Annotated in this window: 182 protein-coding genes, 2 tRNA genes and 3 rRNA genes; 105 read left to right on the top strand and 82 right to left on the bottom strand. The window is 45.8% G+C overall.

Features of this window, described 5'->3' with window-relative positions; translation table 11 throughout:
• The first annotated feature begins 40 nt into the window (after nucleotides 1–40).
• The 9 genes from murD (at nucleotide 41) to ABZR88_RS03930 (ending at nucleotide 11,615) form a co-directional block, all read left to right on the top strand.
• The gene (murD, locus tag ABZR88_RS03890) at nucleotides 41–1,432 is read left to right on the top strand and encodes a UDP-N-acetylmuramoyl-L-alanine--D-glutamate ligase (RefSeq protein ID WP_107829874.1); all 1,392 of its coding nucleotides are present in this window, start codon (nucleotides 41–43) and stop codon (nucleotides 1,430–1,432) included.
• 142 nt (nucleotides 1,433–1,574) lie between these two features.
• Nucleotides 1,575–2,768 carry an FtsW/RodA/SpoVE family cell cycle protein gene (locus ABZR88_RS03895; RefSeq protein WP_107829876.1) on the top strand — a complete coding sequence of 398 codons (1,194 nt, stop codon included), beginning with the start codon at nucleotides 1,575–1,577 and terminating at the stop codon, nucleotides 2,766–2,768.
• A gap of 133 nt (nucleotides 2,769–2,901) precedes the next feature.
• Entirely contained in the window at nucleotides 2,902–4,008 is a 1,107-nt protein-coding gene (murG, locus tag ABZR88_RS03900; protein WP_107829878.1) for an undecaprenyldiphospho-muramoylpentapeptide beta-N-acetylglucosaminyltransferase, read from the top strand.
• A 273-nt stretch (nucleotides 4,009–4,281) separates the two neighbouring features.
• Nucleotides 4,282–5,640 carry a UDP-N-acetylmuramate--L-alanine ligase gene (gene murC / locus ABZR88_RS03905; protein WP_107829880.1) on the top strand — a complete coding sequence of 453 codons (1,359 nt, stop codon included), beginning with the start codon at nucleotides 4,282–4,284 and terminating at the stop codon, nucleotides 5,638–5,640.
• On the top strand, nucleotides 5,633–6,496 hold the full coding sequence (locus ABZR88_RS03910) for a cell division protein FtsQ/DivIB (protein WP_107829882.1): 864 nt from the start codon (nucleotides 5,633–5,635) through the stop codon (nucleotides 6,494–6,496). Before murC ends, ABZR88_RS03910 begins: the two co-directional genes overlap by 8 nt.
• A 2-nt stretch (nucleotides 6,497–6,498) precedes the next feature.
• Nucleotides 6,499–7,848: a cell division protein FtsA gene (gene ftsA, locus ABZR88_RS03915; protein ID WP_107829883.1), complete on the top strand. Its 1,350-nt coding sequence runs from the start codon at nucleotides 6,499–6,501 to the stop codon at nucleotides 7,846–7,848.
• A gap of 233 nt (nucleotides 7,849–8,081) precedes the next feature.
• Nucleotides 8,082–9,719, top strand: coding sequence for a cell division protein FtsZ (ftsZ, locus tag ABZR88_RS03920; protein ID WP_107829885.1), 1,638 nt, complete (start codon nucleotides 8,082–8,084; stop codon nucleotides 9,717–9,719).
• Nucleotides 9,720–9,791: 72 nt separating this feature from the next.
• Entirely contained in the window at nucleotides 9,792–10,250 is a 459-nt protein-coding gene (locus ABZR88_RS03925) for a hypothetical protein (protein WP_107829887.1), read from the top strand.
• 114 nt (nucleotides 10,251–10,364) lie between these two features.
• Nucleotides 10,365–11,615, top strand: coding sequence for an aminotransferase class I/II-fold pyridoxal phosphate-dependent enzyme (locus ABZR88_RS03930; RefSeq protein WP_107829890.1), 1,251 nt, complete (start codon nucleotides 10,365–10,367; stop codon nucleotides 11,613–11,615).
• Nucleotides 11,616–11,777: 162 nt separating this feature from the next.
• Here the strand turns inward: ABZR88_RS03930 and ABZR88_RS03935 are convergent, their stop codons facing one another.
• Nucleotides 11,778–12,482 (bottom strand): 2-C-methyl-D-erythritol 4-phosphate cytidylyltransferase, encoded by a 705-nt coding sequence (locus ABZR88_RS03935; protein WP_107829892.1) that lies wholly within the window; start codon nucleotides 12,480–12,482, stop codon nucleotides 11,778–11,780.
• A 240-nt stretch (nucleotides 12,483–12,722) separates the two neighbouring features.
• Complete coding sequence (queA, locus tag ABZR88_RS03940) at nucleotides 12,723–13,772, bottom strand: tRNA preQ1(34) S-adenosylmethionine ribosyltransferase-isomerase QueA (RefSeq protein ID WP_107829894.1); 1,050 nt, start codon at nucleotides 13,770–13,772, stop codon at nucleotides 12,723–12,725.
• Between the two features lie 153 nt (nucleotides 13,773–13,925).
• Between queA and ABZR88_RS03945 the strand changes: the two genes are divergently transcribed.
• Nucleotides 13,926–15,176 carry an ABC transporter permease gene (locus tag ABZR88_RS03945; protein ID WP_107829896.1) on the top strand — a complete coding sequence of 417 codons (1,251 nt, stop codon included), beginning with the start codon at nucleotides 13,926–13,928 and terminating at the stop codon, nucleotides 15,174–15,176.
• Here the strand turns inward: ABZR88_RS03945 and ABZR88_RS03950 are convergent.
• A complete protein-coding gene (locus tag ABZR88_RS03950) occupies nucleotides 15,173–18,787 on the bottom strand; it encodes a PAS domain-containing hybrid sensor histidine kinase/response regulator (RefSeq protein WP_170113645.1) in 3,615 nt (1,204 codons plus the stop codon). The genes ABZR88_RS03945 and ABZR88_RS03950 overlap by 4 nt on opposite strands.
• A gap of 349 nt (nucleotides 18,788–19,136) precedes the next feature.
• Between ABZR88_RS03950 and ABZR88_RS03955 the strand changes: the two genes are divergently transcribed.
• Complete coding sequence (locus ABZR88_RS03955; protein WP_107829900.1) at nucleotides 19,137–20,426, top strand: citrate synthase; 1,290 nt, start codon at nucleotides 19,137–19,139, stop codon at nucleotides 20,424–20,426.
• 244 nt (nucleotides 20,427–20,670) lie between these two features.
• Here ABZR88_RS03955 and ABZR88_RS03960 read toward each other — a convergent pair whose 3' ends face one another.
• Both ABZR88_RS03960 and lat read right to left on the bottom strand, forming a co-directional pair.
• Nucleotides 20,671–21,111, bottom strand: coding sequence for a hypothetical protein (locus ABZR88_RS03960; protein ID WP_107829902.1), 441 nt, complete (start codon nucleotides 21,109–21,111; stop codon nucleotides 20,671–20,673).
• 209 nt (nucleotides 21,112–21,320) lie between these two features.
• A complete protein-coding gene (gene lat / locus ABZR88_RS03965; protein WP_107829904.1) occupies nucleotides 21,321–22,652 on the bottom strand; it encodes an L-lysine 6-transaminase in 1,332 nt (443 codons plus the stop codon).
• Nucleotides 22,653–22,951: 299 nt separating this feature from the next.
• Between lat and ABZR88_RS03970 the strand changes: the two genes are divergently transcribed.
• Nucleotides 22,952–24,007 carry a GAF domain-containing protein gene (locus tag ABZR88_RS03970; RefSeq protein WP_170113646.1) on the top strand — a complete coding sequence of 352 codons (1,056 nt, stop codon included), beginning with the start codon at nucleotides 22,952–22,954 and terminating at the stop codon, nucleotides 24,005–24,007.
• A gap of 79 nt (nucleotides 24,008–24,086) precedes the next feature.
• Here ABZR88_RS03970 and ABZR88_RS03975 read toward each other — a convergent pair whose 3' ends face one another.
• Nucleotides 24,087–24,923 (bottom strand): pyridoxal-phosphate dependent enzyme, encoded by an 837-nt coding sequence (locus tag ABZR88_RS03975; RefSeq protein ID WP_342748747.1) that lies wholly within the window; start codon nucleotides 24,921–24,923, stop codon nucleotides 24,087–24,089.
• A gap of 60 nt (nucleotides 24,924–24,983) precedes the next feature.
• Nucleotides 24,984–26,039, bottom strand: coding sequence for a DUF6588 family protein (locus tag ABZR88_RS03980; RefSeq protein ID WP_146166575.1), 1,056 nt, complete (start codon nucleotides 26,037–26,039; stop codon nucleotides 24,984–24,986).
• 72 nt (nucleotides 26,040–26,111) lie between these two features.
• Here ABZR88_RS03980 and ABZR88_RS03985 point away from each other — a divergent pair, with 72 nt between their 5' ends.
• The 3 genes from ABZR88_RS03985 to ABZR88_RS03995 all read left to right on the top strand — a co-directional run bounded on the left by ABZR88_RS03985 (nucleotide 26,112) and on the right by ABZR88_RS03995 (nucleotide 28,824).
• Complete coding sequence (locus tag ABZR88_RS03985; protein WP_107829912.1) at nucleotides 26,112–27,155, top strand: RluA family pseudouridine synthase; 1,044 nt, start codon at nucleotides 26,112–26,114, stop codon at nucleotides 27,153–27,155.
• A 23-nt stretch (nucleotides 27,156–27,178) separates the two neighbouring features.
• Nucleotides 27,179–28,015 (top strand): aminotransferase class IV, encoded by an 837-nt coding sequence (locus tag ABZR88_RS03990; RefSeq protein WP_107830193.1) that lies wholly within the window; start codon nucleotides 27,179–27,181, stop codon nucleotides 28,013–28,015.
• A gap of 125 nt (nucleotides 28,016–28,140) precedes the next feature.
• Entirely contained in the window at nucleotides 28,141–28,824 is a 684-nt protein-coding gene (locus tag ABZR88_RS03995; protein ID WP_107829914.1) for a hypothetical protein, read from the top strand.
• 211 nt (nucleotides 28,825–29,035) lie between these two features.
• Here ABZR88_RS03995 and fmt read toward each other — a convergent pair whose 3' ends face one another.
• The gene (gene fmt, locus ABZR88_RS04000) at nucleotides 29,036–29,950 is read right to left on the bottom strand and encodes a methionyl-tRNA formyltransferase (protein WP_107829916.1); all 915 of its coding nucleotides are present in this window, start codon (nucleotides 29,948–29,950) and stop codon (nucleotides 29,036–29,038) included.
• A 139-nt stretch (nucleotides 29,951–30,089) separates the two neighbouring features.
• Nucleotides 30,090–31,370, bottom strand: coding sequence for an exo-beta-N-acetylmuramidase NamZ domain-containing protein (locus ABZR88_RS04005; RefSeq protein ID WP_245917085.1), 1,281 nt, complete (start codon nucleotides 31,368–31,370; stop codon nucleotides 30,090–30,092).
• A gap of 38 nt (nucleotides 31,371–31,408) precedes the next feature.
• Between ABZR88_RS04005 and ABZR88_RS04010 the strand changes: the two genes are divergently transcribed.
• Nucleotides 31,409–32,662 carry an FtsX-like permease family protein gene (locus ABZR88_RS04010; protein WP_245917086.1) on the top strand — a complete coding sequence of 418 codons (1,254 nt, stop codon included), beginning with the start codon at nucleotides 31,409–31,411 and terminating at the stop codon, nucleotides 32,660–32,662.
• A gap of 265 nt (nucleotides 32,663–32,927) precedes the next feature.
• Here ABZR88_RS04010 and ABZR88_RS04015 read toward each other — a convergent pair whose 3' ends face one another.
• The 10 genes from ABZR88_RS04015 to lpdA all read right to left on the bottom strand — a co-directional run bounded on the left by ABZR88_RS04015 (nucleotide 32,928) and on the right by lpdA (nucleotide 44,623).
• Nucleotides 32,928–33,710 (bottom strand): cupin domain-containing protein, encoded by a 783-nt coding sequence (locus ABZR88_RS04015; protein ID WP_107829918.1) that lies wholly within the window; start codon nucleotides 33,708–33,710, stop codon nucleotides 32,928–32,930.
• Nucleotides 33,711–33,801: 91 nt separating this feature from the next.
• On the bottom strand, nucleotides 33,802–35,190 hold the full coding sequence (locus tag ABZR88_RS04020; RefSeq protein ID WP_107829920.1) for a hypothetical protein: 1,389 nt from the start codon (nucleotides 35,188–35,190) through the stop codon (nucleotides 33,802–33,804).
• Complete coding sequence (locus ABZR88_RS04025; RefSeq protein WP_107829922.1) at nucleotides 35,187–35,723, bottom strand: RNA polymerase sigma factor; 537 nt, start codon at nucleotides 35,721–35,723, stop codon at nucleotides 35,187–35,189. Before ABZR88_RS04025 ends, ABZR88_RS04020 begins: the two co-directional genes overlap by 4 nt.
• Nucleotides 35,724–35,859: 136 nt before the next feature.
• Nucleotides 35,860–36,303: a hypothetical protein gene (locus ABZR88_RS04030; RefSeq protein ID WP_146166576.1), complete on the bottom strand. Its 444-nt coding sequence runs from the start codon at nucleotides 36,301–36,303 to the stop codon at nucleotides 35,860–35,862.
• A 65-nt stretch (nucleotides 36,304–36,368) separates the two neighbouring features.
• The gene (gene mazG, locus ABZR88_RS04035; RefSeq protein ID WP_107829926.1) at nucleotides 36,369–37,172 is read right to left on the bottom strand and encodes a nucleoside triphosphate pyrophosphohydrolase; all 804 of its coding nucleotides are present in this window, start codon (nucleotides 37,170–37,172) and stop codon (nucleotides 36,369–36,371) included.
• Between the two features lie 119 nt (nucleotides 37,173–37,291).
• Complete coding sequence (gene mnmD / locus ABZR88_RS04040) at nucleotides 37,292–38,044, bottom strand: tRNA (5-methylaminomethyl-2-thiouridine)(34)-methyltransferase MnmD (protein WP_342748748.1); 753 nt, start codon at nucleotides 38,042–38,044, stop codon at nucleotides 37,292–37,294.
• 503 nt (nucleotides 38,045–38,547) lie between these two features.
• On the bottom strand, nucleotides 38,548–39,888 hold the full coding sequence (locus ABZR88_RS04045) for an MBL fold metallo-hydrolase (protein WP_107829928.1): 1,341 nt from the start codon (nucleotides 39,886–39,888) through the stop codon (nucleotides 38,548–38,550).
• 115 nt (nucleotides 39,889–40,003) lie between these two features.
• Nucleotides 40,004–40,660 carry an outer membrane beta-barrel protein gene (locus tag ABZR88_RS04050; RefSeq protein ID WP_107829930.1) on the bottom strand — a complete coding sequence of 219 codons (657 nt, stop codon included), beginning with the start codon at nucleotides 40,658–40,660 and terminating at the stop codon, nucleotides 40,004–40,006.
• Nucleotides 40,661–40,829: 169 nt separating this feature from the next.
• Nucleotides 40,830–42,893 carry a M13 family metallopeptidase gene (locus ABZR88_RS04055; protein WP_211309844.1) on the bottom strand — a complete coding sequence of 688 codons (2,064 nt, stop codon included), beginning with the start codon at nucleotides 42,891–42,893 and terminating at the stop codon, nucleotides 40,830–40,832.
• A gap of 344 nt (nucleotides 42,894–43,237) precedes the next feature.
• Nucleotides 43,238–44,623: a dihydrolipoyl dehydrogenase gene (gene lpdA / locus ABZR88_RS04060; RefSeq protein ID WP_107829932.1), complete on the bottom strand. Its 1,386-nt coding sequence runs from the start codon at nucleotides 44,621–44,623 to the stop codon at nucleotides 43,238–43,240.
• Between the two features lie 349 nt (nucleotides 44,624–44,972).
• Between lpdA and ABZR88_RS04065 the strand changes: the two genes are divergently transcribed.
• From ABZR88_RS04065 to ABZR88_RS04075, 3 genes are all read left to right on the top strand, one after another.
• A complete protein-coding gene (locus tag ABZR88_RS04065; protein ID WP_170113647.1) occupies nucleotides 44,973–47,513 on the top strand; it encodes a TonB-dependent receptor in 2,541 nt (846 codons plus the stop codon).
• A gap of 19 nt (nucleotides 47,514–47,532) precedes the next feature.
• Nucleotides 47,533–48,756 carry a hypothetical protein gene (locus ABZR88_RS04070; protein ID WP_107829936.1) on the top strand — a complete coding sequence of 408 codons (1,224 nt, stop codon included), beginning with the start codon at nucleotides 47,533–47,535 and terminating at the stop codon, nucleotides 48,754–48,756.
• Nucleotides 48,757–48,951: 195 nt separating this feature from the next.
• Complete coding sequence (locus tag ABZR88_RS04075) at nucleotides 48,952–49,386, top strand: hypothetical protein (protein WP_107829938.1); 435 nt, start codon at nucleotides 48,952–48,954, stop codon at nucleotides 49,384–49,386.
• On the opposite strand, the gene ABZR88_RS04080 is transcribed toward ABZR88_RS04075, so the two are convergent.
• Nucleotides 49,387–50,568, bottom strand: coding sequence for an AIR synthase related protein (locus ABZR88_RS04080; protein WP_107829940.1), 1,182 nt, complete (start codon nucleotides 50,566–50,568; stop codon nucleotides 49,387–49,389).
• Between the two features lie 106 nt (nucleotides 50,569–50,674).
• Here ABZR88_RS04080 and ABZR88_RS04085 point away from each other — a divergent pair, with 106 nt between their 5' ends.
• The 5 genes from ABZR88_RS04085 (at nucleotide 50,675) to ABZR88_RS04105 (ending at nucleotide 56,832) form a co-directional block, all read left to right on the top strand.
• Nucleotides 50,675–51,670 (top strand): Gfo/Idh/MocA family protein, encoded by a 996-nt coding sequence (locus tag ABZR88_RS04085; RefSeq protein ID WP_107829942.1) that lies wholly within the window; start codon nucleotides 50,675–50,677, stop codon nucleotides 51,668–51,670.
• Between the two features lie 260 nt (nucleotides 51,671–51,930).
• Complete coding sequence (locus tag ABZR88_RS04090; protein ID WP_107829944.1) at nucleotides 51,931–53,571, top strand: polysaccharide lyase; 1,641 nt, start codon at nucleotides 51,931–51,933, stop codon at nucleotides 53,569–53,571.
• A 154-nt stretch (nucleotides 53,572–53,725) separates the two neighbouring features.
• Nucleotides 53,726–54,571: a ThuA domain-containing protein gene (locus ABZR88_RS04095; RefSeq protein ID WP_107829946.1), complete on the top strand. Its 846-nt coding sequence runs from the start codon at nucleotides 53,726–53,728 to the stop codon at nucleotides 54,569–54,571.
• A gap of 81 nt (nucleotides 54,572–54,652) precedes the next feature.
• On the top strand, nucleotides 54,653–55,048 hold the full coding sequence (locus ABZR88_RS04100) for a hypothetical protein (protein ID WP_146166577.1): 396 nt from the start codon (nucleotides 54,653–54,655) through the stop codon (nucleotides 55,046–55,048).
• A gap of 203 nt (nucleotides 55,049–55,251) precedes the next feature.
• The gene (locus ABZR88_RS04105) at nucleotides 55,252–56,832 is read left to right on the top strand and encodes a PAS domain S-box protein (RefSeq protein ID WP_107829950.1); all 1,581 of its coding nucleotides are present in this window, start codon (nucleotides 55,252–55,254) and stop codon (nucleotides 56,830–56,832) included.
• A gap of 429 nt (nucleotides 56,833–57,261) precedes the next feature.
• Here ABZR88_RS04105 and ABZR88_RS04110 read toward each other — a convergent pair whose 3' ends face one another.
• Entirely contained in the window at nucleotides 57,262–59,403 is a 2,142-nt protein-coding gene (locus ABZR88_RS04110; RefSeq protein WP_107829952.1) for a molybdopterin cofactor-binding domain-containing protein, read from the bottom strand.
• Nucleotides 59,403–59,867 carry a (2Fe-2S)-binding protein gene (locus ABZR88_RS04115; RefSeq protein WP_107829954.1) on the bottom strand — a complete coding sequence of 155 codons (465 nt, stop codon included), beginning with the start codon at nucleotides 59,865–59,867 and terminating at the stop codon, nucleotides 59,403–59,405. The genes ABZR88_RS04110 and ABZR88_RS04115 overlap by 1 nt, the downstream gene beginning before the upstream one ends.
• A gap of 127 nt (nucleotides 59,868–59,994) precedes the next feature.
• Here ABZR88_RS04115 and ABZR88_RS04120 point away from each other — a divergent pair, with 127 nt between their 5' ends.
• The 6 genes from ABZR88_RS04120 to gldN all read left to right on the top strand — a co-directional run bounded on the left by ABZR88_RS04120 (nucleotide 59,995) and on the right by gldN (nucleotide 66,780).
• Nucleotides 59,995–60,993 (top strand): DUF4271 domain-containing protein, encoded by a 999-nt coding sequence (locus tag ABZR88_RS04120; RefSeq protein ID WP_107829956.1) that lies wholly within the window; start codon nucleotides 59,995–59,997, stop codon nucleotides 60,991–60,993.
• 40 nt (nucleotides 60,994–61,033) lie between these two features.
• Complete coding sequence (locus ABZR88_RS04125) at nucleotides 61,034–61,792, top strand: uroporphyrinogen-III synthase (protein ID WP_107829958.1); 759 nt, start codon at nucleotides 61,034–61,036, stop codon at nucleotides 61,790–61,792.
• Between the two features lie 227 nt (nucleotides 61,793–62,019).
• Nucleotides 62,020–63,348, top strand: coding sequence for an SUMF1/EgtB/PvdO family nonheme iron enzyme (locus ABZR88_RS04130; protein ID WP_211309850.1), 1,329 nt, complete (start codon nucleotides 62,020–62,022; stop codon nucleotides 63,346–63,348).
• Between the two features lie 76 nt (nucleotides 63,349–63,424).
• Nucleotides 63,425–64,231, top strand: a complete 807-nt coding sequence (gldL, locus tag ABZR88_RS04135) for a gliding motility protein GldL (protein ID WP_107829962.1) — start codon at nucleotides 63,425–63,427, stop codon at nucleotides 64,229–64,231.
• Nucleotides 64,232–64,281: 50 nt separating this feature from the next.
• Nucleotides 64,282–65,790 carry a gliding motility protein GldM gene (gene gldM, locus ABZR88_RS04140; RefSeq protein ID WP_107829964.1) on the top strand — a complete coding sequence of 503 codons (1,509 nt, stop codon included), beginning with the start codon at nucleotides 64,282–64,284 and terminating at the stop codon, nucleotides 65,788–65,790.
• A gap of 6 nt (nucleotides 65,791–65,796) precedes the next feature.
• On the top strand, nucleotides 65,797–66,780 hold the full coding sequence (gene gldN, locus ABZR88_RS04145) for a gliding motility protein GldN (protein WP_107829966.1): 984 nt from the start codon (nucleotides 65,797–65,799) through the stop codon (nucleotides 66,778–66,780).
• Between the two features lie 334 nt (nucleotides 66,781–67,114).
• Here the strand turns inward: gldN and uvrC are convergent, their stop codons facing one another.
• The 3 genes from uvrC to ABZR88_RS04160 form a co-directional block, all read right to left on the bottom strand.
• On the bottom strand, nucleotides 67,115–68,917 hold the full coding sequence (gene uvrC / locus ABZR88_RS04150; protein ID WP_107829968.1) for an excinuclease ABC subunit UvrC: 1,803 nt from the start codon (nucleotides 68,915–68,917) through the stop codon (nucleotides 67,115–67,117).
• Between the two features lie 80 nt (nucleotides 68,918–68,997).
• A complete protein-coding gene (locus tag ABZR88_RS04155; protein ID WP_107829970.1) occupies nucleotides 68,998–71,238 on the bottom strand; it encodes a penicillin-binding protein 1A in 2,241 nt (746 codons plus the stop codon).
• 2 nt (nucleotides 71,239–71,240) lie between these two features.
• Nucleotides 71,241–74,201 (bottom strand): tetratricopeptide repeat protein, encoded by a 2,961-nt coding sequence (locus tag ABZR88_RS04160; RefSeq protein WP_146166578.1) that lies wholly within the window; start codon nucleotides 74,199–74,201, stop codon nucleotides 71,241–71,243.
• A 72-nt stretch (nucleotides 74,202–74,273) separates the two neighbouring features.
• Here ABZR88_RS04160 and ABZR88_RS04165 point away from each other — a divergent pair, with 72 nt between their 5' ends.
• From ABZR88_RS04165 to ABZR88_RS04205, 9 genes are all read left to right on the top strand, one after another.
• Complete coding sequence (locus tag ABZR88_RS04165; RefSeq protein ID WP_107829974.1) at nucleotides 74,274–74,498, top strand: AtpZ/AtpI family protein; 225 nt, start codon at nucleotides 74,274–74,276, stop codon at nucleotides 74,496–74,498.
• Between the two features lie 463 nt (nucleotides 74,499–74,961).
• The gene (atpB, locus tag ABZR88_RS04170; RefSeq protein WP_369434705.1) at nucleotides 74,962–75,969 is read left to right on the top strand and encodes a F0F1 ATP synthase subunit A; all 1,008 of its coding nucleotides are present in this window, start codon (nucleotides 74,962–74,964) and stop codon (nucleotides 75,967–75,969) included.
• 47 nt (nucleotides 75,970–76,016) lie between these two features.
• A complete protein-coding gene (gene atpE, locus ABZR88_RS04175) occupies nucleotides 76,017–76,223 on the top strand; it encodes an ATP synthase F0 subunit C (protein WP_107829980.1) in 207 nt (68 codons plus the stop codon).
• 95 nt (nucleotides 76,224–76,318) lie between these two features.
• On the top strand, nucleotides 76,319–76,828 hold the full coding sequence (gene atpF, locus ABZR88_RS04180) for a F0F1 ATP synthase subunit B (protein ID WP_107829982.1): 510 nt from the start codon (nucleotides 76,319–76,321) through the stop codon (nucleotides 76,826–76,828).
• A 105-nt stretch (nucleotides 76,829–76,933) separates the two neighbouring features.
• A complete protein-coding gene (atpH, locus tag ABZR88_RS04185; protein WP_107829984.1) occupies nucleotides 76,934–77,482 on the top strand; it encodes an ATP synthase F1 subunit delta in 549 nt (182 codons plus the stop codon).
• A 37-nt stretch (nucleotides 77,483–77,519) separates the two neighbouring features.
• Nucleotides 77,520–79,094 (top strand): F0F1 ATP synthase subunit alpha, encoded by a 1,575-nt coding sequence (atpA, locus tag ABZR88_RS04190; protein WP_107829986.1) that lies wholly within the window; start codon nucleotides 77,520–77,522, stop codon nucleotides 79,092–79,094.
• Between the two features lie 109 nt (nucleotides 79,095–79,203).
• A complete protein-coding gene (gene atpG / locus ABZR88_RS04195; RefSeq protein ID WP_107829989.1) occupies nucleotides 79,204–80,097 on the top strand; it encodes an ATP synthase F1 subunit gamma in 894 nt (297 codons plus the stop codon).
• Nucleotides 80,098–80,412: 315 nt separating this feature from the next.
• A complete protein-coding gene (locus ABZR88_RS04200) occupies nucleotides 80,413–81,291 on the top strand; it encodes a DUF4349 domain-containing protein (RefSeq protein ID WP_107829991.1) in 879 nt (292 codons plus the stop codon).
• Nucleotides 81,292–81,359: 68 nt separating this feature from the next.
• A complete protein-coding gene (locus tag ABZR88_RS04205) occupies nucleotides 81,360–81,557 on the top strand; it encodes a hypothetical protein (RefSeq protein WP_107829993.1) in 198 nt (65 codons plus the stop codon).
• Nucleotides 81,558–81,755: 198 nt separating this feature from the next.
• On the opposite strand, the gene gldB is transcribed toward ABZR88_RS04205, so the two are convergent.
• Nucleotides 81,756–82,808: a gliding motility lipoprotein GldB gene (gldB, locus tag ABZR88_RS04210; protein ID WP_342748749.1), complete on the bottom strand. Its 1,053-nt coding sequence runs from the start codon at nucleotides 82,806–82,808 to the stop codon at nucleotides 81,756–81,758.
• 60 nt (nucleotides 82,809–82,868) lie between these two features.
• On the opposite strand from gldB, the gene ABZR88_RS04215 reads away from it, so the two are divergent.
• Both ABZR88_RS04215 and ABZR88_RS04220 read left to right on the top strand, forming a co-directional pair.
• Nucleotides 82,869–84,518, top strand: a complete 1,650-nt coding sequence (locus ABZR88_RS04215; protein ID WP_107829995.1) for an NAD+ synthase — start codon at nucleotides 82,869–82,871, stop codon at nucleotides 84,516–84,518.
• A 144-nt stretch (nucleotides 84,519–84,662) separates the two neighbouring features.
• The gene (locus ABZR88_RS04220) at nucleotides 84,663–85,262 is read left to right on the top strand and encodes a DUF4136 domain-containing protein (RefSeq protein ID WP_107829997.1); all 600 of its coding nucleotides are present in this window, start codon (nucleotides 84,663–84,665) and stop codon (nucleotides 85,260–85,262) included.
• Nucleotides 85,263–85,295: 33 nt separating this feature from the next.
• Here the strand turns inward: ABZR88_RS04220 and ABZR88_RS04225 are convergent, their stop codons facing one another.
• The 3 genes from ABZR88_RS04225 to ABZR88_RS04235 form a co-directional block, all read right to left on the bottom strand.
• Nucleotides 85,296–85,526, bottom strand: coding sequence for a hypothetical protein (locus tag ABZR88_RS04225; RefSeq protein WP_146166579.1), 231 nt, complete (start codon nucleotides 85,524–85,526; stop codon nucleotides 85,296–85,298).
• 10 nt (nucleotides 85,527–85,536) lie between these two features.
• Nucleotides 85,537–88,740 carry a T9SS type A sorting domain-containing protein gene (locus tag ABZR88_RS04230; protein ID WP_146166580.1) on the bottom strand — a complete coding sequence of 1,068 codons (3,204 nt, stop codon included), beginning with the start codon at nucleotides 88,738–88,740 and terminating at the stop codon, nucleotides 85,537–85,539.
• A 768-nt stretch (nucleotides 88,741–89,508) separates the two neighbouring features.
• Entirely contained in the window at nucleotides 89,509–90,504 is a 996-nt protein-coding gene (locus ABZR88_RS04235; protein WP_107830001.1) for a fumarylacetoacetate hydrolase family protein, read from the bottom strand.
• A 460-nt stretch (nucleotides 90,505–90,964) separates the two neighbouring features.
• Between ABZR88_RS04235 and ABZR88_RS04240 the strand changes: the two genes are divergently transcribed.
• The 5 genes from ABZR88_RS04240 (at nucleotide 90,965) to ABZR88_RS04260 (ending at nucleotide 95,373) form a co-directional block, all read left to right on the top strand.
• On the top strand, nucleotides 90,965–92,128 hold the full coding sequence (locus tag ABZR88_RS04240) for a homogentisate 1,2-dioxygenase (RefSeq protein ID WP_107830003.1): 1,164 nt from the start codon (nucleotides 90,965–90,967) through the stop codon (nucleotides 92,126–92,128).
• 118 nt (nucleotides 92,129–92,246) lie between these two features.
• A complete protein-coding gene (hppD, locus tag ABZR88_RS04245; protein WP_107830005.1) occupies nucleotides 92,247–93,386 on the top strand; it encodes a 4-hydroxyphenylpyruvate dioxygenase in 1,140 nt (379 codons plus the stop codon).
• A gap of 108 nt (nucleotides 93,387–93,494) precedes the next feature.
• Nucleotides 93,495–94,154 (top strand): DNA alkylation repair protein, encoded by a 660-nt coding sequence (locus ABZR88_RS04250; protein WP_107830007.1) that lies wholly within the window; start codon nucleotides 93,495–93,497, stop codon nucleotides 94,152–94,154.
• 141 nt (nucleotides 94,155–94,295) lie between these two features.
• Nucleotides 94,296–94,757: a YciI family protein gene (locus ABZR88_RS04255; protein WP_107830009.1), complete on the top strand. Its 462-nt coding sequence runs from the start codon at nucleotides 94,296–94,298 to the stop codon at nucleotides 94,755–94,757.
• A gap of 4 nt (nucleotides 94,758–94,761) precedes the next feature.
• Entirely contained in the window at nucleotides 94,762–95,373 is a 612-nt protein-coding gene (locus ABZR88_RS04260; RefSeq protein WP_107830011.1) for a YdeI family protein, read from the top strand.
• Nucleotides 95,374–96,007: 634 nt separating this feature from the next.
• Here ABZR88_RS04260 and ABZR88_RS04265 read toward each other — a convergent pair.
• The 4 genes from ABZR88_RS04265 to ABZR88_RS04280 all read right to left on the bottom strand — a co-directional run bounded on the left by ABZR88_RS04265 (nucleotide 96,008) and on the right by ABZR88_RS04280 (nucleotide 100,933).
• Nucleotides 96,008–96,982 (bottom strand): polyprenyl synthetase family protein, encoded by a 975-nt coding sequence (locus ABZR88_RS04265; RefSeq protein ID WP_107830205.1) that lies wholly within the window; start codon nucleotides 96,980–96,982, stop codon nucleotides 96,008–96,010.
• Nucleotides 96,983–97,001: 19 nt separating this feature from the next.
• A complete protein-coding gene (gene rnr, locus ABZR88_RS04270; protein ID WP_107830013.1) occupies nucleotides 97,002–99,137 on the bottom strand; it encodes a ribonuclease R in 2,136 nt (711 codons plus the stop codon).
• A 210-nt stretch (nucleotides 99,138–99,347) separates the two neighbouring features.
• Complete coding sequence (locus ABZR88_RS04275; protein ID WP_107830015.1) at nucleotides 99,348–99,860, bottom strand: hypothetical protein; 513 nt, start codon at nucleotides 99,858–99,860, stop codon at nucleotides 99,348–99,350.
• A gap of 8 nt (nucleotides 99,861–99,868) precedes the next feature.
• Nucleotides 99,869–100,933 (bottom strand): M20 family metallo-hydrolase, encoded by a 1,065-nt coding sequence (locus ABZR88_RS04280; RefSeq protein WP_107830017.1) that lies wholly within the window; start codon nucleotides 100,931–100,933, stop codon nucleotides 99,869–99,871.
• Between the two features lie 284 nt (nucleotides 100,934–101,217).
• On the opposite strand from ABZR88_RS04280, the gene tyrS reads away from it, so the two are divergent.
• Nucleotides 101,218–102,501 carry a tyrosine--tRNA ligase gene (tyrS, locus tag ABZR88_RS04285; RefSeq protein ID WP_107830019.1) on the top strand — a complete coding sequence of 428 codons (1,284 nt, stop codon included), beginning with the start codon at nucleotides 101,218–101,220 and terminating at the stop codon, nucleotides 102,499–102,501.
• A gap of 329 nt (nucleotides 102,502–102,830) precedes the next feature.
• On the opposite strand, the gene ABZR88_RS04290 is transcribed toward tyrS, so the two are convergent.
• The gene (locus tag ABZR88_RS04290) at nucleotides 102,831–103,496 is read right to left on the bottom strand and encodes a basic secretory protein-like protein (RefSeq protein ID WP_107830021.1); all 666 of its coding nucleotides are present in this window, start codon (nucleotides 103,494–103,496) and stop codon (nucleotides 102,831–102,833) included.
• Nucleotides 103,497–103,524: 28 nt separating this feature from the next.
• Complete coding sequence (locus tag ABZR88_RS04295; protein ID WP_107830023.1) at nucleotides 103,525–104,706, bottom strand: acyltransferase; 1,182 nt, start codon at nucleotides 104,704–104,706, stop codon at nucleotides 103,525–103,527.
• A 142-nt stretch (nucleotides 104,707–104,848) separates the two neighbouring features.
• Here ABZR88_RS04295 and mtaB point away from each other — a divergent pair, with 142 nt between their 5' ends.
• From mtaB to ABZR88_RS04315, 4 genes are read left to right on the top strand one after another with little or no spacing between them, the layout of a single operon-like run.
• Nucleotides 104,849–106,168 carry a tRNA (N(6)-L-threonylcarbamoyladenosine(37)-C(2))-methylthiotransferase MtaB gene (gene mtaB, locus ABZR88_RS04300; protein ID WP_107830025.1) on the top strand — a complete coding sequence of 440 codons (1,320 nt, stop codon included), beginning with the start codon at nucleotides 104,849–104,851 and terminating at the stop codon, nucleotides 106,166–106,168.
• A gap of 28 nt (nucleotides 106,169–106,196) precedes the next feature.
• The gene (locus tag ABZR88_RS04305; protein ID WP_107830027.1) at nucleotides 106,197–107,375 is read left to right on the top strand and encodes a prolipoprotein diacylglyceryl transferase; all 1,179 of its coding nucleotides are present in this window, start codon (nucleotides 106,197–106,199) and stop codon (nucleotides 107,373–107,375) included.
• Nucleotides 107,362–107,847, top strand: coding sequence for a GtrA family protein (locus ABZR88_RS04310; RefSeq protein ID WP_107830029.1), 486 nt, complete (start codon nucleotides 107,362–107,364; stop codon nucleotides 107,845–107,847). Before ABZR88_RS04305 ends, ABZR88_RS04310 begins: the two co-directional genes overlap by 14 nt.
• Nucleotides 107,816–108,604, top strand: coding sequence for an inositol monophosphatase family protein (locus ABZR88_RS04315; RefSeq protein WP_107830031.1), 789 nt, complete (start codon nucleotides 107,816–107,818; stop codon nucleotides 108,602–108,604). Before ABZR88_RS04310 ends, ABZR88_RS04315 begins: the two co-directional genes overlap by 32 nt.
• A 244-nt stretch (nucleotides 108,605–108,848) precedes the next feature.
• On the opposite strand, the gene ABZR88_RS04320 is transcribed toward ABZR88_RS04315, so the two are convergent.
• Both ABZR88_RS04320 and purB read right to left on the bottom strand, forming a co-directional pair.
• A complete protein-coding gene (locus ABZR88_RS04320; RefSeq protein WP_107830033.1) occupies nucleotides 108,849–109,397 on the bottom strand; it encodes a NifU family protein in 549 nt (182 codons plus the stop codon).
• 163 nt (nucleotides 109,398–109,560) lie between these two features.
• Nucleotides 109,561–110,907: an adenylosuccinate lyase gene (gene purB, locus ABZR88_RS04325; RefSeq protein ID WP_107830035.1), complete on the bottom strand. Its 1,347-nt coding sequence runs from the start codon at nucleotides 110,905–110,907 to the stop codon at nucleotides 109,561–109,563.
• Nucleotides 110,908–111,251: 344 nt separating this feature from the next.
• On the opposite strand from purB, the gene ABZR88_RS04330 reads away from it, so the two are divergent.
• From ABZR88_RS04330 to ABZR88_RS04360, 7 genes are all read left to right on the top strand, one after another.
• Nucleotides 111,252–111,866, top strand: coding sequence for a TetR/AcrR family transcriptional regulator (locus tag ABZR88_RS04330; protein ID WP_107830037.1), 615 nt, complete (start codon nucleotides 111,252–111,254; stop codon nucleotides 111,864–111,866).
• Nucleotides 111,867–111,941: 75 nt separating this feature from the next.
• Nucleotides 111,942–113,318 carry a TolC family protein gene (locus tag ABZR88_RS04335; RefSeq protein WP_107830040.1) on the top strand — a complete coding sequence of 459 codons (1,377 nt, stop codon included), beginning with the start codon at nucleotides 111,942–111,944 and terminating at the stop codon, nucleotides 113,316–113,318.
• A gap of 34 nt (nucleotides 113,319–113,352) precedes the next feature.
• Complete coding sequence (locus ABZR88_RS04340; RefSeq protein ID WP_107830207.1) at nucleotides 113,353–114,471, top strand: efflux RND transporter periplasmic adaptor subunit; 1,119 nt, start codon at nucleotides 113,353–113,355, stop codon at nucleotides 114,469–114,471.
• A gap of 23 nt (nucleotides 114,472–114,494) precedes the next feature.
• On the top strand, nucleotides 114,495–117,911 hold the full coding sequence (locus ABZR88_RS04345) for an efflux RND transporter permease subunit (protein WP_107830042.1): 3,417 nt from the start codon (nucleotides 114,495–114,497) through the stop codon (nucleotides 117,909–117,911).
• Between the two features lie 147 nt (nucleotides 117,912–118,058).
• Nucleotides 118,059–118,934, top strand: a complete 876-nt coding sequence (locus tag ABZR88_RS04350; protein WP_107830044.1) for an alpha/beta fold hydrolase — start codon at nucleotides 118,059–118,061, stop codon at nucleotides 118,932–118,934.
• Nucleotides 118,935–119,165: 231 nt separating this feature from the next.
• Entirely contained in the window at nucleotides 119,166–120,827 is a 1,662-nt protein-coding gene (locus tag ABZR88_RS04355; protein WP_146166581.1) for an ABC transporter ATP-binding protein, read from the top strand.
• Nucleotides 120,817–121,938 (top strand): glycosyltransferase, encoded by a 1,122-nt coding sequence (locus ABZR88_RS04360; RefSeq protein ID WP_170113648.1) that lies wholly within the window; start codon nucleotides 120,817–120,819, stop codon nucleotides 121,936–121,938. The genes ABZR88_RS04355 and ABZR88_RS04360 overlap by 11 nt, the downstream gene beginning before the upstream one ends.
• Here ABZR88_RS04360 and ABZR88_RS04365 read toward each other — a convergent pair.
• From ABZR88_RS04365 to ABZR88_RS04375, 3 genes are read right to left on the bottom strand one after another with little or no spacing between them, the layout of a single operon-like run.
• A complete protein-coding gene (locus ABZR88_RS04365; RefSeq protein ID WP_107830050.1) occupies nucleotides 121,872–122,969 on the bottom strand; it encodes a glycosyltransferase family 4 protein in 1,098 nt (365 codons plus the stop codon). The two genes, ABZR88_RS04360 and ABZR88_RS04365, sit on opposite strands and share 67 nt — an antisense overlap.
• A gap of 12 nt (nucleotides 122,970–122,981) precedes the next feature.
• Nucleotides 122,982–124,139 carry an amidohydrolase family protein gene (locus ABZR88_RS04370; protein ID WP_107830052.1) on the bottom strand — a complete coding sequence of 386 codons (1,158 nt, stop codon included), beginning with the start codon at nucleotides 124,137–124,139 and terminating at the stop codon, nucleotides 122,982–122,984.
• The gene (locus ABZR88_RS04375) at nucleotides 124,136–124,876 is read right to left on the bottom strand and encodes a class I SAM-dependent methyltransferase (protein WP_107830054.1); all 741 of its coding nucleotides are present in this window, start codon (nucleotides 124,874–124,876) and stop codon (nucleotides 124,136–124,138) included. The genes ABZR88_RS04370 and ABZR88_RS04375 overlap by 4 nt, the downstream gene beginning before the upstream one ends.
• A 454-nt stretch (nucleotides 124,877–125,330) precedes the next feature.
• Here ABZR88_RS04375 and ABZR88_RS04380 point away from each other — a divergent pair, with 454 nt between their 5' ends.
• The 3 genes from ABZR88_RS04380 to ABZR88_RS04390 are packed head-to-tail and all read left to right on the top strand — an operon-like array spanning nucleotide 125,331 to nucleotide 129,138.
• Nucleotides 125,331–126,830: a radical SAM protein gene (locus tag ABZR88_RS04380; RefSeq protein ID WP_107830058.1), complete on the top strand. Its 1,500-nt coding sequence runs from the start codon at nucleotides 125,331–125,333 to the stop codon at nucleotides 126,828–126,830.
• 23 nt (nucleotides 126,831–126,853) lie between these two features.
• Nucleotides 126,854–128,317 carry a radical SAM protein gene (locus tag ABZR88_RS04385; RefSeq protein WP_107830060.1) on the top strand — a complete coding sequence of 488 codons (1,464 nt, stop codon included), beginning with the start codon at nucleotides 126,854–126,856 and terminating at the stop codon, nucleotides 128,315–128,317.
• Complete coding sequence (locus ABZR88_RS04390) at nucleotides 128,311–129,138, top strand: bifunctional 2-polyprenyl-6-hydroxyphenol methylase/3-demethylubiquinol 3-O-methyltransferase UbiG (RefSeq protein WP_107830063.1); 828 nt, start codon at nucleotides 128,311–128,313, stop codon at nucleotides 129,136–129,138. Before ABZR88_RS04385 ends, ABZR88_RS04390 begins: the two co-directional genes overlap by 7 nt.
• A 44-nt stretch (nucleotides 129,139–129,182) precedes the next feature.
• Here the strand turns inward: ABZR88_RS04390 and ABZR88_RS04395 are convergent, their stop codons facing one another.
• The 8 genes from ABZR88_RS04395 to ABZR88_RS04430 form a co-directional block, all read right to left on the bottom strand.
• Nucleotides 129,183–130,103, bottom strand: a complete 921-nt coding sequence (locus tag ABZR88_RS04395) for a hypothetical protein (protein ID WP_107830065.1) — start codon at nucleotides 130,101–130,103, stop codon at nucleotides 129,183–129,185.
• 66 nt (nucleotides 130,104–130,169) lie between these two features.
• Complete coding sequence (locus ABZR88_RS04400) at nucleotides 130,170–131,525, bottom strand: O-antigen ligase (RefSeq protein WP_211309845.1); 1,356 nt, start codon at nucleotides 131,523–131,525, stop codon at nucleotides 130,170–130,172.
• Nucleotides 131,458–132,591 carry a DUF1972 domain-containing protein gene (locus tag ABZR88_RS04405; protein ID WP_107830069.1) on the bottom strand — a complete coding sequence of 378 codons (1,134 nt, stop codon included), beginning with the start codon at nucleotides 132,589–132,591 and terminating at the stop codon, nucleotides 131,458–131,460. The genes ABZR88_RS04400 and ABZR88_RS04405 overlap by 68 nt, the downstream gene beginning before the upstream one ends.
• The gene (locus ABZR88_RS04410; protein WP_170113650.1) at nucleotides 132,588–133,664 is read right to left on the bottom strand and encodes a glycosyltransferase family 4 protein; all 1,077 of its coding nucleotides are present in this window, start codon (nucleotides 133,662–133,664) and stop codon (nucleotides 132,588–132,590) included. Before ABZR88_RS04410 ends, ABZR88_RS04405 begins: the two co-directional genes overlap by 4 nt.
• Complete coding sequence (locus ABZR88_RS04415) at nucleotides 133,661–134,623, bottom strand: glycosyltransferase (RefSeq protein WP_107830073.1); 963 nt, start codon at nucleotides 134,621–134,623, stop codon at nucleotides 133,661–133,663. The genes ABZR88_RS04410 and ABZR88_RS04415 overlap by 4 nt, the downstream gene beginning before the upstream one ends.
• The gene (locus ABZR88_RS04420; RefSeq protein ID WP_107830075.1) at nucleotides 134,613–136,310 is read right to left on the bottom strand and encodes a hypothetical protein; all 1,698 of its coding nucleotides are present in this window, start codon (nucleotides 136,308–136,310) and stop codon (nucleotides 134,613–134,615) included. Before ABZR88_RS04420 ends, ABZR88_RS04415 begins: the two co-directional genes overlap by 11 nt.
• Before the next feature lie 297 nt (nucleotides 136,311–136,607).
• On the bottom strand, nucleotides 136,608–138,020 hold the full coding sequence (locus ABZR88_RS04425; RefSeq protein WP_107830077.1) for an oligosaccharide flippase family protein: 1,413 nt from the start codon (nucleotides 138,018–138,020) through the stop codon (nucleotides 136,608–136,610).
• A 67-nt stretch (nucleotides 138,021–138,087) separates the two neighbouring features.
• Nucleotides 138,088–138,894: a glycosyltransferase family 2 protein gene (locus tag ABZR88_RS04430; protein WP_107830079.1), complete on the bottom strand. Its 807-nt coding sequence runs from the start codon at nucleotides 138,892–138,894 to the stop codon at nucleotides 138,088–138,090.
• A gap of 386 nt (nucleotides 138,895–139,280) precedes the next feature.
• Between ABZR88_RS04430 and ABZR88_RS04435 the strand changes: the two genes are divergently transcribed.
• The 5 genes from ABZR88_RS04435 to ABZR88_RS04455 are packed head-to-tail and all read left to right on the top strand — an operon-like array spanning nucleotide 139,281 to nucleotide 143,365.
• Nucleotides 139,281–139,916: an RNA polymerase sigma factor gene (locus tag ABZR88_RS04435; protein ID WP_107830081.1), complete on the top strand. Its 636-nt coding sequence runs from the start codon at nucleotides 139,281–139,283 to the stop codon at nucleotides 139,914–139,916.
• Complete coding sequence (locus tag ABZR88_RS04440; protein WP_107830083.1) at nucleotides 139,913–141,346, top strand: hypothetical protein; 1,434 nt, start codon at nucleotides 139,913–139,915, stop codon at nucleotides 141,344–141,346. Before ABZR88_RS04435 ends, ABZR88_RS04440 begins: the two co-directional genes overlap by 4 nt.
• Nucleotides 141,347–141,348: 2 nt before the next feature.
• Nucleotides 141,349–141,891: a YceI family protein gene (locus tag ABZR88_RS04445; protein ID WP_107830085.1), complete on the top strand. Its 543-nt coding sequence runs from the start codon at nucleotides 141,349–141,351 to the stop codon at nucleotides 141,889–141,891.
• 46 nt (nucleotides 141,892–141,937) lie between these two features.
• Nucleotides 141,938–142,891: a DUF5777 family beta-barrel protein gene (locus ABZR88_RS04450; protein ID WP_107830087.1), complete on the top strand. Its 954-nt coding sequence runs from the start codon at nucleotides 141,938–141,940 to the stop codon at nucleotides 142,889–142,891.
• Between the two features lie 30 nt (nucleotides 142,892–142,921).
• Complete coding sequence (locus ABZR88_RS04455) at nucleotides 142,922–143,365, top strand: ubiquinol-cytochrome c reductase iron-sulfur subunit (RefSeq protein WP_107830089.1); 444 nt, start codon at nucleotides 142,922–142,924, stop codon at nucleotides 143,363–143,365.
• Between the two features lie 103 nt (nucleotides 143,366–143,468).
• On the opposite strand, the gene ABZR88_RS04460 is transcribed toward ABZR88_RS04455, so the two are convergent.
• Nucleotides 143,469–144,803: a sialate O-acetylesterase gene (locus ABZR88_RS04460; protein WP_170113652.1), complete on the bottom strand. Its 1,335-nt coding sequence runs from the start codon at nucleotides 144,801–144,803 to the stop codon at nucleotides 143,469–143,471.
• Between the two features lie 408 nt (nucleotides 144,804–145,211).
• Nucleotides 145,212–145,586: a hypothetical protein gene (locus ABZR88_RS04465; RefSeq protein ID WP_107830092.1), complete on the bottom strand. Its 375-nt coding sequence runs from the start codon at nucleotides 145,584–145,586 to the stop codon at nucleotides 145,212–145,214.
• A gap of 271 nt (nucleotides 145,587–145,857) precedes the next feature.
• Between ABZR88_RS04465 and ABZR88_RS04470 the strand changes: the two genes are divergently transcribed.
• A complete protein-coding gene (locus tag ABZR88_RS04470) occupies nucleotides 145,858–146,070 on the top strand; it encodes a hypothetical protein (RefSeq protein WP_107830094.1) in 213 nt (70 codons plus the stop codon).
• Nucleotides 146,071–146,079: 9 nt separating this feature from the next.
• Here ABZR88_RS04470 and ABZR88_RS04475 read toward each other — a convergent pair whose 3' ends face one another.
• The 5 genes from ABZR88_RS04475 to ABZR88_RS04495 all read right to left on the bottom strand — a co-directional run bounded on the left by ABZR88_RS04475 (nucleotide 146,080) and on the right by ABZR88_RS04495 (nucleotide 152,559).
• Nucleotides 146,080–148,497 carry a DUF5686 and carboxypeptidase regulatory-like domain-containing protein gene (locus ABZR88_RS04475; RefSeq protein WP_107830096.1) on the bottom strand — a complete coding sequence of 806 codons (2,418 nt, stop codon included), beginning with the start codon at nucleotides 148,495–148,497 and terminating at the stop codon, nucleotides 146,080–146,082.
• A gap of 372 nt (nucleotides 148,498–148,869) precedes the next feature.
• Complete coding sequence (locus ABZR88_RS04480) at nucleotides 148,870–149,382, bottom strand: DUF2911 domain-containing protein (RefSeq protein WP_107830098.1); 513 nt, start codon at nucleotides 149,380–149,382, stop codon at nucleotides 148,870–148,872.
• A 233-nt stretch (nucleotides 149,383–149,615) separates the two neighbouring features.
• Complete coding sequence (locus tag ABZR88_RS04485; RefSeq protein WP_107830100.1) at nucleotides 149,616–150,590, bottom strand: Gfo/Idh/MocA family protein; 975 nt, start codon at nucleotides 150,588–150,590, stop codon at nucleotides 149,616–149,618.
• A gap of 3 nt (nucleotides 150,591–150,593) precedes the next feature.
• The gene (gene mgrA / locus ABZR88_RS04490; RefSeq protein WP_107830102.1) at nucleotides 150,594–151,586 is read right to left on the bottom strand and encodes an L-glyceraldehyde 3-phosphate reductase; all 993 of its coding nucleotides are present in this window, start codon (nucleotides 151,584–151,586) and stop codon (nucleotides 150,594–150,596) included.
• Between the two features lie 109 nt (nucleotides 151,587–151,695).
• Complete coding sequence (locus ABZR88_RS04495) at nucleotides 151,696–152,559, bottom strand: hypothetical protein (RefSeq protein ID WP_107830104.1); 864 nt, start codon at nucleotides 152,557–152,559, stop codon at nucleotides 151,696–151,698.
• Between the two features lie 57 nt (nucleotides 152,560–152,616).
• On the opposite strand from ABZR88_RS04495, the gene ispG reads away from it, so the two are divergent.
• Complete coding sequence (gene ispG, locus ABZR88_RS04500) at nucleotides 152,617–154,659, top strand: (E)-4-hydroxy-3-methylbut-2-enyl-diphosphate synthase (RefSeq protein WP_107830106.1); 2,043 nt, start codon at nucleotides 152,617–152,619, stop codon at nucleotides 154,657–154,659.
• Nucleotides 154,660–154,682: 23 nt separating this feature from the next.
• Here the strand turns inward: ispG and ABZR88_RS04505 are convergent, their stop codons facing one another.
• Together ABZR88_RS04505 and ABZR88_RS04510 are read right to left on the bottom strand one after the other, a co-directional pair.
• Entirely contained in the window at nucleotides 154,683–155,351 is a 669-nt protein-coding gene (locus ABZR88_RS04505; RefSeq protein ID WP_107830108.1) for an energy transducer TonB, read from the bottom strand.
• An 81-nt stretch (nucleotides 155,352–155,432) separates the two neighbouring features.
• Entirely contained in the window at nucleotides 155,433–156,431 is a 999-nt protein-coding gene (locus ABZR88_RS04510) for an MBL fold metallo-hydrolase (RefSeq protein WP_107830110.1), read from the bottom strand.
• 248 nt (nucleotides 156,432–156,679) lie between these two features.
• On the opposite strand from ABZR88_RS04510, the gene hemA reads away from it, so the two are divergent.
• The 4 genes from hemA to ABZR88_RS04530 all read left to right on the top strand — a co-directional run bounded on the left by hemA (nucleotide 156,680) and on the right by ABZR88_RS04530 (nucleotide 159,466).
• A complete protein-coding gene (gene hemA / locus ABZR88_RS04515) occupies nucleotides 156,680–157,906 on the top strand; it encodes a glutamyl-tRNA reductase (RefSeq protein ID WP_107830112.1) in 1,227 nt (408 codons plus the stop codon).
• A 70-nt stretch (nucleotides 157,907–157,976) separates the two neighbouring features.
• The gene (locus ABZR88_RS04520; RefSeq protein ID WP_107830114.1) at nucleotides 157,977–158,432 is read left to right on the top strand and encodes a hypothetical protein; all 456 of its coding nucleotides are present in this window, start codon (nucleotides 157,977–157,979) and stop codon (nucleotides 158,430–158,432) included.
• Between the two features lie 15 nt (nucleotides 158,433–158,447).
• A complete protein-coding gene (locus tag ABZR88_RS04525; protein ID WP_107830116.1) occupies nucleotides 158,448–158,939 on the top strand; it encodes a hypothetical protein in 492 nt (163 codons plus the stop codon).
• Nucleotides 158,940–159,010: 71 nt separating this feature from the next.
• A complete protein-coding gene (locus tag ABZR88_RS04530; RefSeq protein ID WP_107830118.1) occupies nucleotides 159,011–159,466 on the top strand; it encodes a hypothetical protein in 456 nt (151 codons plus the stop codon).
• Here ABZR88_RS04530 and ABZR88_RS04535 read toward each other — a convergent pair.
• Complete coding sequence (locus ABZR88_RS04535) at nucleotides 159,451–160,077, bottom strand: hypothetical protein (protein ID WP_146166583.1); 627 nt, start codon at nucleotides 160,075–160,077, stop codon at nucleotides 159,451–159,453. The two genes, ABZR88_RS04530 and ABZR88_RS04535, sit on opposite strands and share 16 nt — an antisense overlap.
• Nucleotides 160,078–160,328: 251 nt before the next feature.
• On the opposite strand from ABZR88_RS04535, the gene hemC reads away from it, so the two are divergent.
• The 8 genes from hemC to ABZR88_RS04575 all read left to right on the top strand — a co-directional run bounded on the left by hemC (nucleotide 160,329) and on the right by ABZR88_RS04575 (nucleotide 168,793).
• Complete coding sequence (hemC, locus tag ABZR88_RS04540; protein WP_107830122.1) at nucleotides 160,329–161,903, top strand: hydroxymethylbilane synthase; 1,575 nt, start codon at nucleotides 160,329–160,331, stop codon at nucleotides 161,901–161,903.
• 129 nt (nucleotides 161,904–162,032) lie between these two features.
• On the top strand, nucleotides 162,033–163,004 hold the full coding sequence (gene hemB, locus ABZR88_RS04545) for a porphobilinogen synthase (RefSeq protein WP_107830124.1): 972 nt from the start codon (nucleotides 162,033–162,035) through the stop codon (nucleotides 163,002–163,004).
• Between the two features lie 51 nt (nucleotides 163,005–163,055).
• Nucleotides 163,056–164,417 carry a glutamate-1-semialdehyde 2,1-aminomutase gene (gene hemL, locus ABZR88_RS04550; RefSeq protein ID WP_107830126.1) on the top strand — a complete coding sequence of 454 codons (1,362 nt, stop codon included), beginning with the start codon at nucleotides 163,056–163,058 and terminating at the stop codon, nucleotides 164,415–164,417.
• 224 nt (nucleotides 164,418–164,641) lie between these two features.
• Nucleotides 164,642–165,508: a cell wall metabolism sensor histidine kinase WalK gene (locus ABZR88_RS04555; protein WP_107830128.1), complete on the top strand. Its 867-nt coding sequence runs from the start codon at nucleotides 164,642–164,644 to the stop codon at nucleotides 165,506–165,508.
• A 181-nt stretch (nucleotides 165,509–165,689) separates the two neighbouring features.
• Nucleotides 165,690–166,394, top strand: a complete 705-nt coding sequence (locus ABZR88_RS04560) for a response regulator transcription factor (RefSeq protein ID WP_107830130.1) — start codon at nucleotides 165,690–165,692, stop codon at nucleotides 166,392–166,394.
• A 62-nt stretch (nucleotides 166,395–166,456) separates the two neighbouring features.
• Nucleotides 166,457–166,936 carry a hypothetical protein gene (locus ABZR88_RS04565; RefSeq protein ID WP_107830132.1) on the top strand — a complete coding sequence of 160 codons (480 nt, stop codon included), beginning with the start codon at nucleotides 166,457–166,459 and terminating at the stop codon, nucleotides 166,934–166,936.
• Nucleotides 166,937–167,110: 174 nt separating this feature from the next.
• Nucleotides 167,111–168,133: a uroporphyrinogen decarboxylase gene (hemE, locus tag ABZR88_RS04570; RefSeq protein ID WP_107830209.1), complete on the top strand. Its 1,023-nt coding sequence runs from the start codon at nucleotides 167,111–167,113 to the stop codon at nucleotides 168,131–168,133.
• Between the two features lie 87 nt (nucleotides 168,134–168,220).
• Entirely contained in the window at nucleotides 168,221–168,793 is a 573-nt protein-coding gene (locus ABZR88_RS04575; RefSeq protein ID WP_107830134.1) for a CopD family protein, read from the top strand.
• Between the two features lie 204 nt (nucleotides 168,794–168,997).
• On the opposite strand, the gene ABZR88_RS04580 is transcribed toward ABZR88_RS04575, so the two are convergent.
• From ABZR88_RS04580 to ABZR88_RS04590, 3 genes are all read right to left on the bottom strand, one after another.
• Nucleotides 168,998–169,528: an ester cyclase gene (locus ABZR88_RS04580; protein ID WP_170113653.1), complete on the bottom strand. Its 531-nt coding sequence runs from the start codon at nucleotides 169,526–169,528 to the stop codon at nucleotides 168,998–169,000.
• Between the two features lie 141 nt (nucleotides 169,529–169,669).
• Nucleotides 169,670–170,542 carry a hypothetical protein gene (locus ABZR88_RS04585; RefSeq protein ID WP_211309846.1) on the bottom strand — a complete coding sequence of 291 codons (873 nt, stop codon included), beginning with the start codon at nucleotides 170,540–170,542 and terminating at the stop codon, nucleotides 169,670–169,672.
• Between the two features lie 166 nt (nucleotides 170,543–170,708).
• The gene (locus ABZR88_RS04590; protein ID WP_107830138.1) at nucleotides 170,709–171,221 is read right to left on the bottom strand and encodes a YdeI/OmpD-associated family protein; all 513 of its coding nucleotides are present in this window, start codon (nucleotides 171,219–171,221) and stop codon (nucleotides 170,709–170,711) included.
• 293 nt (nucleotides 171,222–171,514) lie between these two features.
• On the opposite strand from ABZR88_RS04590, the gene ABZR88_RS04595 reads away from it, so the two are divergent.
• A complete protein-coding gene (locus ABZR88_RS04595) occupies nucleotides 171,515–171,940 on the top strand; it encodes a nuclear transport factor 2 family protein (RefSeq protein WP_107830140.1) in 426 nt (141 codons plus the stop codon).
• Between the two features lie 187 nt (nucleotides 171,941–172,127).
• On the opposite strand, the gene ABZR88_RS04600 is transcribed toward ABZR88_RS04595, so the two are convergent.
• From ABZR88_RS04600 to ABZR88_RS04610, 3 genes are all read right to left on the bottom strand, one after another.
• Nucleotides 172,128–172,784 (bottom strand): GDSL-type esterase/lipase family protein, encoded by a 657-nt coding sequence (locus ABZR88_RS04600; protein ID WP_107830142.1) that lies wholly within the window; start codon nucleotides 172,782–172,784, stop codon nucleotides 172,128–172,130.
• 3 nt (nucleotides 172,785–172,787) lie between these two features.
• The gene (locus ABZR88_RS04605; RefSeq protein WP_107830144.1) at nucleotides 172,788–173,279 is read right to left on the bottom strand and encodes a cytidine deaminase; all 492 of its coding nucleotides are present in this window, start codon (nucleotides 173,277–173,279) and stop codon (nucleotides 172,788–172,790) included.
• A gap of 83 nt (nucleotides 173,280–173,362) precedes the next feature.
• Nucleotides 173,363–178,708, bottom strand: coding sequence for a gliding motility-associated C-terminal domain-containing protein (locus ABZR88_RS04610; RefSeq protein ID WP_107830146.1), 5,346 nt, complete (start codon nucleotides 178,706–178,708; stop codon nucleotides 173,363–173,365).
• A 443-nt stretch (nucleotides 178,709–179,151) separates the two neighbouring features.
• On the opposite strand from ABZR88_RS04610, the gene ABZR88_RS04615 reads away from it, so the two are divergent.
• Entirely contained in the window at nucleotides 179,152–179,322 is a 171-nt protein-coding gene (locus ABZR88_RS04615) for an LPXTG cell wall anchor domain-containing protein (protein WP_245917087.1), read from the top strand.
• 165 nt (nucleotides 179,323–179,487) lie between these two features.
• Nucleotides 179,488–182,223 (top strand): DNA gyrase/topoisomerase IV subunit A, encoded by a 2,736-nt coding sequence (locus ABZR88_RS04620; protein WP_107830150.1) that lies wholly within the window; start codon nucleotides 179,488–179,490, stop codon nucleotides 182,221–182,223.
• 164 nt (nucleotides 182,224–182,387) lie between these two features.
• Here the strand turns inward: ABZR88_RS04620 and ABZR88_RS04625 are convergent, their stop codons facing one another.
• The 10 genes from ABZR88_RS04625 to ABZR88_RS04670 all read right to left on the bottom strand — a co-directional run bounded on the left by ABZR88_RS04625 (nucleotide 182,388) and on the right by ABZR88_RS04670 (nucleotide 190,329).
• Nucleotides 182,388–183,146: a class I SAM-dependent methyltransferase gene (locus ABZR88_RS04625; protein ID WP_170113654.1), complete on the bottom strand. Its 759-nt coding sequence runs from the start codon at nucleotides 183,144–183,146 to the stop codon at nucleotides 182,388–182,390.
• Between the two features lie 92 nt (nucleotides 183,147–183,238).
• The gene (locus ABZR88_RS04630) at nucleotides 183,239–183,574 is read right to left on the bottom strand and encodes a hypothetical protein (RefSeq protein ID WP_107830154.1); all 336 of its coding nucleotides are present in this window, start codon (nucleotides 183,572–183,574) and stop codon (nucleotides 183,239–183,241) included.
• A 100-nt stretch (nucleotides 183,575–183,674) separates the two neighbouring features.
• Nucleotides 183,675–185,036 (bottom strand): hypothetical protein, encoded by a 1,362-nt coding sequence (locus ABZR88_RS04635; RefSeq protein ID WP_107830156.1) that lies wholly within the window; start codon nucleotides 185,034–185,036, stop codon nucleotides 183,675–183,677.
• 81 nt (nucleotides 185,037–185,117) lie between these two features.
• Entirely contained in the window at nucleotides 185,118–185,987 is an 870-nt protein-coding gene (locus ABZR88_RS04640; RefSeq protein WP_107830158.1) for an aldose 1-epimerase family protein, read from the bottom strand.
• Nucleotides 185,988–186,214: 227 nt separating this feature from the next.
• Entirely contained in the window at nucleotides 186,215–187,021 is an 807-nt protein-coding gene (locus ABZR88_RS04645; RefSeq protein ID WP_107830160.1) for a 5'-nucleotidase, lipoprotein e(P4) family, read from the bottom strand.
• A gap of 27 nt (nucleotides 187,022–187,048) precedes the next feature.
• Nucleotides 187,049–187,255, bottom strand: a complete 207-nt coding sequence (locus tag ABZR88_RS04650; RefSeq protein ID WP_107830162.1) for a UPF0175 family protein — start codon at nucleotides 187,253–187,255, stop codon at nucleotides 187,049–187,051.
• 26 nt (nucleotides 187,256–187,281) lie between these two features.
• On the bottom strand, nucleotides 187,282–187,854 hold the full coding sequence (gene msrA / locus ABZR88_RS04655) for a peptide-methionine (S)-S-oxide reductase MsrA (protein WP_107830164.1): 573 nt from the start codon (nucleotides 187,852–187,854) through the stop codon (nucleotides 187,282–187,284).
• Between the two features lie 281 nt (nucleotides 187,855–188,135).
• Nucleotides 188,136–188,474 (bottom strand): DNA-directed RNA polymerase subunit omega, encoded by a 339-nt coding sequence (locus ABZR88_RS04660; RefSeq protein WP_107830165.1) that lies wholly within the window; start codon nucleotides 188,472–188,474, stop codon nucleotides 188,136–188,138.
• Nucleotides 188,475–188,513: 39 nt separating this feature from the next.
• Entirely contained in the window at nucleotides 188,514–189,443 is a 930-nt protein-coding gene (locus ABZR88_RS04665; protein WP_107830167.1) for an outer membrane protein assembly factor BamD, read from the bottom strand.
• Between the two features lie 382 nt (nucleotides 189,444–189,825).
• Nucleotides 189,826–190,329 carry a DUF1572 family protein gene (locus ABZR88_RS04670; RefSeq protein WP_211309847.1) on the bottom strand — a complete coding sequence of 168 codons (504 nt, stop codon included), beginning with the start codon at nucleotides 190,327–190,329 and terminating at the stop codon, nucleotides 189,826–189,828.
• Between the two features lie 912 nt (nucleotides 190,330–191,241).
• Between ABZR88_RS04670 and ABZR88_RS04675 the strand changes: the two genes are divergently transcribed.
• From ABZR88_RS04675 to ABZR88_RS04705, 7 genes are all read left to right on the top strand, one after another.
• Nucleotides 191,242–192,763 (top strand): 16S ribosomal RNA (locus tag ABZR88_RS04675).
• A gap of 211 nt (nucleotides 192,764–192,974) precedes the next feature.
• Nucleotides 192,975–193,049: transfer RNA gene (locus ABZR88_RS04680), tRNA-Ile, on the top strand.
• Between the two features lie 19 nt (nucleotides 193,050–193,068).
• Nucleotides 193,069–193,142 (top strand) — tRNA-Ala (locus ABZR88_RS04685).
• Nucleotides 193,143–193,337: 195 nt separating this feature from the next.
• Nucleotides 193,338–196,215, top strand: a 23S ribosomal RNA gene (locus ABZR88_RS04690).
• 205 nt (nucleotides 196,216–196,420) lie between these two features.
• Nucleotides 196,421–196,532 (top strand): 5S ribosomal RNA (rrf, locus tag ABZR88_RS04695).
• Together the 16S, 23S and 5S rRNA genes with 2 tRNA genes alongside form the textbook arrangement of a ribosomal RNA operon.
• A gap of 315 nt (nucleotides 196,533–196,847) precedes the next feature.
• Complete coding sequence (locus ABZR88_RS04700; RefSeq protein ID WP_281260218.1) at nucleotides 196,848–196,976, top strand: hypothetical protein; 129 nt, start codon at nucleotides 196,848–196,850, stop codon at nucleotides 196,974–196,976.
• A gap of 191 nt (nucleotides 196,977–197,167) precedes the next feature.
• On the top strand, nucleotides 197,168–197,329 hold the full coding sequence (locus ABZR88_RS04705; protein ID WP_170113683.1) for a hypothetical protein: 162 nt from the start codon (nucleotides 197,168–197,170) through the stop codon (nucleotides 197,327–197,329).
• 41 nt (nucleotides 197,330–197,370) lie between these two features.
• Here the strand turns inward: ABZR88_RS04705 and ABZR88_RS04710 are convergent, their stop codons facing one another.
• Nucleotides 197,371–198,393 (bottom strand): aldo/keto reductase, encoded by a 1,023-nt coding sequence (locus ABZR88_RS04710; protein WP_107831145.1) that lies wholly within the window; start codon nucleotides 198,391–198,393, stop codon nucleotides 197,371–197,373.
• 231 nt (nucleotides 198,394–198,624) lie between these two features.
• On the opposite strand from ABZR88_RS04710, the gene ABZR88_RS04715 reads away from it, so the two are divergent.
• Both ABZR88_RS04715 and ABZR88_RS04720 read left to right on the top strand, forming a co-directional pair.
• Entirely contained in the window at nucleotides 198,625–199,317 is a 693-nt protein-coding gene (locus ABZR88_RS04715; RefSeq protein WP_146166604.1) for a class I SAM-dependent methyltransferase, read from the top strand.
• A 53-nt stretch (nucleotides 199,318–199,370) separates the two neighbouring features.
• Nucleotides 199,371–199,697: a hypothetical protein gene (locus tag ABZR88_RS04720; protein WP_107831149.1), complete on the top strand. Its 327-nt coding sequence runs from the start codon at nucleotides 199,371–199,373 to the stop codon at nucleotides 199,695–199,697.
• A 151-nt stretch (nucleotides 199,698–199,848) separates the two neighbouring features.
• Here ABZR88_RS04720 and ABZR88_RS04725 read toward each other — a convergent pair whose 3' ends face one another.
• Both ABZR88_RS04725 and ABZR88_RS04730 read right to left on the bottom strand, forming a co-directional pair.
• Entirely contained in the window at nucleotides 199,849–200,796 is a 948-nt protein-coding gene (locus ABZR88_RS04725; RefSeq protein ID WP_245917112.1) for an acyl-ACP desaturase, read from the bottom strand.
• A gap of 91 nt (nucleotides 200,797–200,887) precedes the next feature.
• The gene (locus tag ABZR88_RS04730; protein ID WP_107831154.1) at nucleotides 200,888–202,042 is read right to left on the bottom strand and encodes a glycoside hydrolase family 5 protein; all 1,155 of its coding nucleotides are present in this window, start codon (nucleotides 202,040–202,042) and stop codon (nucleotides 200,888–200,890) included.
• Nucleotides 202,043–202,084: 42 nt separating this feature from the next.
• On the opposite strand from ABZR88_RS04730, the gene ABZR88_RS04735 reads away from it, so the two are divergent.
• The 4 genes from ABZR88_RS04735 to ABZR88_RS04750 all read left to right on the top strand — a co-directional run bounded on the left by ABZR88_RS04735 (nucleotide 202,085) and on the right by ABZR88_RS04750 (nucleotide 209,064).
• Nucleotides 202,085–203,431, top strand: coding sequence for a sensor histidine kinase KdpD (locus ABZR88_RS04735; RefSeq protein ID WP_107831156.1), 1,347 nt, complete (start codon nucleotides 202,085–202,087; stop codon nucleotides 203,429–203,431).
• A 44-nt stretch (nucleotides 203,432–203,475) separates the two neighbouring features.
• Complete coding sequence (locus ABZR88_RS04740) at nucleotides 203,476–205,563, top strand: cellulose biosynthesis cyclic di-GMP-binding regulatory protein BcsB (RefSeq protein WP_107831158.1); 2,088 nt, start codon at nucleotides 203,476–203,478, stop codon at nucleotides 205,561–205,563.
• A gap of 99 nt (nucleotides 205,564–205,662) precedes the next feature.
• Entirely contained in the window at nucleotides 205,663–207,504 is a 1,842-nt protein-coding gene (locus ABZR88_RS04745; RefSeq protein WP_107831160.1) for a glycosyltransferase family 2 protein, read from the top strand.
• Nucleotides 207,505–209,064 carry a hypothetical protein gene (locus ABZR88_RS04750; RefSeq protein ID WP_107831162.1) on the top strand — a complete coding sequence of 520 codons (1,560 nt, stop codon included), beginning with the start codon at nucleotides 207,505–207,507 and terminating at the stop codon, nucleotides 209,062–209,064. It abuts the gene before it with no gap.
• Nucleotides 209,065–209,239: 175 nt separating this feature from the next.
• Here ABZR88_RS04750 and ABZR88_RS04755 read toward each other — a convergent pair whose 3' ends face one another.
• Nucleotides 209,240–212,806, bottom strand: coding sequence for a methylmalonyl-CoA mutase family protein (locus tag ABZR88_RS04755; RefSeq protein WP_107831164.1), 3,567 nt, complete (start codon nucleotides 212,804–212,806; stop codon nucleotides 209,240–209,242).
• Nucleotides 212,807–213,095: 289 nt separating this feature from the next.
• Here ABZR88_RS04755 and ABZR88_RS04760 point away from each other — a divergent pair, with 289 nt between their 5' ends.
• The 7 genes from ABZR88_RS04760 to ABZR88_RS04790 all read left to right on the top strand — a co-directional run bounded on the left by ABZR88_RS04760 (nucleotide 213,096) and on the right by ABZR88_RS04790 (nucleotide 220,999).
• Nucleotides 213,096–213,509 carry a hypothetical protein gene (locus ABZR88_RS04760; RefSeq protein ID WP_107831166.1) on the top strand — a complete coding sequence of 138 codons (414 nt, stop codon included), beginning with the start codon at nucleotides 213,096–213,098 and terminating at the stop codon, nucleotides 213,507–213,509.
• 96 nt (nucleotides 213,510–213,605) lie between these two features.
• A complete protein-coding gene (locus tag ABZR88_RS04765) occupies nucleotides 213,606–214,556 on the top strand; it encodes a TIGR01212 family radical SAM protein (RefSeq protein WP_245917113.1) in 951 nt (316 codons plus the stop codon).
• 337 nt (nucleotides 214,557–214,893) lie between these two features.
• On the top strand, nucleotides 214,894–216,105 hold the full coding sequence (locus ABZR88_RS04770) for an acyltransferase (RefSeq protein ID WP_107831168.1): 1,212 nt from the start codon (nucleotides 214,894–214,896) through the stop codon (nucleotides 216,103–216,105).
• Between the two features lie 38 nt (nucleotides 216,106–216,143).
• Nucleotides 216,144–218,273 (top strand): tetratricopeptide repeat protein, encoded by a 2,130-nt coding sequence (locus ABZR88_RS04775; protein WP_146166605.1) that lies wholly within the window; start codon nucleotides 216,144–216,146, stop codon nucleotides 218,271–218,273.
• A 37-nt stretch (nucleotides 218,274–218,310) separates the two neighbouring features.
• The gene (locus ABZR88_RS04780) at nucleotides 218,311–219,663 is read left to right on the top strand and encodes an acetylxylan esterase (protein ID WP_107831172.1); all 1,353 of its coding nucleotides are present in this window, start codon (nucleotides 218,311–218,313) and stop codon (nucleotides 219,661–219,663) included.
• A gap of 13 nt (nucleotides 219,664–219,676) precedes the next feature.
• Nucleotides 219,677–220,519: a transporter gene (locus tag ABZR88_RS04785; RefSeq protein ID WP_146166606.1), complete on the top strand. Its 843-nt coding sequence runs from the start codon at nucleotides 219,677–219,679 to the stop codon at nucleotides 220,517–220,519.
• Between the two features lie 84 nt (nucleotides 220,520–220,603).
• Nucleotides 220,604–220,999 (top strand): endonuclease domain-containing protein, encoded by a 396-nt coding sequence (locus ABZR88_RS04790; protein WP_107831176.1) that lies wholly within the window; start codon nucleotides 220,604–220,606, stop codon nucleotides 220,997–220,999.
• A gap of 284 nt (nucleotides 221,000–221,283) precedes the next feature.
• On the opposite strand, the gene ABZR88_RS04795 is transcribed toward ABZR88_RS04790, so the two are convergent.
• From ABZR88_RS04795 to ABZR88_RS04805, 3 genes are all read right to left on the bottom strand, one after another.
• On the bottom strand, nucleotides 221,284–221,754 hold the full coding sequence (locus ABZR88_RS04795) for an SRPBCC family protein (RefSeq protein ID WP_107831178.1): 471 nt from the start codon (nucleotides 221,752–221,754) through the stop codon (nucleotides 221,284–221,286).
• 72 nt (nucleotides 221,755–221,826) lie between these two features.
• Complete coding sequence (locus ABZR88_RS04800; protein WP_146166607.1) at nucleotides 221,827–222,543, bottom strand: hypothetical protein; 717 nt, start codon at nucleotides 222,541–222,543, stop codon at nucleotides 221,827–221,829.
• 299 nt (nucleotides 222,544–222,842) lie between these two features.
• Nucleotides 222,843–223,316, bottom strand: a complete 474-nt coding sequence (locus ABZR88_RS04805; RefSeq protein WP_107831182.1) for a ribonuclease H-like YkuK family protein — start codon at nucleotides 223,314–223,316, stop codon at nucleotides 222,843–222,845.
• A gap of 205 nt (nucleotides 223,317–223,521) precedes the next feature.
• Between ABZR88_RS04805 and ABZR88_RS04810 the strand changes: the two genes are divergently transcribed.
• Nucleotides 223,522–225,573, top strand: coding sequence for a M13 family metallopeptidase (locus ABZR88_RS04810; RefSeq protein ID WP_107831184.1), 2,052 nt, complete (start codon nucleotides 223,522–223,524; stop codon nucleotides 225,571–225,573).
• Between the two features lie 215 nt (nucleotides 225,574–225,788).
• Here ABZR88_RS04810 and ettA read toward each other — a convergent pair whose 3' ends face one another.
• On the bottom strand, nucleotides 225,789–227,471 hold the full coding sequence (gene ettA / locus ABZR88_RS04815; protein WP_107831186.1) for an energy-dependent translational throttle protein EttA: 1,683 nt from the start codon (nucleotides 227,469–227,471) through the stop codon (nucleotides 225,789–225,791).
• Between the two features lie 572 nt (nucleotides 227,472–228,043).
• Here ettA and ABZR88_RS04820 point away from each other — a divergent pair.
• Nucleotides 228,044–230,593, top strand: coding sequence for an ATP-dependent Clp protease ATP-binding subunit (locus ABZR88_RS04820; protein WP_107831188.1), 2,550 nt, complete (start codon nucleotides 228,044–228,046; stop codon nucleotides 230,591–230,593).
• Nucleotides 230,594–230,686: the final 93 nt, after the last annotated feature.

Below are 230,686 nucleotides of genomic sequence, written 5' to 3' on the forward strand. Positions count from 1 at the left end.
CCGGCCCCCTGAAGGGGGAGGAGGAACAAAGAATTAACAAATGACCGAGAGTAGCCAAAATACAGCCGCACAAAAACTCCCCCTTCAGGGGGCTGGGGGGCTTATTTGTATTCTCGGTGCCGGCGAAAGCGGGGTAGGCGCAGCTTACCTGGCCAAACAGCAGGGCTATGATGTGTTTGTGAGCGACTTTGGGCAGATAGCCGATAAGTATAAACAACAGTTGCAGGAATGGAGCATCCGCTTTGAAGAGGGTGGTCATACTGAAAGCGAGATACTAGGTGCGGTAGAAGTAATTAAGAGTCCGGGCATCCCCGAGAAAGCACCGATAGTAAAAAAGCTGCGTGCACAGGGTACGCCAATTATTGGGGAGATTGAGTTTGCCGGTAGATATACAGATGCCAAGATGGTGTGCATAACCGGCTCAAACGGTAAGACTACCACCACCAGCCTGACATATCATATCCTGAAAGAAGCAGGCTTGAACGTGGGCCTGGCCGGTAACATAGGCAAAAGCTTTGCTTACCAGGTGGCTACTGAAAAGTTTGATGTGTATGTACTGGAGGTCAGCAGCTTTATGCTGGATGACATGTACCAGTTCAAGGCAGATATAGCGGTGTTGCTAAATATCACGCCAGATCATCTGGACCGGTACGATTATAAAATGGAGAACTACGTGGCCTCCAAGTTTCGCATTGCGCAGAACCAAACCGCCGCCGATTATTTTATTTACTGCGCCGATGATCCGGAGACGGTGAAGGGCATGGAGCAAAGAGAGTTTAAATCGCAACTAATACCTTTTACTATAGAAAAACAAGTGGAGAGAGGAGCATATATGGACGATAACAACAACATCATTATAAACACTAACGGGGAAGAATTTTCAATGTCAATTTCAGAACTGGCACTGCAGGGCAGGCACAACGTTTACAACTCTATGGCATCAGGCATCACTGCACGAGTGCTGGAAATTCGCGATAAATCAATTCGCGAAAGCATGGGCAGCTTTAAAAACATAGAGCACCGCCTGGAGTTTGTGGCCAAAATATCGGGTATCAGTTTCATTAACGACTCGAAAGCTACCAACGTAAACTCAACCTGGTACGCGCTGGAAAGCATGACCCCGGATGTAGTGCTTATTTTGGGTGGTGTTGACAAAGGCAACGATTATGATATGCTGCGCGATCTGGTAAAGCAGAAGGTAAAAGCCATCGTTTGCCTGGGTAAAGACAATAAACGTATTCACGATGCTTTTGAGAACGACGTAGAGGTAATGGTAAACACCACCTCTGCCGCAGAAGCCGTGCAAATAGCCTATCACCTGGCTAAAAAAGGTGATACCGTGCTGCTATCACCAGCTTGTGCCAGCTTTGACCTGTTTACCAATTATGAAGACAGGGGCAGGCAGTTTAAAGCAGCAGTGCTGGAGCTGTAAGAAAGAGATTGGTCATCCCGAACTTGTTTCGGGAACCCGCAGGACAGGCCGCAAGCTTAGCATGTGGGGTGCCGAAACAAGTTCGGCATGACGAAAGGGGCGGGTGAAATCAAAATAGAAATCGGAGTAATTAACAAAGGATATGAACAAGATACTTAGCAATACCAAAGGAGACAGGTGGATCTGGTTGATCGTTATCCTGTTATCGGTGCTGTCTATGCTGGCGGTGTACAGCTCTACTGGTACGCTGGCCTATAAGCGCGGCGTGGGTGTGGAGTCTATCCTGATGAAGCACATGGCCATGATATTTGGTGGTATTGCTTTGATGTACATATCGCACAAGCTGGACTATCGCTACTATGCCGGTATCTCTAAGTTGCTGATGATTGTGACCATTCCTCTGTTGTTATACACGCTGGCGTTTGGTGCTACAATTAACAATGCATCCCGCTGGATCAATATCCCCGGTACTGGCCTCAGCTTCCAGACCTCGGATATGGCTAAGCTTGCGCTGATTACTTACCTGGCCAGGTTGTTATCGCGCAAGCAGGAGCATATTAAAAGTGTAAAAGAGTCATTTGTGCCAATCATGGGCTCGGTTTGTGTGGTGTTTGCGCTGATTGCCTGGGCCAACATGTCAACTGCGCTGATGTTGTTTGGGGTAAGTATTTTGTTGTTGATCATCGGCCGTATCAGTGTTAAACAGATTGGTATTGTATGTATCGGTGGTGCATTGATTGTGTCTGCAGTAATGTTCCTCGGTCCGCGCCGTCACCTGTATATGACGCGTATCCACACGTTTATGCACCCTGAGCTGGCAGATCCGGCTAAGAAATATCAAGGCGATCACGCTAAGATTGCTATTGCATCTGGCGGTATCCTGGGTAAAGGTCCGGGTAACAGTACAGAGCGTAACTATCTGCCCGAGGCATTTTCGGATGAGATCTACGCCATTATTGTGGAAGAATACGGACTGATTGGCGGCATCGCCTTAATAGGCATTTACCTGTTCCTGCTCTATCGCTGCATGAAGATCGTTACTAAAGCGCCAAAAGCGTTCGGTGCCTTGCTGGCAGCGGGATTGAGCTTTAGCCTCACCATTCAGGCGTTTGCCAACATGGCGGTGGCAGTAGGTTTGGGTCCGGTAACGGGTGTGCCGTTGCCGCTGGTAAGTATGGGTGGTACGTCCATCTTGTTCACCAGTGTGGCGTTTGGTATCATCCTCTCGGTGAGCAGACATATTGATGAGAACGAAGAATTAAAGAAATCGGGAGAAGAGGGTGGCGAAACCAAGGGAAATAATAAAGTGATTGTTGGCGATTTAACGCTGGCGTAATAAAATAAATAAAAGTCATCCTGAACTTGTTTCAGGAACCCACAGGACAGGCTACAAGCTTAGCATGTGGGGTGCCGAAACAAGTTCGGCATGACGTTGAGGATAATCGGTGTAATCAAAAAATACTAAATCGGTGAAATCTAAAAGAATAATCATTAGCGGCGGCGGTACAGGGGGGCACATCTTCCCGGCTATTGCTATTGCCAATGCCTTGAAGCAGATCGATCCGAACACCGAGATCTTATTTGTGGGCGCAGCCGGTAGGATGGAGATGGAGAAAGTGCCTGCAGCCGGTTACCAAATCATCGGTTTACAGATTCAGGGTATTCAGCGTGGTTCAATTATGAAGAACCTGATGTTCCCTGTTAAACTGGTGGGCAGTGTGCGCAAAGCCCTGCAAATTATAAAAGAATTTAAGCCTGATGCCGCGGTTGGTGTGGGTGGTTATGCTTCCGGTCCGCTGTTGTATGCGGCCTCGCTGAAGGGGATACCTACACTGATCCAGGAGCAAAATTCGTTTGCCGGCGTCACTAACAAGTGGCTGGGCAAAAAGGCAAAAAAAATATGCGTGGCCTTTGATGGCATGGAGAAGTTTTTCCCTGCCGATAGGATCATTAAAACCGGTAACCCTATTCGTAAGGAGTCGGTAGCCATAGCGGGCAAGCACATGCAGGCGCTGGAGTTGTTTAAACTCTCGCCTAATAAAAAGACCATCCTGTTAACAGGGGGTAGTCTGGGTGCCCGCACGCTGAACAACAGCATTAAAGAAGGCTTGCAAAAGCTGATTGATGCCGATGTGCAGCTGATCTGGCAGACTGGCAAGTTCTACTATAAAACGCTGATAGAGGAGTTGGGCGAAGATTATCACCCGAACATCCGCATCACCGAGTTTTTAAACCGGATGGATCTGGCCTACGCTGCCGCTGATGTCATCATCTCGCGTGCCGGTGCAGGTACCATTGCAGAGCTATGTGTGGTAAAGAAACCGGTAATACTGGTGCCGTCGCCAAATGTGGCCGAAGATCATCAGACCAAAAACGCGCTTGCGCTGATTGGCGAAAGTGCAGCTGTGCTGGTGGCCGACAGAGACGCGTCAGAGAAATTGGTAGACACAGCCCTGGCGCTGCTGAATGACAAAGATAAACAAAAAACGCTGAGCACCAACATAGGTAAACTGGCCATGCCAAATGCCGATGAGGTGATAGCAAAAGAAGTTATCCAAATAACAATCAACAATTAGATCACGGTTCCCCGCTCATGGGCGGGGAACCTGTTTAAGGGTTAGTTGATTAAGTGAATGGTTGATTTGGTGAGTAGTTGGATAATTGGTATAAAAAATATATGTCATCTCGACCAACGGGAGAGATCTTTTCGGAGCGACAAGCGTGTGCTAAGAAAAGATGAGTCGGAATGATTAAGAAAATAGGAACTGGGATAATAAACAGATTGTAAAACAGGATTGAAATAGCGAGAACCACTCACTTAATCAATCTATCAACTCAATCAACAAGATATGGAACTGCAAAACATACAACGCGTTTACCTTGTGGGCATAGGCGGCATAGGCATGAGCGGCCTGGCACGTTACTTCGCGCACCTGGGTTGTGTGGTGTGCGGTTATGATAAAACATCAACCCCGCTTACAACCGAGTTGCAGAATGAAGGCATGCAGATCATCTTTGATGACCGGCCAGATTGGCTGCCCATCAACTTTGATAAGCCTTGTGATAGTACACTGGTGATCTACACTCCGGCCATCCCGGCAGATTCACAGATCATCAAGTATTTCCGTGATCGCGGCTTTGAACTGTTCAAACGCTCGCAGGTATTAGGGTTGATCAGTAAAGGCATGTTTACTGTGGCGGTTGCCGGTACGCATGGCAAAACCACCACATCGTGCATGGTGGCGCACATCCTCAAAGCATCGGGTACAGATTGCTCGGCTTTTTTGGGAGGCATTGCTGCCAACTATCAGACCAATGTGCTGTATGGCAAAAATGACGTGGTAGTGGTAGAGGCTGATGAGTATGATCGCTCATTCCTGACCTTACATCCAAACATCGCCATTGTTACCTCCATGGATGCCGATCATTTGGATATCTATGGCGATCATAGTCACCTGCAGGAGTCGTTCCGCTTGTTTGCCGGGCAAATTAAACCGGGCGGACAGCTGATCTACCATGAGGGCCTGCCTATTGGTCATGACGGACAGACCTATGGCATTGATGACAATGCCCAGGTAGAAGCCAGCAACGTACGCGTAGAGAACGGCGATTTCTATTTCGATTTCAGTAATGGCGAGGTAGGGATCAAAAATATCAGACTGGGCATGCCCGGCATTCACAACGTAAGCAATGCAACTGCAGCTACACAAGCCGCGCTGTTGCTGGGCGTATCGCCGGAGGCCGTTAAAGCCGCGCTGGGCAATTTTGCCGGCGTTAAGCGTCGGTTTGAATACATCGTGAAGAATGACGCGCATATCTATATTGATGATTACGCTCATCATCCTGAAGAACTGCGTGCAGCTATCAGCTCAGTTAAAAAACTGTATCCGGGCAAAAAGCTGACCGTTATTTTTCAACCGCACCTGTTCACCCGCACCCGTGATTTTGCCGATGGCTTTGCCGAGGTGCTGGACATGAGCGATGAGTTATTGATGCTGGATATATACCCGGCCCGCGAGCTGCCTATTGAAGGCGTAAGCGCAGATATGGTGTTGGAGCGCATGAAAATGTTGAATAAGCGCAAATGTGGAAAACAAGAAGTGCTTGATATTGTGCGTGTTGAAAATCCTGAGCTACTTTTAACTGTGGGTGCGGGAGATATAGACCAATTAGTACAACCATTAAAAACCATACTAGGGAATGTTTAAAGATAAACGCCTCTGGAGGACAGTTTTGTTCAGTTGTATCTGGGTAGTTTTTCTGGCCGGTATGGGCCTTGTTATGAGTTTTGTGAGCGCTAAAAAAGCCGCTATTGTATGTACCAAAGTACAGGTGATCATTCCCGGTAATCAGTACTTTATTGACAAGGGCGGGGTAAGCAGTATCATCGGCATAGAAAGTAACTCGCTGGTGGGGCGCAAGCTACAGAATATTAATATCCAGGCGTTGGAGTCTAAACTGAGGGCTAATCCATTTGTGGAGGCAGCCAAGGTTTATACCGATATGGACGGGGTAATTACCGTTGAGATCAGTCAGCGCCGGCCGCTGATGCGCATTATCAACAACGTAAACCAGGATTACTATATAGACGAGCATGGACTGAAAGTGCCGTTGTCAGATAATTTCACCGCGAAGGTGTTGGTAGCAAACGGAGTGATTGACGAGCCTTTTTTCGGCAAGGTTGATACGCTAAAATATCAGCTGACGAAGGATCTGTTCAAGACGGCGCAATACATCAGCAAAGATTCGCTATGGTCAGCCCAGATAGGTGAGCTGTATGTAAACAGTCAGCGAGAGATAGAGCTGGTGCCACGTGTAGGCAATCAGCGCATCTTGCTGGGTACGGCAGACTCGCTGGAAACCAAACTGGCTAACCTGCGTGCATTTTATAAGCAGGCCATCCCGCTGGTAGGCTGGGATGCTTACAGAGTAATAAATATAAAGTATCCAAATCAGGTGATCGGGATTAGAAACGAGAACGCGAAGAAGGATACATCCGCGATAAAGAAAGATTCAACCAAAACGGTAGCAACGGCAACCGTTGACACAATTTTAAAGAACTAATTATGGACAAAAGCTCAACTCACGAAAAAAGTGCGCCAATTGTGGTAGGATTGGACATCGGTACCACTAAGATCTGCGCTATTGTTGGTCGCCGTAGCAAGAACGGGAAAGTGGAAGTGCTGGGTATCGGTAAAGCCGAATCGGCTGGTGTGACGCGTGGGATGGTGTCTAACATTGATAAAACGGTACAAGGCATTCTGGCAGCGGTAGATGTTGCCGGTACTCAGTCTAACGTAGAAATAAAGGTAGTAAACGTAGGTATTGCCGGCCAGCACATCAAAAGCTTGCAGCACCGTGGTTTAATTACCCGTAGAGATCTGAACTCAGAGATCAGTCGCCGGGATATCGAGAAACTGATCGAAGACATGTACAACCTGGTGATGCCTCCGGGCGAGGAGATCATCCACGTGCTGCCGCAGGAGTTTACGGTAGATAACGAGCCGGGTATTAAAGATCCGGTTGGTATGGCAGGCGTGCGTCTGGAAGCTAACTTCCACATCATCTCTGGCCAGGTTACTGCTATCAAAAACATTGTTAAATGCGTTAACAAAGCCCACCTGGATAGCCAGGAGCTGATTCTGGAGCCACTGGCATCGTCAGAATCGGTACTGAGCGACGAAGAAAAAGAAGCCGGTGTGGTGCTGGTAGATATTGGTGGTGGTACTACAGATGTGGCCATCTTCCACGAGGGCATCATCCGTCATACCGCGGTTATTCCATTTGGCGGTAACAGCGTAACTGAAGATATCCGCGAGGGTTGCTCTGTAATGCGCAACATTGCCGAGCAGCTGAAACTGCGTTTCGGTTCTGCCCTGGCAGACGAGAACAAAGAGAACGAGATTGTTTGCGTTCCTGGTCTGCGCGGTCGCGAGCCTAAAGAAATATCGGTGAAAAACCTGGCTTACGTTATCCAGGCCCGTATGGAAGAGATTGTAGAACACGTGTACTACGAGATCAAATCATCAGGCTATGAAAAGAAACTGATAGCCGGCATCGTTATAACTGGTGGCGGTGCGCAACTGAAGCACCTGCCGCAACTGGTAGAATACGTTACCGGACTGGATTGCCGTGTGGGTTACCCTAACGAGCACTTGTCTAAAAACGAAGTGCTGCCAAAGCAAACTTATGAAGAGCTGCAAAGCCCGATGTTTGCTACCGGTATTGGTCTGCTCATTAAAGGTATCCAGAAGATGGAGTACGAAATGGCCGGACAAACCCAGCAGGTGCAGCCAAAGGTTGAAAAGCAAACCAAGTATGAGGACGAGAAAAAATTCGGCTTGTTCAGCAAACTGCTGGAAACCGGAAAGAAATTTATAAAGGACGATATCAAGGATGAGGATTTCTTGAAGTAGGCGATTAGTTGATTAAGTTGAATGGTTGATTAAGTGATTTGTTTTTGTCTGAAACTACTCACTTAATCAACTACTCTCTCAACCAACCAATCACTGTTTTAAGGACTTTTCAACACCCGGATAACTTTTCCACATTGTTAACGATTGTGGAAAACTCTTGTTGAAAAACTATTAATATTACATTCACAACAGGTATCCACTCATTAGGGAACATATAGCTGAAAACGAGGATTATGCAGTTTGAAATGTTAAAAGATAAATCGTCAATCATCAAAGTAATTGGTGTTGGCGGCGGCGGCGGGAACGCAGTAAACCACATGTATAAGCAAGGTATTACCGGTGTAGACTTCATTATCTGCAACACGGATGCCCAGGCATTGGAGCTGAGCCCTATCCCCAACAAAGTACAGTTGGGCGCCAGTTTAACCGAGGGAATGGGTGCTGGCTCAATTCCGGAAGTAGGCAAAAACTCTGCTATAGAAAACATTGAAGATATTAAGCAAATGCTGGGCACTACCACCAAAATGCTGTTCATTACAGCAGGTATGGGCGGTGGTACCGGTACCGGTGCAAGCCCTATTATTGCCAAGGCTGCCCGCGAGCTGGATATCTTAACGGTAGGTATTATTACCACCCCTTTCTCTTTTGAGGGCAAGCGTCGTAAAATGCAGGCCGATGAAGGTTTGGAGGAACTGAAAAAGTACGTGGATTCATTCCTGGTCATCAGCAATGATCGTCTGCGTCAGATTTTTGGTAACCTTACCATGAGCTCTGCATTTGCACAGGCAGATAACATTTTGACCACGGCTGCCAAAGGTATTGCCGAAATCATTACGCTGCCGGGCTATATCAACGTTGACTTTAAAGATGTGCGCACCGTAATGAAAGACAGCGGTGTAGCCATTATGGGTAGCCACGCGGCAGACGGTGAAAACCGTGCGCTGAAAGCTGTTCAGGGTGCGCTTGCTTCTCCTCTGTTGAAAGACAATGAGATTGAAGGCGCACGCTATATTTTATTAAACATTAGCTCGGGCGTTAACGAGGTAACCATGGATGAGGTAAGCATTATTACCGACTATATCCAGGAGAATGCTGGTTTAGCTGCCGATTTAATTTGGGGTAACTGCCAGGATGAGTCGCTGGGCGATCAGCTATCGGTAACCATCATTGCTACCGGTTTCCAAACAAAAGACGAACGTGATAAAGAGCAAAGCAGCAAAAAAGTAATATCGATGCTGATGCCGCAGGATACGCCGCTGGTTAAACCAGTAAACGAGTTTATCGCCCCGGCACCTGCCCCTGTAGAAAACGTGTTCTCTGAGCCATACCTGAAAGCCAAGGAAGCAGAACTGAAACAAACTGGTCTGTTTGATCTGTTCGGCGCGCCAGAAGCGGCTGATGGCAGCAACATCATCAGCAATAACAACGATGTGATTAAACACAGCCTGATTGCTGAAGAACCAACTGCGGCAGAGCCTGCTCCTGATTTTGGTGAGTTTACTTTTAAAATAGCAGAACCAACCATCAGCTTTGAGCCTGTACAGGATGCGTTTATTCCGGAGCCGGAACCTGAACCAGAGCCGGAAGCGGTTGTTGGCGCAGACGATCATAAAACCGACGAAACGATGGAAGAGCAGTTGCGCAAATCGCGCGAGCGTATCATCAAGCTTAAAGAATTGAGCATGAAGATGCGTAACGGCAACATCCAGGAGCTGGAAAACGTACCGGCTTACAAACGTAAAGAAATTGCCCTGCAGCAAACCCCGCCATCGGCAGAGAGCCAGGTGTCACGTTTCTCCTTATTAACTGATGATGAAGGTAATACCGAGATCAGGAAGAATAACCCCTTCCTGCACGATAATGTTGATTAAATCAATCTAACATAGAAAATAAGAAGCCCCTTTGTAACAAACATAGGGGCTTCTTGACTTTATAAGCTCGGCATGGAATTGTACATCGATGAAATTCGAATAAATGTCACAAAAGAAAATACTGCTGTAAGGCTTGTAACGGAAGAGGGGAGTTTTTTATTTGCTAACCAAACCATTAAGGAGACTGCAGATACCATAGAAAAAAACTACCAGGTAGTAAAAGCATATTTTGAGCCACGTATTGGTAATGAAGTTGTTGTTGCAGATATTAAGGATGTTTCATTAAGGATAGTATTGCATTATTTTTATATGTATAATCTTTGGCGGAGATTGTATAAAAAAGAAGCTAGCAGAGATTTGTCTTTTCGCAAGGAAGATTTTGAAGGAACTACTACAGCACGGTGTATAAGGCAGTTTTTTAAAAATAAATACCCAGATCGGTATACTGGTATGTGCATGCAGGTCTTAAAAATGTCCCATCAAGAGTTTATTAATTATGAGGAAAATGAGAGAAGATATGCTGAAAGATAACATATCGAGTTTATAACGTCTAAAAATAACCTATAAAAAAAAGTTATAGTTGTCATTCTGACAAGCTGTTCTGATTATATTTGTACATTGTAAATTATCTTAAGTAAACTCGTTTTGGATCTTTTCGATAAAATCTCAAAAAATATGGGCGGACCGATAGGTCAGCATCAAAAATGGTCTCATGGTTATTTCTCGTTTCCTAAACTGGAAGGTGAAATTGCGCCGCATATGATGTTTCAGGGCAAAGAACACCTGGTTTGGAGCCTGAACAACTATCTTGGTTTAGCCAATCACCCGGAAGTACGCGAGGCTGATGCCCAGGCGGCTGCCAACTTTGGTATGGCTTACCCAATGGGTGCGCGCATGATGTCGGGCAATACCCGTCACCACGAAGAGTTGGAAGAAGGTCTGGCCGAGTTTGTTGGTAAAGAAGACGCGTTCCTGCTTAACTACGGTTATCAGGGCATGGTATCAATTATTGATACACTGGTTGACCGTAACGACGTAATTGTTTACGATGGTGAATCTCACGCTTGTATTATTGACGGTGTGCGTCTGCACATGGGCAAACGCTTTGTTTACCAACATAATGATATTGAGAGCTGTGCCAAGCAATTGGAGCGCGCTACCAAACTAACCGAGCAAACCGGTGGTGGCATCCTGGTGATTACAGAAGGCGTATTTGGTATGTCGGGCGCGCAGGGTAAACTGAAAGAAATTATCGCTCTTAAAGAGAAATATAAATTCAGGCTGCTAATAGACGATGCTCACGGCTTCGGTACACTGGGTAAAAACGGTGCCGGTGCTCATGAAGAGCAGGATTGTGTGGATGGGGTAGATGTATACTTCGGTACTTTCGCTAAATCAATGGCAGGTATCGGTGCGTTTGTAGCGGCAGATAAGATGATTGTTGATTTTCTGCGCTATAACATGCGTTCGCAAACCTTTGCCAAGGCATTACCTATGCCAATGGTACTGGGTCTGAAAAAACGCTTTGAACTGCTGAAAACTAAGCCAGAGCTGCGTGAAAAACTGTGGACCATTGCCACTGCCCTGCAAACCGGTTTGAAAGAACACGGTTTTGACATCGGTATCACTAATAGCGTAGTAACTCCGGTATTCCTTAAAGGCGACCTGCACGAGGCTACCAGCCTTACTATGGACTTGCGCGAGCGTTACCAGATCTTCTGTTCAATTGTAGTTTACCCGGTAATTCCTAAAGGACTGATCGAACTGCGATTGATCCCAACAGCGGTACACACCCTGGAAGACGTACAACGTACACTGGATGCCTTTAGCGATATTTCTGCCCGTTTGAAAGCTGGTGAATACAAAGAGAAAGAGAAAAGCATGATAGAAGCTTAATTGCTTCATCCTTTAATATAAGAGCCCTTCAATACAGGTTAGCTGTTTTGAAGGGCTTTTTTGTAGGCGCTCGGGGTCTCATCATATGTCATTGCGAGGAGGAATGACGCTCGGCCTTATACACAGCCATGCTCGCAATGGCATACTCTAAGATTGCCAATGCTATTGCCTCAATAATAACTCTGCAATGGCAATATCCTCCGGAAAAGTGATCTTCATATTCCGGTGATCTCCCTCAATTAAAAGTATATCCACGCCAGATTGTTCCACTACGCTGGCGTCATCAGTAAACCCTTGGTGAAAAGGTTGCTCATAAGCCTTTTTAAGCAGGCTGGATTGAAAAGTTTGGGGTGTTTGCACCAGCCATATCTCATCGCGTAAAAGGTTCTCAGAGCGCCCGTTTCGTAGCCTCCGGATCGAGTCGCGACTTTTAACGGCAACAATGGCATTGCCTTGCATGGCAGCCTGCTCATAAGCCTTGTCGATAATGGCTGGTGAAGTGAGTGGACGTACGGCATCTTGTACCGCAATCAGGCTATTATCCTCGGTTAATGCCAGACCATTCTTTACGGAGTGGAAGCGGGTCTCGCCGCCGCTAATAAGTTGATGAGGGATGGTAAATTGATGTTCGGTGCACAACTGTTGCCAGTACTCATGAAATTCTGGATGCATCACCACAATAATTTCCGGCTTGTTTGCTGTTGATGCAAATGCCCTGATGGTATGCATCAACACTGGTTCGCCATTTAATAAAAGAAACTGTTTGGGCACAGCAGACTGCATGCGCGTGCCGGTGCCGCCGGCAACTATAATGGCGTAGGTTTTGTGATTTCGAATTTCGGATTTCGAATTTCGGATTTGAGACATGGTGCAAGTTAGGAAATAAATGAACATCCTGTCATTTCAACCGGCGGGAGAAATCTTAGACGTTTGCTGAACGTAATGGAAAACATGGGGGCTAAGATTTCTCTCTTCGCGGCGCTTCGTTCGAAATGACATCGGTGAGGAGCTCATTGGAAAGGCTCTAAAAACAAAAAATGTGAGACCGGTTCCCCAATCTCACATCCTATATTATCAAATCTGAAATCTTAATTCCGAAGTTCGAAATTAGATAATCAGCATGGCATCGCCATAGCTGTAGAAACGGTATTTCTCTTTTACTGCAATTTCATAAGCGTTCATTACCTCATCATAACCGCCAAATGCACAGATCATCATCAACAGGGTTGATTCTGGTGTGTGGAAGTTGGTTACCATAGAGTTAGCAATGCTGAAATCATATGGAGGGAAAATGAACTTGCTGGTCCAGTCGTTAACCGCTTTCAGGGTTTTGTTGGCAGAAACTGCAGATTCAATAGCACGCATTGAAGTTGTACCAACGGCACAGATGCGTTTTTTACGCTCAATACCGCGGTTTACAATATCAGCCTGGCGCTGCTCAATAATGATCTGCTCTGAATCCATTTTGTGTTTGGTCAGATCCTCCACCTCAACCGGGCGGAAGGTACCTAAACCAACGTGCAGGGTTACTTCGGCAAATTCAACACCTTTTAGTTCAAGGCGTTTCATCAGCTCGCGGCTAAAGTGCAGGCCGGCAGTTGGAGCAGCAACAGCACCTTCGTGTTTAGCAAAAATGGTTTGGTAACGCTCTTTATCCTCGGCAGTAGCTTTACGTTTGATATATTTTGGCAGTGGAGTTTCACCCAGGATCTCGATGTTGCGACGGAACTCTTCATCGGTACCGTCAAACAGGAAACGGATGGTACGGCCGCGTGAGGTAGTGTTATCTACCACCTCGGCAATCAGCAGATCGTCGTCGCCAAAGTAAAGTTTGTTGCCTACGCGGATTTTACGGGCCGGATCAACCAGCACATCCCACAGGCGCAGTTCTTTATTCAATTCGCGCAACAGGAAAACCTCAATGGTAGCGCCGGTTTTCTCTTTGTTGCCATACATACGGGCAGGAAATACCTTTGTGTTGTTAAGGATCATTACATCCTTATCATCAAAATAGTCCAGTACATCTTTGAATATTTTATGCTCAATTTTACCGGTATCGCGGTGCAGTACCATCAGGCGGGCCTCGTCGCGCTGGTCGGCGGGGTTGTGTGCAATTAGCGATTCTGGTAAGTTAAACTTAAATTGAGATAATTTCATAGTAGCCTATATAAAATTTTAGGGGGCAAATGTATAAATTTTTCAGTAATATTAAACGGATAATCAGCGTGTTTGTGTGATTACTTCGTCAAAAAATAAAAATAACAGAAGTTGTAACCATTATAGGGGCGGGGTGTCTAACCCATATACAGCATGATATTTCTAAAATTACTCCGGGAAAGCTTTTTGTTTGCGTTTGATGCCCTGCGTCAGAATAAAACACGCACTGTACTGTCATTACTGGGAGTAACCATTGGTATTTTTACCATTATAGCCGTGCTGTCGGCAGTTGATACGTTGCACAATAACCTGCAAAGCAGTGTAGATAAACTGGGCAGCAACAGTATTTATATACAAAAAATGCCCTGGGCCTTTGGCGATAAAGATTACCCCTGGTGGAAATATGCCCAGCGCCCAACGCCCAATCTGCGCGACTATGAGAAGTTGAAAGACCGTACTCAAACTGCTGTAGGCGTTACCTACCAGATCTATTTGTCTAACCGGACGGTAAAGTATGGCAGTAACTTTGTAGAGAACGTAGATATCAATGCATCAACCTATGATTATTATTTGACCCGCAACTTTGATATGCAGGAGGGGCGGTATTTTACCGAAATGGAATCACGCGCGGGCGCAGCTGAGGTTTTGATAGGTGCCGATATAGCTTCCGGGCTTTTTCCGCATGAAGATGCCATCGGCAAACGCATTAAAGTAATGGGCCGGAACATGCAGGTGATTGGCGTTTTTGCCAAAGAGGGCGAGGATATGCTGGGCATAACTTCAGATAAGTTGGTGATGATGCCGATAAGCTTTGCGCGAAACCTAATTGATATTCAAAATAATAGATACGGATCTCAAATTGTAGTTAAAGGTAAGCCAGGTATTACCGAAGGCGAGGTTGCCAGCGAACTGGACGGCCTGATGCGCGCCATCCGCATGTTAAAGCCTGGACAGGAAGATAACTTTGCGCTCAATCAATCAACCATAATAACCGAGGGCTTTAATAAGCTTTTTGATTTTGTGGATATGGCCGGCTGGATCATCGGTGGTTTCTCTATCCTGGTGGGGGGCTTCGGCATTGCCAATATTATGTTCGTATCGGTTAAAGAGCGCACCAATATCATCGGTATACAAAAATCGTTGGGCGCTAAAAATTACTTTATCCTGCTGCAATTTTTGATTGAGGCTATTGTGCTTTGTCTGCTAGGCGGCTTGATTGGTCTGGGGCTGGTTTATGCCGGCACATTGATTGTAAAAAATGCCTTTGATGTAGCTGTAGTACTCTATCTCAGCAATATCATCAAAGGGCTCACTATTTCTGTAGTTATCGGTATTATCTCAGGCATCATACCTGCCTGGTTTGCTTCGCGATTAGATCCGGTGGAAGCGATAAGGAGTAATTAAACCGTAACTCCAGCCTTATAAAACTTCGATACTTTCTCAAACAGAATTTCGGGCATAAAGGGTTTGGTCAGAAAATCATTCATGCCCATGCTGCTGGCTTTTTGGTAAGTCTCTGGCATCGCATCAGCAGTGAGGGCGATAACCGGTATCTGCGGGTACTTTTGTTTGATCAGCTGTGTGGCCTCAAATCCGTCCATTACAGGCATCTGGAGGTCCATAATAATCAGATCAAACTGTTGCTGATCTGCCATTTCTACGGCAATGGCTCCGTTACTGGCCTCAAAGGTTTTGACATTCCATTTGTTTAAAAAACGATTAGCGATGAGGATGTTCATCTTATTGTCGTCAACCACCAGCACCTTCATGCCGTTTAAATCGGCATTCATCATCTTCTGTTCTGCGCTGGCGTAGCCCGGTGTTGTTGGCTGCACAGTAGCCGCTGGTTGAACAGAAGGCTCTGGCTTACTGGCCTGAATTGGCGCCGTCGCTTGCAGCGATTCTGATTTTGATGCAGGGTTTGTTGTTTCTTTAACTGGTAATTCTGCTTGTACAGTTACTGGTACATGCGCGGCCGGTTTAGCTGTTTGCGGTGTGGCAGCTTGCGCAACAGCCGGTCTTTTTGTTGTATTGGGCTCATAGGCATATTGAATGGCAAAGCTAATCTGGGTGCCTTTACCAACCACGCTTGATATACTGATGCGCCCGCCATGCAATTCAATTAAGCGTTTAACAATAGCCAGGCCCAGGCCGCTGCCACCGTTTTGGTCCACCTTCATTTCCTGAACAAACGGCTCAAATATTTTTTCAAGGTTTTCTTTGGCAATGCCGGTGCCGGTATCAGTCACTGTAAAGCGTAAAGTCACGCTGTTGTTAGTGCGTTGCTCTTGTTTTACGCCTACATCCACGCTGCCAGTATTGGTAAATTTAACCGCATTGCCGATCAGGTTGTTCATGATCTGCCCCAGGCGGACAGGATCTGCCATGATGGCGTCAGGAATGCTGCGGTCTACCGATAAGTTAAGTTTCAGATCCTTCTGGTCGGCCCTGACGCGGAATGATCGACTGATGTTCTCCAATAGCAGATGCAGATCAACCGGTACCATGTGCAGGTTGTACATGCCAGCCTCAATTTTGTTATAATCAAGAATATCGTTGATGATGCCCAGCAGGGTTTCGCCCGAGAATTTGAGGTTTTCCAGATAAGGTAATTGTTCCGGACGAGGGTTGTCTGCTATCAGCAAATTAGCCGTGCCAATCACCGTATTCATTGGCGTGCGGATCTCATGACTCATGGTAGACAGAAAATCTGATTTGAAGGACGATGCTTTTTCGGCTTCTTCCTTAGCGTCAATCAGTTGCTGGCGGTCTTTTTGCTTATCGGTAATATCTTCGCCAATGCTGGTGGTTTGCTTAATGCGCCCCAGGTCATCATAAATAACACTGTTTTGCCAGGCTATCAGGCGCTGCTCGCCGTTGCGACAAATAATAGGGTTAACGTAGGTTGATTCCAGGTTGTCGTTCTCATACCATCCTCTAATTACCTTCTTGGCGTCATCTGGTACAAAGTGGCGGATCCAGTTTTGGCCAATCAGGCTCTCCTGCGTATACCCCAGCAAATTAGCCAAATACTTATTGCAGAAAAGGATGTTGCCATTTTTATCAAGTGATATGGCGGCCAATTTAACAGCCTCCAAAACCAGTTTGTAGTTGTCTTCTGTTTTCTGTACAATAATTTCGGCCGCTTTACGGTCGGTAATATCCTGCAGGGTACCAATCACACTGCGGATGCTGCCATCCTCATTGCGTTTAATCCGGCCGATGATGATGCTCAGGTGCTTGACGGTATGGTTTGGCGTGATAATACGATATTCATAGCTTGCCCGCTTCAGGTTGGCGGGATCTTTCAGGAAGGCGCGCAAAATATCCTGATCCTCCGGATGCACGTAGGTAAGCAGCAATTTAAAATTGCCCATGCCATGGTCTTTCTGCTTACGGGGCGGCACTTCGTGAATGTGATAAACCTCGTCAGACCAGGTGAGGGTTTTCTGGTTAAAATACCATTTCCAGTTGCCTATTTTGGCAATAGTTTGTGCCTCCAGTAGTTCTGCACGGCTTTTCTTAATGGCACGTTCAGACTGGCGACTCTCGGTAACATCTTTAATAATGCCGGTAAGGCGCACAATTTTGCCATGGCGGTTGCGGATAGGTTCGCCCCGTACAATCTGGAAATACCGTTGCGCGCCTTTAGCGGTAACAATTCGGTGCTCGGTCTCGCGGTTGGCCATCTCGGTCAGATCGGCAAAAAACTGGTAAATAGTGCGCCGGTCTTCTGCATTTACCAGCCGGGCGTAGTATTCAAAATGACTTACGCCAACGGGTAGTGCGTTGATATCTAACAAAGCAAAAAGGTTGTCAGACCAGTACGTTTGTTTCAGCTCCAGGTCATACCACCAGTTGCCCATTTTGGCCATGCGTTGGGCCTCAATTAGCTGATTTTGATTTTCTTTTAACGCGGCTGAGTATTTTTTTTGTTCAGAAATGTCGGTTACAGATGCCGTCATGCGGCCGGTATAATCGCCATGAGCATTGAATACCGGACTCACCTTGGCCGAAAACCATCGGCCCGAACCAAACAGTGAACCAAACTCAACGGTAACACATTCGTGTGTTTGAATGGCCTGGTCTAATGCTTTTTCCAACTCGAAGGCTTTCTCTTCCCCAATGCTTTCTGAAATGGTTTTGCCTTTGAAAGTGCTCAGATCAACCAGTAGCGCACGGGTTTTATTGTACCAAACATTAAGACAGATTTTCTGCTCATCAAACTCAAAAATAATATCGGTAAGCGAGTTTAGGATGGCATCGATAGCCTCGCGGTCTGCCACCTCATTTTTTGGTGGAATAGTATTGAGCGGACGAGCCGTAAATGCGGTATCAGCAATAACTTTAGCTTGGGTTGGCATGGTAATGGCGGGCGCGGGCTGCACCTCCGGTACAATAGGCTGAACCGTTTGCCGGGCTGAATTACCGTTCTGATAAGAGCCATTGACGTTATGCGTGCCGTTGATAGCCGCTTTTATAGCCGGAACTTCGTTCGCTATTGATGTTTCAGATTCATTACCTATAGGCTGGGCTACTGTAGGTTCTTCATTTACAGTGTCTTGATCGCTGCTGTCGTTTTCAGGTACAAGGTCGTTAGCAATTACCCGCTCTGGCTCTTTTATTGCTGGTATAACAGGCGGCTTTGCTGCTGGTAATACCACGTTAGGCATTTGCAACGCCTGATGGCCGTTTTTATAGTGATGCCCATCTAAGGGTTTGGCTTCAATCAATGGGGAAACAGATGCAAGAGGAACCTCAACCTCTGTTTTATGGTTATCAACGTTTGGTTCAATAAGATGTGGCTGTTCTTTGGGTTTTATTTCAGCAGGGGTAATTAATGGCGTGGCGCTTTTAAATAGTGTGTGCTGACTGGCATCTTCCGGTTCTAGCGTATTTTCAAAAATAATGGTCGGGCGATGCTCTTCTGTAACCGGTTGAGGTTTTGCCTGAGGCTTATCTACCGGTGCATTTACCGGTGTCGATGCTTCTGGTTGTGGGTCTTTTTGAGCCAAAAAAAAAGGGTTTTTTTTGACTTCCGAGGCGAATTCTATTTCTTCGCGATTGTTTTTATACTCGTCACGCAGTGTTTTTAGCTTGTGAAGGAGCAAAAATACAAGCGCTATCAGCAATAAAGCAGAGAAAGTCAGTATCAACCCCTGGTACACGGGCGAGTCATTACTGATTAACAAAATTGCGTTTTTTGTTAAATACATCTGCTTTTGCTAAAAAAAATACCGGATCGGCGGGGTTTACTTTATTATTTTGTTGTTTGACAAAGAAAAATTACAATCCTTCTAACAAATAAAAGGTAATAATACGGAGATTTAATTACATTTGCTTAGCGAATACAAATATTTTTCTATGTCTGAAACTGCACATCTGCAAATTGGTGATAAAACTTACGACCTACCTGTTATTGAAGGCACCGAGAACGAAAAAGCGATTGATATTTCAAAATTGAGAGACCTTACCGGTTACATTACACTGGATATTGGCTACAAAAACACCGGCGCAACCAAAAGTGCCATTACGTTTTTGGATGGCGAACTGGGTATTCTGAAATACCGTGGTTATCCAATTGAGCAATTGGCCGAGAAATCAACCTTTATTGAAGTAGCTTATTTATTAATTTACGGTGAGCTGCCAACAGCAGATCAGCTAAATGATTTTCAGAAACTCATTAGCCGCCACACGCTGGTGCATGAGGACATGAAAAAGTTTTTCGACGGTTTCCCGCGCGGTTCACACCCAATGGGTCAGTTGTCATCACTTATTGGTGCGCTGGCTGCCTTCAACCCTGAATCATTAAAACAGGGCCAGAGCACCGAGGAAGTGAATCTGGAGATTGTGAAACTGATTGCTAAAATGAGCACGCTGGTTTCATGGATCTACAAAAAATCACTGGATCATCCGTTTATCTATCCGCAGAACAAATATGATTATGTAACCAACTTTATGTACATGACCTTTGCGGAGCGTACAGAAGAGTTTACCGGCATAGATCCTGTTGTGATTGACGCGATGAACAAATTGCTGATACTGCACGCAGATCATGAGCAAAACTGTTCTGCTTCTACCGTGCGTATTGTAGGTTCATCAGATGCTAACCTTTATGCATCAATTTCTGCAGGTATTTCTGCACTGTGGGGCCCGCTGCATGGTGGTGCTAACCAGGCAGTAATTGAAATGCTGGAAAAAATTAAAGAAGACGGCGGCGATACCGATAAATGGATTGCCAAAGCAAAAGATAAAAATGATCCGTTCCGTTTGATGGGTTTCGGTCACCGTGTGTACAAAAACTTTGACCCACGCGCCAAGATCATTAAAAAGGCATGTGACGATATCCTGGAAAAATTAGGCGTACAAGACGAAGTGCTGGAAATTGCCAAGCGTCTGGAAGAAGTTGCCCTGAAAGATCCATACTTTGTAGAGCGTAAACTGTACCCTAACGTAGATTTCTACTCAGGCATCATTTACCGTGCGTTGGGCTTCCCAACAGAAATGTTCACGGTGCTGTTTGCACTGGGCCGTTTGCCAGGATGGATTGCACAATGGAAAGAAATGAAAGCTAACAAAGAGCCAATCGGCCGTCCGCGCCAGGTGTATACCGGTAAGACTACGCGCGATTATGTAGCTACTGCTGACAGATAATAGAAAGCTTGTCAGACTTAGATATAGTGAAGCCCCGGCATTTGCCGGGGCTTTTTTTTCGATAGGGGCCTACACCCTTTATCGTCATTGCGAGGAACGAAGCAATCTTTGTACATGCCGAGCGGATATGCATGTCCAATTGTCCTCCGCAGAGATTGCTTCGTCCCTCGCAATGACGTGTTGTTGAGATTGTAATTCCGCTAACCTCAAAAAAGGAAGGCCCGATTTTGTCGGGCCTTCCTTTTTACGCTTTTACATATTCATACCGGTTGTTGGCGTGGCTGCGTTCGCGTTTTAACTTATGCTCATTAGCCAGTTTTAGCAGGATGCCCGATAGCTCTGACGTTTTAAAATCAGAATCATATTCGGTTTTGCAATGATCTGCAATGGCAGAAATAGAGCGGGTGGTGTTAAAAAAATCGGTTGTGTTAAGCAGTTGATTTAAAACCTTGGTAGCGCCGGGTTTTTTTCGGCTGGCGTGGTGCTCAATTTGCAGGCCTTCTGGTTTAAACCTTAATTGCTTTTTACCTTGTGAGTCGGTGTCTGCGTCGGTACGCTCTGATTCAATAATGGCATCCAAAAGTTTGTCAACAATCTTTACCTGTACCGCCTCAGATTTAAACAGGTTCACCACTTCAGAAATCTCAATTAATTGTTTTTTTAATTTTTCAGTTTGCTTGCTCATTTTACTCGTTGTGTAGCTCCATCTATCACAAAGCAAGTCGCCCGCCAGGGAGCACAACCTGCGGGAGCATAAGCTTTCCAATAAATAGCAATAGTGTTAGTGTGTTGCACTTGTTATTTAATAACGAGCACAGACAATATTAGTATGTTCTGACTTAAAAAAAAATATACTACAGGTTAAATGGCAAAACTGTAGCAGTATTATTACAATTAAATGTTATTTAATATTTTTTCCATAACATCTAACCCTTCATCAATGTGTTCTGGCTTCATAATCAAGGCCGGACGAAACCTGATGGTGCGATGACTGCAGCCTAAAAACATCACATGATGCTCAAGCCCTTTCTGAATAAAATGGTCGCGGGTGGCCTGATCGGGGAAATCAAAAGCAGTAAGTAAACCCTTGCCGCGTACATTATTTATGAGCGGGTATTTTTCGGCTAATTTTAATAATTGTTGTTGTAGGTAGTTACCGGTCTGGGCCGCGCTGGTACACAAATTATCCTCCTCAATAATCTCCATGATCTTGGCCGAGCGTACCATGTCAACTAGGTTGCCACCCCAGGTAGAGTTGATGCGCGATGACACGTGGAAAACATTATTCTCAACTTCGTCAATCCGCGGGCCGGCCAGTATGCCGCAAACCTGCATCTTTTTGCCAAAAGCAATTATATCCGGACGGGCCTTCTCGCCAAAATGCTCGTGGCACCAAAACTTGCCGCTCAGGCCAACGCCGGTTTGCACCTCGTCATAAATCAGCAAGGCCTCATATTCATCTGCCAGTTGGCGCAACTGCTCGGCAAACTCCTTGCGGATATGGTTATCGCCCCCTTCAGATTGTACCGGCTCAATAATAATAGCGCAGATCTCATCCGGATTATCGGCAAAAGCTTTTCTAATCTGGGCTACTGAGGCGGCTTCGCGTTGCAGCAGATCGGCCATGTTTTCATCTGTAAGCGGGTAATTAACGTAAGGCGTACTTACCCGCGGCCATTCAAACCGGGCAAACCAGCGGGTTTTTACCGGAAGGGTATTGGTAAGGCTAAGCGTGTATCCCGTACGTCCGTGAAACGCATGTTCAAAATGCAATACTTTATGGCCTTTTTCGGTTTGATGGCCTTTAGCAAAATTCTTCTGTACCTTCCAGTCCATGGCGGCTTTCAGGGCATTCTCTATAGCCAGGCCCCCGCCGGCAATAAAAAAGGCATGGGGCAGGTAGTCAGGGATACCTACGCGATCAAAAGTTTCCAGAAACTGGGCGTACTGTGTAGTATAAATATCAGAGTTTGATGGGTTAGTAAGCGCAGCCAGCATCAGGCTTTTTTTAAAGGCCTCATCGCCCAGCATTTTAGGGTGATTATAGCCCAGCGGTACCGAGGCAAAGCAGGTAAAAAAATCAAGCAGCGTGCGGTTATATTTCGAGTCATAAATATGCACACCGTTGCTTTTTTCCATGTCAAATATAAGGTCAAACCCATCGGCAAGGATGTGCTTGCTCAACGTCTCTGCAACACTGTCTGGATTTTTGGGAAGGCTATACATGGGCTTATGCGTTTACGTAAATTTACTAAAAAGCCCCAAAACAAGCAATTTTGTAGGTTTTTATACCAATTGGTGAATTAGTTGGGTTTAGGCGGTTTAAAGTTAGTTTTTGTACCGGGCAAGGAAACGGTATGGATGAAATGAACGTATTATAAATGTTGCAAACTTTCCGGAAGATGGAAAACCAGCTTCAAGATATAATCGTATAAAAAGGTTATTTTGGCTACGGATATTAAAAGTTATATTTACGCTTCAACCAAAACCTAATGGCTATTAAAGACCTTGAGAGGTTGCAAGCCTTGCACCGATTTTTAAACCTGGAAATAGACAAAGATGCCGAACTGCAGGAGATGATTGAGCTTACTGCAGAGCTGCTGAATTGCCCTATAGCACTTATTACCCTTATTGAGGGTGATACTCAATATTTTTTATACAAAGTAGGTACCGATGTTGAGCAGGTGAGCAACAGTGACAGCTTTTGCCGCTACCTGAATTTGGGTAACGATTTGATGGTGGTTACCGATACGCATAAGGATGAGCGTTTTGCCAGTAATCCCTTTGTAACCGGTAATCCTAATGTTGTGTTTTATGCCGGTGTACCCCTTACTACACATGACGGACATTTATTAGGCAGCATCTGCATCTTAGATGTGATTTCGCGCGAGTTTACGCCAGTGCAAAGCAGATTGTTAAGAGTGTTGGCCAAACGTGTTATCCAGATTATGGAGTTTGAGTTTAGTATTAATTTGCTGAAACAACAGTTCTTACAGGCCCGTGACGCCGAGACTAAACTGCGCTCTTTTTTTGAAAGTTCCAGTTCATGCCACTTGCTTATTGATAGGGATATGGGCGTTATGGCCTATAATAAAAATATGGCCTCGTTTCTGAAGCGTATGTATAACGTAATGCTTAAGCAGGGCACCCACGTAAACCAGATACTGCAAGGCCCCGCTTTAGAAAGTTTTACTACTGATTTTAAACAGGCATTGAGCGGCAAAACCATCACCTTTGAGCGTGAGGTGAACTACAAAAATGGCGAACGTATATGGTGGTATGTGGCCTTTGAACCAGGTTTCGATGCTGAAGGAAAGATTATTGGTATTTCTTATAACGCTACAGATATCACCGCGCGCAAGGTAAACGAAGAAAAAATACTGGCGCAAAACAGCTCCTTACGGCAGATAGCGCATATGCAATCGCATGAATTGCGAAAGCCGGTAGCTACTATTTTAGGATTAATGGAAGTGCTGAAGCTGGATCATTCCCCTGAAATGACGGAAGAGATGTACATGTTGGAGGAAACCACCCGGGAGCTGGACGATAAGATAAGGATGATTGTAAATATGATCAATTAGCAGAAATGTAAAAGCAGAAAGCATTTTTGAGTCGAGAGATCATTCTTAAGCTTTCTGCTTTTGTCTTTTAGCTTTCTGCTCAAAACAAGTCCTTCATTCCCAACAATCCCCACAGGCCGCCGGTGTGTATAGCCAGGATGTGGCTCCCCGGGGCAAAGTGGTCTTTACCAGCCAGGTCTGTCAGTGCATAGAGCATTTTTCCGGTGTAAACGGGTTCTATCATGATGCCGGTTGTGGCAATAAAATTCTTGATAAAAGCAATCAACTCCGGAGTTGTTTTGGCATAGCCGCCAAAATGATATTCGGTATGCAGCTCAAACGGTTGCGGGTAGGTTTGATACCGCCTGATCTCATCGGCCATAAAGTCACCATTCTTTAATACCGGCACCGCATGGAAAACAGTATCCATGTGATTGTTTTTAATGCCGTTCATTAGCCCGGCCGCGGTGGCCCCGGTACCGCACGCGCAAAACATGTGCTGATAGGTTTGCGGCAGTTCGTCAACCAGTTCGCTACAGCCACGGGCCGCTTCTGCGCTGGCGCCGCCTTCGTCAATAAAAAAGGCTTGACCATCGTTACCAAAGTGCTTATCAAATAAGGCTGGTTTGTTACGGTAGCTTTCGCGATCGGTGAAAATAAGCTGCATGCCATGCAGGCGGCACATCCATATCGAGTCATTCATCACCTCTTCGCCACGCACAAAACCGGTGGCTTTGAAGCCAAAACGGGAGGCTGCCGCTGCCAGTGCTATCAGGTGATTAGAATACGCGCCCCCGAAGCTCACCAGGTGAGTTTTTCCTTCCTGCTTTGCTCGTTTAAGCTGGTATTTAAGTTTACGCCATTTATTGCCCGATATGATGGGGTGAATCATATCATCGCGCTTTAAAAATACTTTCAGCCCTTTTTCATCAAACACAGGATTGTGTATTTGATGAACAGGGCTGAAAATATCTAGTTCTATAGTATGCATCAAAAATTAAAATCCAAAGCCAATACCAGCGTTGCCAGATACATATTGACCGGTGCCAACAGAGGCGTACACTTTAAATATAGCTAAATCTAATTTGAAACCAACATCAGCACGCATACCGGTAAAGGTATTTTGATCCACGTGGATAGGGTCTGTAATGGTAGTATAGGTGGTAGCCGTTGCAGTTACCGGGAAGTTACCCAATACCCCCAGATCTGTATGTGCTGTTTGGTAAGCTACAGAAACAAACGGCGTAAATATGGCCAGTTTTTTTGACAGGATGGCCTGGAAGTTGAAGCCGCTGAAGTGGGCGTCAATACGCTGGTTGCTAAAATCGGTATTGGTGCCAGTGGCCGGAGCTGTGCCTGCGTCTGGTTGAACATTCAGCGTTTTGCTGTAGTTAACGCGGTTGTAGTTTATGGCAACAGCCAGGTCAAACGGTTTGGGGACGCCTTTGGCAAAATCCTGGATAATGTTGTGTTTAATGCCAAAACCAATCATGCCTACAGAGCCGGCATCATCACTAATTTTAATGGTAGGGATGGTGCGGATGGTTAAATCTGTATTATGCACCAGGCCTACGGTTAACTGAATATCCGGCGCAGGCACATACCCAAAAACACCTTTAGGCATGGTAAAAGTTTTACCGGTAGGGAGTCCGTTAGCATCATTAATGCTCATAACCGGTCTGGCGGCATCTTTATCGCCACCAAAAGTAGGCGCAATTTTAGTTGGCGATGTTGCTGCCACTGTAACACGGTTTGATAAACCAATTTGGGTTACATCAAAGCTTTTGTCGCTGGTGGGCACCTGTGCGGCTGTGGCCGAGATGCGCAGCTCAAAATGCAGCAGCTTTTTGGTCTTAGCAGTGTTGCTCCAGCCGCTGTTTAAGCCCACACCAAAGCCCTTAAACATAGGCGTGCTGTAAGCGTTAAAAAGTTTGTTGGCATCGGCCGCGTTTGACTTGATCAGCGAGCTAAAATCGTCGCTGCTTTGGGCGTAGGTTTTAGAAACTGCCGTGCACATCACGGCTGCAATTGCAATAGTGTAAAGTTTTCTCATAAATCAGGGGTTGAAATTTGATAACAATAATGGGCTATTTTGATATAAAAAACAAGTATTTTTGCAAAACCCATGACGAATAATATTGACCTGCAAGAGACTGAGGAACAGGAATTTTACGAGCATTTACGTGTTGTAGTTGATAAAGGTCAGTCGTTATTACGTATAGATAAATTTTTGATGCACCGCGTTGAAAATGCATCGCGCAACCGCATACAGAACGCTATAGATCTGGGTAACGTGCTGGTAAATGATAAGGCTATTAAGGCTAGTTACAAGGTGAAACCACAAGACGTGATCTCGGTTGTTTTACCACATCCGCCGCGCGATACCGAAGTTTACCCCGAAAATATTCCGCTTAATATTGTTTATGAAGATGATGATGTGCTGGTAGTCAATAAATCTCCCGGCATGGTGGTGCACCCTGGCTATAACAATTACACCGGTACACTGGTGAATGCTTTGGTTTATCATTTTCAGCAACTGCCTACGTTGCCGGGTAATGACGGCCGCCCCGGATTAGTCCACCGTATTGATAAAGACACCAGCGGCCTGCTGCTCATCAGCAAAAATGAGCGCTCTATGAATTACCTGGCCCGCCAGTTTTTTGAGCATACCATCAACCGTCGTTACATTGCGCTGGTTTGGGGCGATTTGCCAGAGGATGGTACGGTAACCGGCTACATAGGCCGCAGTGTGGCCGACCGCAGGGTGATGGCCATTTACGACGATGAGGAAAAGGGGAAATGGTCTGTAACGCATTACAAAGTTTTAGAACGATTGAACTACGTTACGCTGATTGAGTGCAAGCTGGAAACCGGCCGGACGCACCAGATTCGCGCGCACATGAAACATATTGGGCACCCACTGTTTGCCGATGCCACTTACGGCGGCGACAAGATTGTGAAGGGCACCATGTTTAGCAAATACAAGCAGTTTGTAGAAAATTGCTTTGAGCTGATGCCGCGGCAGGCGCTGCACGCGCAATCATTAGGATTTAAACATCCTTCATTAAAAAAAGACGTTTATTTTGAAGCGCCTCTGCCACAGGACTTTGAGGCTGTTTTAAAGAAATGGCGAAATTATGTTGCGGCAGTATCAGACCAAAACGGATAATTTACTGTTAGTATAGAATGGTAATGAAACCTGCATTTATCCTATTTAACGACGAAATTTTACCAACCGATAGCAAGGTAGTCACCATTGCTAACCGGGCATTTAAATATGGCGACGGCCTTTTTGAAAGCATGAGGCTGATGAAAGGCGATCTGAAGTTTGCTGATCTGCACGCCGACCGCCTGCAACGCGGTATGCGGGGCTTAAAGATTGACGGCTACTCGCAGATAGACAGCTGGTTTATGCGCGAGAAGGTTGATGCGCTGGCTACCCGTAACAAATGCAAAAATGGCCGCGTGCGCCTGATGGTTTACCGCGATGCCGACGGTTTATACGCACCCACCCAAAATACCATGGGCTATTGCATGGAGGTGCAACCCATAGAAGAGCCCCGCTACTACCTGAATGAGCGCGGCCTGATTATGGATGTGTTTACCGAGCTGGGTAAGCCGCTTAATTACCTGTCTAACATCAAATCCTGTAACTCGCTGGTTTACGTGATGGCCGGTGTGTTTAAAAATCAGAACAGGCTGGATGATGTTTTCATCCTTAACCAAAATCGCTTTTTGTGCGAGGCGGGCAGCAGCAACGTGTTTGTTTACTACAAAAACCACCTCTACACCCCGGCACTGAGCGAGGGTTGTGTGGAAGGCGTAATGCGCCAGGTAGTGATCAATATGGCGCTGCAATTGAACATCCCCGTTACCGAAGCCCAGATCAATCCCGATATTTTATACGAGGCCGAAGAGGTTTTCATTACCAACGCCACCCGCGGCATCCAATGGGTAATGGGCTTTGGTGTAAAACGCTATTTTAACAGGCTGAGTAAAGAGCTGATGGATGAGTTGAATAAGTTGTAAATACTTACCTCATTATGTGCGCTCAAGCATCCTCGCTTGAGTTTTGAATATTTTTATTTAGTCAAGCGCAGACGCTTGACCAGGCAAAAATTACTGTTTAAATTGGTCTTAAACAGTAATTCCTTATGATGTTTCCCCTAACAGAAATACGTCCCCCAGATGGCGGACTGATCTACACCGAAACCAACCTGCATCATTTCTTTCCCGAGCCGTTAAATATGGTTACGTCGGCGCTGTTTTTGATACCGGGAGTTTACTGGCTTATTAAGGTTAGGGGATTTAGCCAACAATATGCTTTTCTTAGCGTTGCCACCTACTTGCTGCTTACCGGCAGTATCGGTGGCATTATTTACCACGGGTTACGTCGCTGGCACTTCTTTATTTTAATGGATTGGGTGCCCATTGCGTTGCTTTGCCTGGCTGCCAGCGTTTATTTCTGGATGTTGCTATTAGGCCGGTGGATTTATGGCATTACTGCACTGGCCGTGTTTGTGGTGCTGGAAACGCTCATGTTAAAGCTGATGCCCGAGACCAGCCATCAGCTGGCCATCAACATAAACTATGCGGTTATGGTGCTGATGGTGGTGTTACCGTTGGCCTTGCTGCTCATCAAAACCCGCGGTTATAACTGGGGGCTGGTTGTAATGGCCTTGTTAACATTTGCGGCCGCATTGTCATTCCGTATTTATGACCGGTTTGCGCCCTGGTCCATCGGTACGCATTTTTTGTGGCACACGTTTGGTGCACTGGCAGCCTCGTTTATTTTTTTGTATTTGTACAGGCTGAGGGAGCGAAAAGAGATTGTTTGATTTGCTTAATCAACCCTCAACGTCATTGCGGGGAACGAAGCAATCTCTGTGTTATGTCATACTGAGCGATAGCGAAGTATCTCTGAGGATAGGTTAAGTAGGACTGTCCTTAGAGATGCTTCGTTCCTCAGCATGACATGATGTTAAGATCAGCTGTACAGAGATTGCTTCGTTCCTCGCAATGACGTCGAAGAAATATAAAGGGATTTGGCTACAGCGTAACGCCTCTCAAAAACGCTTCAATATCCATACGCTTTTTACCTTCCAGCTGCACATCGGTTACGCGGATGAAGCCGCCGTGGCAGGCAAATTTCAGGTAAGTTTTATTGTCGGTTAAAAAGCCGCCAGGCTGTATGCCGGGTTCGGTTTCTTCTAATGTGGCGCTATATATTTTAAGCACTTTATCATTCAAAAGGGTGAACGCACCGGGGTACGGGCTCAATCCACGGATACGGTTGAAAACTTCGGGTGCGGTTTTCAGAAAATCCAGTTTGCAATCATCCTTAAAAATCTTTGGCGCATGTTTCAGTTCAGCAACACCGAAACTTTCTTGCGGATGCTCGGTATAGCGGCCGCTTTCTACGGCTTTTACGGTTTTAACCAACAGGCCGGCACCTTTGGCCATCAAGCGGTCGTGCAGATCGCCTGCGGTTTCCTGGCCGGTCAGGGTTACTTTTTCGGTAAACAGTACGTTGCCGGTATCAATATCATGTTTCAGGAAAAAGGTAGTCACGCCGCTTTCTTTCTCGCCGTTTAGGATGGCCCAGTTAATAGGCGCCGCACCGCGATACTGCGGCAGGAGCGAGGCATGTAGATTGATAGTCCCTTTTGGCGGCATATTCCAAACGGTCTCGGGCAGCATGCGGAAAGCTACTACCACCTGCAAATCAGCTTGCAAGGCAGCCAGCTCTACCAGAAACTCCGGACTTTTTAATTTTTCAGGTTGCAACACAGGCAGATCATGTGCGACGGCATACTCTTTCACAGCCGACTGGCTCACTTTCTGTCCGCGACCGGCAGGTTTATCCGGTGCAGTAACAACACCAACTATATTTGCGCCCGATTTCAGCAAAGCATCCAGCGATGCTACTGCAAATTCAGGCGTTCCCATAAATACTATTCTCATAATTTAAAGCTGATATTTAAACACGTTTTTCAAAGTAAATGTTTTACCTCTCCCAACCCTCTCCGAAGGAGAGGGCTTTGATATGCAATGTCGATAATCTCGTTAATCTCCTCCCCTTTGGGGAGGCCGGGAGGGGTGACTACTGATACAATAAATATTTCCTCCGCATAATTTTGTATTTGCTTAGCGCCGGTTCCCAGCTCATACGGATGTCTTCTTCACTCATTCCGGCCTCTATCTGTTTGCGCAGGGTTGGGCCGCCGCTCAGTTTGGTAATGTAGGCCGTAAAGAAATGCGCCTTATCCGGAAAAGCTTTGTACATTTCTATCAGCCAGGCCAGGTTAATGTGTCCGCTGGTACGTAATTGTTTGGTGTCAAACTTTTGCAGATCGATGCCATAGCAGGTCTGTCCCTTCAACGGAGGGTTATCGCTCACGCCGGGGATGCTTTGCGGCGTAAAGCTAAACTGATATTTTCCTTTTAACGATGGATGCCCCACCACCTGGAACGGGAACGAGGTGCCGCGGCCAAGACTGAGCGTGGTTCCTTCAAACAAGCAAATGCTTGGATACAGCAATACTGCCTGGTTGGTATTCAGGTTAGGCGACGGATCAATAGGTAGTTTATAAGGTGTGGCGTGGATATAGTTAGCCACAGGAATAATCTTTAGCTTGCATTTGATATGGTTTTTCAACCAGCCTTCGCCGTTAATCATCTGCGCGTACTCGGCAATGGTCATGCCGTGTACGATAGGAATGGGGTGCATGCCCACGGTAGATTTATAAGCGGTATCCAGCACTGGTCCGTCCACATAAAAGCCGTTGGGGTTGGGGCGATCCAGTATCATCAGCTCTACCTTGTTTTCTGCACATGCCTCCATGATATAGTGCAGCGAGGTGAGGTAGGTGTAAAAGCGCGCGCCAACATCCTGCATATCAAAAATCACAATGTCGATGCCTTTCAGATCCTCTGCACTTGGTTTATATTGACGTTTGCCATAGAGGGACAGTACCGGAATGCCGGTAGCCTTATCTGTAAAATCTTCTACATCGGCGCCGTCGGCATTATTGCCACGAAAGCCATGCTCTGGCCCAAAGATCTTTTTGATATTGACGCCCAGTTTGAGCAGGCTATCTACGCTCGGTGTAAGCTTTGGGCCGATAACCGATGTTTTATTAACCAGCATGGCCACATTTTTACCTTGCAGGTAGGGCAGGTAAAGTTGGGTTTGATCGGCCCCGGTTATGGGGTTGCCCGATATACGAGGGGCATGCTCATGTTGCCGTAATAATGCCCTGTTTATTGCGTCATCTAATGGTCGGCCCGTACTGAGGTATGGACTATTGTTCCACTGCGCTTCAACTTTTAACATGCACAGCATACCAAGTAGCAATGTCAATAACGCATAAGGTTTTTTCATAGGGTAACTAAATATTAATTAGGCCGGATGTGCCTTAAATGCGCATCTTTGCTAAAATACAAAAATCCGCATTGAGTTTCTCTACCTTCATAGCCGGCCGTGTTACGTTTCAATCAAAACGTACATTTTCAAAGCTCATTGTACGTATTGCCATTGTTGGCATTATGTTGGGCCTCAGTGCCATGATTCTCTCGCTGGCTATTCTGAAAGGTTTTAAAAAAGATATTAAAGAAAACGTGCGCGGTTTCTCTGGTGACATCACCGTGATTAGTTATGATCTCAATAACTCTTACGATAACTCGCCCATGAACGCCGATGCCGCCATGGAGCAGTTGGTGAAAACCATGCCGCAGTTTACCGGTATTTATCCGTTTGCTACCAAGCCGGGCATTATTAAAGCTAATCAGGAAATTGAAGGTGTGGTTTTGAAGGGAGTTGATAAAGGTTACAACTGGAACTACCTCAAGGCAAACCTGGTAAGCGGCAGGGTGATTGATTATCGCGATACGGCGCAGTCTGAAAAGGAGATCATCATCTCCAGTTACACGGCTGCCCGACTGAAACTGAAGCTTGGCGATAGCTTCCTGATGTATTTTGTGCAGGAGCCGCTGCGCAAACGCAAGCTGCAGATTGTGGGGATCTATGATGCCGGGGTAGAGGAGGTGAATAAGACCTTTGTGGTGGGCGCCCTCTCGCTGGTAAAAAAGCTGAATGGTTGGAAACCAACTCAGATTGGCGGTTACGAGGTGCGTGTACGAAATTTTGACGAGTTGACGCCGGCTAACAGTTCCCTGGGCGATATTATGCCAGAAAAAGTGCACTCTTACACGGTAGCCGAAAATTACCCTGTGATATTTGAATGGCTTAAACTATTGGACGGTAGCACTGGTGTGTTATTGGTATTATTATTGGCCGTTGCGCTCATCAACATGATATCGGCCTTGTTGATTATGATTCTGGAGCGTACCACCATGATAGGTATGCTCAAAGCTATGGGCAGCAGCAACTGGCGTATCCAGCAGATTTTTTTATTTAATGCATTTTACCTGATTGGTCTGGGCTTGTTGTTTGGCAACCTGCTGGGTATTGGTTTGGGTATATTTCAGCACCAAACCCACTTCTTTAAGCTGGATGAGGCATCCTATTATATGAAATTTGTGCCGATACAATTGGAAGTATCTGATATCATATTGCTCAATGTAGGCACCGCACTGGTTACCTTGCTGGTGCTCATCATTCCATCAACCCTGGTGAGCAGGATTAGTCCGGTGAAGGCGATTAAGTTTAAGTAGGTGTAACACGTTTCTATCCACAATATATCATTTCGGACACGGGAGAAAGCTTTTTTTCGGAGCGACCTGTTGGGGGGCAAGACCGAAAAGATTTCTCTTCCGCTTCTTCGCTTATCCCAACGCTCGTGCTCATCGAAATGACATTGGGGGAATGACAAATGCCGCGATTTTCGCGGCATTTGTCATTTTTAAAATATTTCTTAGTTACTTACTCGCGCGCTTCCCTCCCTTAATATTCGTTCGGAAATGACAGCAAGAGATAGTGTTATTGATTGTTTCTCCACCTTATAGCCAAATACTTACAAGGCGCATCCGCCGCGTTGCTGATGCCGTGCAGCTCATTGCTGTTCATCAGGTAAATATCGCCGGCGGTACCCTGGTATTTTTTATCGCCAATAATCATTTCTGTATTACCCTCCAGTACCAGCGTTAATTCGGTATCAACATGGGTATGTGGGGTATGGCTCGGGCCTTTGGCTTTCAGCTCGGTAATGTGCAATTCCAGGTAATCAAACATGGCTGACGGGCGTTGCATATATTTAATGCCGCCGCCAAGGGTCGATGGTTTGTAGACGAGCGAGTCTGCATTGAGTATTGCCGTACCACCTGCTTTGGCCGAGCGATCAAGGTTCATCGGTTGTTTAGAACGAAACTCCAGCGCGTAGTAGGTGAGGGGGCCATCGCCCACGTTAGCTATTGATTGCGATTGTAGTGGAGGTATCAGCACCAAACTGCCCTTGCCCAGCGTTTGGGTTTGGTTGCCCACGGTAATTTTGGCTTTACCTTCTTTTATGAAGATCAGTTCCTCAATATCGGTTTGAGTGTGCGCTGGTTTTGGTGCGGCACCTTTTTGTTGTGTGGTAGCGTGTATTTCAAAAAAAGCCAGCTCAGCGGTAGAGCCTTGCAGAAATTTGCGGCTCTCGCGGTCGGCACTTTTGGTTATTTTGGCATCGGCCCAATGATAGACGCCTGAGGGCACCGGCGATATTTGAGCCATGCCTTTTGCACAAAGCAGCACAAGGCCGCACAGTAAAATCATTCGTTTCATAATAGTTTGTAATTGGGCTTGATAGCTAAATATAAAATTATCAGCTTTTTTGAGAAAAGAAAGCCCATCACAAATTATTTACAGCGGCAGATTATTTTTTACCGGTAAAACTCAGCTTCAGGTTAACCCCACCCGCGCCAAATTTGAGTTGTTGCGAGCCAACACCATCTAACGGGTATTTAACAAATGGTTCCACAATCAGCCTGTTGGCCTTGCCCAATGGATAACCCATACCGAAGGATAGGTTCAGGGTTTTAGCCAGATCAAACCCACTAAAGGTTTTGGTTACGGTACTTTGCTGCTGAGTTTGTCCAAAATTGTAGTTTGTTGTATACGTCTCATTAATAAACGTGCCCGAACTTAAACCTGCAGCTATATAAGTATCATTCCTCTCCGGATTAAACTGGAATTTAAGATTGACGGGGATATCCAGGCCGATAAGGCTGGCCGCATAATTTCTGTTGATGCTTTCGGGCACCGCGGTGCCTTTTCCCTGGCTAACGCTCGCTACATTGGCAAAAGCACTAGCGGCAGCCATGGTAGCCACAATTTTGTCTTGCGGAGTGGCGCTGTTGTAATTTAACGTGTTTTGCCCAATGGCCACACCGGTTGAAAGACGCAGGTGTTTGCTCAGCTTAAAATCAGAACTTAAACCCGCACCCACGTTTACCGTATTATCGCTGCCTTTGGCATAATTGAAATAGGTTGCGGCATAAATACCAAACAAAGCTTTTTTAGCTGTTTTGTTGTTCTGTTTTGCGTTGTCTTTCTGATTATCGGCGGCCAGTAATTTATTCATCGCATCGGCTGACGACATTGGTTGCTGCGGCTGTTTCACAACGCTGTTGTTAGCCATTTGGGTTGATTTATTAACCTGCTGGCTATCAGTTTGTGTTTGGGCAGCAGGAGTAGGGTCAACGATTGATTTGCCTGGCGGCGATGCTGGTTTGTTATTGGCAATGGCCGTATTATTATTAGCCGGCGCAGTATCAGGCTTAGTAATCACCGATTGATTTGCGTTGGTTTGATTGCTTGTGGCCTGGCTCCGAGGCGTAACGGCCTGCACAGGGGCCGCTTGATGATATCCTCCTAAAGTATTTTTATTACCGGCCAATATAGGGGCGGTGCCCGAATGATTGATTGGGCTAACAACGGTATCTACGGCCTGAGTTGCAGGCGGTGTTGTAATTACATGGCCTTTGTTTTCTTTGGTTGGCTGCACTGGCTTTACATGTGCTACATTATTATTGTTGGCGGCGTTATTACCATCGGGCTTGCGCAAAAACCACAGGCCAGTAAATAGCAGTAGCACGGCTGCTGCGGCATACCAGAACAACCAGGCCAGGTTGCGGTCTTTCTTTGCCGGATATTTTTCACGCAGCAGTGCCCAGCCGGCGTCGGCGTCGGGCTCTTCGTGCTCATCGAACACGCTACGGATGTGATCCGTCAGTTCCTGATATCTTTTATCCTCATCTGTCATGATGTGATCATCTTTCTTAATTTCTCTTTAGCCCGGGTAAGATATACCCTTGATGAACTGGCCGGAATACCCAACTGACCGGCAATCTCATCGTGACTGTAGCCGTCTACTTCATACATATTAAATACCAGGCGATGCATGTTGGGTAGTTTATTAAGCAGCTGCATAATATCGCGGGCGTTCAGATCTGCAATTATGGTGCTGCCGGTGCTAATGCCTGCCGCGTTATCCAACTCGGTATTTAGCCATTGTTTCATTTCTTTGCGGCGGCTGTCAATAGCTGTATTTACCACAATAGTGCGCAGCCAGGCTTTAAAAGGTTTATCTGGCTGGTAGTTGTCTATCGATTTGAATACTTTAATAAAGCCATCGTTCACGGCCTCCATCGCATCATCACGGGTAAGGCAATAGCGTAGGGCAATACCCATGGCAAAGCCATAGAAATGCTTATAAAGCATTTCCTGGTATTTTATATTACCCTGTTTGCATTGGCTAATGAGATCGCTCTCGGCCGTGCCCGTTGATACGTGCATTAAGTAGATATTCGCTATTTGTTTTTAATAAGGCTTACGTAGTGGCTAACCGGAACGCTACACCTGTTGAGCGAAATTATATAAAATAAAAAAGCCCCGAAAACGGGGCCCTAACTGGTAATGTTTTTATCGGTGTTTATTGCTTTCTAAAATCGTAATAATACACCAGGGTATCGTTAGCAAACTCGTACGATATTTGTAAACGGTTTTGAGCCGCTGTGTACAGGTAATCATAATAGCCATCCAGGTGCACTTTGGTTTGCGGCAGGCTCACGTTATAGCTTTTATCGCCAAACAAAAAGGTAGAATAGTCATACTGGTAACCACCGAAGCTGCCGCCGTGTACGGTGGCGGTATCGCCGCTAATGGTGTAGCCGGTTGTTGAATTTAAAGAGAGGCTGAGTGCTACTTTATTTGCGGTGTCCATACCGGTTTTAGCCGCGTTGATGCGTAGTTTATAAAAGTAGCCGCTCCAGTTACCGGTAAGATTTGGTAGCGGAGTGGGATCTACATTGGCGCTTTTCATACAGCTTGATACCAACATAATTAAAAATGGAAGTAAAAATAAAATTCGTTTCATAGTTATGAGTTTACAATTGGTTATACGGAGGCGTTTATATAAACGCTACAAACATCATCATTATTTTATATTTTTTTTGCTTCGTTCCAGAAAACGTCCATCTCCGCCAGGGTCATGTCCTGCAGGTTCAGTCCATTTTCGCTGGCCTTTTGTTCCAGGTATTGAAACCGTTTGATGAATTTTCGATTGGTTTTTTCCAGCGCATCTTCTGGGTTGATATTGATGAAGCGTGCGTAGTTGATGAGCGAGAATAGCAAGTCGCCAAATTCGCCTTCGGCTCTTTCAAGGTCTATCTCGGCAGCATCTTCTACATTAAACTCATTACGAAACTCCTGCATCTCTTCTTCTACCTTTTCCCAAACCTGGTGCTTGTGTTCCCAGTCAAAACCAATGCCGCGGGCTTTCTCTTGTATGCGCGATGCTTTTACCAACGCCGGGAGTGAAGCGGGCACACCGCCCAGCACAGATTTGTTGCCTTCTTTAAGCTTGATCTTTTCCCAGTTGCGTTTTACCTCTTCCTCATTGTTGGCTTCGGTGTCACTGTAGATATGTGGGTGACGGTTAATCAGTTTATCGCAAATGCCGTTAAGCACCGCAGTGATGTCAAAATCATTGGTTTCAGAACCTATGCGGGCGTAAAATACCAGGTGCAGCATAATGTCACCCAGTTCTTTTTTTATCTCGGTCATATCGCCATCCAATATGGCGTCAGAAAGCTCGTAGGTTTCCTCGATGGTGAGGTGACGCAACGTTTGCATGGTCTGCTTCATGTCCCACGGACAGTTGGTGCGCAAATCATCCATAATGTGCAGCAAACGTTCAAAAGCAGTGGCGGCAGTGTTGGCAGATGGCGGAGGTAATAGCGGCATGGTAGCTGTTTTGTTGTTGTAAAGGTAGGATTTAGTTGGGAAGTCCGGAAGTCCGAAAATCCGGAAGACCGAAAGCCGGAAAATATGCAATTCATCTTACGGACTTCCCGACTTTCGAACTACAACACCGCTCTCAGCATCTCCCGCTTTCCGGGGGCGCCAGGCGCTTTCTCTACTTTTAGTCCGAGGCTTTTGAGCAGGCGTTTCAGGTGACCAGTAATGGCGTAAGTAACAAATACACCGCCAGGTTTCAGGAAATTGATCGTATGGGTGATGGCCGCGTCATCCCACATTTCAGGCTGATGAATAGCGGCAAAGGCATCAAAGTAAATAACGTCAAATTGTTGAGCGCTGCTAAAATCCATCAGTTTACCATATGCGGTTTGCAACTGGCAGTAATTGTTGATACTGATGGTTTGGTTGATACTTTGCGGATATTTATCCAGAAACGTATTCCATAAACCAGCCGATACATATTCATCATAACCCGTAGCCGCCATGGTTGCTCCATTGAGCGGGTGCGCCTCAATCCCCGTGTAATTCAGGCTGATTTCTTTTGCGGTGCAATAATCAGCACTTAGCAAAAAGTTGAGGGCGGTACCCAGGCCCACTTCCAGAACACTTACTTCATTAGTGTCATTACCGGCGAGGAAATAGCGTAACCCACTGTTCAGAAAAACGTGATTGCTCTCTTGCAGTGCGCCATGGCGCGAGTGATAGTTTTCGCCCACCTGCGGGTTATAAATGGTTTTTGAACCATCGCCGGTAACGGCAAAATGCCCGTTAACGCCCGGCTCGGGAAACATAAAGATAGATTGCTCCTGCTGTTGCATGGCGCAAATATCGGGATTTATGGTGGAATGGCCCATCATACGATGTAGAGGAATCGAATCCCCGCGGTGGGACTATGAAGGTGAAATGGCATTTTAGCCGTTAACCAACAGCGTCGGGCTTCGGGCGAAAGCGGGCAGCACAGGAAGGGTTTGTGTGGTGGAAGAGGGCATTCAATTGCCGCCTGAAGCGCAGGGCTTGCGCGGAGCGACAGCAGGGGCGGTAATTGCGGCCCTGTGGTGCTGACTGATTTGCAGGGTATGGCTCTGTGCGGCAAAGAAGCCATTACGCTGTTAAGCGCTTTGGTTACTTTGGCGCCTCAAACGGCGAAGCCTTCTTGAGTGCTTTTAAGAAGCAAATTATACTACGAAAAACTAACAGCCCTCCGGCGGCGACTGAGCCGGATTGCCGCTGAATTTTAGCACTAACTTTACCCACAAAGTACAACATGTCATGGGTAGGAACGAAGCACCTCTATGCCGATCCAAACCTCAAAATTGCTCGCTGCGATGCTTCGCTATCGCTCAGCATGACGGGTAAGGTATCAACGCAAAATCGGATAATTCGCAATCTCCTCACCCAAATCATAAACAGGTACTTGCGTAATCTTGCCGGCCACAATACTTGCTGCCGCGGCAGAACGATAGCCTCCGGCACAATGTACTACAATGGGCTTGTCGAGAGGGATCTCATCCAATCGCTCGCGCAGTTCGGGCAGAGGGATGGATAGCGCATGTTTGAACATCCGGCCTTCCTCAACTTCGGTATGATTACGGACATCAATAATAGTGTAATGTGATGGATGGCGATTAAAGTCGTTTAAATCGAGCGACGGTGTAATAGCACTCATGCTGTTTGGCGGTAATATTGCCGCCAGGATGTTTTGCTCATAGCCAATTTTGGCCGTTTTTCTGATCATGCTTTCCAACGTTGCGTCATCCGCGGCAATCAGGTAAAATGGCTCGTCGTTATTGATCACAGACCCTAGCCAGGTTTCAAACTTGCCGTTGTTTTGCAGGTTGATGGCGCCGGGTAGATGCCCGGCTTTAAATGCAGTGGCTTGGCGGGTGTCTATAATAGTGGCACCTGCTTTTAGTTTTTTAGGAGCGATGCGGGGCACGGCAGCAATAGTTGTTTCCATATTTGCTGCGCCCTGGCGGTTCATTTCTACATTGTAGCCAAAATAGCGCGGTACAAAAGGCTGGTGCTCGGTAAGCATTTGTACAAACTGCAGTTCGTCCATCAGTTGCAGCGCGTAGTTTTCGCGCAACTCTCTGCCGATGGTACTCTGCAAATCCGGACTCATGTTTTTACCACATAACGAGCCTGGGCCGTGGGCGGGGTAAACGGTGGTTTCACGCGGCAGACGCATCAGTTTTTGGCGGGTGGAGTGGTAGAGCTGGCGGGCCAGTTCTTCTTTTTGGGCGGTAATATTGCCGGCGTTCTCGCGCAGGTCGGGCCGGCCTACATCGCCCACAAAAAGAGTATCGCCGGTAAATACGGCGGTTTGGCGGCCGGTCTCATCTTCAACAACAATACAAATAGAATCGGGTGAGTGGCCGGGGGTGTTAATGGCTTTTAGTTTGATGTCGGTCAGCGCAATTTCGTCGCCATCGTCAAACGTTTGGTGCGGATAGGTAGCGCCTACCAGTTTACTTACGTAGATGGTAGCACCGGTTTGGCCATGAATCTCCAGATGCGAGCTCACAAAATCTGCATGCGGGTGGGTTTCAATTACCCCTACAATATCTGCCTGGTGCAGGGCAGCAAAATCATAATAAGGTTTCGGGTCTCGGCCAGGGTCAATTATGATCATCTTGCCGTTGCGCAGCACCGCATATGAGGCATGCGCCAACCCGGTATCATAAAACTGGTTGATCAACATAAACAAATATAGTCAGTGCGGGAAGGAAAAGTTCTGAAAATCTGAAGTTTTCAATCGAAATATTACACGAAAATCAATAATGCCAAACTATATATTGTATATGGGCGCTATGGTTTTACTGGAAGAAATAGCCCAAACTAACACTTAACGTTTGGTTATGCGTTTTTACCGTGGAGGTGTTAGACAGGTTACCCAATCCAAAACCAGCTCCCAAACCGGCTTCAATACCATTTTTGATGCGGAAGGTAGCCAGCAGGTTAATACCGTAGTCAAAATGTTTCAAATCATTGGGGCCGCCGCCCAGGGGAATGGCAGTTTTTTGTTTGTCGTTAACCATATTCCCGTTCTGATCAAACGTAGTAACGGTAGTGTGTGCTGTGGTGGCATAAGCTAGGTAAGGGCCGCCGCCCAGTAATATTTTATTGGGCTTTAGCGGAATTTTGTAGAGCACGTTGAGGGGCAATTCCAGGTAGTTGATGGTTAGATTTGCCTCTAAAGAGTTTGATCCCAAACTGGCCGACCGGTCCGGTTTGCTGGAGCCTCCTTTTTGTATAAAGGCCAAACCCGGCTGAAAGACAATAGTGCCATAGTCAAGTTCTGGGAAAATGCCAATATCTACCATGTTTAGCCAAGAGGTGTTACTGCTTGCACCGTTAAAACCCCCGGTAAGTTTAGCTGAGGTGAAACGGCCTCTGAAACCCAGGTTGACTAACTGCGCCGATGCCACATGGGCTACCAGGACTAGGATACAGATGGATAAGATCTTTTTCATGACAAGCGGATGGTGTACAATAAATCTCGGCACTTTTAGCTAAAAAGTAAAGTTTTGCTTTAAATGTTATAACAAACTTTACGGCTAATGGTTGCAAAAAACAAAACCCCCGCCACGTATGGCAGGGGTTTCTGTTTGATTGGATTCAAAACTTAAGACCGGTAGTTTGTTACCAGATCTTAATGCGGTCTTCCGGTTTTTTGTAAAGCTTATTACCGGGTTTTATATCGAAAGCCTCATACCAGGCGTCCATGTTAGTGATAGGTGCAATGGTGCGAAACTGCTCTGGCGAATGCGGATCCGTTAAGATGCGCTGCTGTGCAGACTCCGGCCTTTGCGAGCTGCGCCATACCTGCGCCCATGAAAGGAAGAAGCGCTGATCTGGCGTAAAGCCATCAATTTTGGTGTTAGACTGGCCTTCTTTGGTTTTTTTGAATGCCTCGTAAGCAATGTTCAAACCGCCAAGATCTGCCAGGTTTTCACCTAACGTCAGTTTGCCATTTACGTGTACGCTATCTAAGATAGTATAGGCGTTATATTGTTCAACCACTTTATCGGCGCGTTGTTTGAATTTTTCTGCATCTTCTTTGGTCCACCAGTCATGCAGTGAACCATCAAAATCAAACTGACGACCCTGATCATCAAAACCATGTGTCATCTCGTGGCCGATAACTGAGCCGATACCACCGTAATTAATGGCATCATCAGCCTCAAAATCAAAAAATGGGAATTGCAGGATACCTGCCGGGAACACAATCTCGTTATTGGTTGGGCTGTAGTAAGCATTTACCGTTGGCGGCGTCATTCCCCAGCGGGTTTTATCAACCGGCTTACCTAACTGGCTTACGTTGAAGTTGTAACGCCACTGGCCAATGCGACGCAGGTTGCCAGCATAATCATTGCGGTTAATAGTCAGGCCGTCATAATTTTCCCACTTATCTGGGTAGGCAATTTTCACGGTAAAGGCAGCTAGTTTTTTCAGAGCGTGAGTTTTGGTGGCATCGCTCATCCAATCCAGACGCTTAATACGGTCGCCCAGTACGCCTTTCAGATTTTCAATCAGCTTGGCCATATATTGCTTGGCGGCAGGCGAGAAATAACGTTGAACATAGATTTGCCCTAATAACTCACCTTCTGATGCATCAACCAGATTGGCCATACGCTCGTTACGCGGGGTTTGTACCTGCTGGCCGCTTAATACTTTACTAAAGTTAAAGCTGGCTTTCTCAAACGGGGCACTTAGAGCGCTGGCTGCTCCTTTCAGGATGTTCCATTTTAGGTAAACCTTCCAGTCGGTAACTGGCACAGCTGCCAGTAGGCTGTCGGCAGTGGTCATAAATTTAGGCTGAGATACAATTACACTATCCTGACCGCCGGCTTTCAGTTTGGTAAACATATCGGCCCAGTTAATATGCGGTGCTACTTTACCCAGATCGCTCACCGCATATTTGTTGTATGTTTTGTTCGGGTCGCGCAGTTCTACACGGCTCATCTGAACGGTAGCCAATTGTTTTTCGATACCGTAGATGGTTTCGGCATTTTTAGCGGCCTCGGCCTCTGTACTACCGGTTAGGGTAAACAATGTGGCAATGTAATTTCTATAAGCTTCCTGCACTTTGGTAGAGCGGGCATCGTTCTTCAAATAATAATCGCGATCTGGTAAACTGGTGCCGCCTGCGCCCAGGAAGATGATGTTTTTGGTAGGATGTTTAGAGTCAGACCCCACGCCGAAACCAAACAGCGGGCTTGATAGGCCATTCACACGGTCATACCATAGCTCGGTAATTACACCGTTTTGATCTTTAATCTGGCTGATGCGTTGCAGATCTGGCTTGATAGGGTCATAACCACGTTTCTGGATGGTTACCGAGTCCATGCCGCTTGCATACAGATCGCCTACGCGTTGCTTGATGCTGCCTTTGGGCTGACCGGGCTTGTTTACCTCAGCAAGGATGTTCAGAATTTTCTTGGTGTTCTGCTCGTGCAAAATGCCGAAGCTGCCCCAACGGGTTTCTTTAGCGGGGATGGGGTTGTTAAGTATCCAATTACCGTTGGCATACTCAAAAAAATTGTCGCCGGGAGCCACCTTGGTATCCATGTTGCTGGTGGTAATAAATCTGCCTGTTGGCGACTTGGGGGAGTCATGCTGGGCCTGTGCATTAAACACAGTGGTAATGCATACAAATGCGCAAGCCGTTCCTGCCAGCGCTGCATTCTTCAGTTTGAGTGTCATTTATATCCTTTGTTTGTTTAAGAAGGGGCGTAAGTTAAGTGTTTTTGTCGATAGTTCATAGGGAGGAGAAAGCTGGGCTGGCGGTCTATAGCTTGATAATTAATTGTTCAATTTGCAGTCGCTCGCGTCTTCGCGAGTGACGACTATCTTGCGGCCTCTGGCCGCCGTGAGTTGGTTTGATAATTACGGCGGCCAGAGGCCGCAGGATAGCGTGTCACTCGGCTGGAGCCGAGCGACTGCCTATAAATGAAAATAAAGGCATAAAAAAAGAGCCACATAATTGTGGCTCTACAGTTATTTTAATTAGAGACCGAATCTTTTAACCTTCAATCTCCAGGCTTCAATTACAAGTGGATACACTCGCCATACGCCTCGGCGGCGGCTTCCATAATAGCCTCGCTCATGGTTGGGTGCGGGTGTACGGTTTTGATCAGTTCATGACCGGTAATTTCCAGCTTGCGGGCGGTAACAATCTCGGCAATCATTTCGGTAACGTTAGCGCCAATCATGTGGGCACCCAGCAGTTCGCCATATTTGGCATCAAATACCAGTTTTACAAAACCGTCTTTAGCACCGGCTGCGCTGGCTTTACCAGAGGCAGAGAATGGGAATTTACCCACTTTAACCTCATAACCTGCTTCTTTAGCGGCTTTTTCGGTATAACCTACAGACGCAATCTCCGGGCTGCAGTAAGTACAGCCAGGGATGTTGTTGTAGTTTAATGGTTCTGGATGGTGACCGGCAATTTTCTCAACGCAGATGATACCTTCTGCAGATGCTACGTGTGCCAGTGCCTGACCTTTAACAATATCGCCGATAGCGTAAACACCCTCCACGCTGGTGCGGTAGTAATCGTCAACCAGTACTTTGCCTTTGTCGGTTTTAACGCCAACTTCTTCCAGGCCGATGCCTTCAATGTTGGTAGAAACACCAACTGCTGATAGTACAATCTCTGCTTCCAGTACTTCTGTACCGGTAGCGGTTTTAACATTTACCTTGCATACATCACCAGTGGTATCAACAGACTCGACAGTAGAGCTGGTCATGATGTTGATGCCTTGTTTTTTCAGCGTGCGGGCCAGTTGTTTTGATACTTCCTCATCCTCCAGCGGAACGATGTTATCTAAAAACTCAACAACGGTAACTTTAGTGCCGATAGAGTTATAGAAGTAAGCAAACTCAATACCAATAGCGCCTGAGCCTACAACCACCATTGATTTTGGTTGTTTTGGCAACACCATGGCCTGGCGGTAGCCAATAACTTTAACGCCATCCTGTTTCAGGTTTGGCAGCTCGCGAGAGCGACCGCCGGTAGCCAGGATAATGTGTTTGGCGGTATATACTTTTGATGCGCCTGCGTTGGTAACTTCAACAGAACCTTTAGCTTTCAGCTTACCGGTACCTACAATCACATCAATTTTGTTTTTCTTCATCAGAAACTGCACGCCTTTGCTCATGCCGTCGGCCACACCGCGGCTGCGTTTTACTACAGCTTCAAAGTCCACTTCGCCTGATGCGGTTTTGATACCGTAATCTGCAGCGTGGTTGATATATTCAAATACCTGAGCGCTCTTTAATAAAGCTTTGGTTGGGATACAGCCCCAGTTAAGGCAAATACCGCCTAACGACTCGCGCTCTACCACTGCTGTTTTTAAACCCAGCTGTGATGCGCGGATGGCAGCCACATAGCCGCCCGGGCCCGACCCGATAACAATTACATCGTAATCCATAATGTGATGAAATAATGCTTTTAAGTATTCGCGCCAAAACTAAGCAAAAACCCCGGAATGAAAAATAAACTGTAAACGATGTGCCGCAATTAATTACGTAGGGCTGGCAATGGGGACGTAGTTTTAACTGAGTGGCAAAAAAAACAGGATAACAGTTATCTTTTTGTCAAAAAATATAAATTGTTTATTAAATTTCCACAACAGTTAACAATGATTTAACATACAGGGAATTATCTTTGTTCGCTGAAATCTTTTTAGCTACAAACAAACAAGTATTCATTCACAAACAAAACAACTTAGTATGAGGAAGCATTTACTTCTTTTTATTGCGGCAGTTTTTACAACGTGTATGGCTTTTGCACAAAACACAAAAGTTGTCACAGGTAAACTGTTGGACGCACAATCCAAAGATCCCCTTATTGGGGCAACCGTTGCCGTTAAGGGCACAACCAAAGCTACATCTGTAGCGCTTGATGGTTCTTTTAAAATTGCTGTACCTACAGATGGTGCAACTTTAACCTTCTCTTTTATCGGTTACGTAAGTAAAGACGTACAGGTAACCGGTACTAAACTTGGCGTTATCACACTTGATCCAACTTCGGCCGCTATGAAAGAGGTTGTGGTAGTAGGTACGCAATCTATCGCGATTAGCAGACAAACGCCAATCGCTGTTTCTGCGGTAGGTGCTCAATATATTGAGGAAAAAGGTGCCGGTGCAGAATTTCCTGAATTATTACAATCTACTCCTGGTGTAACCGTAAGCCGTTTAGGTGGTGGTTACGGTGACTCTCGTATCAATATCCGCGGTTTTAGCAGCAATAACGTGGCTTTATTGATTAACGGTTTACCAGTAAATGACGTTGAGGCCGGTAAGATTTACTGGAACGACTGGGCTGGTTTGCAAGACGTTACTACCTCTATCCAGGTTCAGCGTGGTATTGGTGCCTCTACTGTGGCTGTGCCATCTTTAGGTGGTACTATCAACATCACTACTAAATCTACAGAGGCTAATGAAAGCGGTACTATTGCTCAATCTTTCGGTAGCTATAACGCTCAAAAAACTTTGGTGTCTTACGCTACAGGTTTGAGCGACAAAGGCTGGGCTAGCTCATTCTTGCTTTCAAGAAGCAAAGGTGATGGTAACGCCGAAGGTTTGTACTACACTGGTTACAGCTACTTCCTGAACGTTTCTAAAGTGATCAACAAGTCAAACAGCTTGTCTTTCAACATTATGGGTGCTGCTCAAAACCACGGTCAGCGTTATACCTTCAATACCATTAACACTTACAGAACTGCTCCGCAAGGCATTCGCTATAACTCAGACTATGGTTACCTTAATGGCCAGCTACTGAGCGCAGAGCAGAACTATTATAACAAGCCACTGGCTTCATTAAACCATAACTGGACAATTAACGATAAATCATCTTTGTCAACAGTATTGTACGGTTCATGGGGTGACGGTGCTGCCGTGTTTACTAACAACTCGCCAACCTCACTGCCAAGAACAGGTAATCAATTTTCTCCTATTGATTTCAATGCGGTTACCAAAAATAACATGGCAAATGCTGATGGTTCATCATCAACCTGGTTACAGAATGCGCAGAACAACCACTCACAATATGGTGTGTTGAGCACTTATAAAAGAAAAATTGGTCAGTACATCAGTTTCTTAGGTGGTCTGGATTTGAGATACTACCAGGGTGAGCACTACTATAAAGTGAACGACCTGTTAGGTGGTCAATACGTAAGTGATCCATACAAAGCGAGCAACACTACCGGCGATATCAACAACCCGAATAAGTTGGCCAGAACTGGTGATAAAATCAATAACGATTATACTTACTATGTACAGTCTGAAGGTGTTTACCTGCAAACTGAGTACGTAAAAGATAACCTGTCTGCTTTTGTTGCCCTTGCTGGTAACAACACCGGTAACAAAAGACTGGATTATTTCAACTACCTTACTACAGATCCAAACCGCGAAACCAAATGGGTTAACTTTTTAGGTTACCAGGCTAAAGGTGGTGTTAACTATAATATTGATAACCAAAGCAACGTATTTGCTAACGTGGGTTACATTCAAAGATCACCACTGGTTGCTACTATCTTCCTGAACAAGAAAAACGACCTGAACCCTGATGCTAAACCAGAAAAACTGTTTACTTATGAGTTAGGTTATCATTTTAGCAGCGCGGCTTTCACTGCTGAAGTAAACTTGTACCGTTCAAGCTATAAAGACCGTGCAAAAGCTGTTGCTGGTCCGGCTAATCAGGATGGTTCTATTACCACTGCCAACATCTCTGGTATTAATGAGATGCACGAAGGCGTAGAGGTGTTTACCCGTTATCGTCCGTTCAAAGGATTAACTTTAAACGGTCAGATTTCAATTGGTAACTATTACTACACCAGCAACACCGGTGCTACTCAGGTTACTAATGACCAAGGTAAATCACAAAATATCTCTGCCCTGTTGTTAAAAGGCTTAAAAGTAGGTGAGTTTGGTTCTAACTCTACAGGTGCACAAACTACCGCCTCTTTAGGTGCTGATGTTGATGTGATGCCGCACCTTAAAGTGGGTAGCAACTGGAACTATCGCGGCCACTACTACGGTGCGTTTGACCCAAGCAAGTTAACCTTTACCGGCTACCAACTGTATGATATTCCAGATTACTCAACACTGGATGTTAACGCAGTTTACCGCTTTAAACTGGCTGGTTTAGATGCGTCGTTAATTGGTAACGTATACAACATTCTGAATACTACCTATATTTCTGACTCGTTCGACTCATCTCCATCGCTTACTAACGTTGGTGCCGCACGACTCAATACTATGGGCGTATGGTACGGTACCCCGCGTACATATATGATGACTTTAAAAATTAAATTCTAATCTTATATAAAGATAGTTTATGAAAAAGATTTATAACCTTCTGGCTTTAGTAGCAGTAATTGGCTCATTGAGCGCCTGCCGCCCGTTGGATAAAACATACGATGAGCTGGGCGGTGTGCCGGCTCCTACTGCCAGCGCAGTAACTGCGTCGCTTACGCTTTCTGCTGCCGATTATGGTTTGTTGCCTGCAACCAACTATGCTAAAACTTCATTGAGCTTTAAAATTAAAGACGATGCAGCTGCCAGCATTCCTACCATTTTAGCTTCTAAGTACCCTACTTATGGCGAAAAGTCATCTATTGCGGTTACTTATGGAGTTACCAACCCGTCTATTAAGTTAGCCGACTCGGTAAATGCAAACGTTGCTATCACTTTACAAGTAGGTCCTCCGAGCGATTATAGATGGACGGCTTTTACTTACAAGGGTGCTAATATTTCGGCCAATAACTTTGATGACCTTAGCGCTTCTGCCGCTCTTAACTGGTTGAAATTCAAAAATCAAACGCCACCGGCCGATTATACTATCCGTGTATTGACTTACCTGTATTTTGAATCGAACGTAACGGCATCTACCGGTACACTTACAACTGATGCTTTTATATATACTGCAGCTAACGACTGGCAAAAAATTTACTGTGTTAAACCGGCCCAGTATGCTACGGTTAACCGTGGTGTAAACAATGCATTTGTTACCGCTGATGCAGCGAACATACCTAGTATTCTGGGGGCATTCCTTAAAGCAGATGCTGCAGTTATGGCTACTGCAAAAGCTGCCGACGTAATTTATGTTAACTACAAGTATCAGACTAGTGCAACCGTTAGCTATCAACGCGTATTGCCATTAACTTTTGATGGAAGTAACTGGGTAACTACACCAACGCCTGCTACTTTACAGTTCTTAAAAACCAATGGCACCTGGGTAGCTGATAACACGGTAACTTACAAACTTACTACTGCCGATTACGCACAGATCAAAACCATGCCAACCACCATCAATATCCAAACTGCATTGGATAACGTGGCTAGCTTTGGCGACTTTAACGTTAGCACTCCGCTTTCTTCAACAACCGGTTGGACTGATGCTCAGGTTAACGCTTGTATCAACCTGATTTTGCTACATGATTTCCCAACAGCGGTTGCTAACCAGAAATTTGTAATCACTTACGTTGCTTACAATGGTTCAACCTTTAACGTAACCAAAACGTTTGTGTACAACAGCGGTGCATTTACCGTTGCTCCGTAATTCAAACGGGTAAATAATTAAGATAAAGCCCTGCAGCGTTAACGCTGCAGGGCTTTTCTTTTGAACAATAAAAAGTACGGTTGCTCAGCTTATAAGTGCAGGTGTAAAAAAGATATCGTCGGGACATATCCAACCGGAATTTTTTGTGATATTAGTTCGATGACTAAACCTTTCGCGCTAATTCTATTTGCGGTAATGTTTGCTGCTTGCCAACATTCGGAGAAACAGCAGCAAAACTCCAATAATCATTTCAATAAAAGTATCCACGATACCACATCATTTCAGGCCGATTCTGATTTTTTTGATAAACCCATAGCCATAATTGTATCGCCAAGCGAGCGGTTGATGACAGAAAAACAGAAAGAGCTTGATACTGCTACCTATAATACCTCGGTTGATGATGATGTGTGGTATCAGTCAGAAGCCGGACGTTATCTTGATTCGATAAAGGCGCCGCAGGCATCGAGGGAGTCAGAGGGTGTGTTGAGATTCAAAACCACCACAGGTGCGGTTTATGCCATGCGTATTGATACCCTGTTTTTCGGGGTGATACTATTTAATGGCAAAAATAAACCCATATCTGCCGATGTAACAGATATGGGTTCAGCGTATAGTCGTTATATGAAATAGTTACTCGTAGATAAACTCGCCAAACTCAGAGCGAATGGTTACCTGCTTATGGCCGGCAGCTTCTACTCTGCCAACAATTTGTGCGGCAACGCCAAAGCTTTCTGAAATGGCAATCAGATCGGCAGCAATTTCTTGCGGTACGTAAAGCTCCATACGGTGACCCATGTTGAACACTTTGTACATCTCCTGCCAGCTGGTGCCAGATTCTTTCTGGATCAGGTCAAACAGCGGAGGTACAGGGAACAGGTTGTCTTTAATAATATGCAGGCCCTCTACAAAGTGCAATACTTTGGTTTGAGCGCCACCACTGCAATGCACCATACCGTGGATCTGGCTGCGGTAGCCATCTAATATCTTTTTAATAATAGGCGCGTAAGTACGGGTGGGAGAGAGTACCAGTTTACCGGCAGTAACGCTTTCGCCATTGCCAATGCTCACCTCGTCAGTCAGTTTTTTAGAGCCCGAGAATACCAGGTCATAAGGCACAGCCGGGTCAAAGCTTTCAGGGTAAGTTTCGGCGACAGATTTACCGAAAACATCATGGCGGGCAGAAGTTAATCCGTTTGAGCCCATGCCTCCGTTGTATTCATGCTCATAGTTGGCTTTGCCATAAGATGCTAAACCAACAACCACATCACCCGGTTGGATCCGGTCATTGCTGATCACGTCTTCACGGCGCATGCGGCAGGTAACGGTAGAGTCTACAATAATGGTACGTACTAGGTCGCCCACATCGGCAGTTTCGCCACCGGTAGAGTAGATGCCAATGCCGGCATCACGCAACTCGGCCAAAATTTCTTCAGTACCGTTAATGATCGCTGCTATTACTTCACCTGGGATCAGGTTTTTGTTACGGCCGATGGTTGATGACAGCAGGATGTTATCAATAGCGCCCACGCAAAGCAGGTCGTCCAGGTTCATGATGATGGCATCCTGCGCAATGCCGCGCCATACAGAAAGGTCGCCGGTCTCTTTCCAATAGGTGTAGGCCAGTGACGATTTGGTGCCTGCGCCGTCAGCATGCATAATGTTGCACCACTGCGGGTCGCTGCTCAGAATGTCGGGAATTATCTTGCAGAATGCTTTTGGGAAAATGCCTTTATCAATGTTTTTGATGGCCTGGTGCACGTCTTCTTTAGAAGCCGATACCCCACGCTGATCATAGCGTTGCGTAGTATCCATGCGCAAATATAAGCAGAAATTGCGGCCCGCCTTACATCAACCTTATTGTTGCAATTGGTGTTGAAGAATTTACCATAGATTAGCAGCCATATCAACAGCATCACACATGAATAAAAAAGTAAGATGGGGAGTGCTCAGCACTGCCAAAATAGGCTTAACCCAGGTAATTCCGGCTATGCAGCAAGGCCAATATAGTGAGGTAGTGGCCATAGCATCTGCCAATGCAGAAAAAGTTACTGAGGCTGCCGCCAGATTGGGCATAGCACAGATATTTAATAGTTATGAAGATCTGCTGGCATCGCCCGATGTGGATGCTATTTATAATCCGCTGCCAAACCACTTACACGTACCTTATACTATAAAGGCACTGCAGGCCGGCAAACACGTGCTGTGCGAGAAACCCATTGGCCTGAATCCTGCCGAAGCGCAACAGTTGATTGATGCAGCCGCACAATACCCACACCTGAAAGTAATGGAAGCCTTTATGTACCGTTTCCATCCGCAATGGCAAAAGGCTAAAGAGATTGTAGCCGATGGCTTGTTGGGCGAGGTGAAATATATTCATACTGATTTTTCTTACCATAATATAGATCCGGCCAACATCCGCAACAAGCCAGAAGTAGGAGGTGGTGCGCTGATGGATATTGGTTGCTACTGTATCTCGTTCCCGCGTTTTATTTGGGGACAGGAGCCGCAAAGGGTGGTGGGATTGGTGCATCGCGATGCGGAGTTTGGTACCGATACCTTAACTACAGGTTTGCTTGATTTTGGCGATGGCCGTCAGGCTTCGCTCAGTTGCTCAACCCGTATGGAGCCTTTTCAGCGTGCGGCTATCGGTGGCGATAAAGGTAGGCTGGAAATTGAGATTCCGGTTAACGCCCCGGCAGATGTACCGGTGAAGCTTTATCTGCAACGTAACCGGGAAATTGAAGAAATTATTATCCCCGCATATAATCAATACACCCTACAGGGTGATGCTATTTCAGAAGCTATTATTAATAACACAGCGGCACCCACACCGCTTGCTGATGCGCTGGGTAACATGCGCGTAATTGATGCCCTGGTGAGCAGCGCCAAACAGGGTATTTGGATGTCTGTTTAGGCGGTTATCACACCCCTTGTAGCTTATGTTGCTAAGATGTTACATGAAAAGCAGGGGGTGTGATAATATCGTACAATAGATAGAAAAAATCTTACATGAAATGTGCAGGCAAAGCGCTGATATTTGATCTGTATAAGCCTGATAATCTATTTTTAGGATAAAAACAAAAACAATATGGTAATAAAACCATGTGTTTTGGCGTGACTGAGTGGTTACGGGTGAATTTTATTTTTTAAACTTTATATTTTTTTATCATAGTCATGAACAAACACATTGCCAGCATAGCGGTAATTACTTTAGCAGCAATTGGCGTTGCCAAAGCGCAATATCCACGGATCCCGCCTGCAGTTCAGGAGAAATCAGATTCGTTAATGCGCGTTGCCAGAAAGCCATCTGATAAAGCCTGGGAGAAAGCTCAGGAAGTAATGAAAGCTAGCGGTAAACCATATATTCCATGGGCTAAAAATCCTGACGATCTGCCACAAACTAAACTGGCTGCATTTCCGGGTGCCGAGGGTGGTGGTATGTACACCGCAGGTGGCCGTGGTGGTCGTGTATTTGTGGTAACCAGTCTGGCCGATAGCGGTCCGGGTACCCTGCGTGAGGCTTGCGAAGCTGGTGGTCCGCGTATCGTTGTGTTCAACGTATCTGGTATCATCCGTTTGAATTACCCGATCAATATCAAGGCACCTTATATTACTATTGAAGGTCAGTCGGCCCCTGGCGATGGTATCTGTATCGCAGGCGAGTCAACTTTGATAGATACCCACGATGTAATTATCCGTTATGTACGTTTCCGTCGCGGCGCAACAGACGTAACCCGTCGTGATGATGCACTGGGTGGTAACCCGGTAGGTAACATCATTATCGACCACGTTTCTGCCAGCTGGGGTTTGGATGAAAATATGTCTATCTACCGCCACGTGTATGATCGTGCCGGTCAGAAACAAGAGAAAATGGCTACCGTTAACGTAACCATCCAAAACTCTATCTTCTCTGAAGCATTAGATACTTATAACCACGCTTTCGGTAGCACCATCGGCGGTCATAACAGTACGTTTATGCGTAACCTGTGGGCCAACAACATTGCCCGTAACCCGTCAGTAGGTATGGATGGCGATTTTGGTTTCTTCAACAACGTAGTATTTAACTGGTGGAACCGTAGTTCAGACGGTGGTGATAACCACTCGCTGTATAACTTCATCAATAACTACTTCAAACCAGGCCCGATCACGCCGATGAACGAGCCTATCGCTCACCGTATTCTGAAACCAGAAGCTGGTCGTAATCCAGAAGATAAAACCCACTACGGTAAAGTATACGTAAGCGGTAACATTGTTGAAGGTAGCGAACGTGTAACCAAAAACAACTGGGACGGTGGCGTGCAGATTGGCGAAATGCCAGACGCAGGTCGCTACACCGATAGCATCAAAGCAGACAAACCGCTGCCGATTAAAAACAAGGTTACTATCATCCCTGCAAAAGAAGCTTATACTTATGTATTGGCTAACGTAGGTGCATCATTGCCAAAACGCGACCCTGTTGATACCCGTATCGTAGGCGACGTTACTACCGGTAAGATTGCTTATAACACCAACGCCAGCGAAATTAAACTGGGCATCGGTGCAAAATATGTAAAAGAACGCCTGCCTGATACTTACAAGCAAGGCATCATCAGCGATATCAGCCAGGTTGGCGGTTATCCTGAATACAAAGGCACACCATACAAAGATTCAGATAATGATGGTATGCCTGATGAGTACGAGATCAAACATGGTCTTAACCCAAAAGACGCTTCAGATTCACCAAAGCTGGCTAAAGACGGCAGCGGTTACGCAAATATCGAAGTGTATCTGAATAGCCTGGTTCCGCTTTCAAAAGTGGTTCCTTCAACTAAGTAAATTTTCTCTATAGGTTTATAATTTGGTTTGAAAAGTCCCGGACCGCAAGGGTGCCGGGCTTTTTCTTTTTATACGGGTGCATATCAGGCTGAACAGATGGCCAACCCACGTAATAAAGTATTGGCTAGCTTTACTTTACTAACCAACCAAATTTATGAACCTTAACCTATTTGCCTGCCGCCGCTGGGCTTTACTCTGTCTGGCACTCACTTTTACTGCTACTGTTTACGCTCAGCAAAAGCCCAAGTTTCGGGTGATTGCTTTTTATACCGGTAAGAGCGATTTAGCTCATATCAGCTTTGTGCATGAGGCCAACAAGTGGTTCCCTGAGATGGGCCGCAAATACCATTTTGCTTACGATTCTACCAACAACTGGACAAACCTTAACGCCCAATTTCTGGCCCAATACCAGGTGGTGTTGTTTCTGGATACTCGCCCCGAAGCGCCCGAACAACGTGCAGCTTTTGAACAATATATGAAAAACGGTGGCGCCTGGATGGGTTTCCATTTCTCGGCCTTTGCACTTACGCCGTCATCTTTTACACAGAACTGGGACTGGTATCATAATGAGTTTCTTGGTTCAGGCCAGTACGTCAGCAATACCTGGCGACCAACCACTGCTATCGTTCGGCAAGAAAACAAGCACCCGGTACTGAAAGGCCTGCCCAAAAAGTTTACCGCCCAACCAAACGAATGGTACCGCTGGGAGCATGACCTGCGGACAAACCCCGATATTACTATCCTGTTGGCTATAGATTCAGCCAGTTTTCCACTGGGTACAGGTCCAAAACCAAGCGAAATCTGGCACAGTGGCTATTACCCTGTGGTGTGGACTAATAAACATTACCGCATGATCTACATGAACATGGGCCATAACGATATGGACTATGAGCATAAGTTTGATAACACTAATCGCACTTTATCTTCAACCTTTGGTAATGCAGATCAAAGCAAGCTGATCATTAATAGCTTACTCTGGTTAGGCAAAACAACTAGGTAAGGTGTTTTAGATAGTACTTGTTATTGCATAGTACTATTTACTTTTGTATATTTGGTCATAAACCTTTAAACTTAAATGGTTATGAAGATCAAATATTGGCTTTTGGGTGCCGCACTAATGGGTTCTGGCATCCTGTCTGCGTGCAGAATGGGTGGCAACGGTACCAAAATTGAGGTATCCAGCAATCGTTATGAATACAAATTTTCTGCCAGGTATAATAGCGATATCACCCCGGGGGTGGAGCAATATATTAATGAGCAAATTAAGCCCACCAGCATCTTAAACTCTCAGAATCACCGGGTTGATTTGGCGGTGATACTGGCAGATCATACCAATTTCAACATCAAGTCATCTCCAGGCCGGTTGGATATCGAAATGAACAAAAAAGATAATACCGGCCAATCTTACACCCGGGTAAACAATTTATGCGCCGGAATACGTAATTTTATACTCAGTCAACCGCATGAAAAGCATTAAATACCGTTAAGGGGGAATGGTTTATTGCCATGCTTTTGTAACATTTTCGGTGTTTTTAACGTATTAGGCCATTTTAAAACTAACTGTTGCAAAAACGGTTTTGCTAGGCTGCGTTATTTAGTTTTAAGATTGTTAAACTATTTTTAACCCCGGGATATTATTTTAGAAGAGACGACAAGTACTTGTCTGATAGAAACTTGAGCATGAAACGCGGCGCAATAAGAATTGCCCTTTCTTATTTAATTATTAGTCTTTTATGGATTGCGCTGAGCGATAAATTTTTGTTCGTGCTCAAACCAAAACTGGGCGAATGGTTATACTTTATCATCACTTTTAAAGGTGCTTTATTTGTGGTGGTAACAGCTGCTGTGCTTTATTTCTTTATCCGCAGGCATTCAAATACATTGCTGATAAACGAAATTCGTTATAGCGAAATTTACCGGGCCAACCCTAACCCCATGTGGATCTATGATCCGGAAACGCTGAAATTTGCCTCGGTAAATGATGCCGCCGTAGCTATGTATGGTTACAGCAGGGAGGAGTTTTTGCGCATGTCTATATTGGATATCCGCCCGGTAGAGGATCATGATATGGTGGTCAAAACGCTGAAGGCTAACAACGCCAACATCAGCAATAAAGGCACCTGGCGACATATCACCAAAAACGGCAAACGTTTGTACGTTAATATCACTCTAAATACCATTTCTTATAAGGGCAAGCAGCACTACATGGTGTTGGTGCGCGATATGACCGAAACAATAGAGCACGAGCAAAAACTGCGTGAAGCTATTACCCGGTATGAACTGGTTGCCAAGGCCACCAAAGATATTTTCTATGATTTTGACCTGAAGAAGAACAAGCTGGAATATCACGGCAACATTAACGAGATGGTAAACTTGCCCACCGACGCTATAGAGAATAGCCTGGAGTGGTGGCGTGGACTGATCCATCCGGATGATGTGCAGGAGGTAGAAGCCAGTCAGCAGGAGGTGATTGAAAAGCGAAAAACGGTTTGGGAGTGTGAGTATCGTATCCACGTGGGTGAGGGCAATTATAAATATGTGTTTGATCAGGCCTACCTTATTTTTAATGAGAAGCAGGAGCCTGTACGCATGATTGGCGCGGTGAAAGATATTGACGCCATCAAAGCATCAGAGAAAGAGAACAGGCGTCTGGCCGGCATCATCATGAATGTCAACAACATGGTGCTGTTAACTGATACCTCATTGCGCGTTACCTGGGCAAACAATGCCTTTGAGCGTTTTACCGGCTACTCTGCTGCCGATATGCATGGCCAGGTACAACATGACTTGATGTGCGATCCTGTTATGTGCGAGAATCTATTGGCTGAGCTAAAGCGAAACCTGGCCCAATGGGAAGCTTTTTCGATGGACCTGCCATTGGTAACCGCCGCGGGCAAAGGCTACTGGGTAACTGCCGAGTTTACGCCGATGTTTGATGAGAAAGGTAACCGCGCCGGATACATTTCGGTTCAAAGTGATATTACGCTGCGCAAGGAAAAAGAGACCGAAGTGGCCACACAAATGGAAACCCTGCGCAACATAGCCTGGATGGGCTCGCACCAGATCAGGAAACCGGTGGCCACTATTTTAGGGTTGGTGAGTTTACTGGAAATGAACAGGCATGATGCTGAAACGGAAGAACTGGTAGATCTGCTGAAAACTACTACGCTGGAACTGGACATGGTAGTACACGAGATCAACTTCGAAGCTTTCCACGTGATAGACCCTGTGAGTTTTCATCAGCAGGGGAAGAAAGGATAAGTTAAGATAATAAGGATTAGCCTGTGAGATTCCTTTTTAGGGAAGGAGGAGGAAGGGGAATTGAACCTCGAACTCCTCTTTTTCTAGTCGCTTGCGTCTGCGTCGTTGGTGTTGGGGAGATTAAAAGAAGCGGTGGAATAGTGCGATTCCCCTCTTGAGAGGGGTGGAGGGGTGTGTTCTTTATACTTGCGAAATGACACACCCCTGCAGCCGCACCGTCAACGCGCCCCTCTCAAGAGGGGACTTTAATATCTTCTTAACACCAACGGCGAAGAAGCGAGCGACTGCGGCAAGTTTGTGTTTGGATAGGCGGGTGGCGGGATTGAATATCCAAAGGCGAGCACTGCGCTTAAAGAAAGAGACGCAATTTCAGCGTCTCTCTATATTAACTAGATTTTAGTCTTCAGTAATTAATTTTTCACCTCAAGTTCACACCCTCTTCTCCGTTCCCGGTTGGGCAAAACTGTTTTTGTTAAACTCAAACGGCAGCTTGCGGATGCGTTTACCTGTTGCGGCAAATATGGCGTTGGCCACAGCCGGCGCAATAGGCGGCAAGCCCGGTTCGCCAAGACCGGTAGGAGCTTCTTCGGTTTGTACAAATTTTACGATGACCTCCAGCGGTGCGTCTTTTTGGTGCATAAAGCGGTAGGTATGGAAATTTTTCTGCACAGTAGCACCTTTATCAAAGGTGATCTTGCTGAACAGGGCGTGGCTCAAGCCATCACAAATAGCACCTTGCACCTGATTTTCGGCACCACTTAGATTTACTACCCGGCCGCAGTTGACGGCGCAGTATACCCGGATTACCCGTGGCATGTTATTCATCATGGTTACCTCGGCCACCTGCGCTACGTAGGTGTTGAAAGAGTAATAGCACGAGAAACCCTGGAATACGTTTTTCTGCGTTTGTTTTCCCCAGTTGCTTAGTTCGCTTACTTTTTCAATAACGCTTTTAAATTTATCAGGGTTGTAGGCCACTTTACTAACGGGGGCCGTGCGCACTTTTTCCAGTAGTTCCAGTCGCAGGGCTATGGGGTCTTTTTTTAGTTCGTGCGCCAGTTCGTCCATAAAGCTTTCGTCAGAGAAAGCAGAGACGTTGGCGGTTGGTCCGCGCCATGGGCCGGTTGGGATGTTTGATTTCAGGTTGTGATTATCCAGACGGAAGTTTGGAATAGCACCGGCCGGAAAAGCATCAGACAAGGCCCTGCCTGAGCTAAGCACCGCCGCACTGGCATGCCAGGCCACCAGCTGGTTATCAGGACCGATCACTGCGCGATATTTTGCCATGCTTGATGGACGATAGTAATCACCCTGAATGTCATCTTCTCTAAACCACATCAGCTGTATAGGTGCTTTGGCCGCCTGAGAGATCAGCGCGGCTTCTACTCCATTATCTGCCCTCAGTTTGCGCCCGAAACCACCACCCTGACGCACCATGCCAATACTCACGTTTTCTGGCGGGATGCCCAACGCCTTGGCTACTTCCTGGCGCATTTGTGCGGGCACTTGAGTTGGGCCGAACAAATCGGCTTTATCACCCTGCACATCTGCAAAAAAGTTCATGGGCTCCATAGGGGCGTGCGAGAGGTTAGGCAGTTCATAAACTGCCTCTATCACTTTGCCGCCGGTAGCAAATGCGGCTTCTACATCGCCATCATTGCGTGGCGGGTTTTCTGTTTTAATCTGGATCAGCTTGGCAAATTCAGCATCATGGTCGGCTGTGCTTTCCAGCGGAGTGCTGTCTTCCCAAACAACTTTTAACACATCCCGGCCTTTTTTTGCCGCCCAGGTTGAGGTAGCCAGCACGGCCACCACGCCGTGCGCCTGCACTACATTTTTTACACCTGCTACTTTGCGGGTCTCGGTATCATCAAATGATTTGATGGTTTTTCCGTAAGCAGGTGGACGGGCCACAATGGCAAACAGCATTCCGGGCCGACGGGTATCAATGCCATACAACGGCTTGCCAGTAATGATCTGGTGATTATCAATATTAGGCACGCGTGTGCCGATAATCTTAAAATCTTTCGGGGCTTTCAGCGTGATGTCTTTTGGAACAGGCAGGCTAGCTGCTTTGGCAGCCAGTTCGCCATAGCCCAATTTACGGCCGCTGGCTTTGTGTAATACAAAGCCGTCTTCGGCGGTGCAGTCGGCCTCGTTCACACTCCATTGCTGGGCCGCTGCGCTGATGAGCATCATGCGGGCCGCGGCGCCAGCCTGGCGGATCGGCATAAAACGACTGCGGATAGCACCGCTGCCGCCTGCCACCTGCGATCCATATTTAGGATCGAAATTGGCCAGTTCAACCTTTACTTTATCCCATTTTACTTCCAGCTCTTCAGCCAATAGCATAGGGAGGGCGGTTTTAATACCCTGACCAATTTCCGGATTAGGCGCCATTAGGGTTACCAGTCCGGTGCCATCAATGGTAATGTAGGCATTGGGGGTAAAGGCGGCTGCCGCTGGTGCAGCTTCCACGGCTTCGCTTAAAAAGCTGAAACCCAGCATCAAACTACCGCCTGCGGCAATAGAGCTGATCTTTAAAAAGTTACGGCGAGATACATTTTCCATTATTTCTTCGCTCCTTTCTCTGCTGCCAGATGGATGGCTTTACGTATACGGTAATGGGTGGCGCAACGGCAAATGTTGGTCATGCCGGCATCAATATCAGCATCAGTAGGGCTGGGGTGCTGTTTTAACAAGGCTACTGCCGCCATAATCTGACCGGCCTGGCAATAGCCGCATTGGGCCACATCAACCTCGGCCCAGGCTTGTTGTACCGGGTGCGAGCCATCGGCGCTGAGGCCTTCGATTGTAGTTACCTTGTTGGTGCCTACGCCGGCAATAGGAAATTGGCAAGAGCGCGTGGCTTGCCCGGCAATATGTACCGTACAAGCGCCGCATTGTGCAATGCCGCAGCCAAATTTGGTGCCCACCAGGTTTAAATTATCGCGTAGCACCCACAAAAGCGGGGTGTCTGGGTCTGCTTCTACAGTAACGGGTTTATTGTTGACCGTGATTTTGAATATGGCCATAACATTTTGGTTTTCTCAAAGTTAGTTTTCGGGCGGGCTTTATACAAGTAATATTGTTGTGGGGATTTGGGGAGTTAATCTCCAATCTAATTCCTAACTTCGCAGCTTTAAAAATAAGCTGATATTGATGCTGAGGCGGATTCTTTTATTATGTGTGCTGACTTTGGGTTTATGTGCTCCTGTATTTGCACAGCAAGAAGATACCAGTACCGCTGCTGTTACACCTGAATTGCAACCACAACCACGCCTGCGCGATACCAGCGCTGCCGGTATGATGATGGATTCTATCGCCGAAGCCATGAAGGTCCGCCAGCGGTTTGTGGCCGACTCTGTTTCCACACAGTTCATCCGTCACCCGGATTCAACGCTCGTTAACCAGTTCTCCCAGTATATTTTTGCACATGTGTTGTATCAGGATAAGGGAAGAGGTTTCCTGGATATCTCTCCAAAAACCGGTGGTGGATTGGTGCGCGAGGGCACAGCGCGGCATCAGCGCGCACCCTGGAGTATTGCGGTGGTAATTGGTTTGGCCATTTATATGTGCCTGCTTAATTTGCTGATGGGTAAAGATGTGGAGACCGTGCTGAACTCTTTTTATGATAGGCGTGCGGCGCAATCAGGCAAGGAGGAGAGCCTGCTCAATTCGCAGACGTTTGTGGCTATGTTCGTGTTGTTCGGGCTGGCTTCGGGTTTGTTTATCTACCAGGTATCAGCCGCTTATGATAAATATTACAGTGTGTCTGGTTTTCAGCTGTTTTTGATGCTTTCTATCGGTATCGTGGCCTTGTTTGCGCTGAAGTTGTTGGTGTTGCGTTTTATTGGCTTTGTGTTTAACGTAAACCGCGTGGTGAGCGATTATATTGCCATTTTATACCTTACTTACTTTAACATTGCGCTGGTTTTTTTACCTATTACCCTTTGTTTCTGTTTGCTGCCCGATAGTATGTCTAAGTATATCATTAACATAGCATTGGTGCTCATTGTGCTTATTTTTATATGGCAGTACCTGCGCAGCAGTGTTAACATTATTTCCAATTTTAGATTTCATAAATTTTATTTATTTATCTATCTTTGTGCCCTCGAAATTTGCCCAGTTTTGATACTTGTAAAGGCATTGAATATATAGAGAACAGATAGTCTTTTTAGATATAGTTAACGATTAAAAATTGGAAGACAGAAAGAAGCGGGTTAAGAGTATATTGGTTACTTTGCCCAAACCCGAAAGCGATAAAAATCCTTACGCTGATCTGGCTAAAAAGTACAACCTGAAAATTGATTTCAGGTCGTTTATCCATGTTGAGGGCGTACCGGCTAGTGTGTTCAGGAAAGAAAAGATCAACCTGGCTGATTTTAGCGCAGTTATTTTCACCAGCCGTAACTCGGCCGATCATTTTTTCCGCATTTGCGAGGAGATGCGTTTTGAGGTGCCCGTAGAAATGAAATATTTCTGCCTTACCGAGAACATAGCCCTTTATCTTCAGAAATACATCCAGTACCGCAAACGCAAGATCTTCTTTGGTAAACAAACCGCAGCAGATCTGGCCGAGGTGTTGAAGAAACATGCTTCTGAAAAATTCTTGTATCCATGCTCTGACGTGGCGGCCGAGGAAACTCAGAAGTTCTTGCTGGAGAATGGTTATAACTTTACCCCTGCGGTATTGTTCCGCACGGTATGCAGCGATCTGAGCGATCTGGCTGAGGTGTTTTATGATATCATCGCCTTCTTTAGCCCGTCGAGCATTCAATCGTTGTTTAAAAATTTCCCCGACTTTAAGCAAAATAATACCCGCTTAGCAGCATTTGGCGCCACAACCCATAAAGCGCTGCTGGAAGCCGACTTATTGCTTGATATACCTGCACCTACGCCAAGCGCCCCGTCTATGACCATGGCTATTGAGCAATACATTAAGCAGGTAAATAAATAAAAATCTGAAATTTATCGTTTTTTGATTAACATAGCCGAAACTTTATTTCGGCTATGTTCGTTTAAAAGCCTGTTTAAGGTACAATAGTTGCTACTTGATATAGCGCCGAAGAAAATATTGATTTAACAGTATTTTGAAAAAATATATTTTCAAATATCAGCTTAAATTAAATATATTCGATGCTAATTAGTGCTATTGCATTTTGAGTAAAACGATTTGATTTCATGATGAAACATATATACTCTTTATTATTGGCGGGTGCGACTTGTGCGATGTTATCTGGCTGTGGAGCCGGGCGCGGGGGCGACAGAGGTGAGGTAAGAGGTATACCACAGCGTACCTTCAGGGCAGAAGTGCCTTACGGAATGGTTTACATTCCGGGCGGATCTTTTCTTATGGGCCAAACAGACCAGGATGTAACCTTTGCTCAAACTACTCAGAATAAGCAGGTTACCATTGCGCCATTCTTCATGGATCAAACTGAGATCACCAACAGCCAGTACAAGCAATTTGTAAACTGGGTGCGCGATTCAATAGCCATCACCAACTACCTTAACGACGATAAATACTACATTAAACCCCGCACTGGCAAAGGTGCTGCAACCCCATCTGACGGTAGAAAATACATTGATTGGGCTAAAGTATCAAAGATGCCTATCTGGGGTTCGCGCGGTAAAGGTAACCCTAACGCCAACAAGTTACAGGGTATGTTTTATCAGGGTGATGACCGTGTATTTGACCGTGATGAGATTGATGTGCGCCTGCTGAAGTACAATTATTCTTTATTTGTGCTGCGCGATGCTGCCAATTACCACAACGATAAAACTAAAAAACGTTCAGATTTCATCTTCCGCGATACCGTGCAGGTTTATCCGGATACGTTGGTGTGGCTGAGCGATTTCTCATACGCGGCCAACGAGCCGATGACACAGGGTTATTTTTCTCACCCTGCATTTCATAATTACCCAGTTGTGGGTGTAACCTGGCGCCAGGCACGTGCCTTTACCGTATGGCGTACGCGTTACAACGAGGCTTACAAACACTCCAGAGGTTTACCTCCACGTGCGCCTTACCAATTGCCTACCGAGGCTGAGTTTGAATACGCTGCCCGCGGTGGCCGTATCGGCACAGACTATCCATGGGGTGGCCCTTACATTAAAAATGCCAAAGGCTGTTTATTAGCCAACTTTAAACCCGGTCGCGGCGATTACGCTGCAGACGGTGGTTATTATACCGTAAACGTACGTTCTTACTTCCCTAATGATTACGGCCTGTACAACATGGCCGGTAACGTAGCCGAGTGGACACAATCATCTTTTGACGAGTCATCATCATCATTTGTGCATGATATGGCGCCAACCTTTAACTATGAAGCTAAAGCTGGCGATCCGGAAGTGCTGAAACGCAAAGTGGTTAAAGGTGGTTCATGGAAAGACATCGGTTACTTCCTTCAAAACTCATCACGTACGTATGAGTACCAGGATTCAGCAAAATCTTACATCGGCTTCCGTTGCGTAACCAGCTATCAGGGCCGTGATATTAAAGACAAACGCTAACAACAACCTCTTATCAATTTTACAACTTAAAATTTTTTAGAAACTTTCCCCAAAAACGGGCATTGAAAAATTAATTATGGCAGGCAAGAAAAAGTTAAAAATGAACTGGTTACACACCTGTATTTCATGGGGTGCGAGTGTGGTTATTATTGGTGCGATGTTTAAAATTTTGCACTACCATGGAGGTGATACTCTGATTGAGGCCGGTTTGATCACTGAGGCCTGCTTGTTCTTTATTACTGGTTTTTTTGCACCGGGAGAGGATTTGCCATGGGAGCGCGTTTATCCTGAATTAGGAGATGATTATAGCGGTGCCCCTGCAGAGCGCAAAGCCGCGCCGGTTGCCGTTCAAGGTTTTTCAAATACCGCAGCTTTAGACAAAATGCTGAGCGATGCCAAAATTGGTCCGGAACTGATTAGCAGCCTGGGCGAAGGTCTGCGCACTTTTGGCGATAAGGTTGCTTCAATCTCAAAAGTGGCTGATGCCGGTGCCGCAACCAATGAGTTTGCTGCTAGTGTTAAGTCAGCAACAGCCAGCTACCAGGGCTTAGGTGCTGCGTTTGAAAAAGCGTCAGCTAATCTGCTTGAAATGGGTAACTCAAATGTTGATTCAAAAGCATATCATGAGCAGGTGACTAATCTGGCCAAAAATCTGTCTGCGTTAAATGCAGTTTACGAATTGGAACTGCAGGATTCAAGCGCTCACCTGAAATCAATGAACAAATTCTACTCTAACCTTTCTTTAACCATGCAAAATTTTAACGAGTCTATGGAAGACTCTAAGCAGTTTAAAGACGAGGTTGGTCGTTTAGCCAAGAACCTTGCTTCGTTAAACTCGATATATGGTAACATGCTGACAGCAATGAACCAGCCGAGAACCTAATAACACAATTTTAGTTTAGTATTTACACATAATTGAAGATAGGATAAACGATGGCTGGAGGTAAAGAAACGACCCGGCAGAAGATGATTAACATCATGTATCTGGTGTTGATTGCGATGCTTGCATTAAATGTGTCTGACTCGGTGTTGAACGCTTTCCGTAACTTAAAGGAAAGCATGAACACGGCGAAGAACAACTCTCAGGCAAGTATCGATCAACTCTTCTCAACGTTCGAGGCCACTAAAATGAAAGAATCGCCAGAAAGAGCTCGTCCTTTGTTGGACACGGCTAACGCGGCGAAAAAATATTCTGACGATCTGAACAGCTATGTTGAGGATCTGAAGAGCCAAATGGTCAAAGAAGGCGAAGGCATGGATCCGGAAACCAATGACGTTACCAAACGCTCAGATATGGATATTGCGCCTCGCATGATGATTAACGAAGGTAAAGGTAAAGCCCTGAAAGCAAAGATACAGGAGACGCGTGCCAAGCTGATTGGTCTGCTTAATAAGAAGGATCAGGCCAGCGTAACGTTTACACTGGATGCTCAGGACGGCAAAAAAGGAACCTGGGAGCAATCAAACTTTGGTGATGGTACGCCGCTTACTGCTGCGTTAACTGTTTTAACCAAAATTCAGGCTGATACCAAGAACGCTGAAACAGAAATTGTAAAACGTGTTTTCGGCAAAATGGATCAGGCTCTGGTAACGCTGGATAAATTCTCTGCGGTTGCAGTAGCGCCAAGCAGCTATGTGCTGTCCGGGCAGCCTTATACCGCTGAGGTGTTCTTGACAGCGTCAGACTCGAAGTCAAGTCCAACCATTACTGTAAACGGTTCTACATTGCCAATTACAGAGGGTAAGGGTAAATATTCGGTTACTACAGGCGCAGAAGGTGTACACACCTGGACAGCGAGCATTACCGTAAAGCAAACAGATGGCACCAGTAAAACTTATACTACGCCAACGCAAACGTATACCGTTGCCCGTCCATCTGCAGTAGTATCTGCAGATAAGATGAACGTGTTGTACATAGGTGTAGAAAACCCGCTGTCTATTTCAGCACCGGGTGTGGCTAAAGGTGTATTGCACGTCAGCATGAGCAATGGCTCGCTTAGCGGTTCTGATGGTAAGTACATTGCTAAAGTAAGCTCAATCGGTGAGACCAACGTTACGGTAACCGGCGAGAAAGGTCAGGTGCTGGGTACAACAAAATTCCGTACCAAGCGCATCCCTGATCCTAAAGCGTTCTTTGCGGGCAAGAGCGGTGGCAACACCAGCGCGGCTAACATCCGTGCACAAGACAGACTGTTTGCCCGTTTGGATGGTTTTGATTTTGATGCTAAATTTAGTGTAACGCATTATACCCTGCTGGTGGTAAAACCGCGTCAGGATGCTATAATTAAACCAGGCAGCGGCAATGTGCTAACTGGTGATATGAAAACCGCGTTGAGCAGCGTAACCCCTGGTTCTACCGTTGTGTTCAGGGATATTACCGCTGTTGGTCCTGATGGTGTGCAGCGCGAAATTGATCCTATTGTGTTATCGGCTACTAATTAAGGAGCTATGAAAAAGAAATTACTAATTGTTGTGCTTTGTTTGTGTTGCGTTGGTGCTTACGCCCAAAAGCGCACCACTACTAAAAAACGCACCGCTGTAAAGAAAACTGCAGCCGCTAAACCGGCTACGCAGACAAGCAACCAATCGGCTGGTAATATCCCGCCGGTACAAACGGTTACAGATACATCGCACAGAGCCACGTTGGCCGCCAAAAAATTTGAGCGCCCGTTAGACGGTTATTATAAAAAAACTAATATCCTGAGCGCAAAAGCTACTCCTTACGCAAACCTGCGCGAGAGCGACGTAGTGTTTTCAAAGCGCTTGTGGGAGGAGATCGACATCCGCGAGAAAATGAACCTTTATATGGGTTCGCCCAAGGCGCGCCTGATCGACTTGATTATGGATGCCGTTGCTGCAGGTGAGTTGACCGCTTATGATCCAACCCCGACTAAAGATGATCCGGGAGGCGACGCTTTTTCAAGACCAATGACCCCGGGAGAAGCCAAATCAAAAATGGCCGACAGCTCATTAGTAAACAAACTGGATTCTTTGGGTAACGTAGTAAGCTCTCAGCGTGTAGCCGGTGAGTTTAATCCTGACAGTGTGGTACGTTTCCGTATCAAAGAAGACTGGTATTTTGATAAACAACGCTCGGTATTTGAGCCGCGCATTATTGGCCTGGCACCGCTGGTTAAGCCTAAAGCCGCTACTGGTTTAGATCTGGATATGCAGCCTGCGTTCTGGATTTATTTCCCTGATGCACGCCAACTGTTGGCTACCAAAGAAGTGGTGAACCACAATAACGACGCCACCGGCTTGAGCTACGACGATGTGTTTATGAAGCGTCTTTTTGCCAGCTATATAGTTAAACAATCAAACGATAAAGACGAGCGTATAAAAGATTATGCCCAGGGGGTAGATCGCCTGTATGAGTCGCAGCGCATTAAGAAGGCGCTGATGGACTGGGAGCTTGACCTGTGGCAGTACTAAAAGAACAAATGAGTGGAGATAAGGTGCAGAGGCACTAAAAAGTCAATCAAACCACTAACCATATCCGGTGCCCTTAGAGGATAAAACTTCTAAGGGCATTTTTATTGAGTGGATCTTATATTACGTCATTGCGAGGAACGAAGCAATCTCTGTACATGCAAATGTATAGGTGTGTCCGATAGTCCTATGCAGAGATTGCTTCGTTCCTCGCAATGACGTTGTGGAAACATACGCTCTCGCAAGTACAAGAGAATTTCCTCACGCGCAATATGAATGTCCGCAGCTTGTTTGATGGGGTGCTGAAACAAGTTCAGCATGACAGTTTTTTAGTGGCTTAATTGCTTTTCGAAAAATACTCCAACACGGCTTTGGCTTGCTTCAGATTCACTACCTCCAACAACTCTTCTTCTGTAGCTTCTTTGATCTTTTTAACCGACCGGAAGAATTTTAGAAGTTTATCTGCAGTTGTTTTGCCGATGCCTGGTATCAATTCCAGCTCAGTTACCAACGTGCCTTTATCACGTTTTTTGCGATGCGCGGTGATGCCGAAGCGGTGGGCCTCGTCTCGCAGTTGCTGGATTATTTTGAGGGTTTCTGATTTTTTGTCGAGATACATCGGGTACTGATCGCCGGGGTAGAACAGTTCTTCCAGGCGCTTCGCAATACCTATTACGGTTACCTGCTTTTCAATACCCAACAGTTTGAGGCTTTTCAGGGCCGATGATAGCTGGCCCTTGCCGCCGTCAATAATAATGAGCTGAGGTAGCTCGCTACCTTCATCCAACGTACGTTTGTAGCGGCGGAAAACGGCTTCCTCCATGGTGGCAAAGTCGTTAGGGCCTTCTACCGTTTTTACGTTGAAGAAGCGATAGTCTTTTTTAGACGGTCGTGCGTTTTTAAATACTACAATGGCCGATACGGGGTATTTGCCCTGAAAGTTAGAGTTGTCAAAACACTCAATGTGCCGCGGCAGCTGGTTCATGCGCAGATCTTTCATCATCTGTGTCAATAGCCGGTCTATCTTTACATCAGGGTTCAGTTTCTCGTATTGGTCAATGCGCTCGGTTTTGAAGAAGATCACGTTTTTCTGAGACAGATCCAGCAGCTTCTTCTTTTCGCCAAGTTTAGGTACGGTGAACTTAATCGTCGGGTCGTCCAGTTCCAGGTCGAACGGTACGATAATCTCTTTTGAATGACTGTTATAACGTTGTCTGAACTCCGATATCGCGAAGCTTAATAATTCTTCATCGCTCTCATCCAGTTTCTTTTTCAGCTCGATGGTTTGCGTTTGGGTGATGGTGCCATTCATCACTTTCAGGAAGTTGACAAAGGCGTATTTCTCCTCGCTGGCAATGCTGAATACATCTACATCGGTAATAGAAGAGTTAACCACGGTTGATTTGCTCTGGTATTTCTCCAGCACATCATACTTGGTTTTAAGGCGATGCGCCAGCTCAAAATCCAGATTTGCAACAGCGGCATCCATGTCGTTCTTGAGTGCTCTAACCACCGCACCAGTTTTACCGTTGAGGATGTTAATGATCTCGTCCAGATTCTTTTGGTAATCCTCCTCGGTCTGGAAGTTCTGGCATGGGCCTTTGCAGTTACCCAGTTGATATTCCAGGCATACCTTGAATTTACCCGCATCAATATTGGCACGGGTGAGCGGCAGGGTACAGGTGCGCAGGGGATAGGTCTCACGGATTAGATCAAGGATGGTGTGCATCATCCCTACAGACCCGTAAGGACCAAGATATTTAGAGCCATCGCGGATGATCTTGCGTGTCCAGAAAATGCGCGGGAAATTCTCGTTCTTGATGATGATCCAGGGGTAGGTTTTATCATCCTTCAGGTTGATGTTATAGCGTGGCTGATGCTTCTTGATCATGCTGTTTTCCAGCAGCCAGGCATCAATTTCGGTATCAACCAGAGTAAAAGTAATATTGCGGATCTTGGATACCAGCATCCGGGTTTTTCCGTTCAGCTGGTTGTCTTTTACAAAGTAAGACGATACCCTATTGCGCAGGTCTTTTGCCTTGCCAATATACATCAGCTCGTTGTTGGCATCCCAATACTGGTAAACCCCCGGCTTATGCGGTATCTTTTTTAATGCTTCCCTGTAATCAAATCGCTCCATACGCCCCCTGTCCCCCTAAAGGGGGAAATAAGTTTTTAACGGAACTTCGGATTTTTCCGACCTCCGGACTACAAAATTAATTAAAAACTTAACTTCTTATCAGCCTCTGTAGTGCCTTCCTGTTGTTGCTGATAGGCATTGCAATCCAGTACGGTAGTAACACCATTTTTAGGTTGTGCAAAGTCGACATTACGTTTGATGCCCAGCGAAGGGTCATTATAAACCCGTTTCATATAGCCAGCCCAAATAGGCAGTGCAGAATTGGCGCCTTCGCCCATACTGGTGCTGCGGAAGTGGATAGCGCGATCCTCGCAACCCGTCCACACGCCGGTGACCAATTGAGGTGTAATGCCGATGAACCAACCGTCGGAGTTGTTTTGGGTAGTGCCTGTTTTGCCTGCTATTGGGTTACTCAGGCCATACTTATAGCGCATTCGCGAGCCAGTACCGTTTTCAATAACCCCTTTCAGCATATAGGTCATCACGTAAGCAGTCTCTGAGTTGAGCACCTGTTTTACGTTAGTATGTTGGGTATAGAGTATGTTGCCGTTTTTATCTTCGATGCGAAGCAGCCAGGTGGGCTCGTTCCAGATGCCCTGGTTGGCAAAAATGGAATAAGCGCCGGTCATATCAAATACAGAGGCATCAAATGTACCCAGGCAGATAGATGGAACCGGATCTACCGGCGAGGTAATGCCTGAGTTTTTGATCAGCTTGGCTACTTCAATAGGGCCAACCTCTTTCATTACGTGGGCGGTTACCCAGTTTTGCGAGAAGGCTAGCGCTGTGCGCAATGTGATCATGCCCGGCTTAGTTTCAGACGGAGACGAACCCGGACACCAGGCTTTGCCATCATAATAAATGGTATCGGGCACGTTGTTTACCTGCATGCAGGGTGAGTAGCTGTTTTCCATCGCCACTGCATAAGTAAACGGCTTAGCGGTTGAACCCACCTGACGGGTACCTTGTTTAACCTGGTCATATTTAAAATGCTCAAAGTTGATACCTCCCACCCATGCTTTAATATAGCCGGTGGTTGGGTCCATACTCATCAGCGCGTTGCGCAATAACATTTTGTTGTAAACAATAGAGTCAATCGGCTTCATCACCGTATCAATTTTACCGCGCCAGGTAAATAGCTCCAGGGTATCAGGCGTGTTAAAATTCTCCCTTATCTCTTCTTCAGATTGTCCCTGGGCTTTCAGTTCACGGTAGCGGTCGCAATTGCGCATGCCCTGATCCAGCAGTTGCTTAAAGTTAGGAACGCTTTTCCATAGACTGATACCTTTCCAGTGTGCATTGAATTGGGCTTGCAGCGTGCGCATGTACTCGGCCTGGGCCTCTTCTGCATATTGCTGCATGGTGGCATTGATGGTGGTATAGATTTTCAAACCATCACGGTCCAGATCCCACTGGCTGCCATCGGCTTTGGTGATGCCGTGCTCGCTCAGGATCTTTTGAATATAGTCTTTAATAGTTGCACGGAAGTATGGCGCTAAACCTTCATTATGGTCAATGCGATGGAAATGCAGTCCCAGCGGTTTGGCCTGAAACTCTTTGGCTTGCTCATCGCTTAGTTTGCCCTCTGCAGCCATACGGCCCAGTACAAAGTTACGGCGACTCAGCGCACGGTCTGGGTGACGGATGGGCGAGAAGTAGCTCGGTCCGTTTACCATGGCCACCAGCATAGCCGCCTGGTCTGGCGTTAACTTATCTGGCGTAGTATTAAAATAAGTCCGTGCGGCAGATTTGATGCCGAAGGTGTTATACGCACCAAAATCAACCGTGTTGAAATACATGGTGATGATCTCTTCTTTGGTATACTGGCGCTCCAGCTTTACCGCGGTGATCCACTCTTGCAATTTTTGGATGATACGTTTAAACTTATTGTGAGAGCGTTCTGAGAAAAGGTTAAGCGCCAGCTGCTGCGTAATGGTACTACCGCCCTGTTGTTTACCAACAGCATTATAAAGCATCATGGTAAATGCACGCTGGAAATCGATCCCCGAGTGCTCCATGAAGCGGTTGTCTTCGGTAGAGATCAGTGCGTTTACCAGGTTTGGCGATAGCTCTTTGAAAGTTACGTTAGAGCGGTTTTGAACATAGTAACTGCCCAGTGGCGTGCGGCCGTCGTCGCTTAAAATCTCGGTGGCCTGGTTGCTTTTAGGGTTTTCAAGATCGCGGAAGGATGGCAAAGCACCAAATAGACCGAAACCCGTAGCCAGAAAGAGCAGCACAACAATGGCAAAACCGCCGATAACGACTTTCCAGATGATGCCGTTATACCTTTTTATATCTTGAGGGGCAAGCTTAATAATCATTTCTAGTAGTTTTTCTGGTAATAGCTCACGTAGCTATCCAGCGTTTTTTTGTCGGCTAATTTATTCAGATTTTCCTGGGTAATAATAAAAAAGCTGTATTTATCTGCGGGCACCTTCATAATCTGCGGCATCAGCGGGATAATACCGCGTGTGTAAACTTTGGCGGTTTCCAGGTTATTAAACACACCAACGTAAATCAGCTGGTTATCGGCACCCACATCTTTTAACTGGTGCTTGATGCCGGCACTGGCATAGTTAACCCGATTATACTGCCCGATACCAAAACGCGAAGATGCCAGGTTAGTTGTGGCAGTAGCTACATTTACCACAAAATAATAATGTGTGCTATCGCGCATGTTAAATATAGAAGGCTCTTCTACCGGTTTGGCAGGTGGCGCTATGGTTTGAGGCGGATTGTTTGCCGGAGGCGTTGTGACCGGTGGCGGTACACTGGCAATGGTATCTGTTGGCTTTAACTTAGTAGGTGCTGTTACCGGCTTGTTGTTAACCAGGGTATCAACCGGTTTTTTAATAACCGGAACAGTGACCACAGGTGGCGTTACTGCCGGCGGCGTAACGGCAGTTGGCTTAGCCGGAGCAATAGCAGGCTTGGCCGGTGCCGGAACGCTTTGTACTGGTTTGTTCTGTGCCAGCTGTGGTGCCGGTTGTTGGGCCATTGCGGGGATGAACGGCGCTTCGTTCGGGTCGTTATCCATCAACGCGAAGGGGCGTTTGGCCATGGCCTCTTTGTTGGCGTCTATATATAATATATGTTCATTAATCAACGGAACAATAAGCCTATCGTTAGGGTAGGCAGTGGTTACCGCCAATAGTTCGGCGCGGAACGGCTCCAATTTCTCCTGGTGACCGTTGGCAATCACTCTCAGGTAGGCCAGCTGAGGTGCCAGTTTATTGTCAGGGTACTGCTTTAATAAGGCATCGGCACGGGTAATGGCCTCGGCATACTGACGGCCGGCCACCAGATCATATACCTGGTTATAGAAGGCGTTGAACTCTGCGTCCTTATCATCCAGTTTGCGGGCATAGTCAGGATCGGTAATTACCTTGGCATAAACGCTGTTTGGAAAATCTTTTAATAACAGATCCCGATAGATCGACGCTTTCGGATCATTCAACTCTGTATACAGGCGATACAGGTTATAATAGATCATCGATTTATTCGGGTCATTAGGAAAGCGCGAGAGCAGCGTTTCATAACTCTCTACGGCCTCTTTTTTATCTTGCAAAATATCACGGTAGAAATTGGCGATGTCCAGATAGGCATTATAAATGCGCTGGTTGGAATGATCTATCTGCTCTGGCGTGCGCGGGATGCTTTGCTCCAATACCTGGCGATAATCATGTGCGGCCACGCCCTCGGCACTTTTCTGGATCTGGTTAGGTACGGTATTCTGATCTACGTTTTGCGCCAGGTTAGTGGCATTGGCGGTCATGTTGCTGTTTGAGCGCTTGCTGCGGCGCCAGTTATCTTCCAGGTGACGGTTGCCCCAGCGCTTTTTAAAATCGGTAAAACCCTGACTAACGGCTCCGGCATTATAAAAATAAAATGAGCTGCCGGTGGTTGTATTTTGATTCCCTTGCGGCGTTGTCATTCCTAAATTATTAAATGGACTATTCTGACTGGCAAACGGGTCGCCACTTGCTGCGGCCTGTTGCTCTGCTGCCTGCATTTGTTTCAGGTGATTGGCCGCCATTTCATCAAGGCGGGCCTTGCGGGTAGCCTCATCCAGTTTGGCCAGCGTTTGCAAGGTGTCTTCATAAGATATAATATGCAGGCGGTCTGCCAGTACCTGCAGGTTCTCCGCTTTTTTTTGGATCAGCGTATACTCGGGATATGAAGGCGACAAGCTGGTGAGCGTGCTATCATAATATTTTTTAGCCGCCACATAGTTGCCTTTGTTTTTAAAGTTGATATCGGCCAGGCGCAGATAGGAGAGGCCTTTCTGATTTTGGTTGCGTGTACTTTTTCTTACCGATAGCTGCAGATTTTTCACCGCGGCATCAATATCATTATTGGCCAGGTTAAGCAGTGCCATTTGGTAATAGATCTGATCAATAAACTCCGCGTTCTTATCATCGCGCAGCAAACGGATCAATCGCTGCATCCGGGTAAGGCCCACGCCCTGGCGGGCATCTTCCAAGCGGATGCGGTTCAGGTTGGCATTAAAAGAGAGCTCGAACGAGGCGTTACTTTTTTCTACACGCATGTAGTTGGCATAAGCATCGGCCGGTTCATGGTTCAGCTCCTGCAGTTGCGCCAGGATGAACGTCCAGCGCAGGCGTTGCGTGCTGCTGCTGGTGTGTTTAAGGGCCAACTTTAAATGTTGCTCGGCATCGGGGTAGGCGCCGGTCTCCATATCAAAGGCTGTGGCCGTAGCATAAGCATCGGTAGGCAAGCCTTTTTTCTGTTCCGCATTTTTCAATACAGAGTCAAGTACAGACCGGGCCTCGGGCATTTGATTGAGGTAGATGAGCGAGCGCACCTGCCAGATGCGTGCCTCTTGTTTCAAGTCTGCCCGTTTGGGGAACGAGTTGACAACATACCTGAAATACTCTACCGCATTATAATAATGGCGGTACAAATGGTTGGCCTTGCCCAGCACCAGGTACGCATCGCCTATATAATGGCTCTGCTCTTTTATGGCAATAATGTTGTTGGCTTTGGCAATGGCAGCATCCAGGTCTTTATCTGTTGCAGGCACGGCCACGGTATCACGGTAAATGCTGAGCAACTCGGCGTAGTTATCTATATAGGTCTGCTCGTAATCGAGTTGTTTTTGCTGTAATATCTGGTTGGCGTTGAACAGAATGTTGTAGTGTGCTGTAAGATTTTGCAATCCGCGGTTTACTGCACTCTCTTTCTCGAGCGAGCAGGCGGCCAAAAAAAATAGCAAACAAAGGGAAGTTAACAGGTATAGGATAGATGTTTGGTTGCGCTTCAAGGCTTAATTTCGGTATATTTATATATTGCTAATTTACTAAATACATTATAACAGGATCAATAAATTTGCAACATGGATGAAAATGAACGCAAACTAGGCAAGGCTGGCAGCGATTATGCCAAGTACACCGGGCTGGGTTTCCAGATGGTGGTCATCATCGGGTTGATGAGCTGGGGAGGGTACGCTATAGACGAGCATGCTAAACACGATACCAAGTGGGTAACTGCGGTGATGGCTTTAGCGGGCGTTTTTATATCTTTGTACATTGTTATAAAATCAGTTAGTAAACAAGATTGATCCGCGTTAGTATTTCCTTCCTTATTTTTTCTGCAATTATTGCTGTGCCGCCGCTTGTATTATCATATATGGGGCATGCAGAACTACTTGATCCTGCCTTTTGGAAGATGTTTGGCTTTTTCTTCCTTGTTACCACCTTAGTGTGTGGCACCGTAATTTTCGGGCAGCAAAAAAACGATAAAATGGGCGTACAGTTGTTTTTGGCGGCAACTACCATAAAGCTGTTAGCCTGTATGATTTTTGTGTTAATTTATTTGCACAAAAAGCCCCATAATTCGCTCCATTTCGTGTTCAGCTTTTTTTATTTGTATTTAGTTAATACAGGTTTTGAAATATATGGGCTATTGTGTAACTTGCGCGACCAAAACGGAAAGTAAAAATCTTCAATTAAATGGATTTTAAGCACATTTTCAGATCAAAAAAAATCACCTTAAGCGTTGTTTTAAGCATTTTTTTATCGGTATTGACATTCAAAACTTTTGCTGCGCAAGGTGAAAACGGCCCTGCAGAAGCCAAAAATGCCGAAAAGGAGGCCTTCAATCCAACAACTGCAATTCTAGAACACATCGGCGACTCGCATTACTGGCATGTAGGCGGCGAATTGTACATTCCACTGCCAGTAATACTGTTTACAGATAAGGGTACTGAGTGTTTCATGGTTGATAAACTTGATCACGGCAAGGTTGCTTATCAGGGTAAATATTATACCTACAAATTAATAGAAGATAAAATAAAAGTAGTTGATGCTTCAGGTAACCTGGATAAAGCTGCTTCTTATCATATCTATGATTTCTCTATCACCAAAAACGTACTGGCTTTGTGGATTGCCTCAATCGTGCTGTTGCTGATTTTCTTCAGCGTGGCTAAGGCCTACAAAAAACGCGAAGGCCAGGCGCCAAAAGGCTTCCAATCGCTGATTGAGCCGGTGATTATGTTTGTGCGCGACGAGATTGCCCGCCCTAACATTGGTTACCGTTACCAAAAGTACATGCCGTTTCTGTTAACCATCTTCTTCTTTATCTGGATTGTTAACCTGATGGGTTTGATCCCGATCTTCCCGGGTGGTGCTAACGTAACCGGTAATATCCTGTTAACTTTTGTATTGTCATTCATCGTAATGCTGGTGGTTAACTTTAGTGCTAACAAGTACTACTGGAAACACATCTTCAGACCAGATGTACCGCTGTGGTTGTATCCAATTATGATCCCGGTAGAGATCATCGGCGTAATCTCTAAGCCATTCGCCTTGATGATTCGTTTGTATGCAAACATCTCTGCAGGTCACATCATCGTGCTGAGCTTAATTGCGCTGATCTTTATCTTTAAATCGCTGATGATTGCGCCTGTATCTGTAGCCTTCGTATTATTTATGGATGTGCTGGAGTTGCTGGTTGCTTTCCTGCAGGCGTTTATTTTCACGATGCTTACTGCGCTGTTCATTGGTACAGCTGTTGAGGAGCATCACCATTAATTAGTACATAATTATACATTATATTTTAACCCTTAAATTTTAACAAAATGACTGGAAGTATTGCTGCATTAGGTGCAGGTTTAGCTGTAATCGGTGCTGGTATCGGTATCGGTCAGGTTGGTGGTAAAGCCATGGAAGGTATCTCACGTCAGCCTGAAGCTTCTTCTAAAATTCAGACTGCCATGATCATCGCTGCGGCCCTTGTAGAAGGTGTTGCTCTGTTCGGTGTGGTAGTTGCGTTATTGGGCAAATAATTTGCCAAAACAAAACACAGCACGGTAGCGGTTGGCAACCGGCTGTGTTTTACTTAAATTGTAAAAATTTAAAAATCAAGATCTAATTACATATAATGGAAGAGTTATTTGACGGCTTATTAAACGACCACCTTGGTTTTGTTGTTTGGGCTTTAGTTGCGTTTGTATTGTTGCTGATTTTACTGGGTAAATTTGCCTGGAAGCCAATTATGAATGCCATCGGCGAACGCGAGCGCTCTATTGAAGACGCTTTGCTGAAAGCTGAAGCTGCAAAACAAGAAATGGCGTTGTTAACTGCCGAAAACGAATCTTTATTGAAAGAAGCACGTGCCGAGCGCGATCGTATTCTGTCTGAAGCTCGTCAGCTGAAAGATCAGATCGTTCATGAAGCTAAAACTATTGCACAGATTGAAGGTACCCGTATGATTGAGAACGCTCGTTTGGAAATCAACAACCAGAAAGCTATTGCCCTGGCTGATGTTAAAAACCAGGTAGCTACTCTTTCAATTGATATTGCCGAGAAAATTTTGCGCAAGCAGTTTGAAGATGCCAGCAAACAGGATGCGCTGGTGGCTGATCTATTAAAAGAAGTAAAGCTGAAGTAATTTCGAATTGCGGATGTGGAATTTAGGATTTAAATTGCCGAATTCCTGAAACCCAATTTTGAAACAGTAAATACGAAATCGAAAATTCGAAATCCGAAATAAAAGATGTCTGAACTAACAGTTGCAACCAGGTACGCCAAATCGTTAATTGATCTTGCTACAGAGCAGAAAGCGCTGGAGCTGGTGAAAACCGATATGGATGCTTTTGTAAAAACCGTACGTAACAGCACTGAGCTGCAGGCGGTATTGGCAAACCCCATTATTGCACACGATAAAAAGAAAAAAATACTGGATGCGCTGTTTGCTGCAGGCTTCAACAAAACAACTGCAGCTTTTTTACGCATTATGGTTGATAAAGGCCGTGCCGGGATTTTATTTGTAACCGCACAGGAGTTTGTTAATCAGTATAACGTAATCAAAAATATCATTAAAGCTACTGTGGTATCGGCTGCGCCGCTTTCTGAAGAAAACAAGAAACAGCTTACTGCCGAAGTACAAACCATCACCGGTGGTACCGTTGTGTTACAGGCCAAGGTTGATCCAAGCCTGATTGGCGGTTTTGTGCTTAGCGTTGGCGATCGTCAGATCGATACCAGCGTATTGGCGAGCTTGAAACGTATAAAGAAAGATTTTGCCCAAAAGGTAGTTCTATAATTAATTGAAACTAACACTAAAAAAATAAAAATTAAAAATGGTAGAGGTTAGACCAGACGAAGTATCGGCAATCCTGCGTCAGCAGTTGTCGGGCTTTAAGTCAGCAACTGAATTAGAAGAAGTAGGTACTGTGCTTCAGGTAGGTGACGGTATCGCACGCGTTTATGGATTAACAAAAGTACAGTCGGGTGAGTTAGTGGAGTTTGAGAACGGCCTGCAAGGCATTGTACTTAACCTGGAAGAAGATAACGTGGGTGTGGTATTGTTAGGTCCGTCTGAAGGTGTTAAAGAAGGTGACACTATTAAACGTACCAAAAAAATCGCTTCTATCCGCGTAGGTGAAGGTATGCTGGGCCGCGTAGTTAATACGCTGGGCGAGCCTATCGATGGTAAAGGCCCTATCGCCGGTACAACTTACGAGATGCCACTTGAGCGTAAAGCTCCGGGTGTTATCTACCGTCAGCCGGTAAACGAGCCACTGCAAACTGGTATCAAAGCTATCGACGCGATGATTCCAATTGGCCGTGGTCAGCGTGAGCTGGTTATCGGTGACCGTCAGACTGGTAAAACTGCGGTTTGTATCGATACCATCATCAACCAAAAAGAATTCTACAAAGCAGGTCAGCCTGTAATTTGTATATACGTTGCTTGCGGTCAGAAAGCTTCTACCGTAGCTAACATCGTGCGTACGCTGGAAGAGAACGGTGCTATGCCATACTCTATCATTGTAGCAGCTAACGCATCAGATCCTGCTCCAACCCAGTTCTTCGCGCCATTTGCGGGTGCTGCCATCGGCGAGTACTTCCGTGATACCGGTCGCCCGGCACTGATCGTTTATGATGATTTGTCAAAACAAGCTGTTGCTTACCGTGAGGTATCGTTGTTGCTGCGTCGTCCACCGGGCCGTGAGGCTTATCCAGGTGACGTATTCTACCTGCACAGCCGTTTGCTGGAGCGTGCCGCTAAAATCAACGCTAACGATGACATCGCTGCACAGATGAACGATTTGCCGGAGTCAATCCGTGGTATCGTTAAAGGTGGTGGTTCATTAACCGCGCTGCCAATTATCGAAACTCAGGCTGGTGACGTATCTGCTTATATCCCAACTAACGTAATTTCTATCACTGACGGTCAGATCTTCTTAGAGTCTAACCTGTTCAACGCAGGTGTGCGTCCGGCTATCAACGTAGGTATCTCTGTATCTCGTGTAGGTGGTAACGCTCAGATCAAATCAATGAAGAAAGTTGCCGGTACCTTGAAACTTGACCAGGCCCAGTTCCGTGAGCTGGAAGCTTTCTCTAAATTCGGTTCAGACCTTGACGCTTCTACCAAAAACGTAATTGATAAAGGTGCCCGTAACGTAGAGATCCTGAAACAAGGTCAGTTTGCTCCGGTAACTGTAGAAAAACAAGTTGCTATCATTTACGCAGGTACTAAAAACCTGATGCGTAACGTGCCTGTAAACAAAGTACGTGAGTTTGAGGCCGAGTATACCAGCCAGCTGGAGCTGCGTCACCCTGAGGTGTTAGCCGCCCTGAAAGCAGGCAAATTTGATGATCAGTTAACAGGCGTACTGGAAACAGTAGCTAAAGAACTGGCAGGTAAATACTAATAATGTGCAAATGTGCGGATATGCAAGATATGCAGATGATTGCATGATCCGCACATTTCAAAATAATACAGGCAATAATCTGCACATCTGAAATTTGCACATTCAATAAATGGCTAATTTAAAAGAAGTAAGAAACAGGATATCATCCATCAACTCAACGCAGCAGATCACCAAAGCCATGAAAATGGTTTCGGCAGCAAAGCTGAAGAGAGCTACCAATGCCATTGTACAGCTGCGTCCGTATGCCGAGAAGCTGAAAGAGCTGCTGGGCAACCTGTCTGCCAGTCTGGAGGAGGGTTCATCACCCTTTTTGCAGGAGCGCGAACCGGTACGTGTGCTGGTTGTTGTGGTAACCTCAAACCGTGGTTTGGCCGGTGCCTTCAATACCAACGCCATCAAAACGGCTAATAACCTCATAGCAGAGAAATACAGCAAGCAGTTAGCTGCCGGCAATGTATCTATCGTTGCTATTGGTAAAAAAGCACAGGAGTTTTATCAGCGCCGTAACTACAACGTTATTGGTAACAATAACGAGGTTTACACCAACCTTAACTTCACCACTGTTTCTGCAGTTACTGAAGCCATTATGGAAGGTTTTGTAAACGGTAAGTATGACAGGGTAGAGTTGGTATACAACCACTTTAGAAATGCTGCCGTACAAATATTAGTTGCCGAGCAGTTGCTGCCAGTGCCAAAAGCTGAGGCTAAAGCATCAGTAAAAAACACGGCTGCATCACAGGTTGATTACATCCTGGAGCCTTCTAAAGAAGAGATTGTTGCCGAGTTGATTCCTAAAAATATCAAAGTACAATTGTACAAAGCGGTACTGGATTCACATGCTTCAGAGCACGGCGCCCGTATGACCGCGATGGACAAAGCTACCGACAACGCCGGCGAATTGTTGAAAGCCCTGAAGCTTTCTTACAACCAGGCGCGTCAGGCAGCCATCACCACCGAGCTGACAGAGATTGTGAGCGGTGCGGCAGCCTTATCAAACGGTTAATTTTATCCAATCAAGATAATGATAGGCCATCCTGTAAAGGGTGGCCTTTTTTGTTGGTCTCAAATATGTCATGCTGAACTTGTTTCAGCACCCCATCTGCAAGTCCGGCAGGCCGACTAACTTGGTATGTGGGGTCCCGAAACAAGTTCGGGATGACCTGAAAAGCAGATAACAAAAAAATCCTCTCCCCACGGGTTACTTTTCCTTCTCATCCTGTATCAATAAGAAAATAAACCACACATCCTCAGCGTAAAACGCCGGCCGGCTCAATTATAAAAAGGGTGTCTCTTAAAGACCAACAAAAATCTAAACATCATGAAAACAAAATTATTCGTGCTGCTGGCCGGCATCGTACTGCTTGCCTCATGCTCGGGCTCAAAATCAAAATACGAGGTAGCAAATACCAGCGCATCCGCTGCTGATACGGCAAGTAATTATTCGGCGGCAGATAGTGTCGCCAGCCCCAAACTGGTTAAAACGGCCGAAATGCGTTTCAAAGTCAAGAGTGTAGATAGGGCCTCAGAAGAAGTGTCAGCGCTTACAGGTAAGTTCAACGGCATGATTACACATCATCAAATGAATTCAAGCGTTGAAAGCAGTCACGATATCCGGAAAAGCGAAGATTCGATAATGCGGGTTACAGCCTTAAATACTACTGCTGATATCACCGTAAAGGTCCCCTCAGAAAAACTGGATGACTTTATGACGCAAGCAGCCAAGTTGGGCACTTACGTAAGTCTGCGCCGTATGGATATTGAAGACAGAACGCTTGACTATTTATCGGCCCGGTTAAAATTGCAAAGCAGGAAGGAGGTGATTAGAGGGCAGAAAAAAGGTAAAGTAGTTATTAAACACGCAGAGGATGTGATGGCGCTAAAAGACGATATGATAGATCAGCAGATCAATAATCAGCGTATTGATCAGGAAGTAAGATACAGTACGGTGAGTTTGAGTATCTATCAGAATAATACAATTACTACAGAGGTGATAGCCAATGATAATCCGGATGCTTATCGCTTGCCGTTCATAACCAGAGTGGGCCAAAGTTTGGCAGACGGGTGGGATATATTTAAAGAGCTGATTATAACGCTTTGTAACCTTTGGGTACTAATTGTTATTGTTACAGGTGCGTTTTTTATCTTCCGGAGATATAGACACCGTGCTGATGAGACAAAGCCATTACCTGCCGTTTAAAAAAATGAAACAAATGCGGGTAATTAGGTAAACATTTTTATTTTTGTGCCGATAAAAAACTGAAAGCAATGAACAACACAGATGCAGCTAATTCACCAAGCCACTACATATTAATCACCTTAGCCGTTATTATTGGCTTAGCGGGTGTTTACGTTCGTTTTGTTGGCGATCAGACCGTTAACACTACTTCTATCATTGGTAACGTGCTGATGATTTTGGGCACTGTTGTAGCACTGAAAGCTGTTTTCTCTATCCTGAAAGGCTAGTTAGAACACAACGATATAAATGAAAAGCGCCTCAGGAGATCCTGAGGCGCTTTTTTGTTTTTTGTCTCAAACGTGTTGTCATCCCGAACGATAGTGAGGGATCTTTTCGGCTTTGTATCCCGGCGCTCCGAAAAGGTTTTTTCACTTCGTTCAAGAGAGTAGTTCTCCCGTTGGTCGAGATGACATTTTATATTACTCTTATTCTTTCGCCTTCGGCCGGTATTTTGACTCTTTGAGGATGTTCTGCGCGTCATCATCCGCCATTAATTCTTCCAGCTTAACGTCAGGATGCTTGTCCATATACTGGCGCACAATTTGCCAGCCGGTCCACACGGCCAGTTTCGGTGCCGATTCGTTTTTTTCGCCCAGTCCCGGAGTGAACGGGGCTTCGCTCAGGTACTTGCCCATTTTTTGATCGTCTACCTCATACAAAAGGTTCTCGCCTAAAAAGTAACCCCAGATCTGCGATTTAAAATCTTCGCACCATTTCAATTGGGCATTGGTGTAGCCAATCTTGGTGCTGTCGGCAGCGTCCGGCAGTAGCTGGTCCATGGCGTAGAGGATCTTGCCATTGTAGATCATTTTAGCCAGCAGTGTTTTATCGTTATCGCTTTCGGGATATAGGTCTTGTGTTAAAAGCCCTTCTACCACGCGTGGAGCCATATTCTCCGGTGTAAACCGGCGAGAGATATAGTGCGGATAAGCATTGATCAATGCCGGATAGAATTTAGAATCGGCCCCCAGAAACTCGTCCAGACCAATGCCGAAATAGTTATTGCCGATGGTAGTCTGCGCCTGGAAACCTGAGAAATAAGCATATACCTTAGGCAAAGGCTTGCGCGGAAAATAATAACGGATGCGGCGAAAGGCATCGGTCAACTCTATATTCTGTTTATCTACGTTGGGGTAGATCGAGTCGACCGCATGTTTCAGGTCCTTATAAGCTTGCGTGGCAAACACTTTGCGCAGGGTGGCAAAATAGGCGGTATCATTAGCATTACCCGCCTGTAAAACGCGTTCAATAAAATCCTGGTAAAAGGCGCCGTACTTTTTGTGCAGAAAAAGTGCCTGTTGTGCCATAGGCTTGCGGCTCATATCGTCAAAGTCGTGGTCAAAGCGTTCAATCTTCACGTTGACGTCAATATTGCTCACATCAACTTTTTTGTTGTGCGAGCAGGACGCCAGCAGGAGACCAAAAGCAAAAATTAAGTAAATTTGCTTTGTTTTACCGGGGATGTTCATCATTTTCATGCTTCGGCAAATTTATAAATTTTAGCCGGGTGCCACCCGCGCATATTTCTACCATATATCATGAAGATAGCATTAGCACAACTTAACTACCATATAGGCAATTTTGATTCGAATACTGATAAGATCATCACCACTATTCGTAAGGCCCGCACTAAGGGTGCAGATCTGGTGGTGTTTGCAGAATTATGTGTGTGCGGATATCCATCGCGCGATTTCCTGGAGTTTACCGAGTACATCGAGCTATGCGAAGCCGCTGCCCAAAAGATTGCTGCCGAGTGTACAGACATCGCCTGCATCATCGGCATCCCGACGGAAAACCACATGGCCGAAGGTAAAGATCATTACAACTCGGCATACTTTATAGCTGATGGTAAGGTACAGGCGGTGGTTAATAAGGCTTTACTGCCAAACTATGATGTGTTTGACGAGTATCGTTATTTTGAGCCATCAACCCAGTTTAATTGTATCGATTTTAAGGGACACCGCATAGCGCTGACCATTTGTGAAGACTTGTGGAACACGCTAGAGAATCCGCTATACGTTAATCGTCCGATGGATGAGCTTATCAAGCAACAGCCCGATGTGATGATTAATATTGCGGCCTCACCGTTTGCTTATAACCATGATGAGGAGCGCATTGCCATCCTGAGCGATAATGCACGTCGTTATAACTTGCCGTTGTTTTATGTGAACCATGTAGGCGCACAAACAGAGCTGATCTTTGACGGTGGTTCGCTGGTATTTGATAATGCCGGTAACATAGTAGATGAACTGCCTTATTTTGAAGAGGCTATCACTTATTATGATCTGAAAGATAAAGCCGCGATTGAGCTGTTGCAACCATCTACCGCAAAAGAAACCCGCCAGAGCGATATAGAGCAGATCCATCAGGGATTGCTATTGGGCATACGCGATTATTTTTATAAATCGGGCTTTAAGAGTGCTATCCTGGGTTTGTCAGGTGGTATTGATTCGGCCGTAGTATGTGCCCTGGCTGCTGAAGCCCTCGGGGCGGAGAATGTAATGGCGGTACTGTTACCTTCAAAATTCTCTACCGATCACTCGTTGAAAGATGCTGAGGATCTGGTAAAAAACCTGGGCTGTAAACATGAAATAGTGCCGATCAAATCCATCACCGATTCGTTTGAGGAGGCCCTGCATCCGCAATTCAAGGGACTACCGTTTAATATTGCTGAAGAAAATATCCAATCGCGCAGTCGTGCGGTAGTACTAATGGCCATGTGTAATAAGTTTGGCTATATCCTGCTCAATACCTCTAACAAAAGTGAGGCTGCGGTTGGCTACGGTACACTGTATGGCGATATGTGCGGGGGGATTTCTGTTTTGGGGGATGTTTTTAAAACACAGGTTTACCAGTTGGCCAACTATATTAACAGAGACCGCGAGATTATCCCGGTTAACTCTATTGTAAAACCACCGTCGGCAGAACTTCGTCCTGATCAGAAAGACAGCGACTCATTGCCGGAGTACGATATCCTGGATACTATCCTGAAAGAATATGTAGAGAACCGTCAATCGTCAAAGGCCATCATTAAAATGGGTTATGATGAGGCCACAGTACGTCGCGTGATTCGCCTGGTCAACATTGCCGAGCATAAGCGTTACCAAACGCCGCCAATCCTGCGTGTGTCGCCAAAAGCGTTTGGCATGGGCAGGAGGATGCCTATTGTAGGGAAATATCTTTCTTAACACCCCTCCCGGCCTCCCCGAAGGGGAGGAGTTTCTATCAAGTATTAAGAATTCCTCCCCTTCGGGGAGGTTAGGAGGGGTGCTTAAACCTTTTACTCCCTGCTTTGTCTAATAGAGACTAGAAAAAGAGAGGAGTACATATCTATGAAAAGGAATATCTGGGGCATGCTGGCGCTGTTGGCCGTATGCCTGCTGGCTGCCTGCTCAAGCTATACTTATTACTCGGTTGGTAACGCCAACAATCTGAGCCAGTATAGTACCTTCGCCTGGCTACCGCCATTTAACAACACCCGCAATCCTTATTACGACAATGATGTAGCCGATCAGCGGATTAAAGATCAGGCTACGACCGATCTGGAAAGCAGGGGACTGCGCCTGCGCGACCGTAATCCTGATTTGCTGGTGCGCTATTCTATTATGGTAAATACTAAAGTGTCTACCTATAACCAGCCGATGTATAGCTACAATTGGGGCGGCTATTATCCGTCATATCGTTATTACGGAGGCCGTGGTTTCTATTATCGTTATGGTGGTGCTTACCCGGTTTATGTAGGTAGTGAAATTTACCAGGTACCTTACAAAGAGGGCACATTGATCATCGATCTGATTGACCGTACAACGCACAAAGTGATCTGGCGTGGTTATGGCATTGGCGTAGTCAATAACCCTGAAAGCGCGGTGAATGATTTGCCGAAAGTAGTTAACGGCATTCTGGAAAAACTGCCGCTCAACAAGATGAGGTAGCAAAGAAACTTACTGAAAACAAGAAGTCCCTTTTTAAGCAAAAAGGGACTTCTTGTTTTTTCTGATATACCAGATGCCTGCCGTTAGTGCTAAGAATACCAGGAAATAAACCCAGGTATCAAGCGGACAACCTGTTTCATCTAGCGGGTCAGTACTAGTGCCTGTACCATTATTATCACATGGAGTGCCCGGATCTGCCATTGACAAAAACGGAATCGCTACAAACATTAAAAACGGAATTGCGTTCCTGAAAAATTTTCTCATCGTTTCTGCTCTATTTCGCTTTCGTGATTTTCTTCTGTCCCACTAAAGTTTGTGTTGCATTATCTAAAATCTGTACAACGTAAACTCCGGGCAACAAGTTACCAATGTTTTCTTGTATATGGTTGCCGTCAGTCACTTTATTTAGTTTTAGCTGGCCACTACTATCAAACACCTTAACCAGCACCTGGTTTGGTATGCTACTGTTATTTAATTTAACGTTCAGGTCGCTAATAGTTGGGTTGGGGTAAACAGTTAAAGCATCCCCGCTAGAGGTACTGTTATCAAAGTTGACAGTTATGGGTTTACTGTAGCTAATGTTTTCAAACGGATCATTCTGTTGTAATCTGTAGGTGTTTACACCAGTTGATGGTGCTTTATCCAGCCAGGTGTAAGTGCCCCGGCCATCGCTTTGCATACCATAAATGGATATGAACTGCTGTGTACCGTCGGCCTTTTGAACGCTGAAAGTTGTAAGGTTTTGCTCATTCTCTACCCGCCAGGTTAGTTGTATGCCATCTTTTACCTGCATGCCGGTAAAGCTGAGTAAATGGTAATTTAAGCCAGGTTTTTTGTGAAACGCCAGCTCAAAACGGTTGGTGCCATAAGAAGCAGTATCGCTGGTGATGTTAAAATTGTATCTTTTGTAAAGACTGATTTGTAAGGAGTCTTTTTTGTAATGATCAATCAGGAAGGCGTCGTAACGGGAGTCAAGTGTTTCAATCCCATAAGCAGATATGGTATCAATACCAGTAGAGCTAATTACGTTTGCATAGATTTTAACACGGGTAGTAGAATCAATGCTTTGCATATGATTAATGGCCAGCAAGGTACTGTTGCCTTGAGGATAGGTGCCCAAGGTGGCAATATTTCCATTGCCGGCTAAACGGTAAACATCAAATGAATCCTCGTATTGGTTTTTGCCGTCAAACATTACAATAGCTTCGTCTCTGTTTATGGAGTCTTTAGCCACCCGCAGTTTTACGTATTGAGTTACCTTCTGTCCAACCGGCACACCCATCAATGGACTATTGCTAAAATTGGGGCTTGAGGTTGATTTGCAACTTTCATTGAAGGTTAATGTGGACGAAGTTTGACCGCTTTTAACCTGTACAAAGAAGCCTTGTCCACTCATAATAAGGTGACTGGCATTATTGGTGGGCGAAACTGTCCCAAGGGCCGCCGGAATATAAAAGCCATAGTTTTTGCTGGCGTAATCAAATACGGCTATTACGCCTGTTAAATTTGGGCCATAAACTCCTGTCGTTGAGGTGGTGGTGTTAAACGTGTCCCAATCAATAGTTGATGGGTAAGGATTGCCTACCAGGTTATAACCTGTTCCAACAGCAGATCTGCTGGGGTTACTGCTGTTAAACCACATCTTAGTTACAATCTGCCCGGTATTGAGCTTGCCCGAGGCAGACATAGTAGAATTATCCACAGCAGCATAAGAACCACCAACTCTTGACGCCTTAGTGGGGGTAGAAGTTGATGTGCCCGTATTACTTACGTTATTGCCCACATAATACACCATAAAGCCATTGCCGGCATATAAGCTTGCAGCGTTTGCAGAAGTAGAACCGTCATTATATAATACCTGATTACTGCCGTTGTCAAGTTTGGTTATGCCTTTAAAGTTTCCAGAGTTAAAAGAAGTGTTAGATGATGCTACGGTTTCCTGATACAGATAAACGGTTGAATTGGCGGTGCCCGAGGCCGGAGAATACGTAAACCCTCCGCCCGACGGACCAGATGTGAAAATTCCGGTTACACCGCCGCTATTTGTGTTGAGGTAGCTCAATGTGTAGACACCGCCCGAAAGTCCTGTTGTAGATACGGGAGAAGAAATTAAACGATAATTACGCTTAGAATCTGCCGTGGTGCCACTGGATTGGCCCGCAAGATAACGCTCCACATTGTAAGTGCCAATTATGGCATTGGTCGAACTGCCACTCATATCACCAATTGCTGCTGAGCCATTGGCGTCAGATTGTAAGGTAAAAGTTCCGACATTATTTACAGTTGTTTGATACTGGTTGCCGAACTTTATTATAGAGGTAGAACCTAAGTACATAGTTCCTGTATTGTAAACCGTGGCTCCCGTACTTTGATCTTGAGGCTGGCTATTTAAGGTGACTGTACAAGATGACCCGGAGGTGCCGAAATACATCTTGCCTGAGTTTTTGATTTGCGGACCAAAGTTTGTAACAGAGATTGATGAGCCGCCGTCAATTGTAAAGCTTCCGGTACCCGCTCCTGATATATAAGGTTTGTTAGGACCTGTGATAGCTAATGAAGAAGATCCGTAAATGTGCAGGTTGCCAGTACTTGAATTACTCAAATAGCTTGGATTTCCAGTTAGTGATATGGTACAACCCGTCAAATTGACTGTGCCGGCAGATGCTGTTATGTAGCTGTTATTGTTAGGTAGTGATATGGTACAGGTTGTAAATGTTGACGTATTGCTGGTATTGGTAAAAGTACTCGATTGTGTTTGTGAAAAAGTAGAATTACTTAGACCAAATGTACCGGAGTTGGACATGGTGACGGTGTTACTTGCCTCAGTCCAGTTTACATAAGTGCCGGCAAACGTTCCTGTGTTGGTAAACGAGCTTTGAAATCCAGGTGTAAATGTACATCCGGTTGAGGATGTGCCATTTATATTTAACGTACCGCCATTATTGACGGTTGTACTGTTCCCGCCACTATAAGAAGCTCCGGCATTGAAGCTAAAAGTATGCCCTGTGCTAACAGCAAAGGTTACGTTTTGGGAGGCAGTAAAAGTACCGCTCAGATTAGTAGCCCCGTTACCTGAGAATGTTATGGATGTAGTGCTACTGCTACCCACACTTATACCACTACTGATTTGAAAAGTTGTACTACTTGCTGCATTAATTACAGCCGTAACACCATTGGAAATTGTAACGGCACCTGAAGCTGTAAGATTGGCTGATAAGTTTACGGTTACAGAGCCAGATATGGTCAATGTTCCGCATATAACCGCAACGTCAACGGTAGGTGATTTAAAAGTTCCCGTTAGAGGTATAGTTACGTTATCTGTTGACAAATGTGGGTAGGTGCCGCCTGTCCAGTTTGAAGTATTGCTCCAGTTAGAATTGGTGCCTAGTCCCGTCCAGGTATAAGTAGCAGCAGATGCTTTGCCACATAACAACACCAGCCAGGTCATTAAAGTCCAAATAAGTAAACTCTTTTTCAAAATCAGTAATCTTTAATCAATAGTAATGCAAACCTCATGCACAAACGGCGCAGAAATTACCATCGTAAAAATAATAATAAAAAAAACGCTGTTTAGCTATGGTTAAACAGCGGTGTGAAGTGTAAAGGTTAATTAAAGTACTGATGTTTAGCTTGTTGTGATTTTTTTATTGGGGAAAAATGTATCCATATCGTGTAATTTATTCCCCAGTGTTGTAAGGTTGTGCAATAAATTGTAAAGTTTGAATGTTTTAACAATCAGGGGATTAACTATTGGTTGGAGTTTTATCTATACGTTATTTTTTTGGCGCTCTTGCGGGAGGGCTCGTCCGCATGGTAGTGCGGTCGCTGCTGCGCACTTTGCTTTTGCCGCCTTGGACAGACGGGCGTTTGGTGGGAGTGTCGGATGGGGACGGTTGGCTTTGGTTGGCTTTGTTATTTGTCACGCAGAGGAATAGAATCCCGGCGGCGGGACTATGGAGGTGAAATGACAAACAAGAGGGCTGTCAGTCTGAGCTTGTCGAAGACTCGCGCGGAGAGGCCCACCCACCATGCTTCGACGGGGCTCAGCATGACATCCTTTTTTAACTTGTCATGCTGAGGAACGAAGCATCTCTGTGGATGTAAATAGTGAGGCTTGTTCTCAAAGATGCTTTGCTATCGCTCAGCATGACAATATTAAATATCCTGTAAATCCTCAAGACGGCGAAGCCCTCTTGAGTGCCTATTAAAAACAATCAGACACAAGGAAAATTCGGTACGTCTCGGTTCACTTCTTCAGGCCCAGTATAGACCACTCAGTATCCTCCTTTGTAATCACATTGGCCAATACACCCAGGCCGGTAATATCCATCTCTACCAGATCGCCAGGCTGTAGCCATTGTGTTTGGTAGTTAGGATCGTTAAGCAGGCCGGTACCATTCAGTTCCAGGAAGCATCCCGTGCCTACCGTGCCCGAGCCAATCACGTCGCCCGGCAATACATCGCAGCCGTAGGCACAACGTTCAATAATCTCGGCAAAGGTCCAGTCCATATCCGCCATATTACCGCTAGATACGCGGATGCCGTTAACCGTGCAATTCATTTCCAGGTTATAGCTGTTGCCCACATGCCCGGGTTTGGTGGGTACTTTATAAGGCTCCAGTTCATCGGGTGTTACCAACCACGGACCAATCACCGTACTGAAATCCTTCCCCTTCGCAGGGCCCAGGTTCAGCAACATTTCTTCCATTTGGAGGGTTCGGGCGCTCATATCATTCATAATCATATAACCGGCAATGTAGCTGTCGGCTTCGGCAGCACTAATGTTGCGGCCCTTTTTATTGAGTACCACGGCTACTTCCAGCTCAAAGTCCAGCTTCTGGAAATGGTCTGGCATGCAGGCAATTTCGCCCGGCCCCTGTATGGCATTATGATTGGTAAAATAAAAGACAGGATATTGATCAAACTCTGCAATCATCTCCACCTTCCGATTGCGCCGGGCTGCTTCTACGTGCTGCCGGAAAGCATATCCGTCCCGACATGATGCAGGGTGGGGCACAGGCGCTATCAGTTCAAAAAATAGCTCTTCTTTGGCCGCTAGTTGCCGGTCTAAAATAGCCTGGTTAATGCGTTTGGCACGATCCATCAGCTCATCGCCGCCCCACAAAAACTCGTTCATGTTGTCGGGGATCAGCTTATCGCAGGAGTTGAGGTTATAAATGTGGCGGCCCGCAAAGATGCCCAGATGCTCGCGGTCCTCGGTTTTGTAGGATACAAGTTTCATAAGTGATAATTGGTATAAGTAAAGCTAATGGTTTTGAACCATGATTAAACGGATTTTTAAGATTTGCAGGATATTAATCAATTGATTACGTTGTAGACTCGTTTTGCCGACATACTATTAAATCCTGTAAATCTTAAAAATCCTTTTAATCCCGGTTGATAAAAGCTATGCTTGCATATTAAATTTAAATCAATTAACTTCGTTCTTATGATCGTTCGCGCCATCCTCGGTTTCTATTGCTCTATGGGCCTCTCGTCCATGAGTGGGGCCGCGCTTTTTAGGGATGCCGTGCTCTCTAAGATCATTCTTGCGCAGCATTCGCGTTGATTTGTTGTTGAAGGGTTTGTACGTTTTACTAACCGTAGCATTCGCGAAACCTTTAACGTTTTGGTTCGTTTAAATATTAACCAGTTAACCATCGTTGCAACTTTATAACGTTACAACATTTCAACAGTCAGTTATGCCCATTTATCATACATTGGGACAAATTCCGCCGAAGCGGCATACACAATTCCGTAAGCCTGATGGTGGATTGTATGCCGAAGAACTGGTGTCGACCCAAGGTTTCTCCAGCGTCTACTCGCTGGTATACCACTGTCATCCGCCTACTTTGGTTAAAACGCTGGGCGAACCTTATTCGGTAGAGCCGGTTATTGCGAGGGCCAAACACCTCAAGCATACCAGTCTGCTGGGTTTCAATGTGCACCCGCATGATGATTACCTGCAAAGCCGCAAGCCGGTGCTGGTTAATAATGATCTGCATATCTCGCTGGCTGCGCCACGCAAAAGCATGACTGATTATTTCTATAAGAACAGCCAGGCTGATGAGGTGATCTTTGTTCATGTAGGTTCGGGCGTGCTGAAAACAGGTTTCGGGCAGATCAAATTTGGCTATGGCGATTACCTGGTAATCCCTCGCGGAACCATCTATCAACTAGAATTTGATACCGAAGATAATCGCCTGTTTATTGTTGAAAGTTTCGGACCGATTCGTACGCCCAAACGCTACCGTAATGAGTTGGGGCAGTTGATGGAACATGCGCCTTATTGTGAGCGCGATATCCGTCGACCGTCAGACCTGCAAACTATCGACCAGCAAGGCGATTTTAAAATACTGATCAAAAAACAAGGACTCATCTATCCGTACATCTACGGCAATCATCCGTTTGATTTTATAGGGTGGGATGGCTACCATTATCCGTGGGCCTTCTCCATTCATGATTTTGAGCCGATAACCGGTCGCCTGCATCAACCGCCGCCGGTGCATCAAACCTTTGAGGGGCACAACTTTGTGCTGTGCTCATTTGTGCCGCGCAAGTTTGACTATCATCCGTTGAGCATACCTGCACCATACAATCATAGCAATGTGGACAGCGATGAGGTGCTGTATTATGTCGATGGCGATTTTATGAGCCGCAAGAATGTAGTGAAAGGGCAGATCACCCTGCACCCGGCGGGCATCCCGCATGGGCCGCACCCTGGTTCGGTTGAAAAATCAATTGGCAAAGAGGCAACTGATGAGTTGGCTGTGATGATAGATCCGTTCCATCCGCTGCAATTAACTGAAGATGCGTTACTGATAGAAGATCCAAATTATTACCATAGTTGGGCCGACCCCTCCTAACCTCCCCGAAGGGGAGGCACCTATAAGAAAACAAACAAAGCATGAATAGCACCTTACCCCTTGACCACCCTCTCCTTTAAAGGAGGGGGCCGGGGTGAGGCAAAAATGAAGAACGAAAATGCAAACGTCACATAAAGAAGCCCACGCCCTCGGGGAGAGTTTGGGAGGGGTTGACTTTTTGCCTCTCAACGGTACCGACTATGTGGAATTCTACGTGGGCAACGCCAAGCAGGCGGCTCACTTTTATAAAACAGCCTTCGGCTTTCAAAGCCTGGCCTATGCCGGGCCGGAAACCGGCGTGCGCGACCATGCATCGTACGTGTTGCAGCAGGGCAAGATCAGGCTGGTACTTACATCGCCACTCCACTCAGACCACCCCGTTGCCGAGCACGTAAAAAAGCATGGCGATGGGGTGAAAATATTGGCCCTTTTGGTCGACGATGCTTTTGACGCCTTTGAGCAAACCACCGCACGCGGCGCGCAACCCTACCAAAAGCCGCAAACTTTTACCGACGAAAACGGCGAGGTGCGTACCAGTGGCATCAAGCTTTACGGCGAAACCGTACATCTGTTTGTAGAACGCAAAAACTACCGAGGCATTTTTTTGCCAGGCTACCAGAAATGGGAAAGCGAGTATGCGCCTGCAGACACCGGCTTGCTCTATGTAGACCATTGCGTTGGCAACGTAGGCTGGCACAAAATGAATAACTGGGTTAGCTTTTATGAGGATGTAATGGGTTTCCGTAACATCCTGACGTTTGACGACAAGATGATTAGCACGGAATATTCTGCCCTGATGAGTAAGGTGATGAGCAACGGAAACGGCTTTGTAAAATTTCCCATCAATGAACCTGCCGAGGGTAAAAAGAAAAGCCAGATTGAAGAGTACCTGGAATTTTACGAGGGCGAAGGCGTGCAGCACCTGGCCCTCGCCACGCACGATATTGTAAAAACAGTAACCGATCTGCGTAGCCGTGGCGTGGAGTTTTTAAGGGTGCCGAACACCTATTATGAAGATCTGCTGGACCGCGTTGGACACATAGACGAAGACCTGGAACCGCTGAAACAACTTGGCATCCTGGTTGACCGTGATGACGAAGGCTACCTGCTGCAGATCTTCACCAAACCGGTAGAAGACCGGCCGACGGTATTCTTTGAAATTATCCAACGTAAGGGCGCACGTTCTTTCGGAGCAGGTAATTTCAAGGCGTTGTTTGAGGCCATAGAACGCGAGCAGGAAGCTCGCGGCAATTTGTAAGCTTTTGTAACTATTAACTGATCTATATCAAGGAAAGAGCCGGGGCGAGCCCGGCTTTTTTCGTTTAGGTATTTGTGGTAAGTTTACCATCACTAACCTATCCGAAGTATGACCGTTCAGGAAGTTATTACCCATTTCAAAGAGCAATCATCGCCCGCATATCACGCTGGCATGGCGCGCTTTGGTATAGATAGTTCAAAGGCGTTGGGTGTTAAGCTGCCCATTATTCGTAAGCTGGCTAAAAACATCAAAAAAGATCATACGCTGGCAATGGAACTATGGGAGACCGATATCCATGAAGCAAAAATTCTGGCTACGCTGATTGCCGATCCGAAGCAATTAACGGAAGCACAAATGGACCATTGGACCCACGGTTTTTACTCGTGGGATGTGTGCGACCAGGCTTGCGGTAACCTGTTTGTTTATGCGCCATTTGTGCTGGATAAGGTGTTGGAATACACCACCTCAGAGCACGAATTTGTAAAACGTGCGGGCTTTGTGTTGATGGCAGAATATGCGGTACATCAAAAAAAAGCTGACGACCGTATCCTGATCTCATTCCTCCCTATTATAGAACGCGAAGCCTGGGACAACCGTAACTTTGTAAAAAAAGCCACCAACTGGGCATTGCGGCAAATAGGTAAGCGCAACACCATGCTGCGAAAGGTGGCTATTGATTGTGCTGAGCGGATTTTGGAGCAAGATAGCAAAGCGGCAAGGTGGATTGCTAAGGATGCATTGAAGGAGTTAAGCCCCCTAACCCCCTGAAGGGGGAACAACTGTGCTAGCCCGTTCAAGCGTCTGCGCTTGAACGAAATAATAAATTTTAGCGTCCACGCTAAAATTATGGGGCATTCAAGGTTGCTTGCTAAAGCTTATATTTGATATACACTCGTTTAAACTATTATCATGAAAAAGTTCATCCTTCCGCTATTGCTGGCTTGCTTTACGCTGCTTGCTAAAGCTCAAACTCCAAATCCTAATTATGATGAAGCCTTGGCTAAGAAGTTGGGTGCCGACGATTACGGCATGAAAAAATACGTCATGGCGTTCCTGAAAACCGGGCCGACAAAGATTGAGGATAAAGCCAAGCTAGCCGAGATACAAAAGGCTCATCTCAAAAACATCGGTAAACTGGCAGATGAGGGCAAACTGGTTGTAGCTGGTCCGTTTATGGATGGGGGTGAGGTAGAAGGCATTTTTATTTTTGACGTAAGGACGATTGAAGAAGCTCGCGCACTCACCAATACCGACCCGGCCATACAAGCGGGCGTTCTAACCATGGAACTGCGCCCGTTCTATTGCTCTGCAGCATTAAAAGAAGTAGCAGCAACGCATAAAAAACTAGCCAAGAAGAATTTTGCCGATTAAGCTTATGGGAAACTTTGATATCCGTTTTGATACTTACATTGATAAAGCGGCGCCCTTTGCGCAACCGGTATTAATTCATCTGCGTCAGTTGATCCATCAGGCGGTGCCAGAGGTAACCGAGGGTTTGAAATGGGGGCACCCACATTTTGATTATAAAGGTCCGTTTGTGAGTATGGCTGCCTTTAAACAACATCTGGGTTTCAACTTTTGGAAAGCATCGTTGATGGACGATCCGGATGGGGTTTTCGTTAGAGGAGAAGAAAAACATTCGGCCGGTAACCTGGGCCAAATTTCCAGTCTGGCAGATTTGCCGCCGGATGATGTATTGATAGCCTACCTCAAAAATGCGGCAGCACTAAATGATGCCGGCAAAAAAGTAGCGCCCAAGAAACCGGCAGGTACTCCAAAAGCAGAACTCGTTTTTCCGGAGGATCTGATGGAAGCCCTGGCACAAGCTGGCGCATTGGACAACTTTGAAAAGATGAGCTACACCAACAAAAAAGAATACCTGGATTGGCTAACCGAAGCCAAAACCGATGCCACACACCAGAAGCGCCTGCAAACTACAGTAGAGCAGGTGAAGGAGGGGAAATCAAGGCATTGGAAATATCACTAAACCCCTCCCAACCTCCCCGAAGGGGAGGAGTAAAGAAAGAATAGCGGGTGTCACCCTGAGTTCCGTCGAAGGGTGTGAGGGCTAAAATAACCAACTATGCTTTGATAAGACTGATATGATAAAACAGAGGCCGTCCGCAATTACTCGCGGACGGCCTCTGTTTTGTTAATAGGGTTGACTATTGGCCTTCGACGGAGCTAAGGATGACAGCCTTTGCGCTCTTTTTATAAACATAATACTAATGTCGTCGCTCGGCTCCAGTCCACAAGTGTTGGGAGGACGAAAACAAAGCGAGGGCTGAGCGATTCCCCTCTTGAGAGGGGTGGAGGGGTGTGTCCTTTGTGCGTGCGAAATGACACACCCCTGCAGCCGCACATTCAACGCGCCCCCTCTCAAGAGCGGATTTTAGCTCATCCCAACACCTGTGGGCTCCAGCCGATTGACCGCTATCCCGCGGCCTCTGGCCGCCGTGGCTAACTGACTTGCATACGCCGGCCAGAGGCCGTAAGATAGTCGTCACTCGCGAAGACGCGAGCGACTGCATCACGATTAGACAAACAACAAAGGTCCGCTTTTAGCGGACCTTTGTTGTTTGTATTTTTATCTCCTCCCCCTCGGGGAGGCCGGGTGGGGTTTAATACTCCCTCACCATCAAACTATCAGCAAACATACGCAGGTACTGCTTGTTCTCAGCGGGCAGATTAATGGCATCCAGCGCGGCGAAGGCACGTTCTGCGTAAGTGGCCATGGCATCGCTGGCCAGAGTGCGGATGTTGAGGTTGTTGTAAATGCCGGTTACCGCCGCTACTTTGGCCTCAGCATCAAACTCAGTAGCTTTGATCCACTGTTGCAGTTCGGTTGCATCGGTACCTGCAGCCAGCTCCTGGGCTTTTATCAGCAGGAAGGTTTTTTTATTGGAGATGATATCGCCGCCTACCTGCTTGCCAAATTTATCAGGATCGCCGTAAACGTCCAGAATATCATCCTGCAGTTGGAAGGCAATACCCAATTGCTCGCCAAAGGTGTAAAGCAGGCTGGCATCGGTTTCGCTGGCGCCACCTATAATGGCGCCTATTTTAAGTGCTCCACCCAGCAATACAGCCGTTTTCAGACGAATCATATCAATATATTCTTCGGCCGATACATCGCTGCGGGTTTCAAAGCTCATGTCAAATTGCTGGCCCTCGCAAACGCCGGTGGCGGTCTCGTTAAAGATGTTCATAATGCGGCGCAGTACCGCGTCAGGCACCTGTAGCATCAGCTTATTGGCTTCCACCATCATGGCGTCGCCGCTTAATATGGCTACATTCTGGTCCCAAAGCTCGTGCACGGTGGCTTTGCCACGGCGCAGGGGGGCCTTGTCCATAATGTCGTCATGCATCAGGGTAAAGTTGTGGAATACTTCTATTGCCAATGCCGCTTTAACCGCTTGCTGTACATCGCCGCCAAAAATATCGCAGGCCATCAGCAGCAGCGCAGGGCGCAAGCGTTTGCCGCCCAGCGACATAATGTAGGTAATGGGCTTATATAAATCGGCCGGTTTTTCGGGGTAGCTTAACTGGCCAACCGCATCATGTATCAGGTCTTGTAATTCTTCGAGGGTCTTCATCAAAAATCGTGTGCCGCGCTTAATCCTGTATCAGCGTAAAATCTATTTGTTTTTTGGTGAGGTCTACGTTTTTAACTTTAATGCGCACTTCGTCGCCCAGTTGGTATACCTTCTTTTTACGCTGGCCAATAATGGCGTAGTTTTTCTCGTCTAAGGTATAAAAATCATCTGCAATATCGCGCAGGCGTATCATGCCCTCGCATTTATTTTCAATAATCTCCACATACATGCCCCACTCGGTAACGCCCGAAATGATGCCGTTGTAGATGGTGCCGATCTGATCTTTCAGGTATTCGGCCTGTTTATATTTCACCGAGGCGCGCTCTGCATCAGCTGCTTTTTTCTCCATAGCCGAGCTGTGTTTACACAGCACCTCATAATGCTCTGCATTGGCTGATTGACCGCCATTTAAATAATGGAACAACAAACGGTGTACCATCACATCCGGGTAACGACGGATAGGCGAGGTAAAGTGCGTATAATGATCAAAAGCCAAGCCATAGTGACTGCTGCTTTTGGTGGTATAAATAGCCTTCGCCATGCTGCGGATGGCCAGGTGAGTAAGTACGTTTTGTTCTTTTTTACCCTCCACATCCTCCATCAGGAAGTTGAGCGAGCGGGCAATCTCTTTATCGCTCTTGGTGTTGATCTTATAACCAAAACGGGCCGCAAATTGTGCAAAGTTGCCCAGCGTTTCGGGGTTTGGCGCATCGTGCGTGCGGTAAACAAAGGTGTATTTGTTTTTGCCCTTGCCCTTTTTGCTCACAAACTCGGCCACCTTGCGGTTGGCCAGCAGCATAAAGTCCTCAATCAGTTTATGGGCATCTTTACGCTCTTTTACATAAACGCCAATGGGTTTACCTTTTTCATCAAGCTTGAATTTTACCTCGGTGGTTTCAAAGCTGATGGCGCCATGTTTAAACTTGGCTTCGCGCAGTTTGTAGGCCAGTGCGTTCAGGTTCAGTATTTCTTCGGAGTACTCGCCTGCCTGGTCTTCAATAATTTGTTGTACCTCCTCATAAGTAAAGCGGCGGTCTGAGTGGATGATGGTTTTGCCATACCACTCGTTCACAATGTGGGCCTGCTCGTCCAGTTCAAACACAGCGGCAAAGCACAGTTTGTCTTCATGTGGACGAAGGGAGCATAAGCCGTTGCTCAGGCGTTCAGGAAGCATCGGGATCACCCGGTCTACCAGGTAAACCGAAGTTGCGCGCTCATAAGCCTCTTTATCCAAAGCTGAATCTGGGATGATGTAATGACCCACATCGGCAATGTGTACACCTACCTCAACGTTGCCGTTCTCCAGCTTGCGGTAGGAGAGGGCATCGTCAAAATCTTTGGCATCAAATGGGTCGATAGTGAAAGTCAGTGTTTGGCGGAAATCGCGGCGTTTGGCAATTTCTTCCGAGCTGATCACGTCTGGTATTTCTTCGGCTTCACGCTCAACTTCGGCAGGGAACGACAGCGGGAAACCATAGTCGGCCAGAATGGCGTTCATCTCGGTATCGTTCTCGCCCTGCTCGCCCAGTACATGTTTTACGCGGCCGACCGGATTCTTGGCACCGGCAGGCCAATCGGTAATTTCGGCTACAGCCTTGATACCGTTGTGTGCGCCGTTCAGCTCGCTAAGCGGGATGAATATATCGTGCATCATCTTCCTGTCGTCTGGGATCAGGAAGGCATATTTGTCAGAGGTTTTGATGATGCCCGTAAACTCCATACGTGCCCGCTGGATGATCTCAATGATCTCGCCCTCTTTGCGGCGGCCTTTGCTTTTGGCATATACGTATACTTTCACACGGTCGCCATGCAGTGCGTTGCGTAGTTTACGGGGAGCAACGAAGATGTCGTTCTCGTCCTCATCGTCAGTCACAATAAAGGCCGAGCCATCGGCAGTCATATCCACCTTGCCTTCCACAAAAGTTTTCAGCTCGATGAGTTGGAACTTGCCGGGCGACAGCTCTTTCAGTACGCTTTTAAAAGCCTCGTCTTTCAGTATCTCGAGGATCACCTGGCGTTGTTCAGGATCATTTATATTAAGGGTAGCAGATACCTGCTTGTAGTTCAATGGGTTATTTCCGGTCTTCTCAAAAACGTCCAGCACCATCTGGGTGAGTACGGCTTTTATAGAAGAGTTGTTTTTCTTTCTAGACATAGATTTTATTAATGAGCGCAAAGATACATTTTAATCATGTGCGAGTATGCAGCTGCGCGGATGTGCAAATGGTTTATGATTGTTTGAAGATAAACAATAAGCGACGATAAATGTGTGGGTGTTTGGGAATATCTGGCAGGAGCCACAAATATGTGGCTCTACAAGAAAAGGCAATAAAAGAGTAGAGCCACATATTTGTGGCTCCTTATATCATGGTTTTTGCAAAAATGACAATGGGTCTGTAAGACGAAGAAACCGCCGCTCATTAATTGACCAGCGTAAACTGAATATAGAAGCCCCGGCGACATAACAGCCAACTACGCAAAGGCCAAATAGGGCGGTCAATCTTCCTAAACCCTTTATTGCTTCGGGTAGCCCGATAAAATAGAACATATCGAAAGCAACCGGCGTAAATAACATTGCGCCAAACAAAAGGCCACCGGTCTGAAAAACAAATTTTCCGTACCCGCTTTTGCGCGTCAACTCCCATTTTTTTACAAAAGATGCGTTACGTACATCTTTAAAAGTGAGTCCTTTTGCTTTTAACGCTTTATAGCTTTTATATCTGGCTAAGCAGCTGAATGCGACTATCAGGCCGATGTAGCCAATTAGCAAAATGTTGCCTAGCCACGGGTATTTGGAAGATAATAGCCAAAGAAAAAAGCCGCATCCAAGAGCGACTTTTTCCGAATTATCTTTAATGTATTTAATCAGTTGTTGCACTGGGTTAACTATACAATCGCTTCCAGCATCTTAATATAAATCTCAATCCCTTCACGAATCTCATCAACAAAAACAAACTCATCTGCTGTGTGCGAACGGGCAGAATCGCCGGGACCGATTTTTAGCGACGGGATATCCAGCAGCGATTGATCGGACGTGGTGGGCGAGCCGTAAGTATTTCTGCCCAGGGCGATACCAGCCTGAACTATTGGATGTTGTTTATCAATTGACGATGGTTTCAGACGGATAGAGCGCGGTTTAACCTCGCAGGTAACATGCTCGCGGATGATGTCCAGCACTTCCTCGTTACGGTACGCATCCGTTACGCGCACATCAACCGTAAACACACAGCTTGCTGGCACCACATTATGCTGCGAGCCGGCGTTGATGATAGTCACCGACATTTTTACTGGGCCAAAAACCTCGCTCTCTTTCGGGAAGCGGAAATTGCGGAACCACTCGATATCTGTTAACGCTTTATAGATGGCATTCTCACCTTCTTCGCGTGCGGCGTGACCAGCTTTGCCATGGGCGGTGCAATCCAGTACCATCAGTCCTTTTTCGGCAATAGCCAGGTGCATCTGGGTAGGTTCGCCTACAATGCCAAAGGCTAGGTCGCCTAGGTCGGGGATGATAAGTTCGAGACCGTTAACACCCGAGATTTCTTCCTCGGCCGTGGTGGCCAGGCAGAAATTATATTTCAGATCAGCACGATCATAAAAATGCAGGAATGTAGCGATAAGCGATACCAGGCATCCGCCGGCATCGTTACTGCCCAGACCATATAAAATGCCGTCTTCAATAGCCGCATCAAACGGATCGCGGGTGTAGCCCGAGTTGGGTTTTACCGTGTCGTGATGCGAGTTAAGCAGGATGGTTGGTTTTGCCGGATCAAAATGCTTGTTGCGCGCCCAGATGTTATTGAGCTTGCGTTCGGTTTTTATTCCCTGCAGATCCAGGAAATGTTCAATCACATCCCCGGTTTTGTCTTCTTCGCGACTAAACGAAGGGATGCGTATCAACTGTTGCAGCAGGCCCACAGCCTGACCGTGTAAATAATCAATGTTTGCCATAAGTATAGGCTGAAGCCCGAACAAATATAGAAAAACGGATGAACCAAGAGCAAAGGATTTAGAACCAGGATTTAACGAATTTTTAGGATTTGCAGGATTTTTATATTGATCACAGGGAACACAGAGATCAAAAGCTCATTTTACGCTACGCTTAGTGTTCTTAGTGATTTAGCTAAGACGATGATATGTATCCTGTAAATCCTAAAAATTCGTTAAATCCTGGTTCTTAATTCTGTTTCCCGACTTTTTTTATCTTTGCCCTTCAAATATTTACTCTTACTAAAATGAATTTTGTTGAAGAACTGCGCTGGCGCGGAATGCTGCATGATATAATGCCCGGAACCGAGGATTTACTGAATAAAGGTATGGCTTCTGGTTATATAGGCTATGATCCAACAGCAGACTCGCTGCATGTGGGCCACCTTACCCAGATCATGACGCTGATCCATTTTCAGCGCGCAGGTCATAAACCATATGCCCTGGTGGGCGGCGCAACCGGCATGGTGGGCGATCCATCAGGCAAATCTGCCGAGCGTAACCTGCTGAGCGAAGATGTGTTGCAACATAACCTGGCCTGCATTAAAGAGCAGCTGTCAAAATTCTTGAATTTTGATTGCGGTGCTAACAGTGCCGAGATGGTGAATAACTACGATTGGTTTAAAGATTTCAGTTTCCTGCACTTCATTCGTGATGTAGGCAAGCACATCACTGTAAACTATATGATGGCCAAAGATTCGGTTAAAAACCGTTTGAATGGCGATACCGGTATGAGCTTTACCGAGTTTACTTATCAGTTGGTGCAGGGTTACGATTTTTACTATCTGTGGAAACACCACAACTGCAGCTTGCAAATGGGTGGTAGCGACCAGTGGGGCAATATTGTAACCGGTACAGAGCTGATCCGCCGTAAAGACGCGGGCGAGGCCTTTGCGTTGACTACCCAACTGATTAAGAAAGCAGACGGCACCAAATTTGGTAAAACCGAGGGCGGCAACATCTGGCTCGATCCGGCTAAAACGTCACCATATCAGTTCTTCCAGTTCTGGTTAAATGCAAGCGATGCCGATGCGAAAAACTTTATCCGCATATTCACACTGCTGGATAAGGAAACTATCGAGGCAATGGAAGCTGAGCACGATGCGGCACCGCACTTGCGTGTATTACAAAAAGCGCTGGCAAAAGATATCACCATCCGTGTACATGGCGAGGCAGAATACGAAAAGGCTGTTAAAGCCTCAGAATTTTTATTCGGCAACACCGGTATCGAGTTCTTGAATGAGCTGACCCATAACGAAGTAGTAGGCTTGTTTGATGGCCTGCCAAACTTCCAGATCAGCAAAGCCGATCTGGAAGCGGGCGTAAACGTAGTTGATCTGCTAGCCGGTTTAACCCAGGTATTCCCATCAAAAGGTGAAGCCAAAAAGATGATTACCGCAGGCGGTGTATCGGTAAACAAAGCCAAATTAACCGGTGTAGAGCAGGTGCTTAATAACGAAAACCTGGTTGCAGGCCGTTACCTGGTGCCTCAAAAAGGTAAAAAGAATTACTTTCTGATTGTGGTGGAGTAACACCCCATCTCAGCCACCCTCCCAAGGGGGCCTTCGGGCCGAAGGGGAGGATATATAGAAAAAACAAGAAAGGTTCGCATTTGCGAGCCTTTCTTGTTTTTTTACCTCGCAATCGCTCGCCTCCGGGCTACGGGCGTTGGGAAGACGAAAGCAAAGCGAGGGGCTGTGCGATTCCCCTCTTGAGAGGGGTGGAGGGGTGTGTCCTTTATACCAGCAAAATGACACACCCCTACAGCTGCACTTTCCAACGCGCCCCTCTCAAGAGGGGATTTTAGCTCTTCAAAACGCCTGTAGGCTGAAGCCAAGCATCTGCAAGCACATGAGACATATTATACTGCCGGATCAGCGGCATACGCTTTCCATAACTCATCCAGTGTTTTACCGGTAATGGCCTCCCATGAGCCTGCAGTATAGCTATGATTCCGCAACTGCTCGTCCAGCGCTTTAACGGTGCCTTTCTTTACATGCTTTTCAATCCAGGCCAAAAAACGGGCGGTTACGCGGTAGCCGTTTGAATAGTTTTGGCTGGTTTTAAATTCGGGCAGCACCCATTTGGCGGCCTGGTTGTTTACGCCGAATTGGTAGCGCGCATAATCTGCAATGCCTTCGGTTAACCAGCCCGGGCCAACGCTACGGCCGTAGTTTTGTACAATGTGCATTACCTCGTGGGTTATCACGTCAATATCTTCGGGATGCGCAATTATCCAGTTAGCGTTAAGGCGTACCCGTGCATGGCCGGTGGCAGCAACGCCTGTGTAAGCGGTGTCCAGCATCAGATACACAGTATCAGCAGTGTTTTTGTTATATGCTTTAGCCAGTTTGGGATAGGTCTGGAAGAAGGTGGTAATCAATCGTACCTGCTGTTTCAGGTCAACTTTGGGATCGTTATTGGCTACAATCAGCGTATAGCCTTTCTTTTTAAATGTTAGGGGTTGTTGCGCAACGGCGCCAATAGAGAGCAGCAGCGCCATTACAAATAGGACCTGTTTTTTCATAGTGGCGCCAAAGTTAGTTTTTTTGGCGTTATAGCGGACGGTCCGGTTGTTGCCGGGCGGCGCCGAGCGGACTATTCTTCGGTTGGTTTTTTTTGAACCGTTTGGCAAATGATGCCGACGGACGCTCTACATATTTGTTAAATAACCATGCGATTAATAAGCTGCTCAAAAAGCCAAGGCAAAGAATTATTCCAAGAGATAAGCGATTAATCAAAGTGCAATATAAAAAGCCTATTACCGGTATGTGCACCAGGTACAAACTATAGGATATCTTTCCTAAAAACTGTGGCACACGGGCGTTAAGCCAGCTGTTTTGCGATAGATGCAGGGCCGCAATAATTATATAACATGATGCCATGGTGGTAACACCTTCGCCCAATACCATAGCTATGTTTTGTTTCATGGTGCTGGTGCCTTTTAGGTGATAGGCAAACCAGGTAGAAGCCGGATCTGCATAATTATATAGAAGCAGGGCAGTTATTAAGTAGCCGAAAATTCTACGCGAGGATAGTTTGCCATACCAGGCACTAATGTCAGCGCGATATTTAGCAATGGCGCCGCCAGCTACAAACATGTAAGCATAGTAAAGCGTATAGCTATACCCATTTAAATAACCTCGGCCTGTAAACCATAAATTGGTTATGGCAATACAGCTTATACACAACAATGCCAGGCAAATAAGAAATGCTTTTAGTTTTGGTTTGTTTAGCAGGAGTAGAAGCAATGGAAACAAAACAGACACCCGCATTTCATGCACCAAAGACCAGATCGCACCATCAAATAAATTGGTGTTATAATCGCCAATCATAAAAAGGTGCTGTATGAAATCTGAAAACGTAACGGGGAAATTCCATGCAAAGCTTATCCACGGTGTGCTTATATGGGGGTGGCTTGATGCCATTAATATCCAACTTAAAATAATTGCGCCTATAAAGGGCACATAGATCCTGCAAATGCGTTGAATCAGGAATTTTTTGTAACTGTAATTTTCATTATCTCCATATTGGTAAACCAAAACAAAGCCGCTTAGTACAAAGAAAAATACGACGGCCGAGTGCCCTGAAATTAAAAGAAAAAGCGTTTTATGGATATAAGTTTGGACGCTTAAGCCATTACTAAGATGCGTAAAGACTACTATTAAAGCGGCAATGCCTCTTAATGCATCAAGCGCTTTAAAACGGGGCTTTTCTTTATGACGAAGCAGGGACATCTAATGATAAAGGTGTATAAAATATGGCGCAAAATGAAAAAAATCATCCAGGCCTTTACTTGCTAAATGACAATAGGTTAACCTTTTCTGCCATTGAAAGCAACTGACTTAATCAACAAAAATCCGTATCTTTGCCGGCTGAATGAATAAGAAGGTTGCATTTTATACGCTGGGCTGTAAGCTCAATTATTCGGAAACATCGTCTATTGGTCGCCTGTTTACGCAGGCCGGTTATGATACGGTGGAGTTTACCGACACGCCCGACGTATTTGTAATTAACACCTGCTCTGTTACCGAGAACGCCGACAAAAAATGCCGCAAGGTGGTAAAAGAGGCGCTCAAAGTATCGCCTAATGCTTACGTAACCATTGTGGGTTGCTACGCGCAGCTGAAACCAACGGAGATTGCAGAAATCCCTGGTGTGGATATGGTGCTGGGCGCGGCAGAGAAATTTCAGATTGTTGATCATATTACCGACTTGACCAAGCAGCCAAAAGCGCTGGTTTATAATCAGCCGGTAACAGAGGCTAATCAGTTCATCTCAGCCTTTTCTATTGGCGACCGCACCCGTACGTTTTTAAAAGTGCAGGACGGTTGCGATTACTCTTGTACTTTCTGTACCATTCCGCTGGCCCGTGGTGCCAGCCGCAGCGATACCATTGAGAACGCTGTTAAACAGGCGCGTGAGATTGCCGCCAGCGGTGTAAAAGAAATTGTGCTTACAGGTGTTAACCTGGGCGATTTCGGCATCCGCAATGGCGAACGCGAAGATAAGTTTGTTGATCTGGTAAAAGCACTGGACGAGGTGGAAGGTATCGATCGTATCCGGATCTCATCTATCGAGCCCAACCTGCTGACCGACGAGATCATTGATTTTGTGGCGCAGTCAAAACGTTTTGTGCCGCATTTTCATATCCCGCTGCAATCAGGTAATAACAAGATTTTGGGTCTGATGCGTCGCCGCTATCGTCGTGAATTATATGCTGATAGGGTAGCTAAGATCAAGCAGGTAATGCCCGATTGTTGTATTGGTGTAGACGTAATTGTTGGTTTCCCTGGCGAGACCCGCGAGGATTTTGTCGATACCTATAACTTCCTGAACGATCTGGAGATCTCTTACCTGCACGTATTCACTTACTCTGAACGTGAAAACACGCCAGCGGCCGAGATGGACGGTGTTGTGCCCGGCTCAACCCGTGCCGACAGTAGCAAGATGCTGCATATTCTGAGCGATAAAAAACGCCGCGCTTTTTATGAAACCCAACTAGGCCGAAGCAATGAGGTATTATTTGAGGGCGATATTAAAGACGGGTTTATGCATGGCTTTACCCGCAACTATGTAAAGGTAAAAGTGAAGTATGACCCGGTGTTGGTTAACGAGCTGAAAACAGTGCATTTAACAGCTATTTCACACGATGGTGATGTAGAGATTACAGAGGCCGCCGAAATATTGAGCCATTAATTAATATATTCGTTGCAAATTTTACCTAATGTTTCCAACCCTTTCTTCGCTCATTAAATATTTTACCGGTTTAGATATTCCGTTGCCTTTTCAAACTTTTGGCTTTTTTGTGGCCATTGCGTTTATGGCAGGATATTGGGCTTTTGGTAAAGAGTTTCAGCGGAAAGAAAAGCTGGGTTTGGTGCATGCCTTCAAAAAAACGGTTACCGTTGGCCAGGCGCCTTCAATGGCAGAGGTAATTGGTAATGTTATCTTCGGTTTTATTTTAGGTTATAAACTGCTTGATGCCGTGTTTAACTACCAGATACTGGTGCAAGACACGCAGGCTTTCTTGCTATCAACCCGTGGTAATTTTATTGGCGGTATTTTGGGCGCTGCCGGCATGGGCTACTGGGCCTGGTATGAAGCTAAAAAGAAACAATTGCCTAAGCCAGAGCAACGCGAGGTAACCGTACATCCGCATGAACTGCTGGGAGTTGTTTTGCTTTGGGCGGCTATTGCCGGTTTGGCTGGTGCCAAGATATTTGATTGTTTGGAGAACTGGGATCGATTTATAGCCGCGCCTATTGAAAATCTGACCAGCTTTAGCGGTTTAACTTTTTACGGAGGATTGATTTGTGGCGGCGCTGCCGTTCTATATATTACCCGCAAGCATGGCATCAGGCCGCTGGTGATGCTGGATATTGGCGGACCAGGCATGATGCTGGCTTACGCAGTTGGCCGTATTGGCTGCCAGATGGCGGGCGATGGCGATTGGGGTATTGCCAATCTTAACCCTAAACCCAACTGGTTAAGTTGGTTGCCAAACTGGATGTGGAGTTTTAACTATCCGCATAACGTAATTCATGAGGATGAGGGCAACCTGATCCCGGGTTGTATAGGCAATTTCTGTAACGCGCTGAAAGTGCCGGTTTATCCAACGCCTTTCTATGAGTGTGTTAGCTGCATGCTGCTTTTCCTGATACTGTGGGCCATTCGCGACAGGATCAAAGCGCCGGGTATGATGTTCGGTATATATATGATAATGGCCGGCGTAGAACGCTTTTTTGTAGAATTGATCAGGGTGAACACTAGGTATCATTTATTTGGTCTTTCATTTACCCAAGCCGAAATGATATCGTTGTTTTTGATAGTGGGTGGAACCATGCTCATCATCTATAGCCGTAAAAATCCATTAAAATTTAAAACGACTCATGGAGCTGCATAAAAAAGGCCAGTCGTTTCAGGAGGAGATCATCCGTTTTGTGCTTTCTGCCGGGATGGGGTTTTTGGTTGATAATATTGCCTACTTTATTTTATATCGAAATGTACTGGAGCAACCCACGTATGAGATATTTGGGCACGCTTTCAGAAACTCAACGGTGTCGCTTTTTATCTCCTTCTTTATGGGGGTGATTGTCAATTTTTTGATGACCCGTTATATCGTGTTCACAGAATCGCGCACCAGTTTTTCTAAACAACTTTTCCGCTTTTTAAGTGTGGCTTTTCTGGGCTTTTTTGTAACCGTATACCTGCTCAATTTCATTATCAGCTATTTTCATTTTTACCCGCCGGTAGCACGCGTTACGGCTATGCTGAGCCTGTTTTTTGCCAGCTTTTTTGTACATAAAGTATTTTCATTCAGTTTATCTATAAGAAACAAACACCATGCTACAGCAGATACTCCCGCAAGTAGTTGAGATAGCCAAAGAGGCAGGCGCATTTATCCGTCAGGAGCGTCAGAAATTTGATCCCGCAAACATAGAGTACAAAGGCTTGAACGATATGGTATCATACGTTGACAAGCAGGCCGAGCAGATCATCGTTCGCGGATTGGAAAAAGTGTTGCCCGAGGCGGGGTTCATTACCGAAGAAAAAACAGTTACTAAAGTAGGAAAGCATTATAACTGGATCATTGATCCACTGGATGGTACCACCAATTTTATTCATGGTGTGCCTGCTTTTGCCGTAAGTATCGGTTTGCAGCAAGACGATGAACTGGTGCTGGGTGTAGTTTATGAAATTAACCTGGATGAGTGTTTCTACGCTTGCAGTGGCTCGCCAGCCTATTTGAACGGCAAAGAGATTCGCGTGAGCGCTCCAACCAAAATAGCCGATAGTTTACTGGCTACCGGTTTCCCATATTACGATTTTAGCAAACAGCAGCAATACATCAACCTATTTACCGAACTGATGCAAGGCTGCCACGGCCTGCGTCGTATAGGCTCAGCCGCGGTTGACCTGGTTTATACCGCCTGCGGCCGTTTCGAAGCGTTTTATGAGTATAACCTCAACGCCTGGGATATTGCAGCCGGTGTAGTGATTGTGCGTCAGGCTGGCGGCGATGTAGTAAACTTTAGCGGCGGCCAGGAAGTAATGAACACCCGTGAGCTGTTAGCTACCAACGGCAAGATTACCGAAGAAATGCTGGGGGTGATTAATAAGCATTTTAATTAGCCTCATGTCATTTCGACCAACGGGAGAAATCTTAGACGTTTGACATATTCTTAAGAAAGGCATGGGGGCTAAGATTTCTCTTCCGCACCTACGCGCTTACCTCCCCTTGTGCTCATCGAAATGACATCGAGAATATAAATCGAGAATATAAATCGAGAATATAAAAAGAGAAGGCCGGTTGATCATTAACCGGCCTTCTCTTTTTATATTGATCAAACTAATCTTTGATCTTTCAATCGTTCAATTACATCGCTTCGCTCACCACTTCCTGTACCTCTGGTACCATGCGTTTCAGCAAGTTCTCGATACCGGCTTTCAGGGTGATGGTTGATGATGGGCAGCCGCTGCACGAACCGCGTAGCTCTACGGTTACCACACCTTCGTTAAATGATTTATAGCTGATGGCACCACCGTCTTGCTCAACAGCAGGACGCACATAATCATGCAAAATCTGCTGAATTTTGATCTCAGCTTCGGTGCCTTCAAATGTTACTTCTTCATCAATATCTTCTTTAACCTTCAGCTCGCTTTCAACGGCACCTTTTACAAACTCTTTCAGTATGGCTTCGATGTCATCCCAATCGGTACCTTCGGTTTTGGTAACCGTAACAAAGTTGCTGGCGAAGAACACACCATTTACAAAGCTGAATTTGTACAGCTCTTTAGCAAAAGGTGAGTGCTCGGCGCTCTCTTTGGTAGCATAGTCGACACTACCGTTAATCAGCAACTTATTCACGATGAATTTCATGGTTGCCGGGTTAGGTGTCGATTCGGTATATACGTTGATGTTCATTTGTGTACAAATTTAATGGATAGAACAAATGTAGCCAGTTTTTTAATAACTGTATTCACCCTATTCTGTTTTGACCTGTGAATGACGGTGCCCCTAATCCTCATAAATGGCGGAAATTATTAAGCAAGGGGCACGATACTCCCCCTTTAGGGGGCCGGGGGGCTTAAACCCCCGTATAATTCCCCGGTGTAATTGCTTTCAATTCTGCCTTCACGGCATCGCTTACTTGCAACGTTTCCACAAACTCAGCAATAGTGGCTGCGTTTACGCGAGTGTTGGTACGGGTCAGTTCTTTCAGGGCCTCGTAAGGGTTAGGATAAGCTTCGCGACGCAGGATGGTTTGGATTGCCTCTGCAACTACTGCCCAGTTGGCTTCCAAATGCGCGTTGATGGCATCAACATTCAATAACAATTTGTTTAGACCGCGCAGGGTTGATTTGATAGCGATGATGGTATGAGCAAACGGCACGCCAATGTTACGGAGTACGGTGCTATCAGTCAAATCGCGTTGCAGGCGAGAGATAGGTAGCTTGGCAGCCAGGTGTTCAAATACTGCGTTAGCCAGGCCCAGGTTACCCTCGCTGTTCTCAAAATCAATAGGGTTAACCTTGTGCGGCATGGCTGACGAACCAACCTCGCCAGCTTTAATGCGCTGTTTAAAATAGTTCATGCTGATGTAGGTCCACACGTCGCGGTCAAAATCAATCAGGATATTGTTGATGCGTTTCAGGGCGTCGCACTGAGCAGCAAAGTTATCGTAATGCTCAATCTGCGTGGTGTATTGTGAGCGGCTCAGTCCTAATTTCTCATCCAGGAATTTGTTGCCGAAGGCCTGCCAGTCGGTAGCTGGGTAAGCTACGTGGTGCGCGTTAAAGTTACCGGTGGCACCGCCAAATTTGGCAGCGTGCGGTACTGCGCGCAGTAGTTCAACCTGTTTGGCCAGGCGCTCTACAAACACCATAATCTCTTTACCCAAACGGGTAGGTGAGGCCGGCTGACCGTGGGTGTGTGCCAGCATCGGGATGTTTTTCCATTCCACGGCCAGTTCTTCCAGTTTGCTAATCAAGCCGGCAATGGCTGGGTAGTACACGTTGTCCAGCGCAGCTTTGAAGCTGTACGGAACGGCGGTGTTGTTAATATCTTGCGATGTCAGGCCAAAGTGAATAAACTCTTTGTACTCAGCCAGGCCCAGTTCGTCAAACTTTTGTTTGATGAAATACTCAACCGCTTTAACATCGTGGTTGGTAGTTTTCTCAATGTCTTTAATGATCTGCGCGTCCTGCTCAGAAAAATTTTGATAGATGGCCTGTAACTTTTCAGTCAGCGAGGTATCAAAGTTTTGCAGTTGCGGTAGCGGGTGCTCATATAGCGCTATGAAGTATTCAATCTCCACAAACACACGGTATTTGATCAGCGCAAATTCAGAGAAATAGGCGGAAAGATCTGCAGTGGCATTGTGGTAGCGGCCGTCTACCGGAGAGATGGCCATAAGCGGTGAGCGCATTGACATAAGCTTTTTGAAATTTTTGGCAAAGGTAGCGTTTTGTGCCGAAAGTTCGTAAGATGGTTTGTAACATGGGTTTATCAGCCATAACGATGGGTTTCAAACCATCGTTATGACGGGATTTTAGATCGATACACAGCCGAAGCTAGCACAAGGATGACCTTGGCCTCGCGCGATTCCCCTCTTGAGAGGGGGCAGGGGTGTGTCCTTTATGCAGTTAATGTAGTATAACTAACTGCCTTAGTGTCACCTCTCCCAGCCAACCGCCCTCCCCACATTACCCCAATATTAATTTTATACGGAAACTTTGAAATCAAAAAATGTTTCCATAGTTTTGACTCGGAAAGTCAATGGGTCAAATAGAAAGAATATTGAACGGTAGCCTGGAGCTTTTTTTTAAAGCCGGCATCAAGAGCGTGACGATGGACGACATTGCCCGCCATTTGGGGATCAGCAAGAAAACCATCTATCAGTTTTTTGCTGATAAAAATGAGTTGGTGGTGGCCCTGGTTAAGAAAAAACTGAAGGAAGATCAGGACGAGATGTGCGCCATTATGAACAAGCCGGCCAACGTGGTTGAGCAGATGGTGGATATGATGAAGTGTTCTGAAGAGATCTTCTCTCGCGTTAACCCAGCGGTGATACATGATATGCAGAAATATCATCCCGATGCATGGCAGGTATTTCAGCGCTTTAAAACAGAGGTGGTGGTGAGCACTTTTGAAGAGCTGCTAACTAAAGGAAAAGAGCAGGGATATATCCGTGCGGAGGTGGATGAGAAGATTATGGCCCGCATGCGTATGGCACAAGTAGAGATGGGGTTTGATCCGTCGGTATTTCCCATGGCAGAGTTTAATCCGTGGCGGGTGCAGCAACAGTTCCATGAGCATTTTAACTATGGCATCTGTACGCTGGAAGGTTATAAACTATTAGAAAAATACAGAAGTAAAGATTCGGCAGCGTAATTGCTGCTGACATAGGGTTGTCATCTCATCCCTGCAATTTTGAACAAGTTTTCCTATACATAACAAAATATATACATGAGAAAAACAATAATGACGCTGATCTGGAGCCTGGCCATAGTGCAGGCAATGGCGCAGCAAGCGCCGCCGGCTAACGCTACCACGCATAGCTTTAGCCTGCAGGATTGCATTAACTATGCCTATGAGCACCAGGACTCGGTAAAGAATGCCACCCTGGATGTAAAAAGTGCCGACTACAAAGTGAAAGAAACCATCGGCCAAGGCTTGCCTCAGGTTAATGGTTCTATTAGTTTTCAGGATTATACCCGCGCACCTGCAACTGTTGGTCCTGATTTTGCAGCCTTCACCACTGGTAAACCCATTGATCCTAAAGCACCACTGGTAGTATACCCTTTTGGTGCGGTACAGTACAACAACACTTATATGGCCAAGGCAGATCAGTTGTTGTTTAGTGGTACCTTTTTGGTGGGATTAAAGGCTGTTAAAACTTTTAAAGAACTGTCGTTGCGCAGCCTAACCCGCTCCAGAATTGATGCCAACATAGCCGTAACCAAAGCTTACTATCAGGTGCTGGTGGGTAATGAGCAAATTCGTTTGCTGGATGCCAACATTAACCAGCTAAAACAGCAGGTAAATGAAACCACTCAGAGCAACAAACAGGGCTTTGTAGAGAAAATAGACGTAGACCGCATTTCGGTTCAATATAATAACCTGATTACTACGCGCGAGAATACCGTGCGCGGCCTAACGCTTTATAATGCCATGCTGAAGTTCCAGATGGGTATGCCCATCAGCGATGAACTGATGCTGACCGATAAATTAGTAGACGTGAACCTGGGTGATGCCGGTCTGGCCGACAAAAGTCAGGATTCATCAGTTTACCATAACCGTATTGAGTATGACTTGCTGCAAACCAACAAACGTTTGAATGAACTGGATGTATTGGCCAAAAAAGCCGAGTTTTTACCAACCGTAACTGCAAATGCTGCTATGGCTACCGTTTTTCAGGAGAACCAGACCAGGCTACTCTATAAAAACAATTATCCGTTTAGCTATATCGGTCTAAATATCAATATCCCCATCTTTAGTGGCGGTCAACGTATCAACCAGTTAAGACAGAAGCAGATAGAAGTGCAAAAGGCAGACAACGCGTTAGAAGGCGCTCGCAACGCTTTTGCGCTACAAGCAACATCAGCAAGGGTGAGTTTTGTAAATAGTCTGCAATCACTCAACAACCAAAAGCGTAACCAGGAGTTGGCTAATGAAGTGCTGCGTGTATCAAAAATCAAGTATCAGCAGGGGGTAGGTTCAAGTATTGAGGTTACGCAGGCGCAAACCGAGTTAGAAAGCTCAGACAATCAGTATATCCAGGCGCTGTATGATGCGCTGATCAATAAAGTAAACCTCGATCAGGCTTATGGCCGCATCAAATAACCCGCAATCATCAACATCACACAAACACATTAACATGAAAAAGATATTATACATAGCACCATTACTTCTGCTGGCCGCTTGCGGTCCCAAGCCGGCTGCTAACAATAAAGAGCAGGCCAAGGCCGAACTGGAGAAACTTAAAAAACAACAAACAGAACTGAACGAGAAGATTGCCAAACTACAAGCACAGATAGGTGCCGGCGATTCATCAAAAGTGACAGATGTAAGCACACTGGCAGTTAAATCCCAGTCGTTCACAAACTACGTGCAAATACAGGGTAGCATTGATGCCCAGGATAACGTAACCGCTTATCCACAGGCTGCCGGTACTATTACTGCCATCAACGTAAAGGTTGGTCAGCATGTGGGCCGCGGCCAGGTACTGGCTCAATTAGACAATAGCGTATTGAGACAACAAATTGCCCAGGGCGAAGCGCAGTTGAGCCTGGCAGCAACCGTTTATCAGCGTCAAAAAGCACTGTGGGATCAAAAAATTGGCACCGAGGTACAATACCTACAGGCCAAAAGCAATTATGAGGCCGGTCAGAAACAATTGGCCGCTGCTAAAGAGCAAGCCGCTATGTACACCATCAAATCGCCTATCAACGGTACAGTAGATCAGATGGATCTTAAACTGGGTCAAGTGGCACAACCAGGCCAAACCGGCATCCGCATTGTAAATGCTGATAACTTGAAAGTGAAAGCTAACGTACCGGAGTCATATTCAGGCCGCATTAACGCAGGCGATAAAGTAAAAGTGCTGGTTCCGGATGCTGCCGATTCTGTTATGGCAACCGTAACCTTTGCTGCTAAAGTGATCGACCCTGCATCGCGCAGCTTTGCTATCGAGGTAAAACTACCGGGCCGCAAAACCCTGCGTCCTAACATGACTGCGGTATTAAAAATTGCCGATTACAACGCTCCAAAAGCCATCGCTATTCCGGTTAACGCTATCCAGCGTTCTGAGAATGGTAGCTTTGTTTTTGTTGATCAAAACGCCACTGCGAAACGCGTTGCTGTAACACTGGGCGCTACTTATGGCGGTTTGACCGAAGTTAAAACCGGTTTAAATGGCGGCGAGCAGCTGATTACCATGGGCGCCAGTGAGGTAGAGGATGGCGACAAAATAAAAGTTATTCAAGCCGTTAATTAAATCAACCCTTAAACTGTACCAACATGAAAGATGTTGAAAAAGAATTTAAGCCCTCAAGTTGGGCGATAGATAATAAAACGGCCGTATATGTATTGATAGCCATGATTACCCTGATGGGCTTGATCAGCTATTTCCGGCTGCCGAAAGAGAACTTTCCGGATATTGCCCAGTCTAAGGTGTTTGTAAGTACACCGTATGCTGGCCAGTCGCCGCAAAATATCGAGATCCTGGTTACCCGCCAGTTAGAGAAACAACTGAAATCGTTAAAAGGATTAAAGAAGGTAACCTCTAACTCGATGCCAAACATTTCTATGATCACCTGTGAGTTTAATGCGGATGTAGACATTCGCAACGCCAAACAGGATGTAAAAGAAGCCGTAGATAAAGCACAACAGGATTTGCCGCAGGGCGATAACAACCTGAAGGAATCACAGATCACTGATATTAACGTGGCCGATCTGCCTATTCTTTACATCAATATATCAGGCAATTATGATCTGAAAAAGCTGAAAGAGTATGCCGACAACCTGAAGGATGATATTGAAAGCTTTAAGGAAATATCTAAGGTTGAGGAAATTGGCGCGCTTACATCGCAGATCCAGATCAATGTGGACATGAATAAGATGTCTGCTGCGCAGATTAGTTACAATGATATTATTGGCGCTGTAGGATCCGAAAATATTATCTCTTCGGCAGGTACCATTACCTCTGGCAGTGTACAGCGCACCATTGATATCCGTCAGGATTTTAAGAGTGCTGATGAAGTTGCGGCTATGATTATCCGTAACCCTACAGGTAAAGCTGTTTACTTGCGCGACATTGCCGAGGTTAAAGATGGCTTTGCAGATGCCGACAGCTATGCACGTTTAAAAACGCCCGAGACTGCCGATTTTAAAAGCGTAATCACCCTCAATGTAAGCAAGCGCACGGGCGAAAACCTGATTGAAACGTCGGACAAGATCAACGCCTTGATTAAGGAAAAACAGAAAACTGTTTTCCCCAAAGGGTTGAACATTACCGTAACCGGCGATCAGAGCGATAAAACCCGTTCTACCCTGAATGACTTGATCAACACCATCGTTATCGGTTTCGTGCTGGTAACCGTTATCCTGATGTTCTTTATGGGTAGCACCAATGCCATCTTTGTGGCACTATCGGTACCGTTATCATGCTTTATCGCCTTCCTGGTGATGCCGGCCATCGGGTTTACCATGAACATGATTGTATTGTTCTCGTTCTTGCTGGCCCTGGGTATTGTGGTGGATGATGCCATTGTGGTGATAGAAAATACGCACCGTATATTTAACAATGGAGCGGTACCTATTAAACAGGCGGCAAAAATGGCCGCAGGGGAGGTGTTCTTGCCGGTACTTTCTGGCACAATGACCACCCTGGCGCCGTTTGTGCCACTGGCGTTCTGGAACAGTTTGATCGGCCACTTCATGTTCTTCCTGCCTATTACGTTAATCATCACGCTGCTGGCATCGTTGCTGGTTGCTTATATCATCAACCCGGTTTTTGCGGTTGATTTTATGAAGCCACATCATGATGGCGAGCACGATCATCCTAAGTTTGACCGTAAGGTAAAACGTACGCTGATTGGCCTTGCTGTAGTAGCCGTTTTAGGTTATATGATGAACCGTGGCGTGGGTAACTTCGTGGTGTTTGCAGCTGCGCTTTATCTGATTAACCATTTCTGGTTGCTTAAGGTGATAGATCGTTTCCAAAAAAATGCATGGCCGCGTTTCCAAACCTGGTATGCTAAGTGGCTAGAAAAAGCGGTGAAACGTCCGGTTACTGTGCTGGTGGGTATTATCGTACTGTTTTTCTTCACCATTGCTTTTACCGTTGTGCGTGCGCCAAAAGTGAACTTCTTCCCTTCGGGCGACCCTAACTTTGTGTACGTATATCTTACCCTGCCTATCGGTACAGACCAGTCTTTTACCAACGAGGTGACCAAAAGCCTCGAAAAACGTGTAGCCGATGTTGTTGAGCCAGATAAGGACATCGTTACATCGGTAATCTCAAACGTAGAAAAAAGTGTTACTGATCCGCAAGATGAAGATCAGGGGCAGTATACACACCGCTCTAAAGTTACTGTTGCTTTTGTGGAGTTCTCCAAACGCCATGGTAAAGATACCAAGCTTATTCTGGAGCGAATCCGCAAAGCTGTAGTTGGTATCCCGGGCGCTACTATAGCGGTTAACCAGGAGAATGCCGGTCCGCCGACACAGAAAGATATCAGTATTGAAATTATTGGCGATAACCTGGATACGCTGGTACATACCGGCGAGCGCCTGAAAAAATATATCGATCAGCAGAACATTGCCGGTATTGAAGGCCTAACGCCCGATGTGCAGGCAGATAAGCCTCAGCTCATCTTTAACATCGACCGCGAGCGCGCCAACCGCGAAGGGATTAGCAGTAACCAGATCAACCAGGCATTGGTTACCACCGTGTTTGGATTAAAAGCTGCTGACTTCCGTAACACCAAAGAGGATAAATACGAGATTGTGGTGCGTGCGCAGAAAGCCCAGCGTGATGATATAGACGCTATTAAAAACCTGAAGATCACTTTCAGAGATATTGCTACCGGCGGTCAGATCCGGCAGGTGCCTATCTCGGCCTTTACCGATGTGCGCTATGCTAATACTTATGCTAACATTAAGCACAAGCAACAGCGCAGGGTAATAACACTTAACTCAAACGCAATTAAACCATACACGCCTGATGAGGTGAACAACAACATCAAAAAAGCGCTGAGCGGTTTCCGCCTGCCTGATGGTGTGAGCGTGCGTATGGGTGGTGGTCAGGAAGATCAGCAGGAAGCATCAACCTTCCTGGGTACGGCTTTGCTGATATCATTCGGTTTGATATTAATCATCTTGATGGCACAATTTAACTCCATTGGTAAAACCTTTATCATCCTGAGCGAGATCTTCTTCAGTATCATTGGTGTATTCCTGGGACTGAGCATCTTTGGTATGACCATCTCAATCGTAATGACGGGTGTGGGTATCATTGCGCTTGCGGGTGTGGTGGTACGTAACGGTATCTTGCTGGTAGAGTTTACAGATATGTTGCTGGCACAAGGCGCTAACCTGCACGATGCCGTGGTAGAAGCTGCCCGTACCCGTATGACGCCCGTATTGTTAACAGCCACAGCCGCCATTCTGGGTCTGATCCCGCTGGCGGTAGGTTTCAATATTGACTTTGCCGGTCTGTTTACCTCGTTCCAGCCACATATTTTCTTTGGTGGTGATAACGTAGCGTTCTGGGGGCCATTGTCATGGACCATGATCTTCGGTCTGGGCTTTGCCACCGTTATTACACTGATTCTGGTGCCATGTATGTACATCATCAGGGTACACATTAAAGATTATTTCTTTAAAAAGAAAGACGATAAACATGCAGATGTATTAGCGCTTGAGGAAGCTTAATAACCGTCTGATTTGATATAATCTTATCAAGGCCACCCAATCAGGGTGGCCTTTTTTATTGGCCCGAACGTTCTCCACAAATGCTTAAAACCATCCGAAACAAAACAGGAATAAATAGCTTTTTTAGTAAACACTAACACAAAAAACATGGCATTTATTAAAGCACAACGAGAAAACGGAACAGAGCTTAATCTGTATTACCAGGACTATGGCGCCGGTCGCCCGGTGGTTTTGCTGCATGGCTGGCCGCTTAACAGCAATATGTGGCAATACCAACTGGCAGAGTTGCCTAAGTATGGACTGCGCTGCATTGCGTATGACCGCAGAGGTTTTGGTCAGAGTGATAAGCCGTTTGATGGTTATGATTACGATACACTGGCAGACGATCTGAAAGCCGTGCTTGACGGCCTGGATCTGCAGGACGTAGTGCTGGTGGCCTTTAGTATGGCCGGCGGCGAGGCCGTGCGTTATTTTAGTAAATATGGTGGCGAGCGTGTGACAAAATTAGTGTTGGTGAGCTCGATTGCCCCATATATGCTGCAAACAGACGATAATCCTGACGGTGTTGAGCCCGAAATGGTAGAGCAGATACTGGCTGGCTTGTGGAACGATCATGCTGGTTTTATGCAGGATTTTGGCAAGCAGTTTTTCGGCGTTAGCCTGATGCATCACCCGGTAAGCCAGGGTGTTTTAGATTGGAGCTTTATGAGCGCCATGCAGGCATCCCTTAAAGCTACCATAGATTGTGTTTACAGTTTTACCGGTACCGATTTCAGAGATGAAATGCAATATGTTGACGTACCAACCCTTATTATTCATGGTGATGCCGATAAGGTAGTGCCAATGGAGGCCACAGGTCAGCAAGCTGCTGAGATGATTACCGATAACCAGTTTCTGATTTATGAAGACGAGCCGCACGGCCTGTGGTTTACCTCAAAAGATCAACTGAATACCGACCTGCTGGAATTTATCGGCGCAGAGATGTACATGGAAGTGGGGGATGAGGATGAAGAGGAGGAATAAATTTACCAAGCTCATTTAAATATAAATTATGTCATAGCGAAGAACGAAGCAATCTCGTCGCAGGATTGTCGGAGTTGCAAATCCGCTTTTTATATGACGAGATCGCTTCGTTCCTCGCAATGACAATTTGGTATTATTGCCTTTAATAAAGCTCATTTCCTTCCCCCCCCGGGCAACGTATCAGCATAACCCATCGTAGTACTGATACCGTGCACTCATAAACACCCGGTCTTGAAACAGTTTTTCTCTAAGCTATCCGCCATTTTATCGGCACATGAAAGAAGCCGCATGTTGCTGCTGGCTCTGGCCGATATGCTGACCAGCCTGGTAGATGTATTGTTTCTGGCTGCTTTGGTGCTGCTGATCAATAGCTACACCCATACAGGTACTGGTGTGGTGGGGAACAGGGTTGCAAAATTGCTGGCAGGGTATGACCCTTTGCTGATAACAGGAATCTTTTTATTGCTATACGCTATGAAAAATATAGCTGCTGTTGGGTTAATGCGTATACAACACAAGTTTGTGTCTGGCGTAGCTTCGAGGTTGTCGCAACGTAACCTGTTGCAATACCTGCATGGCAGCTACCTGGATTATGTGCATACAGATTCATCGGTGCGTGTGCGGCAAATCAGCCAGATGCCCATCGAGTTTGGTCAGTACGTGCTCACTAACCTGCAGACTATCATTGCCCAGGGCATTCTCATTTTTTTTACTGTTTGCGCTATGCTGCTGTATCATCCGGCGCTGTTTATGGTTTTGTTTTTGGTGCTTATGCCGCCGGTGGTGTTGTTGGGCCGATATATTAAATGCAGGTTAAGCAAGGTGCGCACGCAAATAAAAGCCAGCGGTGTAAAATCTATCCAGTATCTGCAAGAAGCTTTGGCCGGCTACATTGAGAGTAACGTTTTTGGCAAGACTGATTTTTTTGTCGACCGATTTCAGCAAAGTCAACAGGCGTTAAATCAGGGTATAGCCGTGCAGCAAACTTTGCAGGGTTTGTCATCGCGTTTAATAGAACTGTTTGCTTTGGCTGGTTTTTGTGTACTCGTCGTTTTAAATCGTGTTACCCATGGCAGCGGTATAGACCTGCTGTCTATCGGTATTTTTATGGCTGCTGCTTACAAGATCATCCCGGGTATAGTTAAGATATTAAATAGCGCAGGCCAGATTAAAACCTACAGTTTTACATTGGATGGTTTGCTGCCTGTTACTCATTCATCCGCACAAAAAAATGGTGTTAATATAGCGCCAATCAAATCTGTTGCATTTAAGGATATTAGTTTTAGGTATAACGGCAAACCGGTGCTGAGCAAGTTTAGTTTTACGGCAAGGCAGGGTTGCATGGTAGGCATCTCGGGGGTATCCGGCCGGGGTAAAACTACGCTCATTAACTTGTTGTTAGGCTTTTTACCGGAGGATGAAGGCGAAATTCACATCAACAATCAGCCTGTTGATGTGCTGGCGCGCAAAGGCTACTGGCAGCGCGTTGCTTATGTAAAGCAGCAGGGATTTTTTATTAATGATACCATCCGTGCTAACATCACGTTAAATAATACAGATACCGATGAAAAACGATTAACCGATGCGCTGCGTATTTCTGGGCTGGATAGACTGCTACTGGCAGACGCCGATGGCCTTGATAAGCAGCTGCGCGAAAATGGTAAAAACATAAGTGGCGGCCAGCGCCAGCGGCTGATGCTGGCCCGTGCCCTTTACCATGATTTTGACTTGCTGATACTCGATGAGCCCTTCAGTGAGATGGACGAGGCGGCTGAGCATGCCATCCTTGAGCAGTTGCAACAGTTGCTGCACAATAAGCTATTGTTTTTCATTACCCACAACCATAAGAGCCTTACATTTTGTAACCAAACAATTTTATTGGATGCGGACTGAGCAACAAACATTGATTTTTCTGAGCCCCGGCTTTGCTAAAGACGAGACCGATACCTCTTGCTTGCCCCTGCAGCAACAACTGGTAAAGCACGTGAAAGACAATTACCCGGATCTGCATATTGTTGTAGTTACGCTTCATTATCCATATAAAAAAGTAGCCTATACGTGGAATGGGATTACCGTTTATCCGCTCAACGGAAAAAATCGTGGTAAAATCAGGCGGTTACGCACGTGGATGAAGGCCTTTAGTTTGCTAAAGAAGCTGCGGGAAGAGCATAACATTATAGGGCTCTACAGTTTTTGGTTGGGCGAGTGTGCCATGATCGGTCAGCGGTTTGCGGCGCGGAATCATTACAAACATTTCTGCTGGATTTGCGGACAAGATGCCCGCGAGCATAACCGTTACGTAAAGCTATCGCGCATAACGGTAGGCAACCTGGTGGCCCTGAGTGATGCCATTGCCGAAAACATGGTGAAAAATTATGGGCTCTACCCAGCCAATGTAATTGCAGGCGGCCTGGAACCAGAGCTGTTTGGCAACGACGAACAGGAACGCGATATAGATCTGCTCAGCGTAGGCTCGCTGATTCCGTTGAAACGGCAACATGTTTTCTTAGAGATAGTAGCCCGGTTGCGCAGGCATCGGCCTTACATCAGGGCCGTAATTTGCGGAGATGGGCCCCTGCGAAAATCGCTGGAGGAAAAGGTACAGCAGCTTCATCTCGATAACAATATCATTTTTACCGGTCAGCTGCCCTACAGTGAAGTATTGAAGCTGATGCAGCAGGCCCGGGTGCTGGTGCATCCATCCAGTTACGAAGGCTTGGGTATGGTTATGCTGGAGGCCTTGTATGCGGGCGCGCAGGTTGTGTCGTTTGTGCGGCCTTTCCACAAGCCGGTAGATAACTGGCACATTGTTGACACCTCTTTCCACATGGCCGAAAAAGTCAATGAACTATTGGACGAGCATTATCAGCACCATTATACCCGCCTGGCGCCATACACAATGCATGATACTGCCCGCGCCATATTGCAATTGTTTGATTATAAAGAACCTGCAATAGCCCGTAGTCTGGAAGCAATAGCACTAAATGAAAGTGTAGCGGTATAGTATTCAAGCACCGCCTGGCGCATGGTAAACGGGTTAATAACGGTAGTAAGCTGCAACGCTTTGCAGAGCGAGTCTACATTGCCCGGGTCAAATAAGATGCCCCGCTGCCCGTTATCGGTCATCATTCGGAACGATTGAATGTTGGTAACCACCGGGATGCATCCGCATGATATCCCTTCGCAAAGCGCCGTGCCGCCACCCTCATAATGAGAGCCGGAAACAATAAAATCTGCACTGTTGAACCAGTAAAGCAAATCATCATGAGGGATGGCTCCTACCAGGATAATGTTTTTACCCGATGGATGATTTTTTACCAGGTTTTGAACTTCGGGTAACAGATCATCATTCCGGTAGATCATGTACAGCCTGGCCTCAGGATGTGTAGATGCAAACTGAAGAAACCCTTGCACCACGGTAAGCGGATCTTTATTAGCATTTAAGTGCCCAACCCACAAAAAAACGGGGCTGCCGCTGACGTTTGTTCTGACCCGGGCTTCCGTTTGGTCTGTCGGATAAAATATCGACGATACCTCCATTACCTCATAAATCTTACTGGCATCGGGCAAATTACCGCGTCGCACCCAATCCAATCCCATCTCTTTTGAGGCAAACAGGCAAGCATCAACATAAGCACCTGCCAGTCGTTGCAAAGGTTTCTGTAATTTGTTAAAAGGCAACTCTGCATGATTTTGCAGAATAATTTTTACCGATGACCCAAGTGCATGCCGCAACTGAATAACCTGTAATGGAAAATGCAGACCATGTATAACCACCACATCCGGTTTCTGCGCCTTAATCAACCGGTGCAATTTGCCGGGAAACAGCAGCTGACTTTTGGTAAATCGCCTGAAAAGATATTGTACACCGCTGTGTTGTAAATCGCCCTCAAAATCAATTTGTTCTATGCTGATCACCTCATCGGTTTGGGCCAGTTGTTCCAGTAGTCCGGCATACATATCAATACGCTTTAGCCAGTCTTGTGGCTGGGTAAATTGCGGAGTTGAGGTATAGCCGGCAAACACAAATTTCATGACCGAGTTTTTTTAGGTATGCGCGAAATCGGTTTCGATAGGGAAAGACGCGTCAGGAAAATACCGGCGAATGTTTTGCACCAGCGCAGGTAAATCACCATAAATATATTTGTAACCACTACCCAGTCTTACCTTGCTAAACGGGGATCGATCAATGGTATTGAGTTGTGGATAAAGCATCTCATCAAACAAACGGATCTGGCCCCGGTGCATTACCAGCAGTATATTTTCAGGGTCGGTACCCAGTACGCTGTTGATGGTGTAATCATTGTCTTTTGTTTTGGCCACCACCAGATCGGCATCATAACCGGGGGCAATAATGCCGGTGTCAAAGCCCCAGATAGCCGCAGGAATTACATTCAGACTGTGCCAAAGCTCATGCAGGGTAAGAGCGTTTTCTTGTTGAGCCAGGTGCAGGTGATGCCAGATATTCCAGTTGCCACTCAGGGTAGAGTCAGTTCCAAAAAGAATGGGGAGCTGCTCTTTCAGCGCGGCAATACGGGCGGTTTTACCTATCAGAAAATAATTGCTCTCAGGGCACCATACCAGCGCCTTGAAACTTTTGGCCTGCTGTACATCCATGGCCACGCCGTGAATGCCAATCAGGGGGCGTTGCAGCACATTCCAACGGATTAAATTGTTAATCTCCTCATAAGCGCCGGCATCGGTGCCTTCGCCAATGTGCACAGCCAGCAGTTCGCCCAAGTGGGCCGGGTTATTCAGCTTTAGCTTCCACCGTTGTTCTAATTTTACCGAATGAAGCGATTGATACTGCTCAAACACGGTAATCAGTCCGTTGCTTGGTGTTAACTTTTTGCCATGATTAACAACCGTAGTTACGCCAGCCAGCAAATTCTTGTAAATGCCCCACTGCGTGCGCAAAGCCACCGGCACCTTTAGCACGGCGGCAATTTCATCTTTAAAGGCCTGGTGGATGTAGTTACCCCATTCCACGTAGTTATTGTAAATACGGTTGCCCAGTTGAGGGAACAGATTAAAATCAAGATGATCATGTGAGTTGATCAATCCCGGAAAAACAACAGCATCATCAAAATGAAGTTGCAGCGCATCGCGGTGCTGACCGTTCAGGTGAGTAATCTTATCGTTATTGATACTTATGCTTCCTGCGGTTGCTTCATTGATCTGGTGCACATTGTTCAGCGTAATCATTTTCGTTGCAAATGCAGTCCGTATATCATGGGCATGCCTTCAAATTTTTCATAAACATGCAGGGCGTTGTACTGCTCATAATAGTGCTTCATAGACTCATCAACCGGTATCTGTTCGCTATAAGTTACCTCAAAACCACTTACGGCCAGTATGTCAATAATGCGGTTTACATGGTGCACAAAGTTTTTGATGGCGATGGTTTGATTGCCACTTTTAAAAGTACGCTTGCCACCGGTAGCCAAAGCATCAGGATGAAAATCGGTGATCAGGATATCGCCCTTTTGTTTTAGTATGCAACTCCATGAAAGTAATGCTTCCTCCAGGTTTTGGATGTGCGCCATGGTGAGCGTAGACACAATTACATCAAATGACCCACTGGGGATATCGCTAAACAGATTATCGTTGATCAGGTGAGTTTCGGCACTGCCAAACTTGGCCCGCAGACGTTCCAGCATCCCGGCCGACACGTCAAAGCCCGCCAATCGCACCGGATGGTGTTGCAGCATTTTAGCCCAGTGCCTGCCGGTACCGCAGCCAATATCTGCCACGCTTTTACCGGTTAGATCCACTTGATCGAGTAACCGGCCAAACACCTGCTCATCCAGATCCATCATCAAATTAGCGGGCTGCGCATCATACTGTACCGACCAGATATTGTACGCCTCGCCGGCCTCCTTCTCTGGTATGGGTTTATGAAACAAGTGGGTAGGGAGTATATGTTTTAATGCGGATAACATGGCTGCGATGGTTTTTAGCTATTACGGGGGAGGGGAGGGAATGGTTGCTTTGATCTGGTTGCCTCACCCCAAACCCTCTCCGAAGGAGAGGGGCTCTAGTGAAAAGTTAAAGCTTTTGCACGATAAGAACCACAAGTGCTGGGAAGAAGGAAAGAAGCGTTGGAATTGTGCGATTCCCCTCTTGAGAGGGGTGGAGGGGTGTGTCCTTTATGCCTGCGAAATGACACACCCCTACAGCCGCACTTTCCAACGCGCCCCCTCTCAAGAGGGGATTTTAGCTCTTCTCCACCTTGTGGTCCTTAACGAGCAAGAGAATAAGCTTCTCTCCTTTGGAGAGGGATTTGGGGGGCGGCTGCTCATTTTTTCCATCTGCAGGCAACCCTCCTAATGCCTTCAGCGTAATATTTATACCGGTCGGCAGGTGATCTGGCCGGAAAAATACTGAGACCGAGCTATGAATAAGGTATTGCTGTTTAACCCCCGGAGCGCCGAGAATAAGCCCCGCATCCCCAACTCTATCATGAATATTGCCGCATCCATCAACGGCAAATATGAATGGGTGATTGTTGATGGTAACTGCGAGCAGGATGCTTCCGCAAAAATTGAGAGCTATCTGCAAACCGGCGAGTTTAGTTATCTGGGGTTCTCGGTTATGCCTGGTCCGCAATTGAGGCAGGCCATCCCTATCGCCAAATTAGTTAAGCAGAAGTTTCCAAAAACAACGATGATCTGGGGCGGTTATTTCCCTTCCAATCACTCTAAAGTGGTGCTTGATTCTGGTTATGTAGATTTTATTATTAACGGTCCCGGCGATAACGCTTTCCCGCAATTGCTGGATGCCCTGGAGGAAGCAAAGCCCTACGAGCTGATTAAAAACCTGATTTATAAAGCCGACGGCAAGATCTACAAAACCATCAAGGAAGATCTGCTGGATCAGGATGCCTTGCCGCGGTTACCTTATACCCAGTTAGGTGATTTTTATCCGATTGAACGCTACCTGGGTAAAACCTACCTGGGGCAACGCACGCTGGCTTATCACTCCAGTATAGGCTGCCCGTTCACGTGTTCGTTCTGCGCGGTGGTACCTATTTATGAGGCGCGTTGGAAAGGAAAATCAGCACAGCATATTTATAATGATGTAAAATACATCAAAGATAAATGGGGTGCCGATGCCATTGAATTTCATGATAACAACTTCTTTGTATCAGAAAAACGTGCAGTTGATTTTGCCCGATTGATCAAACCCGAAAATATGAGTTGGTGGGGCATGGCCCGCATTGATACTATGGATAAGTTTAAAGATTCATCGCTGGCAGAGTTGCGCGAGTCTGGCTGTAAGATCATTTTTTTTGGGGCCGAGAGTGGAAACGATAGCGTACTGGAGCAGATGGATAAGGGCGGCACGCAGACCGGCGCACAGATTATCCGCTTTGCCGAGCGGTTGCGCAAGTTTGATATCATCCCTGAATATTCTTTTGTACTGGGTACCCCGGCGCCAACGCCCCAGCAAGTGCAGTCGCAAATTGATTTTGAGATAGATTTTATAAAGAAGGTAAAAGCCGTAAACCCCGATACCGAGATTATTATTTATACCTATAGCCCGGTGCCCACAGAGGGTTCACATCTTTATGAGGATGTGTTGAAGAGTGGCTTTACGTTTCCGCAGGTGTTGGAAGATTGGATCAGTCCGGCGTGGGAGAGTTTTGACCTGCGAAAAAACCCGCTCACACCCTGGTTGCAGCCCGAGATGATAGACAAGATCAGGAATTTTGAAACCGTGCTGAACGGACTTTATCCAACGGTGACCGACATCAGGCTGAACTCCATAAAACGCCGTGCCATCAAACTGGTGGCTGCGTTGCGCTACAAAACCAGTTTGTACAAATATCCATACGAAATAAAACTGCTGCACAAGGTTTGGCGCTATCGCCAGCCGGAGATACAAGGATTTTAAAGAAGCGAAGAGAAAGAGACCCCATGAAAAATATCCTGTTCACCCATTCATACTTTATGCAGTTTGACCCCAAGCAGTGGGGCATCGGTTTGCCCTATCCGCCGTTGGGCACTATAACTGCGGCTGCGTTAATGCGCGAGCAGGGTTACCAGGTTTCTTTATTTGATACCATGTTGCTGGCTGGCCCTGAAGGAGTGGCCGATGCCATCAAACAAAGTAATGCCCGATACCTGGTTGTTTATGATGATGGCTTTAACTATCTCACCAAAATGTGCCTCACCAATATGCGCCAGGCCGCTTTCAGGATGATTAAGATAGCTAAGCAGATGGGGTGCACGGTAATCGTCGCAAGTTCAGACAGTACTGATAATTACCTGAAATATCTGGAAGAAGGTGCCGACTATGTCATCATTGGCGAAGCCGAGCAAACGCTGCTGGAACTGGTTAACCAATTGGAAGCTGGCCAGACCGATATACAACAAATATTAGGACTAGCGTTTTTTGATAAAGGAAAGCTTACCAAAACACCCGGCCGCCCGGTAATGAAAGACCTGGACGCACTGCCGCTGGCTGCCTGGGATCTGGTGGATATGCCCGCCTACCGCGATATGTGGATGAAGAATGCCGGTTATTTCTCCCTCAATATGGGTACTACCCGCGGTTGCCCATTTAAGTGTAACTGGTGCGCCAAACCTATTTATGGTAACCGTTACAACTCGCGCGGGGTAACCCATGTGGTAAAAGAACTGAACTTGCTCATCAATACTTACGGTGCTGAACATATTTGGTTTTGTGATGATATTTTTGGGCTGAAGCCAGGTTGGGTGGCCGAGTTGGCCAAGCAGGTACAAGCCGCCGGACTGAAATTTCGCTTCAAAATACAATCGCGCGCTGATTTGCTTTTGGAAGATGACCAGATTGCCGCCCTGGCCGCAGCGGGTTGTGAAAACGCCTGGATTGGCGCCGAGAGTGGCTCGCAAAAGATTTTGGATGCGATGGACAAGGGCACTAAGATTGAGCAGATTAAACAAGCTACCCTCTTGATGAAGAAGCACGGCATCAGGCCGTCGTTTTTTATTCAGTTTGGTTATCCGGGTGAAACACGGGAGGATATTGCTAAAACCATAGTGATGATCAATGAGTTATTGCCATTTGAGATTGGTATATCAGTATCGTATCCATTGCCCGGCACCCTATTTTACGAACGTGTAAAGGAAGATCTGAAAGCCAAAGCCAACTGGACCGACTCTGACGAGATGGCAATGATGTTCCATCATGCCTTCCCGCCGGCGTTCTATAAACAGTTGCATAAATATGTACATCGCAACTATCACCAGCATCTGGCAAAGTACAATTTCCTGCAGTTGATTAGAAAGCCGTTTAAGGCCGATGCCCGTCGCCTGAAAAAAGCCTTGTCTATACTTTATTATGCTCCTGCCGCTTTGTTTGAAAAAATGAAGCTGCAACAAACCGAAAAAGCATGGTAAACGCTGATGTATCTGCCCCCGACAACGAGTTGCACGCCGAAGCTGCTTTTTCGGCGCAATCTGGTGTGTTTGATCAGATCTACTCTACCGATGCCATTATTGAGTATAAGCGCGCCCGGGTAAGGCAACACGTCCTCAACTTTGTGCCCGTTGGTAGTCGCCTACTGGAACTAAACGCCGGCACTGGCGAGGATGCTATCTTTTTTGCGCAGCAAGGTTACCGCGTACACGCAACCGATATTTCAAAAGGGATGCAAAACGTGCTTGCTACCAAGGTAAAAGCTGCGGGTCTGGATGCACAGGTTAGTAACGAAATATGTTCCTTCACCCAATTAAATGAGTTAAAAGATGGTGGCCCGTACGATGCTGTTTTCTCCAACTTCGGTGGTTTGAATTGTACCGGCGAACTGGATAAAGTGTTGGCCTCGTTACCCGCGCTCATTAAATCCGGCGGTACTGCTACGCTGGTTATTATCCCCAAGTTTTGTTTGTGGGAAACGTTGCTGGTATTTAAAGGGAAATTCAGAACCGCTTTTCGCAGGTTTAATGCAGCTGGCGGTCGCAAAGCACATATAGAAGGCGAGTATTTTAAATGCTGGTATTATAATCCGTCATACGTCATCAAACATACGACTCAGCATTTTGATGTGGTTGCGCTGGAGGGGTTGTGTACCATTGTGCCGCCATCATATATAGAAGGTTTTGGCGATAAGTATCCTTCGCTGTTTAATCGCCTGAAGAAATGGGAAGATCGGCTTAAAGCCGCCTGGCCGTTTAAGTATATGGGCGATTATTTTGTGATAACGCTGAGAAGGAAGTAGGAGTCTGATATATATTCCCGTGTTGTTCTAACGGGAAAAATCTTTCAATTAGCCACAATGTGCTCCGTACTCTCTAATACGCCATGCACTTTGTTGTTGTAGTTATTTAACAGGTGCTTTTGAAAGTTGATGGGATCTGGTTTGGAGCAGTGCTGCTCGGCTATCATGCCCAGTACAAAGCCGTGCATGTTGGTAGCCTTTTCCTGTGTTTTCTTTTGCCATTTTTTGCTGGTGATGCGCATCAGCATGCGGTCTAGCATACAGCCCAGTTTGCTGTTCAACAGAAATTCAACAGCACTTTTTAGCCAGAAGGTTTTTACCGGTTTAGCGGTTGATACGCGCAGGTAATTGTTGGGCAGAAAAACTTGCGTCCAGGTGTTTTCTGCATAAAAACTCTCAAACACGCTGTCGCCTTGCAGCGGCATCAGGGTAACTACTTCAATGGCGGTGTAGATGTTTTTCTCGGTTATCTCCAATTGCTCTTCATCCACATAGTAATTCATGCAGAAATAGTGCTGCTTGTTAAACAGAAAGCTCAGTTTTTTGAGCAGGTGCATAAAGCTGCGCGCTATCCACAAGCGGTTTTTGGCCGTGATGATAAACAGATCTACGTCTGATTCATCGTCGGCATAGTTCTTTGATAAAGAGCCTGAAATGGCAATACCACGCACGTAGGGAAACCGAATCAATAAATCGCTCACCCGATGAGCTATTTTTATGAGCTCGCCGGCTTTACGGTTGCCGGTAATGCGGCGCGATATGAGTGTAGGGTCGTTACGCAGGGTGTAATAATCGCCAAAACGGTAAATGGCGCGACTGGCCACCATGTATCTCAAGGCGGCGTCAACATCTGGCTGATAATATTTTTGCTGCAGATAGAGCAATATTTCAACACGTGTAAGCGGGTAGCTGAACATGTCAAAATAGGCCAGGGTAGCTAAGATATTTCGGTTGATGCTGGTCAAGGCTTTTATTTATAAGTTATTGACAGTGAGTTGTAAGCGGCGCCGTTCCTAGTAACCGCTTTCTATTTAGAATGACGGACTGTTTGCGCTTTTGGTTGCCCTTTGATTAAAAAAATATTGTGTTTTTGTATCTCCTTTTGCCATTGTTTTTCTGGGCAATGCATAAACAAGGAAAGAGAAGAACAAGGCATAGAAATACACGCTTTTTTCTGCATTCAACAGGCTTTCTGATATCGACACGGTGGTAATCAACAATATAAAAGTCATCAGCATAACGTCGTGCCTGATGTATGCGGTCGCAAAGCCGAAACCCAGGGTGCACAAGTAAAACAGCAAGCCCACTATGCCTGAAGTGATGAGGAAAGTGATATACTGGTTATGCGCGTTGAGTTTAAACAGGTAAGAGCTATAGAGCTTTTTCTGAAAGTAAGCATCCATTAGTAAGGGCAGTTCTGCGCCCGAGCCATAGCCCAGAATGGGGCGCTTGTAAACAATCTCTGCAGCAGTTTGCCAGCGGACGAGTCGCGGGTCGGCAGATTCATTGGTGGATGTGTTTTGGGAGAAATCAGTTTTTAACTCAGCTACATAACGCTCTTTGAAACTCTTGGCCTTGAGCGCCCCGCCAATTACCATGGCCGATAATGCTGCGCTGATTAAAGCAAACCTCAGACGGGCTCGTCCTCGCAACGTTAATATAGGGATGGCTAATACAACGGTCAATACCAAAGCAACCAGAATTGCTTTAGACCCCAATTGAACAATGCCGGCCGTTAAAAAAAGCATCCCGGCGGCGCACAGGCAACGGTATAACCATTTAGTCTCTTTTATGGCCAGCAGCAACAGGTTTACCAAAGCAATGGCTACTTGTAATGAGAAAAATGTTGCATGGATACCCAGCGGTGCCGAAAAATGGTGATTAACAAATGTGTCTGAAAAAATGCTTTTTAGTGGCAAATGGAAATAAATAATCCGCCGGAAGGCGCAGGTATATAAAAACAAGACGCAGCCTACACAGACAACAGAGAAGACGAGTAAAAGACGATCCCGGTATTTACTAAAGTTGAACGGATTAATGGCGAAGAAAACAGGTATCAGCAGCACCAGCAGTAATCGCGTTAATTCATCCAGGCCCAGATTAAAAAAATGAGTATAAGTAAGACTGATAAGCGTGATCAGAAACACGCTTATCAGGGCCAGATTCCTAATGTTCCACAGCCCGTCCAGATCCTTGCAACGCAGATGGATCAGCGTATGCACGGCAAAGCATATAAAGGCTGTTTGGCTGTAAAACTTATCAAAAGGCAGCGTAACCAATAGCAGCATGATCAGATAATAGCTGATCTGGTTTTGCAAACTATCCCCGGTTAAGAGCAACTTGTTTTTCATGGTGGCTACAGTAGCAATCAAAAATGAAGGCCTCATACTGATCGATGATGTTTTGCCAGTTAAATACATCCTCAATCTTGTGGAGGTTGTTTTTTACCATATTAATTTCCGGCTCTTTGCGTTGTACAGTTTCTACCAGTTCGCGTACTTCGTTGGCGTTAGAAAAGTAAAAGGCATCTGCATTGAGCACCGCTTTGTTAAACGGATTGTTGTGTGCAGCTATCAGCGCTTCGCTGGCCATGGCTTCCAGCAAAGATGGATTGGTGCCCCCCACGCTGTGCCCGTGAAAGTAAAGGTAGGAGTGATTTTGCAGGGCACGCACCTTGGCGTTGTCCCAAATACCACCTTTAAAGTCAATACGGCTATCGTTCTGGAAACGGTTTGTGATGTATTTGCCAAAGCGGTTGCTGGTATCGCCCAAAACTTTAAATGATTTTTTTGAATTGCTGGCGTTAAAACCTTCCAATATGGTTTCAATATTGTTTTCGGGTTCCATACGGGCCATCAGCAAAAAGTAATCTTCTTTTTTAAATGTATCCGGGTCTACCTGTTCCCGCTCAATATCGCTATAAGGCTCGGCGCCGTAAGGGATGTAACAGCTTTCAATGTTATACCTGTCGGCCAGATAAGAGCGAATGGCAATAGAGTCTGATATATAAAAATCGCTATACTTTACGGCAAGCTTTTCGGCATATTTTAAAAACTGCTGCACGGGTTTAGAGTATTTGGAACGTGCCCATTCCAAACCGTCCATATTGGTAATGATGGTGCTTTGCTTAGGGAAGAAACTGCCCCAAACAGAGCTGCTGGTGTAGCCCATCATTAGTATCACGTCAAAGTTGCGTTTACGTGCATCGCGTAAGCAATTAAAATCATATACAAACTGACCGGCGGTGCCTATTTTGTATTCAGGATCATGACAGTGTACAATGTTTACGCCGTTCCAGCTATCTTCCTGGTAAGGGTGGTTGTGCGAGTTGTAAACGGTAACCGCATGCCCTTTTTTTACCAGACCTGCCGATACATATTCAGAGATATGCTCAAACCCGCCGTAATAATTGGGAATACCGCGGGTGCCTAAAATAGCGATGTTCAGTTTCATGATGATAGGATAGTTTGGTATGCGTTTAACGTTATCCTGGCGGCTTGCTGCCAGGTGCAGTTTTCTAATAGGTATTGACGTAAGCGCTGCCTGTATGGTTGCCTTGAGGCCGCTACTATATTATCATAAATACTTTGAGTTGATTGCGGATCGCAGTACCAGGCATCATCGCTAAAGTAATCTCGCGTGTCGCCCTTGTCGGTTATCACCAGGTTGCATCCCATTGCGGCGGCTTCTAATGAGCTGAGGCCTGTGGTTTCAAACCAACTGGGCAGTACATGCACCTTCGCCCGTTGGTAGTAAGCCAACAGCTCCTGCTGAGGGATATGGTCTATAAACTGCACATTGGCGGCAGCTTCCCTGCGGCAGGCCTCATAATAAGCCAACTGATTAGCCGAGTGCGCCCCGATGATGAGCAGCCTAAACCGGGTATTATTCAATGCCCGAATCAGGTTCAGTTGGTTTTTTAAACCTTCTATACGCGCCACGCACAGCACCAGGTTCTCATCTTTCGGGCTGCCATTATCTACAAAAAGTTCGGGGTTGATACCGTTGGGCACAATCATGTGCGGCATGTTGGTGCCATATTTCTTTACAATGCGGCGGTACTCTGAATGCGAATTGGGCAGAATGAGCGCCGCTTTACTCAGCACCTCGTGCATGCTCCGACGCTGACCTTTCCATAGGTAGTCAACACTGTTTAGCTTGTCTTTTTTGCGCACAAAGCGGGCAATGGCTTTGAGGTATTCAATGCTATCGGCAGGGAGCAGGTTGAAGATTATTCCACTCAGGCCCGGGCGGTGCTTGCGGTCAAACTCGCTATAATCAACCAATATGGTGGAGATGACCGACGGCTTGCCCGATGCCCGTTGATGTTGCAGAATGTCTGCCGGTCTGGTGATGTTAAAGAAGTGAAGTAAATCGTACCGTTCGTAATCAATCTCAGCGTCGGCGGGTAACACGTCGGCATCAATCCCCAGCGCTTTTAATTGGCTGGCGGTTTGTTGTATTTGTATGGTGTCACCTCCTGGAGTGCTGTACAACGTTGTCCGGGTTATTAAAGCTACTTTCATAACCGGTTCGGACTTTTGCGGTGTAACCATAAAATAATTTCCTCTGGCAGGTAGCTTGCAAGGTACAGCAGGTATGAGTCTAGCCGCAGCGGGTTTATGCGGATAGCTTTTGCAATGTGGTAGCGCGCTTTTTGCGGCTGATAATTATCGGCCAGAAATTTTTTGCCGCATAACGCATTATAAGCGCTGTGCTTGATTTTTGTAACGTTTTGACTTTTAATGATATTTAGTATCTCGTCGGCCTCGGTTGCAGTAATGAAGCCGCGGGTAACAGCGGCACGTTTTAACTCGCGGAAACGTTTGCCCCGCCATTTTTCATCAATGGTGATAGAGAAGGGGTTGAGGCGATATTTTACCAGTGGCTCAGCCAGGTTATACATGCGGCCTGCATGGGTCAAATTGGTCCACAGCAGGTAATCTTCAAAATTATGGCCGTTCTCCTGGTAGCCGCCTGCATCCAGCACGGGTTGTTTTCTGAACATTACGGCCGGGTGCACAAACGGGCAGTAGAAGTACATCTTCTGCATAATCTCCTCGTGCGTGTGGGCAATGCATTTAAAGCTGAAGAGGTGATCGCCATTGTCAAGCATATAATCTACGTCGCTGCCAACCAACACGTAGTCTGGGTTTTGTTGAAGAAAGCGCAGCTGTTTTTCCAGACGCTCGGGATAACAAATGTCATCGGCATCAAAGCGGGCAATGTATGCTGCGCGGGCGGCCCTGAGACCGGTATTAAGGGCGGCGGCCACGCCTTCGTTCTTTTCTTTATCGATGAATACAATCCGCTCATCGGTAAAAGCCCTGATAATCTGTGCTGTGCGATCGGTAGAACCGTCGTTCACAATCAGTAGTTCAAAATCAGTATAAGTTTGCCGCAATACAGACATGATGGCCTCGCATATATACTTTTCGGCGTTATATGCAGGCATCAAAACTGTTATTTGCGGGTTACCAGCCATACGCTAACGGGTTAGGTTGTTCTTTTTCAGCTTGATAACAGGGCAAAGCCACCGGCGCTTTGACAACAGGCTGATGTTCTTTGATATCCAGAAACAGCATCAGCTCAAACAATACCAGGATGGATAGCTGCTCAAACCAATAATCGCTGGTAAAAGCGGCCGTCATTAATAGCAGTATGGGCAGGCCGTAGGTGAGTTTTTTATAGTGCTTAAAGAAGTACCCCAAATAGGTTACTACAAATAACAATAGGCCGATGATGCCATACTCGCCCAGCATTTGGTCATAGGTGCTGTACGGACTGTTGGATAACGAGTGTAACCCCGGCTTTTTGCTGAAAAAATTGAGATACAGATCCAGATGATTCTTCAAAAAATCCGGATGGATATAGATATACTTTTGTGGCCACCCGCCGGTAAATTTCAGGTTGGTGGTGCGGAAGGCCAGCTTTGACGAGAAATTGCCCAGCCCCGCGCCAACTATCATTTTTGCCGGATGCTGTTTGAGGTAATGCACTGTTTGCAGCCAGCTCTCGGCCTTTCCGGGTAGCCGCGAATCCTGGTAGGGTTTGCCTGATACCGGTAACTGCGCCTGATGAGCAGCTATAAAAGCCAGCAACAGGTTCTGCTCGCCATCGGTAAACTTACGCTCCTGGTAGGGTTCTGCGTTGAGGTTGGGTTTGGGTATAAACGGTATGGCGGCGTTACCAACCGGTTTTACACTCCGCACGGCATTTAATGAGTCTGTTTTGGCGCGGTTGATGCTATCAAGGTATAGGTAGGCTGTTTTTTGGCGGCGTTCATCAGGCGTGAGGCTCTTATCAGGGCGAAGATACACTGGTAATTGCTGGCTGGTATCTGGCTGGATGGTGGTTTTACTATCGTTGCCCAGGATGTGCTCAACAACGTTGAATACATAGCTGTTGTTTTGCGGCGATACCTTGCCCATAAAAACGCAAAGCATACAAAAGAATATCACAATGAAGCTTTTCTGATTTTTATCAGTCCTGAATGCAAATAGAAGGGCCAGCACAGCCAGCAATAATATATTGGTGAAATTGCTGGCAGTAAGTAGCATTACTGCAGTGCACAGCACAAACATCCACCCGTTTTTACGTTGCAGAAAATAAACCATGCCAAACGCATTGATGAATGCATTGGTGGTTGAGGTATCAAACGTGAGGCCCTTTATAAAATCGCCGGTGCTGATAAAGTATTTCTGATACTGACCCTGATACAGGTAAGGGTTAAGCGCCTTGATTTCCCAAACAATAGCCGCCAGGTTTAGAATTGATACAGCCGCATTTAATAAGAAAAACAGGAGTAGCGTGCGGTGAATCAGAGCGGTGTCTTTTTCTTCTATTTCGCGCTTTAGCTGATGCGAGCAGGCCAGGCAAATTATCCAGAACGCCATACCGGTTAGAAACACCGACACATAATGCGGCGGATTATGCAGGTTGAACAGCCAGCTAGTTAAGGCCGCCACAATAATGAGCGGATAGAATAGCGGCAGGCGCGGGTTTTTAAAGTTAATACGGGGCCTGAATTGCGGTTGGAGAATAAAGATCAGCACAATAGCCAGCACTTTGGCAGCCAGTTTTACGTCCATAAAAAGCACCAGGAAAACGAAGAGTTTCCAATCCGCGTAATCCTTTACTTTTTTTAGGGTTAAAGCAGGCGATTGCGCCATAGTTTTATTGCGTTAGTTCGGTATAAGAAAGCCCAGTATGTTGATGGCTTTACGAAGGGAATACGGTAGGGGAGTAGCGGCGGTTGCCTGAGCGAAACGAATTAAAACGAAGAAATACAACATGCCGCTCCTGCGGAGTTTTGCTATATGATAAGCGCACCGCTATTAACATAACATCCCTACGGGATTAAATTTTGACGAAGTATGCTAAGTACCCCAGAGGGGTGAAATGTCAATAGTATTAAAGTAAGCGCATGAAAGAGCTCCATCGGAGCGGCATGTTTCTGAAATACCTGTTTATTTAAGGATCTCCTTTAGCGTTGCCACATCACCGCGGCGGGCCTGACGGCTAACAGCCAGCATCAGCATAAATAAGATTATTGCGGCGCCAGGTGCCAGGAATGCGTTGGAAATAAAGTGGTTTATCGTCAAGATGCAGCCGGCCGCTGATGCGGTACAAACCAGCCAACTAACAAAGGCAGCCCGGAGTTGCACAATATGGTTTTTAGAAATATAGAAAACACACTGCGCACTTAAGGATACCAAAACTGATACAGCCGCACCCTCGTTTTTATAAATGGGGATCAGCAGTAAGTCGAGCCCTATATTGATGATCAACGCAATCAGAAATGAGTGAAAGATCATTTTTAGCCTGCCCTGCGCAAAGTACATGGTCCACAAAAAGTTGTTAAGGTAGATGACGGGCACGCTGAGCGACAGCAAAAAAATGGTATTGCGGTTCACTGCACCATATTTGCCTGCAGTTACCCAATCAACCATCGGGCTCCAGCATACATTTAGCAGCAGAATGGTAAGCGTGGCAATGCCCATTTCTATTCGTGCCAAATTAGCCAGCTTGCTGGTGTTGTACGAGTTGTTTTTAAAAAGTTGTGTAAACTTTGGGATGAGTAAGGGGGCGATGGCCAACAGGGGCAGGGTAGACAGCTCATAAAGCTTATAAGCAAAACTGTACTCGGCCAGTTTAACAGAAGAGAGGTATAAGCCGATAAAAATCCAATCGAACCGGGAGAGTGCCGACGTGATAATAACCACCCCTGCTTGCGGTAAAGCAGTTTTAAGTAACTGCAAGTACTGCCTGAAATGCCAGCGCGACAGAAAACGGACACCCACCCGCAATTTAAACAAGGCGATGGTGCAGATCATCTCGGCCAGATCGCCGGCTATAAAAATAATAACCACCGTTTGCAGGTCTAACCGGTGCACCCACATTAGTAATATCAGCGCACAGCCACGTAACGCGTTTGACACTACCGACACGCCAGCCAGCAACTTAAAGCGCTCCAGCCCGTTGGCCACCTGCTTAAAGGGCGTTGAAAAATACATGCCCATTTTACCAATACCAATAAGCAGCAGGATAGGGTAAACGGTTAATAACGATGGTGCAATAAGCCAGCCTATAAACAGTATCAGATAAAATAAGCCTCCCGTTAGCACCACATGAAAACAGTATAAGGAAAGATTAAGCGATACATCTTCGCCAGCGGCGGTTTTTTTGATAAGCAGTTGGTCAATCCCCATAGACAGGATGTAAGGCGCCACCATCAGAATAGCCAGTACCAGGTTAATCTGCCCGAAGGTGTTTTTATCCAGATGGGTAGAAAGCGCGTAGAAAATGAGCAAGCCAAATAATTGGTTAAGCACCAGTTGCACCGCGTTGAAAGAGAAATTGTGTATCAGCTTTGCTTTCATAATTCCGGCTCACTTAAACAATCTTCTCAAAGATATAATAAAGCCCCTGATGGGGTAGGATGAGGTGTCAATATTCAAGGGAAAGACTTTCTGGATAATAATCTGTTTTATTTATACCGACAGCTCCCATTTTTTGCAGCAGGTGATATTTAAGCCAGGTATGGCGGGCAGTGTTGGTAGCAATGTACCAGCCCTCTTTACCATCGGCAAAGCCAAGGTAAAAAACATAGTTCTTTATAAAATTAAAGGATGGTGACAGCCAGCGTTTTATAAAGCTGCTTTTTTTACCAGCCTGATGATACTTCTGTGCGCAAAGGCGGGCATAAAGCAGGGCCTTTTGTTTGTATTCAGTTAATCCGTCTACCGAGTAATGGTGAATGCAGCCGTCTAGTTTCTTTTTCACTGCATTACCTGGTAGCAGCAAAGTTTCATGCACCTGCAGTTCAGACCAGCGCACATGCTGGCGGTTAAACAGGCGGATATGATGATCGCGTCCCCAACTGCCAAATCTGACTAGCTTTTTGCCAAAGTAGGTTTTAAAGCGGATGTCATAAACTGCGGTTGAATCTTTATAATTAAGCTGCTGCAACGCTTCAATCAGATTATTATCGGTCACCTCATCTGCATCAAGACTAAGCACCCAATCGTACCGGGCCAGTGCAATGCCTTTGTTTTTGTTGGCGCCGTAGCCGCTCCAATGGCGCTCAAAAACGCGACAACCCAGGCTATGCGCAATTTGCATGGTGTGGTCTGTACTGCCATTATCAACCACCACAATATCATCGGTAAACCGGCGGGCAGCCTTTATGCATTGGGCAATTACTTCGGCCTCATTCTTGGTAATAATCACAACAGAAACAGGTATCATCATCATATATGCAGCGCGCTTAGGGGTGAGCCGCTATAAACATATATCGTAAGGAAAGGGTGATAGGTTGCTTTGTGGGGGATTAAAAATTGAAGATTAGAGATTAAAGATCAGAAGCTCCTGACTAACAACTTATCATCAACTAATCTTCGATCACTTATCTCTAATCTTTAACCCCCATTCTTCATTCTTTTTCTCCTGCCAAATCATTATCTTCATAATAGGTTTTTGTGCCTAAAAGATATTCAATTAAATATCTGTAAATCAACTATTTAAATTTATTGTAAAAAATTTGATGCCACAGCAGGCAACCATCGTCATATTTTAATCGTGATGTGGGTAAAATGTGATATAGAAGGTGAACATATTTTAAATCAGGGTAACGCCCCAATATGACCGAGCAAGAGTTACATCAACTGATCAGAGGCTGTGTGAAGCAGGACAGAAAATGTCAGAAAATGCTATACAAAGCATTTTACGGCTTTGCTATGGGAATATGCCTCAGGTATGCCGGCGATCGCGATGAAGCTGCCGAAGTGATGAATCAGGGCTTCTTTAAGGTGTTCACCCATATTGAAAAATATGATCAGACAAAGCCCTTCAAGGCATGGCTGGGGCGAATCATGATGAATGCATCGATTGACAATTACCGCGCCAACCTGAAAATGGCTTACACTGATGACCTTGAAAAGGCAGAAAACATTAGCGATAACGACCTGCCAGACCGTAAGCTGAACTATGACCAGCTGCTGGAAATGGTGCAGAAACTGCCACAGGCTTATCGCACGGTGTTTAACCTTTTTGCAATTGAAGGTTACGGGCACGATGAAATTGGTGAGATGCTGGGTATTAGCGCCGGAACGTCAAAATCAAACCTGCACAAGGCCAGGCAAAAACTAAAAGATATGATTTTAAAAACCGATGCCTACTACCGGGCAAGCGGTAACGATAAAGCAAGTTATACCACTATTGTAGCTATCAATACTACAGACATGAATAGTATTTTAAACAGGGGTTTCAGGATATGAGCGGGGAAGATAAAAATAAGCTGGATGAGTTGTTCAGGAAAGGACTGGAAAGTCCCGACCGCGAGCCTGGCTTTGCGGAGGGCGACTGGAACGACCTGAAAGCACTTCTGGACGGCGATAAAAAGCGCCGCGGAGGCGCCATTCTGCCCCTATGGCCATATCTGAGCGGTGTGGCTGCATTACTGCTGCTGGCATTGGGCTGGTGGTTTTTTACTACTGGTAAACCTGCTGCCGATAATAACAACAATTTGGCCGGAGCCAAGCATCCTGTTGTTAAATCAAATAGTACTGCTAATATTCCGCAGGGTACAGATACTGTGGCTGCTCAAACAAAACCCGGTAGCGAACAGAACAATAGCGCGCCGCAACAAACTGAGCAGAAGGTATTACCACAGCAGCCAACTGCACCTGTTTTGGCAGGAGCCAGCCATGTACAGCGTCATCCACAGCGTGTTGATGCCGTTAATGGCAGCAAATCATCCGTTGGTGGTCAACAAGGTAGTCAACCGGCTAGTGGTAATCAGGCAAACATTCATAACAACTTGATGGCCGGTGCTACGCAGCCATCAGTGTCAAATATTAAACAGCAGGCACCTGCCGTGCAATCTTCAGGTACTGATAATAATGTGGTAAGTAATAATCCTGCAAATGCTAATCCGGTTAATACTAACCCGGTACAGAGCAATATAATGGCTGGGAACGTTATTGCCGATAACGTTCAGACCACCAATGCCACGCAGGCCAGTCAGCCTGATAAGCAGCAGGCCAATGTTGCCCAGCAGCCAGAGCAGAAAACAAAGCCGAAAGTTAAAAAGACAGCTGTTAATTCGTTTTTTGCTAAACCACAGTTTGCTATCAGCATATTGGGCTCGCCTGATATTAATGGCGTAAAATCATTTAGCCAGAGCCGTGTGGGTACCAATATTGGCATGCTGTTCTCGGTTAGTTTCGGTAAACTCAGCATCAGCACCGGTGCAGCTTATTCCAAAAAGCCGTATGAAACCAGCGCTGCTGACTACCATGCCGCTTACAAGTTCAAGGTAGATCCATCAGATATTTATGCTGATTGCCGTGTACTGGATATTCCGTTAAATGTTGATTACCGGTTTTATCGTAAAAACCGTAACTCGTTTAGCGTGGGCACAGGTTTGTCATCATACATTATGCTGAGCGAGCGTTACACTTATACTTATGATACGCCGTATGCCGGGCCAGCTGGGTATGCTATCACCAACCGTAATCAGCATATACTGGGGGTATTAAATCTTAATACCACCTATCAAAGGCAAATTAATTCAAAGTTTAGTGTAGGCGTTCAGCCATACTTAAAAATACCGTTAACAAATATCGGCGCAGGCCAGGTGCGGCTCCAGTCGGCAGGGGTGGCCGTAGGCTTTAGCTGGAATATCAGTCCTTCTAAAACACCTTAGCTATGAAATATATCAGTTTGATTTTATTTACCTTGTTTGGGATAAACAAGGTAGACGGCAACCTCTTTGTCTGTAAAAATGCAAGTGTAAGCTTGTATTCTAAAGCCCCGATAGAGGATATTGAAGCTACAACCGCCTCTGGTACATCTGTTTACAATGCATCTACCGGTGATGTAGCCTTTAGTGTGCCCATCAAAAGCTTCCGTTTTGAAAAATCGTTAATGCAGGAGCATTTTAACGATACTTATATGGAAAGCGATAAGTATCCAAACGCCACTTTTAGAGGTAAAATAGCTAGTGTGCCCGATCTGAGCAAAGACGGCACCTACCCGGTAAAAGCTACCGGCGATTTCACTGTGCACGGCGTTACCCAAAACCGCACCATTGATGGCGCCTTCACGGTTAAAGGCGGTACGGTATCGCTCAGCTCTGAGTTTATGGTTAAATGTGCCGATCATAAAATTACTATACCCAGAATTGTATTTCACAATATTGCCGAAAGCGTGCGCATACGCGTAACGGCCAACTATGCGGCTAACAAGTAGCATTTTATACCAATTACATATCAACTAAACTAAAACAATCAGCATTATGAAAAAGACGGTTATTTTATTAGCCTTGGCTGCTTTCGGCTTTAATGCCGGGGCGCAGACCAAGCCCGATACAAAAACCAACGCGGCCGATTCATTAATGAATGCCCTCACCACCACTAATGATAAAGGCGAAAAAGTATCGGCAGCGTTTGAATCATCGCGCCTCATTCTCTCACAGTCTACAGAGATGGTCAAGAAGCAAAACCTTAACTTTTTGGTGAGCCACCGATTTGGAGATGTAGGAGGGGCCGATGGTGGCAGTAAGATTTTCTGGGGGTTAGATAACTCAAGCGATATTTTTATTGGGTTTGAGTATGGTGTGAGCGATAATTTTAATATTGATTTCGGTCGCAACAAGTTTGAGCAATTGCTGGAGCTGGGTTTAAAATGGGCCGTACTGCATCAAACTAAAGACGATAGCGCGCCCTTTAATATTACGCTGGCCGGTAAAGCAGGCTTAAAACCCTATGCCGTAACCACCGGCGTTTTTAACGATTACAGCAACCGACTTAATTATTATTACGAGGCCATTATTTCGCGCAAGTTTTCGCAGAGCATATCGTTGCAAATCATCCCGTCATACCTGCGCAACAACCTGCCATACCCGCTGGCTAATGGTAACGAGCAAAATATTTTTGCGCTGGGCGTTGGCGGCTATATTAAAGTTACCAAACGCTCGGGACTGGTGTTTGATTACCAGCACCCATTCTCTAACTATCGCAGCAACAGCACCGATCCCCGGTTTTATGATCCCATTGCCGTGGGATGGCAAGTGCAGACCGGCGGCCACGTGTTTACCGTTAACTTCAGCAATTCTAAAGCCATATCAGAGATCAACTACCTGAGCGACACCGATTCAAGCTGGGGTAAGGGCCAGTTCCGCATTGGTTTTACCATCTCAAGGATGTTTGACCTATCGGGCCACAAAGAGAAAAAAGAAGGCGGTTATTAAAAAATCAGATCACACTAAAACATTAATACTATGGAAAGAGATGAATTTTTAAGAAAGCTGGGTATAGGCGTACTGGCGGTGTGTGCCGGTTGCGGCATTGCCAGTTGCGGTAGCAAGGTAGATGTAGATCACCTTGATCAAACCAGTGCCGTACCTGCTCCAGGCAGTGGCAACTTGTTTTCTATCGACCTGAATAATAATATCCCAAACATTGGCGATTCTATCAAGTCAAGCGGTGTTATCCTGGTACGTATTGCGGCAGGCAATATAGCCGCATCATTTACTGCGGTACAGTTGTCTTGTACCCATCAGGGCTCGTCTATCAACTATAATACTACCCAGGGTATTTTTATTTGTCCTAACCACGGCAGCGAGTTCAGCAAAACGGGGGCCCTGTTGCTTGGTCCGGCAGCTTTGCCTTTGCATCAGTATAGCGTTGTCATTAGTGGCAATACGCTAACAGTAGTAGCCTAATAGTTTCTATATAATAGTTCCTTTAGGGTTAGTTTAGTTTCTCAGTATGTAAACTCCGGGTGCGCAATGCTTCCGGAGTTTTTGTTTTTAAGGATGTGCTGCATTACCAGCTATCTGTTCTGAAGGGTTCTGCCGGCAAACCTGCGTCGTTTTGCAGATTGGTAATGGCCGCATTGGTAAATGCGTAACGGATTGATTTTACTGCTGATGTGAGTGATGCCGGTATGGTAATTCTTACGGTGCTCCCAATAATCTGTGCATCGGCTTTAATTAAATTATGGTCGTCGCCCGCCACAAAGAAAAGCTGATTGAGTTGCGCATTGCCAATAGTATTGAGTCCATTAGCCGTTCCGTCAGCAAAACTAATGGTGATGGCATTGCCGCTGATACTATAACCTGCAAACTGCGGTCCGTAGCATTGTACCGGCAGGTTGTAGGTTTTACGCAGGGCCAGCAGGGCCAATCGTTCGCCCACCGGTTTTTTGTCTCGGGGGTGATGATTGGCGGCTTCGCCCACATCCATGGTAATGGCCATGCCCGTGTTTTTTACCGTCAGCGCGCGCGATTGCCCTTCGCGAAAGTAAGCCAGCCAGTTATTTTCGGGGTTGCCGCCCGGTGGGTTGGTGTTGTTATAATCTTCTGCAAAGGGGGTGAGCTGCACCAGGTAAAACGGCAGATCGCCCTGGCTAAATTGCTTGCGCCAGCTGCTGATAAGGGCAGCGTTAAGCGCAGTGTAATCTGACGGTGGGTCATGCTGATTATTCTCGCCCTGGTACCACAAAAAGCCTTTGATGTTGAGGTTGATGAGCGGGTTGATCATGCCGTTGTACAGTTTGCTGCCGCTGGAGTAAGGCTGTAGTTGTGTGGTGCTGAAAGCCTCTTTATTCATCCATTCCTGGCAATAGGAACCGTTAACGGCCGATATAACAATACCGATAGGAACATTAAGCGTAGTATGTATTTTGCGGGCAAAGTAATAGGCAACCGCACTAAGCTCCCCCGCGTTTTGCGGCGAGCAGGCTTTCCAGGTAGCGGCGGCATCTAACATTGCCGCCGGCTTATCGGCATAATATTGTGGAACCGTTAATGTGCGGATGGCCGGATAATTGGCTGCCGCTATCTCATTCTGATAGTCTAAAACACCGGTAAAGGGAGCTATGGCGGCAACAGGCATGGCCATGTTTGATTGGCCCGAGCACAGCCACACATCGCCTATCAGGATGTTGTTGAGTACCACGTCTGTTTGTCCGGCACTTTTGCAGGTGATGGTTTGCGGGGTGCTGTTTGCCGCGCTGGCAGGTAAAGATAGTTGCCAGTTGCCGTTGGCATCACTTGTGGTAGTAACCGGGGTATTGCTCCAGCTAACAGTAACAGCCACTGTTGCGCCGGGGGTAACAGTGCCCCATATTTTACATTGCACATCGCGCTGCAGTACCATGTTGTTTTGCAGAACACTAGCAACAGCAAGTGTTTTAGGAAGTTGCTGAGGATTATCGTTTGAGCCGTCGGGATCTGTCCCGGATTTATGGCAACTTCCCAAAACGCCTGCAATCAATATTAGAAACAGGAGATAGGTTTTAAATGATCTGAGCACGCTGATAAGGCATTAATTGCTATACAAGTATAATTAGAATTGCTATAAAAAAGTAAGGCTTCCGTTGAGAGCGGAAGCCTTTACTAAACCAATTATAAACCTTATGTGTGAGAGACGAATTAATATTATGGTACAAATATATGTACTCCGTACAGTTATAGCAAATATTTTATAAATTTTAACACTTTTTTAACAATTGAACAAGAAAATGGTCCATTGTATGCATTTTTAATATTATCAATTTCAAATTTGCTAAGATACCTGCATCCGGTTAAAGCCCGGGGTAATTAAGCTGATTAAATTTTCAACCTCGTTTTGCAATCCGGCAAGGCCTTCTTTGTAATAATGTTCAAGGCTGCTGTCAATTGCTTTTAGCCTGCGGCGCAAACTTGGCCTATAACAAAGTAGTATTGATTTTAACGTATTGCTTTTGTGTAACTGCTGTGGCGGCGCATTGTGCAGTAACTCTTCTACCAGGTTCTCTTCCAGCTCAAGACGTTTCCTGTTGAGCAGGGTAAGAGCAAAGGCGTTACTTTCACTATAGGCAAAGGTTGCCAGTCGTTTAATTTGCTGTAAAAGCTGCTGCAAGCTTGTTAACAGCTGGTTTGGGTCATGCTGTTTTTCCATTATAAAAGGTGATGTAGATTGTACAGAATTTAAACGCATGGCACTGGCTTATATTATTGACAACATCACTCATTTAACCATTAAAATGTTAATAAGGTTTTAACCAATGCTATATTTATTTATGAATAGTTAATAAAAGGTTGTTTTTAGGCCATTTTGCGGGTTTGCTAGATTTTTGAAAGTGAAATTTAAATGAAATTTCTGCAAAAAAGTTACAACAATCACGCATCTCAGAGTGTATATTTGTATATAGACCCAAAGCTAAACTAACATGATACTTACCTACCACGAAGCGATTGAATTGATGAGTTATTTGCCGGTGGCGTTGCCTGCAGCAGGCAGAGTAATACCCAAACAAAATATTGATCAGTCTGAAATGGGCCACCTGCATCAATCGATATCAGACCTGGAATCACTTGCACAGGGCGATGATATTGGCTTTGATGCATCACATATGGAACAGCCGCTGCGCCGTACCGCCTAACTGACATCATCAGAAATTATAAATAACACGTATGCCATGTTCTTTTTGGGTGAACCGCCCGAAAGCCATGCCATAATCTATCCTGAAAACACGCTGTTTAATACCCACATACCACTCTTTGTAAGGGGGCAGCGTGCCTTGAGTTAAGTAAGAACCACCTGCAATTTCTTGCAGGTGCAGCCTGTTGAGTAACGGAATCTGACTCAGCAACAGTCCCGCAAAATTGTGTTCAATATGCGCCTCAAAGTACGATTTGAAAGTACTATAGGTGTAGAAGTTGAGGAAGTGGAACGAGCCCAGGGTTGCGTCATACAGAAAAGCCTGGCCGCCGCGAAACTGGGCGTAGTCCGGGAAGTAAAGCAATTTGTTGTTAAAAAAGGTTCCTGCCGAAAGCGAATAGGCCATGTTGCCCAGCGTGCCCAGATTCACCCTGTCTTGAAAAACCTCTATCGAACCGAAAGAGTAATTTACATCAGACCCAAACTTATGAATACCCTTGCGGAAGTTAATCCGGATACGCGGGAACGGATTGGGCTGAATAAATTTACCGGCAGGCGTGATCTTATACTCCTGTCTGAAGGTAAACGTAGCCGATCCCTGAAAACTCAACGACCGGTATTCTGGAAACAATGGCGAGTCTGAACCTGGATCGAGCGGGTTGTTAGAGGTGAGGTAAATGCTATCGCGATTAAAAGTATGATAAGAAGTGTTGCTAAGCGACCGCCGGCTGGCGTACTCCATTTGTCCGTTCAATAACACACCGTTGGCCACCTCGCCGGTAATACCCAGCATAATAAATTTAGATTGGTATAGCTTTAAGTAGTTATTACCCAAAATCAGCGTGTTCAGTGAGTTGAAGAACGGGGTGATGGTACCTGAGTTGTTCAAGTCGAGGAAATCAGACCCGACGCCACCGTAGATGGTAGATTGTTTAAACGGATTGTACCGGTAATTAAAGTAGGCGTTAACATTCAATATCTTATCAGAAAAACCGTAGTGCATATCGGGCGAGATATACAAACTGCGTTGCTGATCAAATATCTTGTTAAAACGCGGGTTCAGATCTATACCCCAGCCCTCAACCGTATTGTAATAAACAAAGCTGCGTGGCGAGGGGATGTTTAGCTGCCAGTTGCGCGCGTAGTTGTGCAGCGTATAACCATTAAAGCCATAGGGGATAAGCTTAAAGCGGTTATTGGTGTTTTGTAATGAGTCTGTTGGGGTTTTATCTTTCTGGTGGCGTTCGGCAAGTTTATTCCATCCGTAGTAAACCTTTTCATCGTCTGTAAGCGGTAGAGGGCGTACCTGGTCCATCAGTTGCTGGTTTTGATAAACCTGGGTATTGCTATGGTAAACCTCGCCGGTAAACAAGGCATATTTCAGTTCGGCGGTATCGGCATGTACATCGGTATAGGTTTGCAGGTAATAGCCACCGTTATGATAGCCCAGCAAACCACCTTTATATTGAAGAACAGTTTTTTGCGGCGCCCAGCCGGTTGAGTCTACCGGTACATATTGCTGTTGGATTTTTACTTCGGTAATAAAGTCAATGCGTGCGCGCTTGCCAAGTGTCAGATCGGCAGCGTAGAGGCGCCAGCCGTTTTCGTTGATATAAATATAGCCCGTAAAAGTGTATTGGCTGCGATGCCGTGGTTTAACGTAGATGACGCTTATGGTATCTTTTCCATCGGCATAGCGGGCAGTTGTATAGAAACGATAGTAGTTAAATGCGCTTTGGGAGAGGGGCGAAACAAAGCCATGATCGCACAGTCCATCCCAATGGATAAAGGGGCGATAAAAATCGACATGAAAATCGGGCGCGCTGTTAAAGTTAAACAGGTTCTCATTTACTGTGGTACGTACCGATGCTACATACTCGCGAATTTTATCGGGTGCCCGAAAGCGAATGCCCGATACCGATTCATTGAGACTGATGATGCCTTGCCGGTTCTCGCTCAGGTGCAGGTTGGTGGCAATCTCCCGCCTCATAAACATGCGCGGCGCTTTGGTGAGCACCTGCGTGCCTTTGCTGTATAAGGTGCCCAGGTACACGGTGGTATCATGCGTATAGATGCCTTTCTGGTCTATGGCATGGTGCATTATATCATCGGCATTACAATAATCAGGGGTGTTGATGATGGGAAACATCACAATATTGCAGATGGTATCACCCGCCTGGATCTCGGTTTTAAAGGGCAAATAGCCCACTTGCCTGAAAGTGAGGATGTGTTTGCCCGGCGGAACGCTCAGTTTAAAATTGCCTTCCTCGTTACTGGCCGTGCCATCATTGGTTTGTGCAGACCATACCGAAACAAAGGGCAAAGGCTTCCCGTTCTGGTCAATTACTGTTCCTTTTACATCGGTGTTTTGCGCCAGTGCTAGTTCGCCAATACAGCATAAAATTAAGATCAGGCATATAAGGCGCATACAGCAATAGTTAACAGAAGCGGCTAAGTTTAGTTTGATACGGCTGCTTTATGTAAGTATACGTTGTTGGCGTTAAAAATGTATCGTATATGGCAAAATAAAACGTTGTTTTTGGCCGGTTTTTAACATCAATGTTGTCATCCCGAACGAATATGCGTCGGGCTTGTGTGATGGAGTGAGGAGGGATCTTATACGAAAGATTAGCGCTTGGGAATATCGGGCTTGCTTAAAGGTGTGTTTTAGGCCGAAGCGCGCCCTTCGACAAGCTCAGGATGACGCCCTTTTTTTGTGTCGTTATTTAGTCGTTTATACACTAAACAAGAAGAGCCGCTCAACAAAGCGGCTCTTCATTTATCCAGATAGATAAGTGTCTTATTTTACGTTGAAGGCCACCATATAGTCGCCCCAGGAGAATGATACTTTGCCCGATTTATCGATAGCAAATTTCAAACGCTCGGTAAATGCAGCTGATTTTTCTGTTTTAACGGTGAATTTAAACAGATCGGCAGCGGCATCATGCTGGGTGCCCCAGTTTTTGGTGTTAGAGTTGATGATGATGGTCCACTCTTTTTCGCCAGGGATGGTCCAGATGCTGTATTTGCCGGCTGGCAGGGCGTTGCCGTTAACTTTTACGTCTTTGCTCACGGTAAGCGCGGTCTCTTCATTGGCGCCTGTACGCCAGATCTGGCCCCAGGGCGCAATCTCTTTGCCAATGGTACGACCTTTAATAGCTGGCTGGCTATAAGCTACAGAAATATCTACCCCGGCTGATGTAACGGCTTTTACGGTATCCGGCGGACTAGGGCGCTGTGGCTTGCCTTGCGCTTTGGCCGTAAGGGTGCCAAACAGCGCAACAATCATAGTAAGTACTAATAATTTTTTCATGGTTCGAAGGGTTTTAAGCTGAAACGAATGTATGAATATGTTTTTATTAAATGTATGGAGGGTGGATAATAGTATTACGTCATTGCGAGGAACGAAGCGATCTCATTTTGTCATTCTGAGCGATAGCGAAGAATCTCTGAGGACAGGCAAACAGGAGTGTCCTTAGAGATGCTTCGTTCCTCAGCATGACATGATGGCGCTGCATCTCGTTACTAACGGAGTAAGTAAGATGATTATTGCACTTTTTGGCTAAAAGCATCTATCATATCCATTACCAGGGCAGCTTCTTCAATGGTGCATGGGTTCGGGCCCTCGCCGTTAAAGTAGGCCACAATTTTTTCAATCATAGGCTGTTGTATATGCTCCGGATGCTGGAAGGTAATGTTTTGCGCTCCATCCTGGTTGTGCCAGTTCAGTTGGTTGCCAAAGAAGGGGAAGGTGATCTTGCCCTGGGTGCCAATGATCTCGCAGCTATCTGCTACTTCGCTTTCGGCCACATTAAAGCACCATGAGCCGTTTACTACCACATTGTTTTTAAAAACAATCTGTCCACACACATGATCGTCGGCGGCGTAGGCTTTAGACTGATTTACGCCATAGCCCTGATAGGCTACCGGCTCGCCAAACCAGTGCAGCATTAAATCCAGTTGATGCGGGGCCAGGTCATGAAAGTAACCACCCCCCGCAATGTTGGGATCAACGCGCCAGTTATCCCCCGTTTTGGCTACCAGCTGCGGCTGTAATTTTTGCCACATGCGGATCTGCACGGTGCGCACCTCGCCAATGGTTCCGGCATCTAAAAGTTCTTTTATCTTCACAAACATAGGTACCGCACGGCGGTAGTGCGCCACGGTCAGTTTTACATCGCTTTTGGCAAGTACACGCGCCAGTGTAACGGCCTCTTCGGCATTCATGGCTACCGGCTTTTCAACATACACGTTCAATCCGGCGGCAATGGCGTCAATAGCATAGTCCACGTGCGAAGACGGCGGCGTGGCAATATAAATGGCGTTCACATCCTCATCGGCCAGCAAATCATGCGCATCGTCATACCAACGGCCAACATGATGACGTTGAGCGTAATCTGCTGCTTTCTCTGCATCGCGGCGCATTACGGCAACCAGCTTACTGCCTTCAACTTTACTAAATGCCGGTCCGCTTTTTTTCTCGGTCACATCGCCGCAACCTATAATTCCCCAGTTTATCATGTGTTATGCTTGCTGTAATATATTTTCAATCTGTGCCAGTTCATCTGCACTAAAGGCAATGTTATCCAGGCATTTCATCGAGTCTAGTAATTGTGCCGGGCGACTGGCGCCAATCAGTACCGATGTTACACGGTCGTCTTTCAGTAACCAGGCCAGCGCCATTTGCGCCAGTGTTTGGCCGCGTTGCTGCGCCAGGTCGTTCAGCTGGTTGATCTGTTTCAGGCGCTCGTCGGTAATCATGTCCGGTTTCAGGAAGTTTGCCCTTGCCGCACGTGAATCCTGCGGAATACCGTGCAGGTATTTATCCGTCAGCATGCCCTGCGCCAACGGCGAGAAGGGGATACAGCCCACACCCTCGTTACCCAGCACATCCATCAAACCATCCTCTACCCAACGCACAAACATGGAGTATTTAGGCTGATGAATGAGGCACGGTGTACCTAATGAGCGCAGGATTTTCACTGCCTCGGCAGTTTGATCGGCCGGATAGTTAGAGATGCCTACATATAAAGCTTTACCCTGACGAACAATCAGATCCAACGCAGCCATAGTTTCTTCCAACGGTGTTTCCGGATCCGGGCGATGATGGTAAAAGATGTCTACATAATCCAGCCCCATACGTTTAAGGCTTTGATCAAGACTGGATACCAGGTATTTCTTTGAACCCCAATCGCCGTAAGGGCCATCCCACATGGTATAACCGGCCTTGCTACTGATAATCAGCTCATCGCGATAGCCGGCAAAATCCTCGCGCAGTATTTTGCCAAAATTGGTTTCGGCACTGCCCGGCGGCGGCCCGTAATTGTTGGCCAGATCAAAATGGGTGATACCGTTATCAAAAGCAGTGTGCAGTATGGCGCGAAAGTTCTCTTCCACATCCACACCACCGAAGTTATGCCACAGGCCCAGTGATAATGCCGAAAGTTTCAGTCCACTGCGGCCGCAACGGCGGTATTGCATGTTATTATAACGTGCAGAAGATGGTACGTAGGTCATTGTTTTTGGTTTGATGATTGCAGCGCCAAATTAGGGGAAAAAGGTGAAAGTGGAAAGGCGGAGAGGTAACGGTTGCGTTATATAGCTGCCAGGTTGCAAAAGCGATATCTTAACGCTGTCTAATTAACTTATAACGCAACGGTCCACGTATCAATATAGTTGAATCGGCGCTCAACCTGCGTTCATAGATCTTCAACGTGTCGCCTACAAATAGGTATGGCAGATATTCTGCATTGTTTTGATCAGAGCCTATCTGAAAGTCATCAATATTTGTGGCTGGCTCATTATTAAATATGGTGCTAGCTTCATAAATTTTGTTTTTGCCGAAACCGTTTATCGTTCCATTGCTGTTAAAGGTAATTTTTGTTGCGTGTCCCAAACTGTCGATGTAGGTATAATGACCAGAGAAGACAGATCTGTTAATGGTATAAGTTAGTGCGTCTGAAAGACCGTTGCCAGGTTTAGTGCGCATGTAACGGGCAGTTGACGATTTGCCATTACTGTTTTGATAATACAATACCAGTAAAGTGTCGGCTCCCTTAATTTCATAGCTTAGCTCGCCTTTATCCGATTTATCGGACTCTGTTAAAAGTATATGAAATTTGATGGAATGCGGGTGTGTTCCGGCGCGAAAACGTAGTGATGCTGCCCCGCCCTCAATATTGTTTAGTCCCAGCACTACTGGCAATGTATCTGCTTTTATAAAAGATGGATCTATCACCATGCCTGATATCTCGTCAAGTTTTTGAGTGGCAGAAAATACTGAACGGGTTTTGATCAGTTCGTCAACATAAGTTTTGCTGATCCAGGATCCTTTGATCAGAGGCTTAAATTCCTTCACCAACGGGTTGTCTGTTTTTGATCTGCCGATGGTTTTTTGGCTATGGGTATCTGTTGTTTCTTGATGCTGGCCGTTGCCTTTACAAGCAATAAGCAAGATGGGAAGCAGTAATAAGAAAAGAAATTTCTTCATTGTGATACAGATCTGCTCAAATATAAACCTAATCAACTAAATCCCTACCTTTGCAGCATGAATGCTGATGCTATAAAACTGCCGGGCCGTTATTGTAATTCGTTAACTGAATACTCGCGTTTTGTTACGCGCGAGGTTTTTATTGGCGATGTGCCGCTGGGCGGCAATAACCCCATTCGTATACAAAGCATGACCACTACCGATACTATGGACACCATGGGTACGGTAGAACAAAGCATCCGCATGATTGATGCAGGGTGCGAGCTGGTGCGTATTACCGCGCCAAGCATCAAAGAGGCACAAAACCTGGAGAACATCAAACGCGAGTTGCGTGCCCGCGGGTACCAAACCCCACTGGTGGCCGATATCCATTTTACCCCCAACGCTGCAGAAGTAGCCGCCCGCATTGTAGAAAAGGTGCGTGTGAATCCGGGTAACTATGCCGATAAAAAACGCTTCGACCAGATAGATTATACCGATGCTGAGTACCAGGGTGAGTTGGATAGAATTTTCCAGAAGTTTAGTCCGCTGGTAAAAGTTTGTAAAGAGTATGGTACTGCTATGCGTATTGGCACTAATCACGGTTCGCTGAGCGACCGGATTATGAGCCGCTACGGCGATACCCCGCAAGGCATGGTAGAAAGTGCTATGGAGTTTATGCGCATGTGCGAGGCGCTCAACTACTACAACCTGGTAGTGAGCATGAAAAGCAGTAACCCGCAGGTAATGGTGCAGGCCTACCGCCTGCTGGTAGAAACAATGACCGCCGAAGGCATGAACTACCCGCTGCATTTGGGCGTAACCGAAGCCGGTGACGGAGAGGACGGTCGCATCAAGTCTGCCGTAGGTATTGGTACCCTGCTGGAAGACGGACTGGGTGATACCGTACGCGTATCCCTGACCGAAGAACCAGAAGCCGAAGCACCGGTAGCTATCGCGCTGGTGAACAGATATTCAGAAAGGTTGAACGGAGAAAGGTTAAAGGAGAAAGGTGCTGAGGAAAATGACCTTTTGCCTTTAAGCTTTAACCTTTCACCTCAATATAACCCCTACGAATACCGCAAGCGCGAAACTTACGAGGCCAATGCCTTTATTGGCGGTCACCTGGTGCCGCGTGTGGTGTTAGATCTGTCTAAACAAAATTTGAAAGATCCATCGGTAATGAATGCTGCGGGCTACCTGTATGCGCCATTGCTGGATAAATATAACATGGCCGATCAGTCGGTTGATTTTGTGTACCTGGCCGATGAACTGCCTAGCTTTGCTATGCCGGGGAATTTGAAACAGCTTTATAACTACAGCACCTGGCGCGCGTTGACCGATAAAACGCAGTGTCATCCGCTGTTCTCTTTACAGGAATATATTACGGCTGAGGAACGCTCGCCATCTATGAACCTGGTACGCGTAACCAATGCCGATATTGAAACCGAAGATTTTGGCTCGATACCATTAGACAAAACGCTGGTATTTGTGCTGGAAACTAAAGAAGCTCATGGCATGGCAGATCAGCGCGCTTTCTTCTTTAAGATGGAAGAACTGGGGCTGGATGTGCCAGTGATTGTGAAGCGCAGCTATACCCCTCCCGGCCTCCCCGAAGGGGAGGAGTTAAAGAAGGAGGATTTAGGTGGGGTTGACGATATCACCTATCTGCAACTCTATGCCTCTACCGATTTAGGCGCGCTGCTAGTTGACGGTTATGGCGATGGTATTTGGATTGATGCGCCGACGATTACTCCGCAGGCTATCACTTCTACATCGTTCGGTATTTTGCAGGCTACACGTTCACGTATTTCAAAAACCGAATATATCTCTTGCCCAAGCTGCGGCCGTACGCTGTTTGATCTGATGGAAACGACCCAGATGATCAGGAGCAGAACCAGTCACCTGAAAGGGTTGAAAATTGGAATTATGGGCTGCATTGTAAACGGTCCCGGCGAAATGGCCGATGCTGATTACGGTTACGTAGGTTCTGGTACCGATAAGGTGACGTTGTACCGCGGTAAAGAAGCCGTGAAAAAGAACATCAACTACGCCAATGCGCTTGATGAACTGATTGGCATTATTAAAGAAGACGGCAACTGGGTAGAGCCCGCGCAATAGTATTTTCCAGAACTCGGCTTATCTTATTTGTTCGCTGCAAAGGCTACTGGTAGCGTGTAGGTTATGTCTGCGGGTTTGCCGTTGATGGTGCCGGGTATCCAATCTGGCATCAGTTTTAGAACTCTAATCACCTCGGCATCGGTTACGGAATTTAATCCCCGCATTATTTTTATGTCGGTTATTTTGCCGGCCTTGCTGACAATAAAACTGGCAAATACTTTTCCATTGACTGCTCCCTTAGGATAATGGATGTTTTGTTTAAGGAAATTCATCAGCCCGTCATTGCCTCCAGGAAAACTGGGTTGCGGCAAAATCTCGACATCCCCCAACATTATTAGATCGTCCTTAGCTTTCTTATCAACTTTAATACCTGCTTTTTGCGGAGTCTTTTGTTGCGCATTGGCCTGTTGAAATACAGAAATACCCAATAACATCAACGCTGCCGATGCCCACCTCTTCCAGCCGCGTAAAACAACAGGCTGTAGAGCCACCTGTTCTTGTCTGAAACGACCGCAAAGGTTACCGCCGCACTCGGCCAGTATTTGCAGAAATTCTTGCTGTCTGGCGTCTGTAAAATCATAAACGATTTTGTTGCATTGGGTGCAATACCTGCCGCCGTTTATCGGTGTCATAGCGTCCCAATTGGCAGGGCAGTTAAACCGTAATTGCACATTTGCTATCTCTTTATTCATTTAAACTAAATTATTAGTTATTCGAGTAAGAAGCAAGTGTTTTAATGAACTTTTTTCCGTGATTTTTTGGGGGCTATAAAATCAACTCAAAAACGGCTCCCACCATGCTGAATTAAATGCGCCTTTCACCTCTGTAGGTGTGCCCGGCGAGGGGAGAAATAGCTCGATATTCTTCTCTTTCGCATACTTCAGCAGCAAATCAACCGGCTCATGCCATGCGTGCAGGGCCAGGTTAAAAGTGCCCCAGTGGATGGGCATCATTAGCTTGCCCTTTAGCGCCAGGTGGGCGTTGGTGGCATGGTTTGGCCCCATATGTATATCGGCCCAGAGATGATGGTAGGCGCCAATCTCCAGCATAGTCAGGTCAAACGGACCGAACGTATCGCCAATGTTGTGGAACTCCTCAAACCAGCCTGAATCGGCCCCGAAAAAGATATTATGAGTATGGCCTTTGATAACAAATGACGACCACAGGGTTTGATCGCGGTTAAAGATCCCCCGTCCAGAAAAATGTCGCGCCGGAGCGGCGGTGATTACGCAATCGTCGCCCAGCATCACGCTGTCGCCCCAATCCATCTCATTGATGAAATTCTTGATGATGCCGAATTTCTCCAGGTACCGGCCCACACCCATCGAGGTATAGAAAGGGATTTCCTTATCGGCAAAAAAGCGGATGGTAGCCTTATCCAGATGATCATAATGATCGTGCGAGACAATCACGGCATCCAGCGGCGGCAACTGCTCCAATGGCAACGGCGGGTTGAAAAAACGTTTCGGTCCCATCCACTGACTAAATGATACGCGGTCGCTCCAAACAGGGTCAGTCAGAATACGCTTGCCGTCAATTTCAATGAGCAGGCTGGAGTGACCGATCCAGGTAATGCGCAGTCCGTTGTCAGCAGGTGTTTTGTAAATTGAAGCATCCGTTTTAAACGGACCGAGTTGCTTTTTAGGGATACTTTCTTCTTTATTGGTGGCGTAAGCTTTGAGTATATGCAGAAATTTGCCTAGTCCCGCAGCATCGGTAGGCACAATATTAATGTATTTCCCGCCTTTGCGGCGGGAGCTAGCGATGGTCATTTAGTGTATGTTTTCTATCAGTAGTGATGCAACGTGCAAAGTAAAGCAATTGTTGTTTGTAAGATAAGTTTATGGCGAATTAGTTACGGTTAATGTTGTTGATTCTGTTTTCGGCACCGATTAAGGCAACCATACCATGCAATGTTTCGTTGTAGTTTATAAACATTCTAAATTGCGGTGTTTGACAAAGTCTTGACATTGCATCAAATTAAGCATATTACTTTTGTTGGGTTCAAAATAAAACTGCTTTGAAGTATCTAAAGGTTATAGCGTTTACGCATAAACAGGTTGAGTTGAAGGAATTGGGTAAACTGGTAATTTGTCAGGAAGACCTCGTTCCCAAACTGCAGCAAGTGAAAGAGCAGTTTGCTATTCCAGAGATATTCTATCTATCTACCTGTAACCGTGTAGCTTTTATTATGGCTACCGAGCAAGAAGTAGACAAAGCTTTTGCCCAGCGCTTTATTCAGGCCATGAACATTGGCTTGTGCCCCATGCACATGGACAAGTTTATGGAGGCCGCTGCCATTTATGAAAACATGGACGCGCTAGAACACCTGCTGCGCACTTCATGCTCATTAGAAAGTTTGGTGGTGGGCGAAAAGGAAATCCTGGCGCAGGTGCGCCGCGCTTATGAGCATTGTCGCGAGCAGGGCCTTACCGGCGATTATCTGCGTATGGTGATGAACTGTACCGTTAAAACCGCTAAAGAGGTTTATACGCACACCAATATCTCTAAAAACCCAATCTCGGTAGTATCATTAGCCTATCGTAAACTAAAAGACCTGAAGTTGTGTAGCAACGCCCGTGTGCTGATTGTAGGCGCCGGCGAAACCAACCGCAACATTTCACGATATTTGCAGAAGCATAAGTTTGGCAATTTTGTCGTCTTTAACCGCACATTGTCTAAAGCGCAGGAGCTGGCTGCCGATCTGAACGGTGAAGCCTTTGACCTGGAAGCCCTCAAAACCTACAACAAAGGCTTCGACGCTATTATAACCTGCACTTCTGCTACTCAGCCACTCATCACTCCAGAAATTTACCGCTCATTGCTTAACGGCGAGACCGATAGGAAAACCATCGTCGATCTGGCTATCCCTAATGATGTTGCCGCGGAAGTGTTGGAGCTATTCCCGGTAAACTACATAGAGGTGCACTCGCTTAACGAGATTGCCCAGAAAAACATACAGGAGCGCTACCAGGAGCTGGTACATGCCGAGAAGATCATCGATCAAAACGTATCTGAGTTTTTGCCTCAACTGAAACAACGCCGTGTAGAACTGGCCATGCGCCAGGTGCCTGAGAAGATCAAAGAGATCCGCAATATGGCCATCAACACCGTTTTTGCTGATGAGGTACAAAGCATGGACGAGCAGTCTCGCGAGATATTGGAAAAGGTGATCAACTACATGGAGAAAAAGTACATCAGCGTACCCATGGTGATGGCTAAAGAGATCATGATCAACGGAAACTAGTATTCCTTATATCCTTTTACTTCTTTCATGATATTTGAAATGAGCTATAATTTAGATAGCTTTAAGTATCATGAACGCTAATGATACCTCCCTCCATAATAAGCTGGCTATCCCCGGCGAAACCCGTATTTATTTCTCACAAAAGAGACTTTGGTTTAGGGCGATGCTGATTAGCGTTACTATCACCGGGTGTCTTTATTTCATGTTAAAAAACGGCAACTATTTGGTTGGTCTGCCTTTGTCGGGGTTTCTTGCCGCACTTTTAGTTTGGTTGTTTGTGAAGTTTGGCAACCGCGCACCTCAAATCATCATCAATGCAAAGGGTATTACCACTATAGATGCAGGGTTTGTTACCTGGAATGATATACATAACGAAGAGGTAGTTTGCCAACACAAAGGCCGCATTACTACTTATTTCCTTGAATATAAGTATCCTGAAGGATATGGACAGGTGAATATCAATCAGCTTGATATCGATCATCAGCAACTGGTGGATTTGCTGAAATATTATCGCTCGTGCAGTTAATGAGTAAATAACCCCATGCGTCTCTCCAATACCAAAATAGTTGTAGCTAATCCTATTCCACCTGAAACTAGCATCTATTTTTATGGGTGGTCAGTATTATTCGAGTTGATCTTATTTGTCCTTTTTCTTTGTGCTGCCGCGCTCGTTTTTATCCTCAGTTTACCGGGCAAGGAAGTTTTTAGCCTGGCCGTACTTTTAATAATGGGATTGTGTCTATTGTTTAGTATTTATGGTTTATGCAAAGCGCTATTAAGAGACGGTCCGCAAATAATAATCAGCAATGGGGGGATACAAACCGCTAATTCTGCATTTTATAAATGGGATGAGATAACTGGCGAGTATGTGTTTGAAACGAGCGGACGAGGCAAAAAATATTATCTTGATTTTAATGGTCCAGAGGGTAAGGTGCGCATCTTATTAAATAATCTAAATATTTCTGCAGATGGAATGGGCATTCTGTTGCATTTTTATCGGCAACGACATATCAATCCCGATTTTAAATATTGATTTCAAGTAGAGAATCCTTTCAAAAACAACCCAGCCTTAAACCCTGTTATGATACATAACATCAGTAACCTATGAGCAACAGCATTAATCTGGCAGAGCTTCCGCAGGAAACCAAGATCTACTACTCAAAAGGCAAAGCCATTTTAAGGATGGCGCTATTGCTGGTTTGTTTGGCGGCAGGCATATATTTGCTTGCACAGCCCAATGCCAAGCTGGCCGGTGGTGTTGTTTGTGCTGTTACTATTTTGGTGAGCGCTATTAACATCCGCATTTTTGCTAATAATGCGCCGCAAATTATTGTTAATAAAGATGGGTTAGAAACCAGTAAGGCGCCGTTTTATCCCTGGAGTAAAATTAGTAATGAGGAGGTTGTGAGGCGCTTTAACGGTAAAGTAAATATCTATTATCTAAATTATAATTATCCGGGCGGGCAGGTAAGTGTGCGTCTCAATAGCATGGCCTGCAAAGCAAATGAGTTGGGCGAACTATTAAAAGATTACAGAGGGCAGGCTCAACCCGCATCCTGAAGTTCATCACATTTAATTACGGTCAAGGCCGGGCGGGTTTCTGCCGGGGCAATACCCTTTCTGCGCCTGTTCATATTGATAACCGATACGGTGAGGATCAATATTGCAAAGCGCTTAATCAAATGGTTTTCATCTATATTGAACAGATCGTTGGCAAAAAGCAGGCGATAGCCAGAGTGAATCAGATCGGGCTGATGGGTTTTAAACCATTGCTGCGTATAGGCAGATGTGCCAAAGTGCACCCAAAAAGTTAAGATAAAGAACAATCGGCCCACTTTGAAAAGTTCTAAGGTGTTGTTGCCCAGCATGGAGCAGAAGGTAAATAAGATGCTCGATACAATAAACACGGTAGAAAGCAAGTCATAATTCGCATCGCCCAGAAGCCAGTACTCTGCCAGGTTGTTAGTGCGTACTGTAATATTGGCATCGGCAGTCATCTTAACTTTGGTCATGTTGTTAGTCCACCGCTCTTTTATGGGATAAATGGCATTCTCCGTGCGGATGTTATCGCCGTTTATGGGCTTTGAAATGGTGAGCGTATGGTTGCCGGTAAACCCGTTGCTGGTGAGCATGGCAACGGGAATGGCAATGATTACAATTAACGCAATCAAGCCTCGATTATAAGTTCTAAAAGATGGTACCGGCATGAAAAGATTCAACTTGAAGTTAAATATATAAGCATTGATTAGCATATTGTGTTTATAGGTGCTATAAAGTTCTCCACTTTTGGCTTGCTATGTTTATAACTTTTGTTTGTGTTTTCAACAGTGGGCAGGGCATAGTCACCAAATCCTCATTATCGTTAATTTATCAGTAATACATGCGCCCAAAACTTTAAATTTGCCGGTAAAATTTACAGTCTTTGGATAGAAAAGTAATTATAGGCACACGGGGGAGCGAGCTGGCTCTGTGGCAAGCCAACTTTGTTAAAGACAGGTTGGCAGAAATTGGCGTCGCTGCTGAGCTGAAGATCATCAAAACACAAGGCGATCGCATCATTAACCTCAGCTTTGATAAGCTGGAAGGTAAAGGGTTTTTCACCAAAGAGTTAGAAGAAGAATTACAATTAGGCAAAATAGATCTGGCCGTGCACTCGCACAAAGATCTGCCGACCGAGCATCCGCCGGGACTCATTATCGCAGCAGTTTCAGAGAGGGAAGATCCCTCTGAGCTGTTGCTGATTCTGAAAGACTGCGTTGATGTTCATCATAAATTATCGGTTAAATACGGTGGTATTGTAGGTACCTCGTCAAACCGTCGCAAAGCCCAGTTGCTGGCTCATCGTCCCGATCTGGAAATTCAGGATCTGCGCGGTAACGTGCCAACCCGTATTGGCAAACTGCGCGATGAGGCTTATGATGCCATTATGATTGCCAAAGCCGGTGTACACCGTTTAGGTATTGATCTGAGCGAATTCCACGTAGAAGAGTTGGGTCCAACGGAGTTTATCCCGGCCCCGGCCCAAGGTGCGCTGGCTATCCAGATTCGCGAGAACGACCGTGAGTTGTTTGATGTGCTGCAAGCGCTGCACCATCCGGAGGTTGCCGCCGAATTGGCCGTTGAACGTAAAGTGTTGAAAAGCTTCGGCGGCGGTTGTCATTTGCCTTTAGGTTGCTATTGCCGCAAACATGATGATGTGTACCAGGTATTTACTGCTAAGGCTGATGAAGGCGACGAGTTCCCTGACCGTTTGTTCCTGGAAGTGAAAACTACGGAAGGGATAGAAAATACCGTTCTGCCGTACTTTGCTAAAGACCGGAAATTCCCTAAAAAAGTATTCATCTCGCGCGATATTTCAGAGCATAGCTATTTCCGCCGCGCACTGGAGATCCATGATATTGAGATTGAAGGCCGTTCGCTTATCCGCACGGTGCCGGTAATCACAAAGTTTGACTCTTACATTCTGAAGAGTGTAGACTGGCTGTTCTTCACCAGTAAGAACGCCGTTGAATATTTTTTCAATCTGAAACCTGAGTTCCGTAAGAAAGTACAGTTTGGGGTGATGGGTGCAGGCTCAGAAGAAATACTGCGCCGCCAGGGATACTTTGCCGATTATGTGGGCGAAAGCGGCGATACAGCCGAAGTAGCCGCAGAGTTTTCTAAACTGGCCAACGGTAGCACTATCCTGTTCCCCGGATCAGAAAGTGCAATGCGCAGCATCCAGAAAGGATTATCCGCCGAAACAAAGATCATCGACCTGCCGGTTTATGAAACCGTGTTGGTAGAAGAAGCCGTGGCTTCTTCGGCAGATGTACTGGTATTTACAAGTCCGTCAAACGTAGAAGCTTACTTTGAAAATAACCTGCTTGAGCCCAACCAGAAGGTAGTGGCCATCGGTAAATCAACCGGTAAAAAGCTGGAAGAAGCCGATATTAAGTTCGTACTGCCATACTCGCCGGATGAAGTAGGTTTGGCCGAAGCGGTGTTTGGGTTGTAAACCAGGATTTAACGAATTTTTAGGATTTACAGGATTCCTGGATAAGCAAATGAGATTATAATTAAAATAAGACAGTTTTTAGGATTCGTATCCTGTAAATCCTAAAAATTCGTTAAATCCTGGTTTTATATGTTACAACGACCAAGAAGAAACCGGAAAAGCGAAGTAATACGCCAGATGGTGCAGGAAACACACGTTACTGCGGCCAACCTGATTTTTCCGTTGTTTATTATTGAGGGCAATAACCAAAAGAGCGAAGTAAGCTCTATGCCCGGCATCTATCGTCATTCTATTGATAACCTGCTGCGCGAGGTGGAAAGCTGCCTCAAGCTGGGTTTAAAGTCTTTCGACCTGTTTCCTAACGTGGCCGAAGTGCTGAAAGATAAATTTGCTACCGAAAGCTACCGCGAAGAAACGCTGTACCTGCGCGCCATCCGCGAGGTGAAAAAAGAGTTCCCTGAGGCCTGCGTAATTACCGACGTGGCGATGGACCCTTACAGTAGCGATGGCCATGACGGTATTGTAGAAAACGGCGTGATCCTGAATGACGAAACTTTAGCCATTCTGGGCAAAATGGCCCTGGCCCACGCACAGGCTGGTGCTGATATTATTGCTCCGAGCGATATGATGGACGGCAGGGTAGGCTATATCCGCAATGTGCTGGATGATAATGGCTTTAGCGATGTATCCATCATGTCTTACACTGCCAAATATGCCAGTGCGTTTTACGGTCCGTTCCGCGATGCATTGAACTCTGCTCCCAAATTTGGCGATAAAAAAACATATCAAATGAATCCCGCTAATCAGCGTGAAGCGCTGATTGAAGCAGATCTGGATGAAGCAGAAGGTGCCGATTTCCTGATGGTGAAACCGGCATTGGCTTACCTGGACGTAATTAAACTCTTAAAAGATAACACCGAACTGCCTGTAGCAGCCTACAACGTAAGCGGCGAATATGCCATGCTGAAAGCTGCCGTACAAAAAGGCTGGCTCAATGAGCAGCGTGCCACTACCGAGGTGCTTACCAGCATCCGTAGGGCTGGTGCAACGGCTATATTGACCTACCACGCTAAGGAAGTGTTGGAGAATAAATGGTTGTAATTACCCCACCCAACCCTCCCCAAAGGGGAGGGCTTAAATAAAATATCAGAAATGGAAATTAATCAGGAAAAGAAAGCCTCCACCTTCGGGGGTGGTTTGGAGGGGGTAAAAGACATCAGCAGAATCAAATCTGCCGAACTATATGAGAAGGCCAAAACCTTCTTTCCGGGTGGGGTAAACTCGCCGGTAAGGGCTTTTAAATCAGTTTATGGTACGCCGCTGTTTATACAAAAGGGCAATGGCAGCCATATCTGGGATGCCGACGGTAACGAGTTTATAGACTATTGTGGTTCATGGGGACCGCTCATTTTGGGACATAACCACCCATCGGTACGTAATAAGGTGATTGAGGTGATGCAGAACGGTATGTCGTTCGGTGCGCCTACTGCTTTGGAGAATGAGCTGGCAGAGCTGATTCTGACCAACAACCGTTTTATCGAGAAAATCCGTTTTGTAAGTTCGGGTACAGAGGCGGTGATGTCGGCCATCAGGCTGGCACGTGGGTATACCAAACGCGATAAGATCCTGAAATTTGAAGGCTGTTACCATGGCCACGTTGATGCCATGCTGGTAAAAGCGGGTTCTGGCCTGGTTACTTTCGGCGAAACTTCATCTGCCGGTATTCCAAAGGCGTTTGCTGATGAAACCATCGTTATCGCCCTGAATGATAAAGATGCACTGCTGAAAGCCTTTGAAGAATTTAAAGATCAGATTGCCGCCATCATTATTGAGCCGGTACCGGCCAACAATGGTTTGCTGTTGCAGGAGCCGGAGTTTCTGCAATTCCTGCGTGAGCAATGTACGGCCAATGGCACCTTGTTGATTTTTGATGAGGTGATTTCTGGTTTCCGTGTTGGTTTTGAAGGCGCCGCAGGTTACTATGGCATTCAGCCTGATATTATTACTTACGGCAAGATCATCGGTGGTGGTATGCCTGTGGGTGCTTACGGTGCTTCGGCCGCTATCATGAGCAATATTTCGCCTGATGGTCCGGTTTACCAGGCAGGTACACTGTCAGGTAACCCTGTAGCTATGGGCGCAGGTATTGCCCAGCTGACTGAGCTGCTGCAGCCAGGTTTTTATGAAGAACTGGATCGCAAAACAGCCGCGTTTGTAAAAGATATTGAAGATTATGTAGCTGCTAAAGGCTACGAGTTGAAAATCTTCCGCATTGGTTCTATTTTCTGGTTTGCCTTTACGCAGCAGGAGCATATCCGTCGCGCGGATGAGATTGACGCTGGTAGCATGGCTCATTTCAAGATCTTCCACCGCGAATTGTTGAATCGTGGAGTGTACGTTGGTCCGTCAGGTTATGAGGTAGGCTTTGTATCTGGCGTGCATACCGCAGATGATTTGGAGCAAACAAAAAAAGCTATATTTGATAGTCTTGACGTGGTGTACCAAAACGCTTAAGCAAGGCGTAAACTAATTATAAAAGTTTTAAAATATAGTTACTGTCATTGCGAGGAACGCGAAGGGCATAAGGGCGAGGCTGACGAAGCAATCTCGTCGCAGGACTAATGCATGCGACGAGATTGCTTCGCGCACAGTCCTGGACACCGTCCTGCTCGCAATGACAAATTTGACATAAACTAATTATAAAAAATCTTCCGTTAAGAGGAGGATAGGAGGAGTTCATGAAACGGCCATTCGTCATTTTTTACGCAACCATCATTTATGCGCTGGCGCAGCTGGTGTGGTGGGGTTATATGCTCATCAGCTTGCAGCCCAATCATTTGGGTATGATACTGGGCGAAGCATCTATGTTTGTATTGGTGTTTGCGTTAGGTGCATGGAGCCTGCATAAATCTGTCAATAAAGAACGCCGTTTGCATGAGCAGAAGCGTAACTTTTTGCTGTCGGTAACACACGAGCTGAAATCGCCGCTGGCATCTATTAAGCTTTACCTGCAAACCATTGGCAAGCGCGATCTGGAAAAGAAACAGATGATGAACTTTATTGATAAGTGTTTGCTGGATATTGAGCGTCTGGACGATCTGGTAGAGAATATGCTGCTGGCATCAAAAATTGAAAACCAGTCTTACACTTTCCCTAAGGAGAACTTTAATCTTTCTGCCCTGGTAGATAGTGTGGTGAATCGCCTGCAGATCAATAAATGCGATTTTAATCAGCAGTTGATCAATGCCGAGATTGAGCCGAAGATTGAGATTACTGGCGATAAGTTTGCTCTGTCATCAGTAGTAACCAACCTGGTCGAAAACGCCATTAAATATTCAAAGCCTTGTGAGGAAGTAGCTGTGAAGTTGTTTCGTAAAGATGGCAATGTTCACCTGCAGGTGGCAGACAGAGGTATAGGCATTGCGGACACGGAGAAAGGTCGCATCTTTGATCGTTTTTACCGCGTAGGTAGCGAAGATACCCGTAATACCAAAGGCACTGGGTTGGGTCTGTATATTGTGAAACAGGTGTTGGATAAACACGAGGCCAGCATTCATGTGCGCGACAATAAGCCTGCTGGGAGCGTGTTCGAGGTTGTATTTTAAGAAGATTAGTGGGGAAGGGTGGACAATTGTCATAGATTGAGACAAATTGTCATAAAACATTATTCAAACCGCGAGTATTATCATAGGGTTGTCAATAAACGTTGCAAAACCACAATCGGAATAAGGTTTGAATATGCCGGTATAGTAATGAAATGTATCATTGCATCATAAAATTTTAACCATGCCTAAGAAAAGAATTTTACTGGCCGAGGACGAAGAACATTTGCTGGAAGCAATTAAGCTAAACCTTGAGCTGGAAGGCTATAAAGTTTCAACCGCTAACAACGGCAAAAAAGCCTTACAGATATTTAAAGAAGAACGTTTTAACCTGGTGATTCTGGACGTAATGATGCCAGAGATGGACGGCTTTGTGGTTGCAGAAACCATTCGCCTGGAAAACTCTGAGGTGCCTGTGATGTTCCTGACCGCCAAAAATACCAACGAGGATAAAATTGCCGGTCTTAAAAAAGGCGCCGACGATTACCTTACCAAACCTTTCAACCTGGAAGAGCTGATACTGCGTGTAAACAACCTGGTAAAACGCGGTCTGAAAGGTGAAGATCTGAAAGAGTTTAACAGCTATAAAATTGGCGATAAAACCATTCATTTCAACTCATTTGAGCTGGTGAACGAAGACGGTTCTATCACTGCGCTGACCAAAAAAGAAACCATGCTGCTGAAGTTGCTGATTGAGCGTCGTAATGAGGCTGTATCGCGCGAGCAGATTCTGGAGACCGTTTGGAACTACGATGTGTACCCATCAACCCGTACCATTGATAACTTTATCCTTACCTTCCGTAAGTATTTTGAACCCGATCCAAAGAACCCGGTTTATTTCCACTCTATCCGTGGTGTGGGTTATAAGTTTACCGATAATCAGCATTAATGTTTACCAATAGGGCAAGGCTTTTTGTTATAGCGGCTTTTTTATTGTTGTGCGCATTCTTTATGTATCAGCACACGTATGAGTTAGTGGGGGTAGCCGTTATTTTTATTGTGATGCTGCTGTGGGGTTATTTTAAAGAGGGCCCGATTATTCTGGCAGCAAAATCATTCCACAACAAAGATTATGACAAGGCCGATGCCCTGCTGAAACAAATCCGTAATCCGGATTTGCTCAGTAAAAAGCGCCGTGGCTTTTACGAGTTTATTATGGGCGGAATTTGCCTGCAACGTCAGGATTTTGAAGAAGCCAGTGCTCATTATGAACTGGCAGCCCAATATCCCCTGCGTACCGCTAATGATCACGTTGCCGCATTAGTGCACGTGGCCAACATCAGTATCCGTTTGGGCAATTTTGAAAAGGCCGCAACTTACCTACAATTAGCTAAGGAGAAAGAAGAACAGGTAACCGCCAAAATGAAAGCTGTGATTGAAAAGATTGAGATGGAGTTGGAGCGGAAGAACCTGGGTAAGAATCAAGAATAGAGAGTCAAGAAAAAAGAGCTACTATACCGTTTGTCATTGCGAGGAATGGTAGGGGCTGGTGATACTGGAGTGAAGAAGCAATCTCGTCGCATGTTAAAGCGAGCGACGAGATTGCTTCGTTCCTCGCAATGACAAATAGCACTGTATCAACTCTTGACTCTGAACAACATGCAAATGAAAGATCTATTTATAAAAGCTGCATTTTCAGAGCAGACAGAACGCCCGCCCGTATGGATGATGCGCCAGGCCGGCCGCTTTATGAAGGAATACTGGGATATCAAAAACAAATATTCCTTCCTGGAAATGTGCAAAACCCCAGAGATTGCCGCAGATGTTACTATGTTGCCGGTTGATTTGCTGGGTATTGATGCCGCCATCTTGTTTTCGGACATTCTGGTAACTGCCGAAGCTATGGGTGGTGAACTGAGTTTCTCGGCAGGTGTTGGTCCGCAGTTTGCTAACCCGGTGCGTACTAAAGCAGCAGTTGATGCCTTGGATACCGACGTATTGCCGAAACTGCAATATGTAGCCGATGCTATTAAAGTAATTCAGCAGCGTTTAAATGGCAGTATTCCGTTGATTGGTTTTGCAGGTGCTCCATTTACCGTAATGAGCTATTTGGTAGAGGGCGGTTCATCACGCGATTTTAAAACCACCAAACTGTTACTGCATAACGAGCCTGAACTAGCTCACCAATTGCTTAGCAAAATTGCCAAAGTAACTGCCGATTATCTGAACCTGCAAATTGCAGCAGGGGTGAACGCTATTCAGATTTTTGATAGCTGGGCACAGGCTTTGGCTTGGGATGACTACAAGGAATTCTCACACCGTTATATCACCGAAATTATCAGTCAGCTGAACCGTAAGGATATCCCGGTAATTTCATTCTGTAAAGGCAGCTCGGTTTTCGCGCCGCTGATGGCAGAGGCCAAACCAGACGTAATTTCTATCGACTGGAACGTTGATCTGTTGGATATCAAAAAACGCCTGCCGCAAGGCATCGCCGTGCAAGGTAACCTTGATCCACACATTTTATATGCCGATAAAAAAGTGATCAAAGAGCGCATCCATCGCCTGTTTGAGCGCATGCGCGGCGAGAACGGTTTTATCTTCAACCTGGGTCATGGCATTATGCCTGATATTCCGTTTGATAACGTGAAGTATGCGGTTGAAGTGATTAAGGAGTTTAGATACTAAGATATAAAGATGTCTTGCTGAGCGATAGCGAAGCATCTCCGTGGATAGGCCGATAAGCTTGTCCTCAGAGATGCTTCGTTCCTCAGCATGACATATCTGCGAAATAATAAGGCCGTGCAATACTACAATTACATTCTTTCCATACATATCATCTTTGTAGTCTGCTGGATGGCGGGGCTGTTTTACCAGGTGCGACTGTTTATCTACCACACCGAGGCACAAGACAAACCAGATGATGAGCGTCGTATCCTATCTGCCCAGTTTGAGATTATGGAGCGCAGGTTGTGGAATGTAATTGCCGTACCTTCTATGTTCCTGGTGATTGCTGCTGGTATAACCATGCTGGTTTTACAACCGTTCTGGCTTCAACAACCATGGCTGCATGTAAAGCTGGGCTTTGTAGTTGGCTTGATCATCTATCATTTCATCTGCCAAAAGAAGATGAAAGAGATGCGTAAAGGCATCTTCAAATGGAAATCAACCCATCTACGTATATGGAACGAGGTTGCCACTATCTTTCTGTTTGCGATCGTTTTCCTCGCTGTATTGAAGAATGCGGTAAGCTGGATCTATGGAATTTTAGGTCTGCTGGCATTCAGTATCATTATTATGCTGGCCGTGAAGATCTATAAGAATTATAGGGCGAAGGGGAAAGATTAAAGATTGGAGATTAAAGATTAGGCTGAATCTCGTCCAGGTCATGCCGAACTTGTTTCGGCACCCCATACGCAAAGCCGCATGCAATTCTTCGCAAATGAGATCCCGAAATAAATTCGGGATGACATAATACTTAACAAAAGACTCCCGCACCAACGTGCGGGAGTCTTTTGTTATCAATAATACTCACTACTCACCATTCACTACTTACATTTTCTTTTTAGGCATTGGTATATCCAGCTGGTCAAAGAAGGTTGCCGGTTCTTGTATAGAACGATGCGAGGTGATCTGTCCTTTTGCGTTGAAGGTATAAATATCAGCATCATTTACTTTGAATGGCTTGTTATTGGCCTTGATGCCCATAAAATCTTTTTTAAAGGTGCCGCTCCAGGTGCCCAGTACGGCTACGGTATTGCTATCGGCAACAGCTTTGAGGTTTTCGGCTTTTAACTCCGGAAAGGCATCCAGAAAGTTTTGCATATCCTTTTTTAAAGAGTCCATGTTTTTTTGTACATGCGTTCCGGTGCTGCCATATTCTGTGTAGCCCGGTGCGCAGTCTTTAAAGGCAGCGTTGATATCTTTAGTGTTCATTGCCTGTACAGCAGCCAGGGCGGTTTGCTTGTTTTTCTCCATTTTAACTGTAGCGCTGTCGGTTTTGGCTGTGGGCACGTAAGAGTTGCTGCCACTACATGATGCGAAGAGGCCGGCAATAGCCAGGCCGAATAAGATTTTTTTCATGAGTAAGTTTATTTGGTTGGTTGGAATTATATCAATGTAAGATTTAAAATTCAAATAATCAAGCATTTACACTTAGACGAAAAAAGGCGATGGACATAACGACCATCGCCTTAACCTAAATGAAAAACTATGTACTAAACCTTAATTCAATACCACGGTTGATGAATTGGTAACCTTCCAAATGGCGGCTCCCGGTGTAGGGAAACTTACACCTTTGGTATTACCACGGGTAGCGGCATCCTGCCCGAAGAAATAAAGCGGGCGCCCCCTGAAGCTGATCTGCGAGTGACCAAATACGTTGATGATGGCAAAATCACTTTTAAGAAGGATTGATGGAACGCTTTGCACGGTTTTAACCGAGTCAATTGACCAGGTGATGTTATTGCTAAAATCTGCTTTGGTAAAAGTGTTGGTGTTGGCTTTATCTGGTGTAAACATGTAAAGGGTGTGGCCGCGGTCGTCAACTAAATATTGTGATATTGCTGTTCCGGCTACGCCCGCACTGGTGTATTGCTTACCATCAAGCCCAACCAATTGAGCATCCGAGATCATTACCGAATAATCTGCCTTGGCCACAAACCAGGTGTTATCCACCGGGTCGCCATTGGTATCGCCGGCGTAGATGTCGCCAGAGTAATAATAGAGCGGCCAGCCTTTGTAGGTGGTTTGCATGGCGCCATCGGAGCGGGTAATGGTGGCAAAATCGCTGGCATTTAAACCTGTACCCAAGGTAGGGTTAGCACTGTAAAATACGGGCCAAACGGCCAGGCATCCGCCAGTACAGTTTGACGTAGTGCCAGCATCGATAGAAAAGAAATAAAGCGTCCGACCCGAGCCATCCGTCATGATGTTGCCAAATTTAGTGTTGGCCATTAATTGAATGCTGTTGCTCATGGCTGGTGTGCCATTGTCATAGTTGTTAGTGCTGTTGTTGTATTTCTTGCAGCCTATGATCAGCATGATTACTAAAGTAGCGGCGGCTACGAAAAGCCTGCCTATTCTGATCGTTTTCATAGCAAGTAGTTTTAAAAAGAGTTGCTTCTTATTAAAGGATACTCACCTGCAGGCGAGATGGTTGCCTCGGTGGAAAAAATAGATCGGGAAAGTTAAAGATTAGCGGCTAGAGATTAAGGATTGGGAGGTATTGTACCAGGGAAGGCTTACAATTGTGGCATTGCTTTTATTCCCTTTGTTTTTTCATCGCGCGCATCATTTCGGGGTAGGTCCAATGATTAACCATGGCTGTAATGGCATTGGCAATACGGGTGGTGCGGGTAGGCTCGGTTTTGGCGCTATTGATCCAGGTGATAAAATAACGGCGGTGTCCTTCGGGAAGGCTGTTGAAATATTGCAGGGCTTCGGGCTCGTATTCAAAGCACTCCTGCATATCTGCGGGTATCTCTACCTGGGTATCGGGGTCCACCTCCAATTTTACTTGTAACATGGCGCCGGCATTTTTATGGATGGCCTTGCGCATACCGGCGTTAATGGCCATAATAAAGTTGCCTTCGCCCATCGGTATTAACGCAATGGCTTTAATGGGGTAACTATCCAGCCAGCCTTTTACGCGGAATGATTTTTTATTGCCAGGCTTGAGCTGCTGGGCCAGATCTGCCGGGATCTCAATATAGCTCCATCCGGTTTTTTCGCCTTTCTCGTCAAACTGAAGGATGGTGGTTTGATAGTCAATCATTCAAGGCAAAGTTAACTGCAATTTTATTTTAAGGTTGATGCAACTTTTACAAAAATCAAATCATCTATTTAAGTACGATAGCGGTGTTAACAACGTCATTTGTAATGGAAAAAGGATGAAAGCGCATTGCCTTTAAAGAAAAACGTTAGACAATATAAATCAGCAGGATAAACCAAGTAAGATGTTAAAATTTTGTTAAAAGTGCAAATTAAAGTAAAAGTAGTGTAACGTTTGGAGAAGTGCCGGTGTCTTATGGGTATAAAAATTAAAACAACCTCTTAATACATTTTGATATGAAAACTCTTAAATCACTTATGCTTGGTCTGGTAATGTTAGCCGTTTGCGGTGTTGCCAACGCTGCTAATAAACCAGAAAAACTTACAAAAAATTACGCCATCACCGCTTATGTAAATGCCATGAGCCACGGAAAATTGGCAGGTCTGAATGATGCGGTTGATGCATCGGCTAAATTTTCGATGCTGCGCGGCACAGACGTAATTAGCTTTTCAAAGGCAGAGATCATGAACTTTTTGAAAGGTAGCGAAGGCGTAGAGCAATTGTGCACCGTGCGCACTTCTGAAATGGAAAATAACGATAACGTTACCGTGGTAAAGGTTGATATGAAATATGAGCACTTTACCCGCAGCAACTACGTAACCATTGCCAACACCGGCGACGGCTGGAAAATTACCAACGTGTACAGCGTTTTTAGCAAGTAATTTCAGTTAATAATTAGTTTTTGTTTATGGAAGGAGGCCGCATTTGCGGCCTTTCTTGTACCCCTCCCAGCCTCAACCCCTCCCAGCCTCCCCGAAGGGGAGGAGCTCTTAAGAAAAGAAATTATTGCGTTTAGTCCCTCCCCTTCGGGGAGGTCAGGAGGGGTTGAAGTCGGGAGGGTTAGGGTTTTTACCTGACAAGCGTCTGTATCGCCTTCTGCCAGCGGTCATAACCTTTGCTGTTCAGGTGCAGCATATCTTTTTGAAACAGGGAGGTGTCGGGTTGTCCGTTTGTATCAAACAGCACCGTGTTTACATCAATAAAATGTGTTTTCTTTTTGTCTTTAATATAAGCAGCAATCAGTCGGTTGGCTTCTAGTGCCTGGGCGTAGGTCTTCGCTCGACTGGGGCTTTGCTTAAGCGACAGGAAATAGATTTCAGCATCGGGCGAATGCTCCTTGATCATGCCATACAGTGTTACAAAATCATGGTAGACGTTTTCCGGAGTCCGGCCCGCATTAATGTCGTTCTCGCCTGCATAAATGAAGATTTTTTTTGCCTTGTAGGGGTAAATGAGATCCGGGCTATAATATTTTACCCATTGCCATAATTGCGAGCCACCCACTCCGCGCTGAATGATCGGCTTATCGGCAAATCGTTTTTGGAGGTCATCCCATTTGCGGATGGACGAACTGCCGATGAACAGCAACCCGCCTGGCTTGGGCATGTTTAAACTATCCTGATGTTTAAACGCTTTTATTTCTTCGGCAAAAGGGATACTTTGCGCAAAAATGTGCGGAGCCGATAGTGTGAGTAACAGCGCAAAAAAGAGGTATTTAATTTTCATAGGTTAACGGGTAGCTAATCGTTCTTCAAAAAACAAGAAAGGCAAAAAACTTTCTACTCCCGATGTTATCCAAACCGGTCCATTCTGGCAATACAATAAGATACGCATGGGCTGTTGTTGCATTTTCTCGCACTCGGCCATTACCTGCAGACAGGAACCGCAGGGGGTAACGGGTCTTACCAGTTCAAAATCATCGGTATGTGCGGTAACTGCAATGGCTTGTATCGGGTCGCCGGGATAGTTAGCTCCCCAATTAAACAGCGCGGTACGCTCGGCACACAAACCCGATGGGTAAGCCACATTTTCCTGATTGCTGCCATGAATAATCTTACCGCTTTGCAGCAGCAGTGCGGCACCTACCTTAAATTTTGAATAAGGCGAATGCGAGTTGATTAAAGCCCGTACCGCCTCATGGCATAGTTGCCTGTCGGCAGCGGGGAGTTGTTCCACACTATCGTACTCTGTGAAACTTATTTTTATTTCGTGATCTGTCATTTTTTATACACCGCAAGAAAGCGGGGTAAACAATGTACGAAAATTTATTTATAATCAAATAAATAGCAGATTATAAATCTAACTTATCTGATAATAGTAATAGCCCCAGATAGTACCTGGTTTTTGTTATAGTTAAGATGCACTACGTAATAATAGGTTCCTGCCGGTAACGGCTGACCATTAAAAGTACCGTCCCAGGCAATTGGATAACCAAGCGAATGGAATACCGGCGTGCCGTTACGATTAAAGACATCTACCGAGGCCTCAGGGTAAGCAATTAGGCCGGTAATGTTCCAGGTATCGTTCGTGCCATCTCCATTTGGGGTAAAGGTATTGGCAATGGTAATAATCGGTCCAACTTTTATAAGTGTTTGAGATGGATCGCTAACGCAATTGCGGCTATCGATTACTACCAGCGTATAGGTACGGTCAATATCGCCGGTTATTACCGGATTTTTGCGGGTCGGGTTGTCCATATTGATGTTTGGCGACCACATGTAGCTTACATTTGGGTCGCTAACAGTTGGTTCCAGCGTAATTTGACGACCTTTGAGTACGTAGCGGACTCCGCCTGCATAAACGGTTGGTGGCGGTATAAATCGCATCACCATGTCATCATGTTCAATGTCACATTTGCTAAAATTACTATAGTGCAAGGTGAGTGTAACTGATCCTTTGGCAATGTCCTCCTTGCTCGGCATATAATAAGCGTTAGCTACATTGGCAGCAGGTGTGAATGTGCCGGAGCCGGAAGTCGTCCAATTTACCAGGCCTCCTTTAATAGATTTTCCTGCCAGTATGTTCACCACATTTTTAGAACACACATCCTGATCGGGCCCCGCGTCTACAGCTGGTGTAGGAGCAAAAGTGATGATTACATCATCGCTTACCGGGGTGCAGAAACCGGTTGACGACATGGTGAGTTTGACGGAGCCGTTCTCAATGTCTTCTTGTGATGGTATATATTGTGTGTTCAAGCTGCTGTTGGAGGTAAAAGCCCCTTTGCCGGATGTGGTCCAAATAACCACCTTATTATCGCTAGATGTGGTCCCTAAAAGATTAACGGGGTTTGGAAGCGGACATACCGTCTGATCATCACCCGCGTTAAATGTTGTTGGAGGCGATACTACCTTTACTTCTGCCTGGCCTGGCACGCTGGCGCAGCTATTATTGTTTACTATTACATATAGCTTATAGGTACCTGACATGGCCGGCGTTGCATTTGAAATGCGGACTTCGGGCTGATTGCTGATATTGGTGTAACCGTTAGGCCCCTGCCAAATATAAGTAGGTATCGGGCCTGAAGACGCGGGGGCATTTAACACAATGTCCTGCCCAACGCAAACCGGACTGGTGGCACGTGCATCTGGAGTAGCAGGTTTAGGGTTTACAGTTACATGAAGGTCCTTTTGCTCGCCAGGACATCCATTGGCAGATACAGTAATATGATAAACCACCTCACCGCCTCCTGTGGTATTTTCAAGTATTTCATTGATCTGGGAAGATGATGGATCTCCCGCCTGTTTAACGGTTATGTTAGGAGACGAGATATCTCGCGTCCAGCTAAAAGTAGCCGATGGTACGTTAGATTGTATTTGATAGCTAAAAGGATCAGTACTGCAGGCAGATAGTCTGGTCTCTGTATCGCTGGTAATAATTACTGTTGGGTTTACTGTTGCAAGTAAAGTGAAGGTGTTGGTACAATTGCCCTCTGTATAGTTAAATACATAAGGTACATCAATTGGCGCATCGGTGTTGTTATGCAGAATCTCCTGAATGTTGGTAGCTTCTTGTCCCGTTACTGCTGCGTTGCTAATGCCGGTTACTTCGGCTCTGCTCCAGTTAAACTTGGTTTCGCTATTGCTAAAGCTAACCGTATAATTGAGGGGACTTCCATTACAGATGGCCACTTTTTGCGGGCTGGTAGGACTCCCCAGCGGATTTACCGTAACCACATAAGTAAAAGTAGTGTTGCAACTACCGGCTGTTGCTATAATATTGTAAGTAACATTAATGGGTGATGTGCCGGTGTTAATAAGTGTTTCGCTAATGCTGTTCTCTGCATGCATGGCAACAGCTGCATTGCTGATGCCGGGTACTGCTGGTCGTTCCCAGCTATAGGTAGCCCCCGGTGTATCTGATGTAATGCTGTAATTTTGAGCTATGCCGCTACATGCCGTGCCAGCCGCAGCGCTGGTAATAACGGGTGCAGGCACTATGCTAACATCTACCTGGGTTCTTGGCCCGGGGCAGCCATTAGCATTAATAGCTTGCACATAAAATGAGATGTTGGCAGTAATAACCGGTGTTGTAAATGTTTTACCACTAAATAAAGGTGTGCCGCCAGTGGCTACATCGTACCATTCATAATTTCCGGTTGAACCATCGGCTATAAGTTGGGTTGTTGTGTTGATGCACGTCTGCCCCGGTTGCGCCACTGGTGCCGCCGGTATCGGACTGACATTTACCGTAACCGGTGCGCGATCACTAATATTACCCGATACAGTGGTTGATACATAGTAAGTTACGCTTTCCGTAACTACAGGAGTAATAAATTGAGGCCCGCTGGCCAATAGCGTGCCACCTGTGGGGGCATCATACCATTTATAAGCCCCTCCCGGGGCTGTGGCCATTAAAGTGACTGAACTACCACTACATACCGTAGGGTTTTGAACCGTAGGTGCCGATGGCTTAGGTATAATGGTGATGACAACGTCATCGCTTTTGGCGCCACAGTTACCCGATGGCTGGCCTGAAGTGAGCCTAAGTGTAACAGAAGCCTCGTTAGGGGCCGGGGTGTAAACCGCGTTAAGCGTGTTTCTGTCGGGAGAAAAGGTTCCGTTTCCGCCGGTCCAGCTGCCAGTAGTAACACCGCCAATAACTGATCCGGATAGTTGTACAGGAACTCCTGCGTTTACTATTTGGTCGGGCCCCGCGTTTACCAATACGCCTGCTCCTATAGTTACTGATGTTGTTTTAGATGCCTGCGGACAGGTGCCGTTAGCCGCAATGGTATTGGTAACCGTATAGGTGCCTGGTGCTGATCGTTGCAGATCAATTACGCCGGTAGCCGGATCAATAAACACCAGCCCTGCAGGCGTGGCCGAAAAACTGCCCTCTGTAGCGCCGGTAGGGAAATTAGGTTTTGGATTGGCTCCGTATTGGCAAAAAGGGCCTGCATAGCTAAATGTCGCATTGGGCGTTATGACAATGCTTAACGGAGATTGTGTTTGCGCATGGCATGACTCGTTGCCAATGAAAGTAATAGTATAGCTTTTAGGCAAACTATTGGCAATGTCAATCTCGCCCGTAGTGGCATTAATAAATTTTAAACCAGCGGGTGAGGCCGTAAACGTGCCTCCGGTTGGGTCGCTGATGGTTGGAGTGGGGTTGCTGCCGGTTTTACAATAAGTAGAAGATGGGTACTCAAACTGAGGATAGTCAATTTGAACAACCGGTACATTTACGGCAACGCGCGAACTTAAACACTCGCCAACCCGATTTTGCGCATAATACGTGGTTGATTGATATAATGCAGGCGTGGTAAAAACATTGCCTACAGCTAATTGACCGCCGCCCGTGGGGGCATCATACCAGGTAACTATACCTCCGTCTGCTACCGATGCGGTAATTTGTGCTTTGCTGCCCGGACAAATAGCGGTAACGGCCGATACAACCGGAGCCGCCGGCGCGGCGTTAACTGTAACAGTGGCTGGTTTACGAGCGCTAGAGCAATTGCCTGTTGTTGTTTGTACATAGTAGGTAGTTGTAGTGGTCAAAGCAGGGGTAGTCCACGATGCGTTTGTAGATAAAAGCGTGCCGCCGGTTGGCGCATCATACCACTGGTAATTGTCGGCGCTTGATGCCGTAAGTGTTGCCGTAGTACCCGGGCAAATGCTAACGTTGTTGGTGGTTGGTGGTTGTACAGAAGTTAATACCGTAACAGGCACAGCAGTACGCGGACTAACGCATCCGTTTACGGTTGTTTGCACATAAAACGTAGTATTTGCCGCCAGTGCCGGTGTTGTGTAAGTGGCCCCGCTAAAAAGCGAGTTGCCTCCGGCAGGTACATCAAACCATTCGTAATTTCCACCCGGGGCGGTGGCGGTAAGTACAGCAGAGGTATTGGCACAAACCGGAACAGGCGTAGATACAGCAGGCGCCGGTGGCACCGGGGTAACACTTACCTGCAGCGGTGTTAGCGTACTTACGCAGCTGCCATTTAGCGTTTGTACATAATAAGTAGCGGGGCTGGTAAGTGCTGGTGTATTATAAGTATTACCTGTTGCCAATAGTTGTGTGCCGGCGGCATCAGCATACCAGTTAAAGGTAGTGCTTGATGTTGAGCTAGCCGTAAGTGTAGTGCCGGTACCTGAACATACGGTAGCAGGTTGCGTAACCGGCGCGTCTGGGATAGGATTAACAGTAATGGTTACTTCGGTACGTAAACTAGAGCAGCCATTTAAGGTGCTTTGTACCCAATATTTTTTTGTTTCAGTAAGGGCAGGAGTGGTATAATCTGGACTGCTGATGAGGGATGTACCACCTGATGGTACATCAAACCAATCTAACAAGCCATTGCCGGACGCATGTAAGTTTGCCGTTGATCCTGTACATATGGCAAAGCTGGCGGCAGTTGGTGCCTGCGGATATGGAGTAACAACTATTGTTGCCGGTGTTGGTGCACTTGAACAACCATTGGTAGTAGCAACCACATAATAGGTGGTAGTACTGGTTAGCGGTGGCGATACAAAGGTAGAACCAGTACCTACCTGGTTACCGTTAGGTGCATCGTACCATGTGTAGCTATCGCCGCCGGTGGCGCTCACGGTGCCGGTGGTGCCAGCGCAAGTAGTGCTTCCCTGGGTAGTAGGATTACTGCTCAGACTTACAATTACCAGCGTGCGGCTGCTGACACAGGTGCCAACAATAGTTTCTACATAATAAAAGGTCTGATCCTGGATGGGCGGAGTTTGGAAAACGTTACCTGAAAAAACGGGGGTGCCACCCACCGGCACCGTGTACCAGTTATAGGTACCTCCCGGGGCGGTAGCTGTAAGCGTTGCAGGTGTACCCCGACAAACTATAGCCCCTGTTGCTGTTGGCGCAGGTGGCGCCGGCGTTTCTATAACGTTTATATTTTGTACAACAGGTTGACAGCCCTGCGTTTTATCAGTTACGGTAACAGTGTATGTCCCTCCTTTGTTAACCGATGCTGTATTAGTGATATCGCCAGTGCTCCATACATAACTGTAAGGTCCGGTACCATCAGTTGCTGTGGCCGTAAGCACAACAGCATTGCCAGAGCAAATAATGCCATTGTTAGAGGCATCAATGCTCACCTTAAGCGTACAATCCTGGCCAAAAACTGGTGCTATGGCACCTAACAACAACACAATAAAAATCCCAACCCTTTTGTAAATGGTCATTTCAAATCAGCAACCTTTTGTTAAAGCAATAGCTCAAAAGCCTGTAATCAGGCATGTTATTTCGCGTTCCTAATGTTTTATTACCTAACTGGGCAGGTAATATTTAATGAGTACGGCCTTATCGGTAAATGTGGGGCAAAAATAAAAATGTATGTTAAAATTGCCACCCCGACGGGCAACTTGTGAGAAGGTAGGATTTGTTAATCAGCCATTAATACGTAAAAACGAAACAAAAGGTTGGGAAGAAGTAAAAGAATTGATAAAAACTTAACATGGCATAGGCATGTAAGCCATTGTTTTAATACTGTAAAGCTTAAAAATATTATTACGCACGGCGTATTTGTAATTCTGCTGAAACAAAACAACCAGCGTGTGGCTTATATCTCTAAAAATTAATGATGAATAAGAGCATAGGCATAATTTTGTTGGGCATAGGTATTATTATGCTTGTATGGACTGGTTTTACTTACACCAGGAAAGAGAAAATAATAGATGCGGGTCCTATACAAGTGTCGGCTGATAGAGAACACACGGTAAACTGGTCGCCTTATGCAGGTGGGATATTAGTGGCTGGTGGTATAGTGTTGTTGCTGGCAAAGAAGAAAGGTAACTGACTTCCGGATATATGAACCCGGGTTTTAGATAGATTGTGGGTCCCAAATTGATATGTGGATATGTTTAGCTTGAAGTATGCGTATTCAAAGTTAACATGTGTAAAACTTCATCACCTTAAAACATCGGGCTATACTTATATTTACCCATCTATTTTTTAGCTACGCATGAGTGAAGATCTAAGCCCTGACGAATTAAACAGTTCCGAAGATAACAAGCTCCATAACATTACCTCTCTTGATGGCCTGTACGAAAACTGGTTTCTGGATTACGCATCGTATGTAATTCTTGACCGTGCCGTACCGCACATTAATGATGGTTTGAAACCCGTTCAGCGCCGTATCCTGCACTCGCTGAAGGAGATGGACGACGGACGTTTTAACAAGGCCGCCAACGTTATTGGTAACACCATGAAGTATCACCCCCACGGCGATGCTTCTATTGGCGATGCCATGGTACAGATTGGGCAAAAGAATTTGCTGATTGATACCCAGGGTAACTGGGGCAACATCCTCACCGGCGACTCGGCCGCTGCGCCGCGTTACATTGAGGGGCGCTTATCTAAATTTGCTAACGAAGTAGTTTTTAACCCCGATACCACCAACTGGCAGGCCAGCTATGATGGCCGTAATAAAGAGCCTATCACCTTGCCGGTTAAGTTTCCGCTGCTACTGGCCCAGGGGGCAGAGGGTATCGCCGTGGGTTTGGCCACCAAGATTTTACCACACAACTTTGTAGAGCTGCTGGATGCTTCGATCGAGATACTGAAAGGCAACCGTGCCAACCTGATGCCGGATTTCCCGACGGGCGGTATGGCCGATTGCTCTGCCTATAATGAAGGACAGCGTGGTGGCCGTGTGCGCGTACGTGCCCGCATCGTGGAGCGCGATAAAAAAACGCTTGCCATTACCGAAGTCCCTTTCAGTACCACCACCGGTGGATTGATTGACAGCGTGATCAGCGCTAACGATAAGGGTAAGATCAAGATCAAAAAGATTGAAGATAACACCGCCAAAACGGTAGAGATTATTGTGCACCTGGCGCCGGGTATTTCGCCCGATGTAACCATTGATGCACTTTACGCCTTTACCGATTGCGAGGTTTCCATCTCTCCAAATACCTGTGTTATCCGTGATGATAAGCCGCACTTTATGAGTGTGAACGATATTCTGGAAGAGTGCACGCTGAATACCAAAGATCTGCTGAAGCAGGAATTGGAGATCAGGCTGAATGAGTTGAAAGAGAAGATCTTCTTCAGCTCGTTGCTTAAGATTTTTATCCAGGAAGGGATGTATAAAAATCCGGAGTATGAAAACTCGGGTAACTTTGAGGTAGTGGTTGATGTGCTGAACAAATTGTTTACACCTTTCCTCTCACAGTTTTATCGCCCTATACTTTCTGAAGATTATAAAAGGCTGATTGATAAGCCAATGAGTAGCATCACCCGCTTTGACGTGAAAAAGGCGGATGAGCAGATGAAGGCGCTGGAAGAGGAAATCAAAGAAATCAAACATAATCTCAAACATCTCACTCAATACGCTATCGACTGGTTTGAGCGCCTGAAAGCCAAATTTGGTAAAGACCGCGAGCGCAGAACCGAATTGCGAGTGTTTGACAAGGTTGAGGCCACCCAGGTAGCGTTGGCTAACGTGAAATTATACGTTAACCGCGAAGATGGCTTCATTGGTACCGGCTTGAAGAAGGATGAGTTTGTGGGTGATTGCTCGGATATTGACGAGATTATTGTGTTCCGCGGAGATGGTAAGTTTACGGTAACTAAGGTACAGGAGAAAGTGTTTGTTGGTAAGGATATCGTCCATGTAGCCGTGTTTAAAAAGAACGACGAGCGCACGGTTTACAACATGATCTACAAGGATGGCGAGAGCGGCATTACTTATGTAAAACGTTTCAGCGTGGTAGGGGTAACCCGCGATAAGGAGTACGATCTTACCAAAGGCACCAAAGGCAGTCGTTTACTTTACTTCAGTGCCAACCCTAATGGCGAGGCCGAGGTGGTGAACATCCAGCTCAAGCCCCATTCTAAATTAAAGAAGCTTCAGTTTGATGAGGATTTTGCAGAGCTGGCCATTAAAGGGCGTGGCTCTATGGGGAACATATTGACCAAGTATCCGGTTAAAAAGATTGTGCTGAAAAGCAAAGGTGTATCAACCCTGGCTGGGCGCAAGATCTGGTTTGATGATGTGCTGAAACGCCTCAATGCTGACGGTCGTGGTAAATACCTGGGCGAGTTTGACGGAGAAGATAAAGTGCTCACTGTTTTTGGCAATGGTAGCTATGAACTGGCTAGTTTTGATCTGAATAACCACTTTGACGACAAAATGCTGTCGATCGAAAAATACAATCCTGAGAAAGTTTACAGCGTGGTGCATTATGATGGTAAGTCTAAAAACTACCTGGTTAAACGCTTCACGTTTGAAAATATAGCCATTGGCAAACAAACCAGCTTTATTAGTGATGAAGGTGGTTCAAAAATGGTGCTCATCTCAGGCGCTGCTCAGGTTGTGGTATCTGTAGAGCAATTGAAAGGTAAAGCACAGGCAGCTGAAACGGTTGAACTAAACCTGGCCGATTTGATTGATGTGAAAGGGATGAAAGCTATGGGGAATCGTCTTTCGGCGCATACGGTTGAGAAAGTAACACTCATCAGCGAGCATGACGATGAGAACGACGTGCCGGATCCGGAACCAAATAGTGTAGATGATACCAATATCACCATCACCCCTGAAGATAAAACAGGCGAGGATGCGCAGCCAAATGCTGAACCGCAGGTATCGGCAGAGCCAAGCCCGAAGAAGGTTGATTTTGAGATTACCAATCCGGATGATATCGATCTGAATGATAAAGACAAATCTGATGATAGCGGTCAGTTAGGGTTGTTTTAACCAGCCTGAACTTCGTCCCTTATAAAGTGTTTGTCATTGCGAGGCACGAAGCAATCTCGTCGTAAGATATTCGGATATGCATGTCCGATGTGAATGTGACGAGATTGCTTAGTCACCCCGACGCTTTTCCCTTGCTGCTCCTCGCAATGACAGCAAAGGATACATTACACCTCGCCCAGATAAACCTCAGTCTGATATTTCACGCGCACTTTGCCGTTTACCTGGTGGGCTGCAAAAATGGCTTTCAAATCCTGAAAAAATTGCTGCCCCTGCTCGGTATCGGGCGTTGGTACGTATGATGATGAGGATGCGCGGCCAATCAATCCTTCTTCATCAAAATCCTGATGATTAGGGAAACGGGTGAGGGTGTACTTGCCGTCTTTAAAAAAGGCCGCAAAATCCGACTCTTTTAAATTCTGGTGATTTACGCGTTTGTAATCGGTGCCTTCCTGCTGTAGCAGCAATTCATAAGCTATCGAAAATTCATCGCCCTCTACGTCCCGGTTATTCCAGATCAGGGCTACCTGTCCGCCTGATTTCAGTATCCGCTTAAATTCTTCTTTGGTAGGGTGTGGGTTAAACCAATGGAAGGCCTGTGCGCAGGTAATCAAATCAACGCTGTTATTTTTCAGGCCGGTAGTTTCGGCTGTGCCGTTCAGGGAGTGGAAGTTTTTATTTGCTCCCAGTTCTTGCGCCGCAAAATTGCGCATGGCATCGTTGGGTTCAACGGCGTAAACGGTATAACCGTCATTGAGCAATAGCTGCGAGAAAATGCCTGTGCCAGAACCAACGTCGGCTATCGTTGCGTGGTTAGTTAACCCGCATTTATCATGTAAAAGTTTCAGTACTGCATCAGGGTAGCCGGGGCGGTATTTAGCATAACTATCTACGCGGTCGGTAAAGCGTTTGGTTGAGTCACTCATAATAATAGGGGTCTGGCAAATTGATGTAAAAAAAGAAGGCGAGCTGTTTAAAGCGCGCCTTCAAGTATAAAAAATTTAATGTTATTTCAGTTTTAAAGTATCAGAATCAGCACCAGGATAATAACGATGACTGCTCCAAGCGATAGGTAAATGCCGCCAGCTCCTAGGGCTTGCGCTTCTTTCTTCATCTCTTTCAGCTCAACACGCAGTTCTTTGCGTTCTGTTTTGCTCATTTTAGATTTGTCCATCGCGCGAATTTCTTCAACGCGCTCTTTAATTTCCTCAATCCGTGCCTGCTTTTGCTCCTCCGTCATGTTAGCAATTGTCTCTTTGTCCAGGGTTTTCGGTTCAAGCGAACCAGCTTTAGCGCTAAAAGCCGCCAGACTGAGCATCAGGATACTTACTAACAGATAAATCTTTCTCTTCATTCGTCCCGGAAATTAAAGTGTGACCATTTCTAATACAATGCGCCTACGCCATAGAATGTTTGCTGCAATAAAGAAGTTAATCTTGGGTGTTGGTTTATACCTATAAGGTACGACTTTTTATTTTATCCAAAACTTTTTTTAGACTTTCTGTCCGCGATTTATTTGCCTTGTCTTTTTTAGACACTTCTACGGCCTTGGTTTGTTGCTCAACAGCTTCGGCATAAAACTCCATGCGGTAAAGCAGGTGGGCCAAGGTATCGTAATACTCTGATTTAGGGCTGATAGCAATAGTGTGCTTGCTCCACAAAATTGCATGCATTAGGTGTTGTGGGTTAGTGGTGCCGCTTAGGTAATATTGCCAGGCAGCTTCGTTAAGCGCATAATCCGGATTAAAGTTTTTGAAATAGCCGGTAACCTCATAATGCGGTGGCCCGGTTTGCCCCGCAGGCGGCGTAGATCTGAGTTCTTTAAATTTTTGCATGGCCAGCTTACGTGCCTCATCAATCTTCTTTATTGAGTCGGCACCAATGTGCATGTAATAGATGTCATAAAAGTTGTCGGCCTGATTAAGGTATGATGCGGTATCTTTTACAGCAGCATAATAATCAATCATCGTCTGTTGCATATCCCGACTGGCTACGTTACTATACCGAAAGCCACTTTTTATAAATATCTGGTAACGCATATTGCTGGTGGCCTGGGCTATAGTAGCATCATGTTTATCAATAGCTGCATGAAGCGAGTTGGTTATCATGCGTGCGTTGATGGATGACATTTCTGTACGATTGCCGTTTTTGTAGATGCTGTCTATCAGTTTACGGTTGCTGAAGGTAAGCGTATACGCCTTGCTGTTTGCTATGGGGCCGGCACGCAGCATAAACATAACGGTGGCATAATTATCAAACGCTTTTACGGCTAGCTGATCGGCGTAAGCATTCAGCAGATCGGCGTTGTCAAAATCCCACATGCTTTGTTTCAGGGAAATAAAGCTGCGCAGAAACTGTGCGTTGCGGTCGCCTTTACTGAAACGGTCAAGATAAGCACTGACATTTTGGCCCGATGCCAGCCGGTCTTTGGCTTTATCTACAAAGGTTAAATAACGCTCAGACAGATCTGAAATACCCAACGATGCATTGGCCAGATTACCGCGCGCGTCAACCAGCAGATAAACCGGGTATATGTCAGAGTGGAAATGTCTGATAGGCGCGGGGAGCGAGTCATAAGATTTAGCCAGGTAGCTGATACAGTTATCGTTGATCTTTTTAATTACCTCGGGTGTTTCTATCGCATTTTTTAATTTATAATGCGGGTTGCCGCCGGCGTTAATGGTAATAAACACAAAAGGATGGTTCTCATCAATAGCAGCCATGGCCGCGCTGAGCGATTTTTGATAAGTGATTTTCTGCGCTGTTGCCGGTATCACCATGTACAGCAAAAACGCAAGCAGGAGATGCTTTTTCATGTAAGGTTATAAGGGGTGTGATGGTTACGGTTTAATATAAAAACGGAGCCTGGCTATTGGCCAGGCTCCGTTTTTGGGTGTTTATATGCTTACAAAAAATGCTGTCTCAAAAACATGACCGTGGTCTAGTTTCTGGATAGCCTCTTTGTGCTTTAGCTCTTTTGGCTCACCGGCAGAGTCTGCACAGCCCAGCCATGGTTCAACGCATACAAAATCGGCACCGGTTTTTGCCCAGATGCCCAGGTAATTGAAATGCGGGAAATCTACCGTAATGTGCTCATCGTGCTGTGTGCTGCGGATGGTCACCTGGCGCGATTTCAGATTTTTGAAAATCAGCGCATCATGGTCAAACAGGTTGCGGGTAAGGAACAGCTTTTTGCCATCCAGCTTCACAGGGCTGGTTTCGCCGTTAAAGAAACCTTCGGTGTTAAGCAGGTGTTCTACCAGTGGTTCTTCAACCTCAAAGTCCAGGTAATAATCTTCATATTTCTCGCCGGCGTGGAAAGGCACATTAAATGCCGGGTGACCGCCAACCGAGAAATAAATAGAACCAGCATCAAGGTTAATTACTTTGTAGGTAACGCGCAGGGCGTTGTCTATCAAATCATAAATTACCTGATACTCAAACTTAAAGGGATACATCTCCAGCGTATGCTGGTTGTATGGTAATGAAAATTTAGCCTGGCTGCTGGTAGTTTCTATCGGCAGCATGTCAGATACTCGCACAAAGCCGTGGCGTGTTTCAATGGTATAAGGCTTACCGTTTACAATGATCTGGTTGTTGATCAACGAGCCGATTACCGGGAACAGATTTGGAGCGTGCCAAGGCCAGAATTTTTCATCAGCCTGCCACATCAGCTCAGTGCCTGTTGCCTTATTAATTAAAGAAGATAGTTGCGCACCAATTGGATTTATGGTGGCTTTCAGAAAGTCGTTTTCAATAACTGTCATGCCAAAAAAAGGTTGTAATAGGAATGATTTAAAGATACCCTTTTCTTAACATTTTAAGCTTTTTGGAGTTTATTTTTTTGTTAAAGAGGGTGATGGATGATTGGTTTTTGTAGAGCCGCAATACTTTGGGGCTTGTTGTTAGCACAATAAAAATCTATCAAATAATGACGTAAAGTACTGCGTCTCTAAATTAAAAGCCTGTCGCCAGCCGCCTTGCACCTCCTTAATTAATCCACTTTCAAAACCGACTTGATTACTGAATCTTTTTGTGCCGGTGTTAACTTGTAATTGAAGTTGAAGAGCGCACCCTCAAAATCGCCATAAGTAGGGTTGGGAATGATAATGTATTTGCTGCCAAACTGCTTCATCAGTTGACGGGTTACCTCTTCGCGTTTTTGCTCGGTGGGGTGATTGTCATACAGTGCGGTAAAATCAGGCAGGTTATCGCCACAGAGCAGCACAATGTTGTAGTTTTTCAGCACATCCTGTCTGCGGCTTTCCTTGCTTGATGAGGTGCCCTGTTTTAAAATTAAATGTGCCTGGTTTGCATAAGGCAGGCCATAAGTCTTCAAGTTTTTCATGGTCCCTTCGCGCTCATCTTCATCACGGTTGGTGATATAAAATACTGCTACACCTTTGCTGGCTGCATATTTAAAAAATGCTGGGGCACCGGGCACGGTGTCGGCAATGCCTTTGGCGGTCCACTCTTTCCAGGCTTTAGTGTTATACTCCTGGTTGTTTATGGCGCGGGCGGCATCCTCCGGACTGTTATCCAGCAGCGTCTCGTCAATGTCTGTCACCACCGCCAGCGGCTTGCCGCCTTTTTTATGATCGTGTATGGCTTCATCCAAACGCAAGCGCGCAATATTATAGGCCTGAAAACACAGCGCCTTATACTCGGCAGAGCGTTGTTGCCATAATGACGCCCAAACCTTGCCGCCGTTAGTAGTTGAAAGTTGATTGGCTGGGGTCTGCGCGCATAGATTTAAAACTAAGCCAAGCATAGCCAGGCACAAAACAGATAATTTTTTCATAGAAAGAATAGCTTACCCTGATATGGGTTAATAACGATATAGTTTTACAGAGAGTTCATCAAGACTTTGCCCCATCAGATCCTCAATAAAATCAGCTTCAGAAAGGCCGGCCAGATGGGCTGCCTGCTGCAAACTAAGCCGGCCGGTATCATATAACCGGGTAGCAATAGCGTTCAACACATCCTGATTGGATATGTCTACACTATCGGGCAAGTTAATATTCAAAGTTTGCATATCTAAAAATAGATATAAAAAATTAATTATTGCAATAGCTCTGGTTTGATTTTTTCTGTAAACTCATTGGCAAACTTGTTGAGTTTGGGCTGTATAACCACCATGCAGTAAGGTTTCGTGGTATTGGCCATAAAGTAATTCTGATGATGATCTTCGGCTTTATAAAAAGTACCAGCCTGTGCAACTTGCGTTACAATAGGTTTTTCAAACACCCGCTCGTCGGTCAAGCGTTTAATCATGGCTTCGGCTTTGGCCTTTTGCTCATCGTTATGATAAAATATGACAGAGCGATATTGCGTGCCCACATCATTACCCTGGCGATTAAGTGTGGTTGGGTTATGAGTTTTAAAAAAGATTAGTAACAACTCATCGTAGCCAATCTGGTTTTCGTCATATTCAATCTGAATGGCTTCGGCATGACCGGTATCGCCATTACACACCTCCATATAAGTAGGATTAAGGGTTTTGCCACCGGTATAGCCAGATGTTACCGTGTGCACGCCCTTTACGGTTTGAAAAATCGCCTCGGTGCACCAAAAACACCCGTTGCCAAAAGTGGCCGTCTGGGCGTTGGTGGCGCCGTTGTTGTTGGTTATCATACTTGGAAATTATTACAACCTAAATTATGTAAAAAGCCGCGGGCAGGTGTTACGGCAGTGTAATAAGTGAGATACTGTGGCAGTTCTGCCAGAAAGCTTTTTACTATAGATATTTAATGATTAACCGCAAGTTAAGCCTTTGGTTCGATAATAGAGGAGAAACAAAGAGGGTTTTATATACCAAATTGTTGTAAAACGCCGGGCTCGATGTGGGCGTGGCAAACAAAAAAGCCGCATCGGTCATCCCGTGCGGCTTTATATCTGTTAAGATACAGCTTTAATTATTGCTGATCTTTCTCTTTAGTTGGGTTACGGTAGTAAACCTTCTCTTCCAGAAACTCCTGGATAGCTACCAGCGTAGGTTTTGGCAAACGCTCGTAGTGTTTAGAAATTTCAATCTGCTCACGGTTTTCAAAAACCTCTTCCAGGTTATCGTTTGATGATGCAAACTCAGACAGTTTCTGGTGCAGCTCTTCTTTAATGTTATTTGATATCTGGTTAGCCCTTTTACCTATAATCACAATAGATTCATAGATGTTATCTGTTTTGGCGTCCAGCTCGCGTAAATCGCGGGTTACAGTGCTGCTTGCAACAGCAGATTTATTGGCAGTATTCGACATATCTTTATCTAAATTATATTGATCTCTCTGATTAAACAATTATGGCATTTTTTGGTTCTCGTTACCTTTTTCAGACGGTGGCGTAGCCCTGCTCACACTGTCTTTACGAGCCAGCTTGCGGGCCAGTTTCGCATCGGTAAGGGCCTCGGCCAATACACGCTTAGCATTGGTAATACCATCCTGGCTATCTTTCTTTAAAGAAGCGGCATCTTTTAATAGCTTGCTGGCAGTATATTTATCAGTAAACTGATCGGCAAAACTAATGGCCTGCTCATAACGCTCTTGCTGATGAATCTCCTGGCTGTTTTTGGCATACATATATTGCGCTTTGATGGTTAAGAAATCCATCTCCTCGGCATACTTAGTATCCGGGAAATCGCGCAGCGCGTTACCAAAAGCAATAACGGCCGATTGATAATCGCCAATGGTCAGGTACAGCTTTGCATTTTCAAACGCTTTAGTCTCCAGTTTATCACGCAGGTTCTGGATCAGCTTGCTGGCCTCGGCCACACGGTCGCTCTTTGGGTAAAGGTTAATAAACAACTGCAGTGCGTCAATAGCTTTAGTGGTGTTATCCTGATCAAGCGAGAAAACCGGCGAATCAAGGTAGAAACAGTAAGCCGCCATAAAACGGCACTCCTCAGCACGCGGACTGCCACCGTAAGTATCAGCAAAGTTTTTAAACTGATAGCGTGCGCTGGTATAATCCTTTAGTTTGTAGTTGGTATAAGCGTAGTAATAAAACAAGTCCTCGGCAGCAGTCTGTCCGCGATAGCGTTGCGCCAGGTCATCAAAAAGTTCCAGCGCTTTGCTGTAATCTCTTTTGTTATAGTACTTAATTGCTTCCTGGTATTTCTTGTTGTTATCGTTACTGGCTTTCAGTTTTTCAAAGCTGCTTTTACAGCCGGCCAGCATAACAGATAACACAAGTGCTCCGCTCAACACAAACAATAGTTGTTTTTTAAACATCCTGCAAAGATAGGTTAATAATGTAAATCAGTCAATTATTTATTTCGCGGTAAATATAAGCTTCGCACCTTAACGCAAAATAAAGGCCATGCTTATTTAACATCTTTTAACTAACGCAAGATGAGGAAAGGTTTTAGTTAAGATTAATGAGATGAAGTTTTGAAAACGAACGGTCGTATTGCTTCGGTCCCGATAGCCCCGCTATCCGCTGCAAGTCCTCCTGCGCTGCGCTTCGTGTGGGCTTTACGCTACTATCGGGTTTAGGTAGGAGCGGAACCAGAATTGAACGGATCTATAAGATTTTCAGGATTTCGCTTTTTCTTGTATATATAAGGTATATCAGGATTGCATGTTATGATATCTTGTGAATCCCACAAATTCGTTAAATCCTGGTTTTCTTCGGTATAGTTAACGATCGCCATTCGTCGCCAGAAAGCATTTTGGCCACAAAAACAATCTGCCCCACATGATAGGGCAGGTGGGCCAGTTGCCGGTTAATGGCTTGCGTTACGGTGTGCGCCTCGTTACGTATATATATAATATGTAGCAAATCGGCATCGGTTAACGCAGAGACGGCATCAAACAAACATTGCCAGCCTTTCCGCCAAAACTCCAGCAATACGGCTTTATCCATTGCGGTATGTTCAAACTCCCCGTCGCGGTCGCGGTTCGGTTTCTCGCCGTCGCTATTCATAAAATCCGTCCAGCGTGAAATAGAGTTGCCCGCAATATGCTTCATAATAGTAGCAATACTGTTTGATTGCTCGTTGTACAACCAATTTAGCTGCTCGTCACTAAGCCCAGCCACCGCCCGGTCGGCCAGTTCCTTATAATAACGAAACAGTTTGATTACGCTGTCCAGATAATTACTGCCCAAAGTCTCCATAGTATATATAATATAGTGTAGTAGGTACAGATAAAGATAACATGCTGCCCGTTCATACCAAAGGAACCTGGTATTTATAATATATGCCCTATAATAGGTCATTAGATAGGGAGAATAGGGCCTGGAATTCAATCACCATCATCAGAAAATCATCAGTTAGAATCAGCGGTGTAATTATTCTAGCTGATAAACAGTTATTTATAAAATAGTTTAGAATAAAAGTTTAGAATGATTTGCAGGAGTAGAAAAAGAGCGTACCTTTGCAACCCGCAATTGAAGGATCGCGGTTGTTATTTGAAGGAAGGGTAAAGGAGTTAGAATTGGTTGAAGATCAGTAATGATTGGAGACGGAGGGAGAGAGCAAGTAGGGTGTAGAGATCTTAAGAAATCGAGCCTGAAAGAGAGAAAAAAGAATTTTAAAATAGTTCTTGGAGAAGCGAAAAAGATGACTACCTTTGCAGCCCGAACGGCGGGAAAGCGAAATTGAAAAACGGAGCTAAAAACGCAGAAAGGGGCGAGAAAAAAAATAAAAATTTCTTCTTGCAAATAAGAAAAAGGTTCTTACCTTTGCAATCCCAAACAAAACGGGACAAAAACACTGAGAGAGCGAATCTCGAAAGTAAATGAAAAACTGATAGAATTAATCCAAGCGAAAGTAAGGAATAAGGATATAAGAAAGGGAGTCGTGAGGCACCGGAAAAAGTTCTTTAGAATAAAGAGAATAAAATAAATCATGAAGCAAAGCGGGAGCGATGCAGAGTTTACTAGAAGGTAAACGAAACATTGCGAACTGTCAAAAGACTTTGAGGACTGGAAATTTGTCAAAAGATAACATGATAAGCTTAGGCTTATCGCAAACAGATTTCTAATTTCCTAAGAGAAACTAGGGTCTGGATACAAACAAAACATTTTACAATGGAGAGTTTGATCCTGGCTCAGGATGAACGCTAGCGGCAGGCCTAATACATGCAAGTCGGACGGGATTGAGGAGCTTGCTCCTCATGAGAGTGGCGCACGGGTGCGTAACACGTATGTAACCTACCTTGTTCAGGGGGATAGCCTCTCGAAAGAGAGATTAAGACCGCATAAAATCACACTATGGCATCATAGAATGATCAAATATTTATAGGAACAAGATGGGCATGCGGAACATTAGCTAGTTGGTAAGGTAACGGCTTACCAAGGCTACGATGTTTAGGGGATCTGAGAGGATGGCCCCCCACACTGGTACTGAGACACGGACCAGACTCCTACGGGAGGCAGCAGTAAGGAATATTGGTCAATGGGCGGAAGCCTGAACCAGCCATGCCGCGTGCAGGAAGACGGCCCTACGGGTTGTAAACTGCTTTTGTACCGGAATAAACCTACTTACGTGTAAGTAGCTGAATGTACGGTAAGAATAAGGATCGGCTAACTCCGTGCCAGCAGCCGCGGTAATACGGAGGATCCGAGCGTTATCCGGATTTATTGGGTTTAAAGGGTGCGTAGGCGGCCTATTAAGTCAGGGGTGAAAGACGGTAGCTCAACTATCGCAGTGCCCTTGATACTGATGGGCTTGAATGCAGCTGAGGTAGGCGGAATGTGACAAGTAGCGGTGAAATGCATAGATATGTCACAGAACACCGATTGCGAAGGCAGCTTACTAAAGTGCGATTGACGCTGAGGCACGAAAGCGTGGGGATCAAACAGGATTAGATACCCTGGTAGTCCACGCCCTAAACGATGAATACTCGATGTTGGCGATATACGGTCAGCGTCTAAGCGAAAGCGTTAAGTATTCCACCTGGGGAGTACGCCCGCAAGGGTGAAACTCAAAGGAATTGACGGGGGCCCGCACAAGCGGAGGAGCATGTGGTTTAATTCGATGATACGCGAGGAACCTTACCCGGGCTTGAAAGTTAGTGAATAGAGCAGAGACGCTCTAGTCCTTCGGGACACGAAACTAGGTGCTGCATGGCTGTCGTCAGCTCGTGCCGTGAGGTGTTGGGTTAAGTCCCGCAACGAGCGCAACCCCTATGTTTAGTTGCCAGCACATAATGGTGGGGACTCTAAACAGACTGCCTACGCAAGTAGAGAGGAAGGAGGGGACGACGTCAAGTCATCATGGCCCTTACGTCCGGGGCTACACACGTGCTACAATGGGCCATACAGAGGGCAGCAACCTGGCAACAGGAAGCCAATCTCAAAAAGTGGTTCACAGTTCGGATCGGGGTCTGCAACTCGACCCCGTGAAGTTGGATTCGCTAGTAATCGCAGATCAGCAATGCTGCGGTGAATACGTTCCCGGGCCTTGTACACACCGCCCGTCAAGCCATGGAAGCTGGAAGTGCCTGAAGTGCGTAACCGCAAGGAGCGTCCTAGGGTAAAGTCGGTAACTGGGGCTAAGTCGTAACAAGGTAGCCGTACCGGAAGGTGCGGCTGGAATACCTCCTTTCTGGAGCGAATTTCCAAGAAGTCAGTCAGAGACTATAACATTGACAGCCTGCTTTGTTCATGTTTATTTTATTCTTTAAAGATATAACCCAGGAAGATGAAGCCATCAGTTGGGCCGGCTAAAAAGAGTCGGGACGATAAGTGGCAGTAGCAGTAGTAAGTAGTAGTATAAAATACTGCGACTGCAACTAAATACTGCAACTAAGAAATAAAGTCCCGTAGCTCAGTTTGGTTAGAGCACTACACTGATAATGTAGGGGTCAGCAGTTCAAATCTGCTCGGGACTACATAAGTAACATTAACCTTGGGGGATTAGCTCAGCTGGCTAGAGCACCTGCCTTGCACGCAGGGGGTCAACGGTTCGAATCCGTTATTCTCCACGATGCTTTTCGAGTCGCAATGACTCAAATGGGAAGCAAAAAGTTCTTTGACATATTGGAAGAAGTAATTAAAAAACGAGAAAACAACAGAGGTTGTGAATCGTGAGAAGTGAATAGAGAGTTTACTCACTACTAACAACTCACCACTCACCAACCAAATAAAGGCATATTATACCGAGCAAAAGCGGTATAGTAGAAGAAAGTAAGAAAGGGTACACGGGGGATGCCTTGGCTCTCAGAGGCGATGAAGGACGTGATAAGCTGCGATAAGCTACGGGGATTAGCAAATATGAATTGATCCGTAGATTTCCGAATGGGGAAACCTAACTAACTGAAGGTTAGTTGCATAGCGCGAACCCGCTGAACTGAAACATCTAAGTAGGCGGAGGAAGAGAAAACAATAGTGATTTCCAGAGTAGTGGCGAGCGAAATGGAAGAAGCCCAAACCATATTTGTTACGGCAAATATGGGGTTGTAGGACTACAATGTGATACATTAAAATGAACCGGAAGGGTCTGGGAAGGCCTGCCATAGAGCATGAAAGCTGCGTACGGGTAAGTGATAATGATCTAGTAGTATCCTGAGTACCGCGAGGTCGGAGACGCCTTGTGGGAATCTGCCGGCACCATCCGGTAAGGCTAAATACTCCTGAGAGACCGATAGTGAACCAGTACCGTGAGGGAAAGGTGAAAAGAACCCCGAACAGGGGAGTGAAATAGAACCTGAAACCGTGTACTTACAAGCGGTCGGAGCAGACAAGTTCTGTGACGGCGTGCCTTTTGCATAATGAGCCTACGAGTTACTCTTCTCTGGCAAGGTTAAGTGGTTAAGCCACGCAGCCGAAGCGAAAGCGAGTCTGAATAGGGCGTGCAGTCAGAGGAGGTAGACGCGAAACCTTGTGATCTACCCATGGGCAGGTTGAAGGTGCCGTAACAGGTACTGGAGGACCGAACCGATAAACGTTGAAAAGTTTCCGGATGACTTGTGGGTAGGGGTGAAAGGCTAATCAAACTGGGAAATAGCTCGTACTCCCCGAAATGTTTTTAGGAACAGCCTGGCGGTTGAGTTATAAAGAGGTAGAGCTACTGATTGGGTGCGGGGGAGTCAAATCCTACCAAATCCAGACAAACTCCGAATGCTTTATAATATACGCTGGAGTGAGGCTATGGGTGCTAAGGTCCATGGCCGAGAGGGAAAGAACCCAGACCATCAGCTAAGGTCCCCAAATTAACGCTAAGTTGAACTAACGAGGTCCGATTGCATAGACAGCTAGGATGTTGGCTTGGAAGCAGCCATTCATTTAAAGAGTGCGTAACAGCTCACTAGTCGAGCGATCGGGCATGGATAATAAACGGGCATCAAGCGTTATACCGAAGCTATGGATTTGCAGTAATGCATCTGGTAGGGGAGCATTCTACAGTCAGTGAAGCTATACGCGGCAAGCGGTGGTGGAGATTGTAGAAAAGCAAATGTAGGCATAAGTAACGATAAGGCGGGAGAGAAACCCGCCCACCGAAAGACTAAGGTTTCCTGATCAACGCTAATCGGATCAGGGTTAGTCGGGGCCTAAGGTGTAGCCGAAGGGCGAAGCCGATGGATAACTGGTTAATATTCCAGTACGTTTTATAACTGCGATGCAGTGACGGAGTAGTGAAACTGACGCGAACTGACGGAATAGTTCGTTAAAGGCTGTAGGTATAGGAGATGTAGTTAAGTACGCATCTTTTGCTGAAAGCTGATAGTACTCGGAACCTTCGGGGGATGGGATAGTTCAGGTAATCAGACTTCCAAGAAAACCTGCTAAGCTTCAGGTTATAAAACCCCGTACCGTAAACCGACACAGGTAGTCGAGGAGAGAATCCTAAGGTGCTCGAGTGAATCATGGCTAAGGAACTCGGCAAAATGGCCCTGTAACTTCGGGAGAAGGGGCGCTGCAGAAATGCAGCCGCAGTGAAAAGGCCCAGGCGACTGTTTAACAAAAACACATGGCTTTGCAAAATCGAAAGATGACGTATAAGGCCTGACACCTGCCCGGTGCTGGAAGGTTAAGAGGGGATGTTAGTCGCAAGGCGAAGCATTGAATCGAAGCCCCAGTAAACGGCGGCCGTAACTATAACGGTCCTAAGGTAGCGAAATTCCTTGTCGGGTAAGTTCCGACCTGCACGAATGGTGTAACGATCTGGGCGCTGTCTCAGCCATGAGCTCGGTGAAATTGTGGTATCGGTGAAGACGCCGGTTACCCGCAACGGGACGGAAAGACCCCATGCACCTTCACTACAACTTAACATTGATATCGGATACAGGATGTGTAGGATAGGTGGGAGACTGTGATCATGCTTCGCTAGGAGTATGTTAGTCAACGTTGAAATACCACCCTTTCTGTATTTGGTGTCTAACTCCACAAAGTGGAGGACATTGTTTGGCGGGTAGTTTGACTGGGGTGGTCGCCTCCAAAAAGGTAACGGAGGCTTTCAAAGGTAAGCTCAGTACGCTTGGTAACCGTACGCGGAGTGCAATAGCATAAGCTTGCTTGACAGTGAGACAGACAAGTCGAGCTGGGTCGAAAGACGGATATAGTGATCCGGTGGTTCTGCATGGAAGGGCCATCGCTCAAAGGATAAAAGGTACGCTGGGGATAACAGGCTGATCTCCCCCAAGAGCTCATATCGACGGGGAGGTTTGGCACCTCGATGTCGGCTCGTCACATCCTGGGGCTGGAGAAGGTCCCAAGGGTTCGGCTGTTCGCCGATTAAAGTGGCACGCGAGCTGGGTTCAGAACGTCGCGAGACAGTTCGGTCCCTATCTGTTGTGGGCGCAGGAAGTTTGAGTGGGGCTGACCTTAGTACGAGAGGACCGGGTTGGACTAACCTCTAGTGAATCTGTTATGGCGCCAGCTGTACTGCAGAGTAGCTACGTTGGGAATAGATAAGCGCTGAAAGCATCTAAGTGCGAAACTAGCCACGAGATGAGACTTCCATTGAGGGTCGTAGGAGACTACTACGTTGATAGGTTACAGGTGTAAAGGTGGTGACATCATAGCCGAGTAATACTAATCGCCCGAAGCTTTCTTCGTAACAGATAACGGGTGCAGAGCAATCTGCACCCACAATCAAAACAACAATGCTGTTGTTCTCTCGTTTTCTTTATTACTTCTTTCAATCATGTTAATGTTATTGGGTTGAATAAGTTGATTAAGTTGGATTGAGTGAGTGGTTAAAACTACTTAACAAAATCAACCACTTAACAAATCAACTACTCACCAATCAACATAAAAATATTCAGGTGCCTATATCGGCGGTGTCCACCTCTTCCCATTCCGAACAGAGAAGTTAAGCCCGCCAGAGCCGATGGTACTGCAGTAAAATGTGGGAGAGTAGGTCGGTGCCAACCTTTATCATCCGAAGAGGATGTAAAACTAAAAGCCTTTGCTATCAGCAAAGGCTTTTCTCGTTTTCAGACTTTTTAAAAATACATCCCCCTCACGTCTCCATCTCCAAATCCAGTCCTCTAATAGCCTATCCAGCCAAAAAATACGTAAGGTATTGGGGGGCATTCTTGCGTGCTACGATATCCCCATATTGGGGAATTATCTGGCCGAAAATCCCGATTTCAGCATTTAAAAGTGGCTTATCCTGTGTTTTAGCCCTTTTTTAGGTGTGGCATGACCATTGTATTAGTTTCAATACCACTAAAAAACTATTGATTATGAACTCTACAATGCACGAAGTTATAAATTTTGTAATTACCCTTCTGGTCGCTGTTTCTGTAATATCGGTTATCGTACTGGTAAACCACGCCACCAAAGAGGATCGTATGAAAGATTTGAAAAGTTAAACAAACGCTCCATTTATATCGGCCGGTAACATTGGCCCTACTAATCCGGAGGTATTGGTTCAATGGACCAATGCACCGGGTTTGTTGTTTATGCGAACTTATTTTATTTAGCGTAAATTTAATTAACTGTAGATATTTATTGGCTTGTATTTTGCGTTAGAGTATATATTAGTTAACTAAAATATATTGTTATGCGCGAAGTGTTGGTGCAAATACTCCACATATTTATTATTGTGGTCATTATAGGATTCGGGGCTGCATTATTATACGCCATGGCTGGCGGTGCAGATCATTGGAATAGCAGGATTAACAAGCGTTCGCACAAACGCAGCGTAAAAAAAGGTTCGGTGTAGGTTATATCATACACCGAACCTTTTTGCTTTTGTAGAAACTATTAAGATCTTTTCTCCACCCGGTCATAAAAACCGCCGAAGGAGTTCATACGTACGGCGTCTTCCCGAAAAAAATCACCAGGAAAGCCAAGTGGAATAGCGCTGGCTTCATCCAGGCGTTGCAAATGTTCGGCAGACAAGGTCAGTTCAAAAGCTTTGAGGTTATCTTCCAATTGACTGATTTTTGTTGCGCCAACAATTGGGGTACAAGAAAAACCTTGCTGCATTGTCCATTTCAGCGCTACGTGACTGGCCGATACGCCCAGTTCATCGGCTATTTGCATAACCACGCGTGTAATGCGCTCGCTATTGGCATTCAAGCGAACACTTTCTGCTTTAATTCGTCCTTTATCGCCTCGCAGATATTTGCCGGTAAGTGCTCCACCGCCCAGTGGGGCCCAGGGTGTAACCGTCATGCCGAAGTGTTTAGCCATCGGGATCAGCTCTCGCTCCGGTGTGCGTTGTATTAGGCTGTATTCAACCTGCAGTGCAATGAATTGGCTCCAACCCATCAACTCAGCCAAGGTGTTTCCTTTAGCTACAACCCAAGCTGGCGTATCGCTGATAGCGGCGTAGTTAACTTTACCCTGACGGATCAGGTCGTCCAAGCCACGCAGCACTTCATCTATAGGTGTAATGTTGTCCCAAATGTGCAGATAAAGCACGTCAATGAAATCTGTTTGCAAACGTTTAAGGCTTTCCTCTACGCTGCGCATCATATTTTTGCGGTTGTTGCCAGAGGCATTGGGATTGGTCTGATTATCTTTTAACGTGTACTTGGTAGCCAGTACAAAATAATCCCTATCTTGTGTTTTTAGGTATTCGCCAATAATTTTTTCTGTGGTACCTTTTTGGTAAACGTTGGCGGTATCCAGAAAATTACCGCCTGCGTTGGCATAGGCATCCATAATGGCAAAGCTGTCGGCTTTTTCGGCACCCCAGCCGTTATCGGTTCCAAAGCCCATAGTACCCAGGCAAAATTCTGAAACTTTAAGTCCGGAGCGACCCAATAATTTATAGTTCATAAAGCTGATGTTTTGATGGTGAAAAGATAGGGTTTACTAAACATCGGCACAAATTAATTGCCAGCTTGTAAATACCATATTGGTAATACGACGTTATTATTGAGTTAACACCACGATGCTAGCTTTTACTTGTCATCCAAGCCAATAACAGTGAATTATTTTGACTCTGAAACAGCTGCGGTAAACTATGCTAATGGTAGGCCGCAATTTCATGCTAATACCATTAAGCGGATGAAAAATTATCTGCGTATAGATGGTCAATTAGATGCAGCGCTGGATATTGCCTGTGGGACCGGTCTGTCTACCCGGGCACTTTTGCCCGTTGCTAAAAACGTTTTCGGTACCGACGGCTCTGCCGAGATGCTCAAAATGGCTCTGAGAAATGACGGTATTAATTATCAGGAGGCGCTGGCAGAATGTCAGCCATTTGGTAATGGGATGTTTGATCTGATTACCGTTTGTTCGGGAGTGCACTGGTTTGATATTGATCAGTTTTTGGCCGAGTGTTACCGGATGTTGAAACCAGGTGCCTGGCTGGTGCTTTATGAAAATTTTTTTATGGGCGAGATGGAAGACGCAATTGATTTTAAGCTATGGAATACTGAGGTTTATTTGAAGAAATTTCCATCGCCGCCCCGAAATAAAAATTATGCGTGGACAGAAGATAATCTGCGCGAAAGAGGTTTTGATCTGCGGCATACCGAAAACTTTGCGAATGCCCTGCAATTGAGCAGGCATGAGTTGGTTAGTTACCTGATTACCCAAAGCAACGTTATTGCCCGGGTTGAAAATAAAGAATGCAAATATCCTGCTGTTACCAATTGGTTAAATGCACAACTTTCGCCGTTTTATGACGATACCAGTCAACGGCGTGTACTTTATTACGGTAATTGGATTAAGTATCTGCAGAAACCACGCAATTAAAAACAATGGGCGCGGGCGTTTGTAATAGAATTAATCACCTATCCGCAAAAGCCATGAAGATTATAACATCATCGGTTCCCTGGGATATTAGCCAGATATTCATCACCCTGCAGCAGCAGCTCAATCCGTTGTTTAAGGAGCATAGGGGGAAAGACCTTCAGTTTAAAATAGAACGGGAGGGTAACAAAGTACTGGTAAGCAAGCCGGAAATGTATGATGGTTATTTGTTTACTATTGAGGCTATGGGTAAAGAACTGCACATCGGTAAATCTGAACACTATGTAGATGATGTGAATCAGATCACGCTGCAAAGCATCATCGAAACACTGCAAATGGAAATTCAGGGTGGAAATGATATTATTTATATCAGCGGAGAATGACACCCCTCCTAGCCTCCCCGAAGGGGAGGGACTCCTATCGAAGTGAACTTACTTCAAACAAAAATGGCTCGTTATTAAACGAGCCATTTTTGTTTTTCTAATATCTCTACTAATGTCCCTCCCCTTCGGGGAGGCTAGGAGGGGTAAGGTTTTACCCGTTTATCCAGCTAAATTTATATTCCAGCATTGGGTTCTTCATACGGTCGGCAACGCGCAACAGGCGATCAGGTAGCTTTACCAGATAATCGCGTGCTTTCTCGCCGGCTCCGTTTAAATCGGTCATGCTTTCAATGCTCCATTCTACCAGCAGATCTTTTAAAATATCTACATAGTCAACAGCCGTATAAATACCCAGGCGCTGAGCGGCATCGGTAAAGTGACCGAAGGTTTGGCCTACTTTCAGTCCTACTTCGCGTAGAAAGTGCGCCGGCATTACAATTTTTTTGCGCATCATGTCCTCAAAGGCAATCATCGCCTCGTTTGGATCAATTTCAAATACTTTGCGGATGAAATCTATATATGCTTTAGCGTGGCGAGCCTCGTCTGACGCAATAACGCCGCACATTTTTGAAAGCAGGGCATCACCATCACGTTTAGCGCTGCTGGCCACACGGCGGTGCGAAATATTGGTTGCCAGTTCCTGAAATGAGGTGTAAATAAAGTTACGGTAAGGATCTGCACCGGTACCAATGTCAAAACCATCGGCAATAAGATACTGGGTTGATACTTCCATCATGCGCATGTTAACGCGGCCCGACAGATAGAGATATTTGTTAAGCAGATCACCGTGGCGGTTCTCTTCGGCTGTCCAATGGCGATTCCATTTCATCCAGCCACCTTCCTCGTCGGTTGATACGCCTTCAACCATGCTCAACCATGATTCATAGGTAGGCAGGGCTTCTTCGGTAATGGTATCGCCAATCAGTACGGCAACCAGGTCATATGATAAGCCCCTGGCGCTTTCCTGTAGTTCTTTTACCTCATCAAAGAAGGTATCTCTTGAAGCATCTGGTAAAAAATCAGAGGGCTGCCAGATCGACTCAATTGGCTTTAAATAGTCGGGCATTTTTTCAAGCATATATATTTCAATATGCTTCATAACCTCTCTTCTTTTTTCTTCAAAAAATCTCATTATCCCTATAGTAAATAAGCTGCAAAGGTACTATTATTTAATACAAATAAATAACAATTTAGTTGTAATACCCGATCGCATTTTTCATACAATCTGGCAGGGTTTTAATAGCGGGTATCCCTGTAAATATCGAAAAATTTGTGTTATAATCCCATAGTACTCCGGGAATGTTTAATGTTTTTAAATTGGCACGAACGCACTTCAAATATCGGCACCTGCTATCAGGGTCGGCATACTCGTTATAGCAGCCATACTCGGTGCAGATGATAGGGATTTGGTACTTGTCGGCCCAATGTTTAACAATCAACAATTTGTCATGTACCGAAGCTTCGTTGCCGTCCAGGCGATACTTGTTATAGTTTTGTTCGCCGGCGGTACCTTTTGCCTTTTGGTTAAGCTGGGGAAATTTTTCCGCATTGTATGGAAATGGAACCCCAACCGTGGCTACCTGATTACCCACCCATGCCGCGCCCTGGTGGGTAAATAAAAAAGGTTCATAAAAATGAAAGGTGTAAATAATATTCTCATCAGCCAGGCGCACAAGGCGGCTCAGTTCATAAATGCTGTTGTAATTTGAGGCGCCCACCAGCAATGTTCTGCGGCGATCTACCTTGTGAATGGCCGATACAATATTATAAGCGGCATCTTTCCAGATCTGCGGGTTGATGGGAGGCGGCTCGTTATAAATCTCAAAAAACAAATTGTCGTAATCCTTATTTAAGTACTTTTGCGCGAGTATTAACCACGTGTTAATCACGGTTTTTGTTTCTGGAACAAAGTTTTGATCGTTTAGCGATCCGTAGTGATAATCAACAATTAAGCGGAAATGATGCTTGCGACAAAGCTGCCATGCTTTATCAATACATTCCAAAACCTTTTGCCGGGGGACATGTTTTTCCTCCAGATATTCAAAAGCAACAGGCAGGCGTATGGTTTTAAAGCCTATTTGTTTTAACAAATCAAGATCGGCATCGGTTATGCCATCTTTGTCCAGCATTTTATCGTTCCAGGTTTGGTCAAGCCATGAAATACTGATGCCATTATCCAGATTTTTGGCCCGGGCAAAAGCATTTTGACGATCTGTTTGAAAAAGTGGACTATTTTTTGCGTATTGACAAAAAAACATGCCAATGAGAAACAGTATGGCGCTTTTTATAGCTACAGGATGTGAACTTGGTTTTTCAGAAATCGGCATTTTTCGTTTATCTTTCATCCGTTAAACTTTAACTGATATTCAATCTAAAAACAGCAGCTAATGTTTGTTCAAATAACTAAAGAAGAATTTTCAAAGGAAGTTACAAAAAAGGCTTGGTACCAAACCAACAACATCATCTGGACGATAATTTTTCTTTACCCGTTATTCAGCGTTATTGATTTTATCTATGCTAACGATATCTGGATACAGTTTGCATTCGTTCGTATTATTACCGTACTGCTGATTTATGTGGTTTATACTTATTTCCAGACTCGGAAGTATGATTATAGGATAGTGCTCCATGTGGCCTTCTTCCTGCTTTCGGTCATCTCAGCCTTGCTTTGTAACCTGGTTAATGATACCCGATTAACCATCTATTTCTTAACTTATTCAGTAGTAGTACTGTTTATTAACCTGCAGGTTTTCTGGGAGCCCATGAACTCGGTAATGCAGGGCCTGATAGCGTTGGCGTTACTGGCTATTTTCTTTAACGTCTTCAGTTCGTACCAGTTAGAGCTGGTAACCACTAATGGCGGGCAGTATTTTATCATCATCCTGTTTATTTCTTGTCTGATTCCTAACGCTCGCTATAAAGTAATTGAGCGCGATGTGCGGTCGCAGATACTGATTGAAAAATCTAACGAACAGCTGAAGATTCAGAACCACGATATCATTGAGAAAAACAACATCATTGATATGCAGTATGAGCGTCTGCGTAAGTTGGATGAACAGAAAAACAGCTTTATTAATATAGCAGGGCACGATCTGAAAAACTTTATCGGCTCTATCATCATGAGTAACAACATGGTGAAAGAGGAAGATTACCGTTTGAGCAGCGACCAGCGTGAGTATGTAAATTACATTGGCGAGTCGGCCGATAAAATGCAGTATATGCTCAACAAGCTGATGGACGTGAAAGAGATTGAGTCGCCTGAGCTGAAGTTTAACCTGGAGATCTTCGACATCAATGCCGAGGTACAGAACGTATTTAAAGGTTTGCTGGAAACGGCGCAGATGAAGAATATCCACCTGATGGATAACATTCTGAAACTACCGTTGAATGTGAAGCTCGACCGTGTATTTACTGGTCAGGTGTTTCAGAATATCCTGTCAAACGCTATCAAGTTTTCGCAAACTAACAATAACATCAGGGTGATAACCAGCCTGCAACGCCAGAAATTTGTTTTCGAGGTGATTGATGAGGGCGTTGCCATTGGCCAGGAAGAGCTGGATATGATGTTCAACAAGCTGAAAACGCTAAATGATGCCTCTGGACATATGGAAAGCCGCTTAGGTTTGGGCTTGTCTATTGCCAAGCTAATGACCCGTGAGCTGGGTGGTGATTTGAGCTACCGAAGTGATGAAAACGGTAACTATTTCCGCGTAGAGTTTTACGTGATCAACTAAACCCTATTTTATAAAGAATTAAGAACAACATCTTAAACATACACATGAACAGATTTTTAACCTTATTGGCATTTATACTGGTAATGTTCGGGCTAAACGCTTCGGCCCAAACCTTGGCCTCGTTCAAATCATACGGACATGACGATGATGCCATTTATGGGATGAGTGGCTCTACCTCTTATTTCTTTAAGATAGATCCGTTGGTTGAGATGAACGGCAGCAAGCTGGTGCTCTATTTTGAGCCATCGCGTGCGCTATTGTTCAACAATTCTTTTGTTAACGTAATTGTTGCCGACAGGCCAACTTATAGCACACGTTTAACCCGCGATTCGATCCAAAAGATCACTATTGATCTTGACCGTAGTTTCCTGTCTAACGATGGTAAATACCTGAAAGTGCAGATTAAAACACTGCTGAACATATCAGATGATAAATGTCGTGATCTGGATAACCCAGCCATGTGGATCAAGATCAAGGGGTATTCATACCTTTCGCTTAACCGCAGCACTAAAGACTTTTTTAATAACATTAACATAGCTAACTGCTTTGATTCAAAGCGTGCCATTGTATACCCGTCAAACCCGTCACTGAGCGATTTGAAGGCCGTAGCCTGGGCATACTCGCGCATGAAGAAAACGCAGATCAAAAACATAGCAGTTTATGAAGCCGGCCACGTGCCAGACAGCGTACGTAACTACATTATGGTAGGTACCATGAACAAACTGCCTGCAGACATGCGCAGCCTGGTGAAAGTTAACCCAGGAGCTGGCCAGGGCTTGTTTTACCTGAGCAAACGTGTACTGAACGTTACCGACAGCTTAATAAAAATGGTGGATATGAATGGCCACCTGACACCGGTGCGTACCGTTCAGACAGGCATTACACCGAGTGAGATTTTATTTGTAAGCGGTGGCGACGACGCCGGTTACGAGAAAACCATCACTGCACTGGGTAACATGAACATCCTGAACTCAACCTTTGGCGATTACCTGTTGATTGACAAAGCCGAGAACAGTTTCTTTAAAACCATTGATCAAAACCGCTCTAAACTTACCCTGAAACAAATTGGTGGCGTTACCAACTTTATGTCGGGTATTGGTTCGTTGAAAACGGTTTACAATTTTAAAAACTCCGATTTTAGCTTTACCCCTAAAGAGGTAGAGATCAGAATTATTGCCAACTACAGTGCATTGAATCCTAATGACCGTGGTTTCTTTAACATTTACCTGAATGGCTCGCTTATCAGCAGTGAGAAGCTGGATCAATCTGGCAAGCTGAATACATCGGTAACCATTAACCGCTACCAGCATCACAAGTACAACACGCTGGAAGCTGAGTTCCGTTTTTATCCAAGCAGCGGTAACTGTAACAACAGCTTCACCAACTTCTTCTCTGAGATTGACGTTGACAAATCATACCTGGAATCTAAAAACCCATTCATCACTAATGATCTGAGTTTCTATCAATATCCAGAGGCTTTCAACTCTGGTTCAACCCGTATTGTGGTAAGCCGCGAGTATGCTAAATACGCAGCTGCCGCAATGGGTGAGGTGATCTATGAGTTGAACAACAACATTAACGCTAACAACTTCCCTGAGTTTGTTTACTCAGACCAGATCTCTACCGGCGATATCAAAAAGTATAACATTATTGCCCTGGTATCTCGTAATGATAAGATCTTAAAAGAGTTCCCGGATGCGCCGATTAAGTTTGACGAGAAGTTCAGGATCTATAATAACGACAATAACCAGGAGGTTTACCGCCTGTCAGACTCAGTATCAAACGGTTTGGCGCAGATCTTCTACGGGCGATCTAATAACGCTACGTTGGTATTGACCGCCACGGGTACGCATCTGGCTGATGCCTTCCTGTCTGTGGCAAAATCCATTACCGAGCAGTTGTCAACCCTGTCCAGCAACGTTTGTATTTCTGATGTGAGCAACAACAAATACCTGTTCAACATCAGCAAATCAAGCGAGAATCTGGAGTATATTGATACCAAGAGCGCCCTGTCAAAATTCTGGGAAAGCTATAACCTGTACATATTGCTGGGTATTCTGATCCTGATCCTGCTGTCGTTCCTGTACGTACGTTCACGCGTACAACGTTCTCAGGATATTGTGAGCGATTAATTTCAGGGGAATCCGATTAAATAGAAAGACACCCTCCAGTACCGGTCGTCTCGGCGATCGGTACTGGTAATTTAAAAACAAAGCGTTTAGCCTATCCAGATGAGCATATTTATTCCCGATATTTTAGTCAGAGATAAATTCATTACGACTGAGGGCAGGGAAAAAATCAATTCTTTTGCTGCCAGCAGCGGCATGTCTTTCATCAAGATAGCCCTTAACTTCGGCTACATATCGCGCAAGAACTACGAGCGCTCTATGGTGAACGAGAACTACCCCTTTCAGCAGATCAGAGAGGAGGAGTTTGATGTTGAGGTGCTGAAAAAGGTTGACCTGAAGTTTGCTAACGACAGGCTGGCGCTGCCCCTGCGCATTCAGAACAATAAAGTGATTACGCTGATGGCCGACCCATCAGACGAGCTTTTCCTTGATTTTATCCGTTTTACTTACGATAAGGAGCCTGAAGTAATTGTGGCTTCAGATTTGGATATCACCTGGCTTAGCCATAAACTACTGGGCGATAAATACGTAAAATCGGCCGTGTTTGAGTTGCTTAATCACGATGCAGAAAACTCTGCGCTGGTAACGTTTACAGCCCCCCAGCTGATTGCCATATTTGTGATGCTGACGGCGGTGGTTATTGGCTTGTTTATCAATTTTCGTATTGTCGCTATCATTATCAACGTGCTGTTGAGCTCGTTTTTCCTGGTGGCTATTGTATTTAAACTGTTCCTGGCGCTGGTAGGTTCAAGGTTTGAGCTGTTCCAGGCAGTGAGCAGGGAAGAAGTGCGTAAGGTTGATGATGGTAATTTGCCTATTTACACCATTCACCTGCCGGTTTATAAAGAAGATAAGCTGATCAAAAAACTGATCTGGAACATCCAGAGTTTGGACTATCCCAAAGAACGTCTCGATGTAAAACTGCTGATTGAAGAGGATGACGATAAAACGCTGAACGCGGTGCGTAACCTTGACTTTCCGGCTGTGTTTGAGGTGGTGGTGGTGCCGTTCCACATGCCTAAAACCAAACCGAAGGCGTGTAACTATGGCCTGCACTTTTCAAAAGGTAAATTCCTGACCATTTATGATGCCGAGGATATCCCAGATACGGATCAACTGAAGAAAGTGGTAGCGCTGTTCCAGAAGTTACCTAACAACTATATCTGTATCCAGAGCGCGCTTAACTACTTTAACCGTAATGAAAACTTTCTGACCCGTATGTTTACCCTTGAGTATTCGTACTGGTTTGATTATATGCTGCCCGGATTAGATACGCTTGATATTCCTATCCCTTTAGGTGGTACCAGCAATCACTTTAAAATGGCTGCGCTGATTGAGCTTGGTGCCTGGGACCCGTTCAATGTAACCGAGGATGCCGATTTAGGACTGCGCGCTTACTCAAAAGGATATAAGGTGGCTATCATCAACTCCACCACCTACGAGGAGGCTAATAACGATTTCTTTAACTGGATTCGCCAGCGTTCGCGTTGGATTAAAGGTTATATGCAAACCTATCTGGTACACATGCGTAACCCGGTTAAGTTATGGAAGAAGGTAGGCTGGAAGGGCTTTCTGGGCTTTAACTTCTTTATTGGCGCTACGCCAATTACGTTTTTGGTGTATCCGCTGTTGCTGGCCATTTTCTTGTGTTACGTAACGTTCGATCTGCAGACCATCCGCCTGCTGTTTCCGGATTGGGTGCTGTTTATGTCCATTTTTAACCTGATGGTGGGCAACATCCTCATGATTTATGTAAATATGATGGCCGTGTTTAAGCGCCGTTTTTATGAATTGATTTTGTTTGCCATTGCTAATCCTATTTACTGGATTATGCACTCAATAGCGGCCTATAAAGGTTTATACCAGCTAATTGTGAAGCCATTCTATTGGGAGAAAACCAATCACGGTTTAAGTAAGGTTAACAGTTCAACAAACGTAGTGTAAATGAGGCTGTCAAAATCACTTTGGTTGTTGCTTACTACGCTGTTGCTAACGGTGTATTACTTGTATTGTGCCATGTACCTCAATCATATGGGATACGCCAACAACGAGTCGCTGTTTTATGTAGAGAAGGCCAAAATAGTTTTTGAGGGCATTGGCAGCCGCCTGAAGGTAATGGGCTTAACGGCACCAATTTTTCCGTTTTACGCCACCTTTGTTTTTACGGCGATTGATTATAATACGGCGCCTATTCTGGCATCGGCTGTAGGTACCGCGCTGCTATTCAACGTAATGGCCAACACATTGGTAAAACGTTTGCAGGATGATTTTTACCTGATTGCACTATTGCTGGTATTTGTGCTGCACCCGGGTATTTTGTACCTGGCTTGCTCTGGCAAGTCCATGTACCTGCAAATGATTTTCTTTTTCCTGTTTTTCCTCAACATATTTAAATTTTATACCTCAAACACCACCTTCCACGTATCTATTGCCAGTATATGTTTGGTGGTGCTGGTGTTTTGCGAGTATAAGTTTATCTGGCTCACGTTGTTTTTTTTGCCGTTGGTGCTCTCTATCTCTATCCACAGCTTGAACCTGAGCGAGAAGGAATCCATCTTCAGGTTGTTCAGTAGTTTTAACAACCCGTCGTTAAGACGTAAGCTCATCAATAAGACCTTTGCGCTATACGTAATTATCTTCTTATTGCCCCTGGCATCAGTATTGATTTATAAAATGCTGAACCTGACCCACGCGGCAGATTTGAATTACTTTATTGAGAGCCCATACGCCACCTGGAGCGTATTGGCCGAAAAGATTAACTACAACGTATTGGCCGAGAACACCACCAGGCACCTGTTGCCCGAGGCATCGATGATTATCTCGCTGCGCGTGCTACTGTTTTGTCCGTTAATGATGATGGCCATTTATCTGTTTCGCCATCGCACGTACCAGATTCTTACCCTGTTTACGCCGCTGGCTTTTGTGGAGTTTTTGAGGATTAAATATGACAAGGTTTACCTGACACATCAGTATTACCTGATGTTTGTAATCCTATCGTTGTTGTGTGTAATCTTTCGTGCCGACACTGTGAAAGAGCAGAAGAGCTTTAAGATTATTCTGGGTTTGTTCCTGGCGGTACAATTGTACACCGGTTACATGTTTATGAGCAACTCTTACATTGATGAAGAACGCAATTTTGTAAGTGCGCTGACCACTCGTAAACTGGAAATGAAGCAGGACGAGAATATGGATATGGCCTCCTACATCAATAGCCTGCCGGGTAATCCTCATGTTTTGATTGATGACGCGGTGGCCTACCCGGTAACCGCCTATGTAAGCCATATCCAATCGCTGATATTACCTTACCAGGACGAATTTTTGAGCGCTATTGAAAGCCCGCGCCATTACGCCGGCTACATTGTAGTAGCTACGGATAAAAATCCGGCCAATGGCTACACGCAGCTTACCAATAAATACCTGCAGATTATCCAGAATTCAGACTCCGGCTTTACCCTTGAGAAAAAATATGAGACGCCAAACTGGATCTTGTATGCGATAAATTGAGTTTGAAGAGAGTCAAGAGTTGAGAATCAAGATAAACGTGATCGAACAATACGTCATTGCGAGGGACGAAGCAATCTCTGCGTAGGATAGTTGGACTCGAAAATCTGATATGCAAGTACAGAGATTACTTCGTCCCTCACTCATAATGACGCATGGAATAGCATTAGCGAAAAAACTACATATTCCTCCTATACTGCCCGCCCACCTCATAAAGCGCATGCGATATTTGTCCCAGCGAACAGTATTTGCACACTTCCATCAGGGCTTCAAAAATGTTGCTGCCGTTAATGGCCGTTTGTTGTAGCTGTGTTAATAGCGCTGGTGCTTTATCTTCGTTACGATGCTGAAAGGCGTTTACCGCACTGATCTGTGTTTGCTTTTCTTCTTCTGTAGCACGGATCACCTCGGCAGGGATAATCGTCGGTGAGCCTTTTTTATTTAGAAAAGTGTTTACGCCGATGATAGGGTATTGCCCTGTATGTTTCAGTGTTTCGTAATAAAGTGATTCATCCTGGATCTTGCCGCGCTGGTACATGGTTTCCATGGCGCCTAACACGCCACCGCGATCGTTAATGCGTTTAAACTCGGTCATTACAGCTTCTTCCACCAAGTCGGTCAGTTCTTCAATAATGAAAGCGCCTTGCAGCGGATTTTCGTTTTTTGCCAGTCCCAGCTCACGGTTGATGATTAATTGGATGGCCATTGCCCTACGCACCGATTCTTCGGTAGGGGTAGTGATGGCCTCGTCGTAGGCGTTGGTGTGCAGTGAGTTGCAGTTGTCATAAATTGCATAGAGTGCCTGCAAGGTGGTGCGGATATCGTTAAAGTCAATCTCCTGCGCATGCAACGACCGACCGCTGGTTTGAATATGGTATTTCAGTTTTTGCGACCGATCGTTGCCCTTATATTTATTCTTAATGGCCTTGGCCCAGATACGCCGCGCCACGCGACCAATTACCGCATATTCTGGATCGATACCATTGCTGAAGAAGAACGACAGGTTGGGTGCAAAATCATCAATGTGCATACCGCGGCTCAGATAATACTCTACATAAGTAAAACCATTACTCAACGTAAAGGCCAGCTGCGTGATGGGATTGGCCCCGGCTTCGGCAATATGATAGCCCGATATTGACACCGAGTAAAAGTTGCGTACCTGCTCATCAATAAAATATTGCTGAATATCGCCCATCATCCGCAAGGCAAACTCAGTACTAAAAATACAGGTGTTTTGCGCCTGGTCTTCCTTTAAAATATCAGCCTGAACAGTGCCCCGAACCGAGGATATAGCCTTTGCTTTTATTTCCGCATATACATCTGCCGGCAAAACCTGATCGCCTGTTAGGCCGAGGAGCAGGAGGCCAAGACCATTGTTGCCTTCGGGGAGTACCCCTCCTAAATCCTCCCCGAAGGGGAGGACTTTCTCTTTAGTTTTGTTAACTAAAATGCTCTTATCTCCCTCTCCTTTGGAGAGGGCCGGGGAGAGGTACTTCGGTCTCTCCAATCCCCTATCATCATAGATCTCTTTCAGCTTCGCCTCAACCAAATGCTGTAAATGATGTTGTGCAATGTATTTTTCGCATTGCTGATCAATCGCCGCATTCATAAAGAATCCTAATAGCATAGGCGCAGGGCCGTTGATGGTCATGGACACGGAGGTAGAAGGATGGCACAGATCAAAGCCCGAGTAAAGTTTTTTGGCATCATCCAACGTAGCAATGCTCACGCCGGAGTTGCCGATTTTACCATAAATATCAGGACGTGTATGCGGGTCTTCGCCATAGAGTGTCACCGAATCAAAGGCGGTAGACAGACGGTGCGCCGGTTGCCCCAACGATACATAATGGAACCGTCGGTTGGTGCGCTCCGGACCGCCCTCGCCGGCAAACATGCGGGTAGGATCTTCGCCCTCGCGTTTTAGTGGGAATACTCCTGCGGTGTAAGGAAACTCTCCGGGCAGGTTCTCAGTCAGCAGCCAGCGCAACAGATCGCCCCAAGCCTGGTACTTGGGTAAGGCAATCTTAGGTATGCGCAATTGCGATAGCGATGTACTGATAAGTGGTAGCCTGATCTCTTTGTGGCGCACGTGGTACACAAAATCATCGGCCTGATATTTTTTTACGGTTTCCGGCCAGGTTTGCAGGAGGCGTTTGCATTCGGGATTTAGTTTTTCTTCTAACCCTCGCTGTAGAGACGCAATACTTTGCGTCTCGTGATGCAAATCATTACCCTGTCCGTCGGGAGACGCAAGGTATTGCGTCTCTACAGTTTTTTCAGATAGGAGGTCCATCACGCCGTTAACCTGATATAACTGCTGTGCAATTTTACACTGCTCATCTACCCATTGTTGATAGGCGGCATGGCTTTCGGCAATCTCGGCCAGGTAGCGCACCCTGTCTGGCGGGATAATAAATATTTTTTCTGATTCGCCGTTTTTGAATTGATCGTTATTGGCTTTTTCGCCCAGAAAATCAGTGCCTGTTTTAGCCTTGATGGTTTGCATCAGGGCATGGAACAGACTGTTCATACCCGGGTCATTAAACTGCGAGGCCATGGTGGCGTAAACTGGCAGGTCGGCATCTACCGCATCAAACAGCTGATGGTTGCGTTTGTATTGTTTGCGCACATCGCGGATGGCATCCAGCGCGCCGCGTTTGTCGGCTTTGTTTATGGCCACCACGTCGGCAAAATCAAGCATGTCTATCTTTTCCAGCTGGGTAGCAGCACCAAACTCGGGCGTCATCACGTAAAGCGATACATCGCAGTAATCAGTAATCATCGTATCGCTTTGGCCAATGCCCGATGTTTCCACAATGATCAGATCATAAGTCGCCGCCTTACAAACATCAATAGCTTCCTGCACATGTTTAGACAGTGCCAGGTTAGCCTGCCGCGTAGCCAGCGAACGCATGTAAACACGCGGACTGTTAATCGAATTCATGCGGATGCGGTCGCCCAGCAGCGCACCGCCTGTTTTACGTTTGGAAGGATCGACCGAGATGATAGCGATGGTTTTATCTGTATCGATCAGAAACCTGCGCACTAACTCGTCTACTAATGATGATTTACCCGCGCCGCCTGTGCCGGTGATGCCTAAAACAACACGTCTCACCTCTCCCAAACCCTCTCCTCCGAAGGAGTCCTTTTGGACAAAGGAGAGGGCTTTTTTTATATTGAAGTTATCTCCCTCCCCCTCGGGGAGGGTTGGGGAGGGGTAGCTCTCAGCCAGCGTGATCAGTGCAGCAATGGCCGATGGCTCTTTATCTGCCAGGTGTTTTAGCTCGCCGTTTAGTTGGGTATGGGTGGCAAAATCGCATTGCTGCAGCATGTCATTGATCATGCCTTGCAAACCCATGCGGCGGCCATCATCGGGCGAGTAGATGCGCGAGATGCCGTATTGCTGCAGTTCTTCAATCTCATCAGGCAAGATCACGCCGCCGCCGCCGCCAAAAATCTTAATTTGATTGGCACCGCGCTCGTGCAGCAGATCATACATGTACTTAAAATATTCCAGGTGGCCGCCCTGATAGCTGGTAATGGCAATGCCCTGCACGTCCTCCTGTATGGCGCAGTTCACTACCTCCTCAACCGAGCGGTTGTGCCCCAGGTGAATCACCTCGGCACCGCTGCTTTGTAAAATGCGCCGCATAATGTTAATGGTAGCATCGTGCCCGTCAAAAAGGGCAGCGGCGGTAACAAAGCGTATTTTATGTTGAGGAATATAAGGTGCAACGGTTTCCATGCAGAATATTTATAGTGATAACAAAATTAGGAAATTAAAATATTATGCGTGCATAGTAGTTGGGTTTGGGTAACAGCACACAAGGGCCGAAGTTAATACACATATGTCATACTGAGCGATAGCGAAGTATCTCTGAGGGCAGGTCGCGCTGATTTGCTTCAGAGATGCTTCGTACCTCAGCATGACATGATGGTATTTGAAAAGCAATACTCTTACATTGTTTGTTAAACAACGCGTCGTTGTAGGCAAGTATTCGCTTGAAAATAGACCATTGGTTAAATTTGGAAACATGAGATTTAAGCAGATACCTATAAAAGCAGCCCTGTTGCTGACCATATGTCTGACCGCGTGTTCATTAAACAAAAGCGAAAGCAGCCCAAGCGATTTTGAGATCTATCAGTTTTTTGATAAACAACTGGCGCAAACCGCCCGCTCAGGTGGTTATGTAAACTACAAGGTAAAGATTGATCGTTATCAACAAGCCCAGCCATCAGAAGCCACAGCGCCAGACGGCAATACGGTAACGACTTATCCCATAAAAGTTGATCGTACCGAATATCTGACTGGCTATCACGAAACCTATGTAAATACTTATAAAGGTGATGAGTATCGCCTGTATCGGGATGATAAGGGTAACCTGGCGGTGCTAAGCCATACTGCCGGTCAGACACAGACCACGCAGCGGCCACCGGGCAATTTGTAATTAATGTGCAGATATGCAAATGAATTGAGATAGTAAACGCGATATCATTAAATCACCATCTGCACATTCGCACATCAAAATCCCTATCTTTGCCAAATGATGTTAACTAATTCGGCAGCAGTACAGTGGGAGAAGGGTTATAACAATTACGGGCCGTGGCTGCGCGAGAAATATAAGGGCATGCGCGTGTTCAAGGTGATTGTAGACGGCGGCTTTACCTGTCCTAACCGCGATGGCTCCAAAGGCTATGGCGGCTGCACCTATTGCAATGTCGATTCATTTACCCCATCGGTAGCGCGCGATCAGCCTACGCTGCGCGAGCAGGTGCTGATGGGCATGGAACGTGCCCGCAAAGGCAACAAGGCCGATAAGTTTATCATCTATTTTCAACCCAATACCAATACTTACGCGCCGGCACATTACCTCAAAATGCTGTATGACGAGGCGTTGAGCGTTAATACTGAAGATATTGTGGGCCTGTCTGTAGGTACCCGTCCCGATTGTATCGATGCCGAGAAAATCGCCCTGCTGGAAAGCTATACCGACCGCTTTGATGTGGATCTGGAGATGGGCATGGAAAGTATCTATAACGATACCCTGACGCAGATTAACCGCGGCTGCATGCACGAAGACCTGCTGCGCGCCCTGAAACTGGTAGAGAACAGCAAACTGGACATTTGTGTACACACCATCTTCGGCTTCCCCTGGGAAACCAAGGAGATGATGCTGAAATATGCCGATGAGATTAATCGCCACCCCCAAATCAAGTTCGTAAAATTCCATCACCTGCATATTGTAGAAGGCTCAGTAATGGGCGTAAAATATAAACGCGAACCATTCAAGCTATTTAGCCTGCCAGAGTATACTGATTTCTTGTGCGAACTGCTACCACTTGTTCGTCCGGATGTAGTGATTCAGCGCCTGTTCGGCATCAGCGACTGGGAACTGCTCATTGCCCCTAACTGGGGACTGAAAAAATCAGAGATCCAGTATTTTATTGATAAAACGATTTTGGATAGGGGGGTAGTGCAGGGATCGGCGCTATGATGAACCTGGATTTAACGGATTTATCGTGAATTGATATTTTTTTGGCACTCAAGAGGGCTTCGCCGTTTCTAGGATTTACAGGATTTGATTTAGGTCACCCCGAACTTGTTTCGGGATCCCGCATGCAAGGTTAGTGCATGACTATTATCACGTCCTATGGGGGGGCGAAACAAGTTCGGCATGACCTGTATTTAATGGACATCCTATAATTGATATGGCAGGTATCCTGAAAATCCCATAAATCCGTTTAATCCTGGTTCAAGATTTCTTACAACTTTCACCCTCCTTGGCTTCGTTTTTGCTATTTTTAGCCTGTCAACTATCTATTTAACACGTTTTGTCACAAAGGGGCCAGTCTAACTATTTTCCGGTGCTTACAGGGGTACGCGCTTTAGCGGCTTACCTGGTGTTCATCTCGCACTATGATTATGTGTTTGATGAAGGTTTTCCCCAATGGTTGAGGCGTTTTTTCCACGAATTCCACATCGGTGTTACCGTTTTCTTTGTGCTATCGGGCTTTCTGATAACTTATCGTTATTATCATAACTTTCAGTTAAGCGGTAAGTGGTTCAGGCAATACGTCAAAAATCGTGTGGCCCGCATCTACCCCATGTACTTTTTGCTGACCACCGGGGCATTTATCTATTACTATTTTACGCACGATACCAGCATCACCAAAAACTACCCCTCGCCGGTAGGATTGTACTTTATGAATATCTTTTTTGCCCGAGGTTTCTTCTACCAGCTTTGGGACACAGGTATAGCGCAGGGCTGGAGTTTAACGGTTGAGGAATGTTTCTATTTTTCGGCCCCCATCATTTTCTATATCGCCATTAAATACAAAAAGTTTTACGTGCAACCGGTAATCATTACGCTTACCGGCGTACTGCTGGTTTTGATTTTCAGGCATGTTAACTGGTGGGGCTTTTTTGGCAACTTTACGTTTATGATGCTGTACACCTTCCTGGGCCGCTGCTTTGAGTTTTTTGTGGGCATACAGCTGGCACTGTGGTTGTTAAAACGTGGGTTTACGCGGAAAAATAACGTATCGTTTACCTACATCGGGTTTGGGCTCATCTTTGTTTTTGTGCTGGTGATGGCTATGTTACCTATCCCGCAAGGATGGATTGCCGGCTTGCAGCATCCGGTGGGTATTGTGCTCAATAACTATTTAATTTCGTCGGCCATTGGCCTGTTCTTTTATGGTTTGCTTACCGAGCAGACCGCTGTAAAAAGCGTTTTATCAATGCCATTTGTAGAGTTGTTGGGTAAGGCATCTTACATTTTTTACCTGATCCATTTAGGGTATATGTATGGCTTTTTGCATCACGCGTGGGACTGGCTAAACGAGCGGGTTTTTGACCTGTATGGTAATTGGGGGGTAGATTGGAAATCGCCGTTTGAGAATGATCAGGTTAACCTGGTTTATGCTTTTATTGTGCTTAATGCCATCTCTATATTTTTGTTTAAATTTATAGAGGAGCCGCTTAACCATGCCATACGCAAGTCGGGCTTTTTGATTAAGCCAACTGCCCGGCATCAAAATTGATTAAAAAAAGCGACCCCGAGGGTGGTCGTCTGCTTTATATGAAAACGATTTTACTTGTCCTCTTTCTGCTGCCTTTTTATGCACTTGCGCAAAACTCAGAAGCGCTGATTCAAAGCGGCAACGCCAAAGCCGGCGAGAAGAATTATACCGGTGCCATTGCCGATTTTAGCCGCGCCATTCAACTGGACGGCAATAACTCGCGCATTTATTATTATCGCGCCAATGCCTACAGTAACCTGAAAGATTACCGGAACGCCATCTCTGATTTTACCCGTTCTATCGAGCTGAACCCTAACTATGTAATGGCCTGGTTTTACCGTGGTAACGCCCATGCGGCCAATCATGAACCGACAGATGCCATTGATGATTTTGATCACGCCATGGCCATGAATACGCCAACGGCAGAAATGTATCACTATCGGGCCAATGCTAAAAGCGACGCAGGTGATTACGATGGCGCTATTGCCGATTTTAATACAGCAATCAAGATGTCGCCCAATAATGCTGATCTGTACGAGTACCGCGGCGTGGCCAAAGCCAACCAGGGCAATCATCAGGGAGCCATTGCAGATTATGATGTGGCTGCGCGTTTACAACCCAATAATTCAGATCTCGTTTTCTATCGTGCCAACTCAAAAGCCAGCTTGGGCGATTTTCCCGGTGCCATTGCCGATTATAAACGTGCAACAACATTGAATCCGCGCAATGCCGACGCCTTTTTTTATTGTGCCAATGCCGAGGCTAACCTGAAACAATATGATGCCGCCATTGCCGATTTTAAAACAGCTATCAGCATCAATCCGCGTTTGCCAAATATTTATAAATATCTGGCCAATGCGTTGAGTCATGGCTCCAATATCGGTTCGGCAGCCAGCTATTTTACCGATGCATTGAAGCGCGATCCAAACAATGCAGAGATCTACCTGTACGATGGCATCGTTAAAAATAACCTGGGCGATCAGGATGCGGCGATGACTGATTTTAATAAATCAATCAAGCTGAATCCCAAAAACGCTGATGCCTATCAAACCCGTGCCGATCTGCGTTATGATCTGAAAGATTACGACGGTGCCAAAGGCGATGCCGACACGGCCATCATTCTTGACCCCAAAAACAGTTATGCCTACTTGAGTCGGGCACGTGTGCTTCTGAAATTAAAAGACACCGTTAAAGCTTTGGCTGATGCAGATCAATCCATAAAAATTAATCCAACTAATGATTACGGCCTGGTAGTTCGCGGAGATATCCGCACCATCATGAAAAAATACCCGGATGCACTGGCTGATTATGATAAGGCTCTGCGCATTAACAGTGGTAATGCCGAAACTTACTTGAAACGTGGCGCGGCCCGTTTAATGGCCGGCGATAGGACAGGTAGTTTGCAGGATTATAACAAGGCTTTGACTATGGATAAAGGCAATGTAAGCATGTACAGCCGCGCCGGACAAGAAATGCTGGATGCGGAGTTTTATGCTGATGTTTTGCCTGTGTATGATTTTCTGCTCTCAAAAAAACCAACAGAAAGTGGCTATTATATTAACCGGGGTATTGCCAAACAGCATACCGGTAATGAGCAGGGTGCACTGACAGATTTTAACCATGCCATTGACATGGATGCAGTATCGGGTAAGGCATTGGCCCAACGCGCCAGCCTGCAATTACAGCTAAAGAACTATGACGCTTCCCTGCAGGATGTAAACAAAGCGCTGCTGATTAATGAGAATGATGACGAAGCTTATTTCATTCGCGGCAACCTGTACCTGGAAAAGAAAGACTACCGCAATGCACTGAGCGATTATAACACCGCGCTGTTCATCAACTTGAAAAATGATAAGGTGGTTGCCTCGCGCGGCTATGTAGAAAGCTTTTTGCCTGATTTTAAAGATCGCATGAATGCCGATTTTGCCGATGCTATTAAACGTCAGCCTAACAACGCACGCGTGTATGATTTGCGTGGACAGGCCAAGTTTAATACCCGCGATTTAACTGCCGCGCAGGATTTTGATAAGGCCATTGCGCTGGATGCCAGGTATGCACCGGCTTACCTGCATCGCGGATTATTAAAAGTATCGGGCGCTAACACGTCATCAGCCTGTGCCGATTTTAAGAAGGCGTTTGATCTGGGGATGAAAGAAGCGCAGGAACAGATTAGAAGATATTGTAAGTAAACACAGATTAGCTATCAGTTTAAATAAGAAAAACGGAATGTTTAAAAGATATAAAGCGCTGCTGCTATTTATTACAACAGGGTTTTTGTGGCTCAACGGGTTGAACCTGAACGCCTGTTTTGCACAGGAAGGCAAGAAAGACGAAGAGCATGAAGACGAGGTTTACATAGAAGTTGATCCGCGTAATAAAAACGCGATTTTTAACGACGATGACGACATCGGCTACAAGATAAAAGTAAAAAGCACTTACAAGGAAACGCAGGACGGCAAGCTGAGCTATGATCTGCTAACGGATGAAAATAAACTTATTTCTACCCATAGCTTGCCGGTGCACTTGACCCATAACTCAAGCGATAGTTACAACATCACACTGCCGCACCAGAAGGCCGGTTTTTACCGCTTGAACATGCGTTTCAACTTTACATCGTATGATGATACGGTGAAGCGCGTTTTTGGTGTTAGTCCGTTAAAGTTACATAGCGAGCTGCACCGCCCTGATGATTTTGAAGCATTCTGGAAAGGTACGTTGGTCGAGTTGAAGAAAGTGCCACCACAATACAAAGTAATTGAACGTAAAGACTTATCTACCAAATACAAAACTGTTTACCTGGTAGAGATGCGCTCGTACCAGAACTACCTGATTCGCGGTTGGTTGGTTGTGCCTACTTTTGGCAGGAGGTTGCCGGTCCATTACCGTGTGCCTGGCTATGGTGTGGAAATGCACCCCAATATGGATGCCGACGATTTTGTGGCGTTTGACTTGAACGTACGTGGCAGCGGAAACAGCCAGGACAGCATCAAATTGAATACCGATATCTATTCCACTCACGGGCTGGAAGACCGCGATAACTACATTTACCGCGGCGCATATATGGACTGTATCCGCGGACTGGATTTCCTGGCCTCGCACCCTAAACTGAAAATAGATACTACCCGCATATTTGTTGAAGGCGGTAGCCAGGGTGGTGCACTGGGCATAATGGTGGCCGCATTGGATAAACGCGTAAAGGCTTTGACCGTACAGGTTCCACTATACTCAGATATTCGCGATACCTACGCTGTTTCAGCTACCTATGATGTGCAGGTGTTCCCATTCAAAATGTTTCGGAAATACCATGACTCGCACCCTGGCTATACCTGGGATGAGTTTTACAAAGTGTTTGACTATTACGACCCGCAAAACTTTGCCCCAATGGTAAAATGCCCTGTGCTGATGGGTATAGGTTTGCTGGATTTGTACTGCCCGCCGCGTAGTAGCATGAGCATGTATAATCATTTGGGTACTAAAGATAAAGAGTACATTACAGTAGCCAACTCCACGCACGAGGTGAACTTTAACTACTTCATGTTTCAAAACAACTGGTTGCGCGAAAAGCTGCGTGTGCCATAATCCTGTTGCATAAATGAAAAAGATCTATCTATTTTTATTAATACTCATCAGCATGGTATCAACGGTTAATACCGCGCGTGCCGGCTGGCCAATAGGCAAGTACCGCAATCTTGTGATCCCGTCTTTTAACTACTATACATCAAAAGATACGTGGGATCAGAACGGTGACAAGATCAAAGGTAAACCCGGTGCCGGTTTTACCAGCTACTCGTTTGGCTTGTATGCTGGTTACGGCATCACCCGTCGCTTAGACGCCATTGTGAATGTGCTTTACCCCATGCAGTACAGCGCCTATCGCGATGGTTCAAATAACCTGGTAAAACAAAACAGCCAGGGTTTGGGCGATTTGCAGGCCGGTTTAAGCTACAATCTGTTCAACTTTGGTTATACCAGTTTCCTGTCGGTAATGGGTTCGGCTATTATTCCGCTGTATGATACTACCAAGACGGTGGCGCTGGGCTATGCCTCGTATGGAGCCGAGCTGAAGCTGATGTACAGCGGTGCCATAGATAAAAGCTGGCTAAAAGGTTACTACAACCTGGAAGTAGGCTATCGTCGTTATTTTGCAGACCAAGGGCCGAATGTGATTATCTATACCGCGTCAATGGGCGTGCCGCTTGGCCGCCGCAACCAGATGAGTGTGGAGCTGAGCGGACAGAACTCCTATAGTATCAACAAATCATTTAATCCCAACCTGGCCGTAAACCGCGATTATCGCTTCACCAAGGGTGCCCTTAATTACGGTCATACTTTTACAAGGCGGTTCTCGGTGTTTCTCTCTGGCTTCTATACCTTTACAGGGCGCAATACAGGGCAGGGATACGGAGGCTCGGTGCAGTCGATATTTAAGTTGTAGGCTTCGGGTCAAAAACAAAGCTCGCCAGTATAATTCCCCTCTAGAGAGGGGTTAGGGGTGTGTCATTCGTCATGCTAAGACACGGTGCAAAGAAAAATCATTCCTTATAATCAACATCTAAAAGAGCTGGCCAGGAAACTCCGCAATGAAAGTACTCCAGGCGAAGTATTATTGTGGCAAGAATTAAAAGCCCAAAAGCTCGGCTATGATTTTCATCGGCAGAAACCGCTATTAAATTATATTGTTGATTTTTACTGCAGCGAGCTTGAATTGGTTATCGAATTAGATGGCCTTTATCATGACGATATATTAGAGCTGGATGCTGTTCGTGATGAAGAGCTGCGGGCATATAATTTGACCGTATTGCGGTTTTCTGAGATGCAAGTGAGAAAGGATATGGCGAATCTATTGCGTGTGATAGAGCATTATATTGAGGAATATGAAAGCGCTCACGGTTGTTGGAAGGACACACCCCAATGAAAGGTAGTGCTGTTGGGCTCTTTTGTGCATCCCCTCTCAAGAGGGGAAATGAAGTTTTGCGTAAGTAGCTTTCATACAGTATTTTGTGGCGTTAATTAACTTAGAAGGAAGCTTTGGAGTTGTGCGATTCCCCTCTTGAGAGGGGCGGAGGGGTGTGTCCTTATACGTGCGAAATGACACACCCCTGCAACCGCACATTCAACGCGCCCCCTCTCAAGAGGGGATTTAACTCTTCCCAAAGACCACTCGGCTCCAGCCGAGCGACTGCAATTATAACTCCCCCTTTAGGGAGCTGGGGGAAACATCTTCCTGATCGCCTCTTCCCTAAACTCAAAAATTTGCCGTATCTGTTTCTCTACAAATAAATTATTGGCTAGTCGGCCAATTGGTCCGTATGGTATGGCGTAGTTTAGAATATCGCGCATGCGGGTACCACCGGGGATGGCCTCAAAGTGATGCTGATGGTGCCACAGGGCATAGGGGCCAAAGCGCTGCTCGTCTACAAAATATTGCTGATCCTGTACGTGGGTAATCTCGGTCATCCAATCCATTTCAACACCCAGGAAGGGGGAGATTTTGTAAGTGATAATCATACCTGGATACATTTGGGTGTGGGCAGTGTAGGGCGATGTTACTTTAAACTTCACGTTGTCTGGCGTAATCTTAGCCAGGTTCAACGGCGACCGGAAAAACTCCCAGGCCTCGGCCACGCTGATAGGAATATCCTGTTGCCAGGTAAGCAGGTATGTTTTCATTAATACTAATAAGGAATTTTTATAAGCAATAACCCATTATGTAGCTTGTTGGTTTTCTAAGTATCTTGGTTTTTAGGCGAATAAGAGATAAGGTATCTTGTAGCTTTTAATATGGATAAATATCTCGCCGTTACTTTTTTGATCGATTTGGGTAATTTGAAAAATACGTAAAACGGACATTGCACGGTACACCGTATTCTTATCCTTTAAAGTATAATTATTAGCAATAGTTTTCCAATTGCGATATAAATCAACATCACGATCACGCATAGGATAAGATGACGTTTTTAATTTGCTTTCATAGGTGTTAAGATCATGAATAACCTGTGTATGAGATAGGGTGTTAGCATGCAACAAATGTTTAAATATGCTATCAGTTAGCTTAAATGTCTGATCACGTCGCTGTATGTTGAATTTGGCAAGGACTTGATTTAATCCGTATTCAAAGCAACCGGTAGTATCTTTGCCAAGTTTTTTTAAAGAATCAGTAGATAGCCAGTACGTTTCATTATTGCAATCTACGGGAAGTAGTGTGCTGGTCTGGTTGTTTGAGAACACGATCAATTGATCGCAGTTGTCGGCAATTGGGCCCCGGAGTATTTTTAGTTTGATGCCTTGTAATGTAAGTGAATCACTGACTTTGTATAGCGTGGTGTTTTTCTTATCCAGCCACACAGAATAGCGTGCGGTAATACTGTCAAATGCCGAATGTCCAGATTGCGGGTTGCGAGAATGACACTGCGTAAAAAAGAGTAAGCTGGAAAGATACCCTGCTATTAAAAGCTTCATACAACTAATGTAATAGTTATATGGGTTCTGATGGAGTTTTTAGTAAATAAAATGTGGTATTCTCATCTTTGTTTATGTACAAACGTTTTTAGATAACAGATGTGATGTTTGGATCGTCCGGCATGACGCTGAAGATAGGAGGCTTACGAAGTTTCCAGAAGGCCGTAAGTCTTATTGAAGACTGGTTCAGACGGAAAAAATAGGGGAGACAATCTCAACCACACCTCACCACGGAGGTGTGTAGAGCGATGAACATAAGCGTTATTCACCACTCACCATTAACGCGCGCCACGCGCGTACTACTGCACCATTTTGTTGGCGCAGCAAGAGCTGGCAAATGCCTCTGGCTTGGCCTTAAACACAAAGCCCATACTCAAAATATAGCCCATAGCCTCATGCAAAGCCTGGTTTGATTTGAACATTGGGTTGGTGTTAATGTCGGCATGTACCTCCAGGTCCACATCGTAAAGGTCCAACAAATCGCACAGGCGGTAAGAGATGTCGATTGACTTTTGCACTTCCGACAGCATGCGTTCTTTAATGCTCATTTTTTGTGTTGAGCGTTCCTGGTGGATAAACATAAAGCCGCCGCGTTGCTCGCGCAGAAAGACGATTACTGTGGCAAAATCGGTATGGTCGCCTTTCACCTGTGAGTCTGTGCCGATGCAAACTTTTAGCTTGTTGCCAAGGGCGCTTTCGCGCTCAATAGCTCTTTCTACTTCCTCGATGATGGGAGTTTGGATTACCTCTCCGCTGAATTTTCTCCAGGTCATAAAATTGCTTTTAGGTTAAACAGATATATGACCTGCGGTAACAGGTCTATAAAAATAAGCGATAAACTATTTTATAAACGTAATTTCAGGGTAATTTATTTGTTAACATACTGGTGATTGTCAACAGGTTATTTTATATTGGGTGGTGTTTTGCCGTTTCTAAGGCGGCAGAGCCTATATTTACCAAACAAACAATTTAATTATCATGAAACTATCCAACTACTTGTGGCTGGCTTTGCCGGCTGTTATTGCGGCTGGTTGTAAGGGGAGTCAAAGCGGCGACAGCTCGTCTGACGTTCCTAAACGTACTGTGTTTTTTGACAAGACCGGTATGGACACCACCGTAAAGCCCGGCGATAACTTTTTTATGTATGCCAGCGGCGCCTGGTTAAAGAAAACGCAGATCCCGCCGTCTGAAAGAGGATGGGGCTCTTTTTATACCTTGAATGACGATAACCTGAAAAACCTGCATAAGATACTGGACCAGGTATCGGCAGGTAGTCATGACAAAGGTAGCCTGGAGCAAAAGGTTGGTGACTTGTATGCTGCCGGTATGGATACCGCAGCGATAGATAAAGCCGGTTATGACCCAATTAAAGCTACGCTTGCCAAAATTGACGGATTGAAAGATTATAAAGAACTGATTGATTACGCCGCTTCATCATTTAAAGATGGTGATGGGTACCTGATTGGTTTTTATGTTGCTCCGGATGATAAGAACAGCAGCAAAAACCTGGCACAGTTTACCCAGGCAGGCACCAGCTTGCCAGAGAAATCTTATTACTTTAAAACAGACTCAGTTTCGTTAAAAATCAGGAAAGCATTTACCGATTATATTGCCAAACTGTTCACGCTGACTGGTTCTGATGCGGCCACCGCTGCCAAAAATGCCGATGCGGTTTTGAAACTGGAAACCGAGATTGCCAAATCGCACTCTACACCGGTTGAATTGCGCGACCCGCAGGCCAACTACCATAAATTTACCGTAACAGACCTGCAGAAACAGGTGCCTGATCTGGACCTGAAACACCTGTTTGATTTGATGGAGATTAAAACCGACACCGTGTTGGTTGGTCAGCCGAAGTATTACGTGGCGCTTGATCAGTTGCTGAAAAGCCAGCCGATTGACGTTTGGAAGGCTGAGCTGAAGTTTAACGCCATCAGCACATCTGCCAGTTATTTGAGTAAAGATTTCCGCGAAGCGCATTTTAATTTCTATAACAAAACGCTGAACGGCCAGAAAAAACAGCAGGACAGATGGAAGCAAATGGCTAAGTTGACTGATAGTAGCCTGGGTGAATTGCTGGGGCAGCTATATGTTGAAAAGTACTTTACACCTGATGCCAAAAAACGTATGCTTGACCTGGTGAACAACCTGCAAAGCGTGTACAAAGACCGTATTGAAAAACTGGATTGGATGAGTTCGGCCACTAAGCAAAAAGCCGAAGAAAAACTGGCAGCCTTTACCAAAAAGATAGGCTACCCAGACAAATGGAAGAAATATGATGATGTAGAGATCAGCAAAAACGACTTCTATGCTGACATGCAATCTGTGTCAAAGCATAACTATTTTGAGGAGCTGAAAAAGGTGAACAAACCGGTTGACAGATCTGAGTGGGGGATGACACCGCCAACAGTTAATGCTTATTATAACCCGCTATCTAATGAGATTGTGTTCCCTGCCGGTATCCTGCAGTTCCCGTTCTTTGATAAAGATGCTGACGATGCCATTAACTACGGTGCTATTGGTGCAGTTATCGGTCACGAGATGACCCATGGTTTTGACGATCAGGGCAGCCAGTATGACAAGGTAGGTAACCTGAAAATGTGGTGGACCCCAGAAGACAACACCAAGTTCAAAGCTAAAACCCAGATGGTGGTAGACCAGTACAATAAATATGTTGTGCTGAACGATGTGCACGTAAACGGCAGCCTTACCCTGGGCGAAAACATTGCCGATATTGGTGGCTTAGCCATTGCTTACCAGGCCTTCAAAAACACTGAGCAAGGTAAAGGCAATACCAAAATTGACGGCCTGACACCAGATCAGCGTTTCTTCCTGTCGTTTGCACAAGTATGGCGTATTAAGAATACCGATGAAACCATGCGCATGCGCACCCAAGTGGATCCGCACTCCCCAGAGATGTACCGTGTAAATGGTCCGCTCTCTAATATGCCTGCATTTTATGATGCCTTTGGTATTAAACCAGGTGATAAGATGTATCGTGCAGAGAAGGACAGGGTGAAGATCTGGTAGATTTCTGGAGTTCGAATGTTCAATTTCGAACGTATTCTTGTCTGAATATAAAAGCAAATGGCCCGGAATTTCCGGGCCATTTGCTTTTGAAGTCGTTCGGCAGGAGCCGAGCGACTGCGAGATGGGATAAACAGAAGAGGCGCCATCGGCGCCTCTTCTGTTTATGGGAGGAAAATTTAAATTCGAAATCGAAAATCCCAATTCCGAAATCAAAATTATTCTACCAGCTTTTTATACCTGATGCGGTGCGGTGTAGCGTCGCCCAGGCGTTTTTTGCGGTTTTCTTCGTAATCGCTGTAGTTGCCTTCGAAGAAGTAAACTTGTGAGTTGCCTTCAAAAGCCAGGATGTGGGTACAAATACGATCGAGGAACCAACGGTCGTGACTGATCACTACCGCACAGCCGCCAAAATTTTCCAGTGCTTCTTCCAGCGAGCGGAGGGTGTTTACGTCGATATCGTTGGTAGGCTCATCCAGCAGCAGTACGTTTGATCCTTTTTTGAGGGTGATAGCCAAGTGCACACGGTTACGCTCACCGCCTGATAGTACGTTTACCTTCTTTTGCTGATCTGCACCGTTAAAGTTGAAGCGCGATACATAGGCACGCGAGTTGATAGGGCGGTTGCCTACCATAATATTATCGGTACCGCCGGTAATGTTTTCCCAAACAGATTTATCGGGGTCCAGGTCATCGTGCATCTGGTCAACGTAGCCCAGTGCCACGGTATCACCCACGCGGAAAGTACCTTCATCAGCGTGTTCCTGACCGGTAATCAAACGGAACAAGGTAGTTTTACCGGCACCGTTCGGGCCAATGATGCCCACGATACCTGCCGGTGGCAAGCTGAAGCTCAGGTTTTCGAACAAAATTCTGTCGCCATAAGCTTTGGTTACGTTATTGGCTTCAATTACCACATTGCCCAAACGCGGGCCCGGTGGAATGAACAGCTCCAGTTTTTCTTCTCTTTCGCGTCCGTCCTCAGATGCCAGTTTCTCATAGTTTGACAGACGGGCCTTTGATTTGGCATGACGGGCTTTTGGCGCCATACGCACCCATTCCAGCTCGCGTTCTAGTGTTTTCTGGCGCTTGCTTTCGGTTTTTTCTTCTTGAGCCAGACGTTTAGCTTTCTGGTCCAACCATGATGAGTAATTACCTTTCCATGGAATACCCTCGCCGCGATCCAGCTCCAGTATCCAGCCGGCCACATTGTCAAGGAAGTAACGGTCGTGCGTTACGGCAATAACGGTGCCTTCATATTGTTTCAGGTGCTGCTCCAGCCAGTCGATAGACTCGGCGTCCAGGTGGTTGGTAGGCTCATCCAGCAGTAATACGTCAGGCTGTTGCAGTAGCAGGCGGCACAATGCCACACGGCGGCGTTCACCACCAGAAAGTACAGAGATGCTAGTTTCCGGGTCAGGGCAGCGCAGTGCGTCCATGGCGCGTTCCAGTTTGCTATCCAGTTCCCAGGCGTTCACGGCATCAATCTTATCTTGCAGTTCGCCCTGGCGTGCCATCAGTTTATCCATGGCATCAGGGTCGCTGTAAACTTCTTCCAGGCCAAATTTCTCGTTGATCTCTTCGTACTCTTTCAGGATGGCGGTAATCTCGGCAACGCCTTCTTCTACCACCTCGCGCACGGTTTTGTTAGGATCAAGCTCCGGCTCTTGCGATAGGATGCCTACTGAATAGCCCGGCGAGAAAACAACCTCGCCCTGATAGCTTTTATCCAGCCCGGCAATAATTTTTAACAGCGATGATTTACCTGAACCGTTCAAACCGATAACGCCAATTTTAGCGCCATAGAAAAACGACAGGTATATATTTTTTAAAACTTGTTTTTGCGGCGGGTAAATCTTGTTTACGCCGGCCATAGAGAAAATTATTTTTTCGTCGGCCATGTAGGTTTTTGTATTAGTGGGGCAAAGGTAGGGGATTTGGAGATTAAAATTCAATCCGTAGAGCCACATATTTGTGGCTTCTGAGGGATAGCCCTGTCATTGGTTATCGCCTTGCCTGTCCTCGTGGGAGCCACAAATATGTGGCTCTACGGTTCGTATATGCAGAAAAAAGTCCCCATTAGGGCATCAATACCTCAACTCATCTTTAATCGTCGATCTTTAATCTTTAAACCCCATCCCTGCCCTTATGGCGCAAATAATGACGATTTGTCTGCCGTTTGTCGGTTTTTGGGAGGGCTGGCAACCCCTTTAAACTATTTAAAGTAAATATTATCAAAAGGTTAGGTATTTGATGGCAGATAATTGGTAACTTTATATATGTTACTATTGTTTAACCAGATAAAAAGCCCGTATTTAGGCTGCATTGACGGTATAAACATCATCGGATTGTCTGTTTTAATCATGCCGGGAAACTTGGCAATATTGTTGATAAAAATTACGTAACAGAATGCCCTTATCCAGTAAAACTAATTATTAGATTAGGGCGTTCAATAAATATTGAAAGGTATTATATGGAAGCTAAATTTTCGCCACGGGTAAAAGACGTTATATCATATAGCAGAGAGGAGGCCTTGCGCCTCGGGCATGACTACATTGGTACCGAACACTTATTGCTCGGGCTCATCCGCGATGGCGACGGCGTGGCCATCAAATTACTGAAAGGTTTAAACGTAGATACCGCCCGTCTGCGTCGTGCAGTGGAGGATGCGGTAAAAGGCACCACCGGCACTAACGTGCATATTGGCAGCATTCCGTTAACCAAACAAGCCGAAAAAGTTTTAAAAATTACTTACCTGGAGGCAAAGATTTTTAAGAGCGATGTGATAGGTACAGAGCACCTGCTGCTGTCTATCCTGCGCGATGAAGATAACATAGCTTCGCAGTTATTGCTGCAGTTTAACGTTAACTACGACATCTTTAAACAAGAGGTTGACGCACAACGCAACGGCATAACTGACGAAATGCCTGGTTCATCAACCGGCGGCGATGACGATTTTAAAGAAGAAGAATCATTTAGCCAGCCTAAAAAGGTATCAGACATCAAATCAAAAACTCCGGTGCTGGATAACTTTGGTCGCGATTTGACCAAGGCTGCCGAAGAAGGCCGTCTGGATCCGATTGTTGGCCGTGAGAAAGAGATTGAGCGCGTGTCGCAAATCCTGTCTCGTCGTAAAAAGAACAACCCTATCCTGATTGGCGAGCCGGGTGTTGGTAAAAGTGCCATTGCCGAAGGTTTGGCCCTGCGCATTGTGCAACGTAAAGTGAGCCGCGTTTTGTTTAACAAGCGCGTGGTTACTTTAGATCTGGCCAGCCTGGTTGCCGGTACCAAATACCGTGGCCAGTTTGAGGAAAGGATGAAAGCTGTGATGAACGAGCTGGAAAAATCGCCAGACGTAATTCTGTTCATCGACGAGATCCATACTATTGTGGGTGCGGGCGGTGCATCAGGTTCGCTTGATGCCTCTAACATGTTCAAACCTGCATTAGCCAGGGGCGAAATCCAATGCATTGGCGCAACTACTTTAGATGAGTATCGTCAGTACATTGAGAAAGATGGCGCTTTGGATCGTCGTTTCCAGAAAGTAATGGTTGAACCTGCTTCGCCAGAAGAAACCATCGAGATACTGAATCGTATTAAAGAGAAATATGAAGAGCACCATGGCGTAACTTATACACCAGAGGCTATTAATGCCTGCGTAACCTTAACCACCCGTTACATTACCGACAGGTTTTTACCGGACAAGGCGATTGATGCGCTGGACGAATCAGGCTCTCGCGTTCACTTAACCAATATCCACGTACCGCAAGATATTCTGGATATTGAGCAGAAGATTGAACAGATCAAAATTGAGAAAAACAAAGTGGTGCGCAGCCAGAAGTATGAAGAAGCTGCTAAACTGCGCGACACCGAGAAACATTTGCTGGAAGAGCTGGAACAAGCCAAAGCGGTTTGGGAAGCAGAAACCAAGAGCAAACGTTACACTGTAACTGAAGACAATGTTGCCGAAGTGGTGGCCATGATGACCGGTATCCCGGTACAGAAAGTAGGCCAGGCTGATAGCCAGAAACTGCTGCACATGTCTGAAAATATCCAGGGTAAAATCATCGGTCAGGAGGATGCGATCAAGAAATTGACCAAAGCCATCCAACGTACCCGTGCCGGTTTGAAAGATCCTAAAAAGCCAATCGGCTCGTTTATCTTCCTTGGTCCAACCGGGGTTGGTAAAACAGAACTGGCAAAAGAACTGGCCCGCTTTATGTTTGACAGCGAAGATGCGCTGATTCAGATTGACATGAGCGAGTATATGGAAAAATTTGCGGTATCGCGCCTGGTTGGTGCGCCTCCGGGCTACGTTGGTTACGAAGAAGGTGGCCAGCTGACCGAAAAGGTTCGCCGTAAACCATACGCTGTAGTATTGCTGGACGAGATTGAGAAAGCTCACCCTGATGTGTTTAACATCCTGTTACAGGTGCTGGACGAAGGTCAGCTGACTGACTCGTTAGGTCGCAAGGTTGACTTTCGCAATGCCATCATCATCATGACCTCTAACATTGGCGCACGCCAGTTGAAAGATTTCGGTCAGGGTGTAGGTTTCAGTACCTCGGCTAAAAATACTCAGGCTGATGCACACTCTCGTGGCGTGATTGAAAACGCGCTGAAACGTGCTTTCGCTCCTGAGTTCCTGAACCGTATTGATGATGTGATTGTGTTTAACTCGCTGAGCAAAGAAGATATCTTCAAAATTATCGATATCGAGCTTTCAGCACTGTTTGGCCGTGTTAATACGTTGGGCTACAAAATTGAGCTTACCCTCAATGCCAAAGAGTTTATTGCCGAGAAAGGTTATGACTCACAGTTTGGTGCCCGTCCGCTGAAACGCGCTATTCAGAAATACCTCGAAGATCCGATTGCTGAGGAAATTCTGAAAGGCGAACTGGTTGAAGGTGATACCATGGAGGTAGACTATGACAAGGAAACCAGCGAGATCAAGATCAACGTAAAATCATCAGGCGAGAGCGCGGTAAGCGATACCAAGCCTAATGACGGTCCGTTGAACTAACAACAGAAAAGAGGTTAGTTTTAATATAATGAAACGCGCCCCGGTAAAAACCGGGGCGCGTTTTTTTGTGGAATCAGTATTTTTCGGGAGGTA

Origin of the sequence: Mucilaginibacter yixingensis, assembly GCF_041080815.1 — a bacterium.
GTDB lineage: Bacteria > Bacteroidota > Bacteroidia > Sphingobacteriales > Sphingobacteriaceae > Mucilaginibacter > Mucilaginibacter yixingensis.

What these genes read in the sequence shown, in the direction of transcription:
- ABZR88_RS04810 (WP_107831184.1), top strand. Translation starts at nt 223,522, where the DNA reads ATGAAACTATCCAACTACTTGTGGCTGGCTTTGCCGGCTGTTATTGCG.
- ABZR88_RS04425 (WP_107830077.1), bottom strand. Translation starts at nt 138,020, where the DNA reads ATGAAAGCAAAGCTGATACACAATTTCTCTTTCAACGCGGTGCAACTG.
- ABZR88_RS04485 (WP_107830100.1), bottom strand. Translation starts at nt 150,590, where the DNA reads ATGATAAACTGGGGAATTATAGGTTGCGGCGATGTGACCGAGAAAAAA.
- ABZR88_RS04265 (WP_107830205.1), bottom strand. Translation starts at nt 96,982, where the DNA reads ATGAAGACCCTCGAAGAATTACAAGACCTGATACATGATGCGGTTGGC.
- ABZR88_RS04205 (WP_107829993.1), top strand. Translation starts at nt 81,360, where the DNA reads ATGAACAACACAGATGCAGCTAATTCACCAAGCCACTACATATTAATC.
- ABZR88_RS04635 (WP_107830156.1), bottom strand. Translation starts at nt 185,036, where the DNA reads ATGAAAAAGCATCTCCTGCTTGCGTTTTTGCTGTACATGGTGATACCG.
- ABZR88_RS04200 (WP_107829991.1), top strand. Translation starts at nt 80,413, where the DNA reads ATGAAAACAAAATTATTCGTGCTGCTGGCCGGCATCGTACTGCTTGCC.
- ABZR88_RS04605 (WP_107830144.1), bottom strand. Translation starts at nt 173,279, where the DNA reads ATGACAGATCACGAAATAAAAATAAGTTTCACAGAGTACGATAGTGTG.
- uvrC (WP_107829968.1), bottom strand. Translation starts at nt 68,917, where the DNA reads ATGGAGCGATTTGATTACAGGGAAGCATTAAAAAAGATACCGCATAAG.
- ABZR88_RS04600 (WP_107830142.1), bottom strand. Translation starts at nt 172,784, where the DNA reads ATGAAAATTAAATACCTCTTTTTTGCGCTGTTACTCACACTATCGGCT.
- ABZR88_RS04795 (WP_107831178.1), bottom strand. Translation starts at nt 221,754, where the DNA reads ATGAAAACATACCTGCTTACCTGGCAACAGGATATTCCTATCAGCGTG.
- ABZR88_RS04260 (WP_107830011.1), top strand. Translation starts at nt 94,762, where the DNA reads ATGGGAAACTTTGATATCCGTTTTGATACTTACATTGATAAAGCGGCG.
- ABZR88_RS03895 (WP_107829876.1), top strand. Translation starts at nt 1,575, where the DNA reads ATGAACAAGATACTTAGCAATACCAAAGGAGACAGGTGGATCTGGTTG.
- ABZR88_RS04560 (WP_107830130.1), top strand. Translation starts at nt 165,690, where the DNA reads ATGCCTAAGAAAAGAATTTTACTGGCCGAGGACGAAGAACATTTGCTG.
- ABZR88_RS04555 (WP_107830128.1), top strand. Translation starts at nt 164,642, where the DNA reads ATGAAACGGCCATTCGTCATTTTTTACGCAACCATCATTTATGCGCTG.
- ABZR88_RS03945 (WP_107829896.1), top strand. Translation starts at nt 13,926, where the DNA reads ATGATATTTCTAAAATTACTCCGGGAAAGCTTTTTGTTTGCGTTTGAT.
- ABZR88_RS04080 (WP_107829940.1), bottom strand. Translation starts at nt 50,568, where the DNA reads ATGGATACTACGCAACGCTATGATCAGCGTGGGGTATCGGCTTCTAAA.
- ABZR88_RS04765 (WP_245917113.1), top strand. Translation starts at nt 213,606, where the DNA reads ATGATGTTAACTAATTCGGCAGCAGTACAGTGGGAGAAGGGTTATAAC.
- ABZR88_RS04800 (WP_146166607.1), bottom strand. Translation starts at nt 222,543, where the DNA reads ATGAAGCTTTTAATAGCAGGGTATCTTTCCAGCTTACTCTTTTTTACG.
- ABZR88_RS04465 (WP_107830092.1), bottom strand. Translation starts at nt 145,586, where the DNA reads ATGGAAAAACAGCATGACCCAAACCAGCTGTTAACAAGCTTGCAGCAG.
- ABZR88_RS04735 (WP_107831156.1), top strand. Translation starts at nt 202,085, where the DNA reads ATGTTTGTTCAAATAACTAAAGAAGAATTTTCAAAGGAAGTTACAAAA.
- gldL (WP_107829962.1), top strand. Translation starts at nt 63,425, where the DNA reads ATGGCAGGCAAGAAAAAGTTAAAAATGAACTGGTTACACACCTGTATT.
- ABZR88_RS04105 (WP_107829950.1), top strand. Translation starts at nt 55,252, where the DNA reads ATGAAACGCGGCGCAATAAGAATTGCCCTTTCTTATTTAATTATTAGT.
- hemL (WP_107830126.1), top strand. Translation starts at nt 163,056, where the DNA reads ATGGAAATTAATCAGGAAAAGAAAGCCTCCACCTTCGGGGGTGGTTTG.
- ABZR88_RS03980 (WP_146166575.1), bottom strand. Translation starts at nt 26,039, where the DNA reads ATGAGAAAACTTTACACTATTGCAATTGCAGCCGTGATGTGCACGGCA.
- ettA (WP_107831186.1), bottom strand. Translation starts at nt 227,471, where the DNA reads ATGGCCGACGAAAAAATAATTTTCTCTATGGCCGGCGTAAACAAGATT.
- ABZR88_RS04730 (WP_107831154.1), bottom strand. Translation starts at nt 202,042, where the DNA reads ATGAAAGATAAACGAAAAATGCCGATTTCTGAAAAACCAAGTTCACAT.
- ABZR88_RS04645 (WP_107830160.1), bottom strand. Translation starts at nt 187,021, where the DNA reads ATGAAAAAATTATCTGTTTTGTGCCTGGCTATGCTTGGCTTAGTTTTA.
- ABZR88_RS04715 (WP_146166604.1), top strand. Translation starts at nt 198,625, where the DNA reads ATGAAAAATTATCTGCGTATAGATGGTCAATTAGATGCAGCGCTGGAT.
- atpG (WP_107829989.1), top strand. Translation starts at nt 79,204, where the DNA reads ATGGCTAATTTAAAAGAAGTAAGAAACAGGATATCATCCATCAACTCA.
- ABZR88_RS04215 (WP_107829995.1), top strand. Translation starts at nt 82,869, where the DNA reads ATGAAGATAGCATTAGCACAACTTAACTACCATATAGGCAATTTTGAT.
- ABZR88_RS04055 (WP_211309844.1), bottom strand. Translation starts at nt 42,893, where the DNA reads ATGACACTCAAACTGAAGAATGCAGCGCTGGCAGGAACGGCTTGCGCA.
- mtaB (WP_107830025.1), top strand. Translation starts at nt 104,849, where the DNA reads ATGAATAAGAAGGTTGCATTTTATACGCTGGGCTGTAAGCTCAATTAT.
- ABZR88_RS04505 (WP_107830108.1), bottom strand. Translation starts at nt 155,351, where the DNA reads ATGAATAAAGAGATAGCAAATGTGCAATTACGGTTTAACTGCCCTGCC.
- ABZR88_RS04320 (WP_107830033.1), bottom strand. Translation starts at nt 109,397, where the DNA reads ATGAACATCAACGTATATACCGAATCGACACCTAACCCGGCAACCATG.
- ABZR88_RS04620 (WP_107830150.1), top strand. Translation starts at nt 179,488, where the DNA reads ATGAGTGAAGATCTAAGCCCTGACGAATTAAACAGTTCCGAAGATAAC.
- ABZR88_RS04110 (WP_107829952.1), bottom strand. Translation starts at nt 59,403, where the DNA reads ATGGAAAATGTATCTCGCCGTAACTTTTTAAAGATCAGCTCTATTGCC.
- ABZR88_RS04410 (WP_170113650.1), bottom strand. Translation starts at nt 133,664, where the DNA reads ATGAAAGTAGCTTTAATAACCCGGACAACGTTGTACAGCACTCCAGGA.
- ABZR88_RS04415 (WP_107830073.1), bottom strand. Translation starts at nt 134,623, where the DNA reads ATGGCTGGTAACCCGCAAATAACAGTTTTGATGCCTGCATATAACGCC.
- ABZR88_RS03935 (WP_107829892.1), bottom strand. Translation starts at nt 12,482, where the DNA reads ATGTCTCAAATCCGAAATTCGAAATCCGAAATTCGAAATCACAAAACC.
- atpF (WP_107829982.1), top strand. Translation starts at nt 76,319, where the DNA reads ATGGAAGAGTTATTTGACGGCTTATTAAACGACCACCTTGGTTTTGTT.
- ABZR88_RS04310 (WP_107830029.1), top strand. Translation starts at nt 107,362, where the DNA reads ATGGAGCTGCATAAAAAAGGCCAGTCGTTTCAGGAGGAGATCATCCGT.
- ABZR88_RS04405 (WP_107830069.1), bottom strand. Translation starts at nt 132,591, where the DNA reads ATGAAACTGAACATCGCTATTTTAGGCACCCGCGGTATTCCCAATTAT.
- ABZR88_RS04630 (WP_107830154.1), bottom strand. Translation starts at nt 183,574, where the DNA reads ATGAAGAGAAAGATTTATCTGTTAGTAAGTATCCTGATGCTCAGTCTG.
- ABZR88_RS04095 (WP_107829946.1), top strand. Translation starts at nt 53,726, where the DNA reads ATGAACCTTAACCTATTTGCCTGCCGCCGCTGGGCTTTACTCTGTCTG.
- ABZR88_RS04225 (WP_146166579.1), bottom strand. Translation starts at nt 85,526, where the DNA reads ATGAGAAAATTTTTCAGGAACGCAATTCCGTTTTTAATGTTTGTAGCG.
- queA (WP_107829894.1), bottom strand. Translation starts at nt 13,772, where the DNA reads ATGAAATTATCTCAATTTAAGTTTAACTTACCAGAATCGCTAATTGCA.
- ABZR88_RS04305 (WP_107830027.1), top strand. Translation starts at nt 106,197, where the DNA reads ATGTTTCCAACCCTTTCTTCGCTCATTAAATATTTTACCGGTTTAGAT.
- ABZR88_RS04360 (WP_170113648.1), top strand. Translation starts at nt 120,817, where the DNA reads ATGCGGACTGAGCAACAAACATTGATTTTTCTGAGCCCCGGCTTTGCT.
- ABZR88_RS03925 (WP_107829887.1), top strand. Translation starts at nt 9,792, where the DNA reads ATGGAATTGTACATCGATGAAATTCGAATAAATGTCACAAAAGAAAAT.
- ABZR88_RS04665 (WP_107830167.1), bottom strand. Translation starts at nt 189,443, where the DNA reads ATGTTTAAAAAACAACTATTGTTTGTGTTGAGCGGAGCACTTGTGTTA.
- ABZR88_RS04295 (WP_107830023.1), bottom strand. Translation starts at nt 104,706, where the DNA reads ATGTCCCTGCTTCGTCATAAAGAAAAGCCCCGTTTTAAAGCGCTTGAT.
- ABZR88_RS04290 (WP_107830021.1), bottom strand. Translation starts at nt 103,496, where the DNA reads ATGAAAAAACAGGTCCTATTTGTAATGGCGCTGCTGCTCTCTATTGGC.
- ABZR88_RS04670 (WP_211309847.1), bottom strand. Translation starts at nt 190,329, where the DNA reads ATGGAGACTTTGGGCAGTAATTATCTGGACAGCGTAATCAAACTGTTT.
- gldN (WP_107829966.1), top strand. Translation starts at nt 65,797, where the DNA reads ATGAAAAAGAAATTACTAATTGTTGTGCTTTGTTTGTGTTGCGTTGGT.
- lpdA (WP_107829932.1), bottom strand. Translation starts at nt 44,623, where the DNA reads ATGGATTACGATGTAATTGTTATCGGGTCGGGCCCGGGCGGCTATGTG.
- ABZR88_RS04595 (WP_107830140.1), top strand. Translation starts at nt 171,515, where the DNA reads ATGAAAACTCTTAAATCACTTATGCTTGGTCTGGTAATGTTAGCCGTT.
- ABZR88_RS04760 (WP_107831166.1), top strand. Translation starts at nt 213,096, where the DNA reads ATGAGATTTAAGCAGATACCTATAAAAGCAGCCCTGTTGCTGACCATA.
- hemB (WP_107830124.1), top strand. Translation starts at nt 162,033, where the DNA reads ATGTTACAACGACCAAGAAGAAACCGGAAAAGCGAAGTAATACGCCAG.
- mazG (WP_107829926.1), bottom strand. Translation starts at nt 37,172, where the DNA reads ATGCCGCTATTACCTCCGCCATCTGCCAACACTGCCGCCACTGCTTTT.
- ABZR88_RS04705 (WP_170113683.1), top strand. Translation starts at nt 197,168, where the DNA reads ATGCGCGAAGTGTTGGTGCAAATACTCCACATATTTATTATTGTGGTC.
- atpA (WP_107829986.1), top strand. Translation starts at nt 77,520, where the DNA reads ATGGTAGAGGTTAGACCAGACGAAGTATCGGCAATCCTGCGTCAGCAG.
- ABZR88_RS04650 (WP_107830162.1), bottom strand. Translation starts at nt 187,255, where the DNA reads ATGCAAACTTTGAATATTAACTTGCCCGATAGTGTAGACATATCCAAT.
- ABZR88_RS04750 (WP_107831162.1), top strand. Translation starts at nt 207,505, where the DNA reads ATGAGGCTGTCAAAATCACTTTGGTTGTTGCTTACTACGCTGTTGCTA.
- ABZR88_RS04220 (WP_107829997.1), top strand. Translation starts at nt 84,663, where the DNA reads ATGAAAAGGAATATCTGGGGCATGCTGGCGCTGTTGGCCGTATGCCTG.
- ABZR88_RS04015 (WP_107829918.1), bottom strand. Translation starts at nt 33,710, where the DNA reads ATGAAACGAATGATTTTACTGTGCGGCCTTGTGCTGCTTTGTGCAAAA.
- ABZR88_RS04450 (WP_107830087.1), top strand. Translation starts at nt 141,938, where the DNA reads ATGAAAAAGACGGTTATTTTATTAGCCTTGGCTGCTTTCGGCTTTAAT.
- ftsZ (WP_107829885.1), top strand. Translation starts at nt 8,082, where the DNA reads ATGCAGTTTGAAATGTTAAAAGATAAATCGTCAATCATCAAAGTAATT.
- ABZR88_RS04590 (WP_107830138.1), bottom strand. Translation starts at nt 171,221, where the DNA reads ATGATTGACTATCAAACCACCATCCTTCAGTTTGACGAGAAAGGCGAA.
- ABZR88_RS04625 (WP_170113654.1), bottom strand. Translation starts at nt 183,146, where the DNA reads ATGAGTGACTCAACCAAACGCTTTACCGACCGCGTAGATAGTTATGCT.
- ABZR88_RS04660 (WP_107830165.1), bottom strand. Translation starts at nt 188,474, where the DNA reads ATGTCGAATACTGCCAATAAATCTGCTGTTGCAAGCAGCACTGTAACC.
- ABZR88_RS04070 (WP_107829936.1), top strand. Translation starts at nt 47,533, where the DNA reads ATGAAAAAGATTTATAACCTTCTGGCTTTAGTAGCAGTAATTGGCTCA.
- ABZR88_RS04045 (WP_107829928.1), bottom strand. Translation starts at nt 39,888, where the DNA reads ATGTTGATCAACCAGTTTTATGATACCGGGTTGGCGCATGCCTCATAT.
- ABZR88_RS04380 (WP_107830058.1), top strand. Translation starts at nt 125,331, where the DNA reads ATGAATAAGGTATTGCTGTTTAACCCCCGGAGCGCCGAGAATAAGCCC.
- ABZR88_RS04725 (WP_245917112.1), bottom strand. Translation starts at nt 200,796, where the DNA reads ATGAAGCATATTGAAATATATATGCTTGAAAAAATGCCCGACTATTTA.
- ABZR88_RS04165 (WP_107829974.1), top strand. Translation starts at nt 74,274, where the DNA reads ATGGATGAAAATGAACGCAAACTAGGCAAGGCTGGCAGCGATTATGCC.
- hemE (WP_107830209.1), top strand. Translation starts at nt 167,111, where the DNA reads ATGAAAGATCTATTTATAAAAGCTGCATTTTCAGAGCAGACAGAACGC.
- fmt (WP_107829916.1), bottom strand. Translation starts at nt 29,950, where the DNA reads ATGAGAATAGTATTTATGGGAACGCCTGAATTTGCAGTAGCATCGCTG.
- ABZR88_RS04495 (WP_107830104.1), bottom strand. Translation starts at nt 152,559, where the DNA reads ATGAAGAAATTTCTTTTCTTATTACTGCTTCCCATCTTGCTTATTGCT.
- ABZR88_RS04370 (WP_107830052.1), bottom strand. Translation starts at nt 124,139, where the DNA reads ATGATTACGCTGAACAATGTGCACCAGATCAATGAAGCAACCGCAGGA.
- ABZR88_RS04100 (WP_146166577.1), top strand. Translation starts at nt 54,653, where the DNA reads ATGAAGATCAAATATTGGCTTTTGGGTGCCGCACTAATGGGTTCTGGC.
- ABZR88_RS04510 (WP_107830110.1), bottom strand. Translation starts at nt 156,431, where the DNA reads ATGACCATCGCTAGCTCCCGCCGCAAAGGCGGGAAATACATTAATATT.
- murD (WP_107829874.1), top strand. Translation starts at nt 41, where the DNA reads ATGACCGAGAGTAGCCAAAATACAGCCGCACAAAAACTCCCCCTTCAG.
- ABZR88_RS03910 (WP_107829882.1), top strand. Translation starts at nt 5,633, where the DNA reads ATGTTTAAAGATAAACGCCTCTGGAGGACAGTTTTGTTCAGTTGTATC.
- ispG (WP_107830106.1), top strand. Translation starts at nt 152,617, where the DNA reads ATGAATGCTGATGCTATAAAACTGCCGGGCCGTTATTGTAATTCGTTA.
- ftsA (WP_107829883.1), top strand. Translation starts at nt 6,499, where the DNA reads ATGGACAAAAGCTCAACTCACGAAAAAAGTGCGCCAATTGTGGTAGGA.
- ABZR88_RS04520 (WP_107830114.1), top strand. Translation starts at nt 157,977, where the DNA reads ATGAACGCTAATGATACCTCCCTCCATAATAAGCTGGCTATCCCCGGC.
- ABZR88_RS04710 (WP_107831145.1), bottom strand. Translation starts at nt 198,393, where the DNA reads ATGAACTATAAATTATTGGGTCGCTCCGGACTTAAAGTTTCAGAATTT.
- ABZR88_RS04005 (WP_245917085.1), bottom strand. Translation starts at nt 31,370, where the DNA reads ATGAAAAAACCTTATGCGTTATTGACATTGCTACTTGGTATGCTGTGC.
- ABZR88_RS04010 (WP_245917086.1), top strand. Translation starts at nt 31,409, where the DNA reads ATGCGCATCTTTGCTAAAATACAAAAATCCGCATTGAGTTTCTCTACC.
- ABZR88_RS04400 (WP_211309845.1), bottom strand. Translation starts at nt 131,525, where the DNA reads ATGAGGCCTTCATTTTTGATTGCTACTGTAGCCACCATGAAAAACAAG.
- atpE (WP_107829980.1), top strand. Translation starts at nt 76,017, where the DNA reads ATGACTGGAAGTATTGCTGCATTAGGTGCAGGTTTAGCTGTAATCGGT.
- ABZR88_RS03995 (WP_107829914.1), top strand. Translation starts at nt 28,141, where the DNA reads ATGATGTTTCCCCTAACAGAAATACGTCCCCCAGATGGCGGACTGATC.
- ABZR88_RS04575 (WP_107830134.1), top strand. Translation starts at nt 168,221, where the DNA reads ATGACATATCTGCGAAATAATAAGGCCGTGCAATACTACAATTACATT.
- ABZR88_RS04775 (WP_146166605.1), top strand. Translation starts at nt 216,144, where the DNA reads ATGAAAACGATTTTACTTGTCCTCTTTCTGCTGCCTTTTTATGCACTT.
- ABZR88_RS04240 (WP_107830003.1), top strand. Translation starts at nt 90,965, where the DNA reads ATGCCCATTTATCATACATTGGGACAAATTCCGCCGAAGCGGCATACA.
- ABZR88_RS04075 (WP_107829938.1), top strand. Translation starts at nt 48,952, where the DNA reads ATGTTTGCTGCTTGCCAACATTCGGAGAAACAGCAGCAAAACTCCAAT.
- ABZR88_RS04720 (WP_107831149.1), top strand. Translation starts at nt 199,371, where the DNA reads ATGAAGATTATAACATCATCGGTTCCCTGGGATATTAGCCAGATATTC.
- ABZR88_RS04330 (WP_107830037.1), top strand. Translation starts at nt 111,252, where the DNA reads ATGGGTCAAATAGAAAGAATATTGAACGGTAGCCTGGAGCTTTTTTTT.
- ABZR88_RS04430 (WP_107830079.1), bottom strand. Translation starts at nt 138,894, where the DNA reads ATGATGATGATACCTGTTTCTGTTGTGATTATTACCAAGAATGAGGCC.
- purB (WP_107830035.1), bottom strand. Translation starts at nt 110,907, where the DNA reads ATGTCAATGCGCTCACCGCTTATGGCCATCTCTCCGGTAGACGGCCGC.
- ABZR88_RS04130 (WP_211309850.1), top strand. Translation starts at nt 62,020, where the DNA reads ATGAAACATATATACTCTTTATTATTGGCGGGTGCGACTTGTGCGATG.
- mgrA (WP_107830102.1), bottom strand. Translation starts at nt 151,586, where the DNA reads ATGACCTACGTACCATCTTCTGCACGTTATAATAACATGCAATACCGC.
- ABZR88_RS04565 (WP_107830132.1), top strand. Translation starts at nt 166,457, where the DNA reads ATGTATCAGCACACGTATGAGTTAGTGGGGGTAGCCGTTATTTTTATT.
- ABZR88_RS04020 (WP_107829920.1), bottom strand. Translation starts at nt 35,190, where the DNA reads ATGACAGATGAGGATAAAAGATATCAGGAACTGACGGATCACATCCGT.
- ABZR88_RS04030 (WP_146166576.1), bottom strand. Translation starts at nt 36,303, where the DNA reads ATGAAACGAATTTTATTTTTACTTCCATTTTTAATTATGTTGGTATCA.
- ABZR88_RS04700 (WP_281260218.1), top strand. Translation starts at nt 196,848, where the DNA reads ATGAACTCTACAATGCACGAAGTTATAAATTTTGTAATTACCCTTCTG.
- ABZR88_RS04280 (WP_107830017.1), bottom strand. Translation starts at nt 100,933, where the DNA reads ATGGCAAACATTGATTATTTACACGGTCAGGCTGTGGGCCTGCTGCAA.
- ABZR88_RS04365 (WP_107830050.1), bottom strand. Translation starts at nt 122,969, where the DNA reads ATGAAATTTGTGTTTGCCGGCTATACCTCAACTCCGCAATTTACCCAG.
- atpH (WP_107829984.1), top strand. Translation starts at nt 76,934, where the DNA reads ATGTCTGAACTAACAGTTGCAACCAGGTACGCCAAATCGTTAATTGAT.
- ABZR88_RS04530 (WP_107830118.1), top strand. Translation starts at nt 159,011, where the DNA reads ATGAGCAACAGCATTAATCTGGCAGAGCTTCCGCAGGAAACCAAGATC.
- ABZR88_RS04335 (WP_107830040.1), top strand. Translation starts at nt 111,942, where the DNA reads ATGAGAAAAACAATAATGACGCTGATCTGGAGCCTGGCCATAGTGCAG.
- ABZR88_RS03955 (WP_107829900.1), top strand. Translation starts at nt 19,137, where the DNA reads ATGTCTGAAACTGCACATCTGCAAATTGGTGATAAAACTTACGACCTA.
- ABZR88_RS04640 (WP_107830158.1), bottom strand. Translation starts at nt 185,987, where the DNA reads ATGACAGTTATTGAAAACGACTTTCTGAAAGCCACCATAAATCCAATT.
- ABZR88_RS04345 (WP_107830042.1), top strand. Translation starts at nt 114,495, where the DNA reads ATGAAAGATGTTGAAAAAGAATTTAAGCCCTCAAGTTGGGCGATAGAT.
- ABZR88_RS04435 (WP_107830081.1), top strand. Translation starts at nt 139,281, where the DNA reads ATGACCGAGCAAGAGTTACATCAACTGATCAGAGGCTGTGTGAAGCAG.
- ABZR88_RS04460 (WP_170113652.1), bottom strand. Translation starts at nt 144,803, where the DNA reads ATGGTACTGCAGCGCGATGTGCAATGTAAAATATGGGGCACTGTTACC.
- ABZR88_RS04755 (WP_107831164.1), bottom strand. Translation starts at nt 212,806, where the DNA reads ATGGAAACCGTTGCACCTTATATTCCTCAACATAAAATACGCTTTGTT.
- ABZR88_RS04155 (WP_107829970.1), bottom strand. Translation starts at nt 71,238, where the DNA reads ATGATTATTAAGCTTGCCCCTCAAGATATAAAAAGGTATAACGGCATC.
- ABZR88_RS04580 (WP_170113653.1), bottom strand. Translation starts at nt 169,528, where the DNA reads ATGAAAAAAATCTTATTCGGCCTGGCTATTGCCGGCCTCTTCGCATCA.
- lat (WP_107829904.1), bottom strand. Translation starts at nt 22,652, where the DNA reads ATGTATAGCCTTCCCAAAAATCCAGACAGTGTTGCAGAGACGTTGAGC.
- ABZR88_RS04585 (WP_211309846.1), bottom strand. Translation starts at nt 170,542, where the DNA reads ATGAAAACGATCAGAATAGGCAGGCTTTTCGTAGCCGCCGCTACTTTA.
- ABZR88_RS04120 (WP_107829956.1), top strand. Translation starts at nt 59,995, where the DNA reads ATGCTGAGGCGGATTCTTTTATTATGTGTGCTGACTTTGGGTTTATGT.
- ABZR88_RS04780 (WP_107831172.1), top strand. Translation starts at nt 218,311, where the DNA reads ATGTTTAAAAGATATAAAGCGCTGCTGCTATTTATTACAACAGGGTTT.
- rnr (WP_107830013.1), bottom strand. Translation starts at nt 99,137, where the DNA reads ATGTCTAGAAAGAAAAACAACTCTTCTATAAAAGCCGTACTCACCCAG.
- murC (WP_107829880.1), top strand. Translation starts at nt 4,282, where the DNA reads ATGGAACTGCAAAACATACAACGCGTTTACCTTGTGGGCATAGGCGGC.
- ABZR88_RS04385 (WP_107830060.1), top strand. Translation starts at nt 126,854, where the DNA reads ATGAAAAATATCCTGTTCACCCATTCATACTTTATGCAGTTTGACCCC.
- ABZR88_RS04250 (WP_107830007.1), top strand. Translation starts at nt 93,495, where the DNA reads ATGACCGTTCAGGAAGTTATTACCCATTTCAAAGAGCAATCATCGCCC.
- ABZR88_RS04350 (WP_107830044.1), top strand. Translation starts at nt 118,059, where the DNA reads ATGGCATTTATTAAAGCACAACGAGAAAACGGAACAGAGCTTAATCTG.
- ABZR88_RS04610 (WP_107830146.1), bottom strand. Translation starts at nt 178,708, where the DNA reads ATGACCATTTACAAAAGGGTTGGGATTTTTATTGTGTTGTTGTTAGGT.
- ABZR88_RS04480 (WP_107830098.1), bottom strand. Translation starts at nt 149,382, where the DNA reads ATGAAAAAATTATTAGTACTTACTATGATTGTTGCGCTGTTTGGCACC.
- ABZR88_RS04390 (WP_107830063.1), top strand. Translation starts at nt 128,311, where the DNA reads ATGGTAAACGCTGATGTATCTGCCCCCGACAACGAGTTGCACGCCGAA.
- ABZR88_RS04820 (WP_107831188.1), top strand. Translation starts at nt 228,044, where the DNA reads ATGGAAGCTAAATTTTCGCCACGGGTAAAAGACGTTATATCATATAGC.
- ABZR88_RS03960 (WP_107829902.1), bottom strand. Translation starts at nt 21,111, where the DNA reads ATGAGCAAGCAAACTGAAAAATTAAAAAAACAATTAATTGAGATTTCT.
- ABZR88_RS04340 (WP_107830207.1), top strand. Translation starts at nt 113,353, where the DNA reads ATGAAAAAGATATTATACATAGCACCATTACTTCTGCTGGCCGCTTGC.
- tyrS (WP_107830019.1), top strand. Translation starts at nt 101,218, where the DNA reads ATGAATTTTGTTGAAGAACTGCGCTGGCGCGGAATGCTGCATGATATA.
- ABZR88_RS04745 (WP_107831160.1), top strand. Translation starts at nt 205,663, where the DNA reads ATGAGCATATTTATTCCCGATATTTTAGTCAGAGATAAATTCATTACG.
- ABZR88_RS04615 (WP_245917087.1), top strand. Translation starts at nt 179,152, where the DNA reads ATGCTTGTATGGACTGGTTTTACTTACACCAGGAAAGAGAAAATAATA.
- ABZR88_RS04115 (WP_107829954.1), bottom strand. Translation starts at nt 59,867, where the DNA reads ATGGCCATATTCAAAATCACGGTCAACAATAAACCCGTTACTGTAGAA.
- gldB (WP_342748749.1), bottom strand. Translation starts at nt 82,808, where the DNA reads ATGAAAATGATGAACATCCCCGGTAAAACAAAGCAAATTTACTTAATT.
- mnmD (WP_342748748.1), bottom strand. Translation starts at nt 38,044, where the DNA reads ATGATGGGCCATTCCACCATAAATCCCGATATTTGCGCCATGCAACAG.
- ABZR88_RS03985 (WP_107829912.1), top strand. Translation starts at nt 26,112, where the DNA reads ATGACGAATAATATTGACCTGCAAGAGACTGAGGAACAGGAATTTTAC.
- ABZR88_RS03990 (WP_107830193.1), top strand. Translation starts at nt 27,179, where the DNA reads ATGAAACCTGCATTTATCCTATTTAACGACGAAATTTTACCAACCGAT.
- hppD (WP_107830005.1), top strand. Translation starts at nt 92,247, where the DNA reads ATGCAAACGTCACATAAAGAAGCCCACGCCCTCGGGGAGAGTTTGGGA.
- msrA (WP_107830164.1), bottom strand. Translation starts at nt 187,854, where the DNA reads ATGATAACCAACAACAACGGCGCCACCAACGCCCAGACGGCCACTTTT.
- ABZR88_RS04785 (WP_146166606.1), top strand. Translation starts at nt 219,677, where the DNA reads ATGAAAAAGATCTATCTATTTTTATTAATACTCATCAGCATGGTATCA.
- ABZR88_RS04085 (WP_107829942.1), top strand. Translation starts at nt 50,675, where the DNA reads ATGAATAAAAAAGTAAGATGGGGAGTGCTCAGCACTGCCAAAATAGGC.
- ABZR88_RS04470 (WP_107830094.1), top strand. Translation starts at nt 145,858, where the DNA reads ATGATACTTACCTACCACGAAGCGATTGAATTGATGAGTTATTTGCCG.
- ABZR88_RS04065 (WP_170113647.1), top strand. Translation starts at nt 44,973, where the DNA reads ATGGCTTTTGCACAAAACACAAAAGTTGTCACAGGTAAACTGTTGGAC.
- ABZR88_RS04525 (WP_107830116.1), top strand. Translation starts at nt 158,448, where the DNA reads ATGCGTCTCTCCAATACCAAAATAGTTGTAGCTAATCCTATTCCACCT.
- ABZR88_RS04315 (WP_107830031.1), top strand. Translation starts at nt 107,816, where the DNA reads ATGCTACAGCAGATACTCCCGCAAGTAGTTGAGATAGCCAAAGAGGCA.
- ABZR88_RS04455 (WP_107830089.1), top strand. Translation starts at nt 142,922, where the DNA reads ATGGAAAGAGATGAATTTTTAAGAAAGCTGGGTATAGGCGTACTGGCG.
- ABZR88_RS04475 (WP_107830096.1), bottom strand. Translation starts at nt 148,497, where the DNA reads ATGCGCCTTATATGCCTGATCTTAATTTTATGCTGTATTGGCGAACTA.
- ABZR88_RS04445 (WP_107830085.1), top strand. Translation starts at nt 141,349, where the DNA reads ATGAAATATATCAGTTTGATTTTATTTACCTTGTTTGGGATAAACAAG.
- ABZR88_RS04805 (WP_107831182.1), bottom strand. Translation starts at nt 223,316, where the DNA reads ATGACCTGGAGAAAATTCAGCGGAGAGGTAATCCAAACTCCCATCATC.
- ABZR88_RS04740 (WP_107831158.1), top strand. Translation starts at nt 203,476, where the DNA reads ATGAACAGATTTTTAACCTTATTGGCATTTATACTGGTAATGTTCGGG.
- gldM (WP_107829964.1), top strand. Translation starts at nt 64,282, where the DNA reads ATGGCTGGAGGTAAAGAAACGACCCGGCAGAAGATGATTAACATCATG.
- ABZR88_RS04025 (WP_107829922.1), bottom strand. Translation starts at nt 35,723, where the DNA reads ATGCACGTATCAACGGGCACGGCCGAGAGCGATCTCATTAGCCAATGC.
- ABZR88_RS04375 (WP_107830054.1), bottom strand. Translation starts at nt 124,876, where the DNA reads ATGTTATCCGCATTAAAACATATACTCCCTACCCACTTGTTTCATAAA.
- ABZR88_RS04440 (WP_107830083.1), top strand. Translation starts at nt 139,913, where the DNA reads ATGAGCGGGGAAGATAAAAATAAGCTGGATGAGTTGTTCAGGAAAGGA.
- ABZR88_RS04090 (WP_107829944.1), top strand. Translation starts at nt 51,931, where the DNA reads ATGAACAAACACATTGCCAGCATAGCGGTAATTACTTTAGCAGCAATT.
- ABZR88_RS04255 (WP_107830009.1), top strand. Translation starts at nt 94,296, where the DNA reads ATGAAAAAGTTCATCCTTCCGCTATTGCTGGCTTGCTTTACGCTGCTT.
- ABZR88_RS04235 (WP_107830001.1), bottom strand. Translation starts at nt 90,504, where the DNA reads ATGAAACTTGTATCCTACAAAACCGAGGACCGCGAGCATCTGGGCATC.
- ABZR88_RS04050 (WP_107829930.1), bottom strand. Translation starts at nt 40,660, where the DNA reads ATGAAAAAGATCTTATCCATCTGTATCCTAGTCCTGGTAGCCCATGTG.
- ABZR88_RS04420 (WP_107830075.1), bottom strand. Translation starts at nt 136,310, where the DNA reads ATGGCGCAATCGCCTGCTTTAACCCTAAAAAAAGTAAAGGATTACGCG.